We start from the raw sequence: 230,686 nt of genomic DNA on the forward strand, positions 1-230,686 counted from the left end.
ACATCACCGGGAACGATTATGTGCTCGACAATATGTCCACATATTTCATCCGTCCGGTACAGATCGAGCATTCGATCATTGTGATGCCGAAGCTGCTGGAGATCAGCCGCCGGACCTGCAAGCTGGAGATTGAGATCAGCCATAATGAGACGATGGTTGCCAAAGCCGTGCTCATGCTGCAGTCGATCGACCACGGGTAACAGCGCCTCTGTGCTGACATTCAGTCCGGAGCGGGCGAGCATACATTTTAATAAAAATTGAAATAGACTATCCCGCCCAAGAAGCGAAGGTAGTCTATTTTTTGCCGTAAGCATAAATTCCCTGCCGTGCTGCGCACCTCAGGCCTTGGTTCCGTTCCGGCTCCGGGTGTAATACCCGTGGCTGCGCAGGCCGGAAAAGATATTAAAAGCGCCGATAACGATAAAAACCGCCTCTACGATAACATTGACCGTGGACCCGCGGAACAGAAACATGGCCATCAGAGACAGCACGACCAGCATCGCGCCCAGCAGTACGTTCATGATTGCACGCCTGCGGCCTTTTTCCAGGGGATCCTGTGCCCTGCGGGAAGACATGCTGTATACAGCCGCGCCAATCATAAAAACAACCAGCAGAACAAACAGCAGATACTTGATGAGCATAATCATGGACAGGCAGCTCCTTTGCCAATGAATAGAAAAGCTGTATTGTCCACTATTGTAGCATGAATGCGCTCTATTTCATCTCAATTCTTACGCTTAATCACGGCCTGCCGGTGCCGGGCGGATTTCCACCCATATCTGCAGGACCCCCTCCATAACGAGCATGGTGCGGATCGTGACGGCGTAATCTTTTTCGCGTACAATATATATCTTTCCGTCCAGGAGCAGCCGGGCCAGCTTGCCGTCGGTGTCAATGTCGAACATGCTGCGTCCGCGCATCGGCTCCAGGTCTGCGCTCATTTTGCTGATGATCTCTTTGATGGTGGCAGGGTCGAGGGCCGATGTGCCGGCTTTACCCTTGGTATCCTCTGCGCGCAGCTTGATCTCCCGGATCACGGTGGAGGTGTTGTTGTACTTTTTGAGCGTCTCGATATCCTTGCGGTACTGCTCAATCTGCACGCGCAGATCCTGGTTGGTCAGCCAGAGCACGTTATACCCGGCATGAAAAATAGCATTGTACAGCACGCTCCCGACAACCATTCCGAGGACGAAAACGGCGCTGATCTGCGAAAAACGGCGGTAGCGCTGAAACGGCGGCAACCTCATGGCTGATTCACCCCTTGCCGCATACCCATTTGACAAGTTCGCTGCCCATGTGGGCGCCCAGGAAGGCGAACACGAGATACAGGATCTGCTTGATCGCCGGGGAAAGATTGCCGCCCAGCATATTGCTTTCGATGACCCGCATCGGGTCGATGGTGCCGCCTACGGCTGCTGCGAGCGCCCAGATTTTGATCCGGTCCGACACGTCGAGCATCGTCTGTGTAGGAGGCTGCAGCGACACCACAGCACCGATCCCCCCAAGCATCGCACCGCCCAGCACAATACCGAACGCGATAAAAAAATCCAGGACGGCTTTGCTCAAAAATTCACTCATGTGAGGCCCCTTTCCGGATCAGGCGTTAGGCCGGTTCAGCCTGTCCTTGTGCTCTTTCTCCATTCTATGGGCGGTGACCCTGTGAATATGATAAAATAGTTTCATCTTATGTTTTGATTTTGGAACCGAAGGGAAGTGGGGATATGAGCCCTTTCGTGCATTTGCATGTGCACAGCGAATACAGTTTACTGGACGGGGCGGCGCGCATTACGGACCTCGTGCGCCGGGCCGGCGAATACGGCATGACATCGCTGGCGCTGACGGATCATGGAGTGATGTACGGGGCCATCCCCTTTTATAAAGCATGCAAGGCTGCAGGCATCAAGCCGATTATCGGCTGTGAAGCTTATTTGACCGCAGGGTCGCGCCGGGAGCGCGGCAGCCGCAAGGATCAGCCGATCTACCATCTGATTCTGCTTGCCAAGAACATGACAGGCTACCGGAATCTGATGAAGCTGGTCTCGATCGGCCATCTGGAAGGCCAGCATTACAAGCCGCGCATCGATATGGAATCGCTTGCCGCGCATGCAGAGGGCCTTGTTTGCCTCAGTGCCTGTCTCGGCGGCGAGGTGCCGCAGCATCTGCTGCACGGCCGCGAAGATGAGGCCCGCAAGGCGGCGGTGCGGTACAAGGAGATTTTTGGCGGGGACTTCTATCTGGAGCTGCAGGACCATGGAATTCCCGAGCAGAAACGGGTGAATCCGCAGCTGATTGCCCTGGCCGCAGAATGTGATATTCCGCTGGTAGTGACCAACGATGTGCATTACATGGCCAAAGAGGATGCCGAAGTTCAGGATGTGCTGATCTGTATCGGCACAGGCAAGACGGTGGATGATGAGCAGCGGCTGAAGATCGGGACAGACCAGCTCTTCCTCAAAAGCGGCGATCAGATGGCGGCGCTCTTTCCGCATGTGCCGCAGGCGGTTACTAACACGCTTGCGATCGCAGACAAATGCAATCTGGAGCTTACGTTCGGCGAGCATATCCTGCCTGAATATTTTCCGCTGCCTGAAGGCATGGGGGCCGCGGCTTATTTGCGCCAGCTGTGTCTGGACGGGCTTGCGGACCGGTATGCGGACACGCCGAGATGGTCCTCTCCCGGGCAGAAGAAAGAGGCCGAGTCGAGACTTGATTATGAGCTCGGCGTCATCGAGAGCATGGGCTTCAGCGATTATTTCCTGATTGTCTGGGATTTCATTGCCTACTGCCACCGGCACGGCATTGCTACCGGTCCCGGACGGGGATCGTCCGCCGGAAGCCTGACTGCCTACTGCCTGCGGATTACCGATGTGGATCCGTTGAAATACAACTTGCTGTTTGAGCGTTTTCTGAATCCCGAGCGGGTGACCATGCCCGATATCGATATTGACTTCAGCGACGAGCGGCGTGATGAAGTCATTGCCTATGTAGTGGATAAATACGGCCGGGAGCATGTTGCGCAGATTATAACCTTCGGTACTATGGCCGCCAGAGCGGCGGTGCGAGATGTCGGCCGGGCTCTGAATCTGCCCTATAACGAGGTGGACAGGGCTGCGAAGCTGATCCCGGGACAGCTGGGGATCAGCATTGCCCGGGCGCTGGAAGGCAGCCCGGATCTCAAGCAGCTGTACGACACTAATCCGAAGACCCGGAGTCTGCTGGAGATGGCGAAGAAGGTGGAAGGTATGCCGCGGCATGCCTCGACGCATGCGGCCGGAGTGGTGATCTCCAAAGGCCCCCTGACCGATGCCGTGCCGCTTCAGGCCGGCAATGAGAGCACGGCCTTGACCCAGTATTCCATGGAACATCTGGAAAGTGTCGGGCTGCTGAAGATGGATTTTCTCGGTCTGCGGACCTTGTCGATTATTGAACGCTGCATGAACTGGATCAGGGAAATGGACGGAGAGGCCCCGGACTTCCGCACTGTACCGGATGATGATCCGCTCACCTATGAGATGCTGGGAGCAGGAGAGACCACGGGCGTATTCCAGCTGGAATCCGCGGGCATCCGGCGTGTGCTGAAGGATCTGAAGCCTTCCGGCTTTGAGGATATCGTCTCCGTGCTGGCGCTGTACCGCCCCGGTCCGATGGAGTTCATACCGAAATATATCAGCGGCAAGCACGGCCAGATCGAGGTGGAGTATCCGCATGAGGATCTGACGCCGATACTGGCCGATACCTACGGCATTATTGTCTATCAGGAGCAGATCATGCAGATCGCTTCCCTGATGGCCGGCTTCTCGCTTGGAGAAGCCGACCTGCTGCGCCGCGCGGTTTCCAAGAAGAAACGCGAGACGCTCGACAAAGAGCGCAGCCACTTTGTGCAGGGCAGCCTGCAGCAGGGCTACCAGGAGGCTGACGCGAATGCCGTCTATGATATGATTGTGCGGTTTGCCGATTACGGCTTCCCGCGCGCCCATGCCGCAGCTTACGGCGTGCTGGCTTTCCAGACGGCGTACCTGAAGGCGCATTATCCTGTGCAGTTCATGGCGGCCATGCTGACGGCTGTCATGGGGACCCACCGCAAGGTGGCGGAGTATGTACTGGAATGCCGCCGCCAAGGAATCGGCGTCCTGCCGCCGGATGTCAATGAGAGCGGCGTGCTGTTCACCCCGGTGCCCGGGGAAGGCAGCGGCCACATCCGCTTCGGGCTGGCGGCAGTCAAGAATGTCGGGACGCTGGCGGTCGAGAACATTATGGCTGTCCGCAAGGAGCGCCCGTTCGACAGCCTGCTCGATTTCTGCCGCCGTGTCGATTTGCGCGTCTGCAACAAGCGTGTGATTGAATCGCTGCTGCAGGCCGGCGCCTTTGACCGTCTGCCGGGCCACCGGGCCCAGCTGCTGGCTATGCTGGACGAGACGGTGGATGCCGCCCTGAAATGGCGCAAGGAACGGGATGAGCTGCAGATCCAGCTGTTCGACGATCTCATTGAGACGCCGAACTGGGATATCCGCTATCCGGACATCCCGAAATTCTCCGTTACCCAGCAGCTGGAGCTGGAGCGGGAGCTGCTGGGCCTGTATCTCTCCGGCCATCCGCTGGATGATTACGCGGAGCTGCTGGAGGAGCCGGGCATGCAGCGGCTGATGGATCTCGGCGAAGCCGAGGATGAGAGCATGACCGTAACGGCCGGGATGGTCGTGTCGGTCAAGGAGATTACCACGAAGGCCGGCAAGCCGATGGCCTTCATCCAGTGGGAAGACCAGATCGAGCGCTGCGAGGTCGTGTTCTTCCCCGAGGTGTGGAAGCGGAGCCGCAGCCTGATCGGCAAGGGCGCGCTGCTGGCCCTGCGCGCCAAGGTGCAGCAGGAGGATGAGGGCTTCAAGCTGCTGGCCGAGGAAACGGCCGCACTTGAAGCCGGAACGCTCCGCGGCCTGCTGCAGCGCCGCAGCGCGGCGGCGGCCCGGCTGGCAGCGGGCCGCACGCAGGGAGCAGGAGCACCCGCAGGTGCTCCTGCAGCAAGGCCCGGCAGCGCAGCCGCCGGGCGCAGTAACGCAGGCGGCACAGCCGCGCCTGCGGGGGCTTCAGCGGCTGTGCCGGGGCCAGCCGCATCGCAGGCGGCGCAGCCGTCCGCAGCCGCGCGTCCGGCTGCGCAGGGCCGCCCCGGCCAGCGGCCTGCCGCCGCGGCCGGAGGTTCCGCCGGCGCGCAGCCCGGCCCGGCGGAGAGCAGCCAGCGCGTCTTTATCAAGATCACGCAGGCTGCGGAGAACCCGGCGCTGCTGTCACGCCTCCAGGCGCTGCTGCAGAGACATCCGGGGCCTGCAGCCACGCTGCTCTTCTATGAGCGGGACCAGAAGCTGCTTGCACTCAGCGACAGCTACCGGATCTCCCCGTCGGAGGAGCTGACGGCAGCGGTTGAAGACATGCTGGGAGCAGGTACAGTAAGAATAAAATAAGAACATTTCCGCCCTTTTCCGCATACATTTAGGAAACCACAGGGAACCGTCCCGTGCGGAAAGGGGAATGCATCATGAGTTATCAAATGGCGGAAGATCTGCTTGTGCGCAGGGGAGTTACACTGACGTCTATCGCTGAGATCGTATATATTTTACAGTCGGCCTATTATCCGGATCTGAAGGAAGAGGAATGCCTGGCAAGCGTCAAGTCGGTTCTGAACAAAAGAGAGGTGCAGTACACGCTGATGACAGGCATCGCGCTGGATGAGCTGGCGGAGAAGGGAATCCTGCCCCAGCCGCTGCAGGCGGTAATGGAAGCGGATGAATCGCTCTACGGGGCGGACGAGACTCTTGCGCTGGGCATTACGGGCGTATACGGGATGATCGGTCTGACCGGCTTTGGTTATCTGGACAAAATAAAGCTTGGAATTATTGGCAAATTGAACGATGATGAAGGCAGGATTCATGTGTTTCTGGACGACCTTGTGGCAGGAATTGCCGCAGCCGCATCGGCCAGAATCGCCCACCGGCACGAGGGTGCCAGAGTATATCCCCATGTTACAGGAACAGAATAGCTGATCTTCGGCTTGCGGGGACAATCTGCTCCCTGGTCTTGTTTCCTCTGTCCTCTCCTGTTGCGGGAAAAAAGAAAACTGTGTTATCATGATTCCATTATACGGGATACGGCTGGGAATAGAGATTAGGGAGGCTTGGCAGGGCATGTGGACGGTCATCTATATCGCGCCGACCGCCAAAGTGGCGGATATGATTCAAAGCAAGCTTACTGAAGAAGGATTCATGGTTAAATGCCGTCCAATTAATATGTCCAAGCAGCAGTTTGAAATTCTGGTTCCTTCTGGAGAGCTTGAGGAAGTGCAGGAAGCCCTTAACCTTATTTTACATCCCTGATTAGACTTAAGAGTGCAGTAATGACAGCGGTAAGCTGCTATTTGCGCAAATAAACGGCTGAAGAGGTGCGACCCTTGTTCAAAGATTTATTTCAGAAAAAACGGAAGTACGCGACTATTCCTTCAGAACGTCTGGAGCGGAGCGGCGGACCGGTAGAAGGCGAACGTCCCAAACGGGAGATTCCCGAGGGGCTCATGAGCAAGTGCAACAAATGCGGAACGATCCAGTACAGCAAGGAACTGGAGAAGAATTTGAAAGTATGCCCTTCCTGCGGCTATCATATGCGGCTGAACGCTATGGAACGGATCGCGATGACGCTTGACCCGGAAGGGTTTATTGAATTTGACAGTGAGATGGAATCTGTAGACCCTCTGCAGTTCCCCGGCTATGCCTCGAAGCTTGAACAGCAGCGGTCCAAAACCGGACAGGTTGAAGCCGTAGTAACAGGCCAGGGAAGCATCGGCGGACATCCGGTAATTGTAGCCGTGATGAATTTTGAATTCTTCACCGGCAGCATGGGCTCTGTGGTAGGCGAGAAGATTACCCGGGCGGTAGAAGAAGCTACGGATAAGAAGCTGCCGATGCTGATTTTCTCGACTTCGGGCGGCGCCCGGATGCAGGAGAGCATTCTCAGTCTGATGCAGATGGCGAAGACAAGCGCAGCCCTGGCCCGTTTTGGCGAATCCGGGGGACTGTATATTTCAGTCATTACGGATCCTACTACAGGCGGAGTGTCCGCAAGTTTTGCCAGCCTTGGCGATATTATCATTGCCGAGCCCGGAGCGGTGTTTGGTTTTGCCGGCAGAATTGTCATTGAGCAGACCATCCGCCAGAAGCTGCCGGAGGATTTCCAGACCGCTGAATTCAACCTTCAGCACGGTCAGCTTGATCTGGTGGTACACCGCAAGGAAATGCGGTCTACGCTGACCAGGCTTTTGGAAATGCATGATGTGAAAGGGGGATTTTAGGTTGGCGGGAGAGTTGCCTTTTGAAATGCCTCTTGTAGAAATGCGCAAAAAAATTGCCGAGCTCAAACAGTTCGGCGAAGAGAAGGGCATTGATTTCAGCGATGAGATTGCCCGGCTTGAAGAACGCTACCGCGTACTCGCGGATGAAATTTATACAGGGATCTCTGCATCGCAGAAGATGCACCTGGCCCGGCATCACGGCAGACCGACCTCACTCGATCTCATCGGGCTGATTTTTACCGATTTTATCGAACTGCACGGCGACCGGCTGTTCGGCGATGACCTTGCAGTGGTCGGCGGGATTGCCAAGCTGAACGGGGTTCCGGTTACAGTGATCGGCCAGCAGCGCGGCAAGGATACGAAGGAGAACATCCAGCGGTTCTTCGGCAGCGCGCATCCGGAGGGCTTCCGCAAGGCGATCCGGCTGATGAAGCAGGCCGAGAAATTCCGCCGCCCGATCGTTACCTTTGTCGATACGAAGGGGGCTTATCCCGGCAATACGGCGGAGGAACGCGGACAATCCGAAGCAATTGCCAGCAGTCTCTACGAAATGTCCCAGCTTGGCGTGCCTGTCATTTGTATCGTAATCGGCGAAGGCGGAAGCGGCGGAGCGCTGGCCATGGCTGTCGGCAACCGCGTGCTGATGCTGGAGCATGCCATCTATTCGGCCATTTCCCCGAACGGGGCGGCGTCCATTCTGTGGAAGGATGCTTCCAAGGCGGAGCAGGCCGCTGAAGCGATGAAGATTACGGCGGCCGATCTGCTGGAGATGGAAGTGATCGAGGAGATCGTTCCGGAGCCGCGCGGCGGTGCACACCGTGATTATGAGGCGACCGCAGCAGCCATCAAAGATGCCGTATGGCGTCATTTGCAGGAGCTGTCCGGCCTTGATGCCGCCGAGCTTAAGGACGACCGGTACAAGAAATTCCGCAAAATCGGCGAGTTTGCCGAGGGGCAGCTCGAGACCCTCGTTCCTTTGGAAGAGGTTCAGCACGAAGTCCAGGAAGAAGTAAAGATCGTAGAATAGGTGCATGAATTTATTTGCACTTTCTGACATATAACCATTGCTGACAGCCTTTCCTTTGGACAGGCTCCGGCATCCATTTTTTACCTCTGGAATAATCCCGCACCTGCCGCGGGATTATTTTTATTTTTGCATAAAATTTCAGAAATTCGACGATAAATTACATAGAAAAGACGCCCGAACATTGATTTTGTGTCCAACTTGCAGTAATATTCATTAGGGCGCAGTAAAAGGTACATGTGATAAAGTTCCTATACAAACAGTAAGCCTTATAGTAGATTTTGTAGTTGGAAAAAGTGAGACAGAGAGAACGAAAAAACGGAGGAAAACCTAATGCGGAAAAGTAAAATTGTATGTACGATCGGTCCTGCTAGTGAATCGTTGGAGAACATCAAAAAATTGATTTTGGCTGGTATGAATGTGGCCCGTCTGAACTTCTCCCACGGCGATTTTGAAGAGCACGGCAACCGGATCAAGACGATCCGTCAGGCATCTCAAGAACTGGGCAAAACCGTTGCCATCCTGCTCGATACCAAAGGACCGGAGATTCGCACAGGCAAGCTGGAAGTAGAACCGATTGAACTGGTTCAGGACGAATACCTGACTTTGACTACGGAAGAAATCCTTGGTGACCAAAACCGTATCTCCATCACGTACAGCGACCTGCCTAATGATGTTCAAGTAGGCTCCACCATCCTGATTGATGACGGCCTTATCGGACTTACCGTTGTCGACATTCAAGGCACAGAAATCAAGACCCGTATTGTTAACGGCGGTACAATCAAGAGCAAGAAGGGCGTTAACGTACCGGGAGTATCCATCTCCCTGCCGGGTATTACAGAAAAAGACACCAATGATATCATTTTCGGGATCGGACAGGACATCGACTTTATCGCTGCTTCCTTCGTTCGCAAAGCCAGCGACGTTCTGGAAATCCGTGAATTGCTGGAGAAGCACAACGCTTCCCACATTCAAATCATTTCCAAAATCGAAAACCAAGAAGGCGTGGACAACCTGGATGAAATCCTGGCAGTATCCGACGGCCTGATGGTTGCCCGTGGTGACCTTGGCGTTGAAATCCCTGCTGAAGATGTGCCACTTGCTCAAAAGCTGATGATCAAGAAATGTAACATTGCCGGCAAACCGGTAATCACAGCTACACAAATGCTGGATTCCATGCAGCGCAATCCGCGTCCAACCCGCGCTGAAGCGAGTGACGTAGCGAACGCGATCTTCGACGGAACAGATGCAATCATGCTGTCCGGTGAAACTGCTGCCGGGAAATATCCTGTAGAATCCGTACTCACAATGTCCCGCATTGCTGAAAAAGCGGAATCTGCCCTGAACCACCGTGAAATCTTCATGAAGCAGCAAATTGCTCAAGAAACTACGGTTACTGAAGCAATCAGCCAATCCGTTGCGATTTCCGCTCTGGACCTGAATGCCAAAGCTATCATTTCTTCGACTGTAACTGGCCACACAGCACGCGTGGTTTCCAAATACCGTCCTAAATCGCAAATTATCGCGGTTACTACCCAAGAGAGAACTATGCGTCAATTGTCTCTGGTGTGGGGCGTAACTCCAGTGTTCGGACCAGAAGCTTCTTCGACAGATGAGCTGCTGGAAACTGCCCGCACTGGCGGTAAAAATTCCGGTCTGGTTAAAGCCGGAGATCTTGTAGTAATCACTGCAGGTATCCCGCTCGGACGTTCCGGTTCCACTAACCTGGTAAAAGTAGACACTATTCCTGCTGACTAAGCTTTAGGAATACTAAGACTGCTTATAGATGAACAATCCGAAAAGCAATGGTGTAATCCGCCATTGCTTTTTTTCTTGATATCATTTCCTGGAATGTATATATTGGATTGGGAGTTTTGAATGCACGGGAGGCAGCACGTTCTTGCAGGGCCGCTTGACTGTAAAGGCATCACCGCGTGTGTTGGGCCTTGATGGGACGGCAACTTTGTGCTTATTCTGGATCATAATGCCTCCGTCGGAGGACTTGAGCTTAGGGCTTTTGCCATTGACACGGCAGCGGCTGAAGCAGACGGGAGACAGTCTGGCGAGTCCGGCGATGCTGCCGTTGACCTGCGGTGCCTCCACAATCCATTCGGCTGAAGCCTGCGGACCGGAATACCTTTGCGTGGTGCGGAAGACCCAGTGCCTGCTGAGATTGCGCAGCTGAATCATCCATTTGCCCGGGCTTGTTCTGATGATAAGGGCCTGCATGCGGTCTCCGGGGGATACAGGATAGGGGATGACCGTCTCCGCTGCAGGAAGGATTTCCCACCATGCATAATAGTGAACGATGCCGTTTACGGACTCATGGCCTGTACCGGTCTGGATCAGACTGCTGTTTCCGTATCCGTCTATCCCGATCCAGGCTGAGGAATAGGCGGCTTTGGCGGAAGGTCTGACGAATGGAACCATCCACTCGCCGGAAATTTGCCGGAAGGCTTGCTTTTTGCCTCTGATGGCATATCCGCTCCAGTTGCCGGAGGACCAGCCAAATCCCGATTCCTTTGCACTGCTTGTATGCATTTTGTCCGTAAGACACGGCCGGCTTGATGTTACTTTATGATTTGTGCCCACTTGTCCACCGCCTTTTGATAGATTCTATTCTATTAAATGCGGCAGAGTGGGGCTGAGTATGGGTATTCCGTTAAAAAGGAATGGAGAGGACTTACAGTACAAATGGAAAAATTAATAAAGCTGCGCGGCTTCTATCTCTTTCTGGGGCTTGCCGGAGGGTCATTCGGCTCCTATCTGACACTGCTCCTGAAAGCTAACGGGCTGGATGTCAGCCAGGTAGGCCTGTTGATGGCGGTGGGAATGTCGATTGCCATCTGTATCCAGCCCGTATGGGGGATGATCTCCGACAGGTATAATCAGGCCCGGCTTGTGCTTATTCTAAGTGTAGCTGTTCCGGCGGTGCTGGCTGTTTTTTACCGCTCGGATTATTTTATCGTGCTTTTGCTGGTGTACACGGTGTCTACGATCTTTTCGTCCACACAGGCTCCTATCGCCGATTCTTACGCCATTGCAGCAGCGAACAGGGCCGGTTCTTCCTACGGCAGCATCCGGATGATGATGAGCATAGGAGCGGCTGTAGGGGCGTATGCCGGGGGACAGTATATCGCTAATTTTTCGGTTTCCACAATCTGGATTCCGTTCCTGCTGCTGAATGCCGTAGCGGTCATAATTGCACTGACGCTGCCGAAGCAGGCGGAAGAAAATCATATGATGAGCCAGTCTTTTTCCCAGGGTATCCGAAAACTGCTGGGCAACCGCATCTTTCTGGCCTTTCTCGGCGGCTGTTTTCTGGTGAACCAGACCATGGCTGCTTTCGGTACGTACTTTGTGGTGGCTTTTCAATCGGTCGGGGGTTCGTCCGGCAATGCCGGCATTGCGCTGTTTATCGCCTCGGTGACGAATGTGCCGTCGATGCTGTATGCCTCCAAGGTCATCCGCAGGTTCGGCAGGGAGCGCACACTGCTGCTTGGCGCCTTGATTTATGTGCTCCGCTGGGGCATCCAGGTGGCTTTCCCTTACCCTTCGGTAATGATCGGCGTACAGGTGCTGCACGGCCTTTCCTTCGGGCTGTTTTATATTGCAGCTGTGGAATATGTCTCCCAGATCACTTCCCCGGAGATGCAGGCGACAGGCCAGAGCGTGTTCAATATCGTATTTTCGGGATTGGCCGGCATTTTGGGTAATCTGCTGAACGGAATGCTGCTGGAGCAGGGCGGTGTGGGCTTGATGAATCTCGCCTGTATGCTGAGCTCTGCTGTAGGAGCGGTACTGCTCATTTACGTGGCCAGAAGCGCCCGGAGCAAAGCGCCGCTGCCGGTGTCATCCGGGGGAATCGGTGCCTAGAGGCAGCTGGACAGTTGACAAGCTAATTATATTAGCGCAGAAGGGAGCATTTTTATGGGATCAGGTAAACCGGAAATGCCCGGCCGCTGGCATAGTACTGCCTTTCGTGTCCGCTATCAGGAAACCGATCAGATGGGCGTTGTGTACCACGCCAACTATTTAAGCTGGTTCGAGAGCGGCCGTACCGAAATGTTCCGCGGGCTCGGCTTTGCTTACCGTACGCTGGAGGACATGGGCGCGCTGCTTCCTGTGACGGATGCAAATTTGCAATTTAAAAGTCCGGCGCGCTATGATGATTATATTGCCGTATATACACGGCTTACTGCCTTTTCAGCATTGCGGCTCGCCTATGAATATGAAGTCCGCCGGATTAGCGGAGAGGAGGAAGCGCATGCCGGAGATTCAGCGGGTTCGCCTGTGCTTCCGGCACAATTCTCTTCTTCAGCTCTTTCGGGTGAACTTCTGGTAAGCGGCTCTACGAGCCATGTGTGGCTGAACAGGGACTGGAAGCCTGTTAGGCTGGACCGGGCGCAGCCGGAGCTGTATCAGGCGATAACAGCGGCGCTCAGGCAAGAAGGAGGAGCAGTATGATCAGGAACAAGTGGCTGTGGGCGGCGTTATTCGTCATTCCGGCCGTGGAATTATTCGGGTTCATTTATGTCGCGGATATTATTGGAGCAGCAAAGACACTGCTGATCATGATGGCGACTTCTGTCATCGGACTCTTAATGATGCGGTTTGAAGGCAAAAAAGTGCTGCAGGACAGCAAGATACAAATGCAGGAAGGCAAGGTTCCGGGACGGACGATGCTGGATGGCTTATGTATATTTTTTGGCGGTCTCCTGCTGATTCTGCCGGGTTTTGTAACGGATATAATCGGCTTTTCCCTGGTATTTCCATTGACCCGGCCGCTGTACCGGGTTTTTCTGCTGCGGTGGATTGAGAAAAAAATGAAAAACGGCACCATCACCTATTACCGCAGGTAGCGGAAAAGTACGCTGGTGCAGGTAACGACAAAGAGCGGGGACTGCCAATTGTGGCGGTCTCCGCTTTTTTTGCAGCCAGGAAGCAATTGTTCGCTATTCTGGTGGTTGTCGTGATTCTTCTCTTTGGCGATTGGGGTGACTCCGGAGAATGTTCGGACTTCCGGCCGCCGCCTGTCTGCAGATTTCTTGATTTGTACCGCTTTTCGCGGCTGAAATCCGGTGACTGCTTATGCTTACGAAGCGGGCTTTCCTACGGAAAGCTTTCAGCCGGAGCTATCGCTCCTGCAGTTCCAAACTTCGCCTCCGGCACTTTCTCCTATATCCATTTAATGAATTTAATTTATATAGTTGGATTTTCTCCATCTAATCCTAATCATTTTCATCATTTTTGATCTTTAGTTGGAAATCCTCCATCTATTTTGGCGGAAAAAGGACTTTGGAGTCTAACCTGGCACATTTAACGGGAGTTTTTCCCACTGATACTGTAATAACGCTATTTGTCGGAGGATTAGCTGGAGGAATTCCACTTAGACTGGCCTGCACATGTTTCCTAAGTCAATTTCCACAACACCGCTTAACAGCCGGGCTGCAAAAAAAGGCAATGCGGACACGGACCAAAGGCCTCCCTCTCAATGCAGCCGCCCGCTGACAATATAACTGTGCAGCGCCCGGAACACACCAGCCCGCCTGAAGGCGTCGAGCACAACGAGGGTAACAGGCCCGAGCAGCAGGCCCGGCATACCGAACAGCTGCAGGCCGGCGAACATGCCGATCAGCATGGCCAGCGGGTCCAGACCGATGCTGCTGGCCAGTACCTTGGGCTCGAGAACCTGTCGGGTAATCAGGATCACTGCATAGAGTACGAGCAGTCCTACAGCAAGAGCCAGGTTGCCAGTCATATAGGAATAGAGCGCCCAGGGCAGCAGCACGATGCCGACACCGAGATAAGGCACCAGATCGACAATGCTGACCGTCAGGCCGATGGCAAAGGCCGAATTCACTCCCAGCAGCAGCAGCCCGATGATGACAATGACTCCGGTAACAGAGATCAGCACCAGCTGGGCACGGAGGTACCCGAACAGCGCTTTTCGCAGATCCATCCAGATTTCAGTTACCGGCCTCAGCAAAGGGGCGGGCAGCAGTGAGGTCAGCTTGGCATTATGCCGCTCCCAGCCCGTGCTGAGGAAGAAGGCGGACAGGACAATAACGATAAGTATGGTGCCCAGGCTGGGCAGTGCCGAGATCAGATTCAGAATCATATTAAAAAAACCGGTAATGATCTGCGAGACGGCCTGGGCTACGGATTCTGTAGTTCTACTGATGTTGCTGTCGATAGTGGCATGGTAATTGGGGTTGTCGTGATAGAACTGGTTAATTTCGTTGATGATATTCTGGATGCTTGCGTTGCTGCTGAGCGACATCAGAAGGCTGCGCCACTGGCCGGTATGCAGATCAAAGGTCTGCAGCAGCACGACAAGCTCTTTTACCAGCCTGGTAATCAGCGCGGTAAGCACCAGTGCAGTGCCGCCTATATAGAAGATCAGCGAGAGGGAGACGGCCAGCCAGCCCGGCAGCCTGCAGCCCTTCAGGATCAGCACAAGCGGATGCATAAGGTAGGCCAGGAGCCAGGCCAGCAGCAGGGGATAAATGAGCGGAAGCAATACATATACCGCCAGCAGCAGTGCCGCGGCAGCCAGAACGACCCAGAGGCCGCGGAGTACTCTTTTGAAGACAAGCGTGTCCATGGGCTATCCCTCCGGAAGAAACTGAAGATGCACCTTCAGCTCTAATACACATGCTCGTCTTATTTATATTCACGTATCAGGTATTCATGCAGCCTTTAGCCTGACCCCCCCTAAACTGAAAGCGCAATCATGAAACAGGGAAACCGTTAGTTTTTTTCTATCTCTCTGATAAAATCATTTGATGCGCTCTATAGCTACCATGTTGTTCACATAACCGTCAAAATCCGTTATGATTATTAAAGGTTCTACTCCGAAAGATTATTGCATTCCCCCGAATAAGGATTACTGCCCGCATTATCTCAGTTCTGGTACTTCAAATTGTAAATGTTTTCATGATGTTAGGAACGGCTTTTATACCCTTGTTGGCAAAGGAGAGATATTCTATGACAGCTACTAAAGGCCTGGAAGGCATCGTCGCTACGACCTCCTCCATCAGCTCCATAGTAGATGGCGTGCTTACTTACCGCGGATATGATATTGATGATCTTGCGGAGAACGCCACATTTGAAGAGACTGCTTATTTGCTGTGGTTTGGCAGTCTGCCGGCCGCGCCTGAGCTGCAGACACTGCAGCGTGATCTCAGTGCGTTTGCGCCGATTCCGGAGCAGGTTATTGCACAAATGAAGCTGTATCCTAAAGAAGCCAGCACGATGGCTGCACTGCGTTCGGCTGTGTCGAGCCTTGCGCTTTATGATGAAGCAGCGGATGATATGAGCCGTGAAGCGAATGAGATCAAGGCAGTGAAGCTGCAGGCGCAGATTCCGACAATTGTGGCCGCTTTGGCGCGGATCCGCAAGGGCCTGGAGCCCGTAGCACCCAAAGAGGGCGTGTCCATTGCCGAGAATTTCCTGTATATGCTGTGGGGCAAAGACCCGGATATCGTATCCGTCAAGGCGCTTGATGCTGCACTGGTGCTGCATGCCGACCACGAGCTCAATGCTTCAACCTTTGCGGGCCGGGTAACGGTTGCAACATTGTCCGACATCTATTCCGGTGTAACCTCCGCTATCGGCGCGCTTAAGGGACCTCTGCACGGCGGTGCGAATGAAGCGGTGATGAAGATGCTGGAGGAGATCGGCAGCCTGGATGCTGTTGAGCCTTATATCCGCGAAAAGCTGGAACGCCGCGAAAAAATTATGGGCTTCGGACACCGTGTGTACAAGAACGGCGATCCGCGCGCCAAACATCTGATGAAGATGTCACGCGAGCTCGGTACGATGAAGAATGATACTTCCCTCTATGATATGTCCGTCAAAATCGAGGAGCTGATTACCGGGCAGAAGGGCCTGAAGCCGAACGTGGATTTCTACTCCGCCTCAGTGTATACTCAGCTGGGGATTGAGCGTGAGCTGTTTACGCCGATCTTCGCCATCAGCCGGGTCTCGGGATGGACAGCGCATATTCTGGAGCAATACGAGGATAACCGCATTATCCGTCCGCGCGCGGAATATACCGGCATGTCTGATCTGAAGTACATTCCGGTTGACGAAAGATAAGGCAGCCCTTGCAGGCCGCTGCACCCCTTAGTAGAATTAGAAGTGCACAGTATTGCCCTAACGAGCAGATGCCTTGGGATAAAGACTGGTGCGGTCCGCACGCGGAGGCATGTCTTCTCTGACGAGATTGCTGAAGTCTGCTTCCCCTGTCCATGCCGCACCATGCCGGTATCCCGGGAGGCTGAAGCTACACCATACTATTAGGAGGAATCCCCGCAAATGTTGAAACTCGAAAAATACGATCTGCCGACTGAAGGCGAACAAATCACGATTGAAGATGGCAAACTGGTGGTTCCTGATCAACCGATCATTCCTTTTATCGAAGGTGACGGCACAGGCCGCGACATTTGGAAAGCCTCCAAGCGCGTGCTGGATGCTGCTGTAGAGAAGGCATACGGCGGTTCCAAAAAACTGGCCTGGTACGAAGTGTTCGCAGGTGAGAAGGCGTTCAATACATATGGGGAGTGGCTGCCGAACGATACGCTTGAAGCGATCCGCGAGTATATCGTTGCGATCAAAGGCCCGCTGACCACGCCGATCGGAGGCGGTATCCGCTCTTTGAATGTGGCGCTGCGCCAGGAGCTGGATTTGTATGTATGCTTGCGTCCGGTGCGTTATTTCGACGGGGTACCTTCCCCGGTGAAGCATCCGGAGCTGGTGGATATGGTCATTTTCCGCGAGAATACAGAAGATATTTATGCCGGCATTGAATACAAGGAAGGTTCCGAGGAAGTCAAGAAGGTGATTGAATTCCTCCAGAAGGAAATGGGCGTGAACAAAATCCGTTTCCCTGAAACCTCCGGTATCGGCATTAAACCGGTTTCCTCTGAAGGCTCTAAGCGTCTGGTGCGCTCCGCAGTCGAGTACGCCATCAAGCACGGCCGCAAGAGTGTGACACTGGTGCATAAAGGCAACATCATGAAATTCACGGAAGGCGCGTTCAAGAACTGGGGATATGAAGTAGCTGAGCAGGAGTTCGGCGACAAAGTATTTACCTGGAACCAATACGATGTCATCAAGGAGCGTGACGGTGAAGCTGCAGCCAATGCTGCCCAGAAGGAAGCGGAAGCTGCCGGTAAGATCATTATCAAGGACGCTATCGCGGATATCGCTCTGCAGCAGGTGCTGACCCGTCCGACTGATTTTGATGTCATTGCGACGCTGAACCTGAACGGTGACTACCTGTCCGATGCCCTGGCGGCACAAATCGGCGGAATCGGTATTGCGCCGGGAGCGAACATCAACTATGTTACGGGACATGCCATTTTTGAGGCTACTCACGGAACAGCTCCTAAATATGCGGACAAGGACGTTGTGAACCCCGGATCAGTTATCCTCTCCGGCGTCATGCTGCTTGAGCATCTAGGCTGGCAGGAAGCGGCTGACCTGATCTACAAAGGCATGAGCACCGCAATCAACAACAAGACGGTAACTTATGACTTTGCACGTCAGATGGAAGGCGCAACAGAGCTGAAATGCTCCGCGTTTGCCGACGAAATTATCAACAATCTGTAATTGTAATCCAAGTACACTCGGGCTGCAGGAAGCTTAGGCTTCCGAGGCCCGTTTTGTGCGAGAAAGGCCTTGTCTAAAATTTAATCAAAAATTTAGGAGGTCCCCCTTTGGCCATCAGACGTTATAAAATCACTGTCGTGGGTGCCGGCTTTACCGGTGCTACCACGGCGCTTATGCTTGCCCAAAAAGAGCTTGGAGATGTTGTGCTGCTCGATATTCCGCAGCTTGAGAATCCTACCAAAGGCAAAGCGCTCGATATGCTGGAAGCCGGTCCTGTGCAAAAATTCGACAGCCGGATTATTGGAACCTCGGATTATGAGGATGCTGCGGATTCGGATATTGTCATCATCACCGCAGGCATTGCGCGCAAGCCCGGCATGAGCCGCGATGATCTGGTGAACACGAATGCCCTGGTCGTAAAATCGGTATGTGAAAACGTGAGCCGCGTAGCCCCGGAATCCATCGTTATTATTCTCAGTAATCCGGTGGATGCCATGACTTATGTAGCTTACAAAACGCTCGGATTTCCAAAGAACCGGGTCATCGGCCAATCCGGCGTCCTGGATACGGCACGTTACTGTACCTTTATTGCCCAGGAGCTTAACGTATCTGTGGAAGATGTGCGCGGCTTTGTTCTGGGCGGCCACGGGGATGACATGGTTCCGCTTGTCCGTTATTCGAGTGCCGGCGGCATTCCGATTGCTTCGCTGATTCCTGAAGAGCGTATCGCCGAGATCGTGCAGCGTACACGCGTAGGCGGCGGCGAGATTGTAAGCCTGCTTGGCAACGGCAGCGCTTATTATGCTCCGGCGGCCTCGCTGGTACAGATGACTGAAGCGATCCTCAAAGATAAAAAACGGATTATTCCGGTGATTGCCCTGCTTGAAGGGGAATACGGCTATGACGATCTGTTCATGGGCGTTCCTGCACTGCTGGGAGCAGACGGCATTGAGAAGATCTATGTGCTGGAGCTTACGGAGGAAGAGAAGGCGGCGCTGGATAAATCGGCTGACTCCGTTCGTGCAGTAACGTCCTCGGTATCGCTCTAAGCCTGGAGACGTGCAACAAGCCCCCATTTGATGTAAAAATGGGGGCTTTTATGATACCGCTTTGACTATCATTTCCTGTTAGGTATAATAGTATGTAACTAATATCACTGTACAATTGGAGGAGGTATGTTATGGGTCACTTTTTGTTTTTCTTACATATGATCGGTACGCTGGCACTCGGGTTCTATCTGGTGCTGCCGTTCGTACTGGGACGTGTCGAGAAGCTGTCTGTACCTGCCAGAGAAGGTACGCTTAATGCAATTGGCGGGTTCAACCGTTTTGCCCAGTACGGGCTGGTTATCCAGCTCCTGACCGGCGGCTACATGATGTCGCAGGGGGAATACTCTGTACCCTGGATGATCGTTGTAGTAGTGCTGCTGCTTGCCATGTTTGCGCTGGGCGGCATTATCGGCAAGCCGCTTCGCCTGGCTGCAGCCGGAATGCGTGAGAACCGCGACGTATCCGCAGAGACCGGCAAAATCCGGACATTAAGCGCACTGCTGATGGTTGCGCTGGTGCTGATGGTATTTTTCATGGTATACAGCGATATTATATAATGTCCCGTATTGTGTGATGAGAGCCCGTCTCCATAGTGGAGAACGGGCTCTTCTTTGTCCGCTGCCGGCTGTTTTTAACATTAATGCACCTACAGCAGCTCCTCCAGCTCAAAAACCCTGCTCTGCTCAAAATCCGCCAGAATGCCTCCAGGCAGCATTTGCCGCAGTTCAAGCTTGGTGCACCACTGGTAGTCAGAGTGCTCTTCAGACAGACTGACCGCATATTCATCGCTTCTGCATAAATAAGTGAGGATGACCACCTGCCTTGCCGGATCCGTCAAAAAAGATGAAGCATATAAAAGTCTGTCTACAGTGACTGCAAGCCCGGTCTCCTCCAGGATTTCTCTCGCCAGCGCGGTTTCCAGCCCTTCCCCGAAGTCTATTTTTCCGCCCGCACATTCCCAGGTTCCAGCCCCGATGGAATCGCCTGAGGCCCGCTGGACAATCAGTATTTTCCCCTGATTAATGATGATGCCTTTAACGGCAACGATAATGCTCCGTGTATTTTTGGGCATATCTGCGCGATTCCCCCTTTGCATAAATTCCGGATACGTATATCTAAAATTATATAGAGCATCTGTGATATTAACGACTAAATTTTAGTTTGAGCGGACCCTAAGTGTGGTAAGTAACATAACGTACCGTTAATTACGGTCTTGACAAGATGTCAACGCATAAACCATGAACCATGAGCCATCCTAATACGATGAGTGACTACCACGCACAGCGAAAGGAGAATGGAACAATGCCAGACAACAAAGAATCCCAAAAAACACTGCCTCCCCAGGAACAGGAGCGTCAGCCCGGAATCGAGAGCCAGATGCACCCGCTGCCCGAGTATGAATCTTCTACCTATAAAGCAGCAGGCAAGCTCCTGGGAAAAGCAGCGCTGATTACAGGAGGAGACAGCGGAATCGGACGGGCTGTCGCCGTTTATTTTGCCAAAGAGGGCGCAGATGTCGTCATTTCTTATCTGGACGAGCATTCTGATGCAGAGGAGACGAAACGCCAGGTGGAGCAGGAAGGGCGCAAATGCATCCTGATCCCCGGGGATATTGGTGTAGAAGCATTCTGCCAGGACTTGATTAACAAAACCGTGGAAGGCCTCGGCAAGCTGGACATCCTGATCAACAATGCGGCTGAGCAGCATCCGCAGGATAAGATCGAGGATATTACCTCCGAACAGCTAGAGCGGACATTCCGTACGAATATTTTCTCCATGTTCTATTTGACCAAAGCGGCAATGCCGCATCTGAAAAAAGGTTCTACCATCATCAACACGACGTCTATTACCGCTTACCGCGGCAGCCCGCAGCTGCTGGACTATTCGTCCACCAAAGGTGCGATTCTCAGCTTTACGCGCGCTCTGTCGATGAATCTGGCTGAGAAGGGCATCCGCGTCAATGCGGTAGCGCCGGGTCCAATCTGGACACCGCTGATCCCGTCCACTTTTGATGCGGAGAAGGTCAGCGAATTTGGTGCAACCCAGCCGATGAAACGTCCGGGACAGCCGGAAGAGCTGGCACCTGCCTATGTCTATCTGGCTTCTGATGATTCATCCTATGTCAGCGGTCAGGTTATCCACGTGAACGGCGGCGAGATTATTAACGGTTAACAGCCGGCTGTTAAGCCTGGTAACGATAGAGAGCGGACCCTTGGGGTCCGCTCTTTTCAGAGTGTTGAGAAATCGAACTCTTTTAATGGTCTTGGATTTCTTTGCTGTGTTTCCATGTCTGCGTACGCTGCATCCGTCCCGTTCACTGCCTCGTCTTCTTTCGCGCGCTAACGGAAGCTGCATCCGTCCCGTTCACTGCCTCGTCTTCTTTCGCGCGCTAACGGAAGCTGCGTCCGTCCCGTTAACTGCCACGTCCTCTTTCACACGCTAACGGACTGCGTTCGTTAACTGCCTCGTTCTCTTTCGCACGTTAACGGACACTGGATCCATTAACTGCCTCAATCTCTTTCGCACTATCGTACGCTGCATCCGTCCCGTTCACTGCCACGTCCTCTTTCACACGCTAACGGACTGCGTTCGTTAACTGCCTCGTTCTCTTTCGCACGTTAACGGACACTGCATCCATTAACTGCCTCAATCTCTTTCGCACGCTAACGTACGCTGCATCCGTTCACTGCCACGTCGTCCTCTTTCACACGCTAACGGACACTGCGTCCGTTATTTACTGAAATTCACCCCGTTTCCATCGCTAACGGACCGTCGTTCCTTTATTCTGCTAAATGAGGGGTAAATTAAGCCCTTGCGGATGAAATAACGGATCCAGAGTCCGTTAGGATTTCAAAACACACCTCTAGCGCAAAATAACGGATCTAGGGTCCGTTAGCGTTAGCCTTTCCAAGTCATTAATAGGTTCTGGTGCGCGTGAGGTGATGGTTGGAGCCGGCAATCGTTAATGCGGTGTCATATGAAATCAAATCACATACATAAGGTTGTCGAGACTTTCTCAACGGCTTGGAAATAGCGGACCCCTGAGGTCTGCTATATTATTTATGGCTTTAGGCATATGGAGTGATGGAATTCAACCGCAAACTGGAAAAGTTTACAGAGACAAGCGGTTCTGTATCAGCTGAAAATAGATATGCTATTGCAAAGTGACGAAGGCCTTCTCTTCACAGCAGCCCAATGTACTCGTTTTTTCGAGTACAAAGGGCACGTATCCGCTCACAGCAGCCCAATGTACTCGTTTTTTCGAGTACAAAGGGCACGTAACTGCTCCCAGCGGCCCAATTGTACTCGTTTTTTCGAGTACAACAACCACGTGCCTGCTCGCAGCTACCCAATGTACTCGTTTTTTGGAGTACAATGACCACGTGCCTGTTCGCAGCTACCCAATGTACTCGTTTTTTCGAGTACAATGGCCCGTTTACGCTAAGCGGACATAAGGTTTATGGTCAGCTGGTATCCCCGGACGAGTTTAGCCACAAGGGGTATTCCCCAAGGGCAACTAAGCCGTCTGCTGGATACTTGGTCCTGCTTAGCCGCCAGCGTCCCGCATCATAAAAAGATAGCCCTGTCAGGAATATTATGTTAGTATATGAAGCGTTAACAGCAACAGCATAATGTTATTCACTAGGGGTGCCGCAAGGCTGAGACGGACGCAATGTCCGGACCCTTTGAACCTGATCTGGTTTATACCAGCGGAGGGAAGTGGACAAGAATACTGCAGCAGAGCTTATCACAGGCTCATTGTCTCTGTATATTCCAGACTGCCTCCTGACGGGGGCGGTCTTTTTGCGTTCAGGTGCCTGATAATGTTTGTCCGTAAGGAGGGCTGGAAGTTGGCAGAGATACACTGGATATCGGACGGGAAAATGGAAGCAGCCCGGTTAATTGAAATCGCTTCAGCAGTTCACCCGCTGACGGATTACATTCACTTACGCGAAAAATCAATGTCTGCACGGGATTTGTTCGCGCTGGCGGAGGGGCTAATCAGGACGGGGGTTCCTGCCGGCAAACTGGTCATCAATGACCGGATAGATGTGGCACTGGCAGCAGGTGCGGGCGGGGTCCAGCTGGCCTGGCACAGCCTGCGGCCAGCTGCGGCGCGTGCTGCCGCTCCGGGCCTGCGGATAGGCGTATCGGTGCATTCTCCCGCTGAAGCCGCAGAGGCGGGACTTGAGGGCGCAGATTACTGCCTGTACGGGCATGTATTCCCTTCAGCCTGCAAGCCCGGGCAGGCTGCACGCGGGCTGCGCCAGCTGCGCGAAGCCGTCAGCAGCAGCAGCATTCCGCTGATTGCGGTCGGCGGAATCCGGCCGGATAATGCCGGAGAGATTCTGCAGGAGGGCGCGGCAGGAATTGCCGTAATGTCCGGTATAGGCAGCGCGGCAGATCCTGCCGCTGCCGGCCGGGCATACCGGTGGGCCGCAGACAACGGCCAGCGACTAAGATGGCATACCGGCAAAGGAGGTGAGTAGGCATGAACCTGATCATTAACGGTAAAACGGCTGACATAGAAGACAGCTGCAGAACTGTAGCCGATCTGCTTGGCAGGCCGGAGTGGGAAGGAAGGCTGATTCTTGTGGAGCTGAACGGTGAAATTGTCGGCAGGGATATTTATGGAGATACACAGCTTAACGAAGGTGACCGTATAGAGCTTGTACATTTTGTCGGCGGGGGTTAATCCAACTATTCTCAGGAGGCGATAACATGCATGTGCAAGACCCATTAATTATAGGCGGCGTTACTTTATCCAGCAGACTGTTCATCGGGACCGGCAAATACAGCCGGAACACCCTTATTCCTGAAGTGATTGCCCGCTCGGGATCACAGGTCATCACTGTTGCCCTGCGCCGGGTTGATCCGCAGAGTAACGACAATATCATCAGCCATATTCCGGAGCATATGACGCTGCTTCCCAACACTTCAGGGGCCCGCACCGCGGAAGAAGCCGTGCGGATCGCCAGGCTTGCCAGGGCGGCAGGACTCGGCAACTGGGTGAAGATTGAAGTCATTAATGATCAGAAATATTTGCTGCCGGACAATATGGAGACGATCCGGGCTACAGAGATATTGGCTGCGGAGGGGTTTGTGGTTCTGCCCTATATGAGCCCTGATCTGTCCGCTGCCCTCCGCCTTAAGGCTGCAGGGGCCGCAGCGGTAATGCCGCTGGGTGCACCCATCGGATCAAACCGCGGCTTAAAGACCAGGGAGCTTGTGCGGATTCTTATCGCGGAGGTGGATCTTCCGGTTATTGTCGATGCGGGCATAGGCAGACCGTCGGAGGCGGCAGAGGCGATGGAGATGGGTGCCGCTGCGGTGCTGCTGAACACAGCCATTGCTACTGCACGGGATCCGCTGGGGATGGCTGAAGCTTTTCGTGAGGCGGTATCTGCAGGACGCAGGGCTTATCTGGCTGGTCTGGGTCCTGTGGAGGAAGGTGCCTCAGCTTCTTCGCCGTTAACAGGATTCCTGGGATGAAGCAGATTATTGAAGAAGGGCGGGGGAATAATGAGCTTTTATGATACACTGGCCCGGCTTACACAATTGCCTTTTGACGGGTTACTGAAGCAGTATACTTCTGCTGATGTAAGAAGGGCTGTCCAGGCTGAGCAACTTGATGAAGAAGCTCTGCTGGCCTTGTTATCACCGGCAGCAGAGCCTTATCTGGAGGAGATGGCGCAAAAGGCACAGAGGCTGACCCGCAGCCACTTTGGCCACGTCATGCAGTTATTCACCCCGATGTATCTGGCTGATTTTTGTGTGAACCACTGCACGTACTGCAGCTTCAGCTCCATTTATGATTTTCCGCGCAAAAAGCTGACGATTGAAGAGGTCCGGAAGGAAGCGGAAATTATCGCTGCAACAGGCTTGCGTCATCTTCTGATTCTTACGGGAGAATCGCGAAAGGAAAGCCCGGCAGCTTACGTTAAGGAATGTGCAGAGGTTCTCCGCGAATATTTTGCCTCGGTCAGTATTGAGGTGAACCCGCTCTCTACTGCAGAATATAAGGAGCTTGTACAGGCTGGTGTAGATGGCTTGACCTTGTACCAGGAGGTGTATCATCAGGATACATACAGCAAACTGCATGTGAAGGGGCCGAAAAGAGTATACCGCAACCGCCTGGATGCACCGGAACGCGGCTGTCAGGCAGGCTTCCGCTCCGTTAACATCGGCGCCCTGCTGGGTATGTATGACTGGCGCCAGGAAGCCTTTATGACGGCGGTCCATGCCCGCTATCTGCAGGACAAGTATCCCGATTGCGAAATCGGCCTCTCCATTCCCCGGTTCCGTCCGTACTTGGGGCAGTTCAATCCGGAGAGTGATGTAACCGACCGTGCGCTGGTACAGATTATTTTGGCTTACCGGCTGTTCCTGCCCCGGGCCGGGATTTCGTTATCTACCCGGGAGGCGCCTGCCCTGCGCGATCAGCTTGTCCATCTGGGCATCACCAAGATGTCGGCAGGCGTGTCTACCGAGGTTGGCGGACATACCATGGAAGGCGGAACGCCGCAGTTCGAAATATCCGATAACCGCTCGGTGCAGGAGATTACGGACATGCTGTATCAAAAAGGCCTGCAGCCGGTCTTTAAGGATTGGGATATCCTGGTCTGATCCCGGAGGAGGAGTTACTGTTCACGCTTCGTTCCTTCAGACAGCTCATCCAGCGACAGCTCAAAGCTTGGGGCCATATGAGTGAGGAAATAGTCAATTTCCGCAAGCTTCATTTCCTGCAGTGTGGCCAGGGTCTGCTCTTTAGCGGCGGCAAATTCCCTGTTCCCTGCGGCGACTTCCCAGAGGCATTTGAGGTAGGCGTCAAGTCTGTCCGCAGCTTTGACATAGACCAGCAGCCCGGCATCTTCGGAGCCTTCAGGGCTGTCTTGCGGCAGAAGCAGCGGAGCGTAGACGGCGCCCAGCTCCGGCGGCATCATTGCCGTGAGCCGTTCAGCGGCGACCCGCTCCATATCGCGGAAGCTGGACAGCAGGCGCGGATTGTTGTGCTTCACAGGAGTGGCGATGTCGCCGGTGAACACTTCGGTAGCGTCGTGGAACAGCGCCATTACGACCGCACGGTCGGCATTAAGCGAACGGCCGAAATGAACGTTGCCGATCGAACACAGCATATGTGACAGGGCAGCGACCTGAAAAGAATGCTGTGCAACATTCTCCGGGGCCGTGCTCCGCATCAGACTCCAGCGTTGAATATATTGCAGACGGTACAAATAGGCAGAGAAATGGTAATTCAATTTTTAAGTAACCCCTTTCATGCGCTGTTTATTGTGATATTATAATAACTAATTGTAACAGAGTTTAGACAACCTGGAACTGATGGAGAGGAGCCCTGAATGAAGATGCAGCATTTTGAAGACAGCGTTTATGATCTGATTGTAGAGACCTCCACGAATTTACCCGGCGATGTGCGCCGTGCAGTAGCCAAAGGACGGGCGCTGGAAGACCGGGCGACCCGCTCCGGGCTGGCTTTAACCACCATTGCGCAGAATATCGGCATGGCCGAGCTTCAAGTGTCGCCGATCTGTCAGGATACGGGGATGCCTACCTTTATCATTCATACCCCTGTAGGCGTTAACCAGCTTGAGATGAAAAAGGATATTCACAGCGCTATTGTCCGTGCCACCAAAAACGGGAAGCTGCGGCCGAATTCCGTCGATTCGCTTACCGGGGAGAACAGCGGGGATAATCTTGGCCTGGGCACGCCGGTGATTCATTTTGAACAGTGGGAAGAGGAAGGCGTGGACGTCCGGCTTATTCTGAAAGGCGGCGGCTGCGAGAACAAAAATATACAGTACAGCCTTCCGGCAGAGCTGGAAGGATTGGGCAAAGCGGGACGTGACCTGGACGGCATCCGCAAATGTATTTTGCACGCCGTATATCAGGCACAGGGCCAGGGCTGCAGCGCAGGCTTTATCGGTGTCGGCATCGGCGGGGACCGGACAACAGGTTATGAGCTGGCCAAGAAGCAGCTGTTCCGCAAGGTTGATGATGTGAACCCGAACGGGGATCTGGCCAAGCTGGAAGATTACATTATGGATAATGCGAACAAGCTGGGCATTGGAACGATGGGCTTTGGCGGCGAAGTAACGCTGCTGGGCTGTAAAGTGGGTGTAATGAACCGGCTGCCGGCCAGCTTCTTCGTCTCCGTAGCTTATAACTGCTGGGCATTCCGCCGGCAGGGAGTCATGATTGATCCCGCAACAGGCCGGATCAAGGAGTGGCTGTATGAGAGTGGTACAGGCGTGTCTGTCGAGGATGGTAGCGGACAGGAGCCGGTAGCCGCAGCAGCGAAGACCGGTTTGCTTCAAGCTGGTGTGGTGACAGAGGATGCACTAATCCCGGCAGCGCCGGCCATTGCGGCTTCTTCACAAGCTGCAGCGGGTGCGCAAGCAGCTGAAGGCGGCTCACGTGAGGTCCGTCTTACGACTCCAATCAGTGAGGAGGATATCCGCAGCCTCCGAGTAGGCGATGTCGTGATCCTCTCCGGCGAGATGCACACAGGACGCGACGCTCTTCATAAATACCTGATGGACCATGATACGCCGGTGGATTTGAACGGCGCTGTTATTTACCACTGCGGGCCTGTCATGCTGAAAGACGATGAAGGCTGGCATGTGAAGGCTGCAGGACCCACTACCAGCATCCGGGAGGAGCCTTATCAGGGGGATATCATCAAGAAGTTCGGGATCCGTGCCGTTATCGGCAAGGGCGGAATGGGGCCGAAGACGCTGAAGGCGCTGCAGGAGCATGGCGGGGTCTATCTGAACGCCATCGGGGGAGCAGCACAGTATTACGCAGAATGCATCAAGAAGGTTAATGCTGTTGATTTCATGGAGTTCGGCATTCCGGAGGCCATGTGGCATCTCCAGGTGGACGGCTTTGCAGCCATTGTTACGATGGATTCGCACGGCAACAGCCTGCATGCGGATGTGGAGAAGGATTCTGCTGCCAAGCTGGCCCAGTTCAAGGAGCCGGTATTTAAATAACGGATCGAACCTGCAGGAAGCCGGCGGCTGTTACAGAGCCGGCTTCTTTTTTTGCTGCAATGCCGGTGGTCTTAAAGTTTACACTGCGTTGATAATTCGCTGAAGATCTGGTATTTTGCCGCAAATGGGGGTAGGATGTTCTCAAAGACATAATGACAAGGAAGAGGATTACAGCAGATGAAACCGTTTCGCATCCGTCTTACTATCATATTGATCGTCCTGATTGGAATTTCCATGCTGGGGGCGGGCATTACGATGGCCAAGCTCTTTAAGGATTCCCATATTTCCGCTCTGGAAGAGAACATGTCCCGGGAAATAAAATTGCTCTCCGGCACTTTTCAGTTTATTGAAATGGACAGCCCGGAGGCGGTCAGCTATTATACCGAGCACGCTAAACGTATCGCTGAGCTGACGAATTCACGGGTCACTTTCATTACCAGAGAAGGAGTGGTTATTGGAGATTCGGAGAAAAATCCGCTCGAAATGGACAATCACTCTAACCGTGAGGAAGAGATTATAGCAGCAAAAGAAGGGGTCGGCCGGGCGATCCGCTACAGCGATACCCTGGACACACAAATGCTTTATGTAGCAGGCGCCGTAAATTCGGGGAATGGATTTGACGGCTATATCCGTCTGTCTATGGAGCTGAATGCCATCTCGGAGGGGCTGAACCGGGCCTGGATGATTATGGCCGGCGGGCTGGTGTTCCTGTTCATTGCGGCAACCTTTGTCAGTTATAAAGTGGCCCAGAGCATGACTTCCCCGCTGGAGCAGATTACCCGGGTGGCCCGGCGGATTACCGATCTGGATTATGATGCAAGAGTGCCGATCCAGCGCAAGGATGAGGTCGGACAGCTTGCCAAAGCGATCAATGCGATGGCTGACAGCCTGCAGGCCCAGCTCAAGACGATCCGGGACAATGAAGATTTGCTGCAGAGCGTCCTCGACAATATGACCGGAGGCATTGTGATGATTAATGCGGAAGGCGAGATTGCGCTTCTCAACAGGGCTTCTGAACGCCTGCTGGATGTGAAGAACAGTGAGATGACAGGTCTTTCCTATAAGGAGCTTAAGCATCACTATGAACTGACGCGGCTGATTGACGAGGGTGTATCGCGCATGGAGCCGATCCATGAAGAGCGGATTATCTATAATCCGGCAGAACGGATTGTGCGGCTAGACGGTGTTCCGATGATGCAGGACGGGTCGTACCGGGGCATGCTGTTCCTGCTGCAGGAAGTGACGGAAATCCGCCGCCTGGAGCGGATGCGCAGTGAATTTGTAGCCAATGTATCGCATGAGCTGAAAACGCCGGTTGCTGCCGTCAAAGGCTTTGCCGAGACGCTGCTTGGCGGCGGAGTTACGGACGAGAAGACCGCGCGGTCTTTTCTGCAGATTATATACGATGAGAATGAGCGGCTGAACCGGCTGATCGGGGACATTCTGGAATTATCCAAAATCGAATCCAAACGCGTGCAGCTCGACTGCTCACCGGTTCATCTGGTGGAATTCCTGGATTCCGTTATGGGCACACTCAGCAAGGTAGCGGAGAAAAAGAAGATTTCACTGAGCGCCGAAGTGCCTGAAGAACTGTTCGTGGAAGGGGACGAGGACAAGCTGCGCCAGATCTTTATGAACCTCCTCTCCAATGCGATTAATTATACCCATGACGGGGGAAGTGTCAGGGTTACTGCTGCCAACAGCCACAAGGCGGACGGGACGGAAACCGTCGTCTTTACTGTCAGTGATACCGGGATGGGGATTCCCCGCAAAGACCTTCCGCGGATCTTCGAACGGTTCTACCGGGTGGATAAGGCCAGATCGAGAAGCTCCGGCGGAACGGGACTGGGCCTGTCTATCGTAAAACATCTCGTCGAACTGCACCGCGGCTCCATTACGGTGGAGAGTGATCTGGGCATCGGAAGCTCATTTATTCTGGAGCTGCCGCTGCTTCAGGAGCATGAAGAATAGGCCGCGGATTTGCCGGAATGGTGATCAGAAAATACTATTCATTTGAAATAAGTTAAAATAGAGATCAGGAATAAAGTTTTACACTAAGTTAACATTACGGTGATATGATGGGCATGGTAGTCGTTTTGTAAATTTAAAAACATATGAAGACGGGGGAAACTATGGCACAACGATTGCTTGTCATTGAAGATGAACCGACACTGGCGCGGCTGTTGTCCTATAACTTGACGCAGGAAGGCTATGAAGTAACGGTTGAAGATCATGGGACGGCAGGATATGACCGTGCGACTAGAGAACCTTTTGACCTGATCGTACTGGATCTGATGCTGCCGGGAATGAACGGAATTGATATCCTGGACAAGCTGCGAGGACAAGGCATACGCACGCCTGTTATCGTTCTGACCGCCAAAAATGCGGAAGAAGATGTCGTGCGCGGCCTGAAATCCGGGGCTGACGATTACATTACCAAACCGTTCGGCGTGTCGGAATTGCTGGCACGGGTAAGTGCCGTACTCCGCCGTATATCCGGAATTGCTGAGGAAGCCCAGCCTGAAATCGCCGTAGCCTCCTCTACCATTATTCTGGGACAGCTGGAGATTTATCCGGAGCGTTACGAGGTGTCACTGGGCGGTCACAGTATCAATCTGCGTCCCAAGGAATTTGAGGTGCTGCTCTATCTGGCACGTAAACCAGGCGTGGTTCTGACACGTGATGATCTGATGAATGCAGTATGGGGGTTTGATTATATCGGTGGACAGCGTACGGTGGATGTACATGTCAGCTCTCTGCGCAAGAAACTGGAGCTGGATCCGGAATCCGTCCACATTGATTCAATACGCGGTGTAGGCTACAAACTGGTTGTCAACAAAAAAAGAGCGCCTGTCATTTGAATGACGGTGTTCTTTTTTTTATATTTCCTTCACGTAACGTTAAATTCTTTTTAACATCGTCTTTACAAATAGTTGCTATGCTACTAGGAATGATGAAATGACGATCACGGGGGTGCTAGCTTGTCAGTGCTGGAGTTGGTTAGAGAGACAGGGGAACTATCAACAGGGGCGGAAGAGATAACAGATTTTAAAAAGAACATCTCTGCTCCCCGGACTGAAAACAATTTACCGTTACAGGAAGCAGGGGGCAGCAGGTCTGAGATTGTGATAGCCGATTATTGCTCGGAAGTTCCGGCTATGCACATGGATGTGGCCTGCAGTGAAGTGTTAACCGTATTTAGAATGAATGAGGATATCCCCTGCATAGTATTGATTGATGAGGAGCAGCGTTTTACGGGACTGCTGATGCGTGACGCATTTTACCGTGTGCTTGCCGGCCGTTATGCTGCAGAGTTATTTTACGCCAGGCCTGCGCTGGTTTTTGCAGACCATGCTCCTCTGATTGCAGAGCTTGGCAGCAGACCCGATGAACTGATCAGCAGGGCGCTGCAGCGGGATGGCGGGCGGTTTTATGACAGTGTAGTCATCGCTGATGCCGGCCGTTTTGCAGGCATTCTTACTGTAAAGAATCTGATGATCATGTCAGGACAGCTGCAGGCAGAGGCTGAAAATGAACGCCGGCGGGCAGTGTCCGAAAGCCACAGCCATGTATCGGATATGGGAAGGTCGCTGCAGCTTGCTGCTGAAGCCGCCGAAAGATCCCGGGAAGAATGCCGGAGAATGGAGAAATGGATCGGGGCAGGTTCGGGTAAACTGATTGATGTTCAGGCATCCTATATTAAGGTGGATGAACGGATGCGGGCCCAGCAGGCCCAGGTGGAAGAACTGCTGAAGGACGTAGCCGATATATCGGCGCTAACCCGTGAAATCAGCGGCATCGCCGGTAAGAGCGGGCTTCTGGCCATGAATGCCTCCATCGAGGCGGCACATGCCGGTGAGCATGGCAGGGGATTTCAGGTTGTGGCCGGCGAAGTGAGGTCTCTGGCTTTGCAGACGCGGCAGTTATCGGAGAATATTACGGCTCTCCTGGACCATATTGGCACACTCGCGGGCAAGGCGGCGGAACTGGCTTCAGCCGGAGTGCAAGAGCTTGGCGGAAGCGCCGGAGATGTGCAAGAAGCCGGAACCTTGTTCGCCAGCCTGCAGACTGCCGTGACTACTGTCGAGAAGGCTGGAGAGACGGCTTACCGTCTGGCACGCCAAAGTGCGGATCAGGCCGTTGAAGTGAAAGGCAAGCTGCAGGAAATGGGCGGAGAAGCAGAGGAATAACGGGACTGTGGAGTTGTTCACCCCAGATGTCAGGTTTGATTTTACACTGCGTTTACAATTCTCTTCAACTGTATTTACACTATAAGCTTATCATTGGAACGAAGATGATGAGAAGGAGACTACTAAAACTAATGAAATCCATCATTGACATAGAGAAACTAGATCTCTACTATGAGTCATTCCACGCACTGAAGAGCGTTGATCTGCAGATCCCTGAGAAACAGGTGACTGCCTTTATCGGTCCCTCCGGATGCGGAAAGTCCACATTACTGCGCACACTCAACCGGATGAACGACATGATCCCCGGAACCAGAATTGAAGGTAAGGTTAACATCGGCGGCAAAAATATTTACAGCGACGAGGTAGAGGTGGAGAGCCTGCGCAAGCAGGTCGGAATGGTATTCCAGCAGCCGAATCCTTTTCCAAAGTCAATTTATGACAATGTCGCTTATGGTCCCCGCCTGCACGGTATCCGTGCAAAAGCCCAGCTTGACGAGATTGTAGAGCAGAGCCTGCGCCAATCCGCGCTTTGGGAGGAAGTCAAGGACTTCCTGAAGAAATCGGCCCTAAGCCTGTCCGGAGGACAGCAGCAGCGCCTCTGTATTGCCAGAGCACTTGCTGTACAGCCGGATATCCTGCTGATGGACGAAGCGACCTCTGCGCTTGACCCTGTATCCACACTTAAGATTGAGGAACTGGTACAGGAGCTTAGAAGCAAGTACACAATTGTAATGGTTACCCATAATATGCACCAGGCTGCCCGGGTGTCCGGCCGTACCGTGTTCTTCCTGAACGGTGTGATCGTGGAGGCGGCAGATACAGAGCAGTTATTCTCGAACCCGAGAGATTCCCGTACTGAAGATTATATTTCCGGCCGTTTCGGCTAAACCGCAAAGAATCCCGTAGTAGGAAATAACAAGCTGACGATACGCTTTGAGGAGGAACGCTTTTAATATGATTCGCAGAAAAGAATTTGATAAAGACCTGGAAGAGCTGCGCAGCCTGCTGGAGCAAATGGGGGAGCATGTCATTGATGCCCTGGATGGAGCAATCGTGGCCTTGCAGACGCTTGATACCGTTCGTGCACAAGAAATCGTCAAAGCTGATCTACGGCTGAATGCGATGGAAGACAAAATCATGGAGATCGGTTCACGGTTAATTATTACCCAGCAGCCGGTTGCCAAAGACCTACGCAGAATTATTGTAGCCTTCAAAATTTCCAGTGATTTGGAGCGGATGGGTGATTTGGCGCTGGATGTGGCAAAGGTAACGATGCGCATCCAGGGACAACAGCTGATCAAACCGCTGGTGGACATTCCGCGTATGGCTGAAATTGTGTCCGGAATGATTACGGAGGCGATCCAGTCCTATCTGGATGAGAATACGGATCTGGCCTACAAAATGGCACAGGATGACGACCAGGTGGATCATCTCTACAGCGCTACGATTAATGAGCTGTATACCTATATGGTTGAAAAGCCGGAATCCCTTAACCAGGCCATGCTGCTGACGCTGGTCGGCCGCTATATTGAGCGGATCGCTGACCATGCGACCAACATCGGGGAAAGCGTAGTTTATCTGGTTACAGGCAAACGTCCGGATCTGAACCAATAATGTCATGACCATAACAGCAAGCTCTCTATACAGGAGGGTTTGCTGTTTTTATTTTAACAAAGATAGAGCAGTTTTAAGGAGAACGGACTTTGGAAATCCTACATAAAACGCAGAAATAGCGGCTTTCGGGGTGCTTTGGTTCTGTTTTGTGCAGGGCATATGTTAAAATGTAAAAAGTATGTGAGATAAGGTGAGGTGCTAGAGTGGACAAGTTGATACTTATAGATGGAAATAATATTATTTACCGCGCGTTTTTTGCGATGCCGCCGCTCACCAATACGGCCGGACAGCAGACAAACGCTGTATACGGATTCACAACGATGCTGCTGCGGCTGCTGGAAGAGCATAAACCGAGCCATATTATTGTAGCTTTTGATGCAGGCAAGATTACTTTTAGACATGAAGGGTATGAAGATTATAAAGGCGGGCGCCAAAAGACACCTCCAGAGTTATCAGAGCAGTTTCCGCTTCTGAAGGATCTGCTGCGTAATCTCGGGGTGCCGCAATTTGAAATCGCCGGCTATGAAGCAGATGATATTATCGGCAGCATTTCGCGCCAGGCGGATGAAGAGGGCCGGCAGGTAATCATTGTGTCCGGAGACAAGGATATGCTGCAGCTGGCGTCAGAGCACACAACTGTAGCGCTTGTCCGCAAAGGTGTGACCGAAGTCGAGCTCTATGGCCCGCAGCAGATCCGTGAGAAATACGATCTTACACCTGAGCAGATTATCGATCTCAAAGGCCTGATGGGCGATGCCAGCGATAACATTCCGGGTGTTCCCGGTGTCGGTGAGAAGACTGCGCTCAAGCTGCTGCATCAGTTCGGTTCGGTGGAAGGCGTACTTGCCGGAACCGGTGAGCTGAAGGGCAAAATGAAGGAAAAGCTGGAAGAACACGCGGACAGCGCAATCATGAGTAAAAAGCTGGCGACGATTTTCCGCGAAGTTCCGCTGGAGCATTCCTGGGAAGATATGACCTTCAGCGGAATCAAGAGCGACACTGCCGGGCCGGCACTAGCCAAGCTGGAATTTAAATCGCTGCTGGAACGCCTGTCATTAAGCGCGTATGCTCCTGCCACAGAGGGGGAAGCTGCCGCTCAGGCTGCTGAGGCGGCTGTGCTGGATATTACAATTGTCGGTGAGAAGGAGCTGGAAGCGCTGAACGCTGAGCTTCCACGGATTTTGGCGCTGCATGTGGAATCAAGCGGCGAGAATCCGCACAGGTCGGAAGTGATCGGACTGGGCTTGTCTTCGCCGGAACGTCACTATTACGTGCCGTTTGAGCTGCTGGCAAGTCCTGCGGCAGAGCCGCTGCGGGCCTGGCTGGGAGACGAGAAGGCGCCGAAAAGCGGCTATGACCTGCACCGGGCGGATCTGGCCTTGCACTGGCAGGGCATCTCTTTTGCCGGGGCGGCCAATGATGTGCAGCTGGCGGCCTATCTGCTGGATCCGACGGAAGCGAATCAGAATCTGAACGACCTTACTGCCAAATATGGACTGCCGCGACTGTCCCCCGATGAAGAGGTGTTCGGCAAAGGGGCTAAATATAAAATACCGGAGCTGGACGTCCTGGGCCAGCATGTAGCCCGTAAAAGCGCCACCGTGCTGGGAATTGTTGAAGCGCAGCGGGAGGCGTTGGCGGATACCCGGATGACTGGACTGTTCGATGACCTTGAAATGCCGTTGTCACGGATCCTGGCGGATATGGAGAAACAGGGGATTGCTGTCAACAAGCAGGACCTGATTGATCTGGGCAAGGAATTTGAGGCACAAATCGCCAGCCTGGTTAGCGAAATTTATAAGATTTGCGGGACAGAGTTTAATCTCAATTCGCCGAAGCAGCTTGGAGAAATCCTGTTTGTGAAATTGGGTCTTCCTGTCGTCAAAAAGACAAAGACCGGTTATTCAACGGATGCCGAGGTGCTGGAGAAGCTTGCTCCTTATCATGATGTGGTGCGCCTGATCCTGCAGTACAGAACGATTGCCAAGCTGCAGTCTACTTATGTGGAAGGTCTGCTTAAAGAAGTCTCTGAGGAAACCGGCAAGGTGCATACGTTCTACCGGCAGACGATTGCCGCAACCGGACGGCTGAGCAGCCAGTTCCCGAATCTGCAGAACATTCCGATCCGTCTGGAGGAAGGCCGCAAAATCCGTAAAGTGTTCGTCCCGTCAGAACCCGGCTGGTCGATCCTTTCTGCCGACTACTCGCAGATTGAGCTGCGCGTACTCGCCCATATTTCCGGTGATGAGCGGATGAAGGAAGCCTTCGTAGAGGATCTGGATATTCACACGAAGACAGCCATGGATGTATTTGGCGTAACAGCCGATCAGGTGGACAGCAACATGCGCCGTTCCGCCAAGGCGGTTAACTTCGGGATCGTATACGGCATCAGCGATTATGGACTTTCGCAGAATCTTAATATTACGCGTAAGGAAGCGTCCCAGTTTATTGAACAGTATTTCGAAGTGTTCCAGGGTGTCCGCCGCTATATGGAAGAGATCGTAGTGGAAGCACGCGAACAGGGCTATGTAACCACCCTGCTGGAACGCCGCCGCTATCTGCCGGAGATTAATGCCAAGAACTTTAATCTGCGCTCTTTTGCCGAACGTACTGCAATGAATACTCCGATCCAGGGAACGGCTGCAGATATTATCAAGCTCGCTATGGTTCACATGGACAAGGCGCTGTACGAGCGCGGACTGAAGAGCCGCATGCTGCTGCAGGTACACGATGAGCTTGTATTCGAAGTGCCTGAGGAGGAGCTGGAACTGATGAAGAAGCTGCTGCCTGAGGTTATGGCCGGAGCACTGAAGCTTTCTGTCCCGCTTAAGGCAGAGGTAAGTTATGGCAGCAACTGGTACGAGGCGAAATAGACTCCCCCAAGCATGGACATATCCGGTATAATGGAGGAGAGGTGAGCCATAATGCCGGAATTACCGGAAGTAGAAACAGTCAGAAGAACACTTAATGAATTAATTACAGGCAAGCAGATAGAGAGTGTTACCGTAAGACTGCCGCGTATCATCCAGCGTCCGGATGACACGCAGGCATTTGCCCATATGCTGGCTGGCCATGTCATCGAAACTGTGGAGCGCCGGGGCAAATTTTTACGCTTTGTCCTGGACGGACTGGTCATGGTTTCCCATTTGCGGATGGAAGGCCGCTATGGTCTGTACCAGCAGGAAGATCCGCTGGACAAGCATACACATGTTATTTTTCATTTCACGGACGGCACAGAACTTCGCTACACGGATGTGCGCCAATTCGGCACGATGCATTTATTCCAGCCGGGTGAGGATTTACTGCTTAAGCCGCTGAACAAGCTCGGCGATGAGCCGCTTGACCCTTCATTTACGGTGGAACGGTTCAGCCGGATTGTGGCGAACAGGAATACCAAAATCAAGCCGCTGCTGCTCAATCAGGAATATGTGGTCGGTATCGGCAATATTTATGTGGATGAGGCTCTGCACCGTGCAGGCATTCATCCGGAAGTAAGCGCACGGTCGCTGACAGAAGAACAGCTGGTCAAGCTGCATCATGCTATCGTCACCACTTTAACGGAAGCGGTGAACGCCGGCGGTTCTTCCGTGAAATCCTATGTTAACGGCCAGGGAGAAAGCGGGAACTATCAGCAGCAGCACCGCATTTACGGCCGCAAAGACCAGCCCTGCAGCACCTGTGGTACCCTGATTGAGAAAAGTGTCGTCGGCGGCAGAGGAACGCATATCTGTCCAAGCTGTCAGCCCTTGTCCGTTGTGTTAAAATAAGACGTTTGTTTTGGATGGAGTAATTGTTCAACTGATGTCCTGCACCAGACCTGTCCGTCCTGAAAGAAGATATAGCAGGCACCCACAGCCCGTACAGCCCATATACTGTGTGAAGAATGCTGAAAATTGCAACCGGAGCTATGGCGGTTATCCGCCGGGCTGCCGGTACTTCACGGGAGGGATTGCGGGTGATCAGCCCTTTGTTTTCGCTGCTGCTGCTGGCTTTTGCCCTTAGTTTGGACGGTTTTGGTGTAGGCATTACATATGGATTGCGCAAAATGAAAATACCATTGCTTTCAATTATGATTATCTCGCTGTGTTCGGGGATAGTCATTTGTGTCTCTATGCAGGTAGGTGTGCTGCTGGCGAATGTGGTATCGCCTGATGCCGCCTCCGTCATCGGGGCAGTGATCCTGGTTCTGATGGGCTGCTGGTCCCTGATCCAGATGCTGATGCAAAAGGAGAAAGGGCAGGATTCAGAGGAAACACAGGGAAAAGAGGAGGAGGCAGCTGAAGAGGGCGAGGCCGCAGGAATTGCCGCTTTTAACGACGGAGCACTGGTGAATGACCATGCTGGCGCTGCAGCGGTGCCCAAATCGGAAGTGTTCTCGCTTGAACTGCGGCATCTGGGAGTTGTTATCCAAATTCTCCGGACCCCGTCTTCAGCAGATATGGATGCCTCGGGCAGTATCTCTTCCATGGAAGCCATGCTGCTGGGGATTGCCTTGTCGCTGGATGCCTTTGGCGCCGGCCTTGGAGCTGCGCTGCTTGGATTCAGTCCTGTATCAACGTCGCTGATGATCGCGCTGTTCAGTGGTACTTTTTTGCTGCTGGGGATGAAAACCGGGCTGAAACTGTCGGGCAACTATTGGATGAAGCATGCCGGTCTGCTGCCTGCGTTATTACTGATTGCAATGGGAATAATGAAGCTGTTATGAGGTGAGTACATGATTATGGGCTTAACCGGAGGCATTGCTTCCGGAAAAAGCACGGTATCCGCACTGTTTGCGGGTAAAGGAGCACGGCTGGTCGACGCCGATGTCATCGCGAGGGAAGTCATGCTCCCGGGGCATCCGGTGCTGGCTGCAGCCGTGCAGGCGTTTGGCAGCGGGATTTTGCAGGGTGACGGTACCCTGGACCGGGCCAGGCTGGGAGAGATTGTGTTCCGTGATCCCGGAGCGCGCCAGAAGCTGAATGATCTGACACATCCGGCGATCCGCAAGGAAATCAAAGATCAGATGTATACATGGGAATCCCAAAATCCGCAGGGACTCGTTATCGTGGATATCCCTCTTTTGTACGAGTCACAGCTGGAAAGTCTTTTTGAAAGAGTTACGGTCGTCTACGTTCCCCGGGAGGTCCAGCTAACCCGCCTGATGGAACGTAACGGGCTGTCCCGTGAACAGGCGGAGGGGCGGCTTAATGCCCAGATGGATATTGAAGAGAAACGCAGCAGGGCTGATTATGTCATTGATAACAGCGGTGATCTTGCCCATACTGAGCAGCAGGTTGCATCATTGTGGGACAGGCTGGGCTTATTATGAGTTGGCTGCGTAAAAAGAGAGTGCTGCTTCTGTTATTTATCGGCTTCACCGCTGTTTTATTTTTAGGTACGAACTGGATGTCCTGGTTTTATCCGATCCATTTTAAAGAAGAGATCCGCGAGCACAGCACCACTTATGAAACTGACCCGTTCCTGGTCGCAGCCATTATCCGTGTGGAGACGAATTTCAAGACCGGCCAGGAATCGAAGAAGGGCGCACTTGGTCTCATGCAGCTGATGCCGGATACAGCAAAGTGGGCGCTTGAGCAGGCCAAGCTTCCCGATGTTTCACTGGACGAGCTGAAAGCAGAGCCCTCTGCCAATATTGAGCTTGGAACATGGTATTTGTCCTGGCTGGACCGTCAGTTTGCAGGCAACCGTACCGCTGTCATAGCTGCTTATAATGCCGGTCCCGGCAAAGTGACGAGCTGGATAAAGGACGGGGACTGGGATGGTACGGAGTCTGCTGTGAAGGATATTCCGTTTGGCGAGACCCGTCATTATGTCCAGCGCGTAATTTATTATTACAACCAGTACAGAGAGCTTTACAATGAGATCTGATGTGGCTTGTCCAATAAAAAGAAGCATCAAACGGCTATGAGGCCGTTTAATGCTTCTCAGGCAAGCTTATGGGGACAGGTTATCTGAATTGACCTGCCAATTGTTGTTCTGCCAGGGTTACAAGACGTTTAGTGATGTAACCTCCGATCGAACCGTTTTCGTAAGAAGTTTTATTCCCTTGATATCCGTCTGGAGAAAGAGTGATGCCCAATTCTTGAGCTACCTCAAACTTCAGTTGTTCCAATGCACTGCTTGCGTTTGGAACTACCAGGTTGTTGGAGTTGTTGTTATTGCTTTGGCCCATTGCTGTTCACCTCCTATCGGTTGGTAACAGTATTATGTGCCGGACTTGTCAACTTCATAACAACAATTAAAAGGTGTTTTATGGAAATTAGAATCCAAAGGAAGTGAGTACATTTATGAAGTGTCCTTATTGCGATCACACGAACACCAAGGTGCTTGATTCGCGTCCGGCCAACGAGAATAAGTCCATCCGGCGCAGGCGTGAATGTGAGCGCTGCAGCAAACGCTTTACTACCTTCGAGATGATTGAAGAGACCCCGCTCATCGTAATCAAAAAAGACGGCAGCCGCGAAGAATTCAGCCGTGACAAAATACTGCGCGGGCTGATCCGTGCCTGTGAGAAGCGCCCTGTGTCTGTAGAGCGGCTTGAATCCATTGTGTCAGAGGTGGAGAAGTCGCTGCGCGGCATCGCCTTGGCTGAGATCGAGAGCCGCCAGATTGGCGAGCTGGTCATGGAGCAGCTCTATCCTGTGGACGAGGTGGCCTATGTCCGTTTCGCCTCTGTATACCGTCAGTTCAAGGACATTAACATGTTCATGAAAGAGCTGAAGGGACTGCTCTCCAAGAACACAGATGAGCTGGATGGATTGTAGGGAAGGCTCGGGGCTTGGGAGAAATTGAGGGGATAATTGAGAAGATAATTGAGGGAAATAAATTAAATAATTTATTTTTCAAAAAGTGTTGACACCGAAGGCGATTTTTTATATTATATAGAAGTCGCCTCCGGAAGTAAGCTTGACTGAGAGATAACGACGGAATTGCATTGAACTGGTTTTTAGAATACATATTGTATTTCTTGAAACAGGCAGCACGGGGCCATAGCTCAGCTGGGAGAGCGCATCGCTGGCAGCGATGAGGTCAGGGGTTCGATCCCCCTTGGCTCCACCAATAACACCATACGGACTCTTAGCTCAGTTGGTAGAGCAGTAGACTCTTAATCTATTTGTCCAGGGTTCGAGCCCCTGAGAGTCCATATAAGAAGAAAAGAAACGGCAGAGATGCCGTTTCTTTGTTGTGCATGCAGGCTAGGCTGCAGGCTGAGGAGGGGCGAAGAGCCGGTCTGGAGTGACCTTCCCGTACGGCGATTCGTTTAAGGAATGGCCATGAGGCATGAGTGCTTATACACCATGCTGCTCAATGTGCACCTTTAATCGGCACGTTTGTACTCATCGCTCCCATGCTCGCACACATCGCTCCTGATCGCTCGCACGTTCGCTCCTGATCGCTCGCACGCTCACACCCATGGTTTGCACGCTCGCACCGATGGCTCGTGCGCTCGAACACTTTGACCACAATTGCCTCTGATCCGCGATGGTTCACTAACGGACGGTCCCGCACTATAAGCCAAATGACACACCAATGTTCGCTAACGGACCGTCGTTCCGTTATCTGCCCCATTTAGTGCCTTTTGCCGGGCTAACGGACCGTAGGTCCGTTTTTCGCTTGCCATCGGTGTCTAAATCGACCCAATGACCGCAAATAACGCCCCCTGAGTCCGTTAGCGTATAAAAACACACTATTCTGTTCAAATAACGGATTCTCGGTCCGTTGCTACTGGTCATTGAATCAAATGGCCCACGCTGTTTCGCTAACTGTCCACGCCGGTTCGCTAACGGACCGTAGTTCCGTTATTTGCCCCATTTAACGCTTTTTGCCGGGCTAACGGACCGTAGTTCCGTTATTCGCTTGTATCGGTGCCTAAATCGACCCAGTGACCGCAAATAACGCCCCCTGAGTCCGTTAGCGTACAAAAATACACTATTCTGTTCAATTAACGGATCCTCGGTCCGTTAGGATGGAAAGTTACAATGTGACTAGATCAAGCATTTTGTATGTGATCAGGAACAACGAGTTATAATAGTTTAGAAGCTCGTTGAATCGACCATTAGCGCTGCTTCAGACGAAGTTTCTTTTACAATCCATTCAAGCTTCCTGGCATAATCATACCCTCAACTGATACGTCCGGTAACGCTGGCGCCCGCCGCCGGCAACGTCCAGCAGCTGATGTTCGACCATTTCGTGGAGGAGACGTCTGGCGTGCTTGTCAGATACTTTGAGATGTTGTGCCAGTTCCAGAGGAGTGAACGTCCGGAGCAGGCGCCTTGCGAACCGCAACGTTTCAGCTTCCATCCATGTCAGTGTCGAAGGAACGTCCGTCGCAGTGAATTTGCCTACAAAAGACAGCACCAGCTGCTGGCACTGCTTCGGCTCCTCTACGATAGAGGGATAGGCGACGGGGAGAAAGGTCCAGCCATCCAGCGCCAGCAGGCAGTGACGGCGGCATAAATCCTTGAACCTCCTGACATCAAGATCCCTGGCATGAGGCCCATAGCCCTGAATCTCAATTCCGCCCTTTACACCCCCAGGCATGTAGGCCAAATCCAGATAGCGGTAGCCGTTGTTGAAATCACGTACCTCCCATTCCGGAAACAGATGATCCAGATTGCCGATTACCGGAAACCATACGGTGCGGAGAAATTCGACAGTTCCATGACCTAATCCTTTGCCGAGTAACTCCTTCCGCCGATGGTTATTCTCATTCTCCATGTTACTGGCTACCCATTCCCCGTACTGCTGCTCAAATCGCGACATTCCATCCTTATCCTTGAACGCTCAACCGAACGCTATATTTTTCCGCAAAAAAGCCGCCCTAACACCCGACCCCTCCTAAAAACTACCTAGGAAAGGGTTGAGTATTACAAGCGGCGTGTGCTTCACGACTTATTTTTTCTATTATACCTTGAACTTAAAAATGAATTCAATCGCGAATTGGGGTGGCAGACGGATTATACATATTTGGCAGCATGGTTGTCAGTGATCCGCTGCGCTGGCTGAGTGGAACCGCCATAACTCTGGCCGGACTCCCGGTTTATTATGTGCTGACCCGCAGAAAGCATAGCTTCAGTTCTGCTTCGTATATGTACGATAATGCCTCTCTGCATGACCCGACTGCAGTTTCCCGGGGAGAGGGACGGTCGTGGTTTATTTTCGATACCAAAAAAATAACTTGAACTATACATTGAAATATGATATATTCTTTTATACGGGAAAACGATATGCACTTTACGGGATGATCTCGTTTCAATGATTTCAGTCAATCGTCAGTACTGCATATGAGGACTCTTAGCTCAGTTGGTAGAGCAGTAGACTCTTAATCTATTTGTCCAGGGTTCGAGCCCCTGAGAGTCCATCACAGAAGAAACAGCAAAGATGCTGTTTCTTTTTTTTGATATTTTACATAGCCGGGTTACACAAAAGAGGATTATTGAGTAATCATATTGAAACTAATGATATCGACAACGAAAAAGTTGAATTCCTATGGACTCTTGGCTCAGCTGGCAGAGTATCGATTGACTGTAATCAATTGGTTCAGGGTTCGAATCCCTGAGAGTCCATCTCCCGAAAACGGCAGAAATGCCGTTTTTTTGTTGCTTCCGGGATGGGGGGGGCAGGCTATCTGCAAAATTGTGCAATCCGTTCTAAATAGTCCAAATCCCTGAAACCGCCGGGGCAAGAATGTCTTATTGCCCGGAATGTACACTAGTAAGTATGCTACAAGTGTGGATTTTTGGTAGCTGCATTATCCGCTCAGTGTGAGACGTAAGGGCACGGCGGGACGAAGGTGTATAACGGATCATAATGGAGGAGATTCTGGAATGAGCATACAAATGGAACATTTGGACCGGGGGCTGGCGGCCGTCTGCACCTCCGAAGGAATATTTATCAGCTGGAGACTATGGGGACAGGAGGTGACCGGGGCCACAGACAAGGGTCTGAATGGAGCAGATTTCCGCCTATACCGCAGCGGCTCTTTAATTGCAGAGATCAGTGACAGCACGAATTACCTGGATAAAGCAGGTACCCAGGAAGACAGCTATTCAGTTGCTGCAGTAATGAACGGGGAGGAGCAGGAGCGCTGCGCAGAAATCCGTCCGTGGGAAACTCCTTATCTGGAAATTCCGCTGCAAAAGCCTGCAAACGGGGTTACCCCTTCCGGCCAGCCCTACACCTACAGCGCCAATGACATGAGTGTCGGTGACGTGGACGGTGACGGGGAATACGAATATTTCGTCAAATGGGATCCGTCCAATGCCAAGGATGTCTCCCATGCAGGCTATACAGGCAATGTGTATCTGGACTGCTACAAGCAAAACGGCACGCTACTGTACCGGATTGACCTGGGAGTAAATATTCGTGCCGGAGCCCACTACACACAGTTTCTGGTATACGATTTCGACGGCGACGGCAGGGCCGAGCTGATGTTCAAAACAGCGCCAGGTACCCGAATCATCCGTTACGGTGACGGAGTGCCTGAATCTGAAACCTTCATTACCCTGCTGCCGGAGGATGAGGAAGCCGGATACAGTCATAAGGATGATTACCGGATGAACGGCGCCGGCTATGCAGCGCACGTGGCAGAGATGTTCCGGAGCTGGCACCTGCATGAGGAGGTAGTGGCCGGACATTGGCCGGCTACGCTGGAGGAATGCTTTGGAATAGCTCCGCAGTACGCTTACCCCCTCACCCGGGAGGATGCGGTGAAGCTGGCTGATTATTTCCTGGATGTATATGCCCCTTCAAGAAGCGAACGCAATAAGCTCCGCCAGTTCGAAGGTTTTATTCTGCAAGGGCCGGAGTACCTCAGCGTGTTCCGCGGCGCAACGGGAGAAGAACTGGCGACGGTCCGCTACAAGCCGGGACGCCACGATGACGGGCTGATGTGGGGAGACTATTCCTGGAACCGGATCGAGCCGGGAAACCGGGTGGACCGCTTCCTGGCAGGAGTGGCATACCTGGACGGCAGCAAGCCTTATGCGCTGTTTGCCCGCGGGTACTATACCCGCGCTGCGATAGCGGCATACAGCTGGGACGGGCAGGAGCTGAAGGAGAGATGGTACACCGACAGCGGCTGGGTCACCATGAATAATCCGTTTAATGATACGCTGCACGGGCAGGACGGCCGGAATCCGGGCTTCGGCGGACTGGCCAAGCAGGGCGCCCATGCCCTGTCTACCGCTGATGTGGACGGGGACGGCTGCCAGGAGATCATTTACGGGTCGGCGACTGTTGATCATGACGGCAGCATCCTGTACAGCTCCGGCGGAATTCTGCCGGAAGGGAGCGCAGCGCCCGGGGAATACGCCAAGCTGGGGCACGGAGATGCCCTGCATGTGGCGGTTGTCGATCCTGACCGGGAGGGTCTCCAGATTTATATGGTCCATGAGGAAGGCATTCATGGACCGTACGGATATACGCTGCGGGATGCTGCAACCGGAGAGGTACTGTACGGCGACTTCGCGAGGGAGGACGTGGGCAGGGGGATGATCGGCAAAGTAGATCCCGATGTACCGGGGCTGCAAACCTGGTGCAGCGAAAGCCACCTGGCCCATGAGCCGTCCAGGGGCCTGCGCTCCGCCAAGGGTGAACAGCTGGATGAGCAGGCCCCGGGGACCAATATGAACATCAAGTGGGCAGCAGACATGACAACCCAGTTCATCAGCGGCACGTTTGACGAACCTGTGGCCATTGAAGACTGGAAGCGGGGCCGGCTGCTGACAGCCGAAGGCACGCGCTCCAACAACGGCACCAAAGGCAATCCCTGCCTGGTGGCAGATCTGTTCGGCGATTGGCGGGAAGAGCTTGTGGTGCGTACGGAAGACAGCACAGCTATCCGGATCTATATGAGTACAGAGGTCACAGACCGGAAGCTGTACACTCTGATGCATGATCCGCAGTACCGGACAGGAGTGGCCTGGCAGAACGTGGTTTACAACCAGCCGTGCTACACCAGCTTTTATCTGGGCACGGACATGAACTGGTCCAAGGTGCCAGTCCCGGACTTGTCATAAGGCTGCCCGTTCTATACAAAAGACGACATCCTAAGCAACAGGATGTCGTCTTTTTATGAACAAAATTTAGTTCGTCTCCAGATAAGCAATACCCAGCGCACCGGTTACCGGGTTGCGGTAGGTCTCACAAGTGACATCAAATACCTGGCCGATCAGTTCTTTCGTTAAAATATCTTCAGGTTTGCCGCTGGCAGCGACCTGGCCTTCTTTCATCACATACAGGTAGTCGCAGTATTCAGCAGCAAGGGTAAGATCGTGGAGTGCGGCCAGAATACCGATGTTCAGCTTGCGGACAATATTCAGAATTTGCAGCTGATATTTAATGTCCAGGTGGTTGGTCGGCTCATCGAGAATCATGAACTCCGGCTGCTGGGCCAGTACCCGGGCCAGAATGACACGCTGCTTTTCCCCGCCGGACAGAGAGTTATAGCTGCGGGCGGCATGGCCTTCGAGATTGACCTTACGTAAAGCGGACGAGACAATTGCATAATCCTCCCGGTTATCTGTTTCCAGCATTCCCTTGTGCGGAGTTCTGCCCATGGCGACCATTTCACGTACAGTAAAGTCAAAGCTCAGCTCATTGAACTGGCCGACAACGCCGAGCTTCTGCGCTACCAGCTTGGGACTGGCTTTCATCACGTCCAGTTCGGAGAGGAAGACCTCACCCTGGCGCGGTTTGATTACTTTATAAATGCTTTTGAGCAGGCTGGATTTGCCGCAGCCGTTGGGCCCGATCAGGCCGACAAACTGTTTGTTCTGAACCTTCAGCGATACGTCCTTTACAATATTTGCGTTAGCAAAGGACACAGACACATGCTCGACAGTTAAGTTCATTAAGATTTCCCTCCAAAAGCGTAGCCTTTTTTGACCAGCATGTACATGAACATCGGTGCGCCGATTAAAGCGGTAATGATGCCGATCGGTAATTCTACATTCGGCACAAGGGTCCGGGCGATGACATCGGTCCAGATCATAAAGATCGCGCCGAACAGAATGGATGCCGGCAGCAGTCGGCGGTGGTCAGAGCCTACCAGCCCGCGGACCAGATGGGGGATGATCAGCCCGACAAATCCGATCATTCCGCAGCTTGCGACCATAATGCCGGTAATCAGCGCGGTGATGATCATGTATCCTCTCCGGTATGCACCGAGCTGAATACCGAGCGTGACGGCTGCTTCATCACCAAGCATCATGGCGTTCAGTACACGGAACTGCATCAAGAAAAAGAGGATCGCAGCCAGTACTGCAATGGCAACCAGAGGAAGTTTGTCCCAGCTTGATGCGGCCAGACTGCCCATGGTCCAGAAGGTAACGGTTTTGATGCCTTCGGCATTATTTGCAAAATAGACGATAAAATTGGCAAAAGCAGTACATAACGCGTTAATGACCATCCCGGCTAACACGAGCTTGACAGAGGTCATTTTGCCGCCGGCGCTTGCCAGCATAAGTACGAGAAGTGAAGCCCCGACGGCCCCGGCAAAAGCCCAGAAAGCCACGCCAGTCTGGCCGAGCAGACTCATGGAGCCGAAGCCGATGAGAATGGCAAAGGTTGCGCCGAGAGAACCGCCGGAAGAAATACCGAGTATGTATGGATCAGCTAATGGGTTCTGTACAGCAGCCTGCATGATGGTACCGCACAGCGTAAGTCCGGCACCGATGAACATCGCCATCAGTACACGCGGAAAACGGATCTTCCAGATGATATCCGAGAAAGAACCGGAAGCCAGCTCCTGGGCATCACTGATTTGAATACCTGTGAGATGATGCAGCAGAATCCGGTAAGACTGTGATACAGGGATTTCCACTTGTCCAAAAGAAACCGCCGCGCCAGCCGATAAAAGGGTAATAATCAGCAGCACCAGAGTGACCGTCATAAATCCGTACCGGGTGCTGATCATGGATTGCTTGGGTTCAGCTTGCATTGCTAGATCAGTCTGCATGGCATTCGTATAACTCCTTATAATGTTTTAATTTAAAATATATATCACAGTGAGAATCATTGTCAATGAGAATTATTATCATTGACAGGTGGTGCTGCTTTCTATATTCTACGAATGTATCGACCAACGTACATACAGAAAAGGGGATAGGAATAATGAGAGTTCAATTGAAGAGATTTGTACCGCTGCTGGCGGTGCTGATGTTGGCAGTCATGATATCCGCGTGTTCGTCAAACACGCAGAATGAGAACACAGCAGCAAGTCCATCGGAGCCTGCAAACAGCAGCAGCACTAATACAAGTGCAGAAGCAACTACTGCTCCAAGCACGAAGACGGTATACCCGCTTACGATAGAGAATTACACGAACAATGGGGAAGGTACAGAGTGGAAGACCAAATCCCAGACGTTTGACAAGGCACCCGAAAAAGTGGTAGCCAACACACAAGGTGCTGCTGAGCTCCTGATCAAGCTGGGCCTGACTGATAAAATGGTAGGCGTTGCAGCCTTATACGGTGCCGGTGACCCGGCAGTTCAAGAGGAATTCAAGAAAATTCCCGTAATTTCGGAGAATTATGCCAGCAAAGAGCTGGTCGTCGGCGCAAGCCCGGATCTGGTCCTTGGGCGGGCAGGATTGTATGCTGATGCAGATTGGGGTGTCGGAACCGTGGAAGGCCTCAATGAGCTGGGAATCAAGACGTTCGTACAGAGCACCAGTATTGAGGGCGCTACACTGGACAGCTTGTACAAGGATATTGAGCAGATTGGCCAGATCTTTGATGTGCAGGAGACAGCGGCAGCTTATATTGAGGAACTGAAACAGCGCGCAGAGGCGCTTAAGAGCACTGCCGATGGTGTAAAGACCTTTGCCTATGTATCCGACGGAGGCAACGGGGCCATTGCGGTCTATAGCGGCAATATCGATACCTTTGCCGGTGATGTGCTTGGCCTGCTCGGTCTGAAGAACAGCTTCGGCACCGTTACAGGCGATGTCAGCAAGGAACAGCTGATTGCCGAGAATCCTGATGTCATGCTGATGTCGGTATACACAGGCGGACTGGATCCGCAGGAGACACTTAAGGCGTTCTACGCAGACCCGTCGCTGCAAAGCCTGACAGCTATTAAGAACAAAGCGATTTATTTAATCGATTTCAACCAGTTCTGGGGCTACAGCTACTCCATTTTTGACGGAGCGGAAAAACTGGCTGCTGAGCTTGCGGCTCCATAACAGAAACCATAAAAAGCAGATAGAGTTCTTCACTCTGTCTGCTTTTTATTTTTGCTTGCTACAACGGCAAGTAGGTCATATCTGTAAACTCCCTGCGTCTGTTTTGATCTATGGTTTCCAATGTGCAGGGAGCTTATGAGTTGAATGACTCTACCGGTGCTCTGCAAGCTGCACTTCAAACCCGTCAGGGTCCAGAATATAGAAGAACTGCAGATGAGGGTTGGGCGCAACAGGTCCGCGGGCTACCGAAATGCCGTTAGTTTGCAAATACGCAATAGACTCCTCTACCGACGCTACTTCGAACCCGATAGACACACCGCTTTCCGGCGTAAGTGCCGGATCAGACCCTTGAATCAGCTCGATTTTGGGCTGGCCCGCCGTACCTAGCATTACAATCTGTCTGCCTCTGCTCTCAAATTTGCGTTCGACTGGAAGCCCCAGGATCTGATGGTAAAAATGAAGGGATGCCTCCAGATCGCGCACCCTGAGCGTAATCCAGTTCATGCTAAGGATCATCGTTTTATTGCTCCTTCCGTTATTTCATATGCTGTCCATTATACTTCATTTCGGACTCAAACAAACGGGAGAGCAAAGATGCAGTCAGTACATTAATTATTGCCGGCGCTGTATTTTTTCGTTACAGTTTATTATTATGACAATACAGTTTACACAGGAGGTTCATCGTGAACATATCAAAGCTGGAAGTGAATGGGGTAAGTGTTGCAGTGGTGAACAGCAGTGAGACGGTTATAATTGATGTTCAGTCTGCGCTCGATTTCATGGCCACTGTACGGTATGAGACCGGCTGTGACCGCATCGTGATGGACAAGTCTCTGCTAAGCGAAAGCTTCTTCGATTTAAAAACACGGCTTGCGGGTGAAATACTCCAAAAGTTCGTTAATTACTATGTGAAGGCTGCTGTAGTGGGTGACTTTTCAGTGTATTCCAACAAAAGCCTGAAGGATTTTATCTACGAGTGCAATAACGGGAAGGACTTCTTTTTCCTGTCGGATGAACAGCAGGCGCTGGATAAGCTGAGCAGGGTCTGACATTATGGAAACGGCTGAAAGGCCGTTTTTACATGTCGGGTGCCGCGAAAACTTAACTATATATTTACATTTTTCCAGTAACATTTGTAACTGACGCAGCGGCCGTAAAGAGATAATAATAGGCGTGTAAGCGTTTTTATAACCTGACTGGGGGAATTTAAGTGAAGAAAGTTACAAAGTTATTGCTTGTCGCCGGAATGGCTCTTACCGTTGCCGGAGTTGGGAACAGCGGTGCATTGAACCATGTCTCATCAGCTGCCAGTGCACCGCTCAAGGTGGGCCGGGTGGAGGCTGCGGCTCATGGTACGAAATGCTTTACAGTAGCCGTTGCGGTCGTTCAGAATGGTGTAATTGTGGCAGCTTCCCTGGATGATTATCAGTTCCTGAGCACAGATGTGGCCAAGGGAGTGCCTAACTCTGACTCTGATTTCGGTGAGAATTACAAAGACCCTGCAGTCGTTCTGGCTTCTAAGAGAGCCAACAATACTTATTACAGTGAGCATATGAAAGAGGCGGCGAAGTCCACAGTTGCTTATGACAAGAATCTGGCAGCCATCGAGAAATTTGCCACAGGCAGAACGGTCAAATCGCTGGAAGCGACCCTTACCCACAAGAGCAAGGAGCAGGTGGTGGATGCCGTCAGCGGAGCTACGCTAGTCGATACACACGGCTACCTGACAGCGATTCTTAATGCGGCCAAGGCTGCCAAATAAGCTGGAATCTTTTCTCTATGATATAGAATATTTTAACCCTGGGCCAAGGAATGGTATGATAGATACCGGGGTGAGAATGAAATGACTAATGAAACAACAAATGAGGAAAAAAACGGGAACCAGCCGGAGATGACCCAGGAGAAGTGGAATGAGCTTGTCCAGGCAGTCTACCATAATGGTCTCGTAGCGTTGCGAATGAGCTTTGAGAGTGTTGAAGGACAAGTATCGAATTCCGAAGCATACGGTTCGGTCTTTTTGTATCGTGTGAAGGATAAGGCAAATGATGAATATGTCTGCGGTTTCTTCCTTCGTGAGATGGCATCCAGATTCCAGTCCGGGAATGATCCTGCAGTCTGGATGGCTTCCTTCTTCCACGAATTGATGAAGACCAAGGGAGGCAGACCTCTTCCTAAGCCGCCAACCAATGAGGACGAAGCCAAGGCAGTCATTGATAATGAAGTGGTTCCGCTTTGCATTGCGGCTGTCCGTGAAGAGTTCGCTCCTGAGCAGGTACATGCGGGGCTGGCGCTCAATCCTGAGCATGGTCCGGTCTTTGAAGCAGGCTTCCCGGCGATCACAGAAGGCCATAATGTCTGTGCCATTCCACTGCATTTCCTGCTGACACACTACCAGCTCAACCGGGATCCGTCCGAGCTGCTGATTCAAGGCTTGTACAACATCCGCAAAGAACACGGGCTGGAGTAGCATCATCACACAGATGTGCTGGGCAGACCCAAAAGAACGACGGCGACGTCGTTCTTTTATTTTGCGCTTTTCCGGGCTCTGATAAATAAAAATTGCGGCCTCCGGGTCAGCTTGTCATAGCTCTCAGGCAGTGCCTTCCGGAAATCCTCTGTCGGCATCGGCTCCAGCATCGCATCGAGAGTAAAGCCGGCTTCCAGTAGAGAACTGATGATGCTGCCAAGCGGCCTTCTGTAGAACTGAACCTGCACTGGCCCAGTAGCGGTATCCCATTCATCATCCAGCAGCTCGGTAAGGAAGTAGTTCTCCCTCTTGAACACGGTAAAATCCATAAAAGGGTGATGTACTGAAAAAACGAGTGTGCCATCCGGTTTCAGCACCCGGTAAAATTCACGCAGCACGGGGTTCCAGTCCTTCAAATAGTGCAGCGCCAGCGAGGAGACCACAATATCCGTTGAGTCATCCCTTATAAAATCAAGCGGCTCATTCAGGTCAGCACAGACGAGCCGGGCCCGCTCTCCGACTCTTTTGCGCGTCATCTCGATCATGGCCGGACTGAAATCGACAGCTGTTACCTCAGCCGCCCCCTGTTCCAGCAGCCACCCTGTATACCAGCCTGCCGCGCAGCCTGCATCGAGTATGGTTTTGCCGGCGGCATCTGGCAGCAGAGACAGGGTAGCCGGCCGCTCATAGTAGGCGTTGTAAGGCTTGTTGTCTACATCACTGAAGTAGTATTCCGCCATTTGTTCATAAGAACCAAGAGATACAGAATCCTGATGCATATTCATCATCCTTTTCTTCGTAGCTTCAATTATCCGGTGAACTCGTGGGTGCCTGTTAATTCTACCATAATAGGGCAGAACCGTTCACATAAAGGAAAGGCAAACAGTCCCATGATTCGCTTGAGGCCAATCAATGGGACTGTCTTTTATCGATGCACAATTATTTATGGCTTAGAGCGCCTTATCGTCAATACTGTCCAGCCAGCCTTCAATATCGCCGATTACGGAGCCGACGCAGCCGTCTTCAAAAGGAGAGATCAGTCCCGCCAGCTGCACCAGCTCGACAAAAGACTTGCTGCCCCCGGCCCGGCAGAGCTGCAGATAATCGTTCCAGGCGGACTTGAAATCCTCATTCGAACGTTTCCAGAACTGAAAGGCGCAAATCTGGGCCAGCGTGTAGTCAATGTAATAGAACGGCGAGCGGAAGATATGTGTCTGTTTCTGCCAGAAGCCGCCCTGCTCCAGATAAGCATTGCCCGCATAATCACGGTGAGGCAAGTATTTCTGTTCAATCTCTCTCCAGGCCTGTTTGCGTTCCTGAGGAGTCGCCTCCGGATGCTCATATACAAAATGCTGGAATTCATCCACAGAGACGCCGTATGGAATGAACTCAAGCCCTGAGGACAAGTGATTGAAGCGGTATTTATCAGCCTCTTCTTCAAAGAATAGACTCATCCACGGCCAGGCAAAAAACTCCATGCTCATCGAATGGATCTCTGCTGCTTCATAGGTCGGGAAAGCATACTCAGGCACCTCGATGTTCCGGCTTTCATAGACCTGGAAGGCATGCCCGACTTCATGGGTCAGGACATCGATATCACCTGACGTTCCGTTGAAATTGGAAAAAATAAAAGGTGCCTTGTACTCGCTGAGATAGGTGCAGTAACCGCCGAACTGCTTGCCTTTTTTACTGACAAGATCCATCAGCTCATTCTCCTGCATAAAGCTGAAGAACTCGCCGGTTTCCGGGGAGAGCTCCTGGTACATCTTCGCACCGTTGGCTACAATCCACTCCGGATTGCCTTTGGGTGCAGCATTGCCGGTGGTAAACTGAAGGCCTTCATCATAGAATGTGAGTCCGGACAGGCCCAGGCGTTCAGCCTGCCGCTGCTTCAGCTTGCTGGCGGCCGGAACGATATGCTCAAGCACCTGCTTACGGAAATTGGCAACCATCTCCGCATTATAATCCGTACGCATCATCCGGTCATATCCCAGTTCAACAAAGCTTGGATAGCCGAGCTTGGCGGCGATTCCAGCACGGACTTTGACAAGCTCATCATAAATGCGGTCAAATTCCGCTTCGTTTGCGGACATAAAGGCATAGCGGGCTTCCGAAGCACGCTTGCGCATTTCACGGTCAGTCGACAGTTCAAACGGCGTGAGCTGGGATAAAGTCCGCTCTTCACCTTCAAACCGGATTTTGGCAGAGGCGATGAGCTGGGTGTATTCCGTGGAGAGCTTGTTCTCCGTTTGCAGATCCTCAATAATTTCCGGACTGAAGGTCTTGAGTGAAATTTCGGCCATTTTCAGCAGCTGCGGACTATATTCCTGTTCAAATTCCGCTCTGAATCTGGACTGAACCAGCGCCCGGTAATAATCTGTTATGTATTCCTGAATCACCGGACCGATCTCATCCATATAATCCTGTTCCGCTTTGTAGAATTCATCCTCTGTATTAATGGAGTGACGGATATACACGAGGTTCTGCATCGTATCAAAGGAATTGCGCAGCTTATTGATGCCGTTGACCGCGGCTTTCTGCTCCTCCAGACTGTCAGCCTGCAGGCCTTTCAGCAGTTCTGTGAATTCCTGCTTTAACTGCTCCACATCAGGACGTTCATAGCGGTATTCTGTAAATTTCATGAAATGATCCACAACCTTTCTCTTCCATATGATTTTTATTATAATCTGTATACGTCAAAAACTAAATGGGAGGCACCCGAGCATGATGAAATATGCGGCTGACAGCCCGGAAGAATATATCCATGCATTGCCTGAAGACCGCAAGGCAGCTATGGACAAGCTCAGAAAGACCATTAAGGACCATCTTCCGGACGGGTATGAAGAAACGATGTACTGCGGAATGATTACATATGCCGTTCCCCATTCCCTGTATCCCCCGGGCTATCATGTGACTCCTGAGGATCCGCTCCCGCTGGTCAGTATTGCCTCACAGAAGAACTTTATCGCACTATACCACATGGGTCTCTATATGTATCCTGAGCTGCTGTCGTGGTTTCAGAGTGAATACCCCAAACATGTCCGCACAAAACTCGATATGGGCAAATCATGTATACGCCTCAAAAAGGTGGAGAGTATTCCATATGAGCTCATCGCCGAGCTGAGCGGGAAGATTACGGTCCAGGAGTACATTTCCCTTTACGAAAATCAAAAAGCAAAGCCGGATAAAAAATAATCAGTTGTACTCTAAAAAATGAAGCAGCCACGTCAAATGACGTGGCTGTTTAACTATGGCCGTGTGGCGTCTATAAGAGTTTCCTGATTCCCGACGGGCGCAGCAGCCTGACTTTTCCGGACTTCATTACATGGTGCCGGCGGCTTTTACCGGGTCTGGCCACTCTTAATTTGGAGAAGATCACGTGTGCTCTTGCCCGGCGTTTAGCCCGGAGCTTGAGCTTGCGGATTCTTTTCAGACGCAAATTTACATAACGGACCTTACGTTTTCTCCTTTTTCTGATGGCTCTAAATGGACTCCAGGGGGTAAGTCGCAGGTACTTGCGGTACAGGCCCCAGCCGGGAGATTCCTGATCCCAAGATTTAACAGGACCGGCAAAGTGGACGATTTTACTGCTGTAATTATGGTCGGGAATGGTCAGGTTGAAGAAATTATAATGTAAATCAAGCGGAAGATAATTGCCGCCGAAAACCGCGTTCAGCGCATCCTGATCCGGCATGGTGGAATCGGGGTAATTGCGCAAAAAGTTGATGGTTTCCTGATACCAGGTTACATGGCTGCGGATATTGTTCAGCGAGAACAGGACCACTCCAGAGTTGAAATACAGGTCAGGATTGAGTCCCTTATCATGGATGACATGGGCGACCTCCCGGATACCCTGATCCCAGACTGCCCCAAGGTAGTGGTGCTGCAAATCAGTGTTCCACAGCTCGGCAAGATCCATGTTCACGAGTACATCGCAGTCGAGATAGATGATTTTCTCCACTTCTACTAATGCGGGGAGCAGCAGGCGGTACATGCATGCCGGGGTCCATATATTAATCGAGTTTACGGCAGCCATCACCTGAAGCATCTCTTCGGGCAGCACAATGGGATAAAAGTTAATTGTATGTTTGTACCGGGCAGTCAGCTGGAGAAGCTTCTGTTTGTTTTCGTCTGTCAAAGTCTCATCATGCAGGATGTGCACATTGACCGGTGAAGCCGTATTGTTGAACACTGATGCAAGAACCACACCGGCATGCTCGGCATAACGGCCGTCCTTATCCTGTAAAGCCAAGGCAAGTTGTATCATTTGCGGCAACCTCTTTTCCCTTTTTTGTACGAATGTACCACAGTATACGTTTGTCACGGGTCCGTGGAGAAGGCGGATTACCCGCGTTATTCACCCAATTCAGGGAATCAGTTCAAGCCAGGCGGCTTTTTATGCAGTTCATTTTGAAGGGAATGTTTCACAATACCTTACATCGGTTAGATATAAATCAGACTTAACAACAACACAGAGGAGCTGATCATTATGTTAAAAGTCAAAACTATGTTTCTAACAGTACTCATTGTTTCAAGTCTTGGTGCAACGGCAGCCTTTGCAGATCCAGTAGACAATACGGATGCCAATAATGCGGCTGCAACCACCACAACTGAAGTGCAAGCTGCAGACAACAATGATGATGAGGATCACGGTAACTGGGGCCTGCTTGGTCTCTTGGGACTCGCCGGACTGGCCGGTTTGAAACGCCGTGACCGGGATGTCCATGTGAACCGGACGACAGATAGACATTAATATTTAATTTTACAATAGATACACGAAGGGTGGAGTTGCAGCCATGCAGCTCCCTTTTCTATTGTCATAAAGGGCTAACCGAAAAAGCAATGAAAATGGCCTGAATGAAGATGTATAAAAATGTAATAAATGGTATGCAGAAATAAATCTGGATTCAGATTCAAAAACAGCTTATTTTGTTTATTCTAGTATATTAACAACATTAATAAATCAAACTTAAAACTTCTGGAGGTCAGTATTCATGCAGATTCATAAACACACCAAGACTCTCTTAATTCCGGTTCTGCTGTTCGGGCTCGCAGCTACGGGCTGTACACCTAAACAAGCGGAAAGCTCTACCGCGAGCGCGGACGGGAAAGTCGAGATTGATTTCTGGACATTCTGGGGTTCTGAAACCCGCCGTCCGATCATTGAGAAAATTATTAACGATTTTAACGCCTCACAAGACAAAATTATTGTAAAACATACATATCTGCCCTGGGGAGATATCTGGACCAAAAACCTGGCTTCCATTGCCGCCAAAAATCCTGCCGATGTCATCATCAATGATATTGCCAGCGTGGACCAGCGGGCTTCCAAAAAACAAAATACGGAGCTGACCGCTTATCTGGAGCAGGACAATATTCAGGACCGTTTCTACGAAAGCCTCTGGGATAACGTGCTGTATGAAGATAAGGCTTACGCTATCCCGTTCAATACGGATACCCGGATGCTCTACTATAACAAGAAGGCATTCAGGGAGGCAGGACTTGATCCGGAGAAACCGCCGGCTACCTGGGCAGAGCTGGAGGAATACGCAATCAAGCTGGATAAAAAGAACGGTAACGTGTATGACCAGGTCGGCTTCCATCCGCTCTGGGGAGACTTTGGCATTGACAACTGGCTGCTGAATGCAGACGGCGGAAAAGGCTTTTTCGACAATGACAACAATATGTACATCAATACACCGGCCAAGGTAGAAGCCGTTAACTGGATCAAATCCTGGAATGACCGGCTGGGCAAAAAGAACGTGGATGCCATGCAGGCGGAGTTCGGAAGCGAGCAGAGCAATCCGTTCATTTCCGGTAAAGTGGCGATGTGGATCCATCAGGGAACCTTTGCGACCCAGATCCGTGATTACGGAAAAGACATGGAGGTTGGCGTAGCACCGATTCCGGAAAAAACAGAAGGCTCCGGCCATTACAGCGGCGGCGGCGGGTTTGTGGCCGAAATCCCGTACGGTGCCAAACATCCGGATGAGGCATGGGAATTTATCAAGTATCTGACGGATTATGACGCACAGAAGTACTGGGCGGTTAAAAACTTTGATAACGTAGCAAACAAGGAAGCGGCCAGCGATCCGGAACTGCTGAGTGATCCGATCTACAAGGCAGCCGTTGAGAACCTGGAAGTTACCACTCATTTCAGAGCACCGATTGCCGTACCTGACTTTAAAAATCTGATCACTCCGCAGATCGATTCCGCTCTGCTGGGCAATATTACTGCTGAAGAAGCTCTGGCCAAGGCTGAGACCGATGTGAAGAGCATGATACAGCAGGCAGGAAAATAAAGAATTTGACGATGGAATGTATGGGCGGCCATACATTCCATCACTTATGAAGGGGGATAGATGGTGAGGATGAACATGAATCAACCGCAAGCTGGTGCCCAGCATCCTCTCAAGGCTTCCAAACCGCGAAGAGGCAAGCTGGCAAGAAGTGAGGACCGGGCAGGTTACATATTTATTCTTCCGTGGCTGATCGGCTTTTTCGGGATTACGCTGCTGCCCCTGCTCTTTTCGTTATACGGCAGCTTTACAAATTATGATATTACGTCCCAAATGGATTTCATCGGCCTGGCCAACTATGAACGAATGTTCAGCAGTGATCCGCTGTTCTGGAAATCGCTCTCGAATACGATTTATTATGTGCTCTGGATGGTTCCTTTGACAACGATCGGTTCCGTGCTGCTGGCACTGCTCTTGAATGAACGGGTGGCCGGCATGCGGATGTTCCGTACTATATTTTATCTTCCGTCAGTATTGTCGGGGGTAGGCGTGTATTTCCTCTGGATGCAGCTGCTGAACCCGTCTACAGGACTTGTTAATACACTGCTTTCCTGGGTGGGTATTGCAGGTCCGGCCTGGCTGACGGATCCGTTCTGGACCAAACCTGCCGTTATTTTCATGAAAATGTGGGCGGTAGGAGGCGGGATGCTGCTGTATCTGGCCAGCCTGCAGAGCGTGCCTCCCCAATTATATGAAGCAGCACGTCTGGACGGCGCGTCCGCACTCCGCCGGTTCCGCCATATTACGCTTCCGATGATTTCGCCGGTCATCTTTTATGATGTGGTAACCAGCCTGATCGGCGGCTTTCAGGTCTTCCAGGAAGGCTATGTCATGACTGAATCCGGAGGGGGAGGGCCGATGCATTCCCTGCTCTTTTATAATCTGCATATGTGGCATAAGGCTTTCACCGTGTTTGATATGGGCTATGCCATGGCTATGGCCTGGGTTCTGTTCGTGGTTGTGATGATCCTGACCGCTCTGAATCTGAAGCTGTCCAAACGCTGGGTTCATTATGAAGGGGGGGACTCCTAGATGGGACAGGCATACTCCTACTCCAAAGGGGAGGCTGAACTGGTTCAACCTTCCTTACACAAGCCGGGCAGACGTCTGCCGCTGCGCAAGGTGCTGATCTTTACTTTTTTATGTGCCGGAAGCGTGCTGTTTCTCCTGCCCCTGTGGTGGATGATTTCGACTTCGCTCAAATCCATGCAGGAAATTGCCCAGTATCCGCCGACGTTCATTCCGGAGCAGTTTCACTGGAGTAATTATCTGGAGACCTGGACGGCGGCTCCGTTTACCCGCTATACCATGAACACGCTGCTGCTGACCTTTTTTGCGGTAACAGGCAATGTGATTGTAAATGCGTTCGTGGCGTACGGCTTTGCCAAAATCCGCTTCCGCGGCAAAAAGCTCTGGTTCTCCGTCCTGCTGTCCACCATTATGATTCCGGGCTTTGTGACGCTGATTCCGCAGTACGTGCTGTTCTCCAAGCTGGGGTTAGTGGGAACCTACTACCCGATTATTATTCCGCAGTTTCTGGGCAGTGCCTTCTATATCTTCATGCTGCGCCAGTTCTATCTGACCATTCCTACAGAGCTGAGCGAAGCGGCAAGAATTGACGGGGCGGGACACTTCCAGATCTGGTACCGGATCATTCTGCCGTTATCCAAGCCGGGGCTTGCAGCCATTGCCATTTTCGCTTTTAACGGGGCATGGAATGACTTCCTGGGACCGCTGCTCTATGTAAATGATGAATCATTGTATACCCTGCAGATCGGACTCCAGTCTTTCCGCGGAGCCATGCAGACCCAGTGGAACTACCTGATGGCAGGGTCGGTAATCGTACTGGTGCCGATGATTCTGCTGTTCTTCCTGTTCCAGCGGTATTTCATTGAAGGGATGAATCTTACGGCGGGGACTAAGGGGTAACACATTCATTGTTACGCTTTAGAGACCAAGTCTTGAAACGGAAACTCTGCTTTAATTATGCCGCTGGACACTACCAAGTGTTCCAGTGGCTTTTTATGTTGAATAGATAATGGTATATTGTGGAAGTGAAATGCTGCTTTTGGAATTCAATCAGTTAGGGGGAATACTGTGCAGACTAAACGGCACACTGTCATTGAGCCTGAAGATTTATATGCCTTTGTAAAGGAGGAGATTGGACAATTCCGTGTGCTCTCCGATCTCCGGCCAGGCAGCTCAAGAACAGGGGTATGGAAGCTTCAGTCCGGCATCAATCAGCAATTCTATTACCTTAAGACTTACAGCAGAAAGCAAAGATGGCAGCCGGAAGTGTATGCTTACAATCATTGGGTCCATATTCTGCAGCCGTATGTTCCCCGGCTTATCGGGATCTCTGAGGGTGAGAGCTGGCAGGGAATTCTGATGACGGAAATCGGCGGTACGATTATGAGAGAAACGAGTCTTACACATGCTGCATCATATATCGCTTACAGTAAAGCCGGGGAATTGACGAGGCTCCTACATGACACATATACCGGTGACTGGTTTGGACGTCCGGATTTGAATGGAAATCCGGTTGAAGTGTATCGTCATACCGACCCTGTTACATACATCCGCAGCACATTGTCTGAGATAATCTTTAAATGTCGGGAGAAGCAATTACTGCTGCCTAATGAACTGGAACAGGCGGAGTGGGCGCTGCGAATACTGGTGTTTTTGAAGGCTGCAGGCCCGTACCCATCAACTGGGATTCAACACCCGGTAACTGGCTGGTCAATCATAACGGGGAGTTTTCCGGAATGATTGATTTTGAGAATATGCTGTGGGGTGTAGACGTTGATCATTTTTCAATATTATTTGAGCGGTATTTTATCAATGACAAGTCCGCCTTGAATGCTTTTTTTACCGGTTATGGGGCAGACATTCTTGTGGAAAAAAACATTCAGATCAAAATTTGCTGTATTAAGCTGGCACTTGGCGATATCCTTTGGGGCAGTGAGTATAATATTCCGCGGGTCACCGCGTATGGCCGGGATTTATTAAAGTCAGATGAAATGATGAATGCGATATGGTGAAATCTAATTAGCAGGAGATGACCTAATGCAGCTTGCCCGCTCTTCGTTAACAGCTATGCTAAGCGAGAATAATGAACCGGAAACTTCGTTGAATCAATCTATGGAGCTGTTCATGCAAAGGTTTGAAAAGCTGGAGCCCCATGTCAGGGCCTTTGTTCCGGAAGATAAGCCGGAACAGCGTATGACACAGGAGGCTGAGAGGTTGCTTACTTATGCCGGCAGTCGGGACAGCTTGCCGCCACTGTGGGGAATCCCCGTCGGGATTAAGGATCTGATTCATGTGGAAGGGCTGCCAACCAGGGCCGGATCGAGGATGCCGGCTGAGACGCTGACCGGTAAGGAAGGCTTCCTGATTAGACGTCTGCGTGCTGCGGGAGCATGGATTGCCGGAAAGACGGTTACAGAGGAATTTGCTTATCAGGGTCCGATAGCTACATTGAACCCCCATAACCCCGCGCATACGCCGGGAGGTTCGAGCGCGGGCTCTGCTGCGGCAGTGGCTGCAGGAATATGCCCTTTGGCTGTGGGAACCCAGTCCTTGCGTTCCGTGATGGCTCCGGCTTCCTTTTGCGGAGTGGCCGGATTTAAACCAAGCTATGGAAGGGTACCGCTGGATGGTGTTCTTTTACTGTCACCTTCTTTTGATACAGTAGGATTCTTTACCCAGGAACTTGAGAGTATGGAGGCTGCTGTTAAAGTGCTGGTGCCTGATTGGGTCCCGCGCCGGGCAGAACACAAGCCTGTGCTCGGTATCCCTCGGGGGGTGTACATGCAGCTAATGAGTGATGAGGTTAGAGAGGTCTTTAAGGGACAAATTGAGGGACTTATGCGTATGGGCTACCAGGTGAAGCATGTAGACATGCCTTGGGAGGACGACTTTATTTACGGGGATGCCATGCTGCGGTTAGTTGAAGGAGAACTGGCGCGTGGACATGCAGACTGGTTTGGAAGTTATGAAGAGTACTATGGTGCCGGAGTAAAGGACGCTATTCTTAGAGGGGCTAAAATTCAGGAGGAAGAACTGGCCGGATACCGCGGGATGCAGCTTGAGCTGCGGCAGGCTCTGGCGGCGCTCATGGATCGGGAAGGAATTGACCTGTGGGTGTCACCGGCACAGGGCATGACAGCTCCCCGGTTGGAAGAGCACAGTACAGGCCGGTCAGGCATGACTGCAATCTGGGGATTCGCAGGCTGCCCCGCGATTAGCCTTCCGTCTGCTGAAATTAACGGGCTGCCGTTAGGATTCCAATGCATCGGGCAATATGGGACGGACGAATGGCTGCTGGCCTGGGCACGTGAAGTTTCGCAGGATTTATCGTATTCAAATGAGTCCCGTTGATTATCCGTTTTTACGGAAAATGGTTTGGGCGAGCGTTAAAGATCAAGCTAAGTGGAATTTCTCCATCTAATCTTTCGGAAAGCAACGGGATTACAATGCTTGTTGGAAAAACTCCACTTAAAACTACTGGATGAGTCTTTGAAGGCATTTATCTGCCCTAATAGCTGGAGAAATTCCAACTAAAGCTTATAAATGATGAAAAAGGACAATATTAGGTGGTGAAATTCCAATTAAGCCATGTAGCATTCCCGCTGAGACAGACTTTGCCACACCGTACACAGTTCCCGAGGGGAGTTTTAAATCAGTATTTGATACACCATTGTGGTTAATCGATATGCCTATATTAAAATAGACAAAAAAAGGAGAGGGAAGAACCCTCTCCTTCACATTACCCGGTTACTTGGCAAGATAATTATCATAGAGCCTGATCATTATTGTAGCGGCCATTTCTCTGGTAACCTTGTCTGCCGGGTTAAAGGAGCTGTCAGAGCCGACGATGAATCCGTTGCTGCTCACGGCCTCAATCGCCGTGAACGAATACCGGTCTGAAGAGATGTCAGAGAAGGTCAACGGATTGGAGCCTTTGGTGATATTAAAGGCTTTTTGTACAATAACTGCTGCCTGCTCTCTTGTGACAGGGTCGCCAGGGCGGAACGATCCATCCTGGAACCCGTTAATGATTCCCTGCTCTTTAGCTTTAGCGATATAAGGATAAGCCCAGTTCGTGGAGCTAACATCCTTAATTACAGCTGTGCCTGCAGTCTGCTCACCATATAGAAGTCTGACAAGAACGGTGGTGAATTCCGCACGTGTAATAGGCGCTTTAGGCTCAAAGGAGAACGAACCGTCAGCTTTTTTCTTACCGGTCATGATCCCCAGCTCCTGCGCCTTTTTCACGCTATCTGCAGCGAAGGAAGAGATTGCCGCAGCATCCGTGAAGGTGACTTGGGAGACTGGTGCAGCTGGTGCAGCTGTTGCGGCTGGCTGCTCAGCAGGCTTAGGCGTCGGGCCTGGCGCTGCCGTAGCAACTGTACCGGTTGGACTGGTAACTGCCGGAGCAGGAGTTGGTTTGGCCAAATTAGCATCTCCGACATATTTCCAGGACAGTGTGTCACCTGAATGCAATATCGCTACGTCTGCACTGTAATCAGGCATTACACCATTTACATAGTAGGTCCAGCCGGACAGCGGTCCGTAATCAAACTCTTCCAATTCATAGATCGCTTGGACATACAATCCCTGGCCGGAGCCAGTGGCTTTTACATTGCTGCTGCCTGCAAGGGCCAACAATGCCTGATACGCAGTAGCCCCGTCCTTAATACTTACTGTACCGGACTTTGGTAAGCCTGCATAAGGCACATCCGATGTAATGGTGACAGGAACATTAATTGTGGCAGCTGCCGGCGGTGGTTCTGCCGGTGATACTGTTGGTGGTACAACTACCGGAGGCGTTCCAGGCTGCGGATCTGTAGGTGTTCCAGGCTGCGGATCCGTAGGCGTTCCAGGTTCCGGATCCGTAGGCGTTCCAGGCTGCGGATCCGTAGGCGTTCCAGGCTGCGGATCTGTAGGTGTTCCAGGCTGCGGATCTGTAGGTGTTCCAGGCTGCGGATCTGTAGGTGTTCCAGGTTCCGGGTCCGTAGGCGTTCCAGGTTCCTCTACCACCGGAGTAGGTTTAAGGTTGTAATAAATGCTGAAATCTGAACCGTTAAGGAACCTTTTGTAGCTGTTGAGTGCAGCCATTACATCACGCTGTGCCATCACATTACTTTTGGCATCGGCCTTCCTCCACTTGTACAAGCCGTCTGCTGCTTTATAAGTGTAGAGGTCATTCAGCATGTTCTTGTCACCCTGCTTGTAATCCTCACCTGCAGGGTCAATCTCATTTGCAGCGAGACCAAGAATCAGCTGGCCCAGACTGTTGCTGTTCGTAATCTGCTTGCCTTTCCAATACGCTGCCGTCTCATCAATAGCAGCCTTTACCTGAGGGTTAGTGTCATAGTAAGGGGCAAGACCCGCCATGATAATCCCGGACATATCCGGGTCAGGTGTGGAGCCGAAGAATGACCAGCCGCCGCCTTTTATTTTAAGGGAAAGAAGCTTGTCCACCAGGAATTCTCTGGTTACCTTGCTTCCTTCAGGGATCTCATATCTTCCGGAGTCCAGGGCAAGCAGCATGTATACGACGTCGTTGGAGACCGTAAGCCGTGCAGGATCAAAGTTGACAGCCTTATCCAGAAGGTTAATGCCGCCGATATCCTTTATATTAACATCTGCTGCAGTCAAGCCTATGATGACTTTGGCGATATCTGTGCCTTTCTTATAGACTCCTGCCGCATCAATGACCTGCTTGGTGTAAGCGGCGATATAGTCCGGGTCAGGTGCAAGACCTGTAAGATTGGAGGCTACAGAAGCCCAATCATCATAGACTTGCTGTGAGTATCCCGCAACGGCCTGCGTAATTTCAGCGTCCAGGTCGAACTCCAGCCCTTTATTAAAAGGCGGAGTGACGGCATAGTTTTTGTTAATAACACCGACTGCTCTGAGATCAAAACCGGCAGATCCTCCGGAAGGATCAGGATCATAGATTGGCCGGCCGTAACTGTCCTTGTTGGTACCGTCGCCCTTAATGTCGATAATCTTAACGTATTTGATATCATTCAGCTTAACGAGTCCGGCGGCAACTTCCTCTTTGTCTTTGAGCGCTGCCAGATCAAACCCGGTTCCGAAACCGCCGAGTGCCTTGCCGGCCAGTCCGTTATACTGGGAAGGATCTACTCCTTCATAAGAGCCGACTTTGGTATTCCTCAAGGCAGAGGAGTCAAACTGTACCCAATCTGTTCCGTTGGAAGACACCTGTACATAAGCCAATTCCAGAAAACCAAGTGTGTTATCGGGCCCTGTAGCAAAGCCGTTTTCAAAGACCGCAAAGTCTTGTCCGGGCCCGTCCCCGATTCCCTCAAACTCCATTGTAATTTCGCCGTTGTCTCCTAATACTACCAAAGAAGAAGAGTAAGGTCCGACAGCATTCTCCGGTGTTCTGTAAGATTCTAATACATTTCCTTCAGCCGTATTAGGTTTGTAATCGCGGTACCCCGTAGCCCATGATACAATTGAGTTTACCTCTACATTCGTGTTCGTGAAGACAACCGGTTCTTTAGCTGCGTCAGCCTGTAAGTTGCCCAGCCCTGCTGAACCTAACAGTAAGGCTGATGCCAACCCGGATACAAGAACCTTTTTAAAGCTTTTCCCCATTTCTCTCTTCCCTTTCTGACCCTAGAATAGTGAGAAAGCCTCTCCCATGAATGGAAGAGGCGTGGTTAAAGAGACTCAAATAAGAGTTTCTGATAACCGCCCTTTACCTCGAAGGGCTCAGTTATACACAATAAGCACCGACCTGACTTAGGATGACTCCCTTACAGTGGCGTGGACCGTGCTGGACTCTCACCAGCTTCCGTAACTTATTGTGTTAACTATGAAATTCATTTATTTTCCTTCACCATAGGATACGTAAGTTCAGCCGCTGCGTCAATACGCTTGTTATAGGCAAAAAATATGACAGTCCGCAGAAGGAATATAACAATGTGTGGCGAAGCGTCCGAAGATTACCGGTTCACCGGTTATAAAAAAATCCTGTCGTACGTTTCCTGAATCCTCACTTGCTGCAGGTGCTTGTCCGTCACATTGTAAGTAAAGAGCGCGGAAGTGTCATCTTTAAAAAACTGTTTATACCAGTAAAGGGAGCTCCCCCTCTGAAAAATTCCGTAATAACCGCAAGAAGGCGGACACTGGTCCAGAATGAAAGACTCATCTATTGAAATGTTATTTTTCACTTTACAAATAAAAGCCTCCAGCGGAATAAGGGCGATACTTTGCAGCGCTGTGCCTTGGGGCATGTCTTCCTTGCTGTGGTCCCAAATGTTCTTTTTCCATGTTATGAACAGCTCCTTAAGCTATCATCGTCAGTAATAGATTATAAAGAAAACAGTAGAAGAAGGGGCTGCCCAAGCAGCCATTTTATGGCTTATGGGGGAGCCCCTTTAGCATTTTCGCAGAAATCTGACATTAATTTCGCCGCTTCCTGCCGTATTGGGCTTGAGGCCGAGACGGAAGGCATTCTTCTTTAGTGCAGCTTTGACCTGGCGCGGGGACATGCCAGGGAAACGCTGCAGCAGCTGCGCGGCTGCGCCGGAGACAATCGGGGCAGAGATGCTGGTCCCGGAGAGCCTGTAGTAGAACTTGCCGATACTCTCCTGGGGGGACTGGCGGGCCAGCAGTGAACCCGGCGCGCGCAGCGAGATCACTGATTCGCCCGGAGCAACGATGTCGGGTTTCACCTTGCCGCCCGGAGCAGGACCGCGGCTGGAATAGAACGTAATGACATCGTCCTTTTGCGTTAGGGTCCGCCTGTCATTAACTGCACCTACGGTTATCGCTGAGGGACTGATTCCCGGTGATTCAACCGTCTTTGGTCCGGGTCCGCTGTTGCCCGCGGCGATGACGACAGTGAGTCCGGCCTGGACGGCTTTTTCAACAGCCTGGCAGAGCGGATCGTCTTTGCAGGATGTGTTCACTGGACCGCCGAAGGACATCGACAGGATACGCAGCCTGAGGCGCTTGCGCTCTGCAATGCACCATTCGATCCCTTTGATAATGGTAGAATCATAGCCGTCGCCGTTCTGGTCCAATACTTTAACACCGACAATACCGGCTTCCGGTGCAGGCCCCCTGTATTTGCCTTTGCTGGCCCATCCGTTGCCTGCAGCATCCCCGGCGATATGGGTTCCGTGACCATTGTCGTCATAGGGCTTTTTTCTATGATTGATGAAATCCTTGAAGGCAAAGATCCGGTTAACTGGTTTGGTCAGATCCGGATGACAGTAAATTCCGGTATCAATGATGGCGATGTTGATTCCTTTTCCGGTAAGTCCTTTGGTGGTCTGGAGAGCCGCTGCCCCGATAGAAGGAGTCGCTATGTTTAAAGAGGAATGTTTTACCGTATCCAGATAGACTTTATGAATCTCGTTACAGCTGCAGATCCGTTCCAGGCATTTCAAAGAAACTCTTGAGGATAGGGCATTGATCAAGGAAAGACGGTGTTTGACAGGGAAGGAATGAACGCCAAGATGTTTCTGCAGATTCCGGATCCGGGACGGGGTAACGGGAGACTTGAATTGAACGATAACCGGCACTGAAGCTGACTTTGCACCTGTAGCAGGTGTATTCCTGACTTTATGCTGTAACGGCTGATTCATTTTGGCGGCATGCTGCCGCACCCACAGCTTTTCACGCATTGATGAGTGATCACCTCTCCACTGTGCATCCTATGCAGGAATAGGCTCAGGGGATACATCTCTATGAAACTGTGACACCGCCACATTTTATATAGAATAGGCAATAGGAAGATTCGGCCGGCTCTTAAATTGCATTTACTACTGTATCTTAAAAGAAAGTGGTGAAGCAAATGAGAGAAGTTGACAAGAAGAAAGCATTACTGGCAAAAAAAGCGCTGATGGTTAAAAAGATGAATGCGGCTAAGGCTGCCGCCAAGAAAAAACCGCTGGCTAAAAAACCGGCTGCCAGAAGACGCAGAGTCAGACAAACCTTCAATAACCTCGTTGTACTGGCAACAAACTTCAATGGTGTGCCAAAGGAAACTACAGATTTCACAGCCACCCTGACCAGAGGTTCAGACACATTTACAGCGTTCTTTGATGATACCGGTGTGGCTGTATTCAACCAGGTCTCTACGTTGACTGATGTGTCCTACGTTCTGAGAATCAGAAACGACAACAACGTCCAGGTCTTCCAAGGCACCGTTCCGCCTAACCGCGAGTTTTTTGTCGCCCGCTTCTAAGACTATTAATGAGATAAAAGAGAAGCAGCATGGCCTGATTATTGGGTCATGCTGTTTTGGTGTTGCTGTGGCAACTCAGTTGTACGGAGAGGTGATTCTCATTTGAATGTGAAGTAAACTGACCTTGATTCAACTTTCCGAAGAAGAAATCACAAAAATTAGTGATGATGTACAATCCAAACGACATATTTTAGCTATAGTGACAATAAACCTGACGCCATTATTCAAATGAGGCAGCAGGCAGGATATAATATGGCCACTGGTAAGGTGAGAACTGCGGCGGAACAGCTTGTTACCCGGATCTCCTAAAGATGCCACTGAAAGGTCTGAGGAATCATGAGCCTGGAAACTTTAAATGAACAAGTGAGGATGGACCTTTCCTGTCTCGCCTTTGGCGGTGCGGACTGGGTACGGCCTCTGGAACATCCCGAAGGGCATGTCTATGATGCCGTAATTGTGGGCGGCGGACAGAGCGGCCTGGGGGCGGCGTTCGGGCTTCTGCGGGAGCGGATATCCAACATTCTGGTGATTGATGAGAACAGCGAAGGCATGGAGGGGCCGTGGGAGACTTATGCCCGGATGGTTACACTGCGGACTCCGAAGCATTTGACCTCCATAGATCTTGGGATTCCTTCGCTCACTTTCCGCTCCTGGTGGGTAGCGCAGCATGGGCCGCAGGGATGGGCTTCAATCGATAAAATCCCGCGCGGCGAGTGGATGAACTACCTGCGCTGGTATCGCCGGGTGCTGGAGCTTCCGGTTATCAACGAGGTCAAGCTGAAGCTGATTGAACCTAATGAGGACGGGATTTACAGGCTGCATATTGCCGGGGCCGGCGCGCCATCCGGGCAGCTGCTTGCCCGCAAGGTAGTGCTGGCCACCGGTATTCAGGGCGGAGGGGAATGGCATGTGCCGCCGATGATATCTGAGCAGCTGCCGGAACGGCTGTATGCCCATACTTCCCAGCCGATTGATTTCAAGGCGCTCCGCGGCAAAAAAATAGCAATCCTCGGGGGCGGGGCCTCCGCCTTTGATAATGCCAGCTTCGCCCTGTCTGAAGGTGCGGCAGAAGCTCATGTATTCGTCCGGCGCGAGCAGCTGCCCAGTGTCAATCCGATCCGCCAGATGGAGGTCTCCGGCATGATCGAACGGTTCCATACCCTTGCGGATGAAGATAAATATGCGGTGATCTCCCATTTCTTCAAATATAACCAGCCGCCGACAAACGATACCTTCACCCGTGCAGCAGCCTGGCCCGGCTTCCGGCTTCATCTTGGCTCCCCGTGGCTGCATGTGGCGGATGCCGGCAGCGGCGCTGTCGTGACTACGCCCAAAGGAAAGTACAGCTTTGATTTTCTTATCATCAGTACAGGGCTGCTTAGCGATCCGGGGCTTCGCCCGGAACTGAGGCTGGTGGAGAGCCATATTGCCCGCTGGGCCGACCGCTATCAGGCGCCTGCGGAAAAGCTGAATCCGCTGCTGGATGCCCATCCCTATCTCAGTCCGGGGTTTGCGCTGCAAAGCCGTGACAGGGAAGGGGCTAAGCTTCTGCATGGCCTGTTTGTCTTCAATTACTCCGCACTCGCCAGCTGCGGCCTGTCCGCCTCGGCCATCTCCGGAATGAAGAATGCCATACCAAGGCTTGCCTCGGGAGTAGCAGACCAGCTGTTCAGTGATGACCGTGAGATCATACTGCAATCTTTTTTCAATTATAATGATGCCGAGTTTACCGGCGCCTGGCCGCTGGAAGTGTAAAGTATCACTAGTTTTAATACGCAGGCCCTCTTGGTAATCCAAGGGGGCTTTTGGTTGACCTCGGGTCCGCCCATCACCCATAATAAAGAGGTTCATATTTCTTCTGCAGATTGGAGTAAGATCATGGCATACCGCAATATGGAAGAATGCATTATCGATTTGGAGAAACACGGACATCTGGTCCGTATTCATGAGGAAGTAGATCCGCATCTGGAGATGGCCGCGATTCACCTGAAGGTATATGAAGCAGGCGGGCCGGCATTATTATTTGAAAATGTCAAAGGTTCGAAGTACCGCGCGGTATCTAACCTGTTCGGAACCATAGAGCGCAGCAAATTTATATTCCGTGATACATGGCAATCCTCCCAGGATGTAATCGCCCTGCGGAGCAATCCGATGAAGGCGCTTAAGCAGCCGTTCAAATACGTCGGTACAGGCCTTGCGGCCAGAAGAGCCCTGCCGCTCAAGAAAACGGGCGGCCTGCCTGCGGGATTCGAGGAAATTCAAATTTCCGATCTGCCGCAGATCAAGCACTGGCAGGGAGACGGCGGCGCTTTTGTCACCCTGCCGCAGGTGTATTCGGAAGACCCGGACAAGCCGGGGATCATGAATTCCAATCTGGGCATGTACCGGATCCAGCTTAGCGGGAATGACTATGAAATGAACAAGGAAGTCGGTGTCCATTACCAGATTCACCGCGGGATCGGCATTCATCAGTCACATGCCAATAAACGGGGCGAACCGCTTAAAGTCAGCTGCTTCATCGGCGGACCTCCGGCACATACGCTGTCGGCCGTCATGCCGCTGCCGGAAGGGCTCAGCGAAATGACCTTTGCCGGCCTGCTCGCCGGCCGCCATTTCCGCTACAGCTATGTCGACGGCTATTGTGTCAGTGCGGATGCCGATTTTGTCATTACCGGTGAGATCCATCCCGGTGATACGAAGCCCGAAGGCCCTTTTGGCGACCATCTGGGTTATTACAGTCTTGTCCATCCGTTCCCGGTCATGAAGGTGCACAAGGTGTACGCCAAGAAAGGGGCCATCTATCCGTTTACTGTAGTTGGGCGGCCGCCCCAGGAAGATACATCCTTCGGTGAGCTGATTCATGAATTGACCGGAGGGGCAATCAAACAGGAGGTGCCGGGGGTCAAGGAAGTGCATGCTGTGGATGCTGCAGGTGTGCATCCCCTGCTGTTCGCCATCGGCAGCGAACGCTATACCCCTTACCAGAAGCTGAAGCAGCCGGCTGAGCTCCTGACCATCGCGAACCGGATTCTCGGCACAGGGCAGCTGAGCCTGGCCAAGTATCTGTTCATCACGGCTGAAGAGGACCGGAAGATCAGTACACATGATATTGAGGATTTTCTGACCTATATCCTGGAGCGGATCAATCTGCACCGGGACATTCATTTCCAGACCAACACCACAATTGATACACTGGATTATTCCGGAACGGGAATTAATAGCGGAAGCAAGGTGGTATTCGCTGCAGTGGGAGAGCCCAAGCGGAGCCTGTGCACCGCAGTGCCGCAAATTCTGAGCCGTGAGCTGGAAGGATTCGGCCAGGGCAAAATGATTATGCCGGGGGTTGTCGCGCTGCAGGGCCCTGCATTTACGGATTATGCAGCAGCTGAACAGGAAATAGGCCGGCTCGGCGCTGCCATCGGAGCAGCGGGTCCGCTGGATTCCTGCCCATTGATTATCCTGTGTGATGACAGCGGGTTTATGAGCGGGACGCTCAGTAACTTTTTATGGGCAACCTTTACGCGAAGCAATCCTTCCCATGATATCCATGGGGTGAACAGCCGTATTGATCACAAGCACTGGGCATGCGATAATGTAATTATCGATGCCCGCGTGAAGCCGCACCAGGCTCCGCCGCTTATTGCAGATCCGCAGGTGGAGGAGAATATCAGACGTTTCTTTGAAGAAGGGGCCGTTCTGGGCGGCCTGGGGAAATAGATGTGAAGGAGGTTAACTATGATTGAGAGCAGCACTTCCAAGCGTAACGAAGCCCTCTTGAACATACTGAATGTCAAACATAGTGCCATTGCCGAGAATATTGCGAATGCAGATACCCCCAACTATAAATCGAAATCCGTAGAGTTCAAGGAAGAGCTGAGACGGGCTATCGAGGGTGATACAGCAGGGGAATTAGAGATCAAGCGTACTCATGAAAAGCACATGCAGATCCAAGATCCCGGCGCTTCTATCATTCCGTACAGAATATTGGTTAACAGTGATACGGCCATGAACAATAACGGGAATAATGTGGATATGGATATGGAGATGGCGAACCTTGCGGAAAACCAGCTTATGTATAACTACATGGCTGACCGGGTGAGCGGACATTACACCAAAATCAGAAATATGCTGCAGGGCTTGTCCTAACCGGGCTGCTGCTGACCTCATCGTTATCATTGACTTTTACCGTAATCTGCGGCAGGTGCATCCGGCACCTGCTGTATTTTTTTGCCCGGATCACTGGCGGACGGATATCCCGGAAAAATAGGAATCTATTATACACGATGATGCCAAAACTTTAAAATACAGATTTCAATTGACCAGTGGTAATGGTATGGTTATATTTGTAATATAGTATAAAATTCTCTTGACTATCGTTCTGTTGCTACTATTGCTTCGAGTTGATTCTAAAGGAGTGGTTCACTTGAATGCTACAACCACGATCCGCAGTGAATTGGATGACCTCATGAAACAGAAAGGCTGGAACATGAGCAGTGTAGGCAGAAGCAGCGGACTGAACGTTGGATCGATAAGCTCCATTCTGAAGGGAAACAAGGTAATGAGTATAGATCAGGTAGACCGGCTAACGGCGGTGCTGTCCATGCCTGAAGGCTATTATTATGAGCATTACATTCAGGAGAGCATGGTGGAAGCCACTCCGAACTGGCGCAGAATCAGTCCTTTTCTGTACCGCTGTGCTGAAATCGGGAGACTCGATTGTATCCGGAGAGCAGTTGCATTGCTGCTTGAGGAATTATCCTATGCGGCAGTGCTGTATGAGCTGGCCAATGATTTTTTTACCAAAAAAATGAATGCTGCAGCTGCGATACTGTATGAGAATATAGCCGAATGTGAAATCCGCCAGCATTCCGAACGGCTCGCCTTCTGCCAGTACCGGCTGTTTACCCTCGCCCTGGGTAAGGATCATATCCACAACTTCAAAGCCGCCTGCCAGTTTGAACCCTTTATCGACCGGTTGAATGAATTCGACCAGCTTGATGCACTGAAGGATTTAGCGAATATTTACCGTTCATTGCACAGGTGGGATAAGGTGGAGGAGCTTGCCTGCCGGATGGAAACCAGCGCCAAGCTTCAATATTTTACAGATTCACATGATTCCTCAAGTAAAGATGCCCCTCATAGAACCAATAGCCCCCTCTTTGTATATATAGCTTATTCCTACCTGCTGCTTGCCAATGTGTGTGATGCCAGAAGAAACTATCAGCAGGCTCTGGAATATACCTGCCACTGCTCCGATCTCAGCTGGGTTAAAGAAACCGATCCCGAAACATTATACTGGATTACAGTATACCGCCGATGGGCGCAAGCCGGCACCTATATGACCAGGCTGATGAGCGGCGATCAAAGCGTCCTCCCGGATTATATTGAATTCATTGAAAGCCGGCAGGAAGTGGAGATTTATGACATGCTGTTGAATATTATTGAGGCAGCCAACCGCTTTCAGATGGATGTGGATGATATACTGCAGAAATTTGAACCCGAGCTTCTTTTGCTGAAGCAGGAGCAGAATCCGGAATATTCAGCACAGCTGTGGTATCAGCTGTCCAAGTATTACCTGGGCAGAGGCCGGCATTTGGCTGGTTTGGAGTATTTGCTGGAGTGCATGGTTCAAGCCAGCTCGATAAATAAGAGCAGCATGATAGTCAAGTGTGTAGGCCTATTCGAAAGCTTTAAGGAGTATGCGCTGCCAGACACATTGATCCAGTATCAGACCATTATTAAGAGGGTGTGGGAACACAATGAACAGGATAACTCAACAATTGAATGTTAAGCAGCAATAAAAAGCTGTCTTCCCTGGCGCGGGAGGACAGCTTTTTTGCATGATGCATGGATATTCAGGAGCCTGGGCACTACTCTGCGGCAGGCAGTGTATAGATGAATTTCTTCTCGTTGTTCTCGGGACCGATGTGACCGGCCGTAATGGTGAGCTCATTCCCGTTTCGTCCCGAAAACCTGAAGTTATCGCCCGGAAACATGGAATCGCGCTGCAGCAGCAGCCACTGCCGTTCCTCCCCGTTAAGTAATTTCTCATACAAAACAGTCTGCGTGCCGGAGGTGCGGTCTACCAAGGTTAAGGATGCAGTGTCCAACGGGCGGATGATGGCGATATCCCGGTAAAAGGCTTCTACATTGTACTTCTGGTCCGCTTCCCCGTGCATTAACTTCGTCAAGTCGACCGTTTCGACTACCGCACCTGTACTGTCTTCGATCAACCGCACTGTCTTCCCGTCGTTCAAGAGCAGCCTGCCTTCGGACCACAGAGCGGGTTCGGCAAAGGTAGAATAAATATCAGTGCTGCTCTGGCGGAGGAGTGCCCCGTTGTTAAGAATAAAAGTGAAATATTCCAGGAAACGATGCGGTTCGCCGTAAGAATTGACGACACGAAGTACCCTCAGACCGCCCGGAGTGTCTTCGAATTTAAAATGAACGCTGTCCAGGCCGCTGCCCAGATTAGCCAGCTTGGTCTTTGGTGATCCTTGGCCGGCGGAAACATACAGATCACCGGTATCTATTGACAAAGTGTAGAGGCTGCCTTTGTAGCTCTCCGAATAACCGCGGTACATATGCAGACCGTTAGCCATAAGGCTGCGGGTCTTGGGGTCCCAGCGGAGCGTACCGCCTTCAAGTGCCTTGACCAGAAACTTGGCGGGAATAAACAGCTCGTCCTCCTCCAGAAAAGGTGTTCCGCCAAGGTTGACCGTTACCTTATCCAGGATTCCGGTGGGGCTGCCGAGCCGTACGGCAAAGCTTTTGTTCCAGCCGCTGAAGGAGGCGCGCCTCCCGGCGGAATCCCATTTCATTTCTATCCCGAGACCATTCACAATGTTTGCAGGCAGATAGGAGACTCCGTTTTTAATCCGGGCAGTGCCTGTTGTGCTGCCGGTTATTGTGCTGTTGTTGCTGTAGGTCAGATGAAATTTCACTTCTTCCGCGGCTTTGGCCGATGCGGGATGTGGCGTGGTTCCCAAGAACAGCGGAAATCCGAGGATAGAGAGCAGCAGCAGCTTTTTTAACATCTGCATAACCTTCCTTTCAGGAATAAAATTATAAACCTTCATCTAACAGAGACTGACTATGAGTTTAGACGGGAATTTACAGAAAATGTTCCGATGCTATGTAAACCATTTCATGCGAATATGTTTCTTTTTTAACAAAATTTATACAAATTTAACTTATTGTTGCCTTATTAGTGACGTTGCGCTGACATTCACACCTTACACTGGCAGAGGTAGTTAGAAGACAAGTTGAATTTTGATCCCGGGAGGCCTGCGCTATGAGTGAGCTTGATCCTTCAATATCTATGCCGGTAAAAGATAAGCCTGCAGCGGCAGCCGTCCGCTTCCGCACAGCATCATTAAGCAAGCTTACCGTACAGGAGAATGTGCTTGCTTATGTTTTTCTGGCACCTTCGTTGCTGCTGTTCGGGGTATTTCTGTTTTACCCGCTGCTGAAATCCGTTTATCTGAGTCTGCACAGCACAGATCCGGCCGGCAGAATCGCTGCCTACGTTGGTTTTGATAATTTTGCTGATTTGTTTGCCTCAGGACAGTTTCTGGACGGTATCCGGGTCACGGCATTATTTGCACTCCTGACGGTGCCGGCGGGAATGCTGCTCGCACTGGTGCTGGCGGCGCTTACCCACAACCGTCTGCACGGTAAAAGACTGTTCCAGTTTGCATTTTCCCTGCCTCTGGTATTGTCCGTCGGCTCAGCGGCAGTGATCTGGAAATTCCTCTTCCATCCTACGCTGGGGATGCTGAATTACCTGCTTGAGCTGGCCGGATTTGCTCCGGTAGCGTGGCTGGTCAATCCGGATACAGCACTGTTATCCGTATCCTTAATGACGGTGTGGATGAATCTCGGGTTCAACTTTATTATCCTGTCCAGCGGTATGCAGGGACTGCCTGAAGAAGTATATGAGAGCGCCAAAATAGACGGAGCGGGAGCGATAACCGTTTTTCGCAGAATCACCCTGCCCCTGTTGTCTCCGACCTTGTTTTTTGTTCTGGTGGTTTCAGTGATTAGCGCTTTTCAGGCCTTCGGACAGATTAATATCCTTACCTCAGGCGGCCCGATGGACAGCACGAATGTTTTTGTCTATTCCATCTACCGCGAGGCCTTTGTCAATTTCCGCTTCGGGACGGGCAGTGCACAGGCGCTTATGCTGTTCCTGGTCATTATGCTGCTCACCTTAATCCAGTTCAAATGGGTGGAAAGGAAAGTACATTACCAATGAAAAAGCCAAAAGCAGCACAAGGACTGCTCTTCCTTGCACTTAGCGCCGCAGCGGTGATGGTGCTTTATCCCGTAGTGTACAGCTTTTTTATGGCGGTGATGAGTCCGGAGGAAGCCAGTGCATATCCGCCGTCTGTCATTCCGCAGAGCTTTCGTCCCGAGAATTTCCGCGAGGTGTTCGAGATTATTCCGATCGCCACTTTCATCGGCAACACCTTTCTGGTATCGGCGATGGTAATGGCCGGCCAGCTGGTAACCGCGAGTCTGGCTGCATATGCCTTTGCCCAGATGAATTTTAAAGGAAAGGGAATCATGTTCAGCCTGTTTGTCGCTACGATGATGGTACCCTGGGAAGTGACGATGATCCCCAACTATTTAACGGTCCGCAGCCTGGGGTGGCTCGACAGTTATCAAGGGCTGACCGTTCCTTTTCTGGCTACGGCATTCGGCACGTTCCTGCTGCGCCAGTTCTTTATGCAGCTCCCCAAAGAGCTGTTCGAGGCTGCGAAGATCGACGGATGCGGGCATATCCGTTACTTCCTGTTCCATATGCTGCCGCTCTCCAGACCGGCGCTGGGCACCCTGGCCGTTTACTCCTTTTTGAATATGTACAATTCATACCTCTGGCCGCTGCTGATTACGAACAGCAAACCGATGCGTACGGTGCAGATCGGCATTTCCATGCTTGAGTTTCAGGAATCCACCTCGTGGAACCTTGTATTCGCCGGGATTTCACTCGCGATCCTCCCTTCACTGCTGCTGCTGGTATTCGGGCTGAAGCAGCTTGTCCGGGGCATGTCGGCTGGAGCGTTAAAAGGCTGAGCGACGGAACCGGGAGCGTAGTATGCAGTATGCGCAAAATCAAGTCAGCTGCTTACCGCAGATGATGAATACGTATATATGCGTTATGCGATTCAAGCCAAAATTAAAGGGGAAAAAGGAGAGAGTATTCATGAAAAAAGCACGCTTTCAAAAAAGAATGGTTGTAACGCTCGCCGGTATGCTGCTGGTACTTTCAGGCTGCGGCAACGGCAACGGCAACAATAACAACAATTCAAATGCAGGTGGAAACAACAATCAGACTGAGAACAGTGCTGCAGCCAATGCGGAAGGTACAGTCAGTGCCGCCGCTGCCGGGCCTGTCAAAATCACCTGGTGGCATTCCATGTCCGGCGCCGGAGAAAAGGCGATCAATGGTATTGTTTCAGCGTTCAATGAGAGCCAGGAAAATATTGAAGTTGAAGCCGTATATCAGGGGAAATATGATGAAAGCTTGAATAAGCTTAAAGCCTCTATCGGCTCGGACAGCGGGCCGGACCTGATCCAGGTGTATGAGATCGGCAGCAAGTTCATGATCGACTCCAAGCTGATTACCCCGGTACAGCAGTTTATAGACGAGGACAATTATGATTTGTCCGGGCTGGAGCCGAATATTATCCGGTATTACACCATTGACGATAAATTGAATGCTATGCCTTTTAATACGTCTAATCCCATTCTCTACTATAATAAGGATGCCTTCAAGGCAGCGGGACTGGACCCGGAGAAACCGCCTGCAACGTTCGAGGAATTTGAGGCAGCGGCAGCCGCACTCAGCAAGGATGGTAAGGCGGGTGCGACGATTGCGATCTACGGCTGGTTTATGGAGCAGTTATTCGCCAATCAAAATGCTGATTATGTAAATAACGGCAACGGGAGGGAATCCGCTGCTACGGAATCTCTGCTTGCTTCCGAAGCCGGGGTGAAAACGCTGGAATGGTGGAAAAAGATGGTTGATGACGGTGTGGTTGCCAATTTGGGACGGGATACCGATGATACGGATGCTGCCTTTGCTGCCGGCCAGGTGGCTATGACGCTGAATTCTACGGCATCGCTGCGGAACATGGTTGAGGCCGCCGGCGGCAAATTTGAAGTCGGGACAGGCTTTCTGCCCAAACCGGAAGCGGCGAAGGAAGGCGGAGTCATCGTCGGCGGTGCCAGTCTCTACATCATGAATAACAAGCCGGAAGCCCAGCAAAAAGCGGCATGGGAATTCATTAAATATGTAGCTTCACCGGAAGTTCAGGCGGACTGGAGTGTGAACACAGGCTACTTCCCGATTCATCAGGGAGCTTACGACCAGCAGGTGCTTAAGGATAATATGGTGAAATATCCGCAATTCCAGACCGCAGTGGACCAGCTTCACGCTTCGAGTGCATCGGCGGCTACATCGGGTGCGGTAATGGGAGTATTCCCGGAAGCGCGTCAGATCGTGGAAGGTGCGATTGAAGAAGCGCTGAACGGGCAAAAGCAGCCCAAGCAGGCCCTTGAAGATGCTGCCAAGCAAATTACCGGGAAGATCGGGCAGTATAATGACACTGTAAAATAGGATTCGGACGAATCAATAGCAGCAGGAGAGCCGGGCGGATGCCCGGCTTTTTATGTCAGATATAGTCAGGCACTGAATATTCCCGGAATTTCCGCATGGCCTTTACTGCGCCTGCTCTCAATTACATTCTCATAATTCCTGATGAGCCCGTCGAAAATCTGCTCCCAGGAGCGGCACAGCGCCTGCTTGCGTCCTTCCGCACCCATCGCTGCGCGCAGACCGGGGTGCAGGACGGCAGCGCATATCTCCTGCACTAGCGTCCCGGGCTGATGCGCTGCAAATACCGTGCCGGTCACGCCGGGTACGATGAGGTCTCTGCTACCTCCTGCATCGGCAGCGATCACCGGCAGGCCGGAAGCCATCGCTTCCAGAACAACATTGCCGAAGGTCTCTGTAGCGGATGGAAAGACAAACATATCCGCCGAAGCATACAGCTCCGCCAGTTCTTCCCCGTATTTGCTGCCGGCAAAGGTAACGTTATCCGGCGCCTGCTCCTGCAGCTCCGGCAGCAGCGGGCCGTCCCCCACAACGAGCAGATGAACAGCAGCCGCGATCGACTCCGGCAGCTGGCGCATGGCCAGCAGAAGGGTGGTTATATCCTTTTCCGGGGCGATTCTGCCGACATACAGCAGCAGCAAAGGGGCAGAAACACAGTAGCGTTCCCGGACAGTACTACTGCGCTTGTCAGGTGTATACAGGCTGCAGTCAACCCCTCTGGACCATGTCCGCAGCCGGTTGAAGCCTTGATTCTGCAGGTAGTCCACGGTTTCCTGGGACGGGGCGAGGATAGCATCACAGGTGCGGTGGAACCATTTCATGTATTTCCAGTAGAGCGGAACGATTCTGCGCATCCGGTAATATTCGAGGTAACGGTCAAAATGAGTGTGATAGGAGGCAACGTGGGGGAGGTTCTGTTTCCGGGCATAACGGAGCCCGCAGAGACCGAGGTTAAACGGGGTGGCCATATGCAGCAGATCGGGATGGAAGGCTTTCAGTTCATTGTGGATCGATGACATGCTGGGCAGAGCCAGCCGGCACTCGGGATACAGAAAAAACGGAATGCTGGCAACCGTCCGGACCGGATCGGCGTATCCTTCTTCGGGAGCGGATTTTGGCGTAAACAGCAAATGTTCTATGCCCCTGCGGTTGAGGTAGCCTGTAAGCCTGTGGAGCGTACGGGCCACACCGTTGGTTTGGGGAAGATAAGTGTCTGTGAACAAGGCTAAACGCATGAATAACCCCTCCCAGTAACTCTTGTTATCATGATCATAACAGGCGACTATTCGATGAAGGTTAAGGTGAAGTTAAGTTCGCGGCAGGCTTCAGCGGAGCGTTTTATCACCGGTTTTACATTCTCTTTAAGCAAATCTGCATATCCGCAAATACTTGTCCTCTATAGTGATGAAAAATAATCTATAGAGCACTGGAGTGACTATCCCTTGAATTCAACTGGCAAAACGATCCTCTCACTTCTCCTCGCCGCAGAGCTTGCGGCCGGTACGGCATTAGCGGCAGGTCCCTTGGCGGCAGCGGCCGCAGCTATCCCCGGCACCCCGTACAACGCCAGCGGCATTTATGATGTAACCGTTCCCCACATTATTATCAACCAGGTCTATGGCGGCGGAGATGCCGGAACTACAGAAGGTTATTTCTCCAAAGGTTTTATTGAACTCTATAATCCTACGGATTCGGATGTGAATTTGAACGGCTGGTCGGTGCAGTACTCCGATCCCCATATGAACGGCACATGGAGCAAGCTGGAGCTGGCCGGTGTCATCAAGGCCCGTTCCTCCTATCTGATCACAGATGATAAAAATAATCCCGTCCATCAAAGCGATATCAGCAGCAAGGGCGATCAGCAGTGGAAAGATCTTCTTTTTTATAACAAAGGGATGAAAGTGGTGCTGCTCAGCAGTACAGATCTGCTGGAAACAGCGAACCCCTTCCTGGCCAAAACCCCGGCTTATGTAGATATGATCGGCACAGCGGGAAATGACAACGGGTCTGCAATTGACGGCTATGAGAGTGAATATCCGACAGGCAAAAGCGGCGGTACCTCCAAGCAAAAGTCAGTGCGCCGTGCGGATTATGCCGATACGGATAACAATAAGAGGGATTTGGCCCAGATTTCGTTCGCTGACCTTGATGCATCGGCAATGAATCTGATGCGGCCGCACAGCAGCAGCGACGGAGCATGGGGTGTAACGGCCCCTGCACTCGGTATCGCCAATACTTCGCTTCCGGATGCGGCTGCAGGTTCTCCTTATACGGTGTCCCTCTCCGTTTACGGCGGTACAGCACCGTATTCTTTCGCTGCGGCAGGTCTGCCTGACGGCCTGAATATCGACGCAGTATCCGGTACAATCAGCGGTACCCCGCTTGAAGCCGGTACTTCATCCGTAACGCTCACCGTTTACGACAGTGCAGCACCTTCAGTTAAAGCCGAAGCGCTTCTCCCGCTGACTGTCCAACAGACAGTTGAAGATGTGATCAGCATTACAAAGATCGGCGGGTACTCGGTCGGTACAACCAGCGAGGACGGCGGTGTAGCGGAGATTGTCAAGTATAACCGGGACAACGGGAAATTCTATCTCGTTAACGGTGCTACACAACCTGCGTCGGTGGATATCGTTAATCTTAAGGATGGTGTCCATCCTGAAAAAGAAGCAAGCATCAATGTGGAACAGCTGGCGGAGACCGGAGGTTTCGTCTATGGCGACCTGACGAGTGTGGATATCAATACCGCCGCCAAGCGGATTGCTGTAGCCGTACAGGAAGCGGATGCAATGAAGAACGGCAAAGTGCTTGTCCTCGATTATGACGGCAAGCATCTGGAAACTTATGAAGCCGGGGTCCAGCCGGACATGATCAAATATACGGAAGACGGCCGTTATATTCTTACTGCTGATGAAGCGGAGCCCCGCACACTGGAAGGTGACCCTGAGGGCAGCGTAACGATAATTGATACAGTCACCAAGGAAGTACAGCTGGTTAAATTCGATAACCCGGCGCTTGTTGATGATCTTGTGCACATCCGCGGTGCAGTAGATCCCGAGAGTAAGCTGATTACCGGAAAAGGCGGAAAGGAAGAGGCCGTACGCGACCTGGAGCCGGAGTTCATTGAGCTGTCAGATGATCAGACAACAGCATATGTAAGCCTTCAGGAGAACAACGCCATAGCGGCCATCGATATTGCCTCCCGCAAGCTGCTCTGGGTCAAAGGCCTTGGAGTCAAGGATCTGAGCTTGCCAGGGAACGGGCTTGATCTGCTCAGCGACAAAATGATCAATCTGGAAAATGTACCCTTCTACGGTGTCTACATGCCGGACGGCATCAGCCAATATACGGTGAACGGCAAAACCTATCTGTTTACGGCAAACGAAGGAGATGCCACAGAATGGGACAGCAAGGAAAATGCGACGAAGATCGGTAAAATAAAATCTTCATTGAATCCGGAGTCTGAGGCCGCGAAGTTCCTGAACGGAAATACGAAGTATGACGGGGTAGAGGTCATGTCGGATATGGGCCATGACGGAGTCTATCTGTACGGGGGCCGTTCCTTCTCGATCTGGGAGGCGGACACCATGAAGCAGGTCTACGACAGCGGCAGTGATTTTGAGAAAATTACCGCAGAGCGTCTTCCCGCCTATTTCAATGCCAGCAACAGCAATACAACCCTGGACAGCCGCAGTCCCAAAAAAGGACCGGAGCCTGAATACGTCAAGGTAGGCAAGGTAGGCAAAAACGCGCTGGCATTCGTCGGACTGGAGCGGATCGGCGGTCTGATGACTTACGATGTGACCCATCCGGAAGAGCCGCAGTTTGTAAATTATATCAATACCCGCATATTCACGCCAAAAGATAATCTGGAGACCGATACAGGACCGGAAGGCATTGAATTCATCCCGGCTGCTGACAGCCCGACCGGACTGCCGCTGGTGCTGGTTGCCAACGAAGTCGGAGGAACGGTTGCTGTTTATCAGCTGAATGTAACAAAGGTCAGCCTCGACCAGTCTTCGCTGTCTTTGAAAGCAGGAGGAGCAGGTGCAGCGCTGAAAGCAGGGGTTGAATATGGTAAGGGGGCGGCGCAAGGGCTTAACTGGAGCTCCTCCAATTCTGCTGTAGCCTCAGTGGATCAGAACGGTACCGTGACTCCGCATGCAGCCGGTTCGGTAGTAGTGTCTGTATACAGTGCGGACGGCTATGGTCTGGCTGAATCACAGGTGACTGTTGCGGCCGCAGATCCGGTTATTTCCCAGCCAGGGACAGGAAGTAACCCTTCCGGCGGAACTGGAACAGGGACCGGAACATCAACGCCAGTAACGGCAGCGCCTGAAGCAGCGGTGAGTATTGAAGCCGGTAAAGCAGTCATTGCCGTTACATCAGCTGCAGATGCTTCCGGCAACGTAAGCTTCGCTGTTACCGCAGAACAGGTTGCGGCAGCACTTGAGGCGCTGAATCCTTCGGCGGCCAAAGAGCTGGTATTCCGTATCCCGGCTGATGGCGCAGAAGGTGATATTACCCTGAAGGTTCCGGCAGCGGCCTGGGCCGGTATCGCCGGCAGCACACTTGAGACAGTGACTTTGACCGGCGGGAAAGGCACCATTTCCTTCGACCGCGCGGCGGTCTCGGCCATTCAGAGCTCAGCGGGCGGTGAAGAAATCAGTCTGAGCATTGCTGCAGCAAGTCCCGGCAGTAGTCCGGCTGCGGACAGCCTGGTTGGCAGCCGTCCGGCAGTAAGACTCACAGTTCAGGCGGGCACCCGGAACATTTCCAGCTTCGGCAGCGGAACTGCGGCAGTCAGCATTCCGTATACATTGGCTTCCGGTGAAGACAGCAATGCGGTAGCGGCTTATAACGTAACCGCAGAGGGCGGATTGGTTGTCCTGCCCGGCAGCAGCTACAATACAGCAACGGGTCAGCTGTCATTCCGTACCGGACACTTCTCCATTTACGCCGTAGGCTACAACAAGCCAGCCTTCACGGATACTGCAAACAGTTACGCCAAGGATTCCATCACATATCTTGCGGCACGCGGCGTGATTACCGGCATCTCGGCAGAGCAGTTTGGCCTGAAAAGCAGGCTCAGCCGCGCTGATGCGGCCCTGCTGCTGGCCCGGCTGGCCGGGGCTGAGCTGAACACCCCGGCATCCGGCAGCTTCACGGATGTGAAGCCGGCAGACTACTTCGCATCGGCTGTGACATGGGCGAGCACGAACAAAATCGTCAATGGCACCGGAGACGGCAAGTTTGAGCCTAAAGCGGCTGTCACACGCGAGCAGCTGGCAGTGATGATTATCCGGTTGGCGGAGGCAATGAACTGGAACCTGCCGGCAACCGGAGCTTCTGCAGCATTCGCTGATCAGCAGTCCATCAGCGCTTATGCGCTGGAAGCGGCAGAGGCTGCGGTGCAGGCAGGCATCCTGTCCGGCCAGGCCGCTGCTGGCGGCAGCGTGAACTTTGCGCCGCAGGCTTCGGCTACGCGGGAGGAAACGGCGCATATGCTGGCCAAGCTGCTCCAAGCGGTGCAGTAATCATTTGGCTTGTGAATCATTGGCCCCTGGCGCTAAAAATAGCGTCAGGGGCTTTTTGCCGCAGCAGTAATGGGTAGAAAACAGTTATATTCGTTCTCACCATTGCTTACTTGAGCCGGACATAACTATGGTAGAGCTATAACGATAACGAAAATCCATCCGAATAGCAGAAAGGAATTGCCAAGCAATGAACATCTCTTTTGCAACCGATAACGACTACGACTGGATCAAGAACCGGGACCGTCATCTCCAGGAAAAGTTGATTATACCTAAAATCAGCGGAAAGGAAATTTACTTATTACGCGATGAGAATGAGGCCATCCTCGGGTGGATGCGTTACGGATACTTTTGGGACAATACACCGTTCATGAATATGCTGTGGATTGATCAGCCGTACCGCAGCCAGGGGCTGGGCAAAGCTGTGACCGTACACTGGGAGAATGACATGAAGCTGCAGGGTTACAGGATGGTTATGACTTCATCGCAAGCCGACGAGGGTGCACAGCATTTTTATAGAAAACTGGGTTATACAGATGCCGGGTGTTTAATGCTGGACAGCCAGCCTTTGGAAATACTTTTTACCAAAAAATTGAACTAAATCTCTCTTCCGGTGCTATAATCAAAAAGGAACGAGACAGGCTCAAATATACGCGAGAGGTGATCAGGTATGGGATTTCAGGCAGGCCAGGTTTTTATTAATTTTCCGGTAAAGGATCTGCAGGCATCGGTTGAATTTTTTACCGCTGTGGGCTTTGAGTTTGATCCGAATTATACGGATGAGAACGCTACGTGTATGATTATCAACGACAAGACGTATGCGATGCTGCTGACCCGGGAGTTTTTCAGTACCTTTTCGTCCAAGGCGATAACTGATACCTCCAGCCACACAGAAGTGATTACCGCAATTTCAGCCGTAAGCCGGGAGCAGGTGGACGAGCTGGTGAAGAAGGCGCTGGCTGCCGGAGGGAAGCCCTACAATGATCCCTCGGATATGGGTTTTATGTATACCTGGAGTTTTCAGGATATTGACGGGCATCTGTGGGAAATCATGTACATGGATGAGAACGCTCAACAGTAATTTATAGTATAGTTAATTTGGCCTCCGGACGAGCTCCGGGGGTTTTTTGTTAATGGTTTACGGTCCGCATACAAAACTTGGGAGACTATTTAATATCCGGCCTTTAGAATGAGTTTGTAGGTCTAATAGACTAATAGATTCTGAAGATAGGTATGGAGGGATGATACTCTTGAAGGGTAGCCGGCTGCATTTATCTATGAAATGGAAGTTGATCCTAAGTTTTTCTGCTGTTACGCTCATTTTTTTGGGAGTAGCGGTGTATCAGGGGTACAAGATTAATCAGGTGGAAGTCTCCATGGAACGGCAGAAGTCCGAGATGGAAAAAAGAATCACGGTTTCGGCGATGACCGGACTGCTGCAGGAGATGAACAGCCTGGAAACTTCGCTGGCCGAATCCAGCGATTTGGAGCTCGCTGGAGCATTCAGGGAGAAGCAGCAAAAGTTCGGGGACGAGCTGGCCAAGGTCGATTTTACCCGGAATGCGCCGGGATTCCAGGAACTTCAGGTGCTGAGAGAAGAAGCTGCTCAATATACGGCCCGCTTTGAAGAACTGGTACAGACGATGGAAGACGAAAATCTGGATCCGCTGACTGTGCTGGAACAAATGGATGTTATACATACAGAGGCATTAACGTTACATCAGAACATGATGAACACCAATGAACAGCTGTATTCGGCAGCAGCAGAAAATGCGGAACAGGCGCAGGATGAATCTTTCAGGCTGCTGGGCCAGACCGTGTCGGTCGTAGTGGTTGCGGCCGCGGGGATCTTTCTGTTCACCCTGGTGCTGGGCTGGATGATGCTCCGCTCCTTCCTGTCTCCGGTAAGAAAGCTTCAGGAGGCGCTGCGGCAAATTTCGGAAGGCGACCTGCGCCAGCAGATCAACTCTCCGTATAATGACGAGCTTGGCAGGCTTAGCTATCATTTTGACCATATGGTTGCCCGGGTCCGCGGGATGCTGTCCCAGACCTTGGCTGCCGCCTCTTCACTGGCTGACTATGCAGCTTCCTTTCAGCAGTATTCAGCCGTCACAGCCCATACCAATAAAATCATCGTGCGGACGATACAGGAAATCTCGGCAGGTGCCGATCAGCAGGCGGTACAATCCGAGCACAGCGCAGTGCTGCTGCAGGAGCTGGAGCGGGAAGTAGAGGAGATCACGGAATATACCGGTACCATGCTGTCCACTAGTGAACATGCGAATCAGAATACCCGCAAAGGATCGGATACCGTTACTGCGCTGCGGGAAATTTCACGGCATTCGCGTGAATCCATCGGCAAAGTGTATGAGGCGCTGGAGAAGCTGGTGGAGAACAGCAGGGATATTTCCCGGATCACCAATTCGATCACAGAGATTTCCAAGCAGACGAATATTCTCTCACTGAATGCCTCCATTGAAGCGGCGCGGGCCGGAGCAGCAGGCAAAGGCTTCGCTGTGATTGCCGGAGAAGTCCGGCATTTATCGGTGCAGACCAACGATTCTTCGATTCACATCAGCCGGATCATTCATGAGCTGCAGGACAGTATGGCAGAATTTCAGCAGCATATGCTGGAAACCAAAAAAAGCCTGGAAGAGCAGGATCATCAGGTTGCACAGACCCTTGCTTCCTTCGAGGCTATTGACGGATCGATTATGGGAATCAGCCGGCAGATCGGCCAGATTCACGGCAAGGTGGAGCAGACCCGTAAGCTTAATTCCCGGCTGGCCGAATCCATTCATTCCGTTGCTTCTGTAGCAGAAGAGACGGCTGCCGGGGTTCAGGAGGTCACTGCGTCCAGCACCCAGCAGGATCAGGCCATCCATGACATCGCCCGGCAGGCGGTGGAGATCAATGAGATTTCCCAGCGGTTGTTCAGGGAGATCAATATTTTCAAAATTGCTGAAAAATCAGAGGAGGGGGAACCCCGCTCCGGCCAGCTGCTGTCGATGGAAGAACACCGCAGCGGGGTTCAGCCTCCGGAAGAGAAGGACGACTTACTCGCGCTGGCCGAATGAGTCATTGATGTAGCTGACGAGCTCCGGAAACCACGCAGACAGTGACAGGAATGAGAAGCCCGCTTTGCGGGCTTTTGTGGTGTCCATATGCCAGGACTGTTCAATCCCGAAAGGGGACATGTCTGCTTTGGCGGTTTTTTGCATGGTCAGCGCTTGCTGCCCGGTTGCTTGTTCAATGACGGCAAGAATCTCACCGATGGATAAGGTGCCGTCCGAACAGGCATTTACGGGTCCGGTCAACGATGAATGCCCCAGCCAGTAGAGGAACTCTGCGGCTTCATCCGAGCGGATAAAGGAGATGACGGCTTCCGGGTTGGGAACACCGACAGGCTTGCCTTCACGGACATGGCCGATATGAAAATGAAGCCTCCGCGTGTAATCATCAATCCCCAGTACAATGGGAAAGCGGACCGCTGCAACCGGAAACGCCGTCTGTTTCAGCAGTACTGTCTCTGCCAGGCGTTTGCCCTCCTGGTAGCTGTGGTCATCTTTTCCGCCCGTCTGTACAGGATAGCTGTAAGGGTCAAAGTCTGCTTCCGTCAGCGCTTCCGGTTTGGAGTCATAAACGGACAGGCTGGAGGTCAAGATGTAACGTTTCGCATTCCCGGCAAAAATCCGGGCAGCGTCTGCCGCCTCATCCGGTGAATAGCAGATGTTGTCATAGACGACATCCCACTTGTCGTCCTGAACCGCTTCAGCAAGGGCAGCTGTATCGGTACGGTCTGCATAGAGTCTGTTCAGCCACTCATATCCGCCAAAGCTGTCCTCTGTATTGCCCCGGGTGAGGATGGTTACCTGTGTATCCTGGTCCTGCAGGAGCCGTTCAACAAGTCTTTTGCCAAAAAAACGGGTTCCGCCGAGTACAAGTATATTCCGCATAATTCACACTCCTAGCACAAAGTACAATCATGGAAAATTACGGCATCATAATTCCTGGTCTCCCAGCAATTATTGTAACAAAAAGAACAGCCTCTTAAGCCGCCATCCGCATCCGGGCATTCATTCCGCTGAAGCCGGAAGTTCCATAGCAGCTGCCCCCATCTGTATAGAGCGCATGAACGGTTCCGCTGCTTACCGCCATCGTCATTCCGGCTGCCTTTTCCTGGCGCAGCAGCTCCAGCATCACGGGAAGCTGCCCCTGTTCGTAGGCTTCTGCAAGTGCCTGCAGCAGCGCCCGGAAATCAGCATCCCCGGATACTGCAGGCCCGTCATGGGCCAGCAATTCCCTGCGGACAGCAGTAAGTGCCGTACGGGCACGGTGAAGCGCGGCTTTTACAGCTCCTTCGCTGGTGTCCAGCTTCTGCGCAGCTTCATTTGCGGAATATCCCAGCACATCGCGCAGCAGAAATACAGACCGCTGCAGCGGGGACAAATGTTTGATCAGAGCCTGGAAAACAATCCCGATTTCTGCACTGCTTCCCGGATCTGCCGGATGTGCGGCTTCAGGCTGGCTTTGTTCCAGAGCACGCCCCAGGGCGGATTTACGGCGGGTGGTATCAATCCATGTATTTTTGGCAATCCGCAGCAGCAGGGCTTCAGGATTCGGAGTGATGCTGAATTTGCGGTACCCGAGCGCTTTGACCCAGGTTTCCTGCGCCAGATCTTCGGCCTCGGGGCCGGAGCGGGTGAGCGCAAGGCAATAACGGTTCAGGGCTGCACCCAGCAGCCGGAGCGTCTGTTCATCCGCAGGGATCACGGTATGCTTTTCAAGAATTATCACTTGGCCTCATCTCCTTATCCGGTACTTCCAAAGAAGGGTTCCCTCTATTATATAAACGAACTGCATATTGTAAAAGATACGCCTGTGACGAAGCGATTTGTAAAGTAGGGGTTCCGTATCCTTTGGTTTGTCTTATCCGTTTACAGGATATAAACTACGCAAATCACAGGAGGTATGTAGAATGGGTGTTATCCCCTACGTTATTGAACAAACTGGCCGAGGCGAACGTTCTTACGATATTTATTCCCGGCTGCTGAAGGACCGGATTGTGCTGGTGGGTGCGGCTATTGACGATCAGCTTGCGAACAGTATTATTGCCCAGCTATTGTTCCTGGCGGCGGATGAGCCGGATAAGGATATTCAAATGTTCATCAACAGTCCCGGGGGATCTACTTCCGCCGGCTTCGGGATTTATGATACGATGCAGGTAATCAAACCGCAGATCAATACGATCTGTACAGGGATGGCGGCATCCTTTGGTTCACTGCTGCTTCTGGCAGGGGCGACGGGCAAACGTTATGCGCTGCCGAACAGCGAGGTTATGATTCATCAGCCGCATGGGGGCGCACAGGGCCAGGCCAGTGACATTGCAATCAGCGCTGCCCGCATTCTGAAAATCCGCGAAAAAATCGTCCAAATTACTGCTGAACGGACCGGCCAGCCGGCAGAGAAGGTTGCCAGAGATATGGAAAGGGATTATTTTATGTCCGCCGGGGAAGCGCTGGAGTATGGGATTATCGACAAAATCATTACCAAACTATAATGAAGGAGCGGTTAAGTTATGCTGACAGATTTGCTTGGGCAAAAGGTTACAATTCATTTTGTGGACGGTACGAGCAGCAGAGACGGTGTTCTGGAGACGGTGGATGAGAAGTTTATCAAATACCGTACGGAGTACCAGCTCCTGTACATCCCCATCACCTCGATCCGCGCAGTGGCTCTTGAGACCAAGGAACGTGAGCGGCCGCGTGTAGGGTTTGGTTAAATATGCCTCGTCCTCTTTCGCGCTTTAACGGACAATGCGTCCGTTATTTGCCAAAAATCGCCCCATTTCCATCGCTAACGGACCGTAGTTCCTTTATCCGGCTAAAGGATGGGGAGATGAAGCGCTTTCGGATGGAATAACGGAACCAGGGTCCGTTAGATTTCCAAAACACGCCTCCAGGGCCAAATAACGGAACCAGGGTCCGTTAGCCTTGGCATTTTCAAGTCAATAATAGGGCTTGTGCGCGTGAGTTGACGGGTTGGCGCCGGTAATCGTTAACGCGATGTCGTGGGAAATCAAATTCACATAAAAAAGCCTGTCGAGACTTTCTCGGCAGCCTGAAAGATTAAATACGATGAGGCTGTTTCCGTAGTGGATTTATCTGCGAGCGGGGACGGCCTTTTTCTGTGCATGTAAAGGGGAGTGAAAGCGGACTACGATTGGTTTAGACATTTTTTTTGAAGAAAGCGTGACTTTTATCGTTTTTTCGAAAAAACTACCCTGTTTGTGGGCTATTGAAACGGTTTTTGTCGAGATTTGTTAAGAGTTTGTTCAGAGCGGCCTGATAGAATGGATCAAAGGTATGGACTAACATTTAGGTTTAATTGTTTTCTGTCCGCAGCAAAGCAAGGTGAGAGGAGAATGCGAAAGCTAAGGGAGCAAATACAGAACGCAGCAGCACTTGCTACACAACGGACGGAAAATGATGAATGAATAAGGGGGAGCGTGTTACATTGTTAATGAGCAGGAGTCTTAAGAAGTATATCTCGTTGTTACTCATGATCAGTATGATTTTAACAGGAGCATTTCCTGCATATGCCCTGCCGGAGGAGACGGCTCCTACAAGCTGGGAGAATCTTAGTCCGCTGCCAAGCGGTAACAAGGTAAGTGCTGTAGCCAGGGGCGGAGCGAACAATGCGACGCTGGTTGTAGTGGGCGAAGGAGGAGTTGTTGCGACATCTGGCGGCTCCTCGGCATGGACGATTCGTAATTCAGGTGTAGTTAAAGACTTGAACAACGTTATTTATACGGGCAGCCAGTTTGTTGCTGTTGGCGATAAAGGAACAGTATTAACATCCAGTGAAGGTATATCCTGGATAAATCAGACGGGAAATACTACGAGTACAACGCCAAACCTGAACGCAATCGCTTATGGCGATGGCAAATTAATCGCAGTCGGCGATTCAGGAACGGTCCTTACGTCTAATGACAATGGCGCTGCTTGGAATGCTGCTGTTTCTGGCGTGGATGTTAATCTGAATGATATCGTTTATGAGGCTGGTAAATTTGTTGCTGTCGGTGATGGCGGCAAAATTATTAACTCTACTAATGGGTTGAACTGGTTGGAGCAGTCTTCTGATTCAACTGATAATTTGAAGGGCATCAGCTATGGAGGAAATGAATTTGTTGCGGTTGGAGATAAAGGAGATATAGTTAGTGCTCCTGGTGCTTTAAACTCTTGGACAACAAAGATACGTTTCATGGAGCTCGCTTTCAATAGTGTCACCTATAACGGTAACAAGTTTGTCGTAGTTGGTAATGATGGCAAGATGATCCATTCAATCAACGGAACGGATGATTGGAGTGATCTGATCCCGGTAGCCAATACTACGAATAGTCTCCTGAAAGTAACTTATACCGGGCAGGAACATTTTATAGTTGGCTCTAATGGCACTATGTTTGCCACTATCAACCCCGACGGAATAAGCAATTGGGCGCAGTACGGCTCCATCGCCCCAAGCGCACTGAAGGCGATTACTTACGCCAATAATACTTATATTACCGTTGGTACTGATGGATTGATCGGTACTTCCACCGACGGCCGAATCTGGTCGAAGGTTGTCAGCGGCACGACTGGCGATATTAACGGCGTTGCTTATGGCAGCAGCAAGTTCGTGGCTGTCGGCGCGAACGGCCAGATCCTGACCAGCAGTAATGGTACCAACTGGTCACCTATTATGCCGCCGGTGGACAATACAACGATTAACAGTGTCGTTTATGGCGCAAATGGTTTTGTTGGGGTAGGCAACAGCGGGAAAATTGTAACGTCTACAGACGGAATTAGTTGGACTAAGGCCAGTGACAGTAAGACCGCAAAAAATTTAACTGCTGTCGCATACGGCAACGGTAAATACGTGGCTGTCGGTGCTGACGGTACTATAGTCTTTTCTCTGGATGGGGTTAAATGGGAAGTAAAAACACCAAAAGAGGACGAAGACGATTCCAAAGAGAACAGCGAAGGTTCCAAAGTGGACGCCAGATGGTTGAACAACTTGAACAACATCACCTACGGCAGCGATAAATTCGTGGCGGTTGGCGCGTCCGGAACGGTTATTACCTCCCCGGATAATACAAAAGGGGCAGTGTATACAACCGATTCACAAGTGAATCTGAATGGAGTTGCCTCCGGAAACGGTGTATTTATGGCTGCGGGAGATGGCGGGAAAGTGTTTTCCTCAGACGATCTTTGGGCGAATTCACACATAGAGACTACAGGTACTACCGATAAGCTTAATGCCATTGGGTATTTTGCCGAACTAAACCGGTTTATCGCTGTCGGCGATTCCGGCGTGATGATTATTTCCCAGCCAGTTCTCAATATGCCGAGGGTTATTGGTCAGTCTCCAGAACCTTCTGAGAAGGATATAGAAGTCGATGCAGATCTGATACTTACTTTCAATCAGAAAGTAAAGGCTGCTACAGGAAAAATTTCTATTCATAAAATTACAGATTCAAACCCGGCTGAATCTGTTCTCTTTGAAGAAATCCCTGTGAACGACAGCAGGGTAAAAGTAATAGAGAATGAAGTGACGATTAATCCGGGAAAAGATCTGGATAAAGGTACAGAATATGAGGTCACAGTTACAGCGAATGCCTTCTATGACGAGAGTCAAAGTGTAGGTAACGTAGCGATCGAAAATGGTACATGGAAGTTTAAGACTGTTGCAGCCTTGGATACGACAGCTCCAACGGTAGAGACGTATTCTCCTGAGGACGAAGCTACGGGAGTTGCCACTGACGCTAAACTGACGCTCATATTTGATGAGGATGTAAAGGCTGAGACCGGCTATATTAAAGTTTTCAAGCGCACGGAAGGCAATCCTGAAGAGGTAGAGACAATTTTGGCTGATTCAGAAAAAGTATCTGTTGATGGCAAGACGGTGACGATTAGCCCGTATAATTCGTTTGAATACAATACTGATTATTATGTGATCATTGATGGCGAGGCTTTCCAGGATGCAGCAGGCAATAAATACGCCGGTATCTCTGAAAGCACAACCTGGAATTTCACAACACGGGAAGCACCGGATACGACACCGCCGACAGTAAGCACGCTTTCGCCGGTTAAAGGGGCAACAGGTGTAGCTACTGAAGCCGATCTTGTGCTTACTTTCAGTGAGGATGTACAGAAGGGAACCGGGAACATTGAGATTTACAGCAGTGCGCAGGGCAATGTCCAGCCAGTGATTATTCCTGTCACTTCAGAAAATGTAACGGTTGCCGAAAATGTGGTGACGATCAATCCGGAAAATAATTTTGCCTATGGTACAAGCTACTATGTACACATTGCAGACGGTGCATTCAAAGATGCATCAGACAACAATTATGCCGGTATTTCGAACAACTCAACCTGGCAGTTTACTACAATCGGTGCACCGCCGACAGTAGGCACGTATTCTCCTGTAAACGCGGCAACAGGTATAGCTAAAGATGCTAATCTTGTACTTACGTTCAGTGAGAATGTGACGAAGGCCGATGGCAACATTAAAATTTACAGCAGTACGGATAGCGATAATGCATTAATGACCATTTCTGTTAATACTCCGTATGTAACGGTCCAGAACAATATGGTGACAATTAATCCGCCTATCGACCTGGCTTATGCTACTAACTATTATGTGACTATCGAGCCTAGTGCATTTAAAGGTGCCGGAGGCAGCTACTTTGCCGGTATCTCTGACAGCACCACCTGGCAGTTCACTACAACTGCTGCACCGGATACAACAGCACCAACTGTAATTGCATTTTCACCTGTGCCCGGGGCAGAAGGCGTCGCAATTGCATCCAGTCTGACCCTTACATTCAGCGAGAATATAGTGGCCGGGGAAGGCAATATTGTAATTTTCAATAGTGCAACTGACAAACCAGTAGCAAACATTTTAGCCAAGGATGTATCCATCGTAAATAATGTCGTGACGATTCATCCGACGAACGTTCTGGAGTATGGTAAAGGTTACTATGTAGCGATTGAATCCGGGGCCTTTAAAGATTTGGCAGGCAATTATTATGCAGGACTTGCTGGCCACTCAGGCGAAACTGTCTGGTTCTTCAGAACAATGAGTGAACCTGACAGAATCTCGCCAACGGTAAGCACATATTCACCAGAATCTTGGGCCACAGAAGTAGCCCCTAACACGAATCTGGTTCTTACCTTCAGCGAGAATGTAATGAAATCGGACGGCAGCATTGAGATTTTTAAAAGCACGGATGAAATCAATCCGGTGGTGACGATCCCGGCTAATTCAGACAGCGTAACGATTGTAGACAACGTGGTAACGATTAATCCGGCTAACGATCTGGAACATGGTACAAGTTATTTTGTACGTATTACAGAAGGCGCATTTAAAGATCCGTCAGGCAACAGCTTTGCCGGCATTTCAGGCATCACCGGATGGCGGTTTATGACAACCAGCCTGCCTGATACAGCGGCGCCGCTGGTAACAGCTTTCAGCCCGTCAAATCAAGCTGTAGATGTACCGGCGTCTGCTGCGCTTTCGCTCTTCTTTAATGAGAATGTAGTTGCAGGGGATGCAGATTTCGTGATTATGAATGCGGCAGATGATGCAGCCGTAGCGTCGATTAGAGCGAACAATACAGCGCTAGTCAGCATTACGAATGCTACTGTTACCATTAACACCAATGGTCTGCTGAAACAAGGTGCCAGCTACTATGTAGTAGTTCAGCCTGATGCAGTAAGAGATGAGGCAGGTAACAGCTTTGCTGGCTTTGCGGATAAAACTGTCTGGAACTTCGCAACCGTTCCTGTACCTGTTACGCCAGATCCTGGTCCATCTAATCCTGGCCCATCTGATCCTGGACCATCAGCACCCGGACCTTCAACGCCTGCAGCACCAGCACCTAGTGCTCCATCCTCTACAACAGAAACGATTCCTGCAAATGTTGAGAATGGTGCAGCACAAGGTTCTACCGTATCATCCGTTTCCATTACCCGTTTGACGGACGCAAGCGGCATGAAAAAAGATGAGTTAACGTTCACTGTGGACCAAGTGATCCGGGCAATCAATGAGCTCAAGACAGCCGGATCCAATATTGCCAGAATCATTGTTCCTGATACAAATGATGAGGTTACAGAAACAAAGCTGAGCATTCCTGCAGCTTCCGGCAAGCAATTGGCCGATAACCAAATCACTCTGGATATCTTCACCGTGAATGCAGAAGTGAAGATACCGGGCAGCTCTATGGCCGGATTCGGCCCGGATATTTATTTCAATCTGGTGCCGCTGAAGTCACAGCAGCAGGCGTCAGATGCGGAAGCCCGCGCGAAAGCGCAGATTCAAAGTGTAACCGGCGCTACATCGGTAACGCTCGCAGGCCGTCCAATGACAATTGAGACTAACCTGCAAAGCCGTCCGGTGACGCTCGTATTGCCAATCAGCAATGCTTCGCTGACACCAGCAGAGCTGAACCAGCTGGCGGTATTCATTGAGCACAGCGATGGTACGAAAGAACTCGTCAAGGGTGAGATTGTACCCTTTGGCCAAACCGGCAAATCCGGTATTCAATTCAGTGTAAATAAATTCAGTACATTTACAGTTGTTCTTGCACAGGATCCTGCGGTTGAAGTGAAGGCTTATATGACGGGGTATACCGACGGCACTTTCAAGCCGAACCAAAGCATTACCCGTGCAGAAATTGCCAGCATTATCGCCCGTACCTTTAACCAGTCACCTGCTATTTCCGGCGCTGCTTACAATGATGTTACTGCCGGACACTGGGCAGTAAATGCAATCAGCCTGGTAAGCAGCAGCGGAATCATGAAAGGTTATGAGGACGGCAGCTTCAAACCTAACCAAACAATCACAAGAGCCGAAATGGCGACGATTCTGTCCCGTTTGATTACGGTTGCCGGGGAAAATGCAGTCAGCTTCAGCGATATCACTGGCCATTGGGCTCAGGCAGCTGTAGAAATGACAGCCCGGGCAGGTATCATTACCGGTTATGAGAATGGAACCTTCCGTCCGAACCAATCGTTAACACGTGCGGAGGCAGTAACCATCATTAACCGTGCCTTGGGTATCGCTCCATTGACCAGCGCGGCGCAAAAGTGGACGGATGTCCCTGCGCAGTATTGGGCATACGGCAACATTCAAGCAGCCTCTGTGGATCACACCGCAGAATAATTACAAATAAAAAATCCCTTCCTTGGTCTTCTGACGGGGAAGGGATTTTTTAATGAAGAGAGACCGTTATTGCCAATGAGAATGATTATCAATATACTGGAAGTATATAAATCAGTCCAGCATGGGTGGTGTGCAAGGTAATGGGATCTGTTCAACCCTTACAACAGTCAGCTTCTATAAAAGAACAAGGGAATTCAATGGACTGGGACCGGCTGTCGTTCCGGCTTCTGTCTGTGCAGGCGCTAAAAGGAACTGGAGAGGCTTATCCTGGGCAGCAGCTGCTTTTCTCTTATGCTCTTGCAGTGGTAACTAATGGTTCTGCACAGTTTATCGCTGATCACTCCCAGTATGAGCTGGGTGCAGGTTCGGCGCTGATTCTCCTGCCGGGACAGACCTGTGGAACCGTGCAGCCCGCCGGGGGCCTGGAGATGTATATCTTATATTTTGAGGTGTATTCCCACGGAAAGTTAGAAGATACCGGGTATCTTATTCCTGTTAAAGGTATGCGGCTGTATCAGGGGGACGGCCGGCTGCAGTTCCATCCCTCCAGGGAGATGACTGCCAAATGGAACAGGTTGTGTCTGCTTTCCGGGCAAGCGGACGGGGGTATCGGCTACCGGGATCAGCTTCATTTTCAGGAGCTGCTGTACGAGCTCCGGACAGGCACCCTGCACCGTACGCGGGATACAAATTCGGCTCTTGAGCAAGCCAAGCAATACATAGAAGCCCATTATACAGAGGCGCTGACCGTGGAACAGATCGCCCAGTCTGCTGATTTCAGCGCTAAATATTTCGTGGATCTGTATAAGAGAAAATATGGTAAAAGCGCACTGGAATACGCGGCTGAGCTGCGCCTGCAGCAGGCCAAGCGGCTGATGGCAGAAAGCGGTGCAAAGCTGCGGGATATCGCCCACAAGGTCGGATATGCCGATGAATTCTATTTCAGCCGTAAATTCAAGAAGATGATCGGCATACCGCCTGCGGTCTATATGAAGAGCCGCCGGCGCAAGCTGGCCGCGTATACACCGGGTCTGCTCGGCCAGCTGCTGCCGCTGAATATTACTCCGTACGCGGCGGCGCTGCATCCGAAATGGACGGAATATTATTACCGGAACTACCGTGCCGATATTCCTGTGCACATCAGCGCCTACCGCAATAATCAGGAGTGGCTGTCCAATATTGAGCTGCTTAAACAGTCTGGAGCTGAGCTTATCCTTGCTCCGCCGGGGCTGGCAGATGAAGAGAGGGCCGGGCTTGAGCGGATTGCAGATGTGCATGATCTCTTTAGGGAGAGCGCTGACTGGCGCGGACAGCTTCAGGAATTAGCCCGGTTTCTGGGTGAAGAGTGGCAGTGCGGTCAATGGCTGGAAACCTTCGACTGGGAGGTAAGGGCAGCCAAGGAACACCTGCATGAAGGGGTAAGCCAGCGTTCTGTCACGGTCCTCCGCATGCTGGGCAGCCAGCTGTTCCTTCACTGCAACGAGGGCATGGCAAGTCTCCTGTACGGTGAGCTTGAGCTGCGTCCGGCTTACGAGTGCGGAGAGAAGGTGTACAACGTTCCTGTCACGCCGGCAAGGCTTGCGGAATTGCAGCCGGATTATCTGCTGATGCTGATCCGCCAGGAATACGCTACCCTTGCGGAATGGAAGAAGCTGCAGAATGATCCGCACTGGCTGAGAATTCCCGCGGTCCAGCATCATCATGTTCATGGACTGAGCTCGGATCCGTGGCGCGAGGATTCCGCTTACGCCCAGCTGCGGAAGCTTCGCCAGCTTCTGCAGCTGCTTCCGGCCAATCGTCCATAGTTGTTCCGCAATTTGTCCATGGTACTGGTTACCCGCCTTCGTTATACTTCTAATTGATAATCATTATCAATGATATTATCAATCCAAAAGTTACATAAAGAGTGGGATGACATTGAAGGGGACAAGCGGAGTTAAGACAGCTTTTCTGCTGGTGCTGGGGGCTGTGCTCATTATTACTGTTAGCGTATTATCCGTAGCATACGGGACGAAATCCATGAGTTTTGCTGCGGTCCGGGATGCCGTTTTTCATATGGACCCGGACAATATTGACCATGTGATCGTCCAGACTTCACGGATTCCCCGTACAGCGGGTGCGCTGCTGATTGGTGCTTTCCTGGCGGTGTCGGGAGCCCTGATGCAGGGGATGACACGAAATTACCTGGCTTCCCCGTCCATTATGGGGATTAGTGACGGTTCGGTATTTGCTGTTACACTGTGTATGGTATTCCTGCCTGAGGCCTCGTCCATGGCGATGATTCTGTATTCACTTGCAGGTTCCGCACTGGGGGCATTTCTGGTCTTCGGTATGGCAAAGCTGCTGCCCGGGGGCGTATCTCCGCTGACCCTGGCGGTGCTGGGCACGATCATCGGCACGTTCCTCGGCGGAGTGTCGCAGGCGCTGGCCGTCTATTTCCAGGTATCGCAAAATATCAGCTTCTGGTACAACGCCCGCCTGCATATGATGGACCCGGCAATGATCAGACTGGCGGTTCCATTCGCCGTTGTAGGACTGCTGCTTGCCGTGCTGATGGCCCGGCCTGTGACGATGCTGTCGCTCGGAGACGAGACTGCCGCCGGTTTGGGTCTGAAGGTGGGTGCGATCAAAACGCTGACGATGCTGAGTGTCGTGCTCCTCACCGGAATTTCTGTAGCTATTGCAGGCAAAATCGCTTTTATCGGCCTCATGATTCCGCATATTGCGCGGTTTCTGGTCGGGCAGGATTACCGCAGAATCATTCCGTTTGCCGCTTTTGCCGGAGCCTTCTTTCTGGCCTTCTGTGATCTTATCAGCCGGTACATTAATTTTCCGTTTGAGACGCCGGTCGGTGTGGTAACTGCGCTGTTCGGAGTGCCTTTCTTCCTCTATCTGATCAAGACGAGAGGGGGCGGCAGTCATTCCTGAGGATATTGTGTTAATGAAACCTAAATCCAAGGCACCGGCCTTCTGGAGCCTGTTCCTGCTGATTATGGCCCTGACGGTCATTGGAATTTATATCAGCCTGACTAACGGCACGTTTGATATTTCGGCGGGAGATGTTGTGCGCACACTGCTGCGCATTAATCCGGTAGCCGATCATGATCTGGTGATCTTCGAATTCCGGCTTCCGCGTATTCTGCTCGGGGCACTCGTCGGCTTCGGACTGGGGATTGCCGGGGCAGTGCTGCAGGGGATAACCCGCAACTCGCTGGCAGACCCGGGAATTCTGGGCATCCATGCGGCTGCCGGAGCTTTTGTGGTTGTGTTCATGTTCTTCACCGGAGGCAGCATCAAAGCGCCGGACTGGATTTCGGTGATGAGCATGCCGATGTTCGGATTCATCGGCGGTCTGGTATCTATCGTCCTTCTCTACCTGTTTGCCAGGAACCAGGGCGAATTTCATCCGCAGCAGTTAATTCTTGTCGGAATCGCCTTAGCCTCGGGCTTCGGAGCGGTAACTCTGTATGTGTCACTCAAGATGGACCCGGAAAACTTCGAAATGGCCACCGTCTGGCTGGCGGGGAGCGTCTACAATGCCACCTGGGGACAGATCCTCTCCACGCTCCCCTGGCTGGCCATTCTGACTCCGGTCATCTGGCGGCGTGCGGCGGTGCTGGATTTGCTGCAGCTGCATGAGGTCAGCGTCAAAGGGGTGGGCGTAGCTGTGAACAAGGAGCGGCAGATTTTGCTGCTCTGCTGTGTTGGACTGGTCAGCGCCTGTGTGTCTGTCTCGGGAAGTATCGGTTTTGTCGGACTGATTGCCCCGCATATTGCCCGGCGCCTGATCGGCAATACCTATAAATATATCGTCCCGTTATGCGGTCTGATCGGCATGCTGATGGTGATCCTGGCTGATTTTATCGGCAAAACAGTGTTTGCTCCAACCCAGCTGCCTGTGGGGATTGTGATATCCATTATTGGAGTGCCGTATTTCATCTTCCTGCTGTTCAGAAACCGTACGAGATAAACGCCCCGCTGCTTGCGGAGGCCCGGAGGAGAAAATGACAAGATGGGAGTAAAGTATATCCGCCTTACGGTATACGGACGGGAGCTGGTCATACGTCTGCCTTACAGCTATGGCGTAGAGAACAGGCGGTTTCCGGTAGTATATCTGCAGGACGAAGGCAGTGTAATGAAGCATACGGCCAATTACCTGGACCACTTGTTCAGAGCTGCGGAGCTGAAGGAACTGATCCTTGTCGGTATCGCTTCTGCGGACCGGAATCATGACTATACTCCATGGCCCCTGCCTGCGGTGACCTCTGGAGCACCTGCATTCGGCGGAGGGGGAGAGGACTACCTGAAGGCGCTGGTTGAAGAGATTAAGCCTTATATCGACAGGAATTACCTGACGCTGGATGAACCGCAGCATACGGGGATTATCGGGTATTCGCTTGGCGGCCTGATCTCGCTGTATGCTTCCTACCGGTATCCAGGGGTGTTCGGGCGGATTGGCCTGCTCTCGGCATCCTTCTGGTACGAAGGCATTCTTGATTACATGCGGGAACATCCGGTAGAGCGGCCGGAGCAGCGGATTTATATGTACGTTGGCGATCTGGAAGGCTGCTATAAGACTAATGTGCAAAAAGAAATGGTCGGCCGCACCAGAATGGCGCATCAGCTGCTGCTTGCACAGGGCTTCGGCAGCGGGAACCTGGTACTCGAAGGCGATCCCGACGGTACTCATGACCTGATGTTTTTCAGCCGGCAGTTTCCTCCGGCACTGAAGTGGCTGTTCGGAGGGGCACGGCAGTCCGGGGAATAGCCTCAAGATGATTTTACGGATGGAAGGGCTGGAGCGGCAGAGATGCCGCTTCTTTTTTGTTTATGGCGGCGGATAACTGCAGTTCGTGCAATTAAAAGTCCGCCAAAACTTGGATTCGTAAAAGTAAGTGTATTCTATACAATTAAAATCAGCGAAAGGTGATCTTTTGGCAAAATGCGGTCTATATAAGTGTACAAAGTGCAGTTAAAGCGATTGTTATGCCGAATTTGTTGATTTTAGTTGCAGAAAATACAGTTAAAGCCTTCCAGCGAAGTGCTTTGCCTCAGACGGAGTTGCTGCTAAATGCAATTTGCAGGGCGTATCTCAATAATACTTGGATAAAATGGGCAACCTATAACAACCTTGATGATCGGTCCATTCCTGTTCCAGAGGTCAGCAGTACCGTTTCTACAGTTAACGCGGGAACAGAAACGGGTAAAAGGATATATTACGCCCTTTTGCTGCCTGGCAGGAAGGAGAAGGATTTCATTCATTTTTAAATAAATTGTATGAAGAATACCTCTGCTGTGATACAATAGTCCGGTTGGTCAATTGTAGGGTTATTACTCTGGAACAGCCGGCACAGCTGTTTGGAAATTTAGGTAGTAAGCGCAGGAAAACGAAGCATTCCAGTGTATTACGGTGAATAACAGAGTATTAATGGAGAAATCCTTAGATTTTACAGAGAACATATCAATTTTTGTCGTTTTTTATTGATTTATTGGGAATGTTTCTGTATAATCAGCGTTGTTGATTTTTCATAGGATGTAGCCTGTCAAGCTTGATGAAACGTAAATGAGTGTAGACGAATCGGATCCAGAGCAGCAGCAAGGCTAATAACTAATAACTTAAGCAAATTTAGGGGGTTATTAATTGTGGGAAAAGCGTTAATTATTGGCGCTGGCGGTGTAGCAAGCGTCGTTGTGCATAAATGCTGCCAGAACCCGGATGTATTTGAAGAGATCTGCATTGCCAGCCGTACGGTTGCGAAATGCGATGCTCTCAAGGAGAAACTTGACGGGGGCCAGACGAAGATTTCTACGGCTCAGCTTGATGCGGACAACACGGAAGAAGTCATTGAACTGATCAAGAGCTTCCAGCCGGATGTCGTGATTAATGTGGCTCTCCCATACCAGGATCTGACGATCATGGATGCTTGCCTGGCTACCGGAGTCCATTATGTAGATACAGCTAACTACGAACCGCAGGATACTGCAAAATTCGAATATTCCTGGCAGTGGGCGTACAAGGAAAGATTCGAGAAGGCCGGAATTACCGCACTGCTGGGCAGCGGCTTTGACCCGGGTGTAACCGGCGTATTCACTGCGTATGCGCAGAAGCATTATTTTGATGAAATCCATACGATTGATATTGTCGATGCGAACGCGGGCGACCATGGTTATCCGTTTGCCACCAACTTCAATCCTGAAATCAATATCCGCGAAATTACAGCAAACGGACGTTACTTCGAGAACGGCGAGTGGATTGAAACCGCACCGCTGTCCGAGAAAAAAGTATACGATCTCCCGGAGATCGGTCCGAAGGATATCTATCTTTTGTATCATGAAGAGCTGGAATCCCTGGCTAAGAACATCAAGGGCGTGAAGAAAATCCGCTTCTGGATGACCTTCTCGCAGAACTACCTGACTCATCTGAAGGTGCTTGAGAACGTCGGTATGACTTCCATTGAGCCAATTATGTATGAAGGTAAAGAGATTATTCCTTTGCAGTTCCTGAAGGCCATTCTGCCTGACCCGGCTTCCCTGGGACCAAGAACCAAAGGTAAAACAAACATCGGCTGCATTATTCAAGGTACCAAAGACGGCCAGCCAAAAACGTATTATGTCTACAATGTCTGCGATCATGAAGAGTGCTACAGAGAGGTTGGCTCCCAAGCGATCTCTTACACAACCGGTGTACCTGCAATGATCGGGGCTATGATGATTATCAAAGGCATCTGGAACAAACCGGGCGTACACAATATTGAAGAATTCGATCCCGATCCGTTCATGGATGCCCTCAACAAACACGGGCTGCCTTGGCAAGAAGATTTCTCGCCGACGCTGCTGGATTAGGACGCTAGGATCATGAAGATTAAAGAAATCGATATTGATATCAGCATGCTGCCGTCCCCTGCCTATCTCGTGGATGAACGCCTGCTGACGAAGAATCTGGAAACTCTGAATTATGTGCAGGAGCGCAGCGGAGCCAAGATTCTTCTGGCACAAAAAGGCTTCTCCATGCATTCCATGTACCCGCTGGTCGGCAAATACCTGCATGGTGTAACCTCCAGCTCCCTCTTCGAAGCGCGTCTTGGCTTCGAGGAGATGGGCAAAGAGGTCCATGTCTATGCACCGGCTTATGTAGACCGCGAATTCGACGAGCTGCTCGGCTACAGCGACCACATTGTGTTCAACTCGTTTGACCAATGGAACCGGTTCAAGGAACGGGTGCAGAACGCACCGAAGAAGATCAGCTGCGGTATCCGTGTCAATCCGGAATATTCCGAGATTGAAGTACCGCTGTATGATCCTTGCTATAACTACTCCCGTATGGGCGTAACCCTGCCGAACTTCCGTCCGGAAGAACTGGACGGCATTGAGGGGCTTCATTTCCATACGATGTGCGAACAAAACTCGGATACCCTGGAGCGCACGCTCAAGGTGGTGGAAGAGAAGTTCGGCCAGTATCTGCATAACATGAAATGGCTGAACTTCGGCGGCGGTCATCATATTACCCGTCCCGACTATGATCTGGAGACGTTGATCAAGTGCATTCTGCATATGAAGGAAACGTATAATGTGGAGATATACCTGGAACCGGGCGAGGCGATTGCCCTTAATACCGGATATCTGGTAGCCACTGTACTGGACACCATGCATAACGGAATGGACATTGCGATTCTCGATACTTCCGCTGAATGTCATATGCCGGATGTCCTGGCAATGCCTTACCGTCCGGGTATTATCGGTTCCGGCCTGCCTGGAGAGTTCCCGTATACGTACAGACTCGGCGGCATGACCTGTCTGGCGGGAGATGTGATCGGGGATTACTCTTTCCCTGAGCCGCTGAAATACGGCGACAAGCTGATCTTCCTCGACATGGCGCATTATTCCATGGTGAAGAACCACATGTTCAACGGCGTGAACCTGCCGGCCATCGCTTCGTACAATGACGAAGAGGGCATCAAGGTGATCCGCGAGTTCGAGTACAGCGACTTTAGCGGCCGTTTGTCTTAATCCCTTTATAATGAAGTGTTCCGTCAGTCATGGTTGTGGCTGGCGGGGCACTTTTTTTGTTGGTTGCAAGTATGGCAAGCATTGGAGGTAGAAAATGGATATAGCTATTAAATCCAAAGCTCCGGATTCAGCATCGTAGTAACATTAAGCTACTGATCATTATAAGGAGCTGTTGATAAGCGTGTTAAAATTAAAGTATTTGTTCAATAATCCGGATTTGGCCGAGATGCTGCTGAAAAACTGGGAGTATGATCCGGAATCGCTGGGGATGTTCCGGCATTACCGGATTTCCTCCAATGCCGTCTATCCATTCCAGGCTGGCGGGCACACTCAGCTGCTGAGGTTCGCACCGCAGTCCGAAAAGCTTAAAAACAATCTGCTCGCAGAGCTTGAGTTCATTACATACCTGAAGACCTGCGGGTACGGGGTACTGGAAAGTGTGCCTGCAAGCGGAGGAGCTGAACTTGTGGAAGCGCAGACCCCGTGGGGAGATTATTATGCTTCTGTCTTTAAAAAGGTGGCGGGCAAGCAGCTGTCCAGCATCGGTCTAAGTGACCGGGTAGTCTATAAATACGGTGAGGCTTTGGGGCAGTTGCATCAGTTGTCAAGAAGCTATGAACTTAAGGGCGGTAAAAGGTGGAGCCATCGGGATGTGCTGGAATGGATCAAGGATGTACTGGCGGAATTTCCGCTGGAGCATGCGGCCAGAGCAGAAGCGGACCTGCTGGCGGACTATTTTAACGGATTATCCGTTGCACCAGACAATTATGGGCTGATTCACTATGATTTTGAAAAAGATAATGTGTTCTATGATGAAGCCACCGGTACCATTAACGTCATCGACTTTGATGACAGCATGTACCACTGGTATGCGGCAGACATCGGACAGGCGCTGGACAGCCTGCTGGAGGACGTAGCAACCGATGAACAGGAGGTTATGAAGAGCAGCTTCCTGGAGGGATACCGGAGCAAGTATACGCTGTCTGAAACAGGGCCTTCCCCGGAGGCATGCCGGCGCTTTGCCAATCTGTACGGGTATGCGCGTATTATAAGATCCACGGCTGAGCGCTGGGAGCATGAACCGGAGTGGCTGGCGGGGCTGAGGGTACGGCTGGAGCATGCGATGAAGGAGAAGGCTTCCGGGTTTGGGGAGCCGCTGTAACTGTTGCGGCAGCGGGATAGCTGCATTTCATACAACTAAAATGACGTATTTGTGGGCAGAAAGAACTTTAGTTGTATTTCGTACAGTTAAATAAGTGTAATGGAGCGTGGAAGGCGTTTAATACGGATTTTAGTTGTATGGACTGCAATTAAAGTAAAAAATCAGCCAATGCAGCGTTAAATAGCTGTATGAAATACACTTATAGTGCTTCTGCCCCGTGTCTCCTTCGAAATATCCAGCCTCTTCTCTCTAATGCAGCACGTCTCAACGATAATGCCGCAGACATAAGTAGCTGCAACAAGCGGCCCCGTCTCCCACTAGTGTGGAGGGCGGGGCCGCTGCTTTTGGGTCCTGCAAAATGCTTATTTCATCGTAATCGCAATTTCTTCCTGCTGCGGCAGCCAATCGACCTTGGCCCCGAGCTGCTCGCTGATGAAGCGCAGCGGCAGGTAAATGGTCCCGTTCACGATAAAAGGCGGGGTCGCCAAAGTCACTTCCTTACCGTTCACTGTAGTTGCTCCGCTGACCGTATTGATTACGATGGATAGAGGCGTTTTTCCGGCCGTTGTGCGGGTAATCGTTACCTTTTTGTCCACAGTCATCAGCGTTCCGCCCGGTTTATCCGGTCCGGCAGGCTTCGTCTGGATATCCTCTTTGTAAGCTACGGTGGCTCCCAGTTTGTCAAACAGGGAACGGAGAGGGACAAAGTTCTGCCCGGCCCGGGTAATAACGCCATTCGTCAGGCTGACCCTTTGACCGTTCAGAGAAACAGCAATCGGCTTTTGCATGGGCACAGGCTTCTCAAAGCTGAAATCATAATTCGCATAACCGAGCTGGGCATTTTTGTTGACGCCCCAGCCCCAGAGGGTCCCGTCATTTTTTTGCATAATGATATGCCGGCCGCCTGCTTCCAGAGAAGCTACATCAGAGGCCAGGAGTGTGAACTTTGCCCCTGGTGCAATGGATTCACCGTCGATGGAGGCAGTGTAGACATTTCCTTCCGCAGTTAGAGCTACAATTGAACGTTCAATTATATGGGCATCCGTCACATTGCTGAGACCGGTAAAGCGTACAGGAACAGCCTGTGTATGATAGGTCGTGCCGTCGGAGAACCCTGAAACGGTAGCGCCCCAGAACCATAATTTAGCGTCACCGTCAACCGCCAGGGAAGTCCACCCGTTGTCCTGAATCATGCGGATATTCTGTAAATTCTGAATTCGGGCAGGTGCCAATACGGTGCTTCCGGTGCCGGGCTCATTTCTCGATTGTATCGGCCAGCTCCACACGGTGCCGTCTTGATGCAGCGCATAGTTATAGTCCAGCTGGGTGATATTGCTTAAGTTTTGAACTGGCTGAAAGGTGGCCAATTCATCGATGGATGTCCATACGGAACCGTCTGTCTTAAGCAAAAGGATCCGTCTCCAGGAATCCTGCTCATTATTCTCATAATACATGGAGACCGCAGCCACTTGACTAATACCGGCAACGGATTCGAAAGGACCCATGGTAATACCATCCGCACCCATAACAGCTTTATATACAGCGCCTTCTCCAGTAAGTGCAATGTACAGGTCGCCTATCGCGTAGAGTCCGGTCAGGTTGCTCAGCTCGTTGACTGGAACAGTTTCCATGGCGAGTGTCCTGGCGTTAGTCTGCCATCTCCAGACTGAGTGATCCTTGGCGGTGATGAATGCCCCGTCATACAGACTGAAGGAAGCCTGGACCTCCTGCAGACCCGGAACCTGCGTGGGTACGGAACGGCTGCCGCCCCAGACCCAAAGACTGCCGTCATTTTTGATAAGATGATTACTTCCGTAAGAAGCGATGTTAGATGCAGTGGCGGCTGTTTCTGCTGCATTGGCAGCATTAGCGGCTGTTGCCGCGGGTCCTGCTGTGGAGACACTTACAGAAGCCGCTAAGCCCATAATCAGGCCCAGCAGTTTTGACCATTTTTTCATTGGGAATCCCCCGTTTTTATGTATTTTGGAAATATGGGTAAATTAACCAAAGGTATCCGGCTTTAAGTTAGACGCTGGCCGGGTTTAAAAAGTTTCTCCTGGAATTGAAAACCAAAATATTTCTATAACAAAATATACCAAATCAGAGCATTATGGTAATATAAAATTAGCTTGGAATCCATAAAACTTATTCGAATGCGGGGAGTAGTCTTGAAAATATTTTATATACTGATGTTTCTCTCGTTATGGACAATCGGCGGGATCTTCCTTACATATAATATCAGGACAAGCTTCTGGAACGGGATGATGCTGATTGCCGGTGGGATGGCCAGCTTTGCCTTTTCTATTCATCTTGTAATTATGCCTTTCCTGGTGCCCCGGGAGTGGTTGTCACCCTCCCTCAGCGGATTCATTTATCAGTTAAGTATTGCGGCAATGACCATTTACTTCTACATATTTCCCTACTTTGTGTGCATGGGCGGAGTATGGCACGGGGCCATTCGTTCCTATAGACTGAAGGTGCTGGCTTCTGCGGTACTGGCAATACCGGCGCTGGTGCTGCTGGCCGTCCAGCTGCTGCATCAGCCCTGGGGCGTCTTCGACATTGCGGCCTTCCGCTGGTGGGCAGGCTTTTATTTGCTCGTGGGCTATACATTTTATTATCTCGCGTACCGCAGAGAAACAGAGTATTTTGCCAAAAGAAATAAAAAACGTTCCGGCCTGCTATTCACGTGTGGTACTCTGTTTGCCTTTATCACTGACTTTGTAGGCTTTCACTCCTTAAGGATGGGGGAGGGGATCTTCAATCTGGAGAGTAACGGCGCGTGGAAATTCAACGTGGTGGTCATTTTGGCATTGGTGGCTATAATTATCATTTACACGGTGAAGTACGGGTTTCTTGGCATCAAGCTCAGAATTGAACGGGAAAGAATGGATGTCTCCATGCGTGCACTTACAATGGGAGTCTCGATCCTGAATCACTCTATCAAAAATGAAATTCAAAAAATCAATTACTTGGCCGAAAAGACGGAAAGTTATATTCATAGCAGCCAGCCGGACAAATCACTGCAGTCTATCGAACAAATTCATCAGGTTACCTCCCATCTAATGGATATGGTAGGCAGAATAAAAGACAAGGCCGATGATATTGTGCTGAGTGAAACACATAACTGCATTGAGGATCTGCTGACAGCCGTCCTTCAGCCGATGCAGCCGATGCTGGATAGCCGGGCAGTCCGGACAGTAGTGCGGCAGGAGGAAGGCGGTGAGTTAATCTGCGACGCGCTGCATTTCAAGGAGATGCTGTCTAACCTTATCCATAATGCTATGGATGCCATCGAACCTGCAGGCGGCCTTATTTCCTTGCGGACAAGCAAAACCAAACGTTATTTTACCCTTGAGGTGACCGATAATGGAAGCGGCATACCGAAGGATCAGCTGGGGAAGATCTTTGAACCCTTTTATACCACCAAGAAAAATCCATATAATCACGGGCTCGGACTGTCCTACTGCTTGTCAGTCATGCGTAAACACGGCGGCAGGCTGACCATCGGAAATGCAGAATCGGGTCAAGGGACAACCGTAATGCTTCATTTTCCGGTTCAGCGCTATCAAGCGTCTGCGGAACCAGACATCCTTTCGTCTGTGCCTGTGAGCAAGTCTGTCAGTCGCTTTTAAAATAAGTGAGTTTATTCTTGATGCTCTTTAGCTGGGATTTAATGGTATTTGTTGATTTATGAAGCTTATCGGAAATCTGCTGCTTGCTGAGGCCTTCTTTTCTCAAATCGAACACCTCCCGCTCCATAGGCGACAGCTCCATCAGCTGAATTTCACTGCGCATCACCCGTGCGGCATCCGCGTGAATCGTTGAACGGTCCTCATGCGCTTCCCGGATTGCCCGTACGATATCTTTATAACTCAGCTTGGTAATGTAATTGAGCGCACCGTATTGGAATGATTTCATAATGATCTCCTTTTCGGTCAGTGAGGTCAGCATGATTACTTTAACCCCCTGTTCATAAAGCCTGGACAATATCTCTTTGGCGGCTTCCAGACCATCGAGATTGTTACCGGTCAGATTAATGTCCATCAGAATGATATCCAAAGGATACCGGAACGCCGCCTCAACCGCCTCTTCTTTCGTGCCGGCAACAGCTACAACCTCAATATCCGGCTCCTCGGACAAGTCAGCGCTTATGTTCTGCTGCCAAAAGGGATCATCCTCCACTAACATGACACGAATACGCTCCATTGCATACCCTCCAATACTCTAATTACAGGTTAGCCATAGTATAACAAAGGAATCTCCCGTGCTGGTAGGGTGATTTTTTTTCACCCTTGGGAGCACAGGGGGGTGAAAAAAGTTCATCCTCCCCAATGCTGTGCCGGCGCTATAAGCTATGAACTGTTAACGGCAGCCGCTGCGCCGGAATAGAGAGATGAAACGGAGAGATCACAAGATGAAAGCTGCGCAAGAAAAAAAGTATGCTCCACACGGACCCAAGGGTTCCTGGCTGAGCGGGAATTTAATGGAATACCGGAAGGATCCTGCGGGATTTCTGACAGAGCTGCAAAAAGACTACGGAGGGGTGGCACAAATACGGTTCGGTCCTCAGAAGATGTACGTTATCTATGATCCGGACCTTCTAAAAGAGGTTCTGCTGACCAAGCAGGAGCATTTTATTAAACTTAAAGCTTTTAAAGAAGCACGCCTGTTTGTCGGTGACGGTGTGGCAACCAGTACAGGAGCTAAACACAAACGGGTCAGAAAGCTGATACAGCCGCATTTTACGAGAGCCCACATTCAGAGTTATGCAGAGCAGATGGTTCAAACGGTACGAAAGGAGCTAAATCAATGGATGCCCGGCGAACGCCGGATCCTGACGGAGGATATCTCGAATATTACCTTTGCAGTCATTGCAAAAACATTGTTCAGCCTGGAGGGGGGCGGATATACCGAATCCATCCGTGAACCCTACGAGCTGATTAACCGGATGTGCTCGGAGCGTATGCGTTCCTTATTTCCGGTTCCCCTGTTCATCCCGACGGCCCAAAACCGGGCTTATGTCACGGCATTGCATGAATTGGACCAAGCCGTCTATACCATTCTTCAGCAGCGGAAAAAGAACCCCGGGCAAGGCGAAGGAGATCTGCTCTCCGTATTACTGTCTGCGAAAGATGAGAACGGCGCGGGTATGACGGACCAGGAGCTGCGTGACGAGCTGATGATTATGTTTATCGCAGGCCATGAAACTTCGGCTAACGTGCTTTCCTGGGCGTTCTCGTATATCCTGCAGCAGCCTGAGGTGGAAGAAAAGCTGTACGAGGAATGGGAACGTGTATTAGGCGGCAGTGATCCTACAGATGTTACTTATATGCAGCTGACCTATACCCAGAATGTACTTAGAGAGGCCATGCGGCTGCGATCACCAACCTTTTTTACCGGGCGGTCGGCCACTGCAGAGGTGGAAATTGGCCATCTTACGGTGAAGAAAGGGCAATCCATTCTGTTCAGCCCTTATGCCATGCACCAGAACCCGGAGTATTTTCCGGATCCGCTATCTTTTATTCCGGAACGCTTTGAGAATGATCTGCTAAAACGAATTCCCCAGTTTGCCTATATTCCTTTTGGAGGCGGCCCGCGGGGATGTATCGGAAATCATTTTGCAATGATGGAAATGGTATTTGCCATGTGTATGATCGGTCAGCGATACCGGCTGAAGCTGGCTCCCGCGCATCCTCCGATTGAAATGGAGCCGCTGATGACACTGCGCCCGAAGCATGGTATTCAGGTTATTGTAAACAGCCGGTGAGCGGATACACAGAATTTTAAATTATTTTTTTCAATGATACTTATAGTCCGTCGACTCCATGCCGGCATCTGGATTAACATGTAGATAAAATAAGAGAGTCAAAGGGTGCTGGTGAATGGATATACTACAGGATTTTGGAATCCGGCTGAAAGAATTAAGGCTGCGCTCGAGCATGTCACAGGATATGCTGGCTTCCAGGTCCGGGCTGGACCGGACTTATATAGGCAGCGTGGAGCGCGGGGAACGCAATGTATCGCTTAAAAATATCGAAATTTTGTGCAATACACTGGATGTGGACATCAGCTATTTTTTTGACGATGAACGGTTCTCGGTCCATTCCGCCTTCTTCAAACAGGAGCTGGCAAGACCGCTCGAAGAACGGTTCAGCTACAGCCTGCGGATCGAGGAAAATCTGCTGGCCTGGAGAGTGACCGGGGCCCTGCATCCGGATGAGGTCAAACGAATATGTCTGGATTTAAAAGCGGCCTGCCGTAAGTTAACTCCCGGTCAAGTCAAGCTGCTGATTGATAACAGCAAAATGATGACCAAGGGCCAGCCTATTGCTTTTCTGCACGAGGTTACGGAAATATGGGAAGAGCTTCAGCGCTGGTTCATTCCCTACTGCGAGCAAGTCATCGTTCTTTGCAATTCCAAGTTCATGCAGAACCAGATGAACCGTCTGGCAAAGCGGAGCGGAATTATTAAAGTACAGAGGACGCTGTACGCCGAAGATAAGCAGTGGCTGGCTGCCGATGAGATGGATCTTACAGATCTGCTCAAAAGGTATCTGGAAGTGTAGATTAGCAGGGAGAAGAAATCAAAGGTGACTTCAGTACAGGGGGATTTCGGAGGCTGTGCGCGCCTTTGCTTTGCTTAAAATCATATTATTCAGATGTGGAAACACCACATAACTAAACTTAAAGGAGCTAATATCATGTTTGGTAAAAAAATTCTTTCCGTTTGTGTAAGTTCTGCACTGCTGCTGTCTTTTGCCGCCGGAGGCGGTGTAATTGCGGCAGAGACTGCTGCATCACAGGATACTCTTATCAAGAAATTTGAGTTTCTTGATAAGGAATATGACCGCATCTCACTGGATAAGGCAGGCACGCCTGACGGTATCCGGGACGGCCACCTCAGTCTGCTGATCGATGCCGGTGAAGGAACAGAGATTAAATCGGTCACGATGAAAGGGGCGGACGCGCAAGGAAATGAGGTCAACCGGGGCATCTGGAAGACCTGGAAGGATTCAGCCGCAGATACAAGCTATCTGCTTGTGGCAGTCCAGGACGGAAAAACCGTTAATTCCGGGTTCGTATCTACGCTGGGCTCTTTTAAAGGAGTAGCACAACTGGAATTATACGCTTCGGATAACAACGGAATGAAGCCGGGAGATTATTACTTTCTTGAGATTGTCACGGATAAAGGTACTGTAAAGTCTCCTGTTACTCCGTATGCAGAGAATGCAACTTCCTATGCACCTGTAGCGATCCGGGAATTCAGCTGGAAGGACCTCACTTCTGATCAGACGGGTATCGCCAAGTTCGGTCCTGACGGCAGCCCCGATGCCCATTTTAAGCTGAAGCTTCATTTTGCACAGAAAACAGAGGTGTTATCAGTCATCCTGCGCGGCACCGACAAAGACGGTAAACCAAGCGGAGGGATCTGGAGAACGAACAGAGCCGGCACCGGCTGGCTGCTCGGAATTGCCCAAGGCAAAACAGCAGTGACACCAGGCTTCAAGGATGATGAAAAAGAGCCTGTAGGGTCTTTTAGAGGAAGCGCGGATTTTGATCTATATGCCGGCAATAACGGTTCCATTAAAAACGGTGAGTACTATGTGGTAGAGGTAGAAACCAGCTACGGAACAGTTATGACGAGTCCGGTAAAGTTCGGTGACCCGTCCTCCAATTATGTGAACAATGCTCCACTGGGCTTTAAAACGATCGGACTCAAACTGGATTCGGTGCAGGCCAGCGTGGATGAAAAGAATTACACCCTGGAGGTCGCTCCGTTCAAGCAGGAAGGACGTACAATGGTCCCGATCCGCTTCATCGCAGAAGCACTTGGGGCAAAGGTGGACTGGAACCCTAAGGAAAGACGGGTCACTCTGACGAAGGAATCGACCAAGATTGAGCTGATTATCGACAAGAAAGAAGCCTATGTCAATGGAGTCCCTACACCGCTGGATTCACCCGCCATTATCCGGAAGGATGTTACGCTGCTTCCCGTCCGGTTTGTCAGCGAGAATATGAAAATGAAGGTGTTTTTTGATGAAGGGGAGATCGTCATTACCGATGCAGCAACACAATAATTGGAATATAAATTGGGAGGGTAGAATGTAATGAAAATCGGATTTACCAGGGCCATCAAAGAAAAGCTCGCTGCCCTGCTGGCTTTCACGATACTGGCTACAGCTGCAATGCCTGGCACTGCGGTTGCGTCCACTATGCCGGAGATTTCTCCGGCAGGACCTTCCGTTACTGATGCAGTGTATGGTGCGGACGGGGTTTTTGACCTTCTGGATTCGTTGAAAACAGAACCCGGTACGCCCGCATCGTGGAACCTGCTCAGCAGATTAAACCGGGGGCTCTCGTCCTTTATGTACCCTACGTTTGACATGCCGCTCACCAAGCTTAGCAGCGATGAGAGATATATGGCGTTTATGACCTATGATCCCGATGATGAGAAAGGCAGAGGTCGGAAGGCCGTATATATCGAGGACCGGAGTACAGCTGAATTCCAGCGTGTCCGGACGCCGGACTCCACCGGAACCGTTGTCTATTTCGATATGACTCCGGATGCCCGCTATGTCGTATACACCTATGCTGAGGAACTGCTAAGCGGGATCACCAAGGTATATCAGTATGACAGAACGACTGACGAACTGGAAACCGTGAGCGGAGTAAGCGGTACGAACGAGCTCAGATACGACGATGGGGAATATGTCTCCATTAGTGCGAACGGGCGCTACGTTGCTTTTGATTCTGATGCAAAGCTTGTGCCCCAGGATACGGATGAAGAGCGGGACGTGTATCTCTACGACCGGGAGGGAAGCGGGGAAAAGCTGAAACGGATCAGCGTACCGCTGGAGGAAGGCCTGAACTATGACAGCTGGGCCCCTTCCATTAGCGGGGATGGCAGCGCCATCGCCTTTGTCTCCAAAGCTAAACTCACCGCCGGAGTGGAATATACCGGAACGGAAAGTGTGTACCTCTACAATCCGGCAGATGGAACAGTGAAGCATATTGCCCATGGCCGATCACCTTCTGTCAGCGGTGACGGAAGGCTTGTGGCTTTCACCACATACCGGGAGGATCTGGTTCCCGGAGACAGCAACGGCAAAGATGATATCTATGTCTATGATAAAGCGGAAGACAACTTCCGTAGAGTCTCCCTGCAGGAGGACGGAAGTGAACATGCCAGGGACAGCAGGTATCCCTCGATCAGCCCGGATGGCGCTTATGTGGCCTATGAGGTAAGAAGGGACGATGCTTCAGATCCTGCTGAAAGTTATGTGGCGGGTATTCAGGATCTCAGTTCAGCTAAAATTGCTGTGCCGGAATCCCCTGTAAAGCTCGGTGCTACATCGATGAGGCCGACAGTCGGAAACGGCGGAACAACGGTTACCTTTTTCTCTTCCTATATGGAGCCGCTCGGGGATACGGAGTTTGAATCCTTTGATTATTTTGTGGCTACAACCGGAACCGCCCCCCTATGGCCGAAAGGAAGCAGCATAGAGGCGACAAACATCGGTGAGGATCACATAACCGTAAGCTGGCCTGAAGCTTCCGACGCGGAAGGTGTCACGGGATACGCCCTGTATTTTAACGGAGCACGTATCGCTTATATACCTGCGGCTGAAGAAAAGACGTATACGCTGACTGATGTTCCCCAAGGGACGGATGACGAAGATCTGATTCAGGTGGAAGCTATTAACGCCCGTTACCAGATGAGTATGGGAGGTCCAGCCTACACTTGGCTTAGAGAAGGAGGAGAGAATCCTCCCACGGAAGAGGATCTGTACTTTGACTGGGTGGGAGAGCGCAGCAGTGAATGGGGTCCTCTGGAACAGGAAAGTACGATTGAGCTGTATGGCCAGGGACCGGCGGGCCGCGAGGCAACGGTGGAATGGACGTACAAGGAGTGGGAGGGAGATGAGCAAGTCCAAAAATCAGACTCTCTTCTATTGAAGGAATTGGCAGAGGCTCCGGGATTATACAGAGGGTCCCTTACCTTATCGCCGAATTTGGCTGAGCTTACCGGAATGAAGCTGGTTCTGACCGGTGAAGGAAAGGTTGAAGAGATTGAAGCAGCTGACCTGCCGCTCGCTGTGGGAGGAAATCTGGATATTGAGTTCACCGGCGTTCCCCCGGAGGAACTGGAGGGTGCCGTCTTCACACTGTATCAATTTGATGTTGCTGAAAGATCCGTCACACTCACCGGAAATAAGCTGGAGCTTATGAAGGGCTTGGAGCCTGATGAGGAAACACAGGTTGTCCTCTATACTCCGGATTACCAGTACGAGTTGGCACGGCTGGAGGGTGTATTGATTGAACCCGGCAGAACCGCTTCCGTCCAGATTCCGGTTACGCTGCCTGCACAGCTGCGGGTGAAGGTGCTTGATTCCTACGGCAAGCCGGTCCCGAATATACGGGTGAATCTCTGGGATTCTGAACAGAAGCTGGTGGAAATGACCTCAACCGGGAATGACGGGACAACGAGGTGGCGCAAAGGGCTCTTGCAGAACCAGACCCTGACTGCCGAGCTGGATCTGGAGGATGTTGAATATGAGCTTGCGCCCGGTACGCCCTTAAACATTACGCTGGATAAAGGGGATAATGAATTATTGATTGGTCTCGTTTCCCCTGACCGCGGAAAACTGGAGATAACGGTGCGCGATCCGGAGAACAAGCCGGTATATGATGCTATCGTTATCGCGACCCAGAACTACAAAGGCAAGCCGGTTGTCAGCAGTGCACGTACCAGCTTTGACGGCAAAGTGAAGATGGATTTGTATGCAGGGGAGGTGACGCTTGAAGCTATCCAGTCGTCGTACCAGCTCAGTTCCGGGCTGCTCAAAGCGAATGTAAAAGCCGAGGCCGTGACGGCCATGGAAATTCCTATGAAGCAGCCTGAAAATTACGTCGTCAACCTGAACGTATACAAAAAGGCACTGGACACGGAATGGATCGGGCCGCTCAACATGAACGATGAATTTATCTGGACAACGGTGGCGATTAAGCCGAATGGTGCGTGGGCCAAAGGCTACTTCTCCAATTCTTATACACTTGCCGGAAAACCCGGCAGCGAGGTAGAGGCCTGCTTGGAAGGCAACATCTACGGGTTTGCGAGAGCTTGCGGAAGTGCCATCATGGATGAAAACTCCAACGCCGACATTGAGGTCCGCCTGGAGGAAAAGGGAGCCCGGATTCAGGGCGAGGTGGAGATCGGGCGGCATCTTATGTATAGCGGCTCTATCTATGAAATCACACCTAACGGAGGAAAGAAATGGATTACAGAAGCACGGGATGATCAGCTTCAGAGTTATCCGTTCAATGTGAATATCCCCAAAGGCGGAACCTTCCGGATGGAGATTCTCAAAATCATCCGCACTACGGGCCACCAGAACCAATATGAGTATGCAACCGTTGAATTTACCGTCGAAGAGAATCAAATTAAGGATCTGGGCAAGATTACCTTCAGTCCGTCCAGTTATTTTATGAACCAATCCGGAAATTACCTGACTGCTCAGCCTGCACGGGCGATTCCGGGAAGTACAATCGTGATGAAGACCTCATACAGTAACAATTCGAACCTGACGGCAGCGGATGCGGTTCTCCTGCTTGAAATTCCGGAGGATATGGCAGTTGTTACCGACTCTCTTGGGAATATGGCCGTAACAGGCGGATCTGGAGAGGCCACACTGGAAGAAGGCATATTGCGTGTTCCTCTGGGCGATTTGGCTAAGGGGAGCAGCGGTACAGTATCCTACAAACTTCAGGTGGCACCATCTTTCAATAAGGCCAGTGTATCCACTGCTGCTAGAATTCAGGCAACCCTGAATTCAGAGAGTGTGGAAGAAACGATAGGCACGGTGCACCTGGATACGCCGAGAGTTACACTGGATGCACCGGACAAAATCTCCGACCCCGATATGCAGGCCGTACTAAGCGGTTATGCGCCGGCGGGAAGCACCGTGCACATTTATGATACCGATGTGCGGATCGCCGGAGCGGTGGCTAATGCCTCGGGGATCTGGAAGACCCCGGTAACCCTTGTCGATATGGGTAATCAGAGCATGCATGCTTTATGGGCAGAAACTGAAATGAATACCGTAAAGCTGCAGTCTGAAAAAGTCTATGCGGAGTTCGATGTAAACTTCCCGCAGCTGGTGCGGATGGCCTATTCCCAGGCGCCGGACGGCAGATGGATATCGCTGGAGGTTGGCAAAAATGTGCCGGATCTGCCTTATACTGTCGTCCCGGGACATCCGTTTCTGTTCGATCTGGAATTTACAAAGCCTGATGAGGTTGAGAATGTCAGGGTATACATGGACGGCCAGGATGGGGAGTCCATCCCTGCGGTAAGGGAGGGCGCTTTGTTCCGGGCTACTGTCCCGACAACACAGAATGCGCTGGGCGCTATTTATGTGGATTATGATGTGAAGCAGCAGCCGGTCGCCATTGACGATACCGTCGAGGACATTGACCAGATTCGTGCATCGATGCCTCCGTTAATGAGGGATTTCGAAGTGGTATCTATGGAGCCTTATGAACTGAAAGACGGTATTTACACTGGATCAGCCATACTGAATTTTCCGCAGCTTGATGATACCAAGATGGAAATCAAGGTGACCTACAATCCCAACCCGGGGTATATTCCTACAGCTGAAGAAGTGGAGCTGGCGAACCGGTCGGGGCTTCCGGTAATCCTTGAGCATTACGAGGCTGAAGAAACCGAAACCTCTATGAGTATGAAGATGAGCGGTTATCTGCCAAATAATCTCCTGTTACAGGAAGAAGAAAGCTTAAAGAGCATTGGCACATTCGCCCGGCCGCCTAAACCGGGTGACTGGAAAAGTGTAGGGCAATACACGGTGGAGATGGGAACCTCTGTAGCCCCGATTGGCGGTGCTATCTGGAAGGTGAAAAGCCAGTACAAAACCTACTCCAAATACGAGGGTAAGATTAACAAGATCTTGCGTAAAGTCGAAGCCAGCGGCTTGGATTGTGTAGATGAAATGCCGACAACAGCCAAAGAAGCCGGTAAGGCTCTGGCTGCTGTAATCCTTGGAGAAGTAGGCAAAACTGCCTTGAAGGCCTGGGTCGGTGCTATGGCTTTAGCCGGACCTGCGGGTTACGCGGCAGGTGGATTAACCAAGTATGCCAGTATCAGAATTGACCGGTATGTAGATCAGCAAATCGATAAAGTCGGTTCAGGTTACAACGAATGTAAAGACGAGGATGACAAGAACAAGAAAAGGGGCATAAAGGTAGCCAGTCCAAAATGGATTTATGACCCCAGTGGATTCGTGTATGAAGCGGTAGTGAGCAATCCGCTTGAAGGCGTAACGGCAACCGTGCTCTATCTGGACACGAACTCCGGAGCGTGGAAAGTCTGGAAGGCTGAAGAATATGAGCAGGTAAATCCGCAATTAACGGATGGGGCCGGCAAATACGGCTGGGATGTCCCGCCGGGTAAATGGAAGGTAATATGGACCAAGGCAGGCTATGAAACGCTGTCAAGTAACGAACTTGATGTTCCGCCGCCGCATACCGAGGTGAATGCGGGACTGGTCTCCCGGGCGGCACCCCAGGTTTCCACTGTACAAGGGGTTACTTATGAGGGTGGAAGCTATTTGGATATTACATTCTCCAAATACCTTAAAGTGACCGATCTGACGCAGGGAGCGGTGATCCTCACCGATGCTGAATTGAACCCGCTGGAAGGTACCGCTGAATTTATTCAGGTGGAGAATAGTGCGGCTGACCCGGATGTATCCTTGTCGCGTACCGTACGTTTTATACCCGAAACAGACTTATCTCTTGATGGGGTATACAGTGTGAAACTGGGCAAGAGTTTCTTCACCAGTTATGCAAATGCCAAGATGCTGGATAAAGATGCAGGTCCGCATCCGGTACAGATGATAGAACTTGATGTCGAAGGGCCGACGGCCGTAAAAGCAAAGGTGGAAAGCGGCGGACGGATGATCCGGATCTCGTACAATGAGCCGATTCAGGCGGCCGCAGATGCTGCGAAGTTTACGCTGAATGGCAGAGCCGGTATCATTACATCGGCTGTAGCCGCAACGAAACAGGGCAGCAGTGAATCCTTAGAGCTGTTGCTGACACTTAGCGACGCTGTTCTGGAAGCTTCTGAGCTGGAAATACTTGCGGGAGCTGTGAAGGATAAAGAAGGGAATTTGTCTGGAGAAGGCACCTTGGCATTAACGCCTGATGTGAATCCGAATCTGAGCGGTCTGTCCGTTGGGACCGGGACACTTACGCCGGCATTCGATCCGGCACAAACCGAGTACACTCTGGCACTTCCTGCGGGTATGAAGGAACTGGAGATTACTGCTGCCGCTGCCGACGCTGCTGCAAAACTTACCATCGGTTCGGAACCGGCGGTTAGCGGAATGACGAAAAACCTGACTCTGCCTGAGGACGGAATTATTGAGGTATCCGTAGATCTTGGGGGCGGAACAACAGCGAAGACCTACCGTATCCATGTAAGTGTCGCTGGCGGAGGTGAACCGACACCGACGCCAAGTGCGACGGCAACACCAACGCCGACGGCAAGTGCGACGGCGACACCAACGCCGACGCCAAGTGCGACGGCGACACCAACGCCTACGCCAAGTGCGACGGCGACACCGGCACCGACGCCAAGTGCGACGGCGACGCCGACGCCAGCGCCGAGTGCGACGGCAACACCAACGCCGAAACCAAGTGCGACGGCGACACCAACGCCGACGCCAAGTGCGACGGCAACACCAACGCCGACGCCAAGTGCGACGGCGACACCAACGCCGACACCAATTGCGACGGCAACACCAACGCCGACGCCAAGTGCGACGGCGACACCAACGCCGACACCAATTGCGACGGCAACGCCGACGGCAAGTGGTAACCCGTCCCCAACGGCAAGTCCAACGCCATCGCCGGGCGGAGAGCCGAAAGACCCTCTTGATGTAGGTAAAGGTGCGAGAATTTCCACAAAAACCACACCTGACGGGAAAAAGACTGTGTATGTGGATCTCAGCGCAGATTCCATTTCGGAAGCACTGAAGGACGGCCGGAAGGCAAAAGAGCTCTATTTTGAATTAAAGGATAGAGCCGACGGTGTCATTCTGCAGGTTCCGGCTCAAGGCATGCTGCAATTGAAAGATGCAGCGGCCACGCTGCAGATAAAAACGGTATTGATCAATGTGAAGATCAACGCCGCTGCAGCTCTGCAAGGGACATCTATGGCAGACGGTGCAAAGTATAGGCTGGTAATTGTAAAGACGGGCGAGATGCTCCCGGCGGCGGCAGCCGAAGCAGCAGGCAAACCGGGTACAGCAATGAAGGTGCTTACTCCGCCGGTGATGGTGCATGCCGAAACGGTGAGCCATGCTCAGGCAGCGGCGGTTCCGGTAGTGGCTGTTAAGAAGGCTCTACAGGGTGAATTTGTGTCCTTGTCGGAGAAAAAGGATCTTGTTGATATTTACCGGTACGACGAGTCAGCATTACGATGGGTTTATGTCAAGAGTACGCCGAATGCAAAGGGGACAGGATTACTGTTCGATATCCATACCAAGGGACCATATGCTGCACTAACAATCATGCACCGCCGTTTTGCCGATACAGCAGGACATTGGGCCGAGCAGGATATTGACTGGATGGTGCGGCGCTTACTCTTAAACGGTACTTCCGAATCCACGTTCAAACCCGATGATTTCATCACCCGTGCAGAGTTCACGGCCATGCTTGTCAGAGCTTTGAACCTGCCGGATCGTGCCGACACGGCTGGCCGGAGATTTACGGATGTGTCCCCGTCAGCCTGGTACAGCAAGTCTGTGTACAGTGCTGTATCCGAAGGCCTGGTTAAAGGCTGGGACAATGACCATTTTCTCCCGGATAAAAGAATTACCCGTGAAGAAATGGCCGCCATGATTATCCGGGCATACCCGCTGCTTGGTGCAGGAGATCCAACCCCGGCCGGCTTGGGCTTACTCGAAAAATATGCTGACAGCAGCCAAATACAAAGCTGGGCAAAGAATGATGTAGCCCGGATATTAAATGAAGGAATTATGAAGGGCATGACAGACAGCAGCTTTGACCCGGCAGGCAGCACCACCCGCGCCCAGGCTGCGGCAGTGCTCAAAAGGTTACTCAGCAAATTTGAAGAGTAGCCTGCAGTATGAATGAACAAACCCGTATCTGCTTAAGCTTAAGCGGATACGGGTTCTTTTTGCACCGCACAAAATACTCAAATTCATCCGTTCACAAAAAGCCGAGCTGTGATACAATGATTGAGTCTGTTTTTTTGAGGAAACCCATTTCACAGTGTCACCCGGCTTGGTCCGTATTTGAGGAGGATAACAGCGTTAATGAAACATGCACCTTTTATAGCCGTTGAAGGCCCGATAGGCGCCGGCAAAACCACACTGGCCACCATGCTCGCAGAAGAATTCCGGCTGCCGATCATCAAGGAAATTGTGGAGGAGAACCCGTTCCTGGACAAGTTCTATCAGAATATGGACGATTGGAGCTTCCAGCTCGAAATGTTCTTTCTCTGCAACCGGTACAAGCAGCTTGAGGATACCGTGAACGAGTACATAAATAAGGATAAACCGGTCATTTCCGATTATCATATTTATAAGAACCTGATTTTTGGCGAGCGTACGCTCAAGGGAACCAAACGCGACAAGTACCGCGAGATTTACCATGTGCTGACCGATGATCTGCCGAAGCCGGACATTATTCTTTTTATCCGTGCGGATCTGGATACCCTGATGGCCCGGATCGCCAAACGCGGCCGTTCGTTCGAAGAAGAAATTTCACCTGCATACATGCAGCAGTTAATAGAAGATTATGATAACGCCATGGCCTCACTCGCTGTGAGTGAACCGTCTACCGTTATTATAACGATCGATGGCAACAAGGTTGATTTTGTGGAGAATGAACAAGACTTCATTACAATCGCCGCACAATTAAAGGAGCTGATGTAATGAACAAATACAACATCCCGGATAATGCGATTATCACAGTGGCCGGCACGGTAGGCGTTGGTAAATCGACACTGACCGGAGCGCTGGCGGAGCGGCTGAACTTCCAGACCTCGCTGGAACAGGTGGATCATAATCCGTATCTGGAGAAGTTCTATCATGATTTCGAGAGATGGAGCTTCCATCTGCAGATCTATTTCCTCGCTGAACGCTTCAAGGAGCAGAAGAAGATGTTCGAGCTGGGCGGCGGATTCGTACAGGACCGTTCGATTTATGAGGACACCGGTATTTTTGCCAAAATGCATGCGGATCAGGGGACCATGTCGAAGACGGACTACGAAACTTACACCAGCCTGTATGAGGCAATGGTAATGACTCCATATTTCCCGCATCCTGACGTGCTGATCTATATCGAAGGCAGCCTGCCGTCGATTCTAACCCGGATTAATGAACGCGGCCGTGAGATGGAGATCCAGACTGACGTATCCTACTGGGAGCATATGCATGAGCGGTATTCCCAGTGGATCAATGAGTTCAGCGCCTGTCCGGTGCTGCGGCTCAACATTGACGAATATGATGTAAAGGATCCCGCCTCGATGGAGAGCATTCTGGAGAAGGTGGGGGCGGCCATTGGCCGGGCTCCGGTGGTGAAGTAGAACAAGGTGCCATGGATTAGGATTACGAAAAAATGCGCAAGTGAGCGAAAGCTCCTTGCGTTTTTTTTGTTGTTTTAGACATTTTTTTTAACGAAAACGTGAATTTTATCATTTTTTCGAGAGATTTACCCCATTTAGGCCCTGTTGAAACGGTTTTTGTCGAGATTTGTTAAGAGTTTGTTCAGAGCCGTCTGATAATATGGATCAAAGATATGGAATGAAGTATTAGGATTTAATCGTTTTTGTCCGCAGGAAAGCAAGCTGAAAGGAGAATGTGGAGCGAAGGGAGCAAATTCAAACTGCAGCAGCACTTGCTATACGGCGGATGGAAAATGATGAATGAATAAGGGGGAGCGTTACATTGTTGATGAGCAAGAGATTCAGGAAGTATATCTCGCTAAGTTTGATCTTCGGTATGCTGCTATCGTTAATACCCGATACATGGAGCGGGCAGGCTGCGGCAGCGGGCGATGACTTTGAGGTGAAGTTTGAAAAGAGCGGAGCGCGTGTGGGAAATATGTCCTACCCAGCGGAGAACGCCTTTCTTAACTTTTACAATAATCTCGAACCGGGTTTTGTCCAGACTGAGACCGACAAGGATGCCAGATATGACTGGGCTAAGGGAGATATCTTTGCCGGAGTCGATGATAATGAAGCAACGGTCACATTCGAGGTTCGTGTAAAGGATAATCCGCTTTTGCATGATATGGCACTAAGCGGGCAAGCAGAGGTGGTTACCGGCTTTGCAGTTCTGCGGCGTCATTCCGGGTTCATTTGGACGCGCCACTCGGCAATTACAGTAAGCGTCGACGGAAAGAACATTATCAATGAAAGAACAGGCAGCAGCCAAAAATATAACAAATCTGCTACGGCCCTCATCAAACCTGACTCTGTTATCAAAATATGGGTATACGGCGAAGGGGACGACGACGGTGAAGCAGCGGGTGTGCGCGGCTTCTACCTCAAGTTTCAGGATCTGAAGCGTCCGGTGCTGAACAACTATACATTTACCGGCAACGGTGCAGAACGTTTGAATACCAACATTGACCAGCAAGAGCTGTATGTTAAAAGAGATGAGAATATTACACTCAGCTATAATTTCACAGAGCCGGTTCAACCGTCCTCGGTAGTCTCCGCTAACTCTGATTATTTCCTGCGGCACAAGCTGTTTATCAGTGAGGATGGAACCGGGCTTCCGGCGGCCGGACAGCAGCAGTACTTGACGAATATTACTTACAATAAAGACAATCTGAAGAGCTATCAGAATAAAATCAGCTATAGATACACTGGTGTTCCGTTTCATAACAGTGGAAACCGGCCTTTGACACCATTAATTACCGGCGGGACTACTGGCGGAGCACCGATGGATTTGTCGATGGAGAATAAATTGAAAGAAGCAGTACTCCGTGATGCGGCCGGAAATAAAGCAACTGTAAATCTCAACAACCTGCCCAGCAGCGGAAGCAATGCCTACCTGAACGGCAAAAATGTGAACCCGTTTGACTATGACAGAAAAGGTTTCCGGGTCATTGTAGATGCCGTGCGGCCTAAGTATTCCAAGACAGCGAACGGTATTCAGCCGGAGATCCTTACCGGCGTCACGCTGAATAAAGGGGATGTCATTGACTTCACTTTACAGCTGACAGAAGAAGCCGTGATCAAAAACGGCTGGGATGAGAAGAAAACCTTTATTTTGTTCAATAACGGAATGAAAGCTTACTATGTTACAGGCAAGAACACCAAAAATTGGACCTTCCGTATGACAGTGCCAGACGGATTAACCGTGGAAACCCCGTTGCTGAAGGCAATCGCAGTATCCAATGATGCCAAAGGCGGCAGCTTGCCTGTCGATATGGATACTGACGTTATCCAGGACTATGCAGGCAATCTGATGATTCAGCCGGCGAACTATGATGGGATACATGAAGAGAAAATTGCGGGGATCGAGGGCGGCGACTTCTCGCTGGCCAATTCCAAAATTGACTGGGCGAACCTGTTCATCGACAATACGAAGCCGATTATCGGTTACCGTTACGAAGCGGGCGGCGCGAGCAACACTGAATATAAGAATAAGGGTAAGATCACGATCGACGCCAATGATCCATCAATTAAAGTGCCTTCACTGGATCCGACTGTAGCAGACCGTGGTACAGAGCGGCCGAGCCGCGGAATCTACCGTCCTTCCAACATGAGTGATAGCGCATCTCCTTCAGTGGGTCTTGTGTACTACTGGTGGAGTCAGGACAAGGCTGATCCTTTTGCTTCTGTATCCGGAGACAATTACGCAGCTCTCAAGCGTTACGCGCTTGCTGCCAAACAGCCGTCGGAAGAGCTGTATCCCGGACAATTCGAGAATGTGCAGCTGTCGATTGTGAATAACAAGACCAACCTGCTCTCTCCGCCAGAAGAGGCATTTGAGACCGATAACAGCGGGGAATGGTATTTGCACACCTGGACTGCGGATATGACCTGGGATTCCGCACGGGAATTGATGCAGTATGAGAAAAAAGAGGCCTACGTTAAAACTCATCAAGCGCAGTATGATGCATGGATCGCAGAGGCTTCGGGCTCGGAAGCGGATAAAATCTTCTATGCCGATAACCAGGCGCTGGCAGCCGTTGGACAATATGGTGATTTGAATGTCTGGAGTCTAGATGATTTCAAACAGGATGATTCCAATTGGACGCATGAAGTAGGGATTCTCAAGCTGGATAACAAAGGTCCTTCCATTACGATGGCGGCTGAGACCAGTGCCACTGTACAAGCACTTGTACAGGACCCGCACAGTGGAGTCAGTTCCGTACAGTACCAGTGGGTAAAGGATGGTCTGTCTGTAGACACCAGCAGCTGGACACCTGCCGAATACTCCGGAACAACTGTAACGCGTTCCACCTATGAGGATATCGATGAAGACGGATCTTACTGGCTCTATCTGAAAGCAGTAGATAAAGCGGGTAACGAGACGATCGGTACACCGCAGGAAAGACCGGTGGTTGTGAGTTCTGAAGCGGAAATTCCGACGCAGTTCCTGCCGGAAGCTAATCCTGATTATGTGAAGAGTCATGATGTAACCTTCCAGATCAGCGGAGTAACACCGGATTTCGTTGGCTATGCAATCAGCAGCAGCTCCATTCGTCCGGGAACAGATGATCAATTTACAGGCCTTGAGGGCAGCGTAAATCTGACTCAGCCTATGACCATCGAATCTTTGTTTGAAGGTGAGGATGGAACTGCAGCTCCTGCGGCTCCGTTTGAGCCAGAATTACCAGCTGAAGCAGAAGCTGAAGTTACAGCCAGTATTGGACCGGTAGCCATTCTTAAGCTTTTGTCTTCCGGACCGGTTGAGCCTGCACTGACTTCGCTTCCGGCTGAAGAAACCGCAGCGCCGGAAAGCGGCGCTGAGTCTGCAGAAACGCCTGCAGCAGCAGAAACTCCGGCACCTGAAAGCAGTGCAGAACCTGCAGCAGCGCCTGCTGAAGCAGGGGCAACTGAAGAAACGGCTGTTCCGCAAATGGGAGCAATGGCTTTGAATACTACCGTAAGTGAAGCCACTTACAGCTACGTAGTTCCGGCTAACCCTTTGCTGAACGGTACGCAGTATATCCACCTTATGGTGAAACATAGCGACAAAACTTATTACTATTCGAAAGCTTATTATTTTGACAATGAAGCACCTGAAGTTACCTTCAGTATTAATGCCATTCCTTATCCGCTTCCAGAACACAAGACACTCGTGAATGTGTCGGAGTTCTACAGCAAGAAAGGACTTGTCAGCAAATATCAATGGGTTCTGGAAAAGGAAGGAGCACCAGCAACGGCACCTGCACAATCTTCCACTGAGTGGCTGGATCTGCCTTCGGACGGAACAGCGGTTGTTGACGGTAAAAAACTGCAGGCAGGAGAAATTGCTGATTACAGATTGTATGTACTCGCCACTGATGGAGCAGGAAACAGCTCGGTTAAGGCAAGCACAGGAACCTTCAAAGTATCAGCGGCTTCAAAACCGGAGACACCACCGGCTGATGCCAAATCTTCTCTCATCTATTTGTCTGGTGATGGAAAGGACGGCTACACAGCGATTGTGAAGCTTAGCCTGGATACAGAGGATAAAACAGGTTATGAATACTCGGTTTCCCCTGATAACGGGACAAGCTGGATCAACTGGAAGCCATATACCAATTTCGTAGCCGTACAGGTTCCGACAGGTGATCCTGAACAGCTGCAGGTGTGGGTGAAATACAGAACCCCAGGCGGTTTGATCAGTAAAGCCGCCAAGCTGGACATCGAAGGTGCTTCTACTTCAGTACAGCCTGTTTATGCCCTTGCTGCTCTGAGTACCACCGGACCGGTCAATGCCACGGTAGGCGCGGATATTGAAATCACGCTTCCGCCGGGTATCCGTGTTGCGCCTTCGAAGATCAATCCTTCGCAGCCTGTGCGCACAGGGAATAATTTTAAAATTTACGAGAATGGCTTCTATAGCTTTGATCTGACCGATCTTAGTGATACGACCCGTACAGATACACTCTATCTGGTTGTGAAGAATATCGATGGCACCAAGCCGGAAGGAACTGTGGAGTATTCGAACGGGGCGAAAACAAATAACAATGTAACCGCCTATCTCCAGAGTACCTCTGAACCGGTAACGATCACGAATAATGGCGGCAAAAACGCCTACACGTTCAAAGAGAACGGCACATTCACTTTTGAAATCAAGGATGCAGCAGGAAATACCAATACGGTGATAGCCGAAGTGAACAATATTAATAAAGAAGCACCAAAAGTAAAAGTAACCCGTTCCTACCAATACGGCGCGAGCGGCGGCGGCACCTTCAACACTGTGAAAGATAACGCAGGAAATGTGCTGTTCTCCACCGGAGCTACCTTAACGGTAGAAAAAGCGGACAATTCGGACAAGCAGATTAAAATTGTCAGTCAGGACAACAGTGTTACATTGACTGAGAATGGAACAGCGTCATTTACAGTTCTCGACGACTATGGCAATACGGCAGTCATTAAAGAGAAGGTTGACAATATCCTCTCTTCAGCACCGGAAGTCGGAAAGATCACCTACACCTTTGTAGATGCAGAAGGCAAGGCTGTTCCGGAAGACCAGATCGTTACAATCGGCGGACAGAAGTATGCCAAAGGTAAAGTGAAGGTTACCCTCAGCGGTTCTGTTACAGCACCTAACAAAATGTTCTTCGGTGTGAGACCGATCGCTGACGGAGCGGGTTATACGAATGAGATCAGCAGTGCTGGCGGCACATTCAGCTACTCACGCGCTTTTGAAAGCAGCGGGTCCCCGGTAATTGCGATCTCGGACTTGCTCGGTAATGTGAACAAGGTTCCGGTAACGATAGCGGGACTGGACAACACACCGCCTGAGCTGACCTTGAATAATGAAACAGCAGGTATTGTCCAGGATAAGAAAGACTTCAACTTCCGTACGGATCTCGGCGGCTTCACCGTTTCCGATAATGTATCCGCAGCAGCGGATGTGAAGGTCTCCATCAGCGGGCTGGATCTGAGCAAGCTTGGACGCCAGCGTGTGGCGTATACAGCGGTTGACCAGGTCGGGAATCAGACGGTTGTCTATCAGGATGTAGTAGTTGTGAAAGATGGCGGACTGCTCATCTTCGGTAACGATACCCTGATCTCTGCTTCCTCCGGAGAATCTGCATTGTTCAATACCAATACCCTTACGTTCAAAGTGACTGGCTTCAACGTCATGAAGGTTGGCGGTGTGGATAAGGTTAACCAGGCAGGTACCTTTGATATTCTGTATTACCCTGGTCTGTACCGTGAAGGCCAGCTGAAGCTAGTGAAGGAGAAACTGACCTATAACGAACTTGTAAACAGCCAGTTCAAAGTCAGCTTCCCGAAAACAGGCTGGTACACCATTGTCGTGAGAACCCAAGAGCGGGACCGCGAATTTGCGACCTTCTTTGTCGGCAGTATGAAATAAATGAAAGATGAACAGGGGGAACGCTAGGTGAATTTGTTTAAACGCATTACGGCGGTAATGCTCACATTTATCATGGTATTCCTGTCCACCTCCGAGAGCTTTCATGCTCTCGTAGAGGCGGCCAGCAGTACAAAGACAACCGTTATCCAAAATAACTTCATTAAAGTTACTTTGGATAACGAAACCGGACGCTACGGTATCCGGACTGTGGAAGGTCAGCCGATCCGCAAAAATGACGATAACGTAAATTTGCTGTTCCAGGGAGATGACCCGGAAACGTCATTCACGACGTTCCGGATTGACGGAACCGATTATATTTACGGAAACAAATACAAGTTCGACAACAGCCATTATTCAGAGACTACTGCACCTAAAGTGGTGGAGAATTCTAACGGCACTAAGCAACTGGAAATGATCTGGAAGATCAAAGGCGTAGAGATCAAACAAATTCTGATGCTCTACACCGACAGCGGGGATGCTGTCAATTCCGGTAATGTTAACGTCCGCTATGAAGTGAACAACCGCAGCAATGCGGAGGTTCAAATCGGCAGCCGGATCCTGCTGGATACGATGGTCGGCGGCAACGATGGACCGCAGTTCCAAATCGGCACAGCTTACAAGTCTCCGCTGCAGGTAGAGCGGAAGCTGGTGCATAATCCGGAGGATAATGCCGGAATCCCTGAAGAGGACAGAGCGTACTTCAAGATTCCTTCCTATTGGGTCATGCGCGACAAGCTGGATCTGAGCAATCCGCAGGCAACGAATGTTGTAGCTTATGGCTTCAATAACTTTGCGGAACAGAACATTAATATTGTGGATGAGATGATTGTCGGGCACTGGAACGGCCTGGCAAATACGAAATGGGATTATGAGGTGCATCCGAATCTGGATTTCACCAGAGACACCAATGATTACGGAACAGCGGATTCTGCGGTTGCCTTCTACTGGAACCCGGAGAAGCTGGCAGCCGGAGGCTTCCAGAGCTTCGAGACTGTATACGGTCTCGGAGAGCTTACCGCTCCTGACAAAGTATTCTCAATACGCTACGTAGACCAGGTTCAGCAGCTGGCTACTGCTCCGCTGGCACAAGGCGAAACCGTTCCGTCGAAGTACGTGGATAACGGAGTTTTCACTGTCACAGCCGAGGTTGAAAATCTGCAGGCTTATAATATGGAGCACTCCAAAATCGAAGTGGAGATGACGCTGGAGAGCGGCCTCAGCTTCGTAAGGCAGGATGAAAACGGAAGAGATGTCCTGGATGCGAACGGCAATCCGGTCCTGGAAAATGACCGCAGCAAAATGCTGGAATTCAAAAAGTCAGCTACTCCTGAAGAAGCTGCAATGGGCATTGAGCCGAAGTACAAACCGGGTGACGCAATAACAGCGACGTTCCGTGTACAGGCTAAAGGCAGACCTTGGCCGATCACAAAGGAATATATGATTTCTGCGAGAAGCCCGGAAACGCAAGGCAAGATTGAGGGCATCGAAGATGAAGGGATCAGAGCGCAGTATGAATCTACGCGTACGAACTTCATTCTGCTTCCGCCGGTAGGCGAAGCAACAGCTACGTATTCTTACGCGCTGTCACCGAAGGAGCTCTACAGCACAGACGTGAAGTATGTGACTGTGAACCTGTCGAACATTGAAGCCTATAATACAGGTAATGCCACTACCGCACCGAACTTTGACCTGTTCCTGAAGAATAAGGCAACGGGAGACCGTTACAAGGTCAATGTGCAGGATGCAGTAATTATGCAGCCGACTGACGACGGATTCTCCGGCGCCATGCGGATTACGTACCGCGGCGGAGATCAAGTGGATAAGGGCGGCAATGTGCTGAAAAGCGGTCTGGGTCCTGAACTGCCGCTTGGCGAATATCAGGTAGAGATCGACTATAAAGGGGATGCCGGAGGCGACGAGGAAATTGCGGCCTTATACGATATCACGACTCCGCAATCCTTCCTGGTTACAGATAATAATGATACTCGGATCCGCGAAGCCGGAGTCCTGGCTCTGTACAGAGAAGCCGTGGATGTCAGCGGCTTGTCAAACGGAGCTTCGGTAAAAGGTGAACTGCTGGATCAGCTGAATTCACTGTTCCCGAACAAACCTTTTAAAGACGGAGCGTTCCTGTACTCCGCTGTTACAAGCTACAAGCAGACCAAGGCATTAATCGGAGCGGCAAGCAAAGCGGTAGATCCTGCTTTTGATCTTAAAGAGTTTATGGATGATGCAGCTTTAAAAGAGACTCCGATGTATGCATATAAACTGTTTGCAACGGAAAAAGATTATGAAAACTTCCAAAAGGAAGTAGATGCAAAGGATGCTAAATTTGACCGCGAGATTCTGGTTACAATCCGCGGGATGATCAAGCAGGTCGGTACGGGTAAAGATGAGCAGGTTATCGTCGATACCAAAACAGAACCGGCCATCATCAACGATGCCGTAGCCTATACAGGCAAGGATTTGGCTTTTGTACGCGGGAAGCTGGATATCTTCGGGAAATCCCAGCCTGCGGATATGCCATTCATGGATACCTTGTTCATCAAGGGGGATGGAACCCTTAGCGTTGCGAGCAGCGGGTTTGTTTTCCATAAAGGAGAATGGACGCTCGACTTCTTCAACGGCTTCACCAAGTCCCTTGGAGACGGCGGCTTCAATCCTACGAATATCAAAAAGCCGGTAACTGAGAAAAAAGACAATGAATCGAAACATAATCCTGAAGACAGCAGCCTTAACGGCAGTCTGAAATGGGCCCTTGGCGCTGTCGGTGACAGACTGAATCCGCTGCGTCAGATTATGATCGAAGATGTGTACTTCAATAAGCAGTCGTTGTTCGGAGCTCCAAGCTTTGCCATTGACGGCTTTGGCTTCAGCTTTAATGACTATATTCTTAGAGAAGGCGGTATCTCCTTCGGAGGCTCGCTGTCCCTCAAGGTCGTAAGTGCAGAAATCAAGAATGTAATCTTCAACAGCGCAGGCTTCTATGGAGTAGATGCTGCACTGGGATTCGGCCTGCAGGACAACATGGGCTTGTTCGAACCAGCGAAGAAAAAGAAAGATGAACCGGACTCTCCAAGCGGAGAAATCACCATTAAGCACGTGGTTCAGGGCGACGGAGAAGGAAATATGTACGGCCTGAAGTTCGATGCACAGTTAAAAAACATGCTTGGCGTTGAGGTTGAATTTGCACTCAAGAAGGTCAAGGACGGCCGGATTCTGCCGGATGTCATCGGCTTTGGAGCAACATTGCCGTCACCGGGTATCCTCATCACCGGGGCAACTTACCTGAATGAGATCCGCGGTGCTGTACGTGAACTGGCGGATACCATTGCCGGCGGTACAGCTGAGGATCCGTTCCCGCTGACGATTGAAGCAGGGGTAGGCCTCCGGTTCGGTATAGCTCCGGCTTACTTCTTCGGGGATGTGGATCTGACGGTAAAACGCACAGGTCTCAAAATTGAAGGAAGACTGGACTTCTCGGCGGATGCAGATGCCGATGTAGGTGACCGGCTTCCGATGCTGACCAAAGCACTGCTCGAAGCACAGTGGGTTACTCCTTGGTTTGTGCGGGTAGAAGCGGCTATGGATATTGGCGGCTGGGATATCATTATCGGTAAGGCCGGTATCTTCGTCGGACAGAATCTGGAGAAGAACCGCACAGACTTTGAAGGCTATATCGGATCCAAAGTACAGATTCCGAACAGTGTTCCGGTGGTCGGCGGCATGCCGCTGTCGAGTATGTTCCTTGGTGTCAACAATGATAAGGTATGGGGCAGTATCGGCATTCTCTTCATCTCTCTGGGGATTACCTACTACTGGAGCGGAGGCATAGAGTTTGGTACTTCCAGTGATCAGCTGCCGGAAGGTATGATCCAGCTCGTAGTGGATGATCCCGAACTTGGACCGCGCCTGATGGTTATTGGTGAAGGGGTGGAAACACTCGCCACTTCGGCCGTCCCTGCTGCCGAGGAAGAAAATCACGAGATTATCTACCGTGAAGTAGCAGAAGGTGTGAAAATTGTTGAGAACGGATCGGTTAATGTCGGCGTAGGCGGCATTACAGTCAAGAACGGCGGCAGAATCCATGAGATTCCGATGGGCGCTGCATCCGGTAATGCAATTATTGAAATGGAATACAGCAGTAAGGATATGCCGCAAATCAGGCTGCAGGATGCTGCAGGTAAAGACTATCCGGTGGTGTTTGAAGACTTTGCCGATCTGGACAAGCCTAATCCTAAGGCCAATGCTTTTAAACAATACATTCCTGCGAGTGATGTATCTCCGGATCCATCCAAGCTTAATGCTGAAGTGGATATCCGCAGAGCCTATATTATTATCCCTGAGAATGAGGCTAAAAAAGGCGGAACCTGGACGCTTACAGCAGCTTCGGCTGTAGAAACCAAGCTGATGAATATTCCAACCCTGCCTCAGCTTAATGAAGTAAATCTCGCGAAGAATAGTACGGATGTCAATAAATTTACGGCATCATGGAAAGTAGCCAACGCAGAAGAAGGAGATACAGTGAACTTGTACCTCGCTGAAGATGCGGTAACCACAGAAACGACTGTAATCGATGGGCAAGAGGTGCTTTCACCGGGAGATCCGGGAATGCTGATTGCCAAAGATGTACCTGTTGGTGCCGGCGGTTCGGTCAGTGGCGGCGTAACCAGCGGCAGCACCGTAATTGATGTAACCAATGTAACGCTGATGGACAATCCGGAGGATATCCGCGGTCTGCTCAGACAAGGCAACTACTATCTGCGGGCTGAGCTGAAATCCAGCGCAACCTTCGGCACGAAGACTTCTCCGCAGAAATTTGAGCTCATTGATCCGCTTGCACCGCAGGCAGTCAGTGACGTCTCGGTTGTACCTGCCGGTAACGGACTGTTCTCGCTCTCCTTCAAGCCGGGAGCCAAGAAAACAGGGCATGGAGCTTTTGAGCACAGCTTTGTGGTGGATGCGCAGTCTGTAGTGAACGGCAAGCTGGAGTCGTATGCTCCGTTTGGCGAAATTTTGTACACCGAAGAAGAACTTCAGCCTTACTGGAATGAAGCAACGGGTAAATATGAAGGCATCCTGATCGGCGGCTGGAAGGCGTTATCCACTTCAGACGAAGTGAATACAACCAGTCTTGAAGGAACGGTTACGGATGTAACGAAGATCAAGTATGTCGGTCTGGAAGTTGGAACGGAATATGTTGTCGGTGTTACTTCCGCAACGGTTCCGACGGAGAATGCAGACAAGAACCAGAACTACCATTATGCCGAGCGCCAGGACAGCAGCAAGAAGCTGCTGCCGATTCCAAAATTGCCTAAGCTTTCTGTAGCGAGCGGATTGGGTACAGTGGAAGACACCGGAAACTACATTAACTTGCTGACAAGTGAAACGAAGCAGTCACTGACGCTCACTTCAGACCAGTCCAATGTGACGGTGGAAGTTTTCAATGCTGAGAAATCCATCGCGAAGGTAGCTTTGACCAACAAGGCCGGCGGCGGCAGCCAAGGCGTTTTGAATCTCGACCAGTTCCAGACAGACGGTCCGTTTGCTCTCGAACTGAGAGCCAGAAACACGGCGACCCAGGATATCTCGGTTACGATGCTGTATATGACTGTGGACACCATCGCACCGGTTCTCTATCTTGATCAGCCGGTAACGGGTGAAAGAACAGCGAACGGCGAAGTGCGTGTAGCGGGAACCACAACAACCGGAACCCTGCTCGAAGCCAAATATATGGTGAACCAACAGCAGGCTAACGGAACCTATAAAGAAGTTGAGGTTTCCACGCCAATCACGGTTGATCCGTTGACGGGAAGCTTTGACGGAACAGTGAAAATCAATTCTTCTGAACCTTCTGTAGCTCTTAACATTGTGGCTGCAGATGAAGCGAAAAATAGCAACACAGCGGTTGTAGATATTACAAACGCAGGCTACAAAGTTCCGGTTGCCCTTGTTCTGAAGGGAGCGGAAACGCTGAAGCCGGGTGAGCTGGACAAAGTACAGGCTTACCTCAAGGTTTCGGACGGCAAAGACGCTAACGGCAAACCTAAATTCAAGGAAGAGCCGATTCCGGCAAAAGATCTGGAGAATCTGACTTACACCGTAGCTTCAGGTGATGCAATCTCGTTGTCGGCAGACGGCAAGATTACGGCGCTTGCGACAGGCTCCAGCCTGATCGAAGCAGAGTATCAGGTGTCCGAAGGTGTAACCCTTCAAGGTATGCTCGTTTCGACGGTGGCTGTACCGAAACCGCAGGAACTGGGCAAGCTTGAAGCAAGCTCCAGCTCCATTAGCGGGGACAGCAGCCGCACCAAGATTACGGTCACCTCCTCAGGAGATATGACCGGACAGCAGATTGCTTATAAAGTTTATAGCAGCAATGCTGCAGTAATTCCGGGCTTTAAGCAGGATGTGAGCTCGTGGAGTCTGCTTCCGCTGGATGGAGTCATCAGTGTGAATCCGGGTGATGTTGTTGTACTGGCGAAACGGACTTCTACCGATAAGCTGGTCATGGCCGCAGGTCAGATTAAAGCAAATGTATGGACCAGCAGTGGCGGCGGTTTCGGCGCAGGCGGCGGAGGCGCAGGCGGTACTCCAGGTGTCGTACTGCCTGTTGAGGAAGAAGAAGCACCAGCCGAAGCAGCGCAAGTGACTGTCAACGGGCAGCCGGTTGTTACGGAATGGAATGGTCTCACAGCCGTGATCCGGATTACCGATAAAGAAGTGTCCGCAGATCACGACATTACAGTAACCTCTGCAGATCCTGCTGCACGTGCATTCCGCATCCAAGTGGATCAGAATGTAGTCCGGCAAGCCGTCTCAGCGAAGAAAAAGGTGACTATTGAAGTTCCGATGGGCCAATTGGTACTTGCTCCTGAGAATCTTGCCGGAGTGAATGGCGAGCTGGTCATCGGTATTGGCCAGAACGGCAGTGCTGATCAGCAGGCGATGCAGGTCATCGCAGATCAGCAGGGCTTCACGCTTATGGCGGCTGGACAAGGGGTAAATGTTACGGCCAACCTGCCGGCAGGCAGCTGGACCCCGGCATTGGCAGCTAAGATGGCTATCCCATCTCCGCTTGCAGCAAATGAAATTACAGCCGTCGTGCTGAAGGATGCAGCCGGTAACTGGACTACTGTCCCCTGGAAGCTGGATGACAGCGCAGCGGCCGTGAACGTGCAGTTGACTGGAGAGGGCAGCCTCTACTTCATCCGCAATCAGAAGAACTTCAAGGATATGCCGGCAGGCTGGGGCAAGGATAGTATTGCAGCAGCATCAGCCAAGCTGTTCGTATTAGGAAAATCAGCCGATACCTTTGATCCGAAAGGTAAAGTAACAAGAGCAGAGTATCCAACGATTCTGCTGCGCGTTGCCGGTCTGATGAACAAGCAGGCAGCTTCTGCCGGCTTCAGCGATGTCAGCAGCAGCAGCTGGTATAACCGCAGCGTCTCCATTGCTTCCCAGCTGGGGATTGTCACCGGACTTGATGGCGGCAAATATGCGCCTCAGGATACGCTGACACGGATCGAAGCGATGACAATGCTGGGCAGATTGCTGCCGCTTGTCAGCACAGGCAATGAACTCTCTGACGCTGAGACAGCCTCCATCCTGGACAGCTTTACCGACAAGGATAAAGTTCCGGCTTGGGCAAGAAAAGCGGCAGCGCTGAGCATCAAAAACGGTATTATCCTTGGCGAGGACGGCAAGGTGAATCCGTCCAGTCCGCTTACGCGTGAACAGGCGGCAGCTATCGCTATCAGATTTGATCAATTGATTACAGCCGAGCAATAAGAAGAATGTGCCCGTACCGCCAATTGTGGAGTGCGGGCACACTCTGCTGGAAATACACAATAAAATATGGGTGGTGTCTAAGTGGCTTTGAAGCGGAAATCAATTATAGGTTATCTAATAGCGTTGGCAGTGGTGGTCGTTGCGGCAGTTGCCGGAGGGATTAACGCCAAGGCAGATCCGCAGACCTGGGACAGCGTGGCTGATACGAACTGGTATGTATCAACCAATCAGACCTTCAAAATTAAAAATGAAAAGGAACTTGCGGGGGTTGCCAAGCTGGTTAACAGCGGGACTGTAGACGGCCTGGATGACAAAATTCTGGAAATCACCCGAAATATGGACCTGAAGGACTATCAATGGATTCCTATCGGTACAGCCGAGCATCCTTTCAAGGGAACCTTGATCACAGAGGGTGGTTCAATCAAGACCATCTCGAATATGAACGTCGTTTCCAATTTGTCCTATCAGGGAATTGTAGGAAACATGGTTGGCGGTACAGTGGGCGGTCTGACGTTTGACCAGACCAACTCGATCACTGTCACCGGTGCAACCTATGATATCTATGCAGGAGCCGCAGTAGGGAAAATGAGCGGCAGCAGCATTGTTTTCGACATTACCAACAATATCAATATCAGTATCAATGCTTCTTCGTACCATGCCTATGCTGGCGGGATTGTCGGAATGGGCGAAGGAATGATCTCTAACTCTATTAATAATGGAACCGTTACAACCCAAGGCTCTGCGGATATCGGCGGAATTATGGGTTACGGTGATACCAGCGGCATCATCATCAAAAAAGTGGTGAACAGTGCCTCTGCCGCTATTCTTGCTCAAGGGACGGGCAGCGATGTTCTCACCGCAGGCGGGATTGTCGGTCATACTGCCGGACACCTCAGTCTGAGTGATGAGGATACACCGATTACCAACCATGCTTCTGTTACGATTGCTGGCGGCAGCCAGGTTACTGCAGGCGGGATTGCCGGTAAAGTAGACAGCACCGTAGTATTTTCTAACATGAGCACTAATAATGGTGCGGTTACGGTTAATGCCCCAGCGGCAGAAGGTTCGGCAGCCGGAGCACTTGTAGGGGCTACAGGTACGGTGGTCAGCCCGGATGTACACATTACATTTGTGAATACCGCTCCGGTTGTAAACAACGGTAACAAAAATGTATATACAGGAGGAATTGCCGGGTACACCGGAAGCAAATTCACCTGGACGAATGCTTACGTGAATTCTCAGCCGATTACAGCGACAGGTACACAGAATGTATCTACCGGCGGATTTGTCGGTCATGCTGCAGGCGGTCTGGTAACCAGCAATGCTGCAGCTGCAGCATTTGAGAATACAGGGGCTATTACTGTTAACGGGGGAACACAGATATATACTGGCGGTATCGCGGGTTATGATGCCGGCGGGAATATGAGCCAGGTATCCTCCAAAGGAACATTGCTTGTAAAAGGTACAGCAGATGTATACACCGGCGGTATCGTTGGATATGAAGCCGGCGGAACCATTTCATCAGCTGTAACTGGTAAAACGGCAGCAGATCTTCTCGCGGTAACCTCTGACGGGACAATCGGCGGAATTGCCGGTTATCTGGAAGGTACAGTGAATGATTCTGCAGCTAAATATGCAACACTTCAAGTGACTTCCCAAGGCGGGGTTGTCGGCGGGATTGCCGGTAACGCGCAAGGAACCATGAACGGCATCACTGCCGGGGATGCAGCCTCAACGGACTACAGCACATTAATTCTGAAAGCTGTGGTAGCTGCTCCTGCAGACGGTCAGGATCATATCACCTTCGGCGGACTTGTAGGTGTGAACACGAAACCTCTGATTCTGAACGGCGGCCAGGCTGCCCGGATCAGCTTCCTGAATGAAGCCGGCAAGAGCGGTTATACCATCGGGGGCGCAGCCGGAAAGCTTACTGCAGATGCTGTAATCGGCACTGCGGCCGTGCCTGTGGAAGTACAGGATATAAAGGTTGAACTGCTGGCCGACAAGGTAAGCTTCGGCGGCGGTGCAGGGAATAACTCGGCAGCCGAATTCAACGGTCACACAAACCGGATTGAAATCAACGCTGCAGGCGCATCAGTAAAAGCGGGCGGAATGTTCGGCGAGAACCATTCGGCAGCAGCTGATCCGTACAATCATGCTGAGAATGTAATCATCACCTCAACAGGTGCGGATCACCAGCTTGGCGGTAATACCGGTCTGAATGACGGACAACTGGTTAACGCTACCGTTACCCAGCTGACTATAGAAGCTAAAGGTGTACGTGCAGAAGCTGGCGGAATTGCCGGGCATTCGGAAGGAACAGCAGATCCGGCCAACCGGGCAGGTATAAAGTCGGCTGTGGTAAATGTTCCAGGCAACGACCCTATGATTACACTAAGCGCTGTGGAAGCCAAAGCAGGAGCGATCGTAGGATCTGCTATAACTACGGATATTCAAGATCCGGAAGTGAACGCGGAGGATGGAGCCGAAATGTTCATCCAGGTGCTGGCTGCTAAACCGGCAGTCGGCGGCCTGGCGGGTACTCTGGAGAACAGCAGCATTACGAGTGACAGCAAAATCGTCAATTTGGAGAGCACGTTCATTCTGGTTCAGCCAGCCGCCACGGATGCCTATATTGGCGGTATAGTAGGCTACAACGAAGCCTCCAAGCTTGACCGTCTGACAGGAACAACGATCAGCGTGACGGTTAATGCGCCGCGTGCTACTGCCGGCGGGTTTGCAGGCTATAACCATGGCAGCTCTTCCGGAATCATTGCAAACAGTTATATCAGTACTCTGAATTTGAAAGCGAACGCCGGAGCGGTATCATCAATGATTGGGGGCATTGTGGGCCTTAATGCAGCCCAGACCATTGATCCGGTATTGAATCCCGCTGTAGCGGTCAGCACGATTCAGAATACACGTGCGGTTGGTAATGTATCCGCAGAAGCCCCTACTTCAATCGTGGGCGGAATGGTCGGAGAAAACCGCAGTCTGATTGCCAATAACAGTATTACAGATAAAATCACGGTAATTTCCAGAGGAGATTCTTCCATCATCGGCGGGTTGGCCGGTGTGAATACTGCTTCAGGAACGCTCTATTATACGTATTCCAATTCCAACCTGACCATTGAGGGTACAGGTACCCATGCCGGCGGATTGGCCGGTGAAAATGCGGGTGCAGTTCTTGGCTCTTATGTAGATATTGATGTTACCGGTAATGCAAAAGGAACAGCAAGCGGTTCGGTCTTCCTGGGGGGACTGATCGGCAGAAATACGGCTGGTACAGTGGAGCAGTCCTACGCTTCCTCCAATGTTAAAGCCAACAACATCTACACCATCGTTGGGGGTCTGGTCGGAGAGCACTCCGGCGGAACAATCAAGAACTCTTATGTTGCGAAAAGTGTTGCAGCTGCCAAAGCTAATTCATACGTCGGAGGATTCATCGGCCGGATTACGAACGGTAAAGTAAGCAATGTATACTCAGCAGCAGATGTTACTGCGGGTTCGGGCGCATATGCCGGCGGTTTCGCCGGGCGTTATGATAACGCAAGTAAAGAACTGATCTACAAGTCCTACTATATTAAAGACGAAGCACTGAACATCAACCGCGATCTGCCTGATTTTGCTGAGGGCAATCACCGCTGGCTGAACGTGCATGTGCGGCTGACAACCATTCTGTCGGAAACACTTAAGGATAGAACGGTCTTCCCGGGATTATCGGGCTGGGACTTTAACGGAGCCTGGAAATACGGCTCGCTGAATGCGGTCTATCAATATCCTGAGGTAAACCGTGCAGCTAATACCGGCGGAGAAATCGGCAATGATGTTAATGCCAATATTAACTGGTATATGAAAGATAAAGAGGCTATCAACTTCCAGATTACTACGGAAGCAGAGCTTGCCGGTCTTGCTGGCATCGTCAACGGCACGATTGCCGGTGTTAACAAATTTGACTTTGCGGACAGAACGGTGACGGTCATGAATCCGATCCACATCCAGTCCAAACAGTGGGTACCCATCGGAAGCGCTGAAGAGAATCCTTTTGAAGGAACCTTTGAAGGAAACAATCATTTGATTGATGGCTTGACTCTGCAGCCAGTGTACACGTATTCCGGATTATTCGGAGTGATCGGAACAAAGGCTGTTGTACAGAACGTCACTCTGGAGCCACTTTCTGTGGCAGGTAACGGGTATACCGGGGTACTTGCGGGGATGAACCTGGGTACAGTTACTAATGTTGATCTTAAATTGCTAAACGGATTGAAAGTCAGCGGCGGGATTGTCGGCGGAGTGATCGGCAGCAACTCAGGGCCAGTTACCGGCTTGAATCTTACGCTGGATGGCGGAAGCCGGATTGAGACCATTGCTGAGGACGGTATTGCCGGAGGTTTTATCGGTGAGAACAACGTGGATCTTACTCCTTCGGCCTACGGGTTCAACGATAAGGAAGGCAGCATCGGCAGTGCAGCAGACCGTGCAGTTGTCGGTGGTCTTATCGGCGTACAGAACGGCGATGTGACAGGTCTGAACTTTGAAGTGAATTCCAGATACAAGATTTCCTCCACGGGTATGGAATCCGTTACCGGAGGAATAATCGGACAGTTTATTTCCGGTCAGGCAAAAGATCTTACACTGACTTTCGCAGATGGTTCGATTGAGGCAAGCGGCCTTGACTCCGTCCTCGGCGGAATCATTGGACAATCGGATGCCGGAAACAGCATCAGCAATGTTACAGTGACAGGCTCCGGCAACGGTGTTCAACTGACTGCTAACGGTTCTGTCGGTGGTGTTGTGGGAGCTAAAGAAGGCAAACTCGGCGGCAGACTGTTAGCCCGTACTATGGAGACTAACAGTTTTGATATCGATAAAGCCTCAGTTCAAGGCGTAACACTGGCGACTACAGCTGACAGCTTGAAGGCTGTTATCGGCGGAGTCGCGGGTATAACAACAGGGACAGCAATCAATGATGTCCGTGCAGATGCTTCTATCCAGGCAGCCGGAGAGACGATCTCAGCCGGTGGGGTACTGGGTGAAGGACACAATTCAATCCTCTATAATGCGGATGCGTCCCCTGAAGTTCAGGTGGCGGCGAAGAATGTTGAAGTATCTGCCGGCGGAATCGCCGGAATTATCACAGCGGACGATATGGATCGGGGCTATGACTTCGGAAAAGCTTATCCACTGTACAGCGGTATTTATATTGCCAAGGTTCATAACGGCAATATTACGGTAACAGGAACAGACAATACTGCTGATTTGTTTGCAGGCGGTCTGGCAGGCAAGAACAATAATGCTTCGATCTACAGCTCGGAGGTTGCAACTGCTCTGAATGTGACCGGCGGCAATACAGCGAATGCAGGCGGAGTTGCCGGGTACAGCAACGGTATTATTGTAGATACGATCGTGAAGAGCGGTCTGTACGCAGATACCAGCAGAGTCATTAATGCAGGGGGACTTATTGGCTGGGGACTCGGCGGTGAGATTCATTACAGTAAAGTTATTTCCGATTCCGGACAAGCTCTTAAAATCGGTTCGGCATTAACACTTGGACAATCTGTACCGGCAACACGTGCCGGCGGTGTAGTCGGCTTGGGGGATGTCATTGAAATTACACATACCCATACGGATATTCCGGTACAAATTACAGATACCAATCAGGATAACACAATCTATGCAGGCGGCTTTGCCGGACTTCTGGGTGAGAATGATACCCGCAAAGGACAAATTCAAACATCCTATGCAACAGGTAAACTGAATGTCAGCGGCAGACTGGGTTCCTATGTCGGCGGCTTCGCAGGCTCGGTGGATCATTTCCTGATCACGGATGCCTATGCTTCCGGTGACATCAGCAACACAGGCTTCGACACCCGCAGCGGCGGTTTTGCAGCATCGGTGGAGAGAAGCGGAAGCATCAGCAGCTCTTATGCACTGCAGAACAAGATTTCAACCATTGGAGTGAAGTCCTCCACCCGTTCTTACAACGGTGGATTTGCCGGCTATAATGACGGAACTTTGAGCGGCGTATATGCCAATGTTCCGCAAATTTCTGTTAATGTAGCAGGCAATAATGTCTCTACAGGCGCACTGGTCGGCTATAACTTCCGGGACGGTAAAATTTCCGGATCTTCTTATACGACAGGTATGGTAACGGCAGGACTGAGTGCTGTAGGCCGTAACGCAGGTGCGGCTGCAGGGGCTGTGAAGTCAGATGCGGTTAACCCGCTGCTCTCAGGTACATGGATTATCGATTATGACACCACATTCCTGAATGATCTGACTGACGGAACCATTACAGTACGGACACCACTGCAGCTTGCAGGCGCAGTCATGTTCTATAACGAGACAGGATTCAATTATTACAAGCTGTTCAACAGAACTGCTGAAGACAAACCGGAGCTGGCAACCATCCTGCTTGGAGCGGATATCGATCTGGCCGGAAGCACCTGGACCGCTTTCAACAGCTTCAAGGGAGTATTTGACGGCCAAGGGCATACGGTTAGCGGACTTTCACTGAATAAGGCAGAGCAGCAGTACGCCGGATTCATCAAAGAAAACCATGGTCAAATTCTGAATGTTAACTTTACCGCAGCAGATATTTCCGGCGCAGTAAATTCCGGTGCGGCTGCAGGGATCAACCACAAAGATGGAGTCATCCGCAACGTGAACGTCAGCGGTTCTGTAGTTGGCAGTGCTGCAGCAGGCGGAACTGCAGGTGTAAACCAAGGAACCATCGAGAAGGCTTCTAATGACGGGGTCAAGCTTTCCGGGCAAGGCCGCATTGGCGGAATTGCCGGACGCAACGCCGGAGTTATTCACCAAGCGGTATCCAAAGGCAATATTGACGCTGCCGCGACACTGGCAGCCGGCGGAATTGCCGGTGAGAACAGTGCGGAAGGTACGATCACCGAGTCAATGTCTTACGGCGATCTCCATGTGGCTTCGGCCCAGGCTATAGCCGGCGGGATCAGCGGTCTGAACGCAGGAGAGATCAAGAACAGCTATTCTGCCGGAGCAGTCTCCGCAGAAGGAACCTCTACAGCATGGGCGGGCGGTATCGCCGGTCTGGTCGAGAGCGGATCCATTACTTCTTCCCTGAATACCGGAGAAGTTAAAGCTGGAGTGAAAGGCAGAATTCTGCCGATGCAGGCCTTCTTCGGGGGGATTGCCGGACAGAAGTCTGACCGGGCAACGATCAGCCAATCCTTGTTCAACAGACAAATGCTGAAGAATAATATTGCCTTCTACAATCTGGACGGCAAAGCAGTAGCTGGCAACAGCAGCAGTGCAATGGGGCTTCTTGGTACAGAGCTTACCGGTCCGAATCTTCCAGCGGGTCTGGATGCCGGAATCTGGCAAGCGCAGAATACGTTCTATCCGCTACTTCTTGCTTTCAATGGCACCGATGAAGGAACGCTTGCTTCCGCGGCTGTAATCCTGGATCCGCAGGATCTGATTAACCGTGTAAGCTCAGCATTCAAAATGAGCGCCAGCGGAACGCTGATATGGAGTGCAGATCCGTCCAAGGCTGCAGTGAACGGTGCTGCAGGAACCTTAAAACAGGGTGGCAGCGCAGTACTGAAGGCAACAGCAGGAGGACAAAGCAGAAGTATTACAGTGAATGCAGCTGCCCTGAAATACCCTGAGCCGGCTGCCTTGGCACCAGTTGCCAAACCTGTTGATACAACCTTTACCGATGAAATTAAGGTTGAACTGACAACGGAAGAGCCGGGCGGCAGCATCTATTACACGCTGGACGGTTCAAATCCTACGGAAGCATCCCTGCTGTACAGCGATGCACTTATTCTAAAGGCTACTACGACGATTAAGGCTATCACTATAGCTGAAGGTAAAGAGTACAGTCCTGTAACAAGCCGTACCTGGACGCTGGTAACCCCTCCTCCTAGCGGCGGCGGCGGCGGCGGAGGCGGCGGCGGTGGCGGTCCAATCGCTCCTATCGCTACACCTGCTCCTGTCAAGGAACCGGCCATTACGGCGATCACCAGCAACGCGACTGTGAACGGCGACAGCGAAGCACCGGTTGCCGTTGCCAAGAACAGTAAGCTGAAGCTGACTGCACCGGAAGGGCAAACGATCTATTACACTACTGACGGCAGCGCACCGACGGTGAACAGCAAGAAGTATACCGGTGAAATTCTGATTACAGGCGATATGACCATCAAAATGATTACCGATAAGGACGATACGGTCATTACCATTGATTATGCTGTAGAGAATGCCAAGTTTGAACTGAAGAGCAATGCCGGTGACATTAAGTACATGGCGGCTTATCCTAACGGATTGTTCAAACCAAATGCGGCGATTACCCGATACGAAACAATTGCTGCACTGGCACCGCTTCTGGATATGGAGCAAGTAGATGTAGGAAACCTGTTCAATGATGTGACTGCCGAGAATGTGGAGCTGACTTCATTCTTTGCTTCCGCAGGCATTGTTGAAGGGTATCCGAACGGCGGATTTGGCGGACAGCAAGGTCTGACAAGAGCAGAGTTCTCCAAAATCATGACCACCGTACTGAAACTTGACACTTCCAATGCCGGAATTACCAAACAATCCGATCTGAAGGGCCATTGGTCGGAGCAATATGTTAACGCCTTGTCCAAGGCAGGTTATGTGCAAGGGTTCCCTGACGGTACGTTCAAACCAAATGCACAAATTACACGTGCACAAGCAGTAGTATTAATTAACCGGATTGCCGGTACCAAGAAATTGAATGTAACTGCAGTGAAGTTTGGTGATGTACCTGCTACCCACTGGGCTTATCAGGATATCATTGCTGCAGTGAAGTAATCGGAAAGGAATGATTAGCGGATGAAAAGAAAACTGTCTGTTCTTTGCCTGATCTTAACCTTACTATCCGCTGCATTTCTCTATTCCGGCACAACCAATGCCGATACACCGGCCGTAAATAATGCCGAACAAAGCTTCCAGCTCGCCGAAAATGCAATGTTCTATCTTCGGGTGCTGAAGAGCGACGGAACGGCAAGTTCCACGGGTACAGGAATCATCCTGTCCCCGGGCGGAACTGCGGCAACGGCATATCATGTCGTAAAAGGTGCTCAGCGGATGGAGGGTGTCATGGCAGACGGAACGGTTATCAGTCCGATCAAGGTGACAAAATCCGATGAGGTTAAGGATCTCGCAGTGCTCGAGCTGCCATCGCCTGCCGCGATGAAAATAAAAGGTAATGCCTATGCCTATCTTAAGATACGCAAAGAAGCGGTAGAACATGGAGAAGCTGTGTTTGCACTGGGTTATCCTTTGAAGAACACCAGCATTATAACTGAGGGGATTGTTAATACACCTGCAGCGGAGATTAACGGCAGAAGCCGGATTCTAACCTCCGCACAGGTGGCAAGCGGAATGTCCGGCGGTCCGCTGCTGGATGCACACGGACAGCTTGCCGGTGTAATTTCCGGTTCCCTGCGGACCATGAACAATATTCATTTAATTGTGAATAATGATGATCTTCGCAGCCTGCTGCCGGCAGCACTTAAGTAAGACAGTCTACAGGCAGCAGTAGACAGCTTAGACCGCAGCACAAAGACAACCAGGGCTGTTCTCCGCGTTGCAACTGACGCGGGGACAGCCCTTATATTTTAAAAAGCCTGAATCATTCAGGTGGCGAAGGGCGGGAGAGGGATGATCAGAGCGTTTTTGTTGGATGTGAATCAGAAGGATCTCTATAAACTGGCTGCCATGCTGGAGCAGTCTGGAAAAGCCGCTGTGGTCGGAATGTCTTGCCATCCGCAGAGCGCTTTGAATCAGATCATCGAGCTCCAGCCGGATGTACTGTTTCTTGATCTTCAGATGCAGGGCCTGCAGGGCATGTATGTCGCTGAGCTGGTGAAGCAAAAGCTTCCGGCTATACAAATCGTGGTAATCACGGAGAGCAAGCAGCATGCCCTCTGGGCGTTTGATCAGGCTATTGAAGACTATGTTCTGAAGCCGCTGGAGGAAGTACGGCTCGGACTGTCGCTGGAACGGCTCCGCCATGGCAGCTGAAGCTGCCGGGGGGTGCCGGAATGCGGCCCCTATGTTACAATAATCTGACAAGCTGATAAGGATGAGGTGAAAGAAGTTGAAATATGATTTTGACCGAGTAATTGACCGCAGTAATACCCGTTCTTACAAATGGGATCAATCAGAGAAGCTGTTTGGCAACAAGAATGTACTGCCGCTATGGGTGGCGGACATGGATTTTGAGAGTCCTCCGGCTGTACAGGAAGCGCTGCTGCGCCGGGTGCGCAGTGGGATTTATGGTTACAGTGTGACCAGCGAATCCTACAGACAAGCCATTGTCCATTGGTTCCGCAGACGTCATGACTGGGAGATTAAGCCGGAATGGATCACAGATTCCCCGGGAATCGTTACTTCCCTCAGCCTTTCGGTGGAGCTGTTCACACAGCCGGGAGATCAGGTTATTGTTCAGACGCCGGTGTACTATCCGTTCTATGATGTGATTCTTATGAATAACCGCAAGGTGGCGGAGAACCCGCTGATTCTGAAGAATGGCCGTTATGAGATGGATTATGCCCAGCTTGAAGAGCTGATGAAAGGCGGCGCCAAGCTGCTGCTGCTGTGCAACCCGCATAATCCGGGCGGCAGAGTCTGGGGCCGTGAGGACCTGCAGCGTCTGGGAGATTTATGCGTGCAGTACGGAGTGACTGTCATTTCGGATGAAATCCACTGCGATCTGGCACTGCCGGGACATAAACATATCCCGTTTGCCTCGTTGTCTGAGGAGATTGCCGATATTACACTGACTACGCTGGCAGCTACCAAGACCTTCAATCTGCCGGGCCTGCAGACCTCTTACATTGTAGCCAAAAATCCGCAGCTGAAGCGGAGGTTTGACCTCAAGCTGAAGACGCTGAGCCTGCATATGGCGCATTTTTTGGCACCGGAAGCGGTTGAGGCTGCTTATAATGAAGGCGAAGAGTGGCTGGACGGGCTTGTCCAGTACATCGCCGGAAATGTGGAGTATGCCATCAGCTATCTGGAAGAGCAGCTTCCACAGGTCAAAGTAATGCGTCCGGAAGGGACTTACCTGCTATGGCTGGATTGCCGCGAGCTGGGCCTTGACATTGACGGATTGAAACGCCTGATGTTCCAGGAGGCAGAAGTAGCCTTCAGTGAAGGCTCTGTCTTCGGAACTGAGGGAAGAGGCCGTTTGCGTATTAACCTGGCTTGCCCGAGATCGCTTCTGGCGGAAGGGCTGCAGCGGTTTTGCCGTGCGGCAGCAGCTTATACAGCAGTGAAATAACAGTAAGCAAGGTGCGTTTAATGTAACCTGCCTACATAATGAAATCTGCCGGATCTTTCCATGGACAGTAAATGTTCAGGTGATCAGGCAGATTTTTTTAAAGTGAATATATACAGAAGAAACAGGAGAGAGAACCAGAATGAACACAACCAGAATGATCATCGATTGCGATACAGGTATTGACGATGCACTAGCCATCCTGTATGCCCTGAAGGCTCCAAATGTAATTGTAGAAGGAATCACTACCGTTTTCGGCAATATTGATGTCGGACAGGCTTCAGAGAATACGCTGAGACTGCTGGCTTTGGCGAATCCCGGATATGAAATTCCCGTTGCTGTTGGCGCTTCAAAAGCGCTTGTCCGCGAGACCCTGGGCTTCTCTGCCCATGTCCACGGGGAGAACGGCATCGGCGGCGCCGAACTGCCCCCATCCGCCCAGCGTCTGGTGGAAGAGCCGGCGCCTGACTTTATTGTACGGCTGGCCAATGAGAATCCCGGCGAAATGGTGCTGGTGACGCTGGGCCGTCTGACCAACCTGTCGCTGGCGCTGGATATAGATCCGCAGCTTAAGGACAAGTTCAAGAAGGTTGTTGTTATGGGTGGAACAATCTTTAAGCCCGGAAATGTGGCTCCTGTGGCGGAAGCCAACCTGTGGGGCGATCCGGAGGCGGCAGACCGGGTGTTCACTTCGGGGCTGCCTGTGCAGATGGTCGGGCTGGATGTAACGCTGCAGACGCGGATCACGTCAGAGCATCTGGGGCTTTTGAAGCAGTTCGGCAGGGAAGAGAATAAGGACATTATTGATTTCATGGAACAGTCCCTGCAGTTTTATTTCAAGTTCTACCGTGAAGCGAATTATTATATCAACAGCGCACCGCTCCATGATCCGCTGGCTCTGATGGCGGCGCTGCGGCCGGACCTGCTCACCTGGCGGCAGATGAAGGTCCGGGTGGAGCATCAGGGGCAGTTCACCTCAGGTATGGTCGTTGCTGACTTACGCGCACAGCCTAAAGTGGGGGAATTCATTGAGGTAGCCGTGGATGTTGAGGCGGAGAAGGCGGTCGGCGTCTTTTTGAGCGCATTTATGTAGAGCGCTTTGGGAGCCTTCCAGCTTAAAGGTTACAATCTATTAATTTCTATAAAATTCTATTTTGGTAAAATGATAGACGTATGCCATGTTAAAAGATTTGGCCGGACAAACGTTATATCAGAATAGAATGGAGAATTTGCCGATGAAAACCTTAAGCAAGCTGTTGTTGTGTGCTGCGATATCTGTAAGCGGATTAGCCGCTGTTCCCGTACATAAGACCGAGGCGGCAGGCGCTGTCAGCATTATGCTGGACGGATATCCGCTGCCGTTCCCAGTAGAACCGGCTGTGATGAACGGTACGACGATGGTGCCTTTCCGCGCGATTTCCGAAGCCCTGGGGATCCAGGTGGAATGGAATCAGGTTGCCAAGAAGATTACTGCAACGAAGATTGACCCGTCTGCCACGACCAAAGTCATTCTTACCCTTGGCAGCAGCACTGCGGCGGTAAACGGCGCCGCCGTAAAGCTGGCCGTAGCTCCGCAGAATGTGCGCGGCACCACGATGATTCCGCTCAGCTTCTTCAGCCAGCAGTTCGGTGCTGCGGTATCCTGGAACCAGGCGACCAAAACCGTGTCCATCACTTCCCCTAAGAAGGAGATGTACACCCTTGGCTTTTATGCACAAGGGGCGTTCAAAGAGGTATCGCTAATTCCGGACTTCAGTGCAATTGCATTCGGCTGGAGCCGGATTGACCGCAGCGGGCAGTTCACCACCTCGAGCACAGACTTCTGGTGGCCGGAAGCGGCAGGAGAGATTACACCGGAGTCGATCGTCCAGAACGCCGCAGCAGGCGGTACTGCCCCTTACCTGATGGTATATTCGGGTGACAAAGAGCTGGAACTCACGAAGAATATGGAAGACATGCAGCTTCAGCAGCAGACGATTGCAGGCATTGTCGAGCTGGCCGCTTCAAAAGGCTTTCAGGGAATCGGGCTCGATCTGGAAGGGCTCGGCCTGACCGGGGATAAGAAGAAGGTCCAGGGGGAGTATAATACTTTTGTCAAAAACCTCTCAACCGCAGCACGGGCAAAAGGGCTTAAGCTAACCGTTATTCTTCCTCCGCTGAACAGCTCTTATAAAGGATACGATTATAAAACATTGGCTTCTATCGCCGACGACCTCGTGATTATGGCTTATGCTTATGAAGATGAGTCACGTCCAGAGCCGATGAACAAGGTGGACGAAGGCATTCGTCTCGCCCTGCAGCAGGTCAGCAAGGATAAGCTGATTCTCGGCATCTCCGTTTACAGTGAGAATGAGAAATCGGTGAATGAGAAGATCGGGCTGGCCAAACGTTACGGCCTCAAAGGCATTGCCATTTGGCGCCTCGGGCTGATCGGCCAGCCGGTCTGGAACGAGATGGGCAAATCGGTTGAGCTGTAAACTGCACACAGAACTAAATAAGGCTGTCGAGTAAGACTCGACAGCCTTATTTATGTGATTTTGATTTCATACGAAACCGCGTTTTTGCTTGCCGGCTCCACCTCATCACCTCACGCGTACCAGAACCTATTCATTATTTGAAAATACTAATGCTAACGGACTCCAGATCCGTTATTTTGCGCTAGAGTTGTGTTTTGAAATCCTAACGGACCCTCGATCCGTTATTTCATCCAAAACGGCATAATGTACCCAGCATTTAGCAGCATAAAGGAACCACGGTCCGCTAGCGATAGAAACGGGGCCATATTAGGCAAATAACGGACCCAGTGTCCGTTAGCGTGCGAAGAGGACGAGGCATATAACGGTTGCAGTGTCCGCTGATATTTAAACACAGCAAAGAACTTAATACCTTCAAAAGAGCTGGCTTCTCACACTCTGGGAGGCTACTGGAAGGCAGTCAAATTTTATACTTTGGCCAGTGAGGGGGATGAAATGTGCACGAAACTGCAAAATCCCCGTTTAAACAGGCGGAAGTAGCCCTGCCGACCGGAGTTTGAGATTCAAGCTACTTCCGAAAATACTGCAGGTGCAGTGCTCTCCTTAACAGCGGCTCAATGTACTCGATTTTTCGAGTATAAATGGCTACTTTCCCTTGATAGCGACTCAATGTACTCGATTTTTCGAGTATAACAAGCTACTTTCCCTGCGCAGCGGCTCAATGTACTCGATTTTTCGAGTATAACAGGCCACTTTCTCTTCACAGCGACTCAATGTACTCGATTTTTCGAGTATAACAAGCTAATTTCCCTTCACAGCGTCTCAATGTACTCGGTTTTTCGAGTATAACAAGCTACTTTCCCCTCACAGCGACTCAATGTACTCGGTTTTTCGAGTATAACAGGCTACTTTCCCTTCACAGCGGCTCAATGTACTCGATTTTTCGAGTATAACAGGTTACTTTCCGCTGTAATTGTACGCAAGGGCCGTCGGCGCCTCAGGCGCAGTTTGGGTGCTCTTTCATAAATGAATTCTGCTGCATTACAACAAATGTCACATTAACCTGAGCCGCAAACCTTTATAATTTCTGAGGTTACGCTTTAAGCAGAACATTTTACATTCAGGAGGATACAGAGCATGAGCACAAAATATAAATCACTGGAGCTCGACAAACCGCTGACCTATGAGCTAGAGGGGCTGGAAGTCGGAGTGACCTCGAATTGCAATTTCCGCTGTGATTACTGCTGCGCATATAATAGAAATGACGGACAGAGCATTGACGGCAAGGAGGTGATCCGCATTCTGGAGGAGCTTCCGGGGCTGAAGCGGGTTCGGTTGTCGGGGGGAGAGGTTACGCTGAAGTTCCAGGACTGTGTGGAGATTGTAGCCTACTGCGCTTCACGTGGCATTCAGACCCAGCTGAATTCCAACGGCAGCCTGCTCAACGAGGAACGGATCCAGCAGCTGGTTGATGCCGGCCTGACCACAATACATATTTCCTTTAACTTTACTACGGCCGAAGGGTTCTCCCGATATTATAATATCCATCCAAGCGTGTACACCAAAATCCGCGAAAATATCACCATGTTTGCCAAAACAAAGGTGGATGTCGTGCTTGAGACGCTGCTTTTTGATGAAACTCAGGATCATATGAATGAGATCAGCGATCATGTCTACGCCATGGGCGTGCGGACGCATGAGATCCAGAACAGCATTATTATGGGCCACACCGGCTGGAAAGCGATAGCTGCCCGCGAGCAGCTGAAGAACGCCGTGAACGATCTGATTGCCCGTAAAAAGGAAGATACGACGCTCTATTTCACCTGCATGGACCGCTTCATGGAAGAGATGGGCTTTCAGGAGCAGCCTGGGGTATATTTCCCGCACTGTATTGAAGGCAAAAAGCAGCTTCACCTGCACGGCAACGGGGATATCCTGATCTCCGAACTGTGCCATCCGGTTATCATCGGCAATATTTATGAGGGGACTTCACTGAATGAGCTGTATACGAACATGCCTGCACCGCTCGCGGATTTTCTGGAGAAGCAGCCATGTCCGGCGCGTGACGCTCTATTCCCTAAAGCTTAAGATGATTTGCCTGTGGTAGACTACGGGGCTGTTCCGAGAGCCGGAAAAAGGCTGCTTGGGCAGCCCTTTTTCTATGCGTTACCCCATTCTGCTGTATTTCATAAATTTTCTTGTATAATACATTCCAATGTGAAATTTTTCATGTATAATCATCAGCATGTGCCAACTGGTTTTATATACATACAGAATACATGGATGGAGTGAATTTCGTATGATTTACGGGTTTTTACTGCTGCTGCTGGGCTGTTTTTTCCAGGGCAGCTTCGGGCTGGGAATGAAGAAATATCAGCCCTTCTCCTGGGAGGCCTTCTGGGTGATCTTCTCGGTTGTAGGGATTCTGATCATTCCGGCAGCCTGGACCTGGATTGAAGTCCCCAATTTCTTCAGTTACATCCGCCAGACTTCCGGTGATGTGCTGTGGACGGCAGCCTTTTGCGGTTTCCTGTGGGGCATCAGCTCGATTATGTTCGGCAAAGCGATTGACTCTATCGGAGTCTCTCTGACATACGGTGTCAACATGGGAATCTCTGCTTCCTTTGGTTCCCTGATTCCGCTGTTTATTTTCGGAAATATACCCGCGGCGGGGTCCTTTACTGTACTGCTGATCGGGGCGGCCATTATGCTGGCTGGTGTTGCTGTGATCACGCGGGCAGGACTGCTCAAAGAAAAAATGATCACCGCCTCCGGCAGCGGGACAAGCAGGGGTGGCAGCCTTACTGCAGGACTGGTTATTGCTTCGGTTGCCGGTCTCGGCTCGGCGGCGATGAATATCGGTTTTTCCTTTGCCAATGAGGCTGTGGATATTGCTGTTGCAGACGGAGTTCCCAAGATCAGTGCCAGTCTTATTTCCTGGGTAATTACATTGTCAGGCGGTTTTATTGCCAATTTTGCTTATGCCTTCATCCTGCTGATCAAGAACAAGTCCTATAAGGATTATGTGGCAAAAGGGGCCGGAACAGCATACGCCAAAGCTCTGGCAACGGCGCTGATCTGGTTCCTTGCCCTTGGTTTTTATGCCAAGGCAACCGCTCTGCTGGGGCCGCTGGGCGCTGTGGTGGGCTGGCTTATTTTTAACGGGCTGGCTTTAATCATCAGCAACGCCTGGGGTCTGAAGGACGGCGAATGGAAGGGGTTTGCGGCACCCAAAAAGCTGCTGCTCCGGGGAAATGCCATCCTGATTCTTTCCTGGATCGTGGTCGGGATAGCGAACAGTATGGCTTAGCGGTTATGCTGCTGCCGTTCCTGCGGTTAGCAGGCTCTCCGGCGGAATAAGTATAATTCGAGGCAATGAGCTTAGTGGATTTTCTCCACCTAATCTTGTCCTTATGCATTATTTATGAGCTTTAAATGGAAATCCTCCAGCTATTCACGCGGATAATGCTCTTTTGAGACTCATCCAGTACATTTAAGTGGAGTTTTTCCAATAAGTATTGGTTTACCGGTAATTATAAAAGATTTAGATGGAGAAATTCCACTTCCATACTGCAATATTCTTTAAAGTGAATATAAAGACGACAGGCGGAGCAGGTACTCCGGCCTGTTTTTTTACATCTGAAAAAGGTCATTTAATTAAAATTTAATTCAAAATTCGACTAATGTGATGAATTTCATTGAAACTCGGTATTTATCTTCACTGTTATACGACATAAACCGATATTACCAATAAGCACAAAAAACAGTGTTTTGGTGGGGATGAATCTTTTATAGGGAAGGTTGCTGAGTAAAATGAAGATTCGTATGAAATTAACGGTTTGGATGATTGCCATTACACTGTTGTCTACTGGATTATTGGGGATTTTTACGTACAGCAAGTCGACCGGCACCATACTGGATCTGACGGAATCAGCCATGCGGCAGGTCAATACCAACAAAGCGGAAACGATAGCAGCCATGATCGACAAAGAAAAGCGCAGCATGGCCCTGGTCGCCGAACAGACAGAAATAATTGAGCTGCTGCAGAATAACACCATTAACAAGGAACTTCAGACAAGTATAAATACCAGACTGCAGAAAATGGTGGAGGATGCGGGGAATCTGGAACATATATTTGTTGTTGATATGAACGGTATCGCGGTTGCCGATAGTGACACCAGGCTGATTGGAACGGATTTCAGTGAACGGAACTATACGATTGAAGCCATTAAAACGGGGGAGCCGGTGATCAGCGAAACGCTGAAGTCCAAGTCAACCGGTGCCTACGTTCTGGCTTTTGTGCATCCGGTTAAAGTAAACGGGGAAATGATCGGCTTCGCAGCTTCGGCAGTCAATGCTAACAGTATTATCAAGTACTTGTCGACTGCAAAAGTAACAAATGCCCCCTCTTCCTATGCGTACCTTGTAGACGAGACTGGCAATATGCTGTATCACCCTGACGAAGCGAAGATCGGATTGCCTGTAGAGAATGAGCAGATTACTGCAGTGGTCGAGCGGGTGAAAGCCGGGGAGAAGGTGGAAGATGGAGACGTGCAGTACCTGTTTGGGGGGGCGGAGAAAAAAGCCGCGTACACCGTCCTGCCGGAGACCAGCTGGACACTGGTGCTGACGGGAGATGTCGGCGAAATCATGCGGCCGGTGGATAACATGACTAATTTTATTATCCTGCTTGGACTGGGCTGCCTGCTGCTGACTGTACTCATTGGAGCTGTTGTAGCCGGCCGGATATCTTCTCCCATTGTTAAGCTGACAGAGATGATTAACCGGACCGCTGAGCTGGATCTCAAATATGATGCTAAATACGAGCCGCTGCTGAAGAATAAGGATGAGACAGGGATGATTGCCAAAGCCATGTTCCATACCCGCGCTGTGCTGCGCGAAATGGCCGGAAGCCTGATTCATATCTCCTCCAAAGTACTGGATAATGCCGAGACGCTGGAGAAGCTTTCGGTTGATGTGAGAGAGAATGCCCATGATAATTCGGCCACAGCAGAGGAGCTGGCAGCCGGTATGGAGGAGACCGCCGCTTCCAGCCAGGAAATGACGGCAGCTATCCACGAGATTGAGAGCAATGTCAGCATGATTTCCGGCCGGGTCAAGGAAGGATCGGAGGTGTCCGGGCAGATTACGGTGCGGGCCCTGACGCTTCAGCATGATGCCAGGGAGTCGATGGATCAGGCCCAGCGTATTTATGAATCGGTAAGGGCAGACATGGAGAAGGCTATCGAACAGTCTGGTGCGATTCAGGATATCAATATACTGGCCGATACGATTCTCTCCATTACAAGCCAGACCAATCTGCTGGCGCTGAATGCGGCGATTGAAGCTGCCCGGGCAGGGGAAGCAGGCCGGGGATTCGCGGTCGTGGCGGGTGAAATCCGCAAGCTGGCTGAGAAATCCTCCGAGACAGCTGCGGGAATACAGGATGTCGTCAAGAACGTCTACTCCTCAGTGGAGCAGATGAAGGATAATTCCGAAGCGATTCTGACGTTCATCGATCATAATGTACTGAAAGATTATGAGCGGCTGGCGGAAGTAAGCGAGCAGTACAACAGGGATGCTTCCACGATTGACGAGCTGATGAACCAGTTCGGAGAAGCTGCCGGGCATCTCAATGAGACGGTATCGGGCATCGCGGTTGCGGTGAATGAAGTAGCTGCGACGGTCAATGAAGGGGCGATCGGTGTGCAGGATATTGCCGAGAAGACTGCCGATATTGTGGAGAAAAGCTTTGATGAGGCCGCCATGGCCGATGAAAACACACAAAGTGCCAGGGAACTGCAGGCGCTGGTGGAAAAATTCAAAATATAAAGACATGTTAATAGAATCTTTAGCCCTATTTCAGCTTCTTTTAAGCTTGGGGAAGTATAGTAGTGGCATATCCCCTTTGTTATATAGATTTGACCCTGCCGGACGCTGGCAGGGTTCTTTTTTTGCCTGCTGACATCTTCTGTTATTAATTCCCCGGCGTTGTGGTTATAGGTTGATAGGATCACTCTTTTTTGGACCATACTATATATCATAACCAGCAGATGACCGAGGAGGGGCAAATGATCAGGATTATGAATATAACGGACGCGGAGAGGGCGGAAATGGAGAAATCGGGACAGCTGCGTATGCTCCGGGAGAGCTTTTTGCTGCAGCTGGTGAGCGAGGCGTGGTGCAGCCAGGAGGCGGTAAAAGATCGGCTCTGCCAGCTCAAGCTGACCCCTCTTGCCAAAGAGGGTGTAAAGCTGCGGTATGCGGCGGTACAGCTGGAGCTCCCGGGTGACTGCAACGGCTTAAGGAGCGGAATGCAGGTCCGGCTCCAAACGGAATTTCAGAACTTATGCCGTGAATCGGCGGACAGCCACAAGCATGTCTATCCGTTCTGCGATGCAGTTAGCCCGCGGCTGATGCATTTTCTGATTTTGTCAAAAGAGGGCATGGACAAGCCTGATCGCTGGATTACAGAGCTGCAGCATCATATTGAAAACGTGCTCAAACTGAGAAGTACAGCTGCAGAAGGTGTGGAAGTAAAGGGTCTGAAACGGATGAAGAGGGCCTTTGCCTGCTGCATGCTCTCCTTATACCGCAACGCGGTACCTATCAGGGGCGGAATGGCAGAGAACGGGGCCAGTCTAAAGCTGTCCGGGATTCCGGCTGAACTGGAACGCAGTCTTGTCCGGAGCCTGGAAGCACCCGATCCAAGTGTCTTTAGACGGAAGCTGGATGAGCTTATGGCGTTAAGTGAAAAGGAGGCCGGGCCGCTTGATGCCGCACTTTACCATGCCATGCAGCTTCTGCTGAACTTCACGGCCATCTCTGCCAAATACGAGTACGGCGGTTCTGCGCTATCGAAATATTTGTGGAACAGCCGGACTTCCCTCGCCGCCTGCACATCCCGCACAGAACTGACCAGCCAGCTGCTGAAGCTGGGTGAGCTTGTTATGGAAGAGGCTGAACAGGCGCGGCACTCCGGGGGAAGGCATTTTGCAGAGGCAGTGCGTAAATATATAGACCGGAACTACGGCTGTGAGCTGTCGTTATCTTCGGTTGCAGCGGTGTATGGTGTGGACGAAGCCGGATTGTCCCGGCAGTTCAAACAGCATGTGGGGGTATCCCCTGGTGATTATATCACCCGGATCCGAATGGCCAAAGCGGAGCAGCTGCTGCAGGAGTGTGCCTTGAAGCTGCACAGCCTGTCAGCTCTGGTGGGCTGCTCCAGCATAAGCCATTTTGTCAGCTCATTCAAAAAATACAGCGGAAAAAGCCCCAAAGCATACCGGCAGCAGGTTCTGAAGAACCGCTGACATGCCTGGATGTAACGCTGCCGGCAACTTAGCAGTCTGGGCCGGCTCCCGTCCCGGCTTTACCTGCCTCTTGGAAGCTCAAAAGCATTTACCAGCTTCTCGAATCCAAGACGGGGATAGTACTCCATCGCCCCCGGCGCTGACAACAGCAGCAGATTCACTTCTTCTCCCAAATGGGTGCGGAGGGTTCGGATCAGCTCCTTGCCGATGCCCTGGTGCTGGTAATCTTGGCGCACGGCAAGGTCCGATAGATAACAGCTGAGAGAAAAGTCTGTAATGGCCCGGGCCAGGCCTACCGGACGATCACCGTCCCAGGCGGTGACCAGGATGTCAGCATGCTGCAGCATTCTGCCGATCCGGTCCAGATCATCCACCGGCCTTCTCAGGCCGGCATCGGTAAAAATGTCTGCTGCAGCTGCAGCATCAAGCGGATGATTAACAGTATAGCTGATAGTCATAACGGCACACTCCTGCATTTCATAGTTTTAGCTCATTATGCCGAAGGCACAGGCCAGGGAACAGGTCCAATTTGCGGAATTTCAGCTGGTCCATGGGTCCATTTGCCTATGACCAGCAGGGCTTCCTCCAGCGGAACCACCTCTTCAGTTTGCAGCAGCATGTCCTTAAGCCGAACATTCCCGGACTCAGCCTCGCTGTCTCCGATCAGAATCACAAACCGTGTTCCCTTTGCAGAAGCGGAGGCCAGCGTTTTTTTGAGCTTGCGGCCGCTGCTGTCCACAGAGACCCGGATTCCCTCAGAGCGGAGTGCGGATGCGGCAAGCAAAGCCTGCGGCAGATTGGCGCCAATGGGAACAATCAGTACGCGGCCGTCTTTTGGCTCACTGTTCTGACGCTCCCCCAGCAGTGCCATGATGGATTCCATCCCGAATGAGATTCCGGCAGTAGGATACTCCATATCCTCACGTCCCAAAAGTTTCCCGACGATCGCATCATACCGTCCTCCGCTTCCGAGGCTGGAAGTGTAAGAACCGCTGGCATCGAAAATTTCATATACCGTTCCGGTATAAAAAGACAGCCCACGTGACAAAAACGGGTCAAACCGGCAGGTCTCTGCAAGGCCGATGTCTGCAAGCAGCTGCTGCAAGGCGAGAACTTCTTCTGCACCGGGCTGGCCTGACAGGCTGAACCGCTCCGCTAACTCCGGAAAGCCGGGCTCCTTCAGCTCCAGCAGATTTGAAATTACGTTCACCGCTTCCGGTGTGAAATGTTTGCTTTCCAGCTCTGCCAGCACCCCGGCCCGGCCGATTTTGGCCAGCTTGTCGAGGGTCAGCATGACAGAGAGGTGTTCCTGCGGCGCTATCCCTGCCGACTGGAGAACTTCACCGAGAAAACGGCGGTTATTCCATTGGATTACCACCGGGATATCCAGTCTGCGGAAGACATCCGCCGCAAGCATCATCAGCTCCGCTTCGGCCTGCGGGCCGGATACGCCAACGATGTCAGCGTCGCACTGCAGAAATTCGCGCAGCCGGCCTTTTTTGACCGGGCCGTCGCGGAACACCTTGCCGATCTCATAACGCCTGTAGGGAAGCTCCATACCCGGATTGAGGGCAATGACCTTGGAGAAGGGAATCGTCAGATCATAGCGGAGACCCAGCCTGCGTCCGCCCTGATCGGTGAGCTGGTACATTTCTTTTACAATCTCATCGCCGCCGGCGTATTTTGAAGTCAGCAAATCAAGCTCGTTCAGCAGCGTGGTATCCATGGATTCAAAGTCATACAGCTCAAACTGTCCGCGCAGCACCGCCTGCACCTTTTGCCGTACCGCCTGTGTTTTTCCGAAATAATCATAGGTTCCTTTGACGTTCTGTAATTCCTGCATGTTCAGCAGCTCCTTAATGTTAAATTTGGCGGAAATAAAATATCCCCACAAAGTGACGTTTAGCTTCGGGGCTTATTCAGGTACTTTGCGGGGGCCCCGAATCTAAACTTTCGGATACAATAAAAAAACGCGCCGGACCTCTTGGTCCTGCGCGTTTCATATGCCGCAGGGAGGCCGAACGCGAAATGCGTTAGCCCTCCCTGATAAATGATCAGGAGTGCTAACGCTGCTTGTGATAATAAAACTGATTCTGTATGATGGTAATGCTGTTCACGAGAATCATTTCCCTTCGGGCTGGATTACAGCACATTATAGCGGACCGAATGAAGTCCTGCAAGCAGAAATATGGAACACAGGAGGTATAATGAATGAATACAGCACAAATTATAACCGAAGCTGAGGCTTTTGCCCGGTCGGAGCTGGGGCAGGATACCACAGGGCATGACTGGTGGCATACAGAACGTGTACGCAACACGGCGGCGCTGATCGCGCAGATGGAGGGTGCGGATGCTTTTATATGTACAGCCGCCGCACTGCTGCATGATGTCGCCGATGAGAAGCTGAACCCGTCCAAAGCGGAGGGAATGCGCAAGGTACATAACTGGCTTGCCGAGCGGATCGAAGACGAAGCTCAGCTCACACATATCATGCAAATTATTGATACGATGTCCTTCAGCGGCGGCGGAGGGGAACCTATGGCCACATTGGAGGGGCGGTGTGTGCAGGATGCTGACCGGCTGGATGCGCTCGGAGCGATAGGCATTGCCAGAACGATGGTTTTTTCGGGAGCCAAGGGGCGTCCGGTGTATGATCCGGAAATCCCGCCGCGCGATGAGACATTGAAGCAGGAATACCGTGACTACTCCAAAGGGACAGCGGTGAATCATTTTTATGAGAAGCTGCTGAAGCTCAAGGACCTGATGAACACAGGCTACGGGCGAAGGCTGGCGGAGGAGCGGCATGATTTTATGGTGCAGTATCTGGAGCAGTTTTACCGGGAATGGAACCAGGGCGCCATATAACTGTTATAATGGGACCGTGCACAGAAGGAAGGGAGGCGGAACTTTCGCTTTCCCTGGACAAACGCATAGAAGAGGTTGAAGCATATGAGTGAATTGCAGTTTAGAGATTATGCGTTACAAGAGGAGATTATCCGTGCGCTGGACCTTTTGAACTATACAAAGCCTACAGAGGTGCAGAGCAAAGTCATTCCGGCAGCGCTGAAAGGCAAGGATCTGATCGTCAAATCACAGACAGGCAGCGGCAAAACAGCGGCGTTTGCGATTCCGCTCTGCGAGCTGGCGGACTGGGAGGAGAACAAGCCGCAGGCGCTGGTGCTGACACCCACCCGTGAGCTGGCTGCGCAGATCAAAGAGGATGTAACCAACATCGGGCGGTTCAAACGGATCAAGGCGGTTGCCCTGTTCGGCAAGCAGCCCTTTGCCCCGCAAAAAATCGAGCTGTCGCAAAAAACACATATCGTCGTCGGCACACCGGGACGTGTTTTTGACCATATTGAGCGCGGCACGCTGCCGCTGGGCAAGATCAGAACGCTTGTTATCGACGAAGCGGATGAAATGCTCAGCATGGGCTTTATTGAACAGATTGAGCAGATTATCCAAAAGCTTCCGGCGGAGCGTGTAACGATGCTCTTTTCGGCTACATTGCCTGAGGCTGTCAGGAAGCTGTGCCGCGGATATATGAGTGAGCCGGAGGAGATCGAGATTGCAGCGGGCGGTCTTACGACAGCGACGATTGAGCATGGACTTCTTGAAGTGAAACAAGCCGGCAAGTTTGCGCTTCTCTGCGATTTGCTCACAGTGGAGAATCCGGACAGCTGTATTATCTTTTGCCGCACCCAGGATCAGGTGAATGCGCTGTTCCGCGGTATGGCCGATCTGGACTATCCGGTGGACAAAATTCACGGCGGTATGGTGCAGGACGAACGGTTCGAGGTGATGAATGCCTTCAAGCGGGGGCAGTTCCGTTATCTGATTGCGACGGATGTGGCTGCCAGAGGCATTGATATCGAGAACATTACCCATGTCATTAACTACGATATCCCGATGGAAAAAGAGAGCTACGTCCACCGCACCGGCCGCACTGCCCGCGCAGGCAAAAGCGGTAAAGCGATCACCTTTGTTACGCCTAACGAGCACAAATGGGTTGCGGAGATTGAGGACTATATCGGCTTCAGCATCCCGGTGACAGAAGCGCCTGCAGCGGAAGCGGTAGAGCTTGCTGCTCCGGCCTTTGCACAGAAGCTGGGCATACAGCCGGTCCGCAAAAAAGACAGAACCGAAATAATGAACCAGAACATTACGAAGCTGTATTTTAACGGCGGAAAGAAAAAGAAGCTGCGGGCCGTCGATTTCGTCGGCACCATTGCGAAGCTGGAGGGTGTCACGGCTGAGGATATCGGAATCATTACCATCCAGGATAATGTGACCTACGTCGATATCTTGAACGGCAAGGGGCCGCACGTGCTGCGGGCGATGAAGGACACCACGGTGAAAGGCAAGCTGCTTAAGGTTCATATCGCGAAAAAATAGAAGGTTGTTAAGCTGTCTTCCCGGCCGGCCGGCTGGTGAAGGCGGCTTTTTGTCGTCCGGGAGAGCTGTTGTGCCACCAAGGTTACCTAATAAAATAACACCACCCAAGTAACTTAATAAAGTAACCCAACCAAGCAACTCCACCAAAGTAACTCTAACAAGTAACCAGTAATCCAACCCAGTAACCAACCCAAGTAACCAACCCAAGTAACCCAACCCAGTAACCCGACCCAAGTAACCCGACCCAGTAACCCGGCCTAGTAACCCGACCCAAGTAACCCGACCCAGAACCCAACCAAGCAACGACGCCCCGCCCCCGCCGTACACCCAAGTTAAGCCACCACGTCACTCCAAGTAACTATATTATTGGCTAACGGACAGGAGATCCGTTATTCAGCTATAAATTGCAGATTGCACAGGTTAACGGACCCCACGGGCGTTATTTCTGCGAAAAGAGGTTAGTTTTAGAAGAATTACGGCCAATAACGGAACGACGGTCCGTTAGAATGAGAAAAGGCTTCTTTTGGCGCGAATAACGGAACTGTGGTCCGTTAGCCAAACCAAACTGCAGCAGCAACTCAACTAACCCAGCCCAACCCAACCCAACCCAACCCAACCCAACCCAACCCAACCCAACCCAACCCAACCCAAGCAACATAACCCAACCCAACCCCCGCCCCCGCCGTACACCCAAGTAAAGTCACCACGCCATTCCAAGTAACTATATTATTGGCTAACGGACAGGAGATCCGTTATTCAGCCAAAAATTGCAGTTTGCCCAGGCTAACAGACCGCACGGGCGTTATTTCTGCAAAAAAAGGTTAGTTTTAGAAGAATTACGGCCAATAACGGAATGACGGTCCGTTAGAATGTGAAAAGGCTTCTTTTGGCGCGAATAACGGAACTGTGGTCCGTTAACCAAAGCTGCCTCAAGCAAAGCTACCCAAAAACCCTTCAAACCACGCCACCTCCACCCGCCAATGCCACCCACGCCACCCCACACACTAATGCCCATCATCCCAACCCCATCATCCCAATCCCATCACACCGACGCTCCCCTAACACGCCAATGCAAAGCCAGCGCCTTCCCCCGCGCCTACGCACCCCCCAACCCCAAACGCCAAAAACAACCTCCCGCCACAAGCCCATAGGCTGTAACGGGAGGTTGTTATCCTTCCAGTAACTTTAATTAGCGTTATATTGAGCCTGGTACAGCCGGCTGTAAGTGCCTCCGGCATGAACCAGCTCCACGTGGCGGCCTTCCTCCGAGATGCCGTCTTCGTTCACGACAATAATCCGGTCGGCATTTTTGATCGTTGTAAGACGGTGGGCGATAACCAGTGTGGTCCGGCCGACGGAGAGCTCGGCCAGCGACTGCTGGATCGCTGCTTCGGTCTCGGTATCCAGTGCGGAGGTTGCTTCATCCAGGATCAGGATCGGCGGATTCTTCAGGAACATTCTGGCGATGGCCAGACGCTGCTTTTGCCCGCCGGAGAGCTTGACGCCGCGTTCGCCGATGACGGTTTCAAGGCCTTCCGGAAGCCCTAGAATCAGCTCCTCCAGATGAGCTCGTCTGGCCGCTTCCCAAATTTCAGGCAGCTCCGCATCCAGCTTGCCGTAAGCGATATTCTCCCGGATTGTGCCGGAGAACAGGAAAACATCCTGCTGCACAATTCCGATCTGCTTGCGCAGCGCATTCAGCTTCATGTCCCGGATATCCGTACCGTCGATCGAAATGCCTCCGCCTGTCACCTCATAGAAGCGCGGCAGCAGGCTGCAGATCGTTGTTTTACCGGCACCGGATGGGCCGACGAACGCGATGGTTTCACCGGCGCCGACCTTGAGATTGATGTTCTTCAGCACAGGACGCTCTGCATCATAGCCGAAGCTTACATTGTTAAATGTGATATCCCCGCGCAGTGAGCTTACATCTACAGCATCCGGTTTGTCGGCAATATCCGGCTCCGTGTCGATGATCTCCAGATAACGTTTGAACCCCGCGATACCCTTCGGATAGCTCTCGATAACGGCATTGATTTTTTCAATCGGCCGGAAAAAGATATTGGACAACAGAATGAACGCAACAAATTCGCCGATTTCAAGTTCCCCTTTAATGAAGAACCAGGCACCGCAGACCATTACGACGATGGTGATGAGGCGTGTCATCATATAGCTGACGGAGAAACTGACAGCCATCAGTTTATAAGCTCTGAGCTTGGTTTGCCGGAACATTTGGTTGTCGACTGCAAACAGCTTTTTCTCATGCTCTTCATTAGCAAAAGATTGCACCACACGGATACCGCCGACATTGTCCTCGATCCGGGCGTTGAAGTTACCTACATTGCTGAACAGGCGGTGGTAGGTAGAGGTCATATTGCGGCCGAAGTGAATGATCACCCAGGCCATCAGCGGCACGATAATAAAAGTAATAACCGCCAGCTGCAAATTAATATCAGCCATCAGGACAAAAGCCCCGACAAGCGTCATAACGGCGATAAATACATCCTCCGGACCATGATGCGCCACTTCGCCGATATCATTGAGGTCATTGGTGATGCGCCCGAGCAGGTGACCGGTTTTGTTGTTATCAAAAAAGCGGAAAGAGAGCTTCTGGATATGATCGAACATCTTTTTGCGCATATCCGTTTCAATATTGATCCCCAGCATATGCCCCCAGTAGGTAACGATATAATTCATAGCCGCATTCAGGGCGTAAATGGCCAGGAGGGCGATACAGGCAATCAGGATAAGCGGCCAGTCCTGTCCGGGGAGCAGCTCATCAATGAATTTATTCACGGCAACCGGGAAGGCAAGCTCCAGCAGACCGGCTCCTACCGCACAGGTGAAGTCGAGAATAAACAACTTTTTATATGGGCGGTAATAGGAAAAAAAACGACGCAGCATCTCTTGTTCACTCTTTTCTATAGTGTTATGTACTATTCTAGTTGAGATTCATTCTCAACAAACCTTATGCTTAGGATACTAAAGAGGGATACCGGATTTGTCAACCGGAGAAAACAGTTTTATCCAATGTTTACTGTGTGTTTTCTTGCCGTTTCACCCAGTCCTGCAGGGCCGCTATGGCATAACTTAGGGGTATACAAGGCAAAGGAGGGGTTCAAATGAGCGAAAATGTTGGAGGCTACGGTGGCAACGTATTTACTTCCACTGGTGCGATCCTGGTTCTGTTCATCCTGCTTGTCATCATCTCTAAATCTCTCTGGGTATAATTTGAATTTGCCCCTGCAGAGAACCGCCGGTCCTTAGGGCTGGCGGTTTATTTATATTTACATGTCGTCGTCCGGATATAAAATCTTGTGCATCATCGCACACATGAGGATATAATGGGATAATGTGCGCCGATATATAACGTCCCGTGTTACATAGTTACAATGAACCGCCTGTTCTCTGGCATGCCTGGTGCTTGGCAGAGAGACAGGCCGCAACCTGGAGGTACTTGTATGAGCTCGAAGCAGCAGGAACAACACATGAAGAAAACCGGTATACCTCTCGGGGGCCGGCAATCCGGCACTATTTTACTGGTAGTAGGCATTATATTTGTAGCAGCAGCGCTCCGGGCACCTTTCACTTCTGTAGGTCCTTTGCTGGAAATGATCCGCGATGATCTGGGGCTGTCCAACACGCTTGCCGGAGCAATTACTACTTTGCCCTTGCTGGCCTTTGCACTGCTGTCCCCGTTCGCGCCGCAGCTTGCCCGGAGATTCGGTCTGGCCAATGTGCTTATGCTGGCCATGCTGACATTATCCATCGGTATTCTAATCCGTTCCGCTTCAGGGACCGTTACTTTATTTGCAGGCACAGCGATGATCGGATTATCCATTGCAGTCTGCAATGTGCTTTTGCCTGGACTGATCAAGGGAAAGTTTCCTGCACGCATCGGCCTGATGACCGGAATGTATACAGTTTCGATGAACTTATGTGCGGCAGCAGCTTCCGGGATCAGTGTTCCTCTGGCCGGAAGCGCAGGGGTTGGGTGGCGGGGGACACTTGCGCTGTGGTTCATCATTGCCGCACTTGCAACGTTATTCTGGATTCCCCAAATGAAAAGCCTGAATCCTGCAGGAGATGCCGGCGGAGCGAGATCTGCCGGGAAAATGTGGCGTTCGCCGCTGGCCTGGCAGGTCACTCTGTTTATGGGCCTGCAATCCCTTCTATATTACGTTCTGATTTCCTGGTTTTCGGTTATTCTGGGTGAACGCGGGATGTCCTCCAGCCATGCGGGCTGGATTCTGTCGTTGATGCAGCTGGCCCAGCTGCCGTTTACCTTTTTTGTACCGCTGTGGGCAGGGCGGATGAAGAACCAGCGCCTGCTTGTCATTATTGCTTCCAGTCTGTTTGTGCTGGGAATTATGGGCATCTGGCTTGGCAGTACGGCCTGGATGGCGGTGTGGGCGGTTTGTATCGGCATTGCCGGCGGATTTGCTTTTGGCCTGGCAATGATGTTCTTCAGCCTGCGGACCCGCAATACTCAGGAGGCAAGCGAGCTGTCAGGGATGGCCCAGTCAGTCGGATACCTCCTGGCAGCGATGGGGCCGGCGCTCTTCGGGCTGATTCATGACGCCTCCGGAAGCTGGAATATTCCGCTTGCGCTGCTTGCCGCTGCGGGTGTGATGCTGCTCCTGGCAGGCCTCGGTGCCGGAAGGGACAAGCAGGTCTGATAAAGGTTATGCAGCAGAAAGCACCGGAATGAACACAGCTGCCTTCGCGGTTTATAGTTTTATGGCAGATACCCGGATTCTCCGGTAATCCATCACCCATTTGCCGTCCCGGAACAGCTGCGGCTTCAGCTCGCGTACCATGATCGCCAGCACTTCTTCGCGCTGCCCGGCGGTAAGCACACTGAGGATGCCGTCTGCAAAAGTGTTCAGCCAGCGGCCAAAACCTTCCTCACCGCCGGTAAGTGGTGTCGGTCTGTCGTAACAGAGTGCCAGCTGAGGAATCAGTCCGCTCTGTTCCAGCAGTGTGGTGTACCCGGCGATGCCGGGAAAATACCAGGGCAGTTCAAGCCGATCAGCGCATCCGATGGCAGCAAATGCATGCGGCAGCCCTTCGACGACTGAGGCAATATTGCCCTGGCCGCCAAATTCGGCAATGAAGCGGCCGCCAGGCCGCAGGCTCCCGGCAATGCTGGCCGCCGCGCCCTGTGCATCCCGCAGCCAGTGAAGCGCTGCGTTGCTGAAGACAGCGTCGGCAGGTGTCTCTGCACGGTAGTTTTGTCCGTCTGCAAGGATAAAGTTCAGCTCAGGATGTTTGCTGCGGGCGGCTGCAATCATTTCCGGTGAAGCGTCAATACCGGAGACAACAGCACCGTACCCGGCGATCGCTGCGGCCAGGTCTCCGGTTCCGCAGCCCCAGTCCAGGATAACTTCGCCGGGCTGAGGCTTCAGCAGATCGATCAGTGATTCTCCGAACCGGGACACAAACGCCATATCGGTATCATAGGTTCCGCTGTTCCATTGTTGGGTCATGCAATAGACTCCTTTCGGTCAATCAGGAATACTATTGTTGTAACATACCACCGCGTTATAAATGAAATATGTAGATTGGAATAAAGCTGATTGGCTGTGCCTATTGACAGAGGTTTGTAATGCTAACAAATAATTTTCAACTGATTTTAAATTTGCCGTTGCATTCCCTTTGCAAATAGTGTATATTCTTAATTACGGTGATTGAATCACTGATACATATTATGCGGTCGTGGCGGAATTGGCAGACGCGCACGGTTCAGGTCCGTGTGGTAGCAATACCGTGGAGGTTCGAGTCCTCTCGACCGCATCACTTGTAGACAAAAGGCCCGTAATTCACTTTATTGTGATTTACGGGTCTTTTTGTATGTCCAGAACTAGCAGGATTTTCTCCACCTAATCCTACCCTTTTTCATCATTTATGAGTTGTAGTTGGAATTCCTCCTGCTATTCGGGCGGATAAAGGCCTTTAAAGACTCATTCCTTATTTTTAACTGGAGTTTTTCCTGCTAGAATTGTATTTTCGGTATTTGCCCTACAATTTGATGGAGAATTTCCACTTAGGCTGATCTGGACACGCTCCATGAAGTGTTACTTCCTTAATAATGATAATTAACAGGGCTGCTGAAAGTTGGGCTGTCCGGCATCCCTTTAACTTATAGCTGTCTTTTGCTGTGCTGGAAACTCCTGCTATGATAAACTTCATATTAGAGGCCAAGCAGCCGAAATAAAGATATATTGTTTAAAATTTCAAGTCCCCCATTACAGAGGAGGCTATCTCATTGTCCGACACACTATTTGAACTTATATATAAGCGGTCATCTGCAGGATTTGCCGCTGTCTCCGCAGAAGGGGCTGTGCTTTTCGCGAACCCTGCGCTGTGTGCCATGTCCGGCTATACAGAATCCGAGCTTACAGCGCTGCATTGTTCAGAACTTATCCATGGAGAATCCGGGGGAGAAGCGGAACTCAAGTATATATTGGAATATCTCCGGCAGCATCCGGATCAGGATTTGTCCCGGGAAAGACGGCTGATCCGCAAAAATGGCGGTTTCTTCTGGGCGTCAATTCACCTGTTTCTCGCGGCCGGAGAATCAGCAGATGCTCAAGCAGTTGTTATCGCCGAAATATCTGATATTACAGAGCGCAAGCTTAAAGAGGATAAGCATGAGGAGGAGAAGTACCTATATCATCTGATTACGCAGAATACGCCGGATATGATTTCGCTGGGTGATGCGGACGGTACACTTCATTATGTGTCTCCCTCTGTTGAGAAGATGCTGGGCTACTCGTCACAGGAAATGCTCGGCAAAAAACGACCGGAGTTCTACCATGAGGAAGATGCCCGCGAGATGACCGAGAAGGGGGCGATGTACTCTGATCATGATGTATACATCCGCCGGGTGAGGCATAAAGACGGTCATTTTCTATGGATAGAATCCTCATTCCAGGTCATGCGCGACAATGAGGGGAAGGTCAGACAGGTATTAACCATAGCCCGTGATATCACGGACCGCAAAAAATATGAGGACATGCTGGCCCATGCCCAGTTCCTGGCCAGCATGGGGTCCTGGGAATGGGAGGCGGCTTCCCGGAAGCTAATTGTCTCCAAGGAAATGCGCTACATATTCGGCTACATAGAAGACTGCAGCAACCATGCAGTCTTTGATCCCATGCTTATTCAGGCCTGCATAGATCCGGAGGATTTACCCGGAATCAAAGCTGTACTGCATGATTCCGTGAACAAAAGGGAGAAAGCGGAGACCACATTCCGGATTACAGCAGCAGACGGCAAAAGAAGAACAATCGAAGCCCACTGGGAAGTCGTGGCGGAAGGCTCCGGAAGCCGGATGCAGATCAGCGGAGTAGTCCAGGATGTAACCTCTCGCCGTGAGATGGAAGAGCAGCTCCGGGAGAGCGAGCGGAATTACCGGCTGATTTCAGAGAATTCCCAGGATTTCATTTCCCGGAATGCAACCGACGAGCATGCTACTTATTTATATGCTTCACCCATCTGCAGACAGATGTTCGGGTATACGCCGGAAGAGATGGTAGGCTCGAGAGGAATGGATTATATCCATCCCGAGGATGCAGAAAGGGTTCGCGCTTATCTGCGCAGCTGTATGCAGGACATGAGCCTGGAACCTATTGTCTTCCGGTTTCTGCGCAAGGACGGCTCCTATCTATGGGCGGAAACCACTCTTCGTTATTATGACTCCGGATCTGGAGGCGTGACGGAAATGGTCGGCATTACCCGCGGAATCTCGGAGCGTAAGGAATATGAGCTGAAGCTGCTGGAGAGCGAGAACCGCTATAAATCGCTGTTTGAATACAATCCTGCTGCAATCAGTGCAATGGATCTGGAAGGGCGTACCCTCTCGCTGAATGCCAGCCTGCAGGATTTGACAGGTTACTCCCGTCAGAGCCTGATGTTATCCGGCTACAACGAGATTATTGATCCGGACGAGCAGGATTTTGTCGATGAACAGTTTCTTTTGGCGGCAGGCGGCGCAGCACAGACCTTTGAGAGCAGACTGCTGCATAAAGACGGCCACGTGGTGGAGGTCAGCATGATTTATGTGCCGATCATGGTCGATAACAAGGTTGAAGGCGTATTTGCCATTACAAGTGATATTACTGAGCGCAAGCGCCATTTGGAGCAGATAGAGAAGCTCAGCTATGAGCATGCTCTGATCCTGAATTCCGTGTCCGAAGGCATCTTCGGGGTGAACCTGGAGGGACAAGTGGTATTCATTAACCCGGCGGCATCCGCTATGCTCGGTTATGAAGACGGAGATTTGGCTGGAGGAATCGAGCTGCATACCATTGAGCAGGCCTGGCTTGACGGCGAACCCTATCCGGGAGGCCAAAAATCATTGCGGGAATGGGTAGAGGAGCATTTGTCCTATGAAGAGAAGGAGGGGGTCTTCTGGAGACAGGACGGCACAAGCTTCCTGGTAAAATACCGGATGACACCGCTTTTTGATAATGGCGTGCGTAAAGGCATTGTTGTGGTATTCCGTGATATTACGGAAGAAAAAGCAATCGTGCGGGCCAAAGAGTCAGCAGAGCAGGCTGACCGGGCGAAATCGGAGTTTTTGGCTATTATGAGCCATGAGCTGCGGACGCCGATGAACGGCATTATCGGAATGGCAGATCTGCTTTCGGGTACGGAGCTTGATGAGGAACAGGAATACTATACACATATCATCAGTAAAAGTGCGGATCAGCTGCTCCATATTCTTAATGAAGTGCTGGATTTCAGCAAAATTGAAGCCGGCATGATGACAGTGGAGCTGCAATCCGTAGACATCCACCAGGTCATGATAAGTGTGGCCGAATTGTTCTACCCCAGGGTAAAAGAAAAAGGGTTATCGCTGCGCTGTGAGCTGGATCCATCGGTTCCTTCCCATATCGTAACCGATGGAGCAAGACTGCGGCAGATTCTGGTGAATCTGGTCGGTAATGCAGTAAAATTTACCGATGAAGGTGAAGTCAGCATTACTGCGGCGGTAGAATCTTATTTGCAATCCGGTGAAGTGATTCTCAAATTTAGGGTCAAGGATACCGGAATCGGCATTCCTCCGGAGAGCCAGGGGCTGCTCTTCCAATCCTTTTCACAGGTGCATCCTTCCATCAACCGCAAGTATGGCGGAACCGGGCTCGGGCTTGCGATCAGTAAAAAGCTGGTTGAGCTGCTTGGCGGTGCTATTGGTGTAGACAGCCAGGCGGATAAAGGGTCGGAGTTCTACTTCACGATTCAGGCCTCCTGTACTGAAGGGGCTTGCCCGGGGGGGAAGAGAGACCATGAATCCCTTCCCCACAGGCTCAGTATCCCTGACAATGGTTTTGCAGAACCGAGATATGGCCCGCTCTCCATTCTGCTTGCTGAAGATAACATCGTGAACAATGAACTGCTGCAGACTTATTTGAAAAACCGGGGTTATCAGGCCGATGTAGCTCCAAGTGGTGATCTTGCGGTCGAAGCGGTGCTGGCCAAAAATTATGATCTGGTATTCATGGATATTCAAATGCCGGTAGTGGACGGTATTGAAGCGACCAGACAAATCCGCGCAGAGCTGGGGCTGTCTCCGGTCATTATTGCAGCCACAGCGTTTGCGCGCAAAGAGGACAAGGAAATGTGCCTGAAGGCGGGAATGCAGGATTTCATCTCCAAGCCGATCCGTACGGAAGAGCTGGACAGGGTGCTGAAGGAATGGTCGGCACATATACGCAGATAAGTCTGCGGGGGGCACTGCGCAAAGTTTGACAAAATCCTGTGCGCTGTCTATATTTGAATTATTCGTAATAATTACGTTTATATTTCTTCCAGCGAGAGGGTATTGTCATTGAAGACTATGAAACGCGGCGATTTTCTGATTATTATCATCGTTCTGCTTGTGGCAGGCTCCATTTACGGAGTGAAGTGGTGGGACAGCCGCAATGAAGAGTATGCTCAAGGTGACCTCCAGGCAGTTATAAGCATCAACGGGGAGACTTACAAGACAGTCACATTGACCAAAGAAGAGCAGATTATTGATATTAAGACCAAGTACAGCAGCAACACGCTCAAGGTGTATGATTACGGGATTCAGATGACGTATTCTGATGCCCCGCTGCCGATTGCGCTGGAGATGGGCTTCATCTCGAGACCGAAGCAGCAGATTATTTGTGTTCCTTGCCGGATGATCGTGGAAGTCCATAACCCCAACAAGTCCATCCATGATGATGAGGAGCTGGACGCGGTTATTTAACAGCTCCTGCGTTTTGGAGTTGTTCCCAGGCGGTAATGGAATCGGCACTGGTATATACGTATGGTGTGGAGGGCTGGGGAACCGGCGTAAGGGTTTCAGGTGTGATCCCGATGAGTTCCCTCCCTTCATGTGTCACAATTTCAAGCTTGCCCCGGACCTCAATCCAGGTATCGGCGGGCAGGCTTATTTGTGCTGCCGGGTTAAGCAGAATGCCAAAAGGGGTCGCGTCCGCAGTGCAGCACTGGACGAGGAAACGGCTGACAGCGTAGGAGGCCTTCCCTGCTGACGTCCCTTCGCGGTAAAGAAATCCGGTTACGGCAATTTCTTTGCCTTCGAACTGTTTTTTATACAGATCAATCGCCCCGAAGGTCTCGGAATAGATTTCCGGATGGACTGTTATTACGGGTTCTGCATGAAGCCTGGCCGCAAGCTCGGCGAATTCAGCCTCGTAAGGATTCGCGGCGGTGAAGTTCTCTTTGCTCTCCTGCTCAGACAGATTGTAGGTTAATGCGATGCCTTTTTTGGCGGCTGCAGCGCTGCCGAGTGCGCGGTCGGGAAGCAGAAAGCCCAGCAGCATCGGGAGCAGGAACAGGCCATATAACGCGCTGCTCCGGAACATTGAGCCGGGAAGGCGGTGCTCGCAGTCGCACAGGGCGCTGCTTTTGCCGAACAAAGCCTGTATGCCGAGGCTGAGAGCCATCAGGGCGAGCGGAACCGGACACAGCCGGATCCAGCGTGCCAGCTTTGGCGCGACATAATAATGCAGCGCTTCCTGCTGCACCAGATGGCCGATATACAGGGCGAAGAGCAGCAGAATGACTGCCCTCAGCAAATAGTGGAATCGGATAGCGCCGGATTCATTCATCCCGCTGTCCCCCTAACGGTTATAACCACATCGAAGCCAGCACAGAGCCGATAAAGACTGTACTGAAGATGAGGAAAAATAAATAAAGTGCAAATTTAGTTTTGAACAGTGACAAAAGCATCAGCGAGTTCTTGAGATCAAGCATCGGCCCCAGCACCATGAAAGCCAGCAGCGAGCCGGAAGGAAAGGTATGCAGAAAGGTTGAGGCGACAAAAGCATCGGAGGTTGAGCACAGCGACAGGACAAACGCAAGGCCCATCATGAACAGATATGAACCAAGAGGCTGTCCCCCTATGGCCGCCAGACTGCCGTGGTCCATGAAGGACTGGATGCCGGCGGTTAACAGGCAGCCGATAATGAGATATTTGCCCATTTCGAAGAACTCGTCCGATGTATGCACGAAAATGGCTACCAGTCTGCCCCCGGGTGTATTCCCATGATGGGGTTCAAGGCTTTCCCGCGGGATGGAGAGGCGCAAGGGTGTTTTTTTGACGGTGGCGTAAATAATGAATCCGATGAGGGCAGCAACAGCAAAAGCCAGTCCCATACGCGCATAAGCCAGTCCCGGATGAGAACGGAAGGCTGTAAGTGTAGCGCCATAAACAACCGGGTTAAGCACGGGTCCGGATAGAATGAACACCACCGCAACATACAGCGGCATCCCTTTGTGCATCAGCCTCCGGACCAGGGGAATCATGCCGCACTCACAGACCGGAAAAATAATGCCGAGCATACAGCCGGCAAGGATAGCCGGAACCGGATGGCGGGGAATCCAGCGGGAGATGGTCTCGTCCGGTACAAATACCCGCAGCAGGGAGGACAGCAGCGCGCCGAGCAGTACAAAAGGCATAGCTTCCAGCAGGATGCCGATAAATGATGTTTTGAACGTGTCCATATACGCATTGTTCAGCAGCTCAGGATGCTCCGGCAGCCAGACCATCCCGAGAATAATCAGGAAGACAGCGGGAAAAAGCAGCGGCAGAATTTTGAAGGGTGACAAGATAAACAAGGCTTGAGAACGCTCCTTCCCGGTCAGAGTCTTATTGAAACAGCGCTGTCCAGCGCTCCGTCAGCTGAGCCTCATTCAGATTCAGGCCAATGAACACAAGATAAGGCAGGCCGGGATAACGGGAGGGTTCCCACTCCGTCCGGTTACCGGCAAATTGGACAAGCTGAACCGATTCCTCGCCGCTAAGGCGTACATGCCCTTTGGCCCGCAGCAGTGTATCGCCCCATTCCCGGAAGAAATTTTCCAGCTGACCGCTGCTGATCCCTTCTTCACCTGAACGCGGGAACGTCAATGTAACTGCAGATACCTGGGAATAGGAGGCTTCCCGTTCCGTGTCCGCTTCCTGAAGCGCTGTGCCGCCCCGGCTGTACCCGGAGGCTGTCCGCTTGAGGGCTGAACCGTTGACATTGCGGGAGATGCGCTGTGCTGCTGGACGGGAGACACGGGGGCTGATTCCGGCCAGCAGGGGAGCGAGGTTAATCTCACTGTAATGGGTAAAGACAATCTCGGATTCTGCGTTATATTTACGGACCGTTTTTTCAATCTTCCACAGGGTTTCCTGCTCCACCAGATCGCTTTTGTTGACGATAATCAGGTCACCGCCGGTCAGCTGTTTGCGCAGTGTACGGACAAGCTGCCTGTCGGCCGACAGCCGGCTGTTGTACTCCAGCATATTTTCGGCATCCACGAGTGTAATGGTGTAGTGCAGCGCCAGATGCTCGCTTAAGCTGATGTCCTGCAGGGAACCTGCTATTTCTTCGGGATCAGCCACCCCGGTAAGCTCGATAAAAATAATATCCGGCCGCTTGGCCATAAGTGCGTTCAGGCTCCTCGGCAGATCCTCCCTGCGGCTGCAGCATACACAGCCATCCAGCAGCTTTTCCACACTTGCACCAGCATGCTCTTCCAGAATATAACCGTCCACATCACGTTTTCCCAGCTCGTTCATCACTACGCCGGGAGTAAGTCCTCTGGCTTTACTCTCCTTTAGCAGCGTGAGCAGGAGGGTTGTTTTGCCGCTCCCCAAAAATCCGCTTAAGATCATCACCGGTATCTTCATAGTCCACACTCCCGTTCCATTCTTGCAACAGCAAGGTTCATATTTTCATATATCCATCTATACGTAAGGCCTGTTCTGTAAAGAACCGTAAATTAAGAGAGTTGAAATTATTTGGAATAGGCTGTTGACAGAAGGAGAAGCTTACGTATAAAATGTGTAAATCGTAATAATTACGAATAAAAGGAGATGTCCAAGATGAGAGTTACTGTAACTTTGGCCTGCACAGAAACAGGCGACCGCAACTACACCACCACCAAGAATAAGAAAAACCAGCCGGGCCGGCTCGAGATGAAAAAATATTGCCCGCGTCTGAAGCGGGTTACACTGCACCGGGAGACCCGTTAATAAACAGGGACAGCGGTTCAAGCGAGCTTCTATATTTCTAACACTAAGGAGATAAAATTATGAAAAAAATACCTGTAACCGTACTAAGCGGCTATCTCGGTTCCGGCAAAACCACGCTGCTTAACCATATTCTGCACAACCGTGACGGTCTGAAGGTGGCTGTCATTGTCAATGACATGAGCGAGGTCAATGTGGATGCGAACCTGGTGAAATCGGGAAATACGCTGTCCCGTACGGAGGAAAAGCTGGTGGAAATGTCGAACGGCTGCATCTGCTGCACGCTTCGTGATGATCTGCTGCGTGAAGTCGGCAATCTGGCGGCGGAAGGCCGGTTTGACTATATTCTGATTGAATCCTCAGGCATCAGTGAACCGGTTCCGGTAGCCCAGACCTTCACTTATGCCGACCCAGACCTGGATATTGACCTTACAACACTGGCCAGACTGGATACGATGGTCACTGTGGTGGATGCCAACCGTTTCTGGCATGATTTTGCTTCCGGCGACAGCCTTCTGGACCGCAATACCACTGCAGGTGAGGGAGATACGCGGGACATTGTGGATTTGCTGATTGACCAGATTGAAACCTGTGATGTGCTGCTGCTCAACAAATGCGATCTCGTGGAGGAACGGGAGCTGAACAAGCTTGAAGCCGTACTCCGCAGACTGCAGCCCGGCGCCAAAATCATCCGCACTGTAAACGGAGTGGTGGACCCCAAAGAGATTTTGAATACCGGCCTGTTCGATTTTGAGAAGACAAGCATGTCTTCCGGCTGGATCGCCGAGCTGAACAAGGAAGAGCATACACCGGAAACGGAAGAATACGGGATCACCTCTTTCGTCTACCGGCGCAGAACGCCGTTTCATCCCCAGCGGCTCAGCTTTTTCTTCAGCAATTGGCCGGAAGAGGTTGTGCGGGCCAAGGGACTCGTATGGCTGGCGGCCAAAGGGGATCTTGCCGGGAGCCTGAGCCAGGCGGGGCCCTCCATCCAGTTCGGCCCTGCCGGTTATTGGCTGGCGACTTTGCCGGAGGAGCAGCAGCTGGAGGTACTGGCCTCAGAGCCGGATGTCAAAGCCAGATGGGACGGGAAGTGGGGCGACCGGATGAATGAAATTGTATTCATCGGCATTGGCCTGGACCGCGCGGCTGTCGAAGCCCGGCTTGACAGGGCTCTGCTGACCGAAGAGGAAATGGGTGAGGATTGGAGCCGGTTCAACAATCCGCTTCCCTGGCCGTCCGAAGAGCTGCTCGCGGCGGCGCAGGAATAGGAAAGACTTGAGCGTGTAACAGCGAAAATAGCGGGCCGGAATCAGTAGAGGATTCCGGCTTTTTTAACCGCAAAAGCAGGCCGGCTACAGGGTAGAGGCGGTGAGTCCCTGTTGCGGCGCAGTACATTTATGCCTCCCGGCGTTTGGTGCTCGGCCCGTGGAGATGGCTGGCTGTTGGAGCCAGGTTGGCTAATGGAGCCGGTTTACCTGATGGAGCTAATCGCCTAATGGAGTTAATCTGCCTGATGGAGTCAATTGCCTAATGAAGCCGGTTTGCCTAATGGAGTCAATCTGCCATACGTAGCCGGTTAAACTTCTGGAAGCAGTCAACTTTCCGGGGCTTTTGCAGCCGTTGCTGGCTCCAAAAACATTGCATTCGCGGGCTAGTTGGATTTCCTCCATCTAATTTCAGTAAATAACATCATTTACGATAAGTAATTGGAAAAACTCCATCTATTTCGGACAAAATCTGCCTCTGGGGCGGAAAATGGTGCAATTAGACGGAGTTTTTCCCACTAATCTCGTTATCTGCTTACTTAGCGGGAAATTAAATGGAGAAATTCCACTTCGATGGATCGGCATGCCCTAGGAAACGTCACTAAAAGAGAATTATTAATTAATAAAGTAGTAATAATTACGATTAATTTCCCTAAACGGGTTTACAAATAGTAATTATTACGATAAACTCATTGGAGTTAATGCGTAATGATTACGAATTATGATTTACGAATTACGGATTACGAATTATGAATTATGAATTACGAATTATGATTTGTAAATTACGAATTGTGATTTGTGAATTACGAATTATGATTTGCGAATTACGAATCACGGATTACGAATCACGAATCACGAATAAACCGTTATTGGAAAGAAGGTTATTTCTGTGTTGCTCTCGTCCATGCGTGATGTGGTATTCGGTTACGGAGACGAACCGGTTATCGAATCGCTGTCGCTAGATATTGAAGCCGGGCAGTTCATTGGAATCACCGGCCCGAACGGAGCCGCCAAGACGACACTGCTGAAGCTTATGCTCGGACTGCTCCGGCCCTGGAGCGGTACAGTTACACTGAACCGGGAAGTTTCCCGCGGAGGCAAGCTTGCAGTCGGTTATGTGCCGCAGCAGGTGGCATCGTTCAATGCAGGGTTTCCCAGTAAAGTGATCGAGCTGGTCCGTTCCGGCTGCCACTCCCGGCTGGGGCTGTTCGGCCGGTTTACGAAGGAGCAGGAGAGAATTGTCGAGAACAGCCTCCGGCAGGTGGACATGTGGGAGTACAGAGACAAGCGGATTGGGGAGCTGTCAGGCGGACAGAAGCAGCGGATCTGTATCGCCCGCGCCCTGGCCCAGCAGCCGCAGGTGCTGGTGCTGGATGAGCCCGCTACTGGAATGGACATTGCCAGCCGGAAAGGCTTTTATGAGCTGATGCGTCATGATGTCAGCGTACATGGCCGCACAGTCGTTATGGTGACACACAGCCTGGAGGAAGCGGGACCTTATCTGGATACGGTCATTAGCCTTGAACAACAAGAGCAGGAGGGCTGGACATGCTTGGTTACGAATTCATGCAGCGCGCATTTTGGGCCGGGGGCCTGATTGGCCTGATTGCCCCGCTGCTCGGCGTGTACCTGATGCTCCGCAGACAGGTGCTGATGGCTGACACGCTGTCCCATGTATCGCTGGCAGGGGTGGCGCTCGGTTCTGTGCTGCAGTTGAATCCCGCGCTCAGCGGCTTTCTGGTTGCCGTCACCGGAGGGGTAATCATCGAGCAGCTTCGCCGTTCTTACCGTACATACAGTGAGGTTCCCACAGCTATTATTATGACTTCCGGGCTTGCGCTGGCGGTTGTGCTCATGAACCTGAAGCAGAATTTGAGCAAGAGCTTCAGCTCCTATCTGTTCGGCTCCATCGTAGCTGTGAGCAATACGCAGTTAATCCTGATCGGGCTTGTGGCGGCTTGCGGCCTCATTTACTTCATAGTCCTGCGCAGACCGCTGTACAGCCTTACTTTTGATGAAGAAACAGCCAGCATCAGCGGCGTGCATACAAAGCTTCTGTCCTTTTCGTTCGCAGTACTTACTGGGATGACCGTGGCTGCTGCCATGCCGGTGGTCGGCGTGCTGCTGGTATCCGCTCTGATCGTTCTTCCGGCTTCAATAGCACTGAGAGTTGCCTCTGGCTTCACCTCCGCCATCGTCATCTCAATGCTTGCCGGCCTGACCGGGGTATTCAGCGGACTGACAGCCTCTTATTATATCAACACGCCGCCCGGAGGCACCATCGCCCTCGTCCTGCTGTTCCTGCTGCTGGTCGCCATGGCTCTGCAAAAGCTGATCACCTTAAAAAAGCGCCGCAGCAAATATACGATTTCACTACAGAATAGGAGCTAAGCCATTATGTTGAAATTCAGAAACCGTTACCTTGCCGCCTTGTCCCTGTCCGCCCTGCTGATTGCCGCAGGCTGCGGCAGCGGAAACAATAACAGTGGCAGTGCAAGTCCTTCTGCCGCTCCGGCAGGCAGCCCGGCTGCAGAAGCAACCGCTGCCCCCCAAGCGGATAAGCTGGATATCAAAGTCAGCTTCTATCCGATGTATGAATTTACCAGGAATATCGCCGGAGATCTTGCCGATGTAGAATCCCTGGTTCCTGCCGGAACCGAGCCGCATGACTGGGAGCCTTCCGCGCAGGATATGGCCAAAATTACCGATGCGGACGTGCTGATTTACAATGGTGCAGGCATGGAAGGCTGGATCGGGCAGGTACTCGAAGCCGCTTCCGGCAGCAGTCTGGTTGCTGTGGAAGCCAGCAAAGGTCTGGATATTATAGCCGGGACAGAAGAAACCGCGCATACCCACGAAGGTGAGGTGCATGCCGAAGAAAGTCATGACCACGAGCACGGAGAGGAAGGTCATGATCACGATCATGATCACGCTGCCGAAGAAGCTCATGATCATGAGCATGATCACGCAGCCGAAGAAGGACATGATCATGAGCATGATCATGCTGCCGAAGAAAGTCATGACCACGAGCACGACCATGCTGCTGGAGAAGAACACGCCCATAGCCATGAGGAAGGAGAGCATGCTCATGACCACGACCACGGCGGTCTGGATCCTCACGTGTGGCTGGCACCTTCCCTGGCCATCCGGGAAGTCCGGACCATTGAAGCTGCATTGTCGGAAATTTCTCCGGAGAACGCCGCTGCGTTCAAGGCTAACGCGGATGCCTACGTGGCCAAGCTGGAACAGCTGGACCAGGACTTCAAGGCAGGGCTGCAGAACGTCAAACGCAAAGATTTTATTACACAGCATGCCGCCTTTGGTTATCTGGCACGGGAATACGGGCTGACCCAGGTGCCGATCGCCGGTCTTTCCCCGGAACAGGAGCCTTCTGCGGCGCAAATGGCGGAAATTGTGGACTTTGCCAAGGAGCATGAGGTGAAAACCATCTTTTTTGAGACGCTGGCCTCCTCAAGTGTTGCCGGGACCATTGCAAAGGAGATTGGCGCCAAGACGGCCGTGCTTAATCCTATAGAAGGCCTTACGGAAGAGGAGCTCAGCAGCAACCTGGACTATATCGGCGTGATGCGCCAGAACCTTGAAGCCCTGCAGGCCGCTTTGAACGAATAGCTGAAACCAATATAACTATATGAATAATGGAAAGGATGAAATCTCATTTATGGCCAAGAAATCGAAGGTAGTGAAAGAACTGAAGAGACAGGAGCTGGTCGCCAAATACGCGGACAAGCGGAGAGAGCTGAAGGCACAGGGGAATTATGAGGCCCTCCGGAAGCTTCCGAGAGACTCCTCGCCTACGCGGCAGAAGAACAGATGCGCTGTATCCGGCCGTCCAAGGGGATATCTGAACAAATTCAAAGTCTCCCGTATCGTATTCCGTGAATTGGCACATAAAGGGCAGATCCCCGGTGTCACCAAATCAAGCTGGTAATAGCAGCAGATCATCAAACGGCTGGTTCTTCCGGGAGGAGGGACGGCCGTTTTTGGCGTTCGTGCAGGTATACGGGGGACATTTTCCGAAATTACTATAGAAGTAAACAACTAAGCCGCCAAGGAGGTATGCCGTTTGAGTTATACGGATACATTCATCCGTGTTGCCGAAGACTGTCCCGTGGAGACCGGGGTGATTCCCGTATCCGCCCGTCCGCTCCCGCCTGCACATGTGATTCAATTCGGGCTGCTGGCCGCTGCACCTTATGCATACAACCATGAAGAGCTGCTGTATGAGGTTCATGTGCGCCATAAGCAAATTCCGGAGGAAGAGCAATTGACCCGGAAATCCGAAATTTGGGGAGAATTGTTTTCTAAAAGCCACCCCTGTCTGCGGGCCTCCATGCTGCCCAAACGTTATGGCTGGGGCGTGCACTATAACAGAGAGGGGAAAATCGCCCTTTATGCCAAGGAATCTCCAGAGTATGACCATTTTACCAGCGGAAATGCTGCCGGAATTACACTGCTGAATGCAATGCGCAGCAAACGGCGCTAAGGAGGAAGGAAATGCATAAGCGGATTGAAGAAATCTCACTAAATACCTGGCCGGCTGAGCAGAGTCTGCTGCTGGAAGGCTGGGTTCTCCGCACAGCGGCAGGTTATACAAAGCGGGCCAATTCGGTTAATCCGCTGTACGGTCCTGATTATGAAGCGGCCGAACCGGAGCTGAGCCGCAAAATCAGTACAGCCGAGCAGTATTATTCGGCTGCGGGGCTGGACACAGTATTCAAAATGACTCCTTTCACCCAGCCTGCAGGATTGGATGGCATTCTGGCAGGACAGGGATATATCATTGCTGAACCTTCGTCAGTAAGGCTGCGCGGACTGGACAATCTGCCGCGTCCGTCCGGCAAGCACGAGCTGATGATTACAAATAAACTGACGGAGGAATGGCTTGAGGCTTTTGCAGAACTGACCCGTCTGAAGCCGGAAAACCGGAATACGCTGCGGCGGATGCTGGCTGCTTCTTGTTTGCGGCAGGGGTACGCCCTGCTCCTTAAGGAAGGGGTTCCCGTTACATGCGGTCTCGGAGTCATAGAGAGTGGAATGGTCGGCCTGTATGATATTGTAACGTCCCAGGCTCACCGCAGGCAGGGGCTGGCGCAGGAAATGCTGCTGGGACTGCTGCACTGGGCGGGGGAGCAGGGAGCAGACACCGCTTTTTTGCAGGTAGTCCAGGCGAATAGCGGAGCTTCCGCCTTATACGACAAACTGGGGTTTAAGGAAATCTATACGTACTGGTACAGGATCAAAGCCCGGTTACAGGATGTATCCTTTAAATGAAGAAAGGAAGAAACCCGTGTCCCGATATTGGAGTGAACGCTTCTCAAAGGAAGGGATGATCTGGGGAAGTGAAGCCAGCCCTTCGGCGTTTTGGGCGAAGGACCGGTTCCGGGAAGCAGGAGTAACCTCTGTGCTGATTCCCGGCGCCGGCTACGGCCGGAATACAAAGGTGTTCTCTTCAGATTTTACAGCTTATGGGGTAGAACTCAGCCTGCCCGCACTGGAGCTTGCGGCGGAGTGGGACCCGCTTACGGTTTTTATTGCCGGGTCGGCACTGGAAATCCAGCTTGCGGACACAATCGATGCCGTGTACTGCTATGACGTGCTGCATTTGTTTCTGGCAGAGGAGCGCAGACGGCTGATCGAAGCCAGTCTTGCGCAGCTGCGTCCGGGCGGGCTGCTTTATTTTACCGTGTTCTCCGACGAAGATTCCAATAATGGCAGAGGCACTATGCTTGAGCGGGGTACTTATGAGTATAAGGAGGGGAAATACGCCCACTTCTTCAGTGAGGCGGATCTGCGGGAACATTTTGCAGACACGGAGATTCTGGAGACGGGTTCATGGACTGAACGGCTGCACAGCCGGCATAACGGTATACACCAATATATACTGCGCTATCTTCTGGCACGCACCAAATAACGGTCCGCAGAAACATGGGATTCCACGGACCGTGCAGCTGCAGGATCAGACGTAACGCCCTTGCTCGGGGATTTCCTTTTCCTTAAAGGTTTCGCATAAGCGGGCCAGCTGCGGCGCAAGCTCCGGTCCGTCAACCGGGACCCCGTGACCAGCAAGCAGTACATTTGGATTAAGCAGAGCAAGCTTGCGTACAGATCGTTCTGCCGCTTCCCAGTCTGTCGTGAAATACGCCGGCGGACCATGAAGCTCCTTGTGCTGCGACACTACTGCAAATGCCGACTCCTGCTTCACTGTCAGCAGAGCATCTCCCGACACCAGTACCTTGTCCGCGGCACGGAATAAGGAGATATGTCCAGGACTGTGCCCGGGGGTGTGAAGCCATTTCCAGCCGTCCGCACCGGGAACAGTTCCGTCCTCAGGCAGGGGTTTGATCCGGCTGCCAAGGTCAATTCCCTTATGCGGATACAGCGGAGAAGCAGCAGCCATCATTCCTCCGCCGACGGTAGGGTCTGCCGGGGGAAAGTCCATCTGTCCCGTGAGAAAAGGGAGCTCCAGCGGGTGTGCATACACCGGGACCTCCGGCCATTCCTCCAGCAGCTCCTTCAGATTCCCGACATGGTCAAAATGGCCGTGGGTAAGCACAATGGCCTGAGGATTACCGGTAAACTGTTCCTTCGCCACCTTCATTATACTTCCGGCAAAGTTACCCAGCCCGGCATCCACCAGAATCCAATTTGCTGGGGATTGGCTTAGATAGGCGACGTTGACGAACAACGTCCTCAGGCCGGTTACGCCCGGTGCCGCTTCCCAGGTATCTGTCAAGCCGGCGGTTAATATGCTGTTCAATTCCATTTTGTACCTCCTGCTGCAGTATTGGTTAACAATGGTCTTGTCAGTAGTATGGCCGTCTTAGAGAGGAAACAAGCGTCCATATCTTATATTACCCGCAGGAACGTTAATAGGCCCTTCTTTTGTTGGAAGAAGGGCCTCTGGTAAAATGGTATGGTTAAAGGAATGAGCACTCGCAGGGCTGTATGCTTTCCCACTTACTTAAGCTCACAGTCAGCGAACAAAATGTGACGCGGAATGCGGAAGAAGTTCTCGGCCTTTTCCTGCAGGGCCAAGGTAGGAAGATGGCTGTGATGCAGCCATTTGCGGAAGGTGCCTGGATGGACGCCGATCCAGATGCTTACATCGGTTACAGAGAAATCGTAGACCATACATAATCCTGTAAGAATGACATTGCAGTTCGGCGAATTGGTAAGCGCTCTTTTCATAAAACGTGAAGGTGTCGGCTGACAGACAATCGGGCTTTGCCGCAGCAGTGTTTCGTTAAACAGGACATGGGACGGATAACCAAGCAGACGGCAGGTCTTGTCCAGATTGGTTTTGGAAGGAATACGGCCTTCGTACACCCAGGCGCTTACACTGCGTGAGGAGATAGAGAGTTCTTCGGCAAGACGGGACAGCTTGATGTCTTTAGCCATCAGGATGGCCAGCAGTACACGGTTGCGAATTTGGCTGCGTTTGGGACGGCGAAAACGTTTAACCCGTACACCCTGTCCAAGATACTTTCGGTTGATCAGAGACCAGGCCTGGATTTTGTGAGATTCTTGTTGATTCTTAGGCATACTTCCTCCGAAATTTTTAACGTTATACTACAATAATTTCCCGGTGGCTGCAATGGTTAAAGATGTATTTTTTATACAGGTTCATAGTTTCTTTCAGAAGTGCCGTTGTTATGATATATTTTTAATAATAAATTTATACAAATTGCAGAGCTGGGAGAGACAGTAGATGATCAAACATATCGTATTTTTCAAATTAAAAGACCGGTCCCCGGACAAGGTTCAGGAAACGGTTCAAGTCCTGCGGAACATGGAAGGAAAGATACCGCAGCTGCTATCCATAGAGGTTGGTGCTGATATCGTCCATTCGGAACGGTCCTTTGACATTGCCCTTGTAACAGTGGTAGCATCCTTGGAGGATTTGCAGGCTTATCAGGTTCATCCGGCGCACAAGGAAGTCATTGCCCACATCAACGAGGTCAAAGAGCTGTCGGTTGCGGTGGACTACGAAATTTAAGCAGTAACCTGTGCGGCCTGGAATACCCATAAAATACCGGAAGCGGTGACGTGAATGCGTGAACTTGAGTATCCGATGGAAGCCTTAACCTATCTGGTCGTATTCTTGGCCGCCTGCATCATTATGCTGTTCTGGCTCAAACGCCGCGGCAGACGCGGTAAATAGCACTCATTACTTCTTACGGATACCACCTACTGGAGGGACAGCTGTGTATTATGTGAACCGGAAACAAATCGAAGACATCCTTGCCCAAATTCCATTTATTACAGAAGGCCTGCGCAGTTCGGCGGCAAATTGGGACGGCAGCACCTTAACAGGGTTTATTCAGGAACGCAGCCTGCATCTGGCGATTGAGGTTGTGACTGATGTGGGCAGCTGTCTGATTGACGGATTTATTATGCGCGATGCCGGAAGCTATGAGGATATTATTTCGATCATTCATGAAGAGCAGGTTTTCGGAGCAAGCGGAATCTACGGGGTGCTTACAGAGCTTGTAGCCCTCCGCAAACCGCTGGTGCAGGATTACTATGTATGGGACCGCAGTGTACTGCATCCGCTTACCCCCGTGCTTCCCGAGGTGCTGGAGCGTTTTGCGTCTGAAGTACGCAGATATCTTGATCAGGAGCTGGGAACCGGGGTGCAGGCATAACCTGCCGGTAACTATACAATAACTGGCGGGAGCCGTGACAGAGAGGAGGCCCTTCGTGATGAAAAAGGGGCAGGAAAGCGGTTCGACGAGACGGATGATTATGACGCTCCTGAAGATGAAAGGGCCGCTGACGATCGGCGCGCTGGCGGAAGAGCTGGGGATCACCGAGATGGGCGTCCGCCGCCATGTGCTCCAGCTGGAGCAGGAATCGCTTGCCAAGACGAAGATCGTCCGGCAGGCTATGGGCAGGCCCCTGCATGTCTATTCGCTGACTGAACGGGCCGAAGACCATTTTCCCAAAAGCTATCATAATCTGGCGCTAGAGCTGCTCCGGGAGCTGGATCTCGGCAGCGGCGCGGAGGCGGTCAATGTGCTGTTTGAAGGACGCCGGCGGCGGATGCTTGCCCAGTATGCCCCGATGATGGAGAACCGCAGTCTGGAGGAGCGTGTAGCCGAGCTGTCGGCCATTCAGAATTCCGGGGGATATATGGCGGAGTGGAACAAGGAAGAGGACGGAACTTATGTCATGCGGGAGTTCAACTGTCCGATCCGCCAGGTCGCTGCACAGTACCGCAAGGCTTGCCATTGTGAGCAGAGCCTGTTCGAGGAGCTGCTGGACGCAAAGGTGATACGGAGTGAATGTATGGCAGAAGGCGGCCAGTGCTGCCGGTATGCGATTTCTCCCAGAAAAGCAGTCAAAGCCGCCACTAAATCTTCCTGATCAGTCACAAGACAAACTCTCCGTGCTTATGATATAGCAGAACTAGGCGATCGCCCGGATGGCGGGCAGAAGCACTGAAATCCAAAGGAGAGATTGTTGATGAAAAAGGACACGAAAAGCTTGCTGTGGGGTATTCTTGCCGGTAGTGTAGCAGGTTCTGTGACAGCGCTGCTGCTGGCCCCCAAACCGGGCAAGGAACTGCGCAAGGATATTGCTGATGGTACCACAAATGCGATTGACAAGGTGCAGGAAATTGCCGGGCAGGCCGGGGATAAAGGTGCGGAGCTGTACGGCAAGGCGAAGGATGCAGTAGAGGCCGTTGTAAGTGAAGTGAAGGAATGGAGTAAGCAGTATACAACTTCCGGAGATGCGGAGACTGCCAAGGTAAGCGGAATTGCTGCGGATGAAGAAGCTGCGGAAGAAACAGGTGCAGATGATGCGGTAGCTGCTGATGAGAGCAAGGACGGCAATAATATCGCATAAGATCCCAGGCGCGGAATTTTCCGGCGGAGGGTGAATACATCAGCCATTTTACGGCCTAGAGCCGCTTTTCGCATCCTGGCGGAAGGCGGTTCTTGTCATTCTGACAGAGCTTTCCTTGAACTGCAGCGCTAAAAGGAGTATTATCTGCAATTGGGGCTATAGACCAGGTACACTTTGTTTCGGCCTTACATAAGCTACTCAAAACAAGTTAAAGGAAGCGGTGTGTTCGTGCAGCAGGCTATAGCAATATTGGACTCAGGTGTAGGGGGATTGACGGTCGTCAAGGAAGTGATGAGACAGCTCCCGCGGGAGAAAATCATCTATTTCGGCGATACTGCCAGAGCCCCGTACGGACCCCGTACGACTGAGGAAGTGAAATTGTTCACCGAACAGATCGTGGACTATTTAATTCAATTTAATCCTAAAATGATCGTCATTGCCTGTAATACAGCAACTGCAGCAGCTCTTGATTATATCTCCGCCAAGGTGTCCATGCCCGTGATCGGCGTGATCCACCCCGGGGCCCGCGCTGCGGTCAGCGCAACCAAAACCGGCCGTGTAGGCGTAATCGGCACTGTCGGCACGATTAACAGCGGAGCGTACACTGCAGCATTGCAGGAGCTGTCCCCTTTTGTCCAGGTGGTCAGCCAGGCTTGTCCGGCGCTTGTCCCGTATGTGGAGCAAGGGCTGTTCCGCACGGCAGAAAGTGAAACAGCTGTGGCTGAATCTCTGAACGGCATGAGGTATGAGCCTATCGATACGCTTATTCTCGGCTGCACCCATTATCCGTTCCTGGTGGAGCCCATCGGCAAGGTTATGGGACCCGGAGTCAAGCTGATCAGCTCCGCTGATGAAACTGCCCGGGAGATCAGCACCATCCTGTACGAAAAAGGCAAGCTTGCCCGCGGGGATGAAAGTCCGATCCACCAGTTTTTCTGCAGCGGGGATGCCGAAATGTTCCAGAAAATTGCCCGGGACTGGCTGGGCGAGCAGATCAAGCGGACGCCTGTGGTTTGGCAGGTATCCTCGTTATAGGTGGATTGAACTGAATTGAATAGGGACGGGCCGGGGAGACAATTCCCTGGCCTCTTTTTATATATATGGCTTGCGCTGTATTCTGCCAGACTATTCTCACTGTCTCCTTTTGAATACGCATACAAATTTAAGCCGGTGAGACAGAAGCCAGGTCTTTTCTTTCATGCGGGGCGGCAGAGGCTGCATACAATAGGTTATGGGCTAATGTCCCGTTGGCCCGAGGCACTGTCAGCCGGGGCCGGGAATGCCCGACACTTCAGGGCCGGGAGGATGAGAGCTATGCAGCAGTATATTGCCCGCAGGGGGGATACCGTCAGCCGGATTGCCGCAAGGCATGGAATTACGCCGGGGCATGTCATTCAAGGAAATCCGTGGGCAGGAGAACAGCCGTATTTATACCCCGGTCAGATCCTGTACCTGCCTTCTGCTCCGCGCAGGCGTTATTCCGTGCAGGACGGCGAGAATGCAGAGACCATTTCCGCTTTATTTGGCGTAAGCATAGAAGAGCTGGAGCGGTTTAATCCCGGAGTGGCTTCAGGCCGCGCCATCACTGCCGGCAAGGTGCTGGTTATCCCGCAGCCTGCTTCTGCACAGGTGGTTACAGTCCGCAGTGAATACGGTCCGGCAGAAGTGGAGCGGGATACCGGGCTTCTGGTGGAGAAATACCCGTTCATTAGCCGGGAGGTCATCGGTACAAGCGTGCTGGGCAAGCCGCTGCATCTGCTGAAGATCGGCAGCGGCCCCAGGGTGCTGCATGTCAACGGCGCGCTGCACGCCAATGAATGGCTGACCTCGCCATGTCTGATGTCTTTTATCGAGCAGTATGGGGCTGCATATGCCGAAGGGAAAAGCTGGCATGGCCGCAGACCAGAGGAGTGGTACCGCAACTGGACTCTGCTTGCGGTTCCGATGGCCAACCCGGATGGAGTGGAGCTGGTGCAGGAAGGCATATTGCCTGGCCAGGCCGGCTATGAAGAGCTTATGAGCTGGAATAGCGGGCGACGCAGCTTCCGGCACTGGAAAGCTAACATCCGCGGTGTCGATCTTGGCGACCAGTTCCCCGCTCACTGGGAAGAGGAACAGGAACGGCGGGGGATCCAGGGGCCGGCGCCCAGAGACTACGGCGGACCGGCACCGCTCAGCGAGCCGGAGGCAGCAGCCCTCGCTGAGCTGGCAGAGCGGTTCCCCGGCGAGGCAGCGGTCTCCCTGCACAGCCAAGGGGGAGAAATTTACTGGAATTACCGGGGGTATGAACCGGCGGAGAGCAAGGGTCTGGCTGCAGATCTGGCGGCGGCAAGCGGCTACAGGGCTGTAGAATTGACCGGCAGTGACGCCGGTTATAAGGACTGGTTCATTCAGCGCTTCCGCAAGCCGGGCTTTACCGTGGAGCTGGGTACCGGCAAGAATCCGCTGCCGCTGGGCGATTTTGAAGACATGGCGCTGGAGACAGGCTTAATATTGGCGGATATTCTCTCTCACCGGTATTTTTTAGACTAGGCAATTTGTAACGTGATAATCTGCACCTCAATCTGTCATCCGTAAGTCTAACGGACTGTAGATCTCTTATTTCCTCTCTTTAAGGATTTATCCGTTTAAAAATCAGCGGATTGTTGATCAGGCACTTTACTCCTCAGGAGGATCATGCTGATGGAAGCCTCATAGTCTCAAACTGCTGAGCATACACGCGAATTTCCTCATCCAACAGTGAGCTGGTCCGTCCCCGGATCCTTTAAGCTCACTTTTGTTGTGTTTCAGAGGATTTCAGAAAAATAGATTGACAATACTTAAAAATTTATATAAATTACAACAAGCGTTTAAAACAGTCGTTTGAATTAAACGGAACAAATACAGTTGGGGGAACGAATTTATGCTGCAGGCTTTGCGTACTCTTTTGAAAAAACCGCCGGTAATTATAGGGATTGTTACGGCGCTTATGTTCCAGGTGATATTTAGTGTAATCTGGATGACTGCCTATTCCGGAGTCAATGACCGTACCCATGAACTGACGGTAGCTATTGTTAACGAGGATGGCGCCAAGTCACAGGCCATTGCGGACACTTTAGCTGAAATGCTTCCGTTCCATACCGTGGCGGATTTGGACAACGCCGGTGCGCTGGACCAGCTGGAGCATCATAAAGTACATATGGTACTTAACCTTCCGGCAGGATTCAGCGATCAGCTGCAGACACCGGGCTCCAAAGCGCAGATTAATTATACGATTAACGAAGCAAACCCTGTGACCATCAAAAGCATGATGCAGGGCGTCTCACAAAATGTGACCAGTATGATCAACCAGCAGGCTTCAGCGCAGGGCGTACAGGCGGTGCTGGCGGCTTCCGGTACGCCAGCCGACCAGGCCGGTGCGGCAGCGGCATCCTTGACCTCGCGCGTCGAAGGCACGACAACGAACCTAAACCAGGTCAACGGAATGAACAACCAGATGGTTCCGATGATGATGGTGTTGGCTTCCTATGTGGGGGCAATGATCATGGGAATGAACATGCAGGGCGCTATGGGGATGCTGGCTGCAGTGCATTCACGCATGTCCCTGTTCGGAGCAAGAGTTATGATTAACATTGCTTCTGCGCTGCTGGTTTCCCTGGTGGGCTCCATGCTGATTCATGTTCTGGGCGGACAGTTTGAACAAGGCTTCTTCGCTTTCTGGATGTTCCAGGCTTTGTTCCTGTGTACTTTCATGTTCTTCTCCCAGTTCTTCGTAATTCTCTTCGGCCCAGCCGGGAGTGTCTTCAATATCATTGCGCTGTCTTTGCAGCTCGTTTCTTCCGGTGCGATGGTTCCGCGTGAGCTGCTGAACGGTTTCTACAGCGGATTGGGGCAATATCTGCCTGCGACATATGCGGTTAAAGGCATTATGAGCGTTCAGCTTGGGGGTCCCGGAGCCGGTGAAGCGGCGGGAACAATTGTAATCATTCTGGCTGTTGCTTTTGTGCTGTCCTTGCTGGTGACTCTTTTCAAAAAAGGCCGCGTTCCGGCAGCAGCACCAAGCCCGGCTGTGAACCGCTGACGGAACGGTAATATCTGATGTGCAGCCCGAGGTGCGAAGCGCCCTGAATACATGGAGGAGTGAGCGGAATGACGAAACGGGAGCCGGATATCAAAACGAGGATTTTGCTGGCAGCGAAGAAGCTTTTTGCCCTGCAGGGATATGACGGGACAAGCGTCCGCCAGATCTGTGACGAAGCAGGAGCTAATCTGTCGCTTGTCTCATATCATTTTGGCGGAAAAGAGAAGGTGTTCGAAGCGTTGTTTGAACGTTACTTTCTTGTACGCATTCCGGATGAGCACGATTCTTCCATGTCACCTGTTGAAGGCCTCGTACTCATTATCAGGGAACTCATTCGGTTTACCTCCGTGGACCGGGAGATGAGCGACATTGTGCAATTGGAGATGGCTCTGCGGACTAACCGTAACGCGGCGATGTATCCTTTTCTGGAACCCATATGGACCAGGCTGACCGGGCTGCTGCAGGCAGGGAAGGACCAGGGAATATTCCGGATTGATTCCGTTTCGTACAGTATGCTCATGGTGTTAAGCGTGTCTTTGTCACCGCAGCGGGCATTTAATACAAAGTTTATGGTGGATTTTGAGCAGGAGAATCCTGATCATTTGGCGGATCAGACCGTTACATTTGCTTTGAGGGGATTGGGCGTGAGCCGGCATGAATGGACAAACCGGCTGTAAATGCTGCACCATCGTACAAATTTGAAATAAATTTGAAACATTCACAGCAAATTTGCGTAATATATCAGCAAAGGGTACGGCCGCAGTCATTCCGAAAATGTGCTCCGCGGCTGTATCCTTTTTTGTAAGCCAAATTATATTTTATCAGGAGGACCTTCATGAAACTCAAAAAACTGCTGTCACTTAAACAATGGTCCCATATTCTCCGCAAGGCCTGGTCTTATATCATCTCTCCCCGTGTAGCGGTAGGGGACAAGCTGCTGTTCATCATTCCGGCGCTGCTGTACTGGGTGCTTCCCGATATTATGCCTTTTATGCCGATTGACGATATTGGAGTGACCATGCTGCTGCTGGGCTGGTTCGTATCTCGGATGGATCGCAAATACGCTGCACTTCCGGCCGGAAGATGAAGATTTAGAGAAACTTTTCAGAACACATCCTCATCAATTTCTCGGATATGGTTGCTTTTACAGGCCACAGTCCTTAAAATAAATTATTGAGTATTTAAATTTTAGATGCCGGGAGTTGGATGAGGATGAACGTCAAAATTACCCGCAATGCGGCTAAAGTTATAAAAAGAACCATGGAGCTTGAAGGGAACAGCGAACTCAAACTGCGCGTAATGATTACACATGCTCACGGGGACCATGCCCACTACGGTCTGGATTTGGACACGCCTAAGGAGAACGATGTTGTGATCCCGACAGACAAGGAAATCGATGTTATTCTTGACCCGAACCAGCCGCTGCTGGATGGCGTGAAGATTGATTATCTCTATCTCCCGGAAGAAGGCTTTGTCATTACTAATCCGTCTAAAGGAAATCATGGCGATCACTAAACGGTCAGCCGGAATTTACGGACAAGAAGAAGGGTTGCTTTATGGCTAACGAAATACAGATTTGTGATGAATGCAATTTTATGCGGATGAAGACGATTCTTCCCAAGCTGCGCAAGATGGCACCGGATGCCGAGATCAAGATCGGCTGCAAATCCTATTGCGGACCTTGCGGCAAACGTGCTTTTATCTATATAAACGGACGGTACATCAGCGCTCCGACCGAGGATGAGGTACTGGCAAAAGCCGAAGCTTTTGTCAAAAAACCTGTGGTTACGGAATAGCTGCATACGGCAAGTTCAGGTCCCCGCATGATTATGCGGGGGCTTTTTTGTCAGCTGTACGCCGCCCTTCCCCGCATATTTGGGATAGTTCAGACACACATGGTATAATAGACAGGCTGTACACAAGATCTATACATAGAAGGGAATGAAGCTGTATGAAGCATCTTACCGACGGGACGGTTCTGAATAACGGTGTGGTCATGCCCTGGTTTGGTCTGGGCACATTCAAGGCGGCAGGCGCAGAGGTAGCTAATGCGGTTACGACAGCACTGGAGCTGGGTTACCGGAGTATTGATACTGCAGCCGTATACGGCAACGAAGAAGAGGTGGGGGAGTCCATTGCCGCAAGCGGTGTGGAACGGGACAGCCTGTTCGTAACAACCAAGGTCTGGAATACGGATCAGGGATATGATACAACGCTGCGCGCTTTTGATACCAGCTGCAAGAAGCTGGGGCTTGATGTGATCGACCTGTATCTGATTCACTGGCCTGGGGCGGATAAATATAAAGATACATGGCGTGCGCTGGAACGTCTGGCGGAAGAAGGCCGCGTCCGTGCTATCGGTGTCAGCAATTTTCAGATTCATCATCTGGAGGAATTGCGCAAGGAGAGCGGCGTAGTGCCGGCTGTCAACCAGGTGGAGCTGCATCCGCGGTTCATCCAGAAGGAGCTGCATGACTACTGCGTCCGGCACGGGATTCAGATTGAAGCATGGGCGCCGCTGATGAAAGGCAGACTGCAGGACAACGAGCTGCTGCAGGGAATCGCACAGGCTCACGGCAAGACAGTATCACAGGTTATCCTGCGCTGGGAGCTGCAGAACAAGATCGTCATCATTCCTAAGTCGGTTACGCCTTCGAGAATTAAGGAGAACAGCGAGATCTTTGATTTTGAGCTGACACAGGATGAAGTGAATGCCATCAGCGGACTGGATGCCGGAGAGCGTATCGGCACGGATCCGGACAAGCTGCTGTTCTAGAAACCGTATAACCGGGTAGTGCCTGTTTAAAGAGAGAGATCGTTCCTTTTGAGGTGGTTGTGCAGACTTCTACTTCCTTAGAAGGGACGGTTTCTTTTTAATGTGGAAAATAACGGCTCTGTATAGCTCTAAATGGATTTCCTCCACCTAATGCGGTCATTTTTCATCATTTCTGAGCTTTTGTTGGAAATTCTCCAGTTAATCGGGCAGATTAAGGCTTTTGGCGACTTAGCCAGTCTATTTAAGTGGAGTATTTCCAATAAGAAAAGTATTAACGGCAATTATCGGTGGATTAGATGGAGAATTTCCGCTTAGGCTGGATCTGTACGGTGCAGACAGTAGTTTCGAATGAGAACACATGCACCATAAATAAAAGGATGCCCCATCAGCCAAGACTACATGGCATTCGGGACATCCCTGCTTACAAAAGTTCAACTGCTGCTTCTACTAATAAGCCGGCTGTCAGCAGCAGTGTTTATTTAGGGTTCCGCGGAGGCAGAGGACCGAGGTACTGATAATACTGGCATTCGATCCGGCCGTTGTACAGCTTGCGGCGCTTGTCCGCTTTGCGGCCGTAGTATTGTTCGAACTCCTTGTACGGGCTGATCGCAAAAAAGGACCATGTCGGCAGATACAGCATCATTTCACCGAACTGGCGGGTCAGCCGCTCCACTTCCTTGTCATTGCTGATCCGCTCGCCGTATGGCGGGTTGGTTATGATGCAGCCGTATTCTCCCTGCGGCCGCGCTTTGGCTGCCGCGATATTCTTGAAGGTGATTTCACCGGCCAGCCCGGCGCTCTTGGCGGCGGCTTCGGCAATTTCAATCGCTGCCGGATCGATATCCGTGCCGGTCAGCTGCAGCGGATAGTCGTCACGGACGGCATCAAAGGCTTCCTCGCGGGCTTCTTCCCACAGCTGCTGCGGAATTTCCGGCCAATGCTCGGAAGGGAAGGAACGGCGCAGGCCCGGTGCGATGTTCCAGGCAATCATGGCCGCCTCGATCAGGATCGTACCGGAACCGCAGCACGGATCATACAGCGGGCGGCTGCCGTTCCAGCGGCTGAGCTGGATGAGGGCTGCAGCCATGGTTTCCTTAAGCGGCGCTTCAGTGGCGTGGCGGCGGTAGCCGCGTTTGTGCAGCGCAGGGCCGGTGGTATCCAGCGTAATCAATGCGATATCGTTCAGCAAGATAACCTCTACCACGTAACGCGGGCCGTTTTCAGGGAACCATTCGGTCCGGTAGGACTGTTTCAGCTTCTCGACGATAGCCTTCTTGACAATCCCCTGGCAGGCAGGTACGCTGGTAAGCTGTGATTTATGCGAGCGGCCTTCTACCGGGAATTCGCCGTTTTCGGGAATCCAGTCTTCCCAGTTGATAGCCTTGACGCCTTCAAACAGCTCGTCAAAGGTTTTGGCCGGGAACTGGCCCATTTTAACCAGGACGCGGTCGGAGGTACGCAGCCACAGGTTACAGCGGCAGATGTCAATGTAATCCCCGCTGAATAATACCCGCCCGTTCTCGACCGTGGTCTCATAACCCAGCTCGTTCAATTCCCGTGCTACTACAGCCTCCAGCCCCATAGGGGCGGTGGCGATCAATTGTAATTTACCCAAATGCGCTCAACTCCGTTTAACTTGTAGATGGTTGCTCAAAGCCAGTACAATAAGAACAGCTTATCTGTTCAAGTATAGGGGAATGCGCGGGACTTCACAACCAAAGGAGAATACATATGCCTAACCAGGAAGAATACAGCGAAGGGCTGTACACAGAGGATGAATTGCTGATGGAGGTTAAGGAAGCCATCAAAGCGAACAATATGCCGGAGGTATCAATAGCCCCGGGCTACGGAAGACTGTTGACGATGCTGGTCAGGCTGTCCCGCTCTGCAAGGGTGCTGGAGATCGGCGCGCTTGGCGGTTACAGCGGAATCTGCCTGTGCCGCGGCTTTGAAGCAGGCGGAAGCCTGACCTCGCTGGAACTGAAGCCGGAATATGCCGAGCTGGCCGGCCTTCATCTGCGCAAGGCCGGATTCGGTGATGCGGTGGAATACAAAATCGGCCCTGCGCTGGACAGCCTGAAGCAGCTGGAGGCGGAGGGCCGGACCTTTGATTTCTTTTTTATCGATGCCGACAAGGAGAACTATCCGGGCTATCTGGAATACGCCATCCGGTTGGCTTCGCCGGGGGCTATTATTGCCGGGGATAACATTTTTCTGCGCGGACGCACACTTAATACGGACAAGAAGGGTCCTGCTGTCCAAGCGATGCGACGCTTCAATGAGATGATTGCCAGTGATGAGCGCCTGACCAGCACACTGCTGCCTGCCTATGACGGACTGGCGCTGGCGATGGTCAAATAATGTCCGGATCAGCGGAATAGCCGCGGAGTTGTCACCTTGTACAGCTTCAGCCGGACCCAGACTGTATTAATGAGCAGGAAAGCGCCGGAGATAATGAACAGGCCTTCGATCCCGATGTATCCTGACAAAAATCCGCCGATGACCGCTCCAAGCATATTGCCGAGGGCCAAGGTGCTGCTGTTGAAGCCGAAAGCCCGGCTTTCTTTGCCGTCAGGCGTATAGGAACGGATCAGAGCGTTCACACTCGGCAGCAGCCCGCCCATAAAGACGCCCATCATAAACCGGACAATAATGAGCTGCCAGACCGACGTTACAAAAGCCTGGGGTATGAGGAAAAGCGATGCCCCGATCAGCGCAAAGGTTAATATCCGGTGTGCGCCGATTTTGTCGCTAAGCTTACCGAGCAGCGGGGACGCCAGCATATTGGATATGCCCGTTACCGCACTGACCATACCGGCCCAGAAAGCGATGTTCACAGCTGAGCCGTGAAGCTTCTCCACGTACAGCGGAAGCAGGGACATCGGGCTGATCATTGCGAACTGCAGCAGGAACGTAACGCCGAACAGCGCAGGAAGCTGCGGCACCTTGGCCAGCTCCTTAAACCCCTGAAGCACGGACACCTGCGGCACCTGGGCCGCTTCTACCCGGTCAAACTTCTCTTTAACCAGGAACAGTGCCAGGAGCGAGGCGACGAACAGCAGCGCACCCACGACATAAAAGATCGGACGGAATCCGATCCAGTCCGCCATTGCACCGCCGATGAGCGGCCCGAGAATCGTCCCGGCCACCGAGCCGGACTGCATCAGACCCATGGCAAAGCCCATGCGTGCCTTGGGGGTAGTCCCTGAGATAAGCGCGATCGACGCGGGATTGAAGCCGGAAATCGTACCGTTCAGCAGACGGAGCAGCAGGAGCTGCAGCGGTGATTGGGCAAAGCCCATAAGCACAATGACGATAGCCATGCCGAAGCTGGAACGGAGCAGCATGATTTTACGCCCGTATTTATCGGCCAGCTTGCCCCACAGGGGCTGAAAAATAAACGAGGTCAGGAAGTTAGCGGCAAAAATAAGCCCGGCCCACATTCCGATGGCATGATCGCCCTGTACCCCCAGATCTTTGGCGAGATAGAGCGACAGAAAGGGGGTAATCATAGTCATACCGGCATTGACGAGAAATTGTCCAAACCAAAGCACCATGAGGTTGATTTTCCAGGTCTCCCAATTCTTCAAAGTGCTTTCACTTCCTTTCAATGATTTTACAACGCAAAAATTCACGAAAAATTGACATTCTATCAGTATATCATAGATTTTATGTCGAACGGTGCAACACATGTCATAGTAATGTCATGGGATTGTCATTCCCTTTCCCGGACAGATGTTGTTACACTGTTTTAAAAAGAGCATAATAGTTATATACGTTCACAATATCCTATTAAATCTAATGGAGATCTTATCATGACCTACAATGATACTTTTATCCGTGCCTGCAAGAAGCTGGAGACGGACCGCGTTCCTGTGTGGTACATGCGTCAAGCCGGACGTTATGACCCTGATTACCGTAAAATAAAGGAAAAATATTCGCTGCTTGAAATTTGCAGACAGCCTGAACTTGCCGCTGAAGTCACATTGATGCCTGTACGCAAGCTCGGTGTGGATGCGGCAATTTTGTATTCCGACATTATGAATCCTGTCGCTTCGCTCGGCGTGGATTTTGATATCGTCAAGAATGTTGGTCCTGTCATCGAGAATCCGCTGCGCTGTGAAGCAGATATTGACCGCCTGAAACCGATTGATGTCGAAGGGGACCTGGGCCACATTCTGGAAACCATCTCCATTCTGGACAAAGAGCTGGACGTGCCGCTGATTACGTTTGCCGGAGCGCCTTTTACAATTGCCAGCTATCTTATTGAAGGAAGACCTTCCAAGAGCTATCACCGGACCAAGGAGCTTATGTACAGCCAGCCGCGTGTCTGGGAGAAACTGATGGACAAGCTGGGCGATATGGTCATCACCTATTTGCGTGCCCATGTCCGCAGCGGAGGCAAGGCCTTCCAGCTGTTCGACAGCTGGGTGGGTTCGCTTGCTCCCCGTGACTTTGAACAGTATGTGCTGCCGACCATCTCCCGTATTTTCAGCGAGTTGTCAGACCTTGATGTGCCGAAGATCTATTTCCCCGGTGTAAGCTCCGGAGAACTTTTGCCGGGCCTTAAGAGTCTTCGGGCCGATGTGATCGGTCTGGACTGGCGGGTAAGCCTTAGCGAAGGCAGACGCAGAACAGGCGGAGGCTTTGCGGTGCAGGGCAATCTGGATCCATATCTGCTGACCGCCCCGATGGAGGTTCTGAAGCAGCGCGCCAAGGATATCATTGATGAGGGCATCCAGGAGCCTGGATTTATTTTCAACCTGGGGCATGGCTTATTTCCTGAAGCATCGCTGGATACGCTAAGAGAGTTAACGGAGTACGTGCATGAATATTCGGAACAGGTGCTTAAGGCTGCTTCATCAGAGCAGAGCCGTTCCTGATCAGTTCACATAAAAAGGATGCAATACACGACATTATTCGTAAGAGGAGATGAAGCAGAGTGAGTGCAAAAATTGGAGTTCTAGTGATGTCGTACGGTACGCCGGAGAGTCTGGAAGGGGTAGAAGCGTATTACACCCATATCCGGCGCGGCAATCCGCCCTCAGCAGAGCAATTGAAAGAGCTTAAAGACCGCTATGAAGCGATTGTCGGCGGGGTATTCCCGCTGCGTGAGAATACAGACCGTCAGGTGGAGGCCCTGCAGGCTGCGCTGAACCGCGATAGCGGCGAGGGTATTGAATATGTGTGTTACCAGGGGCTGAAGCATGCTCATCCGTTCATAGAAGACGGTGTAGAGGCAATGGCGAAGGACGGAATTACACAGGCGGTAGGCGTAGTGCTTGCACCGCATTATTCGGTAATGAGCGTGGGAGGCTACATCAAGCGCGCACAGCAAAAAGCCGAGGAGAGCGGAATCGAGATGGCCTTTGTGGAGAGCTATCACCTGCATCCGGAGCTGATCGATGTGCTCTGCCGCCGGGTGTCCGCGAAGCTGGACCAGTTCGAGGAGACCGGCGCTGCACGCGGTGAGGTCCGTGTACTGTTCAGTGCGCACAGCCTGCCTGAGCGCATTCTGGCCATGGGTGACCCGTACCGTGACCAGCTGCTGGAGACTTCGGAGGCTGTGGCTGCTAAGGCTGGAGTGACCTCATGGCAGTTCACCTGGCAGAGCGCCGGCAGAACCGCTGAGCCTTGGCTTGGACCGGATATTCTGGATACCCTGCGGGAGCTGAGCGAAACCCAGGTCAAATATGTGCTGTCCGCTCCGGTCGGATTCGTATCGGATCATCTGGAGGTGCTGTATGATCTGGATATTGAGGCCCAGGCGCTGGCTTCGGAGCTTGATCTGCGCCTTCTGCGGATAGAATCATTGAACAGTGATCCGGCATATATGTCTGTACTCAGCGATGTCGTACGGACCAAGGCTGATCAAATGAAGGTGAGCCAGCAATGAATGGTTTGACACGAAGAGTAGTGATTGTAGGCGGCGGGCTGAGTGGTCTCAGCGCCGCTTTTTATGTCCGGAAATATTACCGGGAAGCCGGAATGGAGCCGGATATCGTGCTGATCGAGAAGGACAAGACGCTGGGCGGCAAAATTGAAACGCTGCACCGTGACGGTTTTGTCATCGAAAAGGGACCTGATTCCTTCCTCGCCCGCAAAACGGTAATGAGCGATTTAGCCAAAGAGCTCAAGCTGGAACAGGAACTGGTTACGACAAATCCGAATGCGAAGAAGACGTACATACTGCAGCGGGGCAAGCTTCATCCTATGCCGGCTGGTCTGGTTCTGGGAATTCCCACGGAAATCAAGCCGTTTTTGAAGAGCGGTCTGGTCTCCTTCGGCGGCAAGATGCGGGCGTTAATGGACTTCGTGCTTCCGCCCCGGAAGAGTACAGAGGATGAGTCGCTCGGGTCTCTGATTGAGCGCCGTCTCGGACCGGAAGTGCTGGAGAATATGACAGAACCGCTGCTGGCGGGCATTTATGCCGGGGATATGCGGAAGATCAGCCTGCAGGCTACTTTCCCGCAGTTCGGTGAAGTTGAGCGGCAGTACGGGAGCCTGATCCGCGGCATGACGACAGGCCGCAAGCCGGTAGAGACGCACACAGGGACCAAGAAGAGCGCCTTCCTGACGCTGCGTAAAGGACTGCAGAGCATGGTTCAAGGCCTGATCCAGGACCTGCATGATGTGGAGCAGCGTACAGGGACAGGGGCAGTTGGCATCAGAAAACGCAGTGAGACGGGGAGCGGGCACCCGGCAGCCGGTACGGAAGCACGGTATGAAGTGGAGCTGGATAATGGTGAAGTTCTGCCTGCGGATGATGTCTACGTGACCGTGCAGAATTTTGCTGCTGCCAATCTGCTGCGGCCTCATGTCAGTGTCTCCGCACTGGATAACGTCAATTATGTATCTGTTGCCAACGTAGTACTGGCTTTTACCAAGAAAGACATCGTTACTGAATATGACGGCTCAGGGTTTCTCGTTCCGCGCAAGGAAGGCCGTAACATCACGGCCTGCACCTGGACGTCAACGAAATGGCTGCACACCAGCCCGGATGACAAGGTGCTGCTGCGCTGTTACGTCGGACGTTCCGGTGACGAGCAGAATGTCCAGCTGCCGGATGCCGCCCTGACCGAGCTGGTCCGCAAGGATCTCAAAGAGATTATGGGGATTACAGCGGTGCCGCTGTTTACCGAGATCACCAGGCTTGAGCACTCCATGCCGCAATATCCGGTAGGCCATCCGGCGGCTATCGCAGGACTTCGGACCGAGCTGGCCGAGAAGCTGCCGGGTGTATATGCATTCGGTGCCGGTTATGACGGCATAGGCATGCCTGACTGCATCAAGCAGGCCAAGGAAACAGCAGAGAAAGCAGCCGAGGATATTAAGCGGCAGTTAAAGACTGGTACACAGCAATAATATCGATGACAGTCTTCACGGCGCAGATGACAGGATTTTAGGATTTATCGGGGAACGGTGGAGCGGAGGTCACGCGCTCCACCGTTTTTGCAATCCGGTAACTCCAACAGTCTACTTTGGAGGCTGAAGTAATAGTTATGCTATAATAGAAACACTTTAAGGCAAAGGAGAATATTTGTACCCATGTATCCGCCGCGATCAAGCAACCGACAGAAGAGCAAGAAAAGGAGCAAGCGCCGGCGCAAAACGGCTTGGGCATGGATAAATGTAAGTCTGCTTTTTTTGATTACAGCTATGCTTACTTTTTATTTCATCAGTGATAACGAAAAAAGCATTTCTGCCCCTCCGCCCGGGGAGGAAGCAGTCCAGCCTTCACCGGAGAATACGCCTCAGGCGACGCTGGCAGCAGTCATGCCTACGCCTGAAGCAGAACCTACAGCTGTTATTACGCCTTCTCCGGCAGTAACGCCGGAGCCCGAGCCTTCACCTACCCCCGAACCGGTGATGAGCCCCGAAATGACCGCCGCGCCGGAAGCAACAGAAGCTCCGGATGAAGATGAGGCCGGCGGGAAAGCAGACAGCCCGGCGTCCGGCGGGAGTGCTGTATCCGGCTTGCCGGAGGATGCTTCCGGAGAGACCATTAAGCTCAATTTTGCAGGAGACGTCATTTTTGCCGGCAGAGTGGGGGAGCTGCTCCAGAAGAATGGCTACGCCTATTCCTACGCCGCGCTGGACGGAATGTTCAAAAAGGATGATCTGACCGTCGTCAATCTCGAAACTCCGATCACCACAGGCGGAGTGGGGGCCGCCGACAAGCAGTTTGTATTCAAGGGTGCTCCTGAGGCGCTGGATGCACTCAAGGCCGCAGGTGTGGATGCGGTAAATCTGGCCAACAACCATACCCTGGATCAGGGTGAGGAAGGGCTGCTGGACACCTTGGACCATCTCAGCAAGCGCAGCATTCCATATGTCGGGGCAGGCTCGGACAGCAAGGAAGCTTATTCTGCGCAGTATTTTGAACGCAAAGGCATTAAAATCGCACTGCTGGGCTTCACACGGGTGATGCCGAAGAGCGACTGGATGGCTGGTGCGAAGAAGCCGGGGGTGGCTTCGGTTTATGACAGTGCAGAAGCATTGAAGGCCATTACAGCTGCCAGGAAGAAGGCAGACCTTGTTGTCGTCGTTGTCCATTGGGGCAAGGAACGGGTGGAGCAGTATGATGCTATCCAGCAGGCGCTGGGGCACAGCTTCATTGATGCCGGAGCCGACCTTGTAATGGGGGGTCACCCGCATGTACTGCAGGGCATTGAGCCCTATAAGGGCAAATGGATTGCCTACAGTACAGGGAATTTTATTTTTACCAGATCCACGAACCCCGCTACCTGGGAGACAGCAGTATTTCAGGCAGAGTGCAGTGCAAAGGGCCAATGCTCGCTTCAGCTGAGTCCGATGTACGCTGAGCTGGGCCAGCCAGTACCGATGAACGAAGCGGACGGACAGCTGCTGCTGAACAAGGTGGAGTCATTGTCCGCCGGACGGGTTAAGATCAACAACGACGGTACTGTCATGCAGGTCCGCTAGCGGGGTACCTTGTCTGATGAAACTATCGTAAGCAGGTCATTCCCCGTTCTTATGTCAAAGTATTCTCCGAGAGGTTCGGGGAGGGACCATACTTCTGCGGGAGGTGTACTTAGATGAAAAATATGTGTGTTGCCCACCGCGGATTTTCCGGAAAAGCGCCTGAGAATACACTCGCCGCCGTACGCATGGCGCTGGCCCTTCCCTTTGTGAGGTGGATGGAGATCGATGTTCAGCTTACCAAAGATGGCGTCCCTGTTGTCATTCATGATTTTTCACTGGACCGTACGACCAACGGACACGGGAAAGTGAAGAATATGGACTTTGAGCACATCCGGCGGCTGGATGCCGGCTACTGGAAAGGGCGTGCTTTTCGCGGAGAAAGGGTACCCTCTTTGGAAGAGGTTCTGACGCTCGCCGCGGGCAGGCTGAAGCTCAACATTGAGCTGAAGACAACCGGCGATATGTATCCGGGGCTGGAGAAGGCCGTAATTGATCTGGTCAATGCCAAGGGTATGCGCGATGAGGTGGTCCTGACCTCGTTCGACGCCGGTGCGCTGCAGCGGATCAAGGAGCTGGACCCCCGTATAAGCACAGGGCTGATCTACGATTCAAGAATGGGAGACCCTGCCAAAAAGCTGAAGGAGCTGGACTGTTCCTTTCTTTCGATCAGCTTTGCCCGGCTGAACCCGGGGCTTGCGAAGCTGCTCGCCGAACGCGGGATCAAAATTATGGCCTGGACAGTGAACAAGGCGAAGGAAATGCGCCGGCTGTCCGAAATGCATTCAGATATCATGATCTGTACCAACCGTCCGGACATTTGGGGCGATACGTTTTTGAAGGCTTGACAGACATTTATTCCGCTTGGCAACTACTATCGACGGGAAGAGAGCTGAAGGTATATGTGCGCTGCTGTTAATAACGTTTACTGTGTTGGACGCAATTACAAATTACATGCTGAGGAACTCGGCAATGAAGTTCCGGCGGAGCCGCTCATCTTTCTGAAGCCCTCCCACTCGGCTGTCTCCCTTGACAAGGCAGTGATTGAGCTGCCCAAAAATGCCGGTATGATTCATTACGAAGGCGAACTGGTTCTGCGTATTGCCCGGGATTATACTCCAGGCATGACTGTAGAGGAGCTGGTCGATGTCATGGCGCTTGGCCTGGATTTCACATTGCGGGACGTTCAGGACGATCTGAAAAAGAAAGGTCTGCCCTGGACGGCTGCCAAAGGCTTTAAGAATGCCGCTCCGCTGACCCCGTATATTGCGTTTCCGGACAAAGAGGAGCTGGAGGCCAGCGATTTTACAGTGCTCAAGAACGGAACCGAGGTTCAGCGCGGTAACGTGAAGAATATGATTTTCCCCTTGCAAAAAATTATCGATTTCATTGCTGCCCGCTACGGGCTTGGCAAAAATGATATTATTTTTACGGGCACACCGGCAGGGGTAGGCCCCGTTGTTCCGGGCGATTCGTTCGAGCTGTACTGGGGTGACAAGCTGATGGGCACCTGCCTGATCGGTTGATGAGTCCGCTGATTCAATGGGTGATCGGCGCCTGCGGCGCCCTGCTGGTCGCCGGAGCCGCTTACCGCAAGCAGTCGCTCAGCTTCTCCGGCATGGTCGCGGCTGTACTTATGGGAACGATCTATTTCGGAGCCGGAAATGCGTTCTGGTTCGGCATACTGCTGGTGTTCTTTATATCCTCCAGCATGCTCTCCAGGCTTCATCATGAGAACAAAGCGGAGCTTGAGCAGACTTATGACAAAACCGGCCGGCGGGATGCCGGTCAGGTATTCGCCAACGGCGGGATGGGCATGCTGCTGGTGCTGCTGAATGCGGTCTATCCGCTGGAGCTCTGGGGATTTCTCTTTATCGGCGTAATGGCCACGGTTACTTCGGATACCTGGGCAACAGAGATCGGTACACTGGCCAAGAAGCCTCCGCGTTCCGTGCTGACAGGCAGGGTGCTGCCTGCCGGAACCTCGGGCGGCGTCTCGCTGCCAGGTACCCTTGCCGCAGCTGCCGGCGGCATCCTGATCGGTGTCGCTTCATGGGTGCTGCGCGCAGTCTCGGGAATGGAAAGTCATCCCTTCCTGCTGCTGGTGCTGGCCGGTCTGGCCGGTGGTCTGGCCGGGGCATTTGCTGATTCCATCCTCGGCGCGACGGTGCAGCGGATGAACCGCTGTCAGGTCTGCGGCCGGGAGGTGGAGGCCTCGCAGCATTGCGGGACACCTACTGTGCACTCCCGGGGCTGGCGCTGGATGGACAATGATGCGGTCAATGCAATCAGCTCGCTGATCGGCGGAGCGGTTGCACTTCTGGCAGGTGTGATATGATTTAGTAACATGTACTGATATACTCAATGTTAGGAGGTGGACCGGTGAGCAGCGCATCCTCAGAGCGCAAACATAACGCTATTCTTGATGCTGCTTATGAGCTCTTCGGTTCAGGCGGTTTTTACGAAACGAAGATGTCGGAAGTGGCAGAGCGTGCGGGAATTGCAAAAGGCACGGTCTATTTATATTTCAAAAGCAAGGAAGACCTGTTCATGGCCGTTACGCGGCGTGACTGTGAAGGATTTCTGCTGCAGCTTGAGGACAAGCTTCAGGCTTGCGGCACTCTGGCAGACAAATTATCGGTTATCGCCGTGCATCATCTTTTTTATTACTATGAACGCAAGCAGCATACCAAGCTGTTCTTCCGGGCTCCCAACAACAATCCGGAGCTGATGGCTTATATGGCCCAATTCATGCAGGATTACATGCAGGCTGTAGTAAAGGTGCTGCTGGAAGGCAAGGCGAGGGAGCCTGAGCTGATGGCGGAGTCCTATATCGGGATGCTGGACCGCCTGAAGATGGATATTATGCTGAACCCCGGCTTTTCGGAGCAGGATGCGCATAAACGGGCGGAATTTGCTGCCGGGCTGTTCATCCACGGGGCATTGGGCAGCATGAACGCTGATGAGGTACATAACCTGCCTGTAGCAGAGGAACAGGAAGAGGCGTAATCCGCTGTTAAAATATAACGCAAGCGAGGACAGAGCATGAATATTATGACCGTGGAGCATCTTTCCAAGAGCTATGGAGAGAAAATATTGTTCCGTGACGCATCGTTTGGCATGGATGACCGGGATAAAATCGGAGTTATCGGTGTCAACGGTACAGGGAAATCAACCTTTCTGAAAATTATCGCCGGGCTGGACACAGCAGATGAAGGGCAGATTGCCATCGGCAACGATGTGCGGGTCCAGTATCTGGCGCAGAATCCGCCTTATGAACCGGAGAATACCGTGCTGCAGCAGGTGTTTGCCGGGGATGATCCGGGACTTGCCACCATGCGCGAATATATGGAAGTCACCGCTTTGCTGGAGCAAAATCCGGGTGACGCGGGACTTGAAAGCAAGCTGGTGCGCATCAGCCAGGCGATTGATGCAGCAGGAATCTGGCAGCTGGAGAGTGAAGCCAAAACCGTGCTCACCAAGCTCGGAATCACGGCTTTTGATGCGCTGATGGATACGTTATCCGGCGGGCAGCGCAAGCGTGTAGCTCTTGCAGCGGCGCTGATTACACCTTCGGAGCTGCTGATCCTGGACGAGCCTACCAACCATATTGATACTGATTCCGTTGCCTGGCTGGAGCAGTATTTGCAGAAGCGGCGCGGCGCACTGCTGATGGTGACGCATGACCGTTACTTCCTGGAGCGGGTAGCGAGCGTAATGCTGGAGCTGGACGGCGGACGTCTGTTCCGCTATGAAGCGAATTACTCCCGGTTTCTGGAGCTGAAGGCGGACCGTGAGGAGCGTGAGGCCTCAGCCGAGCAGAAGCGGCAAAATCTGCTGCGCACCGAGCTGGCCTGGATCCGGCGGGGAGCCAAGGCGCGGACTACGAAGCAGAAGGCCCGGATCGACCGCTTTGAGAAGCTGAAGGAGAGCCAGGGCGGCACCTCGTCAGGTTCTATGGATATTTCCGTGGCTTCAACCCGCTTGGGCCGCAAAATTATTGAAATCAAGGATCTGACCAAGGTCCTGGATGGACGGACGCTGATTAAAGATTTGAATTATATTGCCGTTCCCCAGGACCGGGTAGGAATCGTCGGCAAGAACGGCAGCGGCAAATCTACACTGCTGAACATGATTGCCGGCAAGCTTCAGCCTGATAGCGGCGAAGTTGAGCTTGGAGCAACTGTCAAGCTGGGATACTTCACCCAGGAGCATCAGGATATGGACGGCAGCATGCGGGTCATTGAGTATGTAAAGGAAGAGGCGGAGATCGTCAAAACGGCGGATGGCAGTGTCATCACGGCAGGCCAGATGCTGGAGCGTTTCCTGTTCCCGCCGGCTATGCAGTGGACTCCGATTGCCAAGCTGTCCGGGGGCGAAAAAAGACGACTTTATCTCCTCCGTGTCCTTATGGGAGCCCCTAACGTGCTGCTGCTGGATGAGCCTACCAATGATTTGGATATCGGAACACTTGCCATACTGGAGGATTACCTCGATGAATTTCCCGGCGTAGTCTTTACAGTATCCCATGACCGCTATTTTCTGGACCGTGTCGTTGATAAGCTGATTGCCTTTGAGGACGGGAATATCCGGGTACATGTCGGGAACTACAGTGAATATGAGGAATGGATGGCCAAGAACGTTACTTCGCGCAGTGATTCCGCCACGAACGAAGGCGCCGGTAAACGCGGAGCACCGCAGCAAAACCAGAATGCCTCAAGTCCGCCGCCGGCCAAAGAAAAGGTGAAGTTCACCTTCAAGGAACAGAAGGAGTACGAAACCATCGATGAGATGATCGAGCAGGCGGAGCAGCAGCTTGTTGATATTAATGCGGAGATGGAAGCTGCTTTTGCAGATTCAGCCAGACTTCAGGAGCTGCTGGAGAAACAGCGTCAGGGTGAAGCGGAGCTGGAAAGGCTGATGGAGCGCTGGACCTATTTGAATGAGCTTGCGGAGAAGATTGCCGGAAAGTAAAGCGCAAGGTTTACAAATACTTTTTTTTATAAAAGCAGTCTGGCGCCGGGATTCCGGCTGCCAACTGCTTTTTTGATCGGCAGCAATGACCGCATATCAGAGGAATTTTCCTGCTCTGGTCAAGCACACTGGCGATTTTGATCTCCTGTAATACAGTATTACGAGGAGGCGGTTGCATGCCAAGAATAGCCCAGACTACCAGTGGGTTAAAAGCCTTTATTGCTGCTGCGGAAATGGCCTGGTTTGACGTGTATGATTCTGCAGATGAATTCAGGGTCATTACGGTCGGCGGTGCAGAGTATAAACGTCTGCCGCTGAAGTTCAGTACCAGAGCCAAGGTCATTGCGTATTTCCGGAAATATTGGGGAACTGCGATGAGTAACCGGATGTTCTGCAATCTGCAGACTGTTACCCGGAATAACAGATTGTATGTTATTGTGGGAGACACCGGGACCATCCCGTTCATCCCCAGAAGAATTACGGTCAGAAGCCGGACTGCAAGCAGAATCAGATTGACGGCGGTGCTGTCTATCGATGAAGCAGCGGATGAAGATATTGAAAGGGTGCGCTATCTGATCGCTAAATCAGGCGAGAGGCTCGTCATTCTGAACAGGGACAAGAAAAATACCGATCCCCGGTACTCTTCCTGTCCATAATCCTTATCCACTAACAAAAAAGGGTGCCGCAAGAGTAATGTTACCATTACGGATGCAGCACCCTTTTGCTGTTACTGGCCTTGAATAAGTTTCTTTATTTGCTGCCTGCTACAGCGATCATCTGTACAACCGGCCGGGAATCGCCGGTCAATACAATCTCTTCGGCATTCATTTGCGAGGAGCCGTCGCCGTCGAGGAAAATGCCTTCCCGCCCTTCACCAGGGACACTGTGTAGTACCGCGGTGCGGAATTGTTCCGCTGTACAGAGCGTCGGTGTAACGATCAGCCAGAGCTTCCCGGAGCTGTCATAGACCATCCCGGAACGCAGCCGCTGCTCATCAGCATAGGGGAGGTGCTCAGCTCTCATAGCGGTTGTCCACAGCTCTTCCTGCTGCAGGTGCATGCTGATCCCTCCCTGGGCCCAGTAGTGCGCGCGGTCAGTGATCTTAAGCTCGTCACCGGAAGAGACGGTCTGAACGGACAGCCTGCCGTCCGTTCCATTCCAAACCATGGTTCCGCGGGCATATTTGGCATTGAACCAGCCGGAGCCATAACCGCCCCGTGTTCCGTTCACAGGGACATCGTTCACGATAGCAACTGACAAAAGGTCCTCTCCGTAGAAGAAGCCGCCGTTGATGCCATAAGCCGCAACCTGGCGCAGCGGTATTCCTGCAGCACGCAGCGCAATGTCCTCAGGAGCAACTGCCATCATATGCAGGTTCACCTGTTCGGGGGTTGTTACCTCTAAATACTCATATGTATGGGGGAGGCCGTCAAAAGCCTCTTTCAACTGCTTATCCGTCACTGCCAGGAGGAAAGTCCCTATAAGGGCCGCAGCTGCCAGCAGCGCAGCCAGTGCAATAATTACCGCTCTGCGCTGTAGGAGCTGCCGTACTTTACTGCCGCCCGGTTCAGCGGGTGCCGACATAAGCGGCCAGCAGCTTGGCTGTATTCAGCACGGCCTGCTTGTGCGTGCGCTCCATGGAGTGGGAGGCGTGTACACCAGGTCCGATCAGGGCAGCGCGGATGTTGTTGCCTCCCTTGAGGGCGGCGGAAGCATCGGAGCCGTACTGCGGATAGATATCTACCGCAAAAGGAATAGCCAGCGCATTAGCCAGCTCGATCAGCCGGCCGGTCATGGCATAATCGTAAGGTCCCGACGAATCCTTCGCGCAAATTGAAACGTCGGTTTCCTTGCAGCTCAGATCATCGCCCATGGCTCCCATATCCACAGCGATCATCTCGCTGATTTCACCGGGAATCCAGGATGCGCCATGTCCCACCTCTTCATAATTGGAGATGAGGAGAGAGAGGTTGTGGAGGGGGTTCCAGTTCTCGCGTTTGATGCTTTCAAGCAGACCAAGCAGTGCAGCTACGCTTGCCTTGTCATCCAGGTGGCGGGATTTGATATAACCGCTTGGAGTAATTACTGCGCGTGCATCAAAAGAAATAAAGTCGCCGACAGCAATCCCCAGCTTCCGCACCTCATCCTTATTCGATACAAGCTCGTCGATCCGCACTTCCATATTTTCTTCAGAACGTTTGAAATCACGGGCATCGGGATAGACGTGAACGGAAGGATGACTGGTCAAAATGGTGCCGGTATAGGTCAATCCGCTGCGGGTATGAATGATGCAGTATTCATTTTCAATACTGTTCATCGTAAAGCCGCCGACAGAGGTCAGCCGGAGTGTGCCGTTAGGTTTGATTGAGCGGACCATGGCACCAAGGGTGTCCACATGGGCGCTGATTCCGATTGTCCGGGAAGGATCAAGCCCGGGCACAGTCAGAATGAGGCCGCCCTTTTCGTTCCAGCTGAGCTCGACACCAAGTGCGGCTGCTTCCTCGGCTACAAGGTTCATAATCTGTGTGGTGAAGCCGCTTGGGCTGGGGGTATCAAGCAATTTTTTGAGAATGGCAAGAATATAGGTTTCGTTAGGCTGAATAGTAAGCATTGTGAAATCCTCCGTTCTTCGTTTAAATTTCATCCGGTGTGCTCAGGGAATCCAGGGAGCTTCCGGTATCACGCAGCTTGGAGAGCTCTGCATGGAGCGACTTGATCTCTTTCTGCAGTTTGTACTGGCGGAAAATGCCGTAGGAACCCACGATAACGCCTCCAATGAGCGCGCAGCCCAGAATGACTAGAATGAGGGGGATGCTGACGACATCAAAGCCGAAATTGACCTGAACCGGATCGACATTGATGACTGCGAATACGGCAGTAAGCAGAGCGAAGATTAGACCGAGTATAAGTGACCATTGCAATCTCATGTGACATTCCTCCTTGGGGTCGTGTAACAGTACAAATCCCTTGCCAGGCAAGGGCAAGGGATTATTGTAATACTAAGCTGTCCGGCTTATTTGGTCAACTGCTCCATCTGCTCAATCACGCTCTCGAATACGCTCATCGCTTCGCGGATCGGCTCCGGAGAAGACATATCTACGCCGGCTTTGGACAGAATGTTGATCGAATAGTCGCTGCCGCCGCTTTTCAGGAAGCCGAGGTAACGGTCCACAGCAGGTTTGCCTTCCTCGAGAATCTGCTTCGCAAAGCTGGTCGCAGCCGAGAAGCCGGTGGCATATTTATAGACGTAGAAGCTGTTGTAGAAATGCGGAATGCGCGCCCATTCCATTTCAATATCTTTGTCCACAACCATGTCTTTGCCGTAATATTTGACGTTCAGATCATAGTAGATTGCAGACAGGTCCTGAGGAGTCAGGGACTCGCCGTCTTCTGCACGCTGGTGAATGATCTTCTCGAACTCGGCAAACATCGTCTGGCGGAATACGGTTGTGCGGAACTGGTCGGCATAATAGGTAAGCAGATACATTTTTTCCTTAGGATCCGTTGACTTGTTCAGGAGATAGTCCATCAGCAGCGCTTCATTGGTAGTGGAGGCTACTTCCGCCAGGAAAATCGTATATTGGGCATCCCGGTACTTCAGCGCATTGTCCGAGTAATAGGAGTGCAGGGCATGACCCATTTCATGTGCCAGTGTGAACATGCTGTTCAGGTTATCGTTATGGTTCAAGAGCACGTAAGGGTGAGTGCCGTAGGCTCCCCAGCTGTAAGCGCCAGTCCGTTTGTTCTCATTTTCGTAAATATCGATCCAGCCGTTGTCATAACCTTCCTGCAGCACACTGAGATAATCCTCGCCGAGCGGCTTCAGGCCTTCTTTGGTAATCTTTTTGGCTTCTTCAAAAGTAATGTCCAGCTTGTATTCATCCACCAGCGGAGCGAACAGGTCGTACATATGCAGTTCGTCAACGCCGAGCAGCTTCTGGCGCAGCTTCATGTAGCGGTGCATCAGCGGCAGACTCTCGTGAATGGTGTCGATCAGATTCGTGTACACCTCTTTGGGGATATTATCGCCATAGAGCGACATCTCCAGGACAGAAGGGTACTTGCGGACACGGGAATAAAAGACATTCTTGTTCACGTTGGCGCTCAGTGTCGCGGCGATGGTGTTTTTTTGCTTGCTGTAAGTTTCATAGACGGCTTTAAAAGCGTTCTTGCGGACCTCACGGTCGGTGCTCTCCAGGAACTGGATGTAGCTGCCATGGGTCAATTCCACTTCTTTGCCTGCTTCATTCTTGATTTTCGGGAATTTGAGATCGGCATTGTTCAGCATGCCAAAAATATTCTGCGGCGCCTGGGAGATGTTGCCCACCTGCGCAAGCAGGGCTTCTTCAGCCTTGGACAGGACATGGGCCTTCTCGCGCTTCATTTCCGTCAAGGTGAAGGTATAAGCGGACAAATCAGGATCTGCGATGAACTGGTCCAGCTTCTCCACTGGCAGGGAGAGAATTTCAGGTGTTACAAAAGAGAGGGCTTCTCCCGCTTCAACACTAAGCTTCTTGGCTTTCTGGGTAAGTGCCTGGTAGGTCGGGGCAGCGGTGTCCTCATCCTGGCGCATATGAGCGTATACATACAGGCGTTCGGCCAGCTGTGACAGCTGGTCGTCAAGCTCAAAACAGGCCTTAAGCTGGTCCGGCGAGTCAAGCTTGCCCTGGAAACCGGAAGCTTTTTTGATCAATTCCTTGACTTCGGCGTATTCCTTATCCCATTGCTCCTGTGAAGCAAACATATCTTCAAGTTTCCAGCGATTCTCGGCGGGTACTTCACTTCTTTTCAATAATTGTTCCATGGAAATCCTCCTTGAATGATGGGATATAGTAGGCATATACTTTTGCGGTTCTGCTGCGCTGGTAACATCGCCAGGCAGCAGGCTTAGTGCAAGCAGCAGTGTAAGGGTTCTGGCGGGAAAGGGCATATCCTGCGCCTCCTGAGTTCATAGAGTCTGCTTAGTATGCCCTGCCATTTCCTGATTATGAAATTTTGGAGTGAAAGCCCCGCAAAAGTTACGCAAGCAAGCTGTAAATAATGAAGACAAAAGCGAGTGCAATCATGATGACCGCAGTCAGAGCCATGCCGCGTTTATAGCGGGGAGGCAGCTTATCCTTGGACATAATCAGCACGGCTCCGAGACAGAGGACAGCAATAACGTAAATTACAAGATTTCCGTTATCCATGCCAGCCTATACCTGCTTGAAGGCAGCCATAATATTGTTGTATTCTTCTTCATTATCCTTGTAAGATTCTTTGTTAAAGCGGTTGTTAACCCACTGCATCATGGCCGGACGGCTCATAAAGGTATGCGTTTCTTCTCCCCACTGGTCGGAAATCTCACGGAGAATGATATAACGGCCCTGAACCTCCACGGTCATCATGTTCCATTTGTCTGTTTTGTATATCTCATGTTTTTTGATCATTATCATTACCACCCTGGCGATTTTTGGCTTTTGGGTCAATGATAACGCAGAGGGGAAGGGAAAAGCAAATAAAATCACTACTATAGGTAAAACATGGATTGATTTGCAGGAATAGATGGGGTATAATGTAAGCATACGTCATATATGGCGCTATTTTTAGGAGGTTGTTCATTTGAAAGGTACAGTAAAATGGTTTAACGCAGAAAAAGGTTACGGTTTTCTTCAAGTAGAAGGCGGCGAAGATGTATTCGTTCACTTCTCAGCAATCCAAGGCGAAGGCTTCAAGACTTTGGATGAAGGCCAAGAGGTTGAATTTGATATCACTGAAGGCAACCGCGGTCCTCAAGCAGCTAACGTAGTTAAATTATAAGAAACAGCATGGCAGGCATCTGCCGGCTGCAATATATATTGAATTATGGCAGGCACTTGCAAGAGTGGTAACCATCAACTCACAGGACACAGTTCTTTCGGGAACTGTGTTTTTTTGTTGCGCTGAAAAGCCCTGGCCGCGGAATCCGGGCAGCCAGGGCTACAGCATGTTATAAAGATGTTTTATCGGCGGCTGGTACATCCGCCTGCGCAGAGCCCGGGGCAGGTTCAACCGGGCGTTTGCGGAAGGGCCGGCGGGGGACTCCGCCGCCAGTATCCAGAAGATGCTTGAATAAAAAACCGGCAAATGCTGCGACAGAAAACCCGGTGGCTACGATGTAGAATACGGAACGGCCGGCATTTTCAAATATAATACCGCCGAAGGTCCCGCTGAGCAGACCTGCGGCACTCGACCAGACAACTGTGAATATCGCCTGGCCCGTAGCCCGCAAATGATCGGGAATAATCCCGGTGATGTAACGGACAGCCGTTACAAAGAAGATTCCGAACGATACGCTGTGCATGGCCTGGATTGCGACAACGGTTATTGGCTCCTGGGCCAGTGACATGAACAGGAAGCGCAGGGTGAACATCAGGCTTGCAGCCGCGAGCAGGGGGAGCTCTTTAAACTTCTCGCCGTATTTGCTCAGCAGGAAAAAAATGGGGATTTCGCTCAGGGCGGAAGACAGCAGCGCCCAGCCGACAATCTCATCTCCGGCATTCATTTCCTTAAGGCTCAAGGTGAGAAAGGCTTCATTCATCCGGTAGCCGGTGGCCAGCACCAGGACGCAGCCGAAGAACCACAGGACCTCTTTTTGCAGCAGAATTTCCTTGAGCCCGCTTCCCTTAGGAGATTCATCCGCTCCATCGGCAGCAATTGTGTTCAATTTCTGGACAGCGCTATCACGTTTAACATCCTTCAGCCCTATGGTGATGAGCAGTGCCGCGATTACTACAATAATACATAAGGTGATGCTCCATGAGGAATCAAGGACTCTCAGAACATAGCCGACAGTTAGGGCGAAGAAAGAATAGCCCAGAGACCCGAAAACGCGGATAGAGATGAAGTTGCGTTTATGCCGCTCGGCAATTTTGATCGCCATGGTGTCTGCAAGCGGAAAAACCGGGTAATAGAAGAAATAGTAACAGGTTAGAATAATCAGTACTGTCCCAAACTCTTCGGCCCTGGACAGCAGAATTGCTGTCACAAGCTGGCCTGCAAGCAGAATAGCCATAATCTTGCGGACGGTGCCCAGCCTGTCACTGATCATGCTCCAGAACAGATTGGAGAGGATGGAGATCAGGGGGCCGACGGCATAGAGCAGTCCGATTTGCGTGCTGCTGAAACCAAGATTTGCATAAAACAGCGGGAAATACGAAACGGCCAGCACGCTGGTGCCGTAAATGGTGAACATGAAGGATCTAAGCCAGTTCTGGTCGCTGTACTCGCTGCTGGTCCGTCCTGGATACATTGATGTTGCACTCCTCCGATATCAAATATGCCTAGTATAGCATAAAGATAAGTCTGTATGTTTGTTAAAAATGAGGTATTTCTGAATCTTTCAACCTTTTGCGAAAGTGATTTTGTTGTTTGTACAAAGAGGTTGATGATATTATAATAATGATGATTTGGATAAGGAGACAACAATGTGGAGGCACTGTCATTGAATGAATTTGAGCAAGGCCGTTACCTCAGTCCCAGGGGCCCGATAGGGCTCATGAACAGGGTCTACAAGTACGTGCTGCCGGAAGTGCGGGAACACCTTGGTTTCTGGCGTCAGGATGCAGAGGGCATTCCTGATCCTGAGCTCCGGAAACAAGCGCTTGCCAGCATAGAGACCAAGCAGTTTCACTGCGAAGGCGGCGGAATTTATGCTGCCGGCAATTTGTCGATGAGACATATACTGATTCCGCTAATTGTTGCCTATCAAACGATCAGTGATTACCTGGACAACCTGTGTGACCGCAGTACATCGCTTGATCCGGCCGATTTCAGGCTGCTGCATCAATCGATGCTTGATGCGATTACTCCAGGTGCTGTGCCTGTTAATTATTATGCGCTGCGCAGCGAACAGAACGACGGAGGGTATTTGTCCAGGCTGGTACTCAAATGCCAGGAGATGACTGCACTGCTGCCGGGATATGGCGCAGCAGCGGCGGAAATCAGGGATCTGGCCGTGCTGTATACGGATTTGCAGGTATACAAGCATATCCGCCCCGAACTCAGGGAAGCTGCCCTGAAGGAATGGTGGGCGAAAGAAGGACAGCGGGCGCCGCATCTGCACTGGAATGAATTTGCAGCTGCAACGGGCTCTACGCTGGGCATTTTTATGCTGTTTCTGGCTGCCTGTGATCCTAAACTCAGCACTTCGAAATCGGCTTCGATCCGTGCCGCATACTTTCCGCATCTCTGCGGACTGCACATTATGCTGGACTATCTGATTGATCAGGATGAAGACCGGGCCGGCGGTGATCTCAACTTCTGCAATTATTATGACACTACTGATACGATGCTGGACCGGATCGCCTCCATTGTGGAGTGGGCCCGCAAAGACGTAGAGACCCTTCCTGAAACCTCCATGCACCGCATGGTCATCGAGGGACTTCTGGCACTTTATTTATCCGATCCAAAAGTCAGTGAACAGCGTGAAGTGAGGCATGTATCCAAACGCCTGATGAAGAAAAGTCCGCTGACAAGACTGTTCTTTTTTGTTAACAGCCGGTGGATACGCAAGCACATGTACTAGAAGCAGCAGAGCTTACTACCTGAATGGTACAGAGCTATGCTCAATTTAAGGAGGAACTTTGGAATGACTAACGTTAAAAAAATTGCAGTACTGACAAGCGGAGGAGACTCCCAGGGGATGAATGCGGCTGTCCGGGCGGTAGTACGCAGCGCCATCTATTACGGCATCGAGGTTTTCGGCATCCAGCGCGGCTATCAGGGCCTGCTGAACCGTGACATTTTCCCGATGGATTTGCGCAGTGTCGGTGATATTATCCAGCGCGGGGGAACCATTCTGCAATCAGCACGCTGTCTGGAGTTCCTGAAGCCTGAAGGACAGCAGCAAGGTGCGGATATCCTGAACGAGATGGGGATTGACGGCCTGGTGGTTATCGGCGGCGACGGTTCTTATAAAGGCGCCAACAAGCTAAGTAAACTGGGAATCAAAACAATGGCCCTGCCGGGAACCATTGATAATGATATCTCCTTTACAGATTACACCATCGGTTTTGATACCGCTGTAGGTGTGGTAGTGGATGCCGTGAACAAGCTCCGTGACACCATGTCCTCCCATGAGCGTTCTTCCATTGTCGAGGTAATGGGACGCCACTGCGGAGACATTGCACTGCACGCCGGTCTGGCTTCAGGAGCAGAAACGATTCTCGTACCGGAAATGCCTTATGACCTTAACGAAGTTGCAGACCGGATGCGTGACAACTTTGTCAAAGGCAAACGCCACAGTATCGTGATTGTCGCTGAGGGCGTGGGCAAAGGTGAAGATGTAGCTCAAGCGCTGAAAGACCGTCATGCTTCCCTGGATGCACGTGTAACTGTACTTGGACACATTCAGCGCGGTGGCACTCCGACCCCTGCTGACCGTAACCTGGCCAGCCGTCTCGGTGACTTTGCAGTCCGTAAACTGCTTGAAGGTGAATCCGATAAAGCTTGCGGAATTATCAAAGGCGAACTTACGCTTACGGATATCGACAAGGTTGTTAACACCAAAAAAGGCTTTGACACAGAGCTGTACGAACTGGCTTCCCGTTTGTCACAATAATATCCTGAATATCAAAAGGAACAGCTGCGGATTATTCCGTGCTGTTCCTTTTTTTAGTTACTGCGCCGCTGTTTCTATCTTACGCCTGCAGGAACCGGATAATGCTTTATTTAACGCTGGATTTGGGCAGCTGCAGCGAACTTCCGCTGGACCTTGACGAGTCTGGCCAGGAGGAGAATGGCTCCAATGGCAAGTCCGGTAATCAGACCCACCCAATATCCGTATGCACCCATATCTGTATAAGTCGCAAGGACATAACCCGTAGGAAGCCCGATCACCCAATAAGCAACGAAGCAGATGATAAAGGCCGGATTTACATCTTTATAACCCCGGAGGACACCTTGGGTAGGTGTAGCGATGGCATCGGAGATCTGGAAGAAGATCGCATAGATCAGAAAATGCTGAATCAGTGAGATGACTTCAGGTTCATCCGAATACAACCCTGCAACCGAACTTCCTGCGAAAAGAAGTACAAGCGCTGTCAGCAGCGAGAGGACTGCAGCAGAACCGATCCCCATAATCCCGTACTGTCGGGCATCCTTCAGCCTGCCTGATCCGTTCTCAAAGCCGACTAGAATCGTCAGGCTCATACAGATGCTGAGCGGGATCATATATAGGGTGGAGGCAAAATTGATTGCGGCCTGGTGGGCGGCAATGGTAACGGTGTCGAAGCGGCTCATCAGCAGCGTTACCGCCGAGAAGACAGCCGTTTCAAAGAAGATGGAGAAGCCGATAGGTACCCCGATCTTGAGTAATTCCTTTATGCTGTTGACAGACAGGGAATAGAAATTGCGGAACAGCCGCAGGCTTTTAAATGGCTCGGCACGGTAGACGAAGACCAGGGCAATAATAAAAATGACCCAATAGGTGATGGCTGAGGCAACACCCGCACCCACGCCTCCAAGACTCGGGAAACCGAATTTTCCGAAGATCAGCAAATAGTTGAGCCCGACGTTTACCGGGAGGGCAATCAGGGTGATCAGCATCGACACGCGCGTCTGGCCCAGCGCGTCAATGCAGCTGCGGACAACTGTATAGCCGAATAATGGAATGATCCCGAAGGAGATCGCACACAGGAATTGGAAGGCAATGTCATGGACCTGCGTCTCCAGATTCATAAATTCCAGCACCGGAGACAGAGCGAAGCTGCCGGATAAGAGCACCAGCAGCGATACAATGAGCGAGAGCCAGATGCCCTGTGTAACCTGATAGGCGATATCCTTATCGCGTCTGCTGCCGATAAGGTTGGAGACGATCGGGGTTATCCCCATCAGAATTCCGCTGAGGCCGGTCTGTATCGGAATCCAGAGGCTGGTGCCGATAGCGACACCGGCCAGGTCTGCCGTGCCGTGTTTGCCAGACATATTGGTGTCAAAAAAGGTAATGGCGGACAGGGCAACCTGTGTAACAAGTATCGGGAAAAGAATATGCAGGAACTGTCCTGCCTTTTGCTTGGTGGAATAAGTTTGCTTCATCAGTTTAGGCCTCGTTCTTTAAAATTTTCAGGTGGAACTATTTGCTCAGTAAAAGACCCGGCAGGGCCGGGTCCGTGTTGATGCATGATAGTAAAATAGGGAGATATGATGGCAGGACGCTTTACTTCTCGTAATCTACATCTGCAGTATACCGGTTATTGGCGTTCCAGAGCAGGAATTCGTCAACATTTTCGTCTTTGAGTGCCCGGATCTGGTCTTCAACCTGCTGCTTGCCGTATTTAACATAATGGCCGCTTCCCAGCCAGCTTGCAGTAAAGTCCTGAATCCAAGGGCGGATGATCGGCTTGTAGCTGCCCAGAGGGTCAAGCTTCTTGTGGGTATCGACCATTGAGCCTTTAATTGTCGCATAAGGGTCTTTGTCCGGATCCTTCACATTGAACCAGCCGGTGGAGTAATGGCTCGGATAGACCATCGGGCTGATGACATCCACATTCTTGGAAATCTTCACGAAATCCTGTCCGATTCCCTCAGCAGCCGGAACCGAGGCGGCATAGCCGAAGATATCGACAGATACACGGACGCCGAGCGGAGCCAGCTCAGCTCTGGCATACTTTACAAAGTCGGCAATAATTTCGACACGGGGTCTGTCCGTTTTCGTGTATTTCAGCGTGTCAGCACGTTTCTCGAACCCTTCAGGGAAACGGACATAATCAAACTGGATTTCCTTGAAGCCAAGCTTGGCGGCTTCCTTGGCGATGTCGACATTGTATTTCCACACATCTTCATTATAGGGATTAACAAAGCTGTCGCCGCCTTTGTTCTTCCAGACACTGCCGTCTGAATTTACAAAGGAAAGCTCCGGGTGGTTCTTGGCGAGCACCGAATCCTTGAATACGACGATCCGGGCTATCGGATATACCTCATGCTTCTGCAACCGCGTCATAAGCTTGTTGATATCCCCGATGAAATTCTGGGGTGTGCCCATTTCCTGCAGCTCGGGATTATCTGTCTTGTATGTGATATATCCGGCATCGTCTTTAATGTCGATTACCATAGAATTAAGTTCTGTCTTGTCGAGCAGAGCCAGCAGCTGTTCCATGCGTGAGCCGCCTGCACTGTAAGCTGTGACATAGATTCCTTTTACTTTGGGAGCATCCGGCTGCGGATCAGTATGAGCCGCGCTGTCTGTGCTGCCGGCGCCCGGAGTGGCGCTTGGGGCCGGTGAAGTGCCGCCTCCGGCATTTGGTGAGGGTGAAGCAGAGGTGCCAAGCTGTGCTACAGCGGCGGGATTTGACGCAGTCTGCAGTACGGCTGCCACTTCGGCGTCATGTCCATGGTGCGATGCTCCGACACTTCCCAGTGTCATCATCAGTAAAGCCCAGGTGATGTTCATTTGTTATTCGCTCCCTTTATGTACATTCATTTCAAGTATAAATGACCGGCACGTTCCAAAAAGAACAGACTTGTAACAAAGCTGCAAATTTTGTCGCTAAAAATACCGCTCTTGTTGTTTTTAAACGGGTAGCACCGATTCTAAACTGATGATTAAAAAGTAAATGCCGCCCGGACCGGCGTAGAACCGGACCCGAAGCGGCAGCTATCAAAACTTGCATTCAAGCAGCTTGCTCAGTGAAGATACGCAGAATTCTGATGCTCACAAATGCTGTGCTGGATGATATCCATGGCATCTGCCGGTTCCAGAATACTCAGACCGTCACGCAGAACAATTACAGAATTCAATTCGTCCTGCTTGAGAAACGGCATCATATCAGGATACCACCTCATGACGATTGCTGACAGTTTTACCGTTTCCATTTCCATAAAAATCACCCTTTCCTTTTTCGAATCGAACTGAATTGAAATTCAGGGTCCACCCGGAAAAACGAAGTGCCTGGAAAAAAGAGGGGTAAAGCACAATCTTCATGAAATTGTTAAGGTCCTGCGTGAGTCTAATATATCACAGATTTAAAGCATGCGCATTTTTTTCAATGTGATCTTTTCCGGAATGATCCCATAACACCGACAGTTTCCACAATGTTCACAAAAGCCTGGGGATCGCTTGTTTTAATGATCCGCCGCAATTCTGCGAGTTCATACTTAGTGGTTACTGTCATCAGCATGTCCCTTTCCACATGAGAATAAGCACCTTCGGTTTTGATCTTTGTAACCCCGCGCTGCAGCGGCAGAAGCTGCTGGAGCAGCTCTTCTGTACGGTTGGTTACAATATACACCGTAACCTTAACATGACTGATGTGAATCAGATCCACGACTTTTCCGGTCACATAGATGGAGATCATGGAAGCCAGCGCCAGGTTCCAGTTGTCATCAAAATAAGCGGCGGCCAGGATCACGAGACCGTTGAGTCCTACCAGAATATTCCCGATCGGGAAATCACGGTATCTTGTAATGATGGACCCGAGGATGTCGAAACCGCCGGATGAGCCGCCAACCCGGAAAGAGATTCCGGCACCGGCACCTACAAGGACTCCGCCAAAGACGGAGGCCAGGAGCATATCCGATGCAACTGTGGCTGTCGGAACGAGTGCCATAAGCCAAGTGGTAGCCCCTACGGAAAGGATGCTTAGAATGATAAACCTCCGGCCGAGCTGGAACCAGCCGGCGACGAGCAGCGGCACGTTAAAGAGGAAATACAGCAGGCTGATGTTAAAGGGTGTGAAATAACCCACAAGCATTGCAAGCCCTGATACCCCTCCGCTAAGCAGCCTGTGGGGAATCAAAAACAGATTAAAGCCGCATGCAATCATTGCAGATCCAAGGATTACGGCCAGGTAATTCCCGATTTGTCTTAGTTTGAACAAGCAATTCACCTCTGACGTTTAATGTAAGTAATGAAAGAAAGGAATACACTGGTATTCCTGATCGGGTTTGTGATATAATGTATAGGATATTCTTGAGTAGAACGTTACAATGGTATTTTTGCATTGCTTCGGATGTGAAGCTACAATTGTTCAGGTGCTATCCTAATGCCTGATCTTAGGACAAATTTGTCCCAATACGCGTAAACCATGCAGAGATTACGGCATGTTTGGACAGCCTATAAATGTGTTTACCGCTACTTAAGAATACAGACAAGCATGTGGAATGTCCACTGTATAGAAGGAGCATGAATAATTTGAAAACATTCGCAGAATTCGGCTTGGAGCCAAAGGTGCTTCAAGCAATCACAGAGCTAGGATTTGAGGAAGCAACACCCATTCAGTCGCAGGCGATTCCTATCGCACTGACCGGATCGGACATGATCGGACAAGCACAAACCGGTACCGGTAAGACTGCTGCATTTGGTATTCCCCTCATTTCCAAAATTGCACGGGAAGAAGAAAAAATTGTGGCGCTCGTTATGACGCCAACCCGTGAGCTTGCTATTCAGGTGGCTGAAGAAATCGGCAAGCTGACCCGTTTCAAGGGACTCCGTTCCCTGGCCATTTACGGCGGACAGGATATCGGCCGCCAGATCCGCGGTCTGAAGAAGAAGCCGCAAATTATCATCGGTACGCCAGGACGTCTTCTCGATCACATTAACCGCAAAACGATCCGTCTGGATGATGTTCAAACCATCGTACTTGATGAAGCTGATGAAATGCTGGATATGGGCTTCATGGAGGATATCCAGACGATCCTCAAGCTTGTACCTGAAGAGCGCCAGACTATGCTGTTCTCAGCAACAATGCCTCCTAACATTCAACGTCTTGCCCAGCAATTCCTGAAAGAACCGCAGCATGTATCTGTAATTCCTAAGCAAATCAGTGCGCCTCTGATCGACCAGGCCTATATTGAAGTGCCTGAACGCCAGAAGTTCGAAGCGCTTAGCCGTCTGATCGACATGGAATCCCCTGAGCTGGCAATCGTCTTCGGCCGTACCAAGCGCCGGGTTGACGAGCTTGCAGAAGGCCTGCAAAAACGCGGCTACTCCGCAGATGGCCTGCATGGTGACCTGTCCCAGAACCAGCGTGATGCGGTTATGCGTAAATTCCGTGACGGCAGCATCGACGTGCTGGTAGCTACTGACGTAGCGGCACGCGGTCTCGACGTTTCCGGCGTAACCCATGTTATCAACTTTGACCTTCCGCAGGATCCGGAGAGCTATGTACACCGTATCGGCCGTACAGGCCGCGCAGGTAAAGAGGGAACAGCATGGTCGTTCGTAACGCCGCGCGAAATGGATCACCTGCACCTGATTGAGCGTGTGACCCGTCACCGCATTACCCGCAAGCCGCTGCCTACTATGGCTGAAGCTATCGAAGGCAAACAGCGTATTACAGCAGAACGCCTGCTGGCTATGGTGGAAGCAGGAGAGCTTAACGAATACAAAGGGATTGCAATTCAGCTTCTGGAGCAGTACGATTCCGTACAATTGCTCTCTGCAGCCATGAAATTGCTGACCGGCGACACCAAGGATGCTCAGGTTGAGCTGACTCCGGAAGATCCGATCCGTGTAAAACGCCGTGGCGGCAAAAATGACATCCGCAGCGGACGCAAGCCTAACGGCGGATACGGCGGTAACCGTTCCGGTTCTACTGGCGGCGGATACCGCGGCAACCGTGAGGGCGGAAGCGGCTATGGCGGCGGCTACAAAGGCAACCGTGACAACAACAGCGGCGGAAGCACACGCGGCGGGTACAGCAGCGGCTACGGCGGCGGCTACAAAGGCAACCGTGACAACAATAGCGGCGACCGCAGACCGTCGACCCGTCCAAGCAGCACTCCGCGTCCGACCAAACGTGAAGATTTCGACAACTAATATACAGGTTTAACCCGACAGAAGACGAGGACCGTGAATACGGCCTCGTCTTCTTTTGTAGACATATTCAAAATGGAGATCATTATATAGTCAGTTAGATGTAAGTCCGGGTGATAATGACAAGCAGAATGAACAACACAAGAATAGTCCCGGTGGAAGTCCAGACGCCGTAGACTGGTGAAGACAAAAGGATCAACCTCCTCTGATTATTGGTGATTATCTTGGATAGGCTGCTAATATATGGACTATTTGCCGTGATTGCGCAGACGTCTACCCAGAATCGTAATAATGGGCGCTGGAAAAGTCCGGGGCAAATAGGGTATAGTTAAGATACGCAGTATGCGCAAGACAGACAGGAGGAAGGGAATTGGAGTTTAAAGGTGCAATGGGCGGTCTATACCGCGTCACGGAGTGGATATCGAGAATCGCTTTCAGCAATATTTTATGGGCGATTTGCTCGGTGCCGTTTCTGTTCTTGGGGCTAATGAAGCTGATTATGCTCGGTTCGGGTACCGGTGGTGCCAATGAACAAATTACGCTGAACTGGGGGCTTGGCATATTGGCGCCGTTTACGGTGTTTCCCGCTACTTCAGCGCTTTTCACCGTAGTACGCAAGTGGGTCATGGGCAATACCGATGTCAGTACATTCCGCACTTTTTTTCAGGGGTACAAAGAGAATTATTTTAAAAGTATGCTTGGGGGCATCATCTACACTTTGCTGACTGTTATAATGTACGTCGATGTGACCGTATACATGACGCAGATGGCGAATTTCAGAATTGTCGGTATTTTGATGCTGGTGCTGATGATTATTCTGTTCGTCTCCATGTTTAATTTCTTCTCCATAGTGGTTCATTATCAGATGACCTTCAAAGAGGTGGCCAAGAATTCCATTCTGCTGACCATCGCCCGGCCGATCCGGGTATTCTCGACACTTCTCGGAGCCGGTCTGCTTATCTATATAGGTCTGCGGTACCCTGTGCTCTACGTGATCTGTATTCCTACCCTAATCGCTATGTTTGCTTTCTTTAACTTCTATGCCACTTATAACAAGCTGCAGCTGCAGGCAGAGAAGAAGAAGCAGCAGGAGCTGGAAGCCGCAGAGAGAGAAGAAGCGGAGCTTTTGGAGGATGAAGACGGTGCTGAGGATACCAAACGGATTTAACAGGATCCGGACGGTTGCGTTACAATAACAGCGAGAAAATGATTCCAGTGTAAATTAAAGCGCATACAGGTTTACTTTTTCGTTAAAACGCAATATAATAGTAACAAATCCTGCGATGTACGTTACGGTTGCTCGTTGTTTTGAACCAATGATAATGTCTCGGGAGACTTATTACGGAGCGCGGCTGAACAGCCCTGTCTATATGACCTGGGGAATTCAAAAACGACTTCTGCGGTCACCCACCTGCTGTAGCAGGTTCAGAAGACACTGTGATCGGACGGCATAGGCGGGTTTTCTACTGTTATTGACAAGGTATCCTGTTTCCCGCTTATCGGCGGGTGTAGGGTACCTTTTTACATGTAAGGAACTTAGGGAAAGTGAGTAATGCCCTTTTGTTCCTGTGATAAGAATGTTACACTAGATAAATGAACTTGGGATTTGAAGAGGGGGAAGAATTTTGTCGCTCAAAAGAACATTGGTCGGTATATTCCGCAGTCACGACGGAACCAGCGACCGTGCGAAAGATCCTTTACTAAAGACTCGGTACTACACGCTTTCTAAAGACAAGGCCTGGGAAGAGGTATCCTCCACACTGAAGAAGATTCCCGGTTATAAGGTGCTCCATGAGGTGCAGTCGGTGGGGGAGATTATTCTTGAAAAAAGAACATCGTTCGGACGCACACTGGATATCACGGTGTCTGTGCTGAACACTTCACCTGTACGCTGTGCGGTGGACATCTATTCCGCATCCCGCGGCTCGCTGGGCGACCTTGGCGCCAACTACCGTGTCATTCAGCGTCTGTACGAATCGCTTGATAAGAAGCTGGGGAAATACAAGGCGGATTAACGGCAGGAAGCCCAGTTTGTCCTGAGTTTGTATGCGGTTTCGCAAAGGGTGCGGGTCTTTGGGCGTTATTTGGTAACTTATAGGCAAAAAGCGGGAGAAGGATGACCTTCTGCCGCTTTTTTAAATCTTGGAGTAGTATGGGGCTGTAATTACAGCAGTTCTTTTACGGCAGCTACAGCGGCCTCATAATCCGGATGCTCGGCCATTTCGCCAAGGTACTCCACATAAGCCAGTTTGTTGTTCTTGTCCACAACGAAGATAGAGCGCATGTCGAGACGGAATTCCTTGATGAGCACGCCGTAGGCTTGTCCGAACGAGGTATCCTTGTGATCGGACAGCGTAATCACGCGGTCAATGCCGGCAGCGCCGCACCAGCGGGCCTGTGCAAAAGGCAGGTCTGTGCTGATCGTCAGAATAACCACGTCATCACCCAGCTCGGCGGCTTCTGTGTTGAAGCGGCGGGTCTGGGCATCGCATACACCTGTATCGAGGGAAGGCACAACACTGATCAGCTTGATTTTGCCGGCAAAATCACTGAGGGAAGCTTCTTCCAGCAGGTTCTTGCTGATTGTGAAATCCGGAGCGGAGTCACCTGGTTTAAGCTCGGGTCCTATGAGGGTGATCGGGTTTCCTTTGAATGTGGCTGCGCCAGTTCTTTCCTGTGTCATGTCCTTGTTTCCTCCTTGAGTGGTATAATTGGATTCTTACTGCCAGAATAAATTATAATCTTTTTAGAGACTTGCTGTCGAGCAAGACAAGATACATAAAGGATGGGTGCCATGATATTCATACGATACGAGAAATGGAAAAGCTACATCCGGTACTATCCGGTGACCTGTATTCTGATTCTGGCCAATGTTCTGATGTTTATTGTGCTGATGGTTAACGGCGGTTCAACAAACATTGAGACGCTTGTAAAGTACGGCGGCACTGTAAATATATCGCCTTTTAAAGAGGAGATGTGGCGGTACTTTTCGGCGATGTTTCTGCACAACGGCTTTGCGCATCTGCTCTTTAACTGCTTCGCGCTGCTCGTATTTGCGCCGCCGCTTGAAAGGCTGCTGGGCTGGTGGCGGTATGCGCTGCTGTATCTGGGCGGCGGTTACCTGGCTAATCTTCTTGCAGTCTCCGTCAGTGCACGTTCGGTGGTTGATGTGGGAACGGTATCTGTAGGTGCTTCAGGCGCAATTTATGCCGTGTATGGCGCGTTTCTGTACATAGCGGTACTGCAGAGAGGGATGATGGACGAAGGGTCGCGCAAAACGCTGTACGGGCTGCTGACGCTGGGTGTCATTATGTCGTTTGCTACCCCGAATGTGAACTGGATGGCTCATCTGGGCGGATTGCTCGCAGGTTTTTTCCTTTACGGACTTATAATACGCATCTTTAAAAGACGCAGAAGTTAGGGGGCTCTGACATGGAGCTTAGACAGCTGCAGTATTTTCTGAAGGTTGCCCAAAAAGAGCATGTGACCAGGGCGGCGGAGGAGCTGCATGTGGCCCAATCCGCGGTCAGCCGCCAGATTCATCAGCTGGAACAGGAGCTTGGGGTGGATCTGTTTATGCAGAAAGGGCGGAATCTTCAGCTTACACCCGTCGGACAGCTTTTTTGCAAAAGAGTGGAGTCAGTACTGAAGGAATTGGAGCGTTCCGTAGCGGAGGTGCATGAGTTTCTGGATCCGGAGCTGGGTGAGATCCGCATCGGATTTCCGCACAGCCTGGGCACTCATCTGATCCCTACAATCGTTGCCGAGTTCCGCCGCCATTATCCGCATGTGAAGTTCCGCTTCAAGCAGGGCTCATATCCGTCATTGATTAAGGATGTGCTTTCCGGTGAAATTGATCTGGCGTTTATTTCTCCTTTTCCGGAGAATGTGGGGCAGATTGCCGGGGATATCGTCATGACTGAGGAGCTGTTCGCAGTTCTTCCGCAGAATCATCCGCTTGCCGGTGAGGATGTGATCCGGCTTGAGCAGCTGAAGGATGAGAAGTTTGTTTTATTCAGCCAGGGATACTCCCTCAGACCGATTGTGTGGCAGGCTTGTCTCCAGGCGGGCTTTAAGCCGCAGATTGCCTTTGAAGGCGGGGAGACGGACACTATCCGCGGTCTGGTTGCCGCCGGCATGGGAGTCAGCCTCCTGCCGGAGACGGCACTGTATCAGACAAACCCGATGCAGCCGGCACAGGTAAGGGTAGTTGAACCTGCAGTGACAAGAACGGTGGGAATTATTCACCGCAGTGACGGCAAGCTTCCGCTCGTGGCCCGTTCCTTCAGAACCTTTTTGCTTACCTATTTCAAAGACAGAAACAGCAATACCCCGGTCGGCTCTTAGCCTTCCGGGGTATTTGTCATATCTGATGCGATTAGCTGGCTGTCTCTGTTATTCGCGGTTGCCGAGGAACATTGTGATCAACCGGAGAAGCTCAAGCAAGGATACTAGTGCAGCTGCTACATAAGTCAGTGCAGCGGCGTTCAGTACCTTGGCTACGCCGCGTTCTTCTTCATTGCGGATATAACCCTGTTCTATCATAACCTGACGTGCACGGTTGCTGGCGTTGAACTCGACAGGCAGTGTTACAAGCTGGAAAGCTACTGCAGCCGAGAAGAAAATGATACCCAGCCCGATAAGGTTGAAGGAACTGAAGAGAAACCCTGCAAGCAGCATGAACGGCGCTATGCCGGAGGCAAAGTTCACAACCGGGAACATCCGGTGGCGCAGTGTAAGCATAGGGTAGCTTACTTTATGCTGAATGGCGTGGCCTACTTCGTGGCAGGCAACGGATACGGCGGCAATGGAGCTTTCATAATATACGGGTTCGGACAACCGGACAACCCGGTGAATCGGATCGTAGTGGTCGGATAGAGTTCCGCGTACAGGCTCGATCGGAACGTCGTACAATCCGTTTGCGTCAAGCATGCGTCTAGCGGCTTCATATCCGGTCAGCCCGTTCATGTTGGCAACCTTGGACCACTTCTTGAAATTTCCTTTAACTCTGAATTGTGCCCATAAAGAGAACACAAAGGCGACAATAACCAATAAATACATTAATGACATCATAGTGCATTCCTCCACTGTTGTGTAAAAAGTATGTTTACATCGGCGGTCCCTGTGTCAGCAGGAGCCGGATCGCCTCCATGCAGGCAACGCCCCGTGGGATCAATGCGGAAAGTGCTCTGCTGGCCTGGCCTGGTTTCAGCCCGCTAATCATGGGTTCAAGGGCTTTGACCTCGCGCTCAAGCCGCTGCATCTGCATTTCCAGCTCCGCCAGTTTGTCCGAAACGTCAGCTTCGGGAGCTGCTTCATTCCACTTCTGCATCATGGACTTGATCTCTTCCAATGTATATTTCTCATGCTTTAATTGATTGATACGTTCCAAAGCGACTAAGGTTTCATGGTTATACAGCCTGTAGTTCTTCATGCTTCTTGTTTCAGGTGTAATAAGCCCGAGCTTCGTATAATAATCGATTGTACGCTCACTGGTGTTGGCGGCCTTGGCCAGTTCACCAATTCTGTAAAGGGTCATATCCCCATTTTATCTCACCTCACTGACGAAATTCCGCCCGCATCCTGCAGGCTTTCTTCTATTATTTATATACCTAATGATAACAAATCGTAAACCATACAGTCAAACGTCACACTTACTTTAAGTATATGCGGGAGGATGGCTTATGATGCCGTATGTACAACAATTTGCCTCTATAAGAATATACCTCATGGGAGAAGAGTTCAAATGTAAACAATTGAAAATACCCCTTGTTTTAAACCTGACATAACGCGTTATGTAAATGAGTTCTCGTTATTAAGTATTCAAGTGTGAATGCAGAGAAGGAATAAAGTACAAATCAAAGGGGAATTGCAGCCGCGGGTAACGTTTGTAAAGCGGATATAAATTAACATGTGATAAGCATATAAATACACGGTATTTAGTATATATGCTATGCGTGTTTGTATGCAGCTAGGCTTACAGTGAAGAAAGTTCAGAAAATATGCATGAAGTATGGCGGAAACCGGCTGAATAAGGGAGAAACAGGAAGGCGGCTAAAATTAATCAGAGCATTAGAAAAAATAGTCTTGTCAATTTACCTGACTTCTGATTATAATGACATTAAGAGTTTCATGCTTTGTTAGAAAATATAACATTGGGGAGTGGGGTAAAGATGAAAAAGAAATTAGTAATGATGTTCCTGGCCATGGTTACACTGATGGTCTATCCGGTCAGCGCCTTTGCTGCTGAGGGTCCTACGACACCGGCTTTGCAAATCGGGCTGGATACGGCGTTTACCTTCCTGGCATTTATTCTGGTATTCTTTATGCAGGCGGGATTTGCACTGCTTGAGGCAGGTTCGGTCCGGATGAAGAATGCCGGTCACGTAGCAGGCAAGACAGTACTTACCCTTGCGATTGCGAGTGTGTGCTTCTGGGCTGTAGGGTTTGGATTAGGCTTCGGTAACGGCAACGGCTTTATTGGAACTACAGGCTTTTTCTACGGAGGGGAATCACAGGCGTCAATGTTTGAATCGCTGGCATTCTCTGATGTAGCCCTTAATATTAAATTCCTGTTCCAAATGGCTTTCGCAGCAGTATCCCTGGCTATCGTATCCGGTGGTATGGCGGAACGCGCGAAACTGAGCGTATACATTATCTTCGGTATTCTGTTCTCTGTAGTAATCTATCCTGTCGTAGCACACTGGGTATGGGGCGGCGGCTGGCTGGCGACTTTGGAAATGCAGGACTATGCAGGCTCCACGGTTGTCCACCTTACCGGTGCAACGGCAGCTGTTGTAGCGACAATTCTGCTGAAACCCCGTCTTGGCAAGTTCAATAAAGAAGGCAAACCGGTTATTATTCCGGGTCACAACCAAGTGTTTACAGTACTCGGTGTAATCATCCTCTGGTTCGGCTGGTTCGGATTCAACCCTGGTAGTGCATTGTCCCCTATGGGCGGATTCTTCGGACACGTAGCTGTAACTACGAACATTGCTGCAGCTGCAGGCGGTCTGGCTGCACTGATTGCTTCCTGGCTGTACTTCGGCAAATCCGATATTCCTGCCATGCTGAACGGTGTTTTGGCAGCC

Annotated in this window: 183 protein-coding genes, 5 tRNA genes, 1 other RNA gene and 2 riboswitches (2 of these 191 only partly in view); of the genes, 140 read left to right on the forward strand and 49 right to left on the reverse strand. The window is 51.5% G+C overall.

Translation table 11 applies throughout. The features are described 5' to 3' along the window. Positions 1–200, forward strand: partial view of a DRTGG domain-containing protein gene (locus C2I18_RS21765; RefSeq protein WP_249897821.1) — the end only. 1,135 nt of this gene lie to the left of the window's left edge; the window shows 200 of its 1,335 coding nt (coding positions 1,136–1,335); the start codon falls outside the window, past its left edge; the stop codon is at positions 198–200. Positions 201–338: 138 nt separating this feature from the next. On the opposite strand, the gene C2I18_RS21770 is transcribed toward C2I18_RS21765, so the two are convergent. The 3 genes from C2I18_RS21770 to C2I18_RS21780 all read right to left on the reverse strand — a co-directional run bounded on the left by C2I18_RS21770 (position 339) and on the right by C2I18_RS21780 (position 1,578). Further along, positions 339–647 (reverse strand): YtpI family protein, encoded by a 309-nt coding sequence (locus C2I18_RS21770; RefSeq protein ID WP_249897822.1) that lies wholly within the window; start codon positions 645–647, stop codon positions 339–341. Positions 648–737: 90 nt separating this feature from the next. Beyond that, positions 738–1,247 carry a sporulation membrane protein YtrI gene (locus C2I18_RS21775; protein ID WP_249897823.1) on the reverse strand — a complete coding sequence of 170 codons (510 nt, stop codon included), beginning with the start codon at positions 1,245–1,247 and terminating at the stop codon, positions 738–740. 7 nt (positions 1,248–1,254) lie between these two features. Then, complete coding sequence (locus C2I18_RS21780; RefSeq protein ID WP_249897824.1) at positions 1,255–1,578, reverse strand: YtrH family sporulation protein; 324 nt, start codon at positions 1,576–1,578, stop codon at positions 1,255–1,257. Positions 1,579–1,721: 143 nt separating this feature from the next. Between C2I18_RS21780 and C2I18_RS21785 the strand changes: the two genes are divergently transcribed. The 6 genes from C2I18_RS21785 (at position 1,722) to pyk (ending at position 10,112) form a co-directional block, all read left to right on the forward strand. Further along, complete coding sequence (locus tag C2I18_RS21785; RefSeq protein WP_249897825.1) at positions 1,722–5,453, forward strand: DNA polymerase III subunit alpha; 3,732 nt, start codon at positions 1,722–1,724, stop codon at positions 5,451–5,453. 74 nt (positions 5,454–5,527) lie between these two features. Beyond that, positions 5,528–6,028 (forward strand): phosphatidylglycerophosphatase A family protein, encoded by a 501-nt coding sequence (locus C2I18_RS21790; protein WP_249897826.1) that lies wholly within the window; start codon positions 5,528–5,530, stop codon positions 6,026–6,028. Between the two features lie 145 nt (positions 6,029–6,173). Then, a complete protein-coding gene (locus C2I18_RS21795; protein WP_054939860.1) occupies positions 6,174–6,362 on the forward strand; it encodes a hypothetical protein in 189 nt (62 codons plus the stop codon). Between the two features lie 74 nt (positions 6,363–6,436). Then, positions 6,437–7,330 (forward strand): acetyl-CoA carboxylase, carboxyltransferase subunit beta, encoded by an 894-nt coding sequence (gene accD, locus C2I18_RS21800; RefSeq protein ID WP_249897827.1) that lies wholly within the window; start codon positions 6,437–6,439, stop codon positions 7,328–7,330. 1 nt (position 7,331) lies between these two features. Then, positions 7,332–8,357 carry an acetyl-CoA carboxylase carboxyltransferase subunit alpha gene (locus tag C2I18_RS21805; protein WP_249897828.1) on the forward strand — a complete coding sequence of 342 codons (1,026 nt, stop codon included), beginning with the start codon at positions 7,332–7,334 and terminating at the stop codon, positions 8,355–8,357. A 330-nt stretch (positions 8,358–8,687) separates the two neighbouring features. Beyond that, positions 8,688–10,112: a pyruvate kinase gene (gene pyk, locus C2I18_RS21810; protein ID WP_249897829.1), complete on the forward strand. Its 1,425-nt coding sequence runs from the start codon at positions 8,688–8,690 to the stop codon at positions 10,110–10,112. A gap of 81 nt (positions 10,113–10,193) precedes the next feature. On the opposite strand, the gene C2I18_RS21815 is transcribed toward pyk, so the two are convergent. Continuing rightward, positions 10,194–10,946 (reverse strand): G1 family glutamic endopeptidase, encoded by a 753-nt coding sequence (locus tag C2I18_RS21815; protein WP_249897830.1) that lies wholly within the window; start codon positions 10,944–10,946, stop codon positions 10,194–10,196. 102 nt (positions 10,947–11,048) lie between these two features. Here C2I18_RS21815 and C2I18_RS21820 point away from each other — a divergent pair, with 102 nt between their 5' ends. From C2I18_RS21820 to C2I18_RS21830, 3 genes are read left to right on the forward strand one after another with little or no spacing between them, the layout of a single operon-like run. Then, positions 11,049–12,230, forward strand: coding sequence for an MFS transporter (locus C2I18_RS21820; protein WP_249897831.1), 1,182 nt, complete (start codon positions 11,049–11,051; stop codon positions 12,228–12,230). A gap of 54 nt (positions 12,231–12,284) precedes the next feature. Further along, complete coding sequence (locus C2I18_RS21825) at positions 12,285–12,821, forward strand: acyl-CoA thioesterase (RefSeq protein WP_249897832.1); 537 nt, start codon at positions 12,285–12,287, stop codon at positions 12,819–12,821. Beyond that, positions 12,818–13,216, forward strand: a complete 399-nt coding sequence (locus C2I18_RS21830) for an FxsA family protein (RefSeq protein ID WP_249897833.1) — start codon at positions 12,818–12,820, stop codon at positions 13,214–13,216. Before C2I18_RS21825 ends, C2I18_RS21830 begins: the two co-directional genes overlap by 4 nt. A gap of 629 nt (positions 13,217–13,845) precedes the next feature. Here C2I18_RS21830 and ytvI read toward each other — a convergent pair. Further along, a complete protein-coding gene (ytvI, locus tag C2I18_RS21835; RefSeq protein WP_249897834.1) occupies positions 13,846–14,961 on the reverse strand; it encodes a sporulation integral membrane protein YtvI in 1,116 nt (371 codons plus the stop codon). Between the two features lie 383 nt (positions 14,962–15,344). Here ytvI and citZ point away from each other — a divergent pair, with 383 nt between their 5' ends. The 4 genes from citZ to C2I18_RS21855 all read left to right on the forward strand — a co-directional run bounded on the left by citZ (position 15,345) and on the right by C2I18_RS21855 (position 19,578). Then, positions 15,345–16,457: a citrate synthase gene (gene citZ, locus C2I18_RS21840; protein WP_249897835.1), complete on the forward strand. Its 1,113-nt coding sequence runs from the start codon at positions 15,345–15,347 to the stop codon at positions 16,455–16,457. Between the two features lie 219 nt (positions 16,458–16,676). Next, entirely contained in the window at positions 16,677–17,972 is a 1,296-nt protein-coding gene (icd, locus tag C2I18_RS21845) for an NADP-dependent isocitrate dehydrogenase (protein ID WP_249897836.1), read from the forward strand. A gap of 107 nt (positions 17,973–18,079) precedes the next feature. Further along, entirely contained in the window at positions 18,080–19,021 is a 942-nt protein-coding gene (gene mdh, locus C2I18_RS21850) for a malate dehydrogenase (RefSeq protein WP_249897837.1), read from the forward strand. A 131-nt stretch (positions 19,022–19,152) separates the two neighbouring features. Then, positions 19,153–19,578, forward strand: a complete 426-nt coding sequence (locus tag C2I18_RS21855; protein ID WP_249897838.1) for a hypothetical protein — start codon at positions 19,153–19,155, stop codon at positions 19,576–19,578. 89 nt (positions 19,579–19,667) lie between these two features. Here C2I18_RS21855 and C2I18_RS21860 read toward each other — a convergent pair whose 3' ends face one another. Next, a complete protein-coding gene (locus tag C2I18_RS21860; protein ID WP_249897839.1) occupies positions 19,668–20,093 on the reverse strand; it encodes an NUDIX hydrolase in 426 nt (141 codons plus the stop codon). Positions 20,094–20,323: 230 nt separating this feature from the next. Here C2I18_RS21860 and C2I18_RS21865 point away from each other — a divergent pair, with 230 nt between their 5' ends. The 5 genes from C2I18_RS21865 (at position 20,324) to thiH (ending at position 25,648) form a co-directional block, all read left to right on the forward strand. Further along, entirely contained in the window at positions 20,324–21,193 is an 870-nt protein-coding gene (locus tag C2I18_RS21865; protein WP_249897840.1) for an SDR family oxidoreductase, read from the forward strand. Between the two features lie 1,462 nt (positions 21,194–22,655). Then, positions 22,656–22,757: riboswitch (TPP riboswitch) on the forward strand. A gap of 115 nt (positions 22,758–22,872) precedes the next feature. Then, positions 22,873–23,511 (forward strand): thiamine phosphate synthase, encoded by a 639-nt coding sequence (locus tag C2I18_RS21870; RefSeq protein ID WP_249897841.1) that lies wholly within the window; start codon positions 22,873–22,875, stop codon positions 23,509–23,511. A gap of 2 nt (positions 23,512–23,513) precedes the next feature. Then, positions 23,514–23,717 carry a sulfur carrier protein ThiS gene (gene thiS, locus C2I18_RS21875; RefSeq protein WP_249897843.1) on the forward strand — a complete coding sequence of 68 codons (204 nt, stop codon included), beginning with the start codon at positions 23,514–23,516 and terminating at the stop codon, positions 23,715–23,717. A gap of 32 nt (positions 23,718–23,749) precedes the next feature. Next, a complete protein-coding gene (locus C2I18_RS21880) occupies positions 23,750–24,514 on the forward strand; it encodes a thiazole synthase (protein ID WP_275100994.1) in 765 nt (254 codons plus the stop codon). Positions 24,515–24,544: 30 nt separating this feature from the next. Continuing rightward, positions 24,545–25,648 carry a 2-iminoacetate synthase ThiH gene (thiH, locus tag C2I18_RS21885; RefSeq protein WP_249897845.1) on the forward strand — a complete coding sequence of 368 codons (1,104 nt, stop codon included), beginning with the start codon at positions 24,545–24,547 and terminating at the stop codon, positions 25,646–25,648. A gap of 14 nt (positions 25,649–25,662) precedes the next feature. Here thiH and yfbR read toward each other — a convergent pair whose 3' ends face one another. Continuing rightward, on the reverse strand, positions 25,663–26,280 hold the full coding sequence (yfbR, locus tag C2I18_RS21890) for a 5'-deoxynucleotidase (RefSeq protein ID WP_249897846.1): 618 nt from the start codon (positions 26,278–26,280) through the stop codon (positions 25,663–25,665). A 105-nt stretch (positions 26,281–26,385) separates the two neighbouring features. On the opposite strand from yfbR, the gene C2I18_RS21895 reads away from it, so the two are divergent. From C2I18_RS21895 to C2I18_RS21945, 11 genes are all read left to right on the forward strand, one after another. After that, complete coding sequence (locus C2I18_RS21895; protein WP_249902196.1) at positions 26,386–28,032, forward strand: fumarate hydratase; 1,647 nt, start codon at positions 26,386–26,388, stop codon at positions 28,030–28,032. 177 nt (positions 28,033–28,209) lie between these two features. Beyond that, positions 28,210–30,003: a two-component system histidine kinase PnpS gene (gene pnpS / locus C2I18_RS21900; RefSeq protein ID WP_249897847.1), complete on the forward strand. Its 1,794-nt coding sequence runs from the start codon at positions 28,210–28,212 to the stop codon at positions 30,001–30,003. Positions 30,004–30,164: 161 nt separating this feature from the next. Then, the gene (locus C2I18_RS21905) at positions 30,165–30,893 is read left to right on the forward strand and encodes a response regulator transcription factor (RefSeq protein WP_249897848.1); all 729 of its coding nucleotides are present in this window, start codon (positions 30,165–30,167) and stop codon (positions 30,891–30,893) included. 264 nt (positions 30,894–31,157) lie between these two features. Further along, positions 31,158–32,222 carry a methyl-accepting chemotaxis protein gene (locus C2I18_RS21910; RefSeq protein WP_249897849.1) on the forward strand — a complete coding sequence of 355 codons (1,065 nt, stop codon included), beginning with the start codon at positions 31,158–31,160 and terminating at the stop codon, positions 32,220–32,222. A gap of 131 nt (positions 32,223–32,353) precedes the next feature. Then, the gene (gene pstB, locus C2I18_RS21915) at positions 32,354–33,109 is read left to right on the forward strand and encodes a phosphate ABC transporter ATP-binding protein PstB (RefSeq protein ID WP_249897850.1); all 756 of its coding nucleotides are present in this window, start codon (positions 32,354–32,356) and stop codon (positions 33,107–33,109) included. A gap of 67 nt (positions 33,110–33,176) precedes the next feature. Then, complete coding sequence (gene phoU / locus C2I18_RS21920) at positions 33,177–33,836, forward strand: phosphate signaling complex protein PhoU (RefSeq protein WP_249897851.1); 660 nt, start codon at positions 33,177–33,179, stop codon at positions 33,834–33,836. 203 nt (positions 33,837–34,039) lie between these two features. Further along, complete coding sequence (gene polA / locus C2I18_RS21925; RefSeq protein ID WP_249897852.1) at positions 34,040–36,709, forward strand: DNA polymerase I; 2,670 nt, start codon at positions 34,040–34,042, stop codon at positions 36,707–36,709. A gap of 51 nt (positions 36,710–36,760) precedes the next feature. Further along, positions 36,761–37,603 carry a DNA-formamidopyrimidine glycosylase gene (mutM, locus tag C2I18_RS21930; RefSeq protein WP_249897853.1) on the forward strand — a complete coding sequence of 281 codons (843 nt, stop codon included), beginning with the start codon at positions 36,761–36,763 and terminating at the stop codon, positions 37,601–37,603. A 188-nt stretch (positions 37,604–37,791) separates the two neighbouring features. Then, the gene (locus tag C2I18_RS21935) at positions 37,792–38,541 is read left to right on the forward strand and encodes a manganese efflux pump (protein ID WP_249902197.1); all 750 of its coding nucleotides are present in this window, start codon (positions 37,792–37,794) and stop codon (positions 38,539–38,541) included. A gap of 9 nt (positions 38,542–38,550) precedes the next feature. Further along, the gene (gene coaE / locus C2I18_RS21940) at positions 38,551–39,147 is read left to right on the forward strand and encodes a dephospho-CoA kinase (protein WP_249897854.1); all 597 of its coding nucleotides are present in this window, start codon (positions 38,551–38,553) and stop codon (positions 39,145–39,147) included. After that, positions 39,144–39,707: a lytic transglycosylase domain-containing protein gene (locus C2I18_RS21945; protein WP_249897855.1), complete on the forward strand. Its 564-nt coding sequence runs from the start codon at positions 39,144–39,146 to the stop codon at positions 39,705–39,707. The genes coaE and C2I18_RS21945 overlap by 4 nt, the downstream gene beginning before the upstream one ends. 79 nt (positions 39,708–39,786) lie before the next feature. On the opposite strand, the gene C2I18_RS21950 is transcribed toward C2I18_RS21945, so the two are convergent. Continuing rightward, on the reverse strand, positions 39,787–40,011 hold the full coding sequence (locus tag C2I18_RS21950) for an alpha/beta-type small acid-soluble spore protein (protein ID WP_249897856.1): 225 nt from the start codon (positions 40,009–40,011) through the stop codon (positions 39,787–39,789). A gap of 115 nt (positions 40,012–40,126) precedes the next feature. Between C2I18_RS21950 and nrdR the strand changes: the two genes are divergently transcribed. The 3 genes from nrdR to C2I18_RS21965 all read left to right on the forward strand — a co-directional run bounded on the left by nrdR (position 40,127) and on the right by C2I18_RS21965 (position 40,983). Continuing rightward, positions 40,127–40,603, forward strand: a complete 477-nt coding sequence (nrdR, locus tag C2I18_RS21955) for a transcriptional regulator NrdR (protein WP_249897857.1) — start codon at positions 40,127–40,129, stop codon at positions 40,601–40,603. Between the two features lie 219 nt (positions 40,604–40,822). Then, positions 40,823–40,898, forward strand: a tRNA-Ala gene (locus C2I18_RS21960). Positions 40,899–40,910: 12 nt separating this feature from the next. Further along, a tRNA-Lys gene (locus tag C2I18_RS21965) sits at positions 40,911–40,983 on the forward strand. A gap of 968 nt (positions 40,984–41,951) precedes the next feature. Here C2I18_RS21965 and C2I18_RS21970 read toward each other — a convergent pair. After that, a complete protein-coding gene (locus tag C2I18_RS21970) occupies positions 41,952–42,602 on the reverse strand; it encodes a transcriptional regulator (protein WP_249897858.1) in 651 nt (216 codons plus the stop codon). Positions 42,603–42,784: 182 nt separating this feature from the next. Here C2I18_RS21970 and C2I18_RS21975 point away from each other — a divergent pair, with 182 nt between their 5' ends. From C2I18_RS21975 to C2I18_RS21990, 4 genes are all read left to right on the forward strand, one after another. Continuing rightward, positions 42,785–43,021, forward strand: coding sequence for a hypothetical protein (locus tag C2I18_RS21975; RefSeq protein ID WP_249897859.1), 237 nt, complete (start codon positions 42,785–42,787; stop codon positions 43,019–43,021). A 106-nt stretch (positions 43,022–43,127) separates the two neighbouring features. Next, positions 43,128–43,200: transfer RNA gene (locus C2I18_RS21980), tRNA-Lys, on the forward strand. 130 nt (positions 43,201–43,330) lie between these two features. Next, a tRNA-OTHER gene (locus tag C2I18_RS21985) sits at positions 43,331–43,405 on the forward strand. Between the two features lie 261 nt (positions 43,406–43,666). Beyond that, the gene (locus C2I18_RS21990; protein WP_249897860.1) at positions 43,667–45,859 is read left to right on the forward strand and encodes a rhamnogalacturonan lyase; all 2,193 of its coding nucleotides are present in this window, start codon (positions 43,667–43,669) and stop codon (positions 45,857–45,859) included. A gap of 66 nt (positions 45,860–45,925) precedes the next feature. Here the strand turns inward: C2I18_RS21990 and C2I18_RS21995 are convergent, their stop codons facing one another. Together C2I18_RS21995 and C2I18_RS22000 are read right to left on the reverse strand one after the other, a co-directional pair. Then, positions 45,926–46,693 carry an ABC transporter ATP-binding protein gene (locus C2I18_RS21995; protein ID WP_249897861.1) on the reverse strand — a complete coding sequence of 256 codons (768 nt, stop codon included), beginning with the start codon at positions 46,691–46,693 and terminating at the stop codon, positions 45,926–45,928. Further along, entirely contained in the window at positions 46,693–47,757 is a 1,065-nt protein-coding gene (locus tag C2I18_RS22000; RefSeq protein WP_249902198.1) for a FecCD family ABC transporter permease, read from the reverse strand. Before C2I18_RS22000 ends, C2I18_RS21995 begins: the two co-directional genes overlap by 1 nt. A 197-nt stretch (positions 47,758–47,954) precedes the next feature. Between C2I18_RS22000 and C2I18_RS22005 the strand changes: the two genes are divergently transcribed. Continuing rightward, positions 47,955–49,025 (forward strand): ABC transporter substrate-binding protein, encoded by a 1,071-nt coding sequence (locus C2I18_RS22005; RefSeq protein ID WP_249897862.1) that lies wholly within the window; start codon positions 47,955–47,957, stop codon positions 49,023–49,025. Positions 49,026–49,175: 150 nt separating this feature from the next. Here C2I18_RS22005 and C2I18_RS22010 read toward each other — a convergent pair whose 3' ends face one another. Next, positions 49,176–49,529 (reverse strand): VOC family protein, encoded by a 354-nt coding sequence (locus tag C2I18_RS22010; protein WP_249897863.1) that lies wholly within the window; start codon positions 49,527–49,529, stop codon positions 49,176–49,178. Between the two features lie 179 nt (positions 49,530–49,708). Between C2I18_RS22010 and C2I18_RS22015 the strand changes: the two genes are divergently transcribed. From C2I18_RS22015 to C2I18_RS22025, 3 genes are all read left to right on the forward strand, one after another. Then, a complete protein-coding gene (locus tag C2I18_RS22015) occupies positions 49,709–50,074 on the forward strand; it encodes a DUF4180 domain-containing protein (RefSeq protein WP_249897864.1) in 366 nt (121 codons plus the stop codon). 161 nt (positions 50,075–50,235) lie between these two features. Further along, positions 50,236–50,787 carry a hypothetical protein gene (locus tag C2I18_RS22020; protein ID WP_249897865.1) on the forward strand — a complete coding sequence of 184 codons (552 nt, stop codon included), beginning with the start codon at positions 50,236–50,238 and terminating at the stop codon, positions 50,785–50,787. Positions 50,788–50,868: 81 nt separating this feature from the next. Next, complete coding sequence (locus C2I18_RS22025) at positions 50,869–51,492, forward strand: hypothetical protein (RefSeq protein WP_249897867.1); 624 nt, start codon at positions 50,869–50,871, stop codon at positions 51,490–51,492. A 56-nt stretch (positions 51,493–51,548) separates the two neighbouring features. On the opposite strand, the gene C2I18_RS22030 is transcribed toward C2I18_RS22025, so the two are convergent. Both C2I18_RS22030 and C2I18_RS22035 read right to left on the reverse strand, forming a co-directional pair. Next, entirely contained in the window at positions 51,549–52,280 is a 732-nt protein-coding gene (locus tag C2I18_RS22030) for a class I SAM-dependent methyltransferase (RefSeq protein WP_249897868.1), read from the reverse strand. A 162-nt stretch (positions 52,281–52,442) separates the two neighbouring features. Next, the gene (locus C2I18_RS22035) at positions 52,443–54,134 is read right to left on the reverse strand and encodes a M3 family oligoendopeptidase (protein WP_249897869.1); all 1,692 of its coding nucleotides are present in this window, start codon (positions 54,132–54,134) and stop codon (positions 52,443–52,445) included. A gap of 82 nt (positions 54,135–54,216) precedes the next feature. Between C2I18_RS22035 and C2I18_RS22040 the strand changes: the two genes are divergently transcribed. Next, entirely contained in the window at positions 54,217–54,687 is a 471-nt protein-coding gene (locus C2I18_RS22040; protein WP_342760312.1) for a DUF1801 domain-containing protein, read from the forward strand. A 70-nt stretch (positions 54,688–54,757) separates the two neighbouring features. Here C2I18_RS22040 and C2I18_RS22045 read toward each other — a convergent pair whose 3' ends face one another. Beyond that, the gene (locus C2I18_RS22045) at positions 54,758–55,759 is read right to left on the reverse strand and encodes a glycosyltransferase family 8 protein (protein WP_249897871.1); all 1,002 of its coding nucleotides are present in this window, start codon (positions 55,757–55,759) and stop codon (positions 54,758–54,760) included. Positions 55,760–55,999: 240 nt separating this feature from the next. On the opposite strand from C2I18_RS22045, the gene C2I18_RS22050 reads away from it, so the two are divergent. From C2I18_RS22050 to C2I18_RS22080, 7 genes are all read left to right on the forward strand, one after another. Continuing rightward, a complete protein-coding gene (locus C2I18_RS22050; protein ID WP_249897872.1) occupies positions 56,000–56,245 on the forward strand; it encodes a WGxxGxxG family protein in 246 nt (81 codons plus the stop codon). A gap of 241 nt (positions 56,246–56,486) precedes the next feature. After that, positions 56,487–57,794 (forward strand): ABC transporter substrate-binding protein, encoded by a 1,308-nt coding sequence (locus C2I18_RS22055; protein WP_249897874.1) that lies wholly within the window; start codon positions 56,487–56,489, stop codon positions 57,792–57,794. Between the two features lie 69 nt (positions 57,795–57,863). Further along, entirely contained in the window at positions 57,864–58,823 is a 960-nt protein-coding gene (locus C2I18_RS22060) for a carbohydrate ABC transporter permease (RefSeq protein WP_342760313.1), read from the forward strand. After that, positions 58,824–59,720, forward strand: coding sequence for a carbohydrate ABC transporter permease (locus tag C2I18_RS22065; RefSeq protein WP_249897875.1), 897 nt, complete (start codon positions 58,824–58,826; stop codon positions 59,718–59,720). Between the two features lie 168 nt (positions 59,721–59,888). Then, a complete protein-coding gene (locus tag C2I18_RS22070) occupies positions 59,889–60,560 on the forward strand; it encodes a protein kinase family protein (protein ID WP_249897876.1) in 672 nt (223 codons plus the stop codon). Beyond that, complete coding sequence (locus C2I18_RS22075; RefSeq protein WP_249897877.1) at positions 60,557–60,832, forward strand: hypothetical protein; 276 nt, start codon at positions 60,557–60,559, stop codon at positions 60,830–60,832. The genes C2I18_RS22070 and C2I18_RS22075 overlap by 4 nt, the downstream gene beginning before the upstream one ends. 25 nt (positions 60,833–60,857) lie before the next feature. Beyond that, positions 60,858–62,171: an amidase gene (locus tag C2I18_RS22080; protein WP_249897878.1), complete on the forward strand. Its 1,314-nt coding sequence runs from the start codon at positions 60,858–60,860 to the stop codon at positions 62,169–62,171. Between the two features lie 396 nt (positions 62,172–62,567). Here C2I18_RS22080 and C2I18_RS22085 read toward each other — a convergent pair whose 3' ends face one another. Both C2I18_RS22085 and C2I18_RS22090 read right to left on the reverse strand, forming a co-directional pair. Then, entirely contained in the window at positions 62,568–65,387 is a 2,820-nt protein-coding gene (locus C2I18_RS22085; RefSeq protein WP_249897880.1) for an S-layer homology domain-containing protein, read from the reverse strand. 127 nt (positions 65,388–65,514) lie between these two features. After that, positions 65,515–65,651, reverse strand: a riboswitch (adenosylcobalamin (AdoCbl) riboswitch). A gap of 557 nt (positions 65,652–66,208) precedes the next feature. After that, on the reverse strand, positions 66,209–67,462 hold the full coding sequence (locus C2I18_RS22090; RefSeq protein ID WP_249897881.1) for a S8 family peptidase: 1,254 nt from the start codon (positions 67,460–67,462) through the stop codon (positions 66,209–66,211). A 170-nt stretch (positions 67,463–67,632) separates the two neighbouring features. On the opposite strand from C2I18_RS22090, the gene C2I18_RS22095 reads away from it, so the two are divergent. The 5 genes from C2I18_RS22095 to C2I18_RS22115 all read left to right on the forward strand — a co-directional run bounded on the left by C2I18_RS22095 (position 67,633) and on the right by C2I18_RS22115 (position 73,816). Then, complete coding sequence (locus tag C2I18_RS22095) at positions 67,633–68,025, forward strand: hypothetical protein (RefSeq protein WP_249897883.1); 393 nt, start codon at positions 67,633–67,635, stop codon at positions 68,023–68,025. Positions 68,026–68,361: 336 nt separating this feature from the next. Continuing rightward, positions 68,362–69,780 carry a flavin-containing monooxygenase gene (locus C2I18_RS22100; protein ID WP_249897885.1) on the forward strand — a complete coding sequence of 473 codons (1,419 nt, stop codon included), beginning with the start codon at positions 68,362–68,364 and terminating at the stop codon, positions 69,778–69,780. A gap of 123 nt (positions 69,781–69,903) precedes the next feature. Further along, entirely contained in the window at positions 69,904–71,742 is a 1,839-nt protein-coding gene (locus C2I18_RS22105) for a UbiD family decarboxylase (RefSeq protein WP_249897887.1), read from the forward strand. A gap of 18 nt (positions 71,743–71,760) precedes the next feature. Further along, positions 71,761–72,171: a flagellar basal body rod protein FlgB gene (gene flgB / locus C2I18_RS22110; RefSeq protein ID WP_249897888.1), complete on the forward strand. Its 411-nt coding sequence runs from the start codon at positions 71,761–71,763 to the stop codon at positions 72,169–72,171. A gap of 277 nt (positions 72,172–72,448) precedes the next feature. After that, the gene (locus tag C2I18_RS22115; RefSeq protein WP_249897889.1) at positions 72,449–73,816 is read left to right on the forward strand and encodes a tetratricopeptide repeat protein; all 1,368 of its coding nucleotides are present in this window, start codon (positions 72,449–72,451) and stop codon (positions 73,814–73,816) included. Positions 73,817–73,895: 79 nt separating this feature from the next. Here the strand turns inward: C2I18_RS22115 and C2I18_RS22120 are convergent, their stop codons facing one another. Continuing rightward, a complete protein-coding gene (locus C2I18_RS22120) occupies positions 73,896–75,062 on the reverse strand; it encodes a copper amine oxidase N-terminal domain-containing protein (RefSeq protein WP_249897890.1) in 1,167 nt (388 codons plus the stop codon). A 257-nt stretch (positions 75,063–75,319) separates the two neighbouring features. Here C2I18_RS22120 and C2I18_RS22125 point away from each other — a divergent pair, with 257 nt between their 5' ends. From C2I18_RS22125 to C2I18_RS22135, 3 genes are all read left to right on the forward strand, one after another. Further along, positions 75,320–76,282, forward strand: coding sequence for a carbohydrate ABC transporter permease (locus C2I18_RS22125; protein WP_249897891.1), 963 nt, complete (start codon positions 75,320–75,322; stop codon positions 76,280–76,282). Beyond that, a complete protein-coding gene (locus C2I18_RS22130) occupies positions 76,279–77,103 on the forward strand; it encodes a carbohydrate ABC transporter permease (RefSeq protein ID WP_249897892.1) in 825 nt (274 codons plus the stop codon). Before C2I18_RS22125 ends, C2I18_RS22130 begins: the two co-directional genes overlap by 4 nt. Before the next feature lie 178 nt (positions 77,104–77,281). Further along, positions 77,282–78,649 (forward strand): ABC transporter substrate-binding protein, encoded by a 1,368-nt coding sequence (locus C2I18_RS22135; RefSeq protein WP_481857953.1) that lies wholly within the window; start codon positions 77,282–77,284, stop codon positions 78,647–78,649. A gap of 65 nt (positions 78,650–78,714) precedes the next feature. On the opposite strand, the gene C2I18_RS22140 is transcribed toward C2I18_RS22135, so the two are convergent. Further along, positions 78,715–79,881, reverse strand: coding sequence for a glycosyltransferase family 4 protein (locus tag C2I18_RS22140; RefSeq protein ID WP_249897894.1), 1,167 nt, complete (start codon positions 79,879–79,881; stop codon positions 78,715–78,717). A 207-nt stretch (positions 79,882–80,088) separates the two neighbouring features. Between C2I18_RS22140 and C2I18_RS22145 the strand changes: the two genes are divergently transcribed. From C2I18_RS22145 to C2I18_RS22160, 4 genes are all read left to right on the forward strand, one after another. Next, entirely contained in the window at positions 80,089–84,183 is a 4,095-nt protein-coding gene (locus C2I18_RS22145; protein ID WP_249897895.1) for a choice-of-anchor I family protein, read from the forward strand. Positions 84,184–84,370: 187 nt separating this feature from the next. Continuing rightward, the gene (locus C2I18_RS22150) at positions 84,371–84,781 is read left to right on the forward strand and encodes a GNAT family N-acetyltransferase (RefSeq protein WP_249897896.1); all 411 of its coding nucleotides are present in this window, start codon (positions 84,371–84,373) and stop codon (positions 84,779–84,781) included. A gap of 69 nt (positions 84,782–84,850) precedes the next feature. Continuing rightward, positions 84,851–85,261 carry a VOC family protein gene (locus C2I18_RS22155; protein WP_249897897.1) on the forward strand — a complete coding sequence of 137 codons (411 nt, stop codon included), beginning with the start codon at positions 84,851–84,853 and terminating at the stop codon, positions 85,259–85,261. Positions 85,262–85,457: 196 nt separating this feature from the next. Next, positions 85,458–87,257: a methyl-accepting chemotaxis protein gene (locus C2I18_RS22160; RefSeq protein WP_249897898.1), complete on the forward strand. Its 1,800-nt coding sequence runs from the start codon at positions 85,458–85,460 to the stop codon at positions 87,255–87,257. Here C2I18_RS22160 and C2I18_RS22165 read toward each other — a convergent pair. Both C2I18_RS22165 and C2I18_RS22170 read right to left on the reverse strand, forming a co-directional pair. Further along, positions 87,237–88,136 (reverse strand): NAD-dependent epimerase/dehydratase family protein, encoded by a 900-nt coding sequence (locus C2I18_RS22165; RefSeq protein WP_249897899.1) that lies wholly within the window; start codon positions 88,134–88,136, stop codon positions 87,237–87,239. The two genes, C2I18_RS22160 and C2I18_RS22165, sit on opposite strands and share 21 nt — an antisense overlap. A 94-nt stretch (positions 88,137–88,230) precedes the next feature. Continuing rightward, entirely contained in the window at positions 88,231–88,977 is a 747-nt protein-coding gene (locus tag C2I18_RS22170) for an RNA polymerase sigma factor (RefSeq protein ID WP_249897900.1), read from the reverse strand. A 181-nt stretch (positions 88,978–89,158) separates the two neighbouring features. Between C2I18_RS22170 and clpP the strand changes: the two genes are divergently transcribed. The 11 genes from clpP (at position 89,159) to C2I18_RS22225 (ending at position 105,553) form a co-directional block, all read left to right on the forward strand. Continuing rightward, positions 89,159–89,740, forward strand: a complete 582-nt coding sequence (clpP, locus tag C2I18_RS22175) for an ATP-dependent Clp endopeptidase proteolytic subunit ClpP (protein WP_249897901.1) — start codon at positions 89,159–89,161, stop codon at positions 89,738–89,740. 18 nt (positions 89,741–89,758) lie between these two features. After that, positions 89,759–89,962: a hypothetical protein gene (locus C2I18_RS22180; RefSeq protein ID WP_249897902.1), complete on the forward strand. Its 204-nt coding sequence runs from the start codon at positions 89,759–89,761 to the stop codon at positions 89,960–89,962. A 779-nt stretch (positions 89,963–90,741) separates the two neighbouring features. Continuing rightward, positions 90,742–96,384: an Ig-like domain-containing protein gene (locus C2I18_RS22185; RefSeq protein WP_249897903.1), complete on the forward strand. Its 5,643-nt coding sequence runs from the start codon at positions 90,742–90,744 to the stop codon at positions 96,382–96,384. A 197-nt stretch (positions 96,385–96,581) separates the two neighbouring features. Continuing rightward, on the forward strand, positions 96,582–98,189 hold the full coding sequence (locus tag C2I18_RS22190; RefSeq protein WP_249897904.1) for a helix-turn-helix domain-containing protein: 1,608 nt from the start codon (positions 96,582–96,584) through the stop codon (positions 98,187–98,189). Positions 98,190–98,301: 112 nt separating this feature from the next. After that, complete coding sequence (locus tag C2I18_RS22195; protein ID WP_481857831.1) at positions 98,302–99,312, forward strand: FecCD family ABC transporter permease; 1,011 nt, start codon at positions 98,302–98,304, stop codon at positions 99,310–99,312. 13 nt (positions 99,313–99,325) lie between these two features. Beyond that, a complete protein-coding gene (locus C2I18_RS22200) occupies positions 99,326–100,354 on the forward strand; it encodes a FecCD family ABC transporter permease (RefSeq protein WP_249897906.1) in 1,029 nt (342 codons plus the stop codon). Positions 100,355–100,396: 42 nt separating this feature from the next. Then, positions 100,397–101,152: an alpha/beta hydrolase gene (locus C2I18_RS22205; RefSeq protein ID WP_249897907.1), complete on the forward strand. Its 756-nt coding sequence runs from the start codon at positions 100,397–100,399 to the stop codon at positions 101,150–101,152. Between the two features lie 158 nt (positions 101,153–101,310). After that, positions 101,311–101,652, forward strand: a complete 342-nt coding sequence (locus tag C2I18_RS22210) for a hypothetical protein (RefSeq protein WP_249897908.1) — start codon at positions 101,311–101,313, stop codon at positions 101,650–101,652. Between the two features lie 375 nt (positions 101,653–102,027). Next, positions 102,028–103,227 carry a saccharopine dehydrogenase family protein gene (locus C2I18_RS22215; protein WP_090715366.1) on the forward strand — a complete coding sequence of 400 codons (1,200 nt, stop codon included), beginning with the start codon at positions 102,028–102,030 and terminating at the stop codon, positions 103,225–103,227. A gap of 27 nt (positions 103,228–103,254) precedes the next feature. Continuing rightward, positions 103,255–104,391, forward strand: coding sequence for a carboxynorspermidine decarboxylase (gene nspC, locus C2I18_RS22220; RefSeq protein WP_249902201.1), 1,137 nt, complete (start codon positions 103,255–103,257; stop codon positions 104,389–104,391). A gap of 181 nt (positions 104,392–104,572) precedes the next feature. Continuing rightward, positions 104,573–105,553: a phosphotransferase enzyme family protein gene (locus C2I18_RS22225; protein WP_249897909.1), complete on the forward strand. Its 981-nt coding sequence runs from the start codon at positions 104,573–104,575 to the stop codon at positions 105,551–105,553. A 362-nt stretch (positions 105,554–105,915) separates the two neighbouring features. Here the strand turns inward: C2I18_RS22225 and C2I18_RS22230 are convergent, their stop codons facing one another. Beyond that, entirely contained in the window at positions 105,916–107,511 is a 1,596-nt protein-coding gene (locus C2I18_RS22230; protein ID WP_249897910.1) for a stalk domain-containing protein, read from the reverse strand. 231 nt (positions 107,512–107,742) lie between these two features. On the opposite strand from C2I18_RS22230, the gene C2I18_RS22235 reads away from it, so the two are divergent. Continuing rightward, positions 107,743–109,188, forward strand: a complete 1,446-nt coding sequence (locus tag C2I18_RS22235) for a sensor histidine kinase (protein ID WP_249897911.1) — start codon at positions 107,743–107,745, stop codon at positions 109,186–109,188. Here the strand turns inward: C2I18_RS22235 and C2I18_RS22240 are convergent. Beyond that, entirely contained in the window at positions 109,175–109,762 is a 588-nt protein-coding gene (locus tag C2I18_RS22240) for a response regulator transcription factor (RefSeq protein WP_249897912.1), read from the reverse strand. The genes C2I18_RS22235 and C2I18_RS22240 overlap by 14 nt on opposite strands. Before the next feature lie 208 nt (positions 109,763–109,970). Here C2I18_RS22240 and C2I18_RS22245 point away from each other — a divergent pair, with 208 nt between their 5' ends. The 18 genes from C2I18_RS22245 to C2I18_RS22330 all read left to right on the forward strand — a co-directional run bounded on the left by C2I18_RS22245 (position 109,971) and on the right by C2I18_RS22330 (position 158,021). Beyond that, positions 109,971–111,323, forward strand: coding sequence for a cytochrome P450 (locus tag C2I18_RS22245; protein ID WP_249897913.1), 1,353 nt, complete (start codon positions 109,971–109,973; stop codon positions 111,321–111,323). Positions 111,324–111,438: 115 nt separating this feature from the next. Continuing rightward, positions 111,439–112,122 carry a helix-turn-helix domain-containing protein gene (locus C2I18_RS22250; protein WP_249897914.1) on the forward strand — a complete coding sequence of 228 codons (684 nt, stop codon included), beginning with the start codon at positions 111,439–111,441 and terminating at the stop codon, positions 112,120–112,122. A gap of 135 nt (positions 112,123–112,257) precedes the next feature. Further along, positions 112,258–113,634 carry a copper amine oxidase N-terminal domain-containing protein gene (locus C2I18_RS22255; protein WP_249897915.1) on the forward strand — a complete coding sequence of 459 codons (1,377 nt, stop codon included), beginning with the start codon at positions 112,258–112,260 and terminating at the stop codon, positions 113,632–113,634. Between the two features lie 30 nt (positions 113,635–113,664). Further along, the gene (locus C2I18_RS22260; protein WP_249897916.1) at positions 113,665–121,719 is read left to right on the forward strand and encodes an S-layer homology domain-containing protein; all 8,055 of its coding nucleotides are present in this window, start codon (positions 113,665–113,667) and stop codon (positions 121,717–121,719) included. A 198-nt stretch (positions 121,720–121,917) separates the two neighbouring features. Beyond that, on the forward strand, positions 121,918–122,538 hold the full coding sequence (locus C2I18_RS22265; protein WP_249897917.1) for a deoxynucleoside kinase: 621 nt from the start codon (positions 121,918–121,920) through the stop codon (positions 122,536–122,538). Continuing rightward, positions 122,538–123,191, forward strand: coding sequence for a deoxynucleoside kinase (locus C2I18_RS22270; RefSeq protein ID WP_249897918.1), 654 nt, complete (start codon positions 122,538–122,540; stop codon positions 123,189–123,191). Before C2I18_RS22265 ends, C2I18_RS22270 begins: the two co-directional genes overlap by 1 nt. A 367-nt stretch (positions 123,192–123,558) precedes the next feature. Beyond that, positions 123,559–129,159 (forward strand): hypothetical protein, encoded by a 5,601-nt coding sequence (locus C2I18_RS22275; RefSeq protein ID WP_249897919.1) that lies wholly within the window; start codon positions 123,559–123,561, stop codon positions 129,157–129,159. Between the two features lie 27 nt (positions 129,160–129,186). Further along, a complete protein-coding gene (locus C2I18_RS22280) occupies positions 129,187–136,950 on the forward strand; it encodes an S-layer homology domain-containing protein (protein ID WP_249897920.1) in 7,764 nt (2,587 codons plus the stop codon). Between the two features lie 129 nt (positions 136,951–137,079). Further along, entirely contained in the window at positions 137,080–145,761 is an 8,682-nt protein-coding gene (locus C2I18_RS22285; protein WP_249902202.1) for a chitobiase/beta-hexosaminidase C-terminal domain-containing protein, read from the forward strand. A 21-nt stretch (positions 145,762–145,782) separates the two neighbouring features. Continuing rightward, on the forward strand, positions 145,783–146,472 hold the full coding sequence (locus C2I18_RS22290) for a S1 family peptidase (protein ID WP_249897921.1): 690 nt from the start codon (positions 145,783–145,785) through the stop codon (positions 146,470–146,472). 141 nt (positions 146,473–146,613) lie between these two features. Continuing rightward, on the forward strand, positions 146,614–146,976 hold the full coding sequence (locus C2I18_RS22295) for a LytR/AlgR family response regulator transcription factor (protein ID WP_249897922.1): 363 nt from the start codon (positions 146,614–146,616) through the stop codon (positions 146,974–146,976). 76 nt (positions 146,977–147,052) lie between these two features. Further along, the gene (locus C2I18_RS22300) at positions 147,053–148,237 is read left to right on the forward strand and encodes a MalY/PatB family protein (protein WP_249897923.1); all 1,185 of its coding nucleotides are present in this window, start codon (positions 147,053–147,055) and stop codon (positions 148,235–148,237) included. Positions 148,238–148,376: 139 nt separating this feature from the next. Further along, on the forward strand, positions 148,377–149,327 hold the full coding sequence (locus tag C2I18_RS22305) for a nucleoside hydrolase (protein ID WP_249897924.1): 951 nt from the start codon (positions 148,377–148,379) through the stop codon (positions 149,325–149,327). 142 nt (positions 149,328–149,469) lie between these two features. Continuing rightward, a complete protein-coding gene (locus C2I18_RS22310; RefSeq protein WP_249897925.1) occupies positions 149,470–150,711 on the forward strand; it encodes a stalk domain-containing protein in 1,242 nt (413 codons plus the stop codon). Positions 150,712–151,845: 1,134 nt separating this feature from the next. Next, a complete protein-coding gene (locus C2I18_RS22315; protein WP_249897926.1) occupies positions 151,846–152,796 on the forward strand; it encodes a radical SAM protein in 951 nt (316 codons plus the stop codon). 211 nt (positions 152,797–153,007) lie between these two features. Continuing rightward, positions 153,008–154,018, forward strand: coding sequence for an L-rhamnose/proton symporter RhaT (locus C2I18_RS22320; RefSeq protein ID WP_249897927.1), 1,011 nt, complete (start codon positions 153,008–153,010; stop codon positions 154,016–154,018). Positions 154,019–154,533: 515 nt separating this feature from the next. Further along, entirely contained in the window at positions 154,534–156,540 is a 2,007-nt protein-coding gene (locus C2I18_RS22325) for a methyl-accepting chemotaxis protein (protein WP_249897928.1), read from the forward strand. 239 nt (positions 156,541–156,779) lie between these two features. Continuing rightward, positions 156,780–158,021, forward strand: coding sequence for a helix-turn-helix transcriptional regulator (locus C2I18_RS22330; RefSeq protein WP_249897929.1), 1,242 nt, complete (start codon positions 156,780–156,782; stop codon positions 158,019–158,021). A 59-nt stretch (positions 158,022–158,080) separates the two neighbouring features. Here C2I18_RS22330 and C2I18_RS22335 read toward each other — a convergent pair whose 3' ends face one another. Together C2I18_RS22335 and C2I18_RS22340 are read right to left on the reverse strand one after the other, a co-directional pair. Beyond that, complete coding sequence (locus tag C2I18_RS22335; protein WP_249897930.1) at positions 158,081–158,479, reverse strand: GNAT family N-acetyltransferase; 399 nt, start codon at positions 158,477–158,479, stop codon at positions 158,081–158,083. Between the two features lie 35 nt (positions 158,480–158,514). Beyond that, a complete protein-coding gene (locus C2I18_RS22340; RefSeq protein ID WP_249897931.1) occupies positions 158,515–159,864 on the reverse strand; it encodes a histidine--tRNA ligase in 1,350 nt (449 codons plus the stop codon). Between the two features lie 368 nt (positions 159,865–160,232). Here C2I18_RS22340 and C2I18_RS22345 point away from each other — a divergent pair, with 368 nt between their 5' ends. Together C2I18_RS22345 and C2I18_RS22350 are read left to right on the forward strand one after the other, a co-directional pair. Next, on the forward strand, positions 160,233–160,886 hold the full coding sequence (locus tag C2I18_RS22345; protein WP_249897932.1) for an HD domain-containing protein: 654 nt from the start codon (positions 160,233–160,235) through the stop codon (positions 160,884–160,886). An 84-nt stretch (positions 160,887–160,970) separates the two neighbouring features. Further along, a complete protein-coding gene (locus C2I18_RS22350; protein ID WP_249897933.1) occupies positions 160,971–162,416 on the forward strand; it encodes a DEAD/DEAH box helicase in 1,446 nt (481 codons plus the stop codon). Positions 162,417–163,601: 1,185 nt separating this feature from the next. On the opposite strand, the gene C2I18_RS22355 is transcribed toward C2I18_RS22350, so the two are convergent. Then, positions 163,602–165,320, reverse strand: coding sequence for an ABC transporter ATP-binding protein (locus C2I18_RS22355; RefSeq protein ID WP_249897934.1), 1,719 nt, complete (start codon positions 165,318–165,320; stop codon positions 163,602–163,604). 218 nt (positions 165,321–165,538) lie between these two features. Here C2I18_RS22355 and C2I18_RS22360 point away from each other — a divergent pair, with 218 nt between their 5' ends. Next, the gene (locus C2I18_RS22360) at positions 165,539–165,646 is read left to right on the forward strand and encodes a YjcZ family sporulation protein (protein ID WP_249897935.1); all 108 of its coding nucleotides are present in this window, start codon (positions 165,539–165,541) and stop codon (positions 165,644–165,646) included. A 231-nt stretch (positions 165,647–165,877) separates the two neighbouring features. Continuing rightward, the gene (locus C2I18_RS22365) at positions 165,878–167,095 is read left to right on the forward strand and encodes a CynX/NimT family MFS transporter (protein WP_249897936.1); all 1,218 of its coding nucleotides are present in this window, start codon (positions 165,878–165,880) and stop codon (positions 167,093–167,095) included. Between the two features lie 51 nt (positions 167,096–167,146). Here the strand turns inward: C2I18_RS22365 and C2I18_RS22370 are convergent, their stop codons facing one another. Next, positions 167,147–167,905 (reverse strand): class I SAM-dependent methyltransferase, encoded by a 759-nt coding sequence (locus tag C2I18_RS22370; protein WP_249897937.1) that lies wholly within the window; start codon positions 167,903–167,905, stop codon positions 167,147–167,149. A gap of 223 nt (positions 167,906–168,128) precedes the next feature. Between C2I18_RS22370 and C2I18_RS22375 the strand changes: the two genes are divergently transcribed. From C2I18_RS22375 to C2I18_RS22385, 3 genes are all read left to right on the forward strand, one after another. Further along, a tRNA-Leu gene (locus C2I18_RS22375) sits at positions 168,129–168,212 on the forward strand. A gap of 472 nt (positions 168,213–168,684) precedes the next feature. Continuing rightward, on the forward strand, positions 168,685–172,143 hold the full coding sequence (locus tag C2I18_RS22380; RefSeq protein ID WP_249897938.1) for a PAS domain-containing hybrid sensor histidine kinase/response regulator: 3,459 nt from the start codon (positions 168,685–168,687) through the stop codon (positions 172,141–172,143). A 117-nt stretch (positions 172,144–172,260) separates the two neighbouring features. Beyond that, entirely contained in the window at positions 172,261–172,656 is a 396-nt protein-coding gene (locus tag C2I18_RS22385; RefSeq protein WP_249902203.1) for a NusG domain II-containing protein, read from the forward strand. On the opposite strand, the gene C2I18_RS22390 is transcribed toward C2I18_RS22385, so the two are convergent. The 3 genes from C2I18_RS22390 to C2I18_RS22400 all read right to left on the reverse strand — a co-directional run bounded on the left by C2I18_RS22390 (position 172,649) and on the right by C2I18_RS22400 (position 175,590). Continuing rightward, positions 172,649–173,521, reverse strand: coding sequence for a TIGR03943 family putative permease subunit (locus C2I18_RS22390; protein ID WP_249897939.1), 873 nt, complete (start codon positions 173,519–173,521; stop codon positions 172,649–172,651). The genes C2I18_RS22385 and C2I18_RS22390 overlap by 8 nt on opposite strands. A gap of 19 nt (positions 173,522–173,540) precedes the next feature. Then, positions 173,541–174,461, reverse strand: coding sequence for a permease (locus C2I18_RS22395; RefSeq protein ID WP_481857954.1), 921 nt, complete (start codon positions 174,459–174,461; stop codon positions 173,541–173,543). A 100-nt stretch (positions 174,462–174,561) separates the two neighbouring features. Further along, positions 174,562–175,590, reverse strand: coding sequence for a CobW family GTP-binding protein (locus C2I18_RS22400; protein ID WP_249897941.1), 1,029 nt, complete (start codon positions 175,588–175,590; stop codon positions 174,562–174,564). A gap of 195 nt (positions 175,591–175,785) precedes the next feature. Here C2I18_RS22400 and rpmG point away from each other — a divergent pair, with 195 nt between their 5' ends. The 9 genes from rpmG to C2I18_RS22445 all read left to right on the forward strand — a co-directional run bounded on the left by rpmG (position 175,786) and on the right by C2I18_RS22445 (position 183,132). After that, positions 175,786–175,935, forward strand: a complete 150-nt coding sequence (gene rpmG, locus C2I18_RS22405; protein ID WP_249897942.1) for a 50S ribosomal protein L33 — start codon at positions 175,786–175,788, stop codon at positions 175,933–175,935. A 59-nt stretch (positions 175,936–175,994) separates the two neighbouring features. Further along, a complete protein-coding gene (locus C2I18_RS22410) occupies positions 175,995–177,203 on the forward strand; it encodes a GTP-binding protein (RefSeq protein ID WP_249897943.1) in 1,209 nt (402 codons plus the stop codon). An 886-nt stretch (positions 177,204–178,089) separates the two neighbouring features. After that, the gene (locus tag C2I18_RS22415) at positions 178,090–178,797 is read left to right on the forward strand and encodes a metal ABC transporter ATP-binding protein (protein WP_249897944.1); all 708 of its coding nucleotides are present in this window, start codon (positions 178,090–178,092) and stop codon (positions 178,795–178,797) included. Then, positions 178,743–179,591, forward strand: a complete 849-nt coding sequence (locus C2I18_RS22420) for a metal ABC transporter permease (protein ID WP_249902204.1) — start codon at positions 178,743–178,745, stop codon at positions 179,589–179,591. Before C2I18_RS22415 ends, C2I18_RS22420 begins: the two co-directional genes overlap by 55 nt. 6 nt (positions 179,592–179,597) lie before the next feature. After that, entirely contained in the window at positions 179,598–180,830 is a 1,233-nt protein-coding gene (locus tag C2I18_RS22425; RefSeq protein ID WP_249897945.1) for a metal ABC transporter substrate-binding protein, read from the forward strand. Positions 180,831–180,879: 49 nt separating this feature from the next. Then, entirely contained in the window at positions 180,880–181,149 is a 270-nt protein-coding gene (gene rpsN, locus C2I18_RS22430; RefSeq protein ID WP_249902205.1) for a 30S ribosomal protein S14, read from the forward strand. A 135-nt stretch (positions 181,150–181,284) separates the two neighbouring features. Continuing rightward, a complete protein-coding gene (locus C2I18_RS22435) occupies positions 181,285–181,704 on the forward strand; it encodes a DUF6157 family protein (protein ID WP_249897946.1) in 420 nt (139 codons plus the stop codon). Between the two features lie 11 nt (positions 181,705–181,715). Next, positions 181,716–182,492, forward strand: coding sequence for a GNAT family N-acetyltransferase (locus C2I18_RS22440; protein ID WP_249897947.1), 777 nt, complete (start codon positions 181,716–181,718; stop codon positions 182,490–182,492). A gap of 16 nt (positions 182,493–182,508) precedes the next feature. Continuing rightward, the gene (locus C2I18_RS22445) at positions 182,509–183,132 is read left to right on the forward strand and encodes a class I SAM-dependent methyltransferase (RefSeq protein ID WP_249897948.1); all 624 of its coding nucleotides are present in this window, start codon (positions 182,509–182,511) and stop codon (positions 183,130–183,132) included. Positions 183,133–183,177: 45 nt separating this feature from the next. Here the strand turns inward: C2I18_RS22445 and C2I18_RS22450 are convergent, their stop codons facing one another. Further along, a complete protein-coding gene (locus C2I18_RS22450) occupies positions 183,178–183,984 on the reverse strand; it encodes an MBL fold metallo-hydrolase (RefSeq protein WP_249897949.1) in 807 nt (268 codons plus the stop codon). 194 nt (positions 183,985–184,178) lie between these two features. Then, positions 184,179–184,763 (reverse strand): helix-turn-helix domain-containing protein, encoded by a 585-nt coding sequence (locus C2I18_RS22455; protein ID WP_249897950.1) that lies wholly within the window; start codon positions 184,761–184,763, stop codon positions 184,179–184,181. Between the two features lie 166 nt (positions 184,764–184,929). Between C2I18_RS22455 and C2I18_RS22460 the strand changes: the two genes are divergently transcribed. From C2I18_RS22460 to C2I18_RS22515, 12 genes are all read left to right on the forward strand, one after another. After that, positions 184,930–185,217, forward strand: a complete 288-nt coding sequence (locus C2I18_RS22460; protein ID WP_249897951.1) for a Dabb family protein — start codon at positions 184,930–184,932, stop codon at positions 185,215–185,217. A 208-nt stretch (positions 185,218–185,425) separates the two neighbouring features. Next, positions 185,426–185,866 (forward strand): DUF86 domain-containing protein, encoded by a 441-nt coding sequence (locus tag C2I18_RS22465; protein WP_249897952.1) that lies wholly within the window; start codon positions 185,426–185,428, stop codon positions 185,864–185,866. A 58-nt stretch (positions 185,867–185,924) separates the two neighbouring features. Continuing rightward, a complete protein-coding gene (locus tag C2I18_RS22470; RefSeq protein WP_249897953.1) occupies positions 185,925–186,587 on the forward strand; it encodes a helix-turn-helix transcriptional regulator in 663 nt (220 codons plus the stop codon). 99 nt (positions 186,588–186,686) lie between these two features. Further along, complete coding sequence (locus tag C2I18_RS22475; RefSeq protein WP_249897954.1) at positions 186,687–187,070, forward strand: YtxH domain-containing protein; 384 nt, start codon at positions 186,687–186,689, stop codon at positions 187,068–187,070. Positions 187,071–187,298: 228 nt separating this feature from the next. After that, positions 187,299–188,105 (forward strand): glutamate racemase, encoded by an 807-nt coding sequence (gene racE / locus C2I18_RS22480; RefSeq protein WP_275100938.1) that lies wholly within the window; start codon positions 187,299–187,301, stop codon positions 188,103–188,105. 279 nt (positions 188,106–188,384) lie between these two features. After that, positions 188,385–189,602: a M14 family metallopeptidase gene (locus C2I18_RS22485; RefSeq protein ID WP_249897956.1), complete on the forward strand. Its 1,218-nt coding sequence runs from the start codon at positions 188,385–188,387 to the stop codon at positions 189,600–189,602. A 370-nt stretch (positions 189,603–189,972) separates the two neighbouring features. Then, complete coding sequence (locus C2I18_RS22490; protein WP_249897957.1) at positions 189,973–191,130, forward strand: YhgE/Pip domain-containing protein; 1,158 nt, start codon at positions 189,973–189,975, stop codon at positions 191,128–191,130. A 68-nt stretch (positions 191,131–191,198) separates the two neighbouring features. Next, complete coding sequence (locus C2I18_RS22495) at positions 191,199–191,807, forward strand: TetR family transcriptional regulator (protein WP_249897958.1); 609 nt, start codon at positions 191,199–191,201, stop codon at positions 191,805–191,807. 158 nt (positions 191,808–191,965) lie between these two features. Further along, positions 191,966–192,217, forward strand: coding sequence for a hypothetical protein (locus C2I18_RS22500; protein ID WP_249897959.1), 252 nt, complete (start codon positions 191,966–191,968; stop codon positions 192,215–192,217). Positions 192,218–192,342: 125 nt separating this feature from the next. Beyond that, positions 192,343–192,645 carry a HesB/IscA family protein gene (locus C2I18_RS22505; RefSeq protein ID WP_249897960.1) on the forward strand — a complete coding sequence of 101 codons (303 nt, stop codon included), beginning with the start codon at positions 192,343–192,345 and terminating at the stop codon, positions 192,643–192,645. Positions 192,646–192,686: 41 nt separating this feature from the next. After that, on the forward strand, positions 192,687–192,926 hold the full coding sequence (locus tag C2I18_RS22510) for a YuzB family protein (protein WP_249897961.1): 240 nt from the start codon (positions 192,687–192,689) through the stop codon (positions 192,924–192,926). 155 nt (positions 192,927–193,081) lie between these two features. Further along, positions 193,082–193,906, forward strand: coding sequence for an aldo/keto reductase (locus tag C2I18_RS22515; protein ID WP_249897962.1), 825 nt, complete (start codon positions 193,082–193,084; stop codon positions 193,904–193,906). Positions 193,907–194,381: 475 nt separating this feature from the next. Here C2I18_RS22515 and C2I18_RS22520 read toward each other — a convergent pair whose 3' ends face one another. Beyond that, positions 194,382–195,521: a THUMP domain-containing class I SAM-dependent RNA methyltransferase gene (locus tag C2I18_RS22520; RefSeq protein WP_249897963.1), complete on the reverse strand. Its 1,140-nt coding sequence runs from the start codon at positions 195,519–195,521 to the stop codon at positions 194,382–194,384. Positions 195,522–195,637: 116 nt separating this feature from the next. Between C2I18_RS22520 and C2I18_RS22525 the strand changes: the two genes are divergently transcribed. After that, positions 195,638–196,267, forward strand: coding sequence for an O-methyltransferase (locus C2I18_RS22525; protein WP_249897964.1), 630 nt, complete (start codon positions 195,638–195,640; stop codon positions 196,265–196,267). An 8-nt stretch (positions 196,268–196,275) separates the two neighbouring features. Here C2I18_RS22525 and C2I18_RS22530 read toward each other — a convergent pair whose 3' ends face one another. Next, positions 196,276–197,496: an MFS transporter gene (locus C2I18_RS22530; protein WP_249897965.1), complete on the reverse strand. Its 1,221-nt coding sequence runs from the start codon at positions 197,494–197,496 to the stop codon at positions 196,276–196,278. A gap of 225 nt (positions 197,497–197,721) precedes the next feature. Here C2I18_RS22530 and hemE point away from each other — a divergent pair, with 225 nt between their 5' ends. The 10 genes from hemE (at position 197,722) to C2I18_RS22580 (ending at position 208,479) form a co-directional block, all read left to right on the forward strand. Then, positions 197,722–198,789: a uroporphyrinogen decarboxylase gene (hemE, locus tag C2I18_RS22535; RefSeq protein ID WP_249897966.1), complete on the forward strand. Its 1,068-nt coding sequence runs from the start codon at positions 197,722–197,724 to the stop codon at positions 198,787–198,789. A 59-nt stretch (positions 198,790–198,848) separates the two neighbouring features. Continuing rightward, a complete protein-coding gene (gene hemH / locus C2I18_RS22540) occupies positions 198,849–199,802 on the forward strand; it encodes a ferrochelatase (RefSeq protein ID WP_249897967.1) in 954 nt (317 codons plus the stop codon). Next, positions 199,799–201,271 carry a protoporphyrinogen oxidase gene (gene hemG, locus C2I18_RS22545; protein ID WP_249897968.1) on the forward strand — a complete coding sequence of 491 codons (1,473 nt, stop codon included), beginning with the start codon at positions 199,799–199,801 and terminating at the stop codon, positions 201,269–201,271. Before hemH ends, hemG begins: the two co-directional genes overlap by 4 nt. 294 nt (positions 201,272–201,565) lie before the next feature. After that, complete coding sequence (locus C2I18_RS22550; protein ID WP_249897969.1) at positions 201,566–202,852, forward strand: CapA family protein; 1,287 nt, start codon at positions 201,566–201,568, stop codon at positions 202,850–202,852. Between the two features lie 113 nt (positions 202,853–202,965). Then, positions 202,966–203,697: a glycerophosphodiester phosphodiesterase gene (locus tag C2I18_RS22555; protein ID WP_249897970.1), complete on the forward strand. Its 732-nt coding sequence runs from the start codon at positions 202,966–202,968 to the stop codon at positions 203,695–203,697. Between the two features lie 54 nt (positions 203,698–203,751). Continuing rightward, positions 203,752–204,375 carry a fumarylacetoacetate hydrolase family protein gene (locus tag C2I18_RS22560; protein ID WP_249897971.1) on the forward strand — a complete coding sequence of 208 codons (624 nt, stop codon included), beginning with the start codon at positions 203,752–203,754 and terminating at the stop codon, positions 204,373–204,375. An 11-nt stretch (positions 204,376–204,386) separates the two neighbouring features. Further along, entirely contained in the window at positions 204,387–205,187 is an 801-nt protein-coding gene (locus C2I18_RS22565) for a DUF92 domain-containing protein (RefSeq protein WP_249902206.1), read from the forward strand. A 44-nt stretch (positions 205,188–205,231) separates the two neighbouring features. Continuing rightward, positions 205,232–205,858, forward strand: coding sequence for a TetR/AcrR family transcriptional regulator (locus tag C2I18_RS22570; RefSeq protein WP_249897972.1), 627 nt, complete (start codon positions 205,232–205,234; stop codon positions 205,856–205,858). Positions 205,859–205,894: 36 nt separating this feature from the next. After that, positions 205,895–207,823, forward strand: a complete 1,929-nt coding sequence (locus C2I18_RS22575; RefSeq protein ID WP_249897973.1) for an ABC-F family ATP-binding cassette domain-containing protein — start codon at positions 205,895–205,897, stop codon at positions 207,821–207,823. 176 nt (positions 207,824–207,999) lie between these two features. Next, entirely contained in the window at positions 208,000–208,479 is a 480-nt protein-coding gene (locus tag C2I18_RS22580; RefSeq protein WP_249897974.1) for a DL-endopeptidase inhibitor IseA family protein, read from the forward strand. A gap of 94 nt (positions 208,480–208,573) precedes the next feature. Here C2I18_RS22580 and C2I18_RS22585 read toward each other — a convergent pair whose 3' ends face one another. From C2I18_RS22585 to C2I18_RS22610, 6 genes are all read right to left on the reverse strand, one after another. Next, on the reverse strand, positions 208,574–209,407 hold the full coding sequence (locus C2I18_RS22585) for a hypothetical protein (RefSeq protein ID WP_249897975.1): 834 nt from the start codon (positions 209,405–209,407) through the stop codon (positions 208,574–208,576). Then, positions 209,391–210,434 (reverse strand): M42 family metallopeptidase, encoded by a 1,044-nt coding sequence (locus C2I18_RS22590; RefSeq protein ID WP_249897976.1) that lies wholly within the window; start codon positions 210,432–210,434, stop codon positions 209,391–209,393. Before C2I18_RS22590 ends, C2I18_RS22585 begins: the two co-directional genes overlap by 17 nt. Positions 210,435–210,456: 22 nt before the next feature. After that, on the reverse strand, positions 210,457–210,750 hold the full coding sequence (locus C2I18_RS22595) for a LapA family protein (protein ID WP_249897977.1): 294 nt from the start codon (positions 210,748–210,750) through the stop codon (positions 210,457–210,459). Between the two features lie 86 nt (positions 210,751–210,836). Continuing rightward, positions 210,837–212,627: an oligoendopeptidase F gene (gene pepF / locus C2I18_RS22600; protein WP_249897978.1), complete on the reverse strand. Its 1,791-nt coding sequence runs from the start codon at positions 212,625–212,627 to the stop codon at positions 210,837–210,839. Between the two features lie 214 nt (positions 212,628–212,841). Next, a complete protein-coding gene (locus C2I18_RS22605; RefSeq protein WP_249897979.1) occupies positions 212,842–213,012 on the reverse strand; it encodes a hypothetical protein in 171 nt (56 codons plus the stop codon). A 6-nt stretch (positions 213,013–213,018) separates the two neighbouring features. Next, entirely contained in the window at positions 213,019–213,252 is a 234-nt protein-coding gene (locus C2I18_RS22610) for a hypothetical protein (protein ID WP_249897980.1), read from the reverse strand. Between the two features lie 172 nt (positions 213,253–213,424). Between C2I18_RS22610 and C2I18_RS22615 the strand changes: the two genes are divergently transcribed. Next, positions 213,425–213,622 (forward strand): cold shock domain-containing protein, encoded by a 198-nt coding sequence (locus C2I18_RS22615; RefSeq protein WP_249897981.1) that lies wholly within the window; start codon positions 213,425–213,427, stop codon positions 213,620–213,622. A gap of 169 nt (positions 213,623–213,791) precedes the next feature. Here the strand turns inward: C2I18_RS22615 and C2I18_RS22620 are convergent, their stop codons facing one another. Next, a complete protein-coding gene (locus tag C2I18_RS22620; RefSeq protein ID WP_249897982.1) occupies positions 213,792–215,093 on the reverse strand; it encodes an MFS transporter in 1,302 nt (433 codons plus the stop codon). A 192-nt stretch (positions 215,094–215,285) separates the two neighbouring features. On the opposite strand from C2I18_RS22620, the gene C2I18_RS22625 reads away from it, so the two are divergent. Then, entirely contained in the window at positions 215,286–216,368 is a 1,083-nt protein-coding gene (locus tag C2I18_RS22625; protein WP_249897983.1) for a tetraprenyl-beta-curcumene synthase family protein, read from the forward strand. Between the two features lie 63 nt (positions 216,369–216,431). Continuing rightward, entirely contained in the window at positions 216,432–217,403 is a 972-nt protein-coding gene (gene pfkA, locus C2I18_RS22630) for a 6-phosphofructokinase (protein ID WP_249897984.1), read from the forward strand. A gap of 110 nt (positions 217,404–217,513) precedes the next feature. Here the strand turns inward: pfkA and C2I18_RS22635 are convergent, their stop codons facing one another. From C2I18_RS22635 to C2I18_RS22650, 4 genes are all read right to left on the reverse strand, one after another. Further along, a complete protein-coding gene (locus C2I18_RS22635; protein ID WP_249897985.1) occupies positions 217,514–218,878 on the reverse strand; it encodes an MATE family efflux transporter in 1,365 nt (454 codons plus the stop codon). Positions 218,879–218,999: 121 nt separating this feature from the next. Next, a complete protein-coding gene (locus tag C2I18_RS22640) occupies positions 219,000–220,232 on the reverse strand; it encodes a putative glycoside hydrolase (RefSeq protein ID WP_249897986.1) in 1,233 nt (410 codons plus the stop codon). Positions 220,233–220,465: 233 nt separating this feature from the next. Continuing rightward, positions 220,466–220,660, reverse strand: coding sequence for a hypothetical protein (locus C2I18_RS22645; protein ID WP_249897987.1), 195 nt, complete (start codon positions 220,658–220,660; stop codon positions 220,466–220,468). Between the two features lie 164 nt (positions 220,661–220,824). After that, positions 220,825–221,604 carry a YitT family protein gene (locus C2I18_RS22650; protein ID WP_249902207.1) on the reverse strand — a complete coding sequence of 260 codons (780 nt, stop codon included), beginning with the start codon at positions 221,602–221,604 and terminating at the stop codon, positions 220,825–220,827. A gap of 368 nt (positions 221,605–221,972) precedes the next feature. On the opposite strand from C2I18_RS22650, the gene cshA reads away from it, so the two are divergent. Continuing rightward, on the forward strand, positions 221,973–223,598 hold the full coding sequence (gene cshA / locus C2I18_RS22655) for a degradosome RNA helicase CshA (protein WP_249902208.1): 1,626 nt from the start codon (positions 221,973–221,975) through the stop codon (positions 223,596–223,598). Between the two features lie 94 nt (positions 223,599–223,692). Here cshA and C2I18_RS22660 read toward each other — a convergent pair whose 3' ends face one another. After that, a complete protein-coding gene (locus C2I18_RS22660; RefSeq protein WP_249897988.1) occupies positions 223,693–223,785 on the reverse strand; it encodes a YjcZ family sporulation protein in 93 nt (30 codons plus the stop codon). Between the two features lie 180 nt (positions 223,786–223,965). On the opposite strand from C2I18_RS22660, the gene C2I18_RS22665 reads away from it, so the two are divergent. The 3 genes from C2I18_RS22665 to C2I18_RS22675 all read left to right on the forward strand — a co-directional run bounded on the left by C2I18_RS22665 (position 223,966) and on the right by C2I18_RS22675 (position 225,610). Beyond that, positions 223,966–224,763 (forward strand): YesL family protein, encoded by a 798-nt coding sequence (locus C2I18_RS22665; RefSeq protein ID WP_249897989.1) that lies wholly within the window; start codon positions 223,966–223,968, stop codon positions 224,761–224,763. Positions 224,764–224,867: 104 nt separating this feature from the next. After that, a non-coding RNA gene (gene ssrS / locus C2I18_RS22670) (6S RNA) lies at positions 224,868–225,060 on the forward strand. Positions 225,061–225,220: 160 nt separating this feature from the next. Then, positions 225,221–225,610, forward strand: coding sequence for a DUF1499 domain-containing protein (locus tag C2I18_RS22675; protein ID WP_249897990.1), 390 nt, complete (start codon positions 225,221–225,223; stop codon positions 225,608–225,610). A 149-nt stretch (positions 225,611–225,759) separates the two neighbouring features. On the opposite strand, the gene tpx is transcribed toward C2I18_RS22675, so the two are convergent. After that, complete coding sequence (gene tpx / locus C2I18_RS22680; protein WP_249897991.1) at positions 225,760–226,278, reverse strand: thiol peroxidase; 519 nt, start codon at positions 226,276–226,278, stop codon at positions 225,760–225,762. A 111-nt stretch (positions 226,279–226,389) separates the two neighbouring features. Between tpx and C2I18_RS22685 the strand changes: the two genes are divergently transcribed. After that, complete coding sequence (locus tag C2I18_RS22685) at positions 226,390–227,016, forward strand: rhomboid family intramembrane serine protease (RefSeq protein ID WP_249897992.1); 627 nt, start codon at positions 226,390–226,392, stop codon at positions 227,014–227,016. Between the two features lie 11 nt (positions 227,017–227,027). Next, positions 227,028–227,942 (forward strand): glutamate biosynthesis transcriptional regulator GltC, encoded by a 915-nt coding sequence (gltC, locus tag C2I18_RS22690; protein ID WP_249897993.1) that lies wholly within the window; start codon positions 227,028–227,030, stop codon positions 227,940–227,942. Between the two features lie 48 nt (positions 227,943–227,990). Here the strand turns inward: gltC and C2I18_RS22695 are convergent, their stop codons facing one another. Further along, on the reverse strand, positions 227,991–228,665 hold the full coding sequence (locus C2I18_RS22695; protein ID WP_249902209.1) for a zinc metallopeptidase: 675 nt from the start codon (positions 228,663–228,665) through the stop codon (positions 227,991–227,993). 37 nt (positions 228,666–228,702) lie between these two features. Further along, the gene (locus tag C2I18_RS22700; protein ID WP_249897994.1) at positions 228,703–229,134 is read right to left on the reverse strand and encodes a MerR family transcriptional regulator; all 432 of its coding nucleotides are present in this window, start codon (positions 229,132–229,134) and stop codon (positions 228,703–228,705) included. Between the two features lie 634 nt (positions 229,135–229,768). Between C2I18_RS22700 and C2I18_RS22705 the strand changes: the two genes are divergently transcribed. Continuing rightward, positions 229,769–230,686: the 5' portion of an ammonium transporter gene (locus C2I18_RS22705; protein WP_249897995.1), read on the forward strand. The gene runs 477 nt beyond the window's last position; only the first 918 of its 1,395 coding nucleotides appear in the window; the start codon lies at positions 229,769–229,771; its stop codon lies off the right edge, out of view.

Origin of the sequence: Paenibacillus sp. PK3_47, from assembly GCF_023520895.1 — a bacterium.
In the GTDB taxonomy this organism is placed as follows: Bacteria; Bacillota; Bacilli; order Paenibacillales; family Paenibacillaceae; genus Paenibacillus_AQ.

Bases quoted from the DNA above. Each gene is read 5' to 3' on its own strand.
- C2I18_RS22125 (WP_249897891.1), top strand. From the start codon at position 75,320: ATGAGTGAGCTTGATCCTTCAATATCTATGCCGGTAAAAGATAAGCCT.
- C2I18_RS22425 (WP_249897945.1), top strand. From the start codon at position 179,598: ATGTTGAAATTCAGAAACCGTTACCTTGCCGCCTTGTCCCTGTCCGCC.
- C2I18_RS22290 (WP_249897921.1), top strand. From the start codon at position 145,783: ATGAAAAGAAAACTGTCTGTTCTTTGCCTGATCTTAACCTTACTATCC.
- pfkA (WP_249897984.1), top strand. From the start codon at position 216,432: ATGACTAACGTTAAAAAAATTGCAGTACTGACAAGCGGAGGAGACTCC.
- C2I18_RS22485 (WP_249897956.1), top strand. From the start codon at position 188,385: ATGCAGCAGTATATTGCCCGCAGGGGGGATACCGTCAGCCGGATTGCC.
- tpx (WP_249897991.1), bottom strand. From the start codon at position 226,278: ATGACACAGGAAAGAACTGGCGCAGCCACATTCAAAGGAAACCCGATC.
- clpP (WP_249897901.1), top strand. From the start codon at position 89,159: ATGGGTGTTATCCCCTACGTTATTGAACAAACTGGCCGAGGCGAACGT.
- C2I18_RS22645 (WP_249897987.1), bottom strand. From the start codon at position 220,660: ATGGAAATGGAAACGGTAAAACTGTCAGCAATCGTCATGAGGTGGTAT.
- gltC (WP_249897993.1), top strand. From the start codon at position 227,028: ATGGAGCTTAGACAGCTGCAGTATTTTCTGAAGGTTGCCCAAAAAGAG.
- C2I18_RS22165 (WP_249897899.1), bottom strand. From the start codon at position 88,136: ATGCGGAATATACTTGTACTCGGCGGAACCCGTTTTTTTGGCAAAAGA.
- C2I18_RS22235 (WP_249897911.1), top strand. From the start codon at position 107,743: ATGTTTCTCTCGTTATGGACAATCGGCGGGATCTTCCTTACATATAAT.
- C2I18_RS21785 (WP_249897825.1), top strand. From the start codon at position 1,722: ATGAGCCCTTTCGTGCATTTGCATGTGCACAGCGAATACAGTTTACTG.
- C2I18_RS21995 (WP_249897861.1), bottom strand. From the start codon at position 46,693: ATGAACTTAACTGTCGAGCATGTGTCTGTGTCCTTTGCTAACGCAAAT.
- C2I18_RS21820 (WP_249897831.1), top strand. From the start codon at position 11,049: ATGGAAAAATTAATAAAGCTGCGCGGCTTCTATCTCTTTCTGGGGCTT.
- C2I18_RS22490 (WP_249897957.1), top strand. From the start codon at position 189,973: ATGCTGCAGGCTTTGCGTACTCTTTTGAAAAAACCGCCGGTAATTATA.
- C2I18_RS21865 (WP_249897840.1), top strand. From the start codon at position 20,324: ATGCCAGACAACAAAGAATCCCAAAAAACACTGCCTCCCCAGGAACAG.
- C2I18_RS22025 (WP_249897867.1), top strand. From the start codon at position 50,869: ATGACTAATGAAACAACAAATGAGGAAAAAAACGGGAACCAGCCGGAG.
- C2I18_RS22135 (WP_481857953.1), top strand. From the start codon at position 77,282: ATGCTGCTGGTACTTTCAGGCTGCGGCAACGGCAACGGCAACAATAAC.
- mutM (WP_249897853.1), top strand. From the start codon at position 36,761: ATGCCGGAATTACCGGAAGTAGAAACAGTCAGAAGAACACTTAATGAA.
- ytvI (WP_249897834.1), bottom strand. From the start codon at position 14,961: ATGGACACGCTTGTCTTCAAAAGAGTACTCCGCGGCCTCTGGGTCGTT.
- hemE (WP_249897966.1), top strand. From the start codon at position 197,722: ATGACCTACAATGATACTTTTATCCGTGCCTGCAAGAAGCTGGAGACG.
- C2I18_RS22265 (WP_249897917.1), top strand. From the start codon at position 121,918: ATGAAACATGCACCTTTTATAGCCGTTGAAGGCCCGATAGGCGCCGGC.
- C2I18_RS22695 (WP_249902209.1), bottom strand. From the start codon at position 228,665: ATGTCATTAATGTATTTATTGGTTATTGTCGCCTTTGTGTTCTCTTTA.
- C2I18_RS22500 (WP_249897959.1), top strand. From the start codon at position 191,966: ATGAAACTCAAAAAACTGCTGTCACTTAAACAATGGTCCCATATTCTC.
- C2I18_RS22685 (WP_249897992.1), top strand. From the start codon at position 226,390: ATGATATTCATACGATACGAGAAATGGAAAAGCTACATCCGGTACTAT.
- C2I18_RS22010 (WP_249897863.1), bottom strand. From the start codon at position 49,529: ATGAACTGGATTACGCTCAGGGTGCGCGATCTGGAGGCATCCCTTCAT.
- C2I18_RS22475 (WP_249897954.1), top strand. From the start codon at position 186,687: ATGAAAAAGGACACGAAAAGCTTGCTGTGGGGTATTCTTGCCGGTAGT.
- C2I18_RS22205 (WP_249897907.1), top strand. From the start codon at position 100,397: ATGGGAGTAAAGTATATCCGCCTTACGGTATACGGACGGGAGCTGGTC.
- C2I18_RS22555 (WP_249897970.1), top strand. From the start codon at position 202,966: ATGAAAAATATGTGTGTTGCCCACCGCGGATTTTCCGGAAAAGCGCCT.
- C2I18_RS22065 (WP_249897875.1), top strand. From the start codon at position 58,824: ATGGGACAGGCATACTCCTACTCCAAAGGGGAGGCTGAACTGGTTCAA.
- C2I18_RS22440 (WP_249897947.1), top strand. From the start codon at position 181,716: ATGCATAAGCGGATTGAAGAAATCTCACTAAATACCTGGCCGGCTGAG.
- C2I18_RS22005 (WP_249897862.1), top strand. From the start codon at position 47,955: ATGAGAGTTCAATTGAAGAGATTTGTACCGCTGCTGGCGGTGCTGATG.
- C2I18_RS22230 (WP_249897910.1), bottom strand. From the start codon at position 107,511: ATGAAAAAATGGTCAAAACTGCTGGGCCTGATTATGGGCTTAGCGGCT.
- C2I18_RS22130 (WP_249897892.1), top strand. From the start codon at position 76,279: ATGAAAAAGCCAAAAGCAGCACAAGGACTGCTCTTCCTTGCACTTAGC.
- C2I18_RS21945 (WP_249897855.1), top strand. From the start codon at position 39,144: ATGAGTTGGCTGCGTAAAAAGAGAGTGCTGCTTCTGTTATTTATCGGC.
- C2I18_RS22160 (WP_249897898.1), top strand. From the start codon at position 85,458: ATGAAATGGAAGTTGATCCTAAGTTTTTCTGCTGTTACGCTCATTTTT.
- C2I18_RS22525 (WP_249897964.1), top strand. From the start codon at position 195,638: ATGCCTAACCAGGAAGAATACAGCGAAGGGCTGTACACAGAGGATGAA.
- C2I18_RS22260 (WP_249897916.1), top strand. From the start codon at position 113,665: ATGAAAATCGGATTTACCAGGGCCATCAAAGAAAAGCTCGCTGCCCTG.
- C2I18_RS21775 (WP_249897823.1), bottom strand. From the start codon at position 1,247: ATGAGGTTGCCGCCGTTTCAGCGCTACCGCCGTTTTTCGCAGATCAGC.
- C2I18_RS22140 (WP_249897894.1), bottom strand. From the start codon at position 79,881: ATGCGTTTAGCCTTGTTCACAGACACTTATCTTCCCCAAACCAACGGT.
- C2I18_RS22515 (WP_249897962.1), top strand. From the start codon at position 193,082: ATGAAGCATCTTACCGACGGGACGGTTCTGAATAACGGTGTGGTCATG.
- C2I18_RS22240 (WP_249897912.1), bottom strand. From the start codon at position 109,762: ATGGAGCGTATTCGTGTCATGTTAGTGGAGGATGATCCCTTTTGGCAG.
- C2I18_RS22180 (WP_249897902.1), top strand. From the start codon at position 89,759: ATGCTGACAGATTTGCTTGGGCAAAAGGTTACAATTCATTTTGTGGAC.
- C2I18_RS21770 (WP_249897822.1), bottom strand. From the start codon at position 647: ATGATTATGCTCATCAAGTATCTGCTGTTTGTTCTGCTGGTTGTTTTT.
- pepF (WP_249897978.1), bottom strand. From the start codon at position 212,627: ATGGAACAATTATTGAAAAGAAGTGAAGTACCCGCCGAGAATCGCTGG.
- C2I18_RS22080 (WP_249897878.1), top strand. From the start codon at position 60,858: ATGCAGCTTGCCCGCTCTTCGTTAACAGCTATGCTAAGCGAGAATAAT.
- icd (WP_249897836.1), top strand. From the start codon at position 16,677: ATGTTGAAACTCGAAAAATACGATCTGCCGACTGAAGGCGAACAAATC.
- rpmG (WP_249897942.1), top strand. From the start codon at position 175,786: ATGAGAGTTACTGTAACTTTGGCCTGCACAGAAACAGGCGACCGCAAC.
- C2I18_RS22350 (WP_249897933.1), top strand. From the start codon at position 160,971: ATGAGTGAATTGCAGTTTAGAGATTATGCGTTACAAGAGGAGATTATC.
- C2I18_RS22370 (WP_249897937.1), bottom strand. From the start codon at position 167,905: ATGACCCAACAATGGAACAGCGGAACCTATGATACCGATATGGCGTTT.
- C2I18_RS22385 (WP_249902203.1), top strand. From the start codon at position 172,261: ATGAAACGCGGCGATTTTCTGATTATTATCATCGTTCTGCTTGTGGCA.
- C2I18_RS22330 (WP_249897929.1), top strand. From the start codon at position 156,780: ATGATCAGGATTATGAATATAACGGACGCGGAGAGGGCGGAAATGGAG.
- C2I18_RS22190 (WP_249897904.1), top strand. From the start codon at position 96,582: ATGGACTGGGACCGGCTGTCGTTCCGGCTTCTGTCTGTGCAGGCGCTA.
- C2I18_RS22550 (WP_249897969.1), top strand. From the start codon at position 201,566: ATGCTTACTTTTTATTTCATCAGTGATAACGAAAAAAGCATTTCTGCC.
- C2I18_RS21855 (WP_249897838.1), top strand. From the start codon at position 19,153: ATGGGTCACTTTTTGTTTTTCTTACATATGATCGGTACGCTGGCACTC.
- C2I18_RS22510 (WP_249897961.1), top strand. From the start codon at position 192,687: ATGGCTAACGAAATACAGATTTGTGATGAATGCAATTTTATGCGGATG.
- C2I18_RS22470 (WP_249897953.1), top strand. From the start codon at position 185,925: ATGAAAAAGGGGCAGGAAAGCGGTTCGACGAGACGGATGATTATGACG.
- C2I18_RS22055 (WP_249897874.1), top strand. From the start codon at position 56,487: ATGCAGATTCATAAACACACCAAGACTCTCTTAATTCCGGTTCTGCTG.
- C2I18_RS22105 (WP_249897887.1), top strand. From the start codon at position 69,904: ATGGCATACCGCAATATGGAAGAATGCATTATCGATTTGGAGAAACAC.
- C2I18_RS22310 (WP_249897925.1), top strand. From the start codon at position 149,470: ATGAAAACCTTAAGCAAGCTGTTGTTGTGTGCTGCGATATCTGTAAGC.
- C2I18_RS22325 (WP_249897928.1), top strand. From the start codon at position 154,534: ATGAAATTAACGGTTTGGATGATTGCCATTACACTGTTGTCTACTGGA.
- C2I18_RS21950 (WP_249897856.1), bottom strand. From the start codon at position 40,011: ATGGGCCAAAGCAATAACAACAACTCCAACAACCTGGTAGTTCCAAAC.
- C2I18_RS21790 (WP_249897826.1), top strand. From the start codon at position 5,528: ATGAGTTATCAAATGGCGGAAGATCTGCTTGTGCGCAGGGGAGTTACA.
- C2I18_RS22575 (WP_249897973.1), top strand. From the start codon at position 205,895: ATGAATATTATGACCGTGGAGCATCTTTCCAAGAGCTATGGAGAGAAA.
- C2I18_RS22450 (WP_249897949.1), bottom strand. From the start codon at position 183,984: ATGGAATTGAACAGCATATTAACCGCCGGCTTGACAGATACCTGGGAA.
- C2I18_RS22505 (WP_249897960.1), top strand. From the start codon at position 192,343: ATGAACGTCAAAATTACCCGCAATGCGGCTAAAGTTATAAAAAGAACC.
- C2I18_RS22355 (WP_249897934.1), bottom strand. From the start codon at position 165,320: ATGCTGCGTCGTTTTTTTTCCTATTACCGCCCATATAAAAAGTTGTTT.
- C2I18_RS22095 (WP_249897883.1), top strand. From the start codon at position 67,633: ATGAGAGAAGTTGACAAGAAGAAAGCATTACTGGCAAAAAAAGCGCTG.
- C2I18_RS22365 (WP_249897936.1), top strand. From the start codon at position 165,878: ATGAGCTCGAAGCAGCAGGAACAACACATGAAGAAAACCGGTATACCT.
- C2I18_RS22155 (WP_249897897.1), top strand. From the start codon at position 84,851: ATGGGATTTCAGGCAGGCCAGGTTTTTATTAATTTTCCGGTAAAGGAT.
- C2I18_RS21860 (WP_249897839.1), bottom strand. From the start codon at position 20,093: ATGCCCAAAAATACACGGAGCATTATCGTTGCCGTTAAAGGCATCATC.
- C2I18_RS22495 (WP_249897958.1), top strand. From the start codon at position 191,199: ATGACGAAACGGGAGCCGGATATCAAAACGAGGATTTTGCTGGCAGCG.
- C2I18_RS22185 (WP_249897903.1), top strand. From the start codon at position 90,742: ATGATCAGTATGATTTTAACAGGAGCATTTCCTGCATATGCCCTGCCG.
- C2I18_RS22000 (WP_249902198.1), bottom strand. From the start codon at position 47,757: ATGATCAGCACCCGGTACGGATTTATGACGGTCACTCTGGTGCTGCTG.
- thiH (WP_249897845.1), top strand. From the start codon at position 24,545: ATGAGCTTTTATGATACACTGGCCCGGCTTACACAATTGCCTTTTGAC.
- C2I18_RS22060 (WP_342760313.1), top strand. From the start codon at position 57,864: ATGAACATGAATCAACCGCAAGCTGGTGCCCAGCATCCTCTCAAGGCT.
- citZ (WP_249897835.1), top strand. From the start codon at position 15,345: ATGACAGCTACTAAAGGCCTGGAAGGCATCGTCGCTACGACCTCCTCC.
- C2I18_RS22360 (WP_249897935.1), top strand. From the start codon at position 165,539: ATGAGCGAAAATGTTGGAGGCTACGGTGGCAACGTATTTACTTCCACT.
- C2I18_RS22040 (WP_342760312.1), top strand. From the start codon at position 54,217: ATGATGAAATATGCGGCTGACAGCCCGGAAGAATATATCCATGCATTG.
- C2I18_RS22700 (WP_249897994.1), bottom strand. From the start codon at position 229,134: ATGACCCTTTACAGAATTGGTGAACTGGCCAAGGCCGCCAACACCAGT.
- C2I18_RS22045 (WP_249897871.1), bottom strand. From the start codon at position 55,759: ATGATACAACTTGCCTTGGCTTTACAGGATAAGGACGGCCGTTATGCC.
- hemG (WP_249897968.1), top strand. From the start codon at position 199,799: ATGAATGGTTTGACACGAAGAGTAGTGATTGTAGGCGGCGGGCTGAGT.
- phoU (WP_249897851.1), top strand. From the start codon at position 33,177: ATGATTCGCAGAAAAGAATTTGATAAAGACCTGGAAGAGCTGCGCAGC.
- C2I18_RS22340 (WP_249897931.1), bottom strand. From the start codon at position 159,864: ATGCAGGAATTACAGAACGTCAAAGGAACCTATGATTATTTCGGAAAA.
- C2I18_RS22120 (WP_249897890.1), bottom strand. From the start codon at position 75,062: ATGTTAAAAAAGCTGCTGCTGCTCTCTATCCTCGGATTTCCGCTGTTC.
- C2I18_RS22295 (WP_249897922.1), top strand. From the start codon at position 146,614: ATGATCAGAGCGTTTTTGTTGGATGTGAATCAGAAGGATCTCTATAAA.
- rpsN (WP_249902205.1), top strand. From the start codon at position 180,880: ATGGCCAAGAAATCGAAGGTAGTGAAAGAACTGAAGAGACAGGAGCTG.
- C2I18_RS22305 (WP_249897924.1), top strand. From the start codon at position 148,377: ATGAACACAACCAGAATGATCATCGATTGCGATACAGGTATTGACGAT.
- pyk (WP_249897829.1), top strand. From the start codon at position 8,688: ATGCGGAAAAGTAAAATTGTATGTACGATCGGTCCTGCTAGTGAATCG.
- C2I18_RS22605 (WP_249897979.1), bottom strand. From the start codon at position 213,012: ATGGATAACGGAAATCTTGTAATTTACGTTATTGCTGTCCTCTGTCTC.
- C2I18_RS22410 (WP_249897943.1), top strand. From the start codon at position 175,995: ATGAAAAAAATACCTGTAACCGTACTAAGCGGCTATCTCGGTTCCGGC.
- pstB (WP_249897850.1), top strand. From the start codon at position 32,354: ATGAAATCCATCATTGACATAGAGAAACTAGATCTCTACTATGAGTCA.
- C2I18_RS22245 (WP_249897913.1), top strand. From the start codon at position 109,971: ATGAAAGCTGCGCAAGAAAAAAAGTATGCTCCACACGGACCCAAGGGT.
- C2I18_RS22395 (WP_481857954.1), bottom strand. From the start codon at position 174,461: ATGGTCTGGCTGCCGGAGCATCCTGAGCTGCTGAACAATGCGTATATG.
- C2I18_RS21830 (WP_249897833.1), top strand. From the start codon at position 12,818: ATGATCAGGAACAAGTGGCTGTGGGCGGCGTTATTCGTCATTCCGGCC.
- C2I18_RS22275 (WP_249897919.1), top strand. From the start codon at position 123,559: ATGAGCAAGAGATTCAGGAAGTATATCTCGCTAAGTTTGATCTTCGGT.
- C2I18_RS22580 (WP_249897974.1), top strand. From the start codon at position 208,000: ATGCCAAGAATAGCCCAGACTACCAGTGGGTTAAAAGCCTTTATTGCT.
- C2I18_RS22345 (WP_249897932.1), top strand. From the start codon at position 160,233: ATGAATACAGCACAAATTATAACCGAAGCTGAGGCTTTTGCCCGGTCG.
- C2I18_RS22335 (WP_249897930.1), bottom strand. From the start codon at position 158,479: ATGACTATCAGCTATACTGTTAATCATCCGCTTGATGCTGCAGCTGCA.
- C2I18_RS22390 (WP_249897939.1), bottom strand. From the start codon at position 173,521: ATGAATGAATCCGGCGCTATCCGATTCCACTATTTGCTGAGGGCAGTC.
- nrdR (WP_249897857.1), top strand. From the start codon at position 40,127: ATGAAGTGTCCTTATTGCGATCACACGAACACCAAGGTGCTTGATTCG.
- C2I18_RS22400 (WP_249897941.1), bottom strand. From the start codon at position 175,590: ATGAAGATACCGGTGATGATCTTAAGCGGATTTTTGGGGAGCGGCAAA.
- C2I18_RS22030 (WP_249897868.1), bottom strand. From the start codon at position 52,280: ATGATGAATATGCATCAGGATTCTGTATCTCTTGGTTCTTATGAACAA.
- C2I18_RS22075 (WP_249897877.1), top strand. From the start codon at position 60,557: ATGATTGATTTTGAGAATATGCTGTGGGGTGTAGACGTTGATCATTTT.
- C2I18_RS21795 (WP_054939860.1), top strand. From the start codon at position 6,174: ATGTGGACGGTCATCTATATCGCGCCGACCGCCAAAGTGGCGGATATG.
- C2I18_RS22635 (WP_249897985.1), bottom strand. From the start codon at position 218,878: ATGAAGCAAACTTATTCCACCAAGCAAAAGGCAGGACAGTTCCTGCAT.
- C2I18_RS22590 (WP_249897976.1), bottom strand. From the start codon at position 210,434: ATGCTTACTATTCAGCCTAACGAAACCTATATTCTTGCCATTCTCAAA.
- C2I18_RS22610 (WP_249897980.1), bottom strand. From the start codon at position 213,252: ATGATCAAAAAACATGAGATATACAAAACAGACAAATGGAACATGATG.
- C2I18_RS21895 (WP_249902196.1), top strand. From the start codon at position 26,386: ATGCAGCATTTTGAAGACAGCGTTTATGATCTGATTGTAGAGACCTCC.
- C2I18_RS22560 (WP_249897971.1), top strand. From the start codon at position 203,752: ATGTGCGCTGCTGTTAATAACGTTTACTGTGTTGGACGCAATTACAAA.
- C2I18_RS22050 (WP_249897872.1), top strand. From the start codon at position 56,000: ATGTTTCTAACAGTACTCATTGTTTCAAGTCTTGGTGCAACGGCAGCC.
- coaE (WP_249897854.1), top strand. From the start codon at position 38,551: ATGATTATGGGCTTAACCGGAGGCATTGCTTCCGGAAAAAGCACGGTA.
- C2I18_RS22595 (WP_249897977.1), bottom strand. From the start codon at position 210,750: ATGAGATTGCAATGGTCACTTATACTCGGTCTAATCTTCGCTCTGCTT.
- C2I18_RS22100 (WP_249897885.1), top strand. From the start codon at position 68,362: ATGAGCCTGGAAACTTTAAATGAACAAGTGAGGATGGACCTTTCCTGT.
- pnpS (WP_249897847.1), top strand. From the start codon at position 28,210: ATGAAACCGTTTCGCATCCGTCTTACTATCATATTGATCGTCCTGATT.
- C2I18_RS22315 (WP_249897926.1), top strand. From the start codon at position 151,846: ATGAGCACAAAATATAAATCACTGGAGCTCGACAAACCGCTGACCTAT.
- C2I18_RS21825 (WP_249897832.1), top strand. From the start codon at position 12,285: ATGGGATCAGGTAAACCGGAAATGCCCGGCCGCTGGCATAGTACTGCC.
- C2I18_RS22255 (WP_249897915.1), top strand. From the start codon at position 112,258: ATGTTTGGTAAAAAAATTCTTTCCGTTTGTGTAAGTTCTGCACTGCTG.
- flgB (WP_249897888.1), top strand. From the start codon at position 71,761: ATGATTGAGAGCAGCACTTCCAAGCGTAACGAAGCCCTCTTGAACATA.
- C2I18_RS22270 (WP_249897918.1), top strand. From the start codon at position 122,538: ATGAACAAATACAACATCCCGGATAATGCGATTATCACAGTGGCCGGC.
- C2I18_RS21990 (WP_249897860.1), top strand. From the start codon at position 43,667: ATGAGCATACAAATGGAACATTTGGACCGGGGGCTGGCGGCCGTCTGC.
- C2I18_RS22585 (WP_249897975.1), bottom strand. From the start codon at position 209,407: ATGTCGGCACCCGCTGAACCGGGCGGCAGTAAAGTACGGCAGCTCCTA.
- C2I18_RS22250 (WP_249897914.1), top strand. From the start codon at position 111,439: ATGGATATACTACAGGATTTTGGAATCCGGCTGAAAGAATTAAGGCTG.
- C2I18_RS22035 (WP_249897869.1), bottom strand. From the start codon at position 54,134: ATGAAATTTACAGAATACCGCTATGAACGTCCTGATGTGGAGCAGTTA.
- C2I18_RS21780 (WP_249897824.1), bottom strand. From the start codon at position 1,578: ATGAGTGAATTTTTGAGCAAAGCCGTCCTGGATTTTTTTATCGCGTTC.
- C2I18_RS22650 (WP_249902207.1), bottom strand. From the start codon at position 221,604: ATGATTGCATGCGGCTTTAATCTGTTTTTGATTCCCCACAGGCTGCTT.
- C2I18_RS22090 (WP_249897881.1), bottom strand. From the start codon at position 67,462: ATGCGTGAAAAGCTGTGGGTGCGGCAGCATGCCGCCAAAATGAATCAG.
- thiS (WP_249897843.1), top strand. From the start codon at position 23,514: ATGAACCTGATCATTAACGGTAAAACGGCTGACATAGAAGACAGCTGC.
- C2I18_RS22455 (WP_249897950.1), bottom strand. From the start codon at position 184,763: ATGCCTAAGAATCAACAAGAATCTCACAAAATCCAGGCCTGGTCTCTG.
- C2I18_RS22150 (WP_249897896.1), top strand. From the start codon at position 84,371: ATGAACATCTCTTTTGCAACCGATAACGACTACGACTGGATCAAGAAC.
- C2I18_RS22640 (WP_249897986.1), bottom strand. From the start codon at position 220,232: ATGAACATCACCTGGGCTTTACTGATGATGACACTGGGAAGTGTCGGA.
- C2I18_RS21905 (WP_249897848.1), top strand. From the start codon at position 30,165: ATGGCACAACGATTGCTTGTCATTGAAGATGAACCGACACTGGCGCGG.
- C2I18_RS22460 (WP_249897951.1), top strand. From the start codon at position 184,930: ATGATCAAACATATCGTATTTTTCAAATTAAAAGACCGGTCCCCGGAC.
- C2I18_RS21970 (WP_249897858.1), bottom strand. From the start codon at position 42,602: ATGTCGCGATTTGAGCAGCAGTACGGGGAATGGGTAGCCAGTAACATG.
- C2I18_RS22620 (WP_249897982.1), bottom strand. From the start codon at position 215,093: ATGTATCCAGGACGGACCAGCAGCGAGTACAGCGACCAGAACTGGCTT.
- C2I18_RS22320 (WP_249897927.1), top strand. From the start codon at position 153,008: ATGATTTACGGGTTTTTACTGCTGCTGCTGGGCTGTTTTTTCCAGGGC.
- C2I18_RS22200 (WP_249897906.1), top strand. From the start codon at position 99,326: ATGAAACCTAAATCCAAGGCACCGGCCTTCTGGAGCCTGTTCCTGCTG.